The 230,686-nt window shown below is 45.2% G+C and carries 230 protein-coding genes and 3 pseudogenes (2 of these 233 cut by a window edge); 35 read left to right on the top strand and 198 right to left on the bottom strand.

All coding sequences use genetic code 11. The annotated features are described in order from the left end of the window. The 16 genes from MHB49_RS13955 to MHB49_RS13880 form a co-directional block, all read right to left on the bottom strand. Positions 1–2, bottom strand: a 2-nt sliver of a protein-coding gene (locus tag MHB49_RS13955; RefSeq protein WP_405156517.1) for a VanZ family protein. 457 nt of this gene lie to the left of the window's left edge; a 2-nt sliver of its 459-nt coding sequence is all that appears in the window; its start codon straddles the left edge of the window (only 2 of its three bases are visible, at positions 1–2); its stop codon lies beyond the left edge, outside the window. A gap of 43 nt (positions 3–45) precedes the next feature. Then, positions 46–912, bottom strand: a complete 867-nt coding sequence (locus tag MHB49_RS13950; RefSeq protein ID WP_405156516.1) for an effector binding domain-containing protein — start codon at positions 910–912, stop codon at positions 46–48. A 285-nt stretch (positions 913–1,197) separates the two neighbouring features. Beyond that, positions 1,198–3,630, bottom strand: coding sequence for a glycogen/starch/alpha-glucan phosphorylase (locus MHB49_RS13945; RefSeq protein WP_405156515.1), 2,433 nt, complete (start codon positions 3,628–3,630; stop codon positions 1,198–1,200). A 370-nt stretch (positions 3,631–4,000) separates the two neighbouring features. After that, positions 4,001–5,104, bottom strand: coding sequence for a glucose-1-phosphate adenylyltransferase subunit GlgD (gene glgD / locus MHB49_RS13940; RefSeq protein WP_247902432.1), 1,104 nt, complete (start codon positions 5,102–5,104; stop codon positions 4,001–4,003). A 27-nt stretch (positions 5,105–5,131) separates the two neighbouring features. Continuing rightward, on the bottom strand, positions 5,132–6,301 hold the full coding sequence (locus MHB49_RS13935) for a glucose-1-phosphate adenylyltransferase (RefSeq protein WP_405157131.1): 1,170 nt from the start codon (positions 6,299–6,301) through the stop codon (positions 5,132–5,134). 515 nt (positions 6,302–6,816) lie between these two features. After that, complete coding sequence (locus MHB49_RS13930; RefSeq protein WP_405156514.1) at positions 6,817–7,959, bottom strand: amidohydrolase family protein; 1,143 nt, start codon at positions 7,957–7,959, stop codon at positions 6,817–6,819. 2 nt (positions 7,960–7,961) lie between these two features. Beyond that, complete coding sequence (locus MHB49_RS13925; RefSeq protein WP_405156513.1) at positions 7,962–9,020, bottom strand: pyridoxal-phosphate-dependent aminotransferase family protein; 1,059 nt, start codon at positions 9,018–9,020, stop codon at positions 7,962–7,964. A 9-nt stretch (positions 9,021–9,029) separates the two neighbouring features. Further along, positions 9,030–9,791, bottom strand: a complete 762-nt coding sequence (locus MHB49_RS13920; RefSeq protein WP_247902428.1) for an ABC transporter ATP-binding protein — start codon at positions 9,789–9,791, stop codon at positions 9,030–9,032. Beyond that, positions 9,791–10,543: an ABC transporter ATP-binding protein gene (locus tag MHB49_RS13915; protein WP_405156512.1), complete on the bottom strand. Its 753-nt coding sequence runs from the start codon at positions 10,541–10,543 to the stop codon at positions 9,791–9,793. The genes MHB49_RS13920 and MHB49_RS13915 overlap by 1 nt, the downstream gene beginning before the upstream one ends. Then, a complete protein-coding gene (locus MHB49_RS13910) occupies positions 10,543–11,409 on the bottom strand; it encodes an ABC transporter permease (RefSeq protein ID WP_247902426.1) in 867 nt (288 codons plus the stop codon). The genes MHB49_RS13915 and MHB49_RS13910 overlap by 1 nt, the downstream gene beginning before the upstream one ends. Further along, on the bottom strand, positions 11,406–12,350 hold the full coding sequence (locus MHB49_RS13905) for an ABC transporter permease (protein WP_405156511.1): 945 nt from the start codon (positions 12,348–12,350) through the stop codon (positions 11,406–11,408). Before MHB49_RS13905 ends, MHB49_RS13910 begins: the two co-directional genes overlap by 4 nt. Next, positions 12,347–13,966 carry an ABC transporter substrate-binding protein gene (locus MHB49_RS13900; protein WP_405156510.1) on the bottom strand — a complete coding sequence of 540 codons (1,620 nt, stop codon included), beginning with the start codon at positions 13,964–13,966 and terminating at the stop codon, positions 12,347–12,349. The genes MHB49_RS13905 and MHB49_RS13900 overlap by 4 nt, the downstream gene beginning before the upstream one ends. A 211-nt stretch (positions 13,967–14,177) precedes the next feature. Further along, a complete protein-coding gene (locus MHB49_RS13895) occupies positions 14,178–15,329 on the bottom strand; it encodes an iron-containing alcohol dehydrogenase (protein WP_405156509.1) in 1,152 nt (383 codons plus the stop codon). A gap of 275 nt (positions 15,330–15,604) precedes the next feature. Next, complete coding sequence (locus tag MHB49_RS13890) at positions 15,605–16,465, bottom strand: GNAT family N-acetyltransferase (protein WP_405156508.1); 861 nt, start codon at positions 16,463–16,465, stop codon at positions 15,605–15,607. 132 nt (positions 16,466–16,597) lie between these two features. Beyond that, the gene (locus tag MHB49_RS13885) at positions 16,598–18,292 is read right to left on the bottom strand and encodes a M3 family oligoendopeptidase (RefSeq protein WP_405156507.1); all 1,695 of its coding nucleotides are present in this window, start codon (positions 18,290–18,292) and stop codon (positions 16,598–16,600) included. Positions 18,293–18,571: 279 nt separating this feature from the next. Further along, positions 18,572–19,378 carry a glycoside hydrolase gene (locus MHB49_RS13880; protein WP_247902420.1) on the bottom strand — a complete coding sequence of 269 codons (807 nt, stop codon included), beginning with the start codon at positions 19,376–19,378 and terminating at the stop codon, positions 18,572–18,574. Between the two features lie 524 nt (positions 19,379–19,902). On the opposite strand from MHB49_RS13880, the gene MHB49_RS13875 reads away from it, so the two are divergent. Next, positions 19,903–20,643, top strand: coding sequence for a hypothetical protein (locus tag MHB49_RS13875; RefSeq protein WP_405156506.1), 741 nt, complete (start codon positions 19,903–19,905; stop codon positions 20,641–20,643). A gap of 142 nt (positions 20,644–20,785) precedes the next feature. Beyond that, positions 20,786–20,998: a hypothetical protein gene (locus tag MHB49_RS13870; protein WP_247902418.1), complete on the top strand. Its 213-nt coding sequence runs from the start codon at positions 20,786–20,788 to the stop codon at positions 20,996–20,998. Between the two features lie 96 nt (positions 20,999–21,094). On the opposite strand, the gene MHB49_RS13865 is transcribed toward MHB49_RS13870, so the two are convergent. Further along, complete coding sequence (locus MHB49_RS13865) at positions 21,095–23,842, bottom strand: PAS domain S-box protein (protein WP_405156505.1); 2,748 nt, start codon at positions 23,840–23,842, stop codon at positions 21,095–21,097. Positions 23,843–24,081: 239 nt separating this feature from the next. Between MHB49_RS13865 and MHB49_RS13860 the strand changes: the two genes are divergently transcribed. Then, positions 24,082–24,909 carry a protein-glutamine gamma-glutamyltransferase gene (locus MHB49_RS13860; RefSeq protein ID WP_405156504.1) on the top strand — a complete coding sequence of 276 codons (828 nt, stop codon included), beginning with the start codon at positions 24,082–24,084 and terminating at the stop codon, positions 24,907–24,909. Between the two features lie 131 nt (positions 24,910–25,040). On the opposite strand, the gene infC is transcribed toward MHB49_RS13860, so the two are convergent. The 6 genes from infC to MHB49_RS13830 form a co-directional block, all read right to left on the bottom strand. Continuing rightward, on the bottom strand, positions 25,041–25,532 hold the full coding sequence (infC, locus tag MHB49_RS13855) for a translation initiation factor IF-3 (RefSeq protein ID WP_405156503.1): 492 nt from the start codon (positions 25,530–25,532) through the stop codon (positions 25,041–25,043). A gap of 128 nt (positions 25,533–25,660) precedes the next feature. Next, the gene (locus MHB49_RS13850; RefSeq protein WP_405156502.1) at positions 25,661–26,593 is read right to left on the bottom strand and encodes a manganese-dependent inorganic pyrophosphatase; all 933 of its coding nucleotides are present in this window, start codon (positions 26,591–26,593) and stop codon (positions 25,661–25,663) included. 271 nt (positions 26,594–26,864) lie between these two features. After that, complete coding sequence (locus MHB49_RS13845; RefSeq protein WP_405157130.1) at positions 26,865–27,596, bottom strand: metallophosphoesterase family protein; 732 nt, start codon at positions 27,594–27,596, stop codon at positions 26,865–26,867. A gap of 111 nt (positions 27,597–27,707) precedes the next feature. Next, positions 27,708–28,715: an LLM class flavin-dependent oxidoreductase gene (locus tag MHB49_RS13840; RefSeq protein WP_405156501.1), complete on the bottom strand. Its 1,008-nt coding sequence runs from the start codon at positions 28,713–28,715 to the stop codon at positions 27,708–27,710. Positions 28,716–28,909: 194 nt separating this feature from the next. Continuing rightward, positions 28,910–30,847: an LTA synthase family protein gene (locus tag MHB49_RS13835; RefSeq protein WP_405156500.1), complete on the bottom strand. Its 1,938-nt coding sequence runs from the start codon at positions 30,845–30,847 to the stop codon at positions 28,910–28,912. A 104-nt stretch (positions 30,848–30,951) separates the two neighbouring features. Continuing rightward, the gene (locus tag MHB49_RS13830) at positions 30,952–33,219 is read right to left on the bottom strand and encodes a putative PEP-binding protein (RefSeq protein WP_405156499.1); all 2,268 of its coding nucleotides are present in this window, start codon (positions 33,217–33,219) and stop codon (positions 30,952–30,954) included. Between the two features lie 237 nt (positions 33,220–33,456). Here MHB49_RS13830 and MHB49_RS13825 point away from each other — a divergent pair, with 237 nt between their 5' ends. After that, entirely contained in the window at positions 33,457–33,834 is a 378-nt protein-coding gene (locus tag MHB49_RS13825; RefSeq protein WP_405156498.1) for a VOC family protein, read from the top strand. A gap of 209 nt (positions 33,835–34,043) precedes the next feature. Further along, the gene (locus tag MHB49_RS13820) at positions 34,044–34,715 is read left to right on the top strand and encodes an SOS response-associated peptidase (protein WP_405156497.1); all 672 of its coding nucleotides are present in this window, start codon (positions 34,044–34,046) and stop codon (positions 34,713–34,715) included. Positions 34,716–34,810: 95 nt separating this feature from the next. Here the strand turns inward: MHB49_RS13820 and MHB49_RS13815 are convergent, their stop codons facing one another. The 17 genes from MHB49_RS13815 to sbnA form a co-directional block, all read right to left on the bottom strand. After that, positions 34,811–36,289, bottom strand: coding sequence for a helix-turn-helix domain-containing protein (locus tag MHB49_RS13815; RefSeq protein WP_405156496.1), 1,479 nt, complete (start codon positions 36,287–36,289; stop codon positions 34,811–34,813). A 287-nt stretch (positions 36,290–36,576) separates the two neighbouring features. Further along, positions 36,577–37,575 (bottom strand): ABC transporter substrate-binding protein, encoded by a 999-nt coding sequence (locus tag MHB49_RS13810; RefSeq protein WP_405156495.1) that lies wholly within the window; start codon positions 37,573–37,575, stop codon positions 36,577–36,579. A 179-nt stretch (positions 37,576–37,754) separates the two neighbouring features. Then, complete coding sequence (locus MHB49_RS13805) at positions 37,755–38,129, bottom strand: hypothetical protein (protein ID WP_405156494.1); 375 nt, start codon at positions 38,127–38,129, stop codon at positions 37,755–37,757. Then, entirely contained in the window at positions 38,122–38,814 is a 693-nt protein-coding gene (locus MHB49_RS13800; protein ID WP_405156493.1) for a PolC-type DNA polymerase III, read from the bottom strand. Before MHB49_RS13800 ends, MHB49_RS13805 begins: the two co-directional genes overlap by 8 nt. A 20-nt stretch (positions 38,815–38,834) precedes the next feature. Continuing rightward, the gene (locus MHB49_RS13795; RefSeq protein ID WP_405156492.1) at positions 38,835–39,788 is read right to left on the bottom strand and encodes a class I SAM-dependent methyltransferase; all 954 of its coding nucleotides are present in this window, start codon (positions 39,786–39,788) and stop codon (positions 38,835–38,837) included. Positions 39,789–39,826: 38 nt separating this feature from the next. Next, positions 39,827–40,414 (bottom strand): histidine phosphatase family protein, encoded by a 588-nt coding sequence (locus tag MHB49_RS13790; RefSeq protein WP_247902403.1) that lies wholly within the window; start codon positions 40,412–40,414, stop codon positions 39,827–39,829. Beyond that, positions 40,411–42,627, bottom strand: coding sequence for a class I SAM-dependent methyltransferase (locus MHB49_RS13785; protein WP_405157129.1), 2,217 nt, complete (start codon positions 42,625–42,627; stop codon positions 40,411–40,413). The genes MHB49_RS13790 and MHB49_RS13785 overlap by 4 nt, the downstream gene beginning before the upstream one ends. Positions 42,628–42,670: 43 nt before the next feature. Further along, positions 42,671–43,483: a phosphotransferase family protein gene (locus MHB49_RS13780; RefSeq protein WP_405156491.1), complete on the bottom strand. Its 813-nt coding sequence runs from the start codon at positions 43,481–43,483 to the stop codon at positions 42,671–42,673. Positions 43,484–43,560: 77 nt separating this feature from the next. Beyond that, complete coding sequence (locus tag MHB49_RS13775) at positions 43,561–45,186, bottom strand: helix-turn-helix domain-containing protein (protein ID WP_405156490.1); 1,626 nt, start codon at positions 45,184–45,186, stop codon at positions 43,561–43,563. 18 nt (positions 45,187–45,204) lie between these two features. After that, positions 45,205–46,212: a FecCD family ABC transporter permease gene (locus tag MHB49_RS13770; RefSeq protein ID WP_405156489.1), complete on the bottom strand. Its 1,008-nt coding sequence runs from the start codon at positions 46,210–46,212 to the stop codon at positions 45,205–45,207. Next, positions 46,209–47,210, bottom strand: coding sequence for a FecCD family ABC transporter permease (locus MHB49_RS13765; RefSeq protein WP_405156488.1), 1,002 nt, complete (start codon positions 47,208–47,210; stop codon positions 46,209–46,211). The genes MHB49_RS13770 and MHB49_RS13765 overlap by 4 nt, the downstream gene beginning before the upstream one ends. A gap of 308 nt (positions 47,211–47,518) precedes the next feature. Beyond that, complete coding sequence (locus MHB49_RS13760) at positions 47,519–48,490, bottom strand: ABC transporter substrate-binding protein (RefSeq protein ID WP_405156487.1); 972 nt, start codon at positions 48,488–48,490, stop codon at positions 47,519–47,521. A gap of 134 nt (positions 48,491–48,624) precedes the next feature. Further along, a complete protein-coding gene (locus MHB49_RS13755) occupies positions 48,625–50,691 on the bottom strand; it encodes an IucA/IucC family protein (RefSeq protein WP_405156486.1) in 2,067 nt (688 codons plus the stop codon). 24 nt (positions 50,692–50,715) lie between these two features. Beyond that, on the bottom strand, positions 50,716–52,611 hold the full coding sequence (locus MHB49_RS13750) for an IucA/IucC family protein (protein WP_405156485.1): 1,896 nt from the start codon (positions 52,609–52,611) through the stop codon (positions 50,716–50,718). 43 nt (positions 52,612–52,654) lie between these two features. Further along, entirely contained in the window at positions 52,655–53,878 is a 1,224-nt protein-coding gene (locus tag MHB49_RS13745; RefSeq protein ID WP_405156484.1) for a type III PLP-dependent enzyme, read from the bottom strand. Then, on the bottom strand, positions 53,869–54,888 hold the full coding sequence (gene sbnB / locus MHB49_RS13740; RefSeq protein WP_405156483.1) for a 2,3-diaminopropionate biosynthesis protein SbnB: 1,020 nt from the start codon (positions 54,886–54,888) through the stop codon (positions 53,869–53,871). The genes MHB49_RS13745 and sbnB overlap by 10 nt, the downstream gene beginning before the upstream one ends. A gap of 27 nt (positions 54,889–54,915) precedes the next feature. Then, positions 54,916–55,923: a 2,3-diaminopropionate biosynthesis protein SbnA gene (gene sbnA, locus MHB49_RS13735; RefSeq protein WP_405156482.1), complete on the bottom strand. Its 1,008-nt coding sequence runs from the start codon at positions 55,921–55,923 to the stop codon at positions 54,916–54,918. A 232-nt stretch (positions 55,924–56,155) separates the two neighbouring features. Between sbnA and MHB49_RS13730 the strand changes: the two genes are divergently transcribed. Both MHB49_RS13730 and MHB49_RS13725 read left to right on the top strand, forming a co-directional pair. After that, positions 56,156–57,457 carry an MFS transporter gene (locus MHB49_RS13730; protein ID WP_405156481.1) on the top strand — a complete coding sequence of 434 codons (1,302 nt, stop codon included), beginning with the start codon at positions 56,156–56,158 and terminating at the stop codon, positions 57,455–57,457. A 24-nt stretch (positions 57,458–57,481) separates the two neighbouring features. Next, on the top strand, positions 57,482–59,326 hold the full coding sequence (locus MHB49_RS13725; RefSeq protein WP_405156480.1) for an IucA/IucC family protein: 1,845 nt from the start codon (positions 57,482–57,484) through the stop codon (positions 59,324–59,326). Positions 59,327–59,528: 202 nt separating this feature from the next. Here the strand turns inward: MHB49_RS13725 and MHB49_RS13720 are convergent, their stop codons facing one another. Next, positions 59,529–60,119, bottom strand: a complete 591-nt coding sequence (locus MHB49_RS13720; protein ID WP_405156479.1) for a GNAT family N-acetyltransferase — start codon at positions 60,117–60,119, stop codon at positions 59,529–59,531. Positions 60,120–60,124: 5 nt separating this feature from the next. Next, on the bottom strand, positions 60,125–60,571 hold the full coding sequence (locus MHB49_RS13715; protein ID WP_405156478.1) for a RidA family protein: 447 nt from the start codon (positions 60,569–60,571) through the stop codon (positions 60,125–60,127). Between the two features lie 666 nt (positions 60,572–61,237). On the opposite strand from MHB49_RS13715, the gene MHB49_RS13710 reads away from it, so the two are divergent. After that, positions 61,238–61,591: a hypothetical protein gene (locus tag MHB49_RS13710; protein WP_405156477.1), complete on the top strand. Its 354-nt coding sequence runs from the start codon at positions 61,238–61,240 to the stop codon at positions 61,589–61,591. Positions 61,592–61,598: 7 nt separating this feature from the next. Here the strand turns inward: MHB49_RS13710 and MHB49_RS13705 are convergent, their stop codons facing one another. Continuing rightward, positions 61,599–62,483, bottom strand: coding sequence for a helix-turn-helix domain-containing protein (locus MHB49_RS13705; protein WP_405156476.1), 885 nt, complete (start codon positions 62,481–62,483; stop codon positions 61,599–61,601). 125 nt (positions 62,484–62,608) lie between these two features. On the opposite strand from MHB49_RS13705, the gene MHB49_RS13700 reads away from it, so the two are divergent. From MHB49_RS13700 to MHB49_RS13670, 7 genes are all read left to right on the top strand, one after another. Beyond that, positions 62,609–63,898: a Gfo/Idh/MocA family oxidoreductase gene (locus MHB49_RS13700; RefSeq protein WP_076289691.1), complete on the top strand. Its 1,290-nt coding sequence runs from the start codon at positions 62,609–62,611 to the stop codon at positions 63,896–63,898. 108 nt (positions 63,899–64,006) lie between these two features. Next, positions 64,007–65,824: a sensor histidine kinase gene (locus MHB49_RS13695; RefSeq protein WP_405156475.1), complete on the top strand. Its 1,818-nt coding sequence runs from the start codon at positions 64,007–64,009 to the stop codon at positions 65,822–65,824. Then, the gene (locus MHB49_RS13690) at positions 65,796–67,361 is read left to right on the top strand and encodes a response regulator (protein WP_405156474.1); all 1,566 of its coding nucleotides are present in this window, start codon (positions 65,796–65,798) and stop codon (positions 67,359–67,361) included. The genes MHB49_RS13695 and MHB49_RS13690 overlap by 29 nt, the downstream gene beginning before the upstream one ends. 123 nt (positions 67,362–67,484) lie before the next feature. Further along, entirely contained in the window at positions 67,485–68,399 is a 915-nt protein-coding gene (locus tag MHB49_RS13685) for a carbohydrate ABC transporter permease (RefSeq protein WP_090896620.1), read from the top strand. Positions 68,400–68,404: 5 nt separating this feature from the next. Then, complete coding sequence (locus MHB49_RS13680; protein WP_063563342.1) at positions 68,405–69,244, top strand: carbohydrate ABC transporter permease; 840 nt, start codon at positions 68,405–68,407, stop codon at positions 69,242–69,244. An 88-nt stretch (positions 69,245–69,332) separates the two neighbouring features. Further along, the gene (locus MHB49_RS13675) at positions 69,333–70,649 is read left to right on the top strand and encodes an ABC transporter substrate-binding protein (protein ID WP_405156473.1); all 1,317 of its coding nucleotides are present in this window, start codon (positions 69,333–69,335) and stop codon (positions 70,647–70,649) included. A gap of 23 nt (positions 70,650–70,672) precedes the next feature. Then, complete coding sequence (locus tag MHB49_RS13670) at positions 70,673–72,319, top strand: MGH1-like glycoside hydrolase domain-containing protein (RefSeq protein WP_405156472.1); 1,647 nt, start codon at positions 70,673–70,675, stop codon at positions 72,317–72,319. 203 nt (positions 72,320–72,522) lie between these two features. On the opposite strand, the gene MHB49_RS13665 is transcribed toward MHB49_RS13670, so the two are convergent. Then, positions 72,523–72,867 carry a hypothetical protein gene (locus MHB49_RS13665; RefSeq protein ID WP_405156471.1) on the bottom strand — a complete coding sequence of 115 codons (345 nt, stop codon included), beginning with the start codon at positions 72,865–72,867 and terminating at the stop codon, positions 72,523–72,525. A 120-nt stretch (positions 72,868–72,987) separates the two neighbouring features. Between MHB49_RS13665 and MHB49_RS13660 the strand changes: the two genes are divergently transcribed. Then, the gene (locus MHB49_RS13660) at positions 72,988–73,386 is read left to right on the top strand and encodes a hypothetical protein (RefSeq protein ID WP_110000007.1); all 399 of its coding nucleotides are present in this window, start codon (positions 72,988–72,990) and stop codon (positions 73,384–73,386) included. 238 nt (positions 73,387–73,624) lie between these two features. Here the strand turns inward: MHB49_RS13660 and MHB49_RS13655 are convergent, their stop codons facing one another. From MHB49_RS13655 to MHB49_RS13595, 13 genes are all read right to left on the bottom strand, one after another. Next, positions 73,625–76,798, bottom strand: coding sequence for a bifunctional cytochrome P450/NADPH--P450 reductase (locus tag MHB49_RS13655; protein ID WP_405157128.1), 3,174 nt, complete (start codon positions 76,796–76,798; stop codon positions 73,625–73,627). A 412-nt stretch (positions 76,799–77,210) separates the two neighbouring features. Beyond that, the gene (locus MHB49_RS13650) at positions 77,211–77,768 is read right to left on the bottom strand and encodes a glutathione peroxidase (protein ID WP_405156470.1); all 558 of its coding nucleotides are present in this window, start codon (positions 77,766–77,768) and stop codon (positions 77,211–77,213) included. Between the two features lie 260 nt (positions 77,769–78,028). Next, entirely contained in the window at positions 78,029–78,754 is a 726-nt protein-coding gene (locus MHB49_RS13645) for a lactate utilization protein C (protein WP_405156469.1), read from the bottom strand. Continuing rightward, positions 78,744–80,261, bottom strand: a complete 1,518-nt coding sequence (locus tag MHB49_RS13640; protein WP_405156468.1) for a LutB/LldF family L-lactate oxidation iron-sulfur protein — start codon at positions 80,259–80,261, stop codon at positions 78,744–78,746. Before MHB49_RS13640 ends, MHB49_RS13645 begins: the two co-directional genes overlap by 11 nt. Further along, a complete protein-coding gene (locus tag MHB49_RS13635; protein ID WP_063563333.1) occupies positions 80,258–80,986 on the bottom strand; it encodes a (Fe-S)-binding protein in 729 nt (242 codons plus the stop codon). Before MHB49_RS13635 ends, MHB49_RS13640 begins: the two co-directional genes overlap by 4 nt. Positions 80,987–81,058: 72 nt before the next feature. Further along, positions 81,059–81,820 (bottom strand): DeoR/GlpR family DNA-binding transcription regulator, encoded by a 762-nt coding sequence (locus MHB49_RS13630; protein ID WP_405156467.1) that lies wholly within the window; start codon positions 81,818–81,820, stop codon positions 81,059–81,061. Between the two features lies 1 nt (position 81,821). Next, the gene (locus MHB49_RS13625) at positions 81,822–83,315 is read right to left on the bottom strand and encodes a rhamnulokinase family protein (protein ID WP_405156466.1); all 1,494 of its coding nucleotides are present in this window, start codon (positions 83,313–83,315) and stop codon (positions 81,822–81,824) included. A 252-nt stretch (positions 83,316–83,567) separates the two neighbouring features. Further along, the gene (locus tag MHB49_RS13620) at positions 83,568–84,083 is read right to left on the bottom strand and encodes a DUF2500 domain-containing protein (protein ID WP_405156465.1); all 516 of its coding nucleotides are present in this window, start codon (positions 84,081–84,083) and stop codon (positions 83,568–83,570) included. Positions 84,084–84,191: 108 nt separating this feature from the next. Further along, on the bottom strand, positions 84,192–85,994 hold the full coding sequence (gene pepF, locus MHB49_RS13615) for an oligoendopeptidase F (protein WP_405156464.1): 1,803 nt from the start codon (positions 85,992–85,994) through the stop codon (positions 84,192–84,194). A gap of 402 nt (positions 85,995–86,396) precedes the next feature. Then, entirely contained in the window at positions 86,397–86,756 is a 360-nt protein-coding gene (locus MHB49_RS13610) for a helix-turn-helix domain-containing protein (RefSeq protein ID WP_076289676.1), read from the bottom strand. 284 nt (positions 86,757–87,040) lie between these two features. Continuing rightward, positions 87,041–87,604: a 6-phospho-3-hexuloisomerase gene (gene hxlB / locus MHB49_RS13605; RefSeq protein WP_405156463.1), complete on the bottom strand. Its 564-nt coding sequence runs from the start codon at positions 87,602–87,604 to the stop codon at positions 87,041–87,043. Between the two features lie 4 nt (positions 87,605–87,608). Then, positions 87,609–88,241 (bottom strand): 3-hexulose-6-phosphate synthase, encoded by a 633-nt coding sequence (gene hxlA, locus MHB49_RS13600; protein ID WP_405157127.1) that lies wholly within the window; start codon positions 88,239–88,241, stop codon positions 87,609–87,611. A 408-nt stretch (positions 88,242–88,649) separates the two neighbouring features. Continuing rightward, positions 88,650–89,732, bottom strand: a complete 1,083-nt coding sequence (locus tag MHB49_RS13595) for a lactonase family protein (RefSeq protein ID WP_405156462.1) — start codon at positions 89,730–89,732, stop codon at positions 88,650–88,652. A 214-nt stretch (positions 89,733–89,946) separates the two neighbouring features. Here MHB49_RS13595 and MHB49_RS13590 point away from each other — a divergent pair, with 214 nt between their 5' ends. Beyond that, on the top strand, positions 89,947–90,876 hold the full coding sequence (locus MHB49_RS13590; RefSeq protein ID WP_405156461.1) for an AEC family transporter: 930 nt from the start codon (positions 89,947–89,949) through the stop codon (positions 90,874–90,876). Here MHB49_RS13590 and MHB49_RS13585 read toward each other — a convergent pair. From MHB49_RS13585 to MHB49_RS13565, 5 genes are all read right to left on the bottom strand, one after another. After that, on the bottom strand, positions 90,854–91,447 hold the full coding sequence (locus MHB49_RS13585; RefSeq protein ID WP_405156460.1) for a DUF2062 domain-containing protein: 594 nt from the start codon (positions 91,445–91,447) through the stop codon (positions 90,854–90,856). The two genes, MHB49_RS13590 and MHB49_RS13585, sit on opposite strands and share 23 nt — an antisense overlap. 58 nt (positions 91,448–91,505) lie before the next feature. Next, entirely contained in the window at positions 91,506–91,964 is a 459-nt protein-coding gene (locus MHB49_RS13580; protein ID WP_405156459.1) for an OsmC family protein, read from the bottom strand. Between the two features lie 19 nt (positions 91,965–91,983). After that, a complete protein-coding gene (locus MHB49_RS13575; protein WP_405157126.1) occupies positions 91,984–92,751 on the bottom strand; it encodes a DeoR/GlpR family DNA-binding transcription regulator in 768 nt (255 codons plus the stop codon). Positions 92,752–92,916: 165 nt separating this feature from the next. Further along, complete coding sequence (locus tag MHB49_RS13570) at positions 92,917–94,047, bottom strand: NADH-dependent flavin oxidoreductase (RefSeq protein WP_405156458.1); 1,131 nt, start codon at positions 94,045–94,047, stop codon at positions 92,917–92,919. A gap of 194 nt (positions 94,048–94,241) precedes the next feature. After that, positions 94,242–94,919, bottom strand: coding sequence for an SOS response-associated peptidase (locus tag MHB49_RS13565; RefSeq protein WP_247902363.1), 678 nt, complete (start codon positions 94,917–94,919; stop codon positions 94,242–94,244). 226 nt (positions 94,920–95,145) lie between these two features. Between MHB49_RS13565 and MHB49_RS13560 the strand changes: the two genes are divergently transcribed. Both MHB49_RS13560 and MHB49_RS13555 read left to right on the top strand, forming a co-directional pair. Further along, the gene (locus tag MHB49_RS13560) at positions 95,146–95,667 is read left to right on the top strand and encodes a hypothetical protein (protein WP_405156457.1); all 522 of its coding nucleotides are present in this window, start codon (positions 95,146–95,148) and stop codon (positions 95,665–95,667) included. Positions 95,668–95,709: 42 nt separating this feature from the next. Next, a complete protein-coding gene (locus tag MHB49_RS13555; protein WP_405156456.1) occupies positions 95,710–96,384 on the top strand; it encodes a hypothetical protein in 675 nt (224 codons plus the stop codon). A gap of 105 nt (positions 96,385–96,489) precedes the next feature. On the opposite strand, the gene MHB49_RS13550 is transcribed toward MHB49_RS13555, so the two are convergent. After that, a complete protein-coding gene (locus tag MHB49_RS13550) occupies positions 96,490–97,332 on the bottom strand; it encodes an AraC family transcriptional regulator (protein ID WP_405156455.1) in 843 nt (280 codons plus the stop codon). Positions 97,333–97,529: 197 nt separating this feature from the next. On the opposite strand from MHB49_RS13550, the gene MHB49_RS13545 reads away from it, so the two are divergent. Next, positions 97,530–99,524 carry a beta-galactosidase gene (locus MHB49_RS13545; RefSeq protein WP_405156454.1) on the top strand — a complete coding sequence of 665 codons (1,995 nt, stop codon included), beginning with the start codon at positions 97,530–97,532 and terminating at the stop codon, positions 99,522–99,524. 114 nt (positions 99,525–99,638) lie between these two features. Here MHB49_RS13545 and MHB49_RS13540 read toward each other — a convergent pair whose 3' ends face one another. The 3 genes from MHB49_RS13540 to MHB49_RS13530 all read right to left on the bottom strand — a co-directional run bounded on the left by MHB49_RS13540 (position 99,639) and on the right by MHB49_RS13530 (position 104,617). Continuing rightward, positions 99,639–102,188, bottom strand: coding sequence for a glycosyl hydrolase 2 galactose-binding domain-containing protein (locus tag MHB49_RS13540; RefSeq protein WP_405156453.1), 2,550 nt, complete (start codon positions 102,186–102,188; stop codon positions 99,639–99,641). Between the two features lie 256 nt (positions 102,189–102,444). Further along, positions 102,445–103,470, bottom strand: a complete 1,026-nt coding sequence (locus tag MHB49_RS13535) for a LacI family DNA-binding transcriptional regulator (protein ID WP_405156452.1) — start codon at positions 103,468–103,470, stop codon at positions 102,445–102,447. A gap of 199 nt (positions 103,471–103,669) precedes the next feature. Beyond that, positions 103,670–104,617, bottom strand: a complete 948-nt coding sequence (locus tag MHB49_RS13530; RefSeq protein ID WP_405156451.1) for a DMT family transporter — start codon at positions 104,615–104,617, stop codon at positions 103,670–103,672. 165 nt (positions 104,618–104,782) lie between these two features. Between MHB49_RS13530 and MHB49_RS13525 the strand changes: the two genes are divergently transcribed. After that, positions 104,783–105,658 carry a LysR family transcriptional regulator gene (locus tag MHB49_RS13525; protein WP_405156450.1) on the top strand — a complete coding sequence of 292 codons (876 nt, stop codon included), beginning with the start codon at positions 104,783–104,785 and terminating at the stop codon, positions 105,656–105,658. Here the strand turns inward: MHB49_RS13525 and MHB49_RS13520 are convergent. The 8 genes from MHB49_RS13520 to MHB49_RS13485 form a co-directional block, all read right to left on the bottom strand. Further along, positions 105,655–105,858: a hypothetical protein gene (locus MHB49_RS13520; RefSeq protein WP_405156449.1), complete on the bottom strand. Its 204-nt coding sequence runs from the start codon at positions 105,856–105,858 to the stop codon at positions 105,655–105,657. The two genes, MHB49_RS13525 and MHB49_RS13520, sit on opposite strands and share 4 nt — an antisense overlap. Before the next feature lie 49 nt (positions 105,859–105,907). Further along, positions 105,908–106,390 (bottom strand): tetratricopeptide repeat protein, encoded by a 483-nt coding sequence (locus tag MHB49_RS13515; protein WP_405156448.1) that lies wholly within the window; start codon positions 106,388–106,390, stop codon positions 105,908–105,910. Between the two features lie 184 nt (positions 106,391–106,574). Further along, positions 106,575–107,432: a heme o synthase gene (gene cyoE, locus MHB49_RS13510; protein WP_247902350.1), complete on the bottom strand. Its 858-nt coding sequence runs from the start codon at positions 107,430–107,432 to the stop codon at positions 106,575–106,577. 158 nt (positions 107,433–107,590) lie between these two features. Further along, the gene (locus MHB49_RS13505; RefSeq protein WP_405156447.1) at positions 107,591–108,157 is read right to left on the bottom strand and encodes a hypothetical protein; all 567 of its coding nucleotides are present in this window, start codon (positions 108,155–108,157) and stop codon (positions 107,591–107,593) included. A 235-nt stretch (positions 108,158–108,392) separates the two neighbouring features. Then, complete coding sequence (locus MHB49_RS13500; RefSeq protein ID WP_072732493.1) at positions 108,393–108,746, bottom strand: DUF3243 domain-containing protein; 354 nt, start codon at positions 108,744–108,746, stop codon at positions 108,393–108,395. Between the two features lie 122 nt (positions 108,747–108,868). Beyond that, complete coding sequence (locus MHB49_RS13495) at positions 108,869–109,414, bottom strand: MFS transporter (RefSeq protein WP_405156446.1); 546 nt, start codon at positions 109,412–109,414, stop codon at positions 108,869–108,871. Continuing rightward, entirely contained in the window at positions 109,411–110,244 is an 834-nt protein-coding gene (locus MHB49_RS13490; RefSeq protein ID WP_405156445.1) for a D-arabinono-1,4-lactone oxidase, read from the bottom strand. The genes MHB49_RS13495 and MHB49_RS13490 overlap by 4 nt, the downstream gene beginning before the upstream one ends. Then, positions 110,228–110,803: an FAD-dependent oxidoreductase gene (locus MHB49_RS13485; RefSeq protein WP_405156444.1), complete on the bottom strand. Its 576-nt coding sequence runs from the start codon at positions 110,801–110,803 to the stop codon at positions 110,228–110,230. The genes MHB49_RS13490 and MHB49_RS13485 overlap by 17 nt, the downstream gene beginning before the upstream one ends. 174 nt (positions 110,804–110,977) lie before the next feature. Here MHB49_RS13485 and MHB49_RS13480 point away from each other — a divergent pair, with 174 nt between their 5' ends. Then, entirely contained in the window at positions 110,978–111,166 is a 189-nt protein-coding gene (locus MHB49_RS13480; protein WP_405156443.1) for a hypothetical protein, read from the top strand. Positions 111,167–111,255: 89 nt separating this feature from the next. Here the strand turns inward: MHB49_RS13480 and MHB49_RS13475 are convergent, their stop codons facing one another. From MHB49_RS13475 to MHB49_RS13430, 10 genes are all read right to left on the bottom strand, one after another. Continuing rightward, a complete protein-coding gene (locus tag MHB49_RS13475) occupies positions 111,256–112,185 on the bottom strand; it encodes an NAD(P)/FAD-dependent oxidoreductase (protein WP_405156442.1) in 930 nt (309 codons plus the stop codon). 196 nt (positions 112,186–112,381) lie between these two features. Then, positions 112,382–114,013 carry an S-layer homology domain-containing protein gene (locus MHB49_RS13470; protein WP_405156441.1) on the bottom strand — a complete coding sequence of 544 codons (1,632 nt, stop codon included), beginning with the start codon at positions 114,011–114,013 and terminating at the stop codon, positions 112,382–112,384. A gap of 148 nt (positions 114,014–114,161) precedes the next feature. Next, a complete protein-coding gene (locus tag MHB49_RS13465) occupies positions 114,162–114,764 on the bottom strand; it encodes a nitroreductase family protein (protein ID WP_247902343.1) in 603 nt (200 codons plus the stop codon). Positions 114,765–114,885: 121 nt separating this feature from the next. Next, the gene (locus tag MHB49_RS13460) at positions 114,886–115,131 is read right to left on the bottom strand and encodes a hypothetical protein (protein WP_405156440.1); all 246 of its coding nucleotides are present in this window, start codon (positions 115,129–115,131) and stop codon (positions 114,886–114,888) included. Positions 115,132–115,421: 290 nt separating this feature from the next. Then, positions 115,422–116,252, bottom strand: coding sequence for a carbohydrate ABC transporter permease (locus MHB49_RS13455; protein WP_405157125.1), 831 nt, complete (start codon positions 116,250–116,252; stop codon positions 115,422–115,424). 77 nt (positions 116,253–116,329) lie between these two features. Continuing rightward, positions 116,330–117,211 carry a carbohydrate ABC transporter permease gene (locus MHB49_RS13450; RefSeq protein ID WP_405156439.1) on the bottom strand — a complete coding sequence of 294 codons (882 nt, stop codon included), beginning with the start codon at positions 117,209–117,211 and terminating at the stop codon, positions 116,330–116,332. A 266-nt stretch (positions 117,212–117,477) separates the two neighbouring features. Next, positions 117,478–118,794, bottom strand: a complete 1,317-nt coding sequence (locus MHB49_RS13445) for an ABC transporter substrate-binding protein (RefSeq protein WP_405156438.1) — start codon at positions 118,792–118,794, stop codon at positions 117,478–117,480. 168 nt (positions 118,795–118,962) lie between these two features. Continuing rightward, entirely contained in the window at positions 118,963–119,814 is an 852-nt protein-coding gene (locus tag MHB49_RS13440; RefSeq protein WP_405156437.1) for a helix-turn-helix domain-containing protein, read from the bottom strand. Between the two features lie 22 nt (positions 119,815–119,836). Further along, positions 119,837–121,657: a sensor histidine kinase gene (locus MHB49_RS13435; protein ID WP_405156436.1), complete on the bottom strand. Its 1,821-nt coding sequence runs from the start codon at positions 121,655–121,657 to the stop codon at positions 119,837–119,839. A 184-nt stretch (positions 121,658–121,841) separates the two neighbouring features. Then, a complete protein-coding gene (locus MHB49_RS13430; protein WP_405156435.1) occupies positions 121,842–122,609 on the bottom strand; it encodes a helix-turn-helix domain-containing protein in 768 nt (255 codons plus the stop codon). 151 nt (positions 122,610–122,760) lie between these two features. Between MHB49_RS13430 and MHB49_RS13425 the strand changes: the two genes are divergently transcribed. Continuing rightward, entirely contained in the window at positions 122,761–125,043 is a 2,283-nt protein-coding gene (locus tag MHB49_RS13425; RefSeq protein ID WP_405156434.1) for an FAD-dependent oxidoreductase, read from the top strand. Here MHB49_RS13425 and MHB49_RS13420 read toward each other — a convergent pair whose 3' ends face one another. The 27 genes from MHB49_RS13420 to MHB49_RS13290 form a co-directional block, all read right to left on the bottom strand. Next, a complete protein-coding gene (locus MHB49_RS13420; protein WP_405156433.1) occupies positions 125,044–125,820 on the bottom strand; it encodes an acyl-[acyl-carrier-protein] thioesterase in 777 nt (258 codons plus the stop codon). Between the two features lie 55 nt (positions 125,821–125,875). Continuing rightward, positions 125,876–126,736, bottom strand: a complete 861-nt coding sequence (locus tag MHB49_RS13415; protein WP_247902334.1) for an AraC family transcriptional regulator — start codon at positions 126,734–126,736, stop codon at positions 125,876–125,878. A 157-nt stretch (positions 126,737–126,893) separates the two neighbouring features. Beyond that, positions 126,894–127,442 carry a glutathione peroxidase gene (locus MHB49_RS13410; RefSeq protein ID WP_247902333.1) on the bottom strand — a complete coding sequence of 183 codons (549 nt, stop codon included), beginning with the start codon at positions 127,440–127,442 and terminating at the stop codon, positions 126,894–126,896. Between the two features lie 181 nt (positions 127,443–127,623). Further along, positions 127,624–128,433, bottom strand: a complete 810-nt coding sequence (locus tag MHB49_RS13405; RefSeq protein ID WP_405156432.1) for an HAD family hydrolase — start codon at positions 128,431–128,433, stop codon at positions 127,624–127,626. Then, positions 128,430–128,948, bottom strand: coding sequence for a DUF6886 family protein (locus tag MHB49_RS13400; protein ID WP_405156431.1), 519 nt, complete (start codon positions 128,946–128,948; stop codon positions 128,430–128,432). The genes MHB49_RS13405 and MHB49_RS13400 overlap by 4 nt, the downstream gene beginning before the upstream one ends. A 49-nt stretch (positions 128,949–128,997) precedes the next feature. Then, a complete protein-coding gene (locus MHB49_RS13395; RefSeq protein WP_247902330.1) occupies positions 128,998–129,498 on the bottom strand; it encodes a GNAT family N-acetyltransferase in 501 nt (166 codons plus the stop codon). Between the two features lie 38 nt (positions 129,499–129,536). Continuing rightward, positions 129,537–130,172 (bottom strand): hypothetical protein, encoded by a 636-nt coding sequence (locus MHB49_RS13390; protein ID WP_405156430.1) that lies wholly within the window; start codon positions 130,170–130,172, stop codon positions 129,537–129,539. Between the two features lie 53 nt (positions 130,173–130,225). Then, entirely contained in the window at positions 130,226–130,669 is a 444-nt protein-coding gene (locus tag MHB49_RS13385; protein WP_405156429.1) for a GNAT family N-acetyltransferase, read from the bottom strand. 71 nt (positions 130,670–130,740) lie between these two features. After that, a complete protein-coding gene (locus MHB49_RS13380; RefSeq protein WP_405156428.1) occupies positions 130,741–131,244 on the bottom strand; it encodes a DUF1648 domain-containing protein in 504 nt (167 codons plus the stop codon). Between the two features lie 147 nt (positions 131,245–131,391). Then, positions 131,392–132,033, bottom strand: coding sequence for a FusB/FusC family EF-G-binding protein (locus tag MHB49_RS13375; RefSeq protein WP_405156427.1), 642 nt, complete (start codon positions 132,031–132,033; stop codon positions 131,392–131,394). A 267-nt stretch (positions 132,034–132,300) separates the two neighbouring features. Then, complete coding sequence (locus MHB49_RS13370; protein ID WP_405156426.1) at positions 132,301–133,158, bottom strand: MBL fold metallo-hydrolase; 858 nt, start codon at positions 133,156–133,158, stop codon at positions 132,301–132,303. Positions 133,159–133,477: 319 nt separating this feature from the next. Next, complete coding sequence (locus tag MHB49_RS13365; RefSeq protein ID WP_405156425.1) at positions 133,478–134,545, bottom strand: glycoside hydrolase family 105 protein; 1,068 nt, start codon at positions 134,543–134,545, stop codon at positions 133,478–133,480. Positions 134,546–134,566: 21 nt separating this feature from the next. Beyond that, a complete protein-coding gene (locus MHB49_RS13360) occupies positions 134,567–137,137 on the bottom strand; it encodes a hypothetical protein (protein ID WP_405156424.1) in 2,571 nt (856 codons plus the stop codon). A 5-nt stretch (positions 137,138–137,142) separates the two neighbouring features. After that, positions 137,143–137,967 (bottom strand): carbohydrate ABC transporter permease, encoded by an 825-nt coding sequence (locus tag MHB49_RS13355; RefSeq protein ID WP_247902317.1) that lies wholly within the window; start codon positions 137,965–137,967, stop codon positions 137,143–137,145. Continuing rightward, positions 137,967–138,872 (bottom strand): carbohydrate ABC transporter permease, encoded by a 906-nt coding sequence (locus tag MHB49_RS13350; protein WP_405156423.1) that lies wholly within the window; start codon positions 138,870–138,872, stop codon positions 137,967–137,969. Before MHB49_RS13350 ends, MHB49_RS13355 begins: the two co-directional genes overlap by 1 nt. Before the next feature lie 104 nt (positions 138,873–138,976). Beyond that, positions 138,977–140,248 (bottom strand): sugar ABC transporter substrate-binding protein, encoded by a 1,272-nt coding sequence (locus tag MHB49_RS13345; protein WP_247902315.1) that lies wholly within the window; start codon positions 140,246–140,248, stop codon positions 138,977–138,979. A gap of 22 nt (positions 140,249–140,270) precedes the next feature. Beyond that, positions 140,271–141,152 carry a helix-turn-helix domain-containing protein gene (locus MHB49_RS13340; RefSeq protein WP_405156422.1) on the bottom strand — a complete coding sequence of 294 codons (882 nt, stop codon included), beginning with the start codon at positions 141,150–141,152 and terminating at the stop codon, positions 140,271–140,273. Between the two features lie 319 nt (positions 141,153–141,471). After that, entirely contained in the window at positions 141,472–142,938 is a 1,467-nt protein-coding gene (locus MHB49_RS13335; RefSeq protein WP_405156421.1) for an amidase family protein, read from the bottom strand. 58 nt (positions 142,939–142,996) lie between these two features. Beyond that, entirely contained in the window at positions 142,997–143,518 is a 522-nt protein-coding gene (locus tag MHB49_RS13330; RefSeq protein ID WP_405156420.1) for a DinB family protein, read from the bottom strand. Between the two features lie 24 nt (positions 143,519–143,542). Continuing rightward, the gene (locus tag MHB49_RS13325) at positions 143,543–143,677 is read right to left on the bottom strand and encodes a hypothetical protein (protein WP_405156419.1); all 135 of its coding nucleotides are present in this window, start codon (positions 143,675–143,677) and stop codon (positions 143,543–143,545) included. Positions 143,678–143,801: 124 nt separating this feature from the next. Further along, positions 143,802–144,743: a GNAT family N-acetyltransferase gene (locus MHB49_RS13320; RefSeq protein ID WP_405156418.1), complete on the bottom strand. Its 942-nt coding sequence runs from the start codon at positions 144,741–144,743 to the stop codon at positions 143,802–143,804. A 79-nt stretch (positions 144,744–144,822) separates the two neighbouring features. Continuing rightward, positions 144,823–145,881, bottom strand: a complete 1,059-nt coding sequence (locus MHB49_RS13315) for a hypothetical protein (RefSeq protein WP_405156417.1) — start codon at positions 145,879–145,881, stop codon at positions 144,823–144,825. Between the two features lie 72 nt (positions 145,882–145,953). Continuing rightward, positions 145,954–146,889, bottom strand: coding sequence for a cysteine synthase A (cysK, locus tag MHB49_RS13310; RefSeq protein WP_405156416.1), 936 nt, complete (start codon positions 146,887–146,889; stop codon positions 145,954–145,956). 170 nt (positions 146,890–147,059) lie between these two features. Then, positions 147,060–147,536, bottom strand: coding sequence for a GNAT family N-acetyltransferase (locus tag MHB49_RS13305; RefSeq protein WP_405157124.1), 477 nt, complete (start codon positions 147,534–147,536; stop codon positions 147,060–147,062). A 63-nt stretch (positions 147,537–147,599) separates the two neighbouring features. Then, complete coding sequence (locus MHB49_RS13300) at positions 147,600–148,154, bottom strand: GNAT family N-acetyltransferase (RefSeq protein WP_405156415.1); 555 nt, start codon at positions 148,152–148,154, stop codon at positions 147,600–147,602. Positions 148,155–148,372: 218 nt separating this feature from the next. Beyond that, positions 148,373–148,909 carry a GNAT family N-acetyltransferase gene (locus tag MHB49_RS13295; protein WP_405156414.1) on the bottom strand — a complete coding sequence of 179 codons (537 nt, stop codon included), beginning with the start codon at positions 148,907–148,909 and terminating at the stop codon, positions 148,373–148,375. Positions 148,910–149,137: 228 nt separating this feature from the next. Then, positions 149,138–149,797 carry a DUF4367 domain-containing protein gene (locus MHB49_RS13290; protein WP_405156413.1) on the bottom strand — a complete coding sequence of 220 codons (660 nt, stop codon included), beginning with the start codon at positions 149,795–149,797 and terminating at the stop codon, positions 149,138–149,140. 166 nt (positions 149,798–149,963) lie between these two features. On the opposite strand from MHB49_RS13290, the gene MHB49_RS13285 reads away from it, so the two are divergent. Next, positions 149,964–150,311: a hypothetical protein gene (locus MHB49_RS13285; protein WP_405156412.1), complete on the top strand. Its 348-nt coding sequence runs from the start codon at positions 149,964–149,966 to the stop codon at positions 150,309–150,311. 171 nt (positions 150,312–150,482) lie between these two features. On the opposite strand, the gene MHB49_RS13280 is transcribed toward MHB49_RS13285, so the two are convergent. The 56 genes and pseudogenes from MHB49_RS13280 to MHB49_RS13005 all read right to left on the bottom strand — a co-directional run bounded on the left by MHB49_RS13280 (position 150,483) and on the right by MHB49_RS13005 (position 189,710). Further along, complete coding sequence (locus MHB49_RS13280; protein WP_405156411.1) at positions 150,483–150,851, bottom strand: NIPSNAP family protein; 369 nt, start codon at positions 150,849–150,851, stop codon at positions 150,483–150,485. Positions 150,852–150,872: 21 nt separating this feature from the next. After that, a complete protein-coding gene (locus tag MHB49_RS13275) occupies positions 150,873–151,334 on the bottom strand; it encodes a GNAT family N-acetyltransferase (protein WP_405157123.1) in 462 nt (153 codons plus the stop codon). Between the two features lie 29 nt (positions 151,335–151,363). Continuing rightward, positions 151,364–152,161 (bottom strand): phosphotransferase, encoded by a 798-nt coding sequence (locus MHB49_RS13270; RefSeq protein WP_405156410.1) that lies wholly within the window; start codon positions 152,159–152,161, stop codon positions 151,364–151,366. 12 nt (positions 152,162–152,173) lie between these two features. Continuing rightward, on the bottom strand, positions 152,174–152,452 hold the full coding sequence (locus MHB49_RS13265) for a hypothetical protein (protein ID WP_405156409.1): 279 nt from the start codon (positions 152,450–152,452) through the stop codon (positions 152,174–152,176). A gap of 27 nt (positions 152,453–152,479) precedes the next feature. Next, the gene (locus MHB49_RS13260; RefSeq protein ID WP_405156408.1) at positions 152,480–153,373 is read right to left on the bottom strand and encodes a GNAT family N-acetyltransferase; all 894 of its coding nucleotides are present in this window, start codon (positions 153,371–153,373) and stop codon (positions 152,480–152,482) included. A 70-nt stretch (positions 153,374–153,443) separates the two neighbouring features. Beyond that, a complete protein-coding gene (locus tag MHB49_RS13255) occupies positions 153,444–153,998 on the bottom strand; it encodes a GNAT family N-acetyltransferase (protein WP_405156407.1) in 555 nt (184 codons plus the stop codon). Positions 153,999–154,122: 124 nt separating this feature from the next. Beyond that, positions 154,123–154,443 carry a GNAT family N-acetyltransferase gene (locus tag MHB49_RS13250; protein WP_405156406.1) on the bottom strand — a complete coding sequence of 107 codons (321 nt, stop codon included), beginning with the start codon at positions 154,441–154,443 and terminating at the stop codon, positions 154,123–154,125. A 52-nt stretch (positions 154,444–154,495) separates the two neighbouring features. Further along, positions 154,496–154,708, bottom strand: a complete 213-nt coding sequence (locus MHB49_RS13245; RefSeq protein ID WP_405156405.1) for an NUDIX domain-containing protein — start codon at positions 154,706–154,708, stop codon at positions 154,496–154,498. Between the two features lie 18 nt (positions 154,709–154,726). Further along, positions 154,727–155,128 carry an NUDIX hydrolase gene (locus MHB49_RS13240; RefSeq protein WP_282189463.1) on the bottom strand — a complete coding sequence of 134 codons (402 nt, stop codon included), beginning with the start codon at positions 155,126–155,128 and terminating at the stop codon, positions 154,727–154,729. Positions 155,129–155,217: 89 nt separating this feature from the next. After that, positions 155,218–155,649 (bottom strand): GNAT family N-acetyltransferase, encoded by a 432-nt coding sequence (locus MHB49_RS13235; RefSeq protein WP_405156404.1) that lies wholly within the window; start codon positions 155,647–155,649, stop codon positions 155,218–155,220. Positions 155,650–155,683: 34 nt separating this feature from the next. Further along, positions 155,684–156,106, bottom strand: a complete 423-nt coding sequence (locus MHB49_RS13230; protein WP_247902296.1) for a DUF1801 domain-containing protein — start codon at positions 156,104–156,106, stop codon at positions 155,684–155,686. A gap of 245 nt (positions 156,107–156,351) precedes the next feature. Next, positions 156,352–156,774, bottom strand: a complete 423-nt coding sequence (locus MHB49_RS13225; RefSeq protein WP_405156403.1) for a GNAT family N-acetyltransferase — start codon at positions 156,772–156,774, stop codon at positions 156,352–156,354. A 14-nt stretch (positions 156,775–156,788) separates the two neighbouring features. After that, positions 156,789–157,319: an NUDIX hydrolase gene (locus tag MHB49_RS13220; protein WP_405156402.1), complete on the bottom strand. Its 531-nt coding sequence runs from the start codon at positions 157,317–157,319 to the stop codon at positions 156,789–156,791. A gap of 32 nt (positions 157,320–157,351) precedes the next feature. Further along, entirely contained in the window at positions 157,352–158,128 is a 777-nt protein-coding gene (locus MHB49_RS13215) for a class I SAM-dependent methyltransferase (RefSeq protein ID WP_405156401.1), read from the bottom strand. Positions 158,129–158,234: 106 nt separating this feature from the next. Next, positions 158,235–158,708 (bottom strand): GNAT family N-acetyltransferase, encoded by a 474-nt coding sequence (locus MHB49_RS13210; protein ID WP_405156400.1) that lies wholly within the window; start codon positions 158,706–158,708, stop codon positions 158,235–158,237. A 101-nt stretch (positions 158,709–158,809) separates the two neighbouring features. Further along, on the bottom strand, positions 158,810–159,262 hold the full coding sequence (locus MHB49_RS13205) for a GNAT family N-acetyltransferase (RefSeq protein WP_405156399.1): 453 nt from the start codon (positions 159,260–159,262) through the stop codon (positions 158,810–158,812). Positions 159,263–159,532: 270 nt separating this feature from the next. Next, positions 159,533–160,042 carry a DUF1572 family protein gene (locus MHB49_RS13200; RefSeq protein WP_405156398.1) on the bottom strand — a complete coding sequence of 170 codons (510 nt, stop codon included), beginning with the start codon at positions 160,040–160,042 and terminating at the stop codon, positions 159,533–159,535. Between the two features lie 268 nt (positions 160,043–160,310). Beyond that, positions 160,311–161,042 carry an alpha/beta hydrolase family protein gene (locus tag MHB49_RS13195; RefSeq protein WP_405156397.1) on the bottom strand — a complete coding sequence of 244 codons (732 nt, stop codon included), beginning with the start codon at positions 161,040–161,042 and terminating at the stop codon, positions 160,311–160,313. A gap of 513 nt (positions 161,043–161,555) precedes the next feature. Then, complete coding sequence (locus tag MHB49_RS13190; RefSeq protein ID WP_405156396.1) at positions 161,556–162,080, bottom strand: AAA family ATPase; 525 nt, start codon at positions 162,078–162,080, stop codon at positions 161,556–161,558. An 83-nt stretch (positions 162,081–162,163) separates the two neighbouring features. Next, positions 162,164–162,667, bottom strand: a complete 504-nt coding sequence (locus MHB49_RS13185) for a GNAT family N-acetyltransferase (RefSeq protein ID WP_405156395.1) — start codon at positions 162,665–162,667, stop codon at positions 162,164–162,166. A 25-nt stretch (positions 162,668–162,692) separates the two neighbouring features. Continuing rightward, the gene (locus tag MHB49_RS13180; RefSeq protein WP_405156394.1) at positions 162,693–163,241 is read right to left on the bottom strand and encodes a GNAT family N-acetyltransferase; all 549 of its coding nucleotides are present in this window, start codon (positions 163,239–163,241) and stop codon (positions 162,693–162,695) included. Positions 163,242–163,401: 160 nt separating this feature from the next. Continuing rightward, a complete protein-coding gene (locus MHB49_RS13175) occupies positions 163,402–163,926 on the bottom strand; it encodes a GNAT family N-acetyltransferase (RefSeq protein WP_405156393.1) in 525 nt (174 codons plus the stop codon). Between the two features lie 196 nt (positions 163,927–164,122). Continuing rightward, complete coding sequence (locus MHB49_RS13170; protein WP_405156392.1) at positions 164,123–164,656, bottom strand: AAA family ATPase; 534 nt, start codon at positions 164,654–164,656, stop codon at positions 164,123–164,125. A 22-nt stretch (positions 164,657–164,678) separates the two neighbouring features. Next, positions 164,679–165,251, bottom strand: a complete 573-nt coding sequence (locus tag MHB49_RS13165; RefSeq protein WP_405156391.1) for a hypothetical protein — start codon at positions 165,249–165,251, stop codon at positions 164,679–164,681. A 183-nt stretch (positions 165,252–165,434) separates the two neighbouring features. Further along, entirely contained in the window at positions 165,435–165,980 is a 546-nt protein-coding gene (locus tag MHB49_RS13160; RefSeq protein ID WP_405156390.1) for a GNAT family N-acetyltransferase, read from the bottom strand. 14 nt (positions 165,981–165,994) lie between these two features. Continuing rightward, positions 165,995–166,387, bottom strand: a complete 393-nt coding sequence (locus MHB49_RS13155) for a GNAT family N-acetyltransferase (RefSeq protein WP_405156389.1) — start codon at positions 166,385–166,387, stop codon at positions 165,995–165,997. 44 nt (positions 166,388–166,431) lie between these two features. After that, positions 166,432–167,178, bottom strand: coding sequence for a class I SAM-dependent methyltransferase (locus MHB49_RS13150; RefSeq protein ID WP_405156388.1), 747 nt, complete (start codon positions 167,176–167,178; stop codon positions 166,432–166,434). 650 nt (positions 167,179–167,828) lie between these two features. After that, positions 167,829–168,179: a phosphotransferase family protein gene (locus MHB49_RS13145; protein ID WP_405156387.1), complete on the bottom strand. Its 351-nt coding sequence runs from the start codon at positions 168,177–168,179 to the stop codon at positions 167,829–167,831. A 19-nt stretch (positions 168,180–168,198) separates the two neighbouring features. Beyond that, a complete protein-coding gene (locus MHB49_RS13140) occupies positions 168,199–168,609 on the bottom strand; it encodes a phosphotransferase (RefSeq protein WP_405156386.1) in 411 nt (136 codons plus the stop codon). A gap of 346 nt (positions 168,610–168,955) precedes the next feature. Beyond that, positions 168,956–169,150 carry a transcription initiation factor TFIIIB gene (locus MHB49_RS13135; RefSeq protein WP_079413157.1) on the bottom strand — a complete coding sequence of 65 codons (195 nt, stop codon included), beginning with the start codon at positions 169,148–169,150 and terminating at the stop codon, positions 168,956–168,958. 497 nt (positions 169,151–169,647) lie between these two features. Continuing rightward, positions 169,648–170,115 carry a hypothetical protein gene (locus MHB49_RS13130; protein WP_405156385.1) on the bottom strand — a complete coding sequence of 156 codons (468 nt, stop codon included), beginning with the start codon at positions 170,113–170,115 and terminating at the stop codon, positions 169,648–169,650. 656 nt (positions 170,116–170,771) lie between these two features. Next, complete coding sequence (locus MHB49_RS13125) at positions 170,772–171,329, bottom strand: hypothetical protein (protein ID WP_405156384.1); 558 nt, start codon at positions 171,327–171,329, stop codon at positions 170,772–170,774. Positions 171,330–171,634: 305 nt separating this feature from the next. Then, entirely contained in the window at positions 171,635–172,252 is a 618-nt protein-coding gene (locus MHB49_RS13120) for a zinc dependent phospholipase C family protein (protein WP_405156383.1), read from the bottom strand. Between the two features lie 62 nt (positions 172,253–172,314). Continuing rightward, on the bottom strand, positions 172,315–172,830 hold the full coding sequence (locus tag MHB49_RS13115; RefSeq protein WP_405156382.1) for an AAA family ATPase: 516 nt from the start codon (positions 172,828–172,830) through the stop codon (positions 172,315–172,317). Between the two features lie 115 nt (positions 172,831–172,945). Next, positions 172,946–173,889, bottom strand: a pseudogene (locus MHB49_RS13110) (DUF3626 domain-containing protein). 255 nt (positions 173,890–174,144) lie between these two features. Further along, on the bottom strand, positions 174,145–174,492 hold the full coding sequence (locus tag MHB49_RS13105; RefSeq protein ID WP_405156381.1) for a hypothetical protein: 348 nt from the start codon (positions 174,490–174,492) through the stop codon (positions 174,145–174,147). Between the two features lie 233 nt (positions 174,493–174,725). Next, the gene (locus MHB49_RS13100) at positions 174,726–175,292 is read right to left on the bottom strand and encodes a histidine phosphatase family protein (RefSeq protein WP_405156380.1); all 567 of its coding nucleotides are present in this window, start codon (positions 175,290–175,292) and stop codon (positions 174,726–174,728) included. Between the two features lie 179 nt (positions 175,293–175,471). After that, positions 175,472–176,014 carry a 2'-5' RNA ligase family protein gene (locus MHB49_RS13095; protein ID WP_405157122.1) on the bottom strand — a complete coding sequence of 181 codons (543 nt, stop codon included), beginning with the start codon at positions 176,012–176,014 and terminating at the stop codon, positions 175,472–175,474. 303 nt (positions 176,015–176,317) lie between these two features. Beyond that, positions 176,318–176,869 carry an acetamidase/formamidase family protein gene (locus tag MHB49_RS13090; protein ID WP_405156379.1) on the bottom strand — a complete coding sequence of 184 codons (552 nt, stop codon included), beginning with the start codon at positions 176,867–176,869 and terminating at the stop codon, positions 176,318–176,320. 7 nt (positions 176,870–176,876) lie between these two features. Next, positions 176,877–177,176: an acetamidase/formamidase family protein gene (locus tag MHB49_RS13085; protein WP_405156378.1), complete on the bottom strand. Its 300-nt coding sequence runs from the start codon at positions 177,174–177,176 to the stop codon at positions 176,877–176,879. A 234-nt stretch (positions 177,177–177,410) separates the two neighbouring features. Further along, positions 177,411–177,857: a hypothetical protein gene (locus MHB49_RS13080; protein WP_405156377.1), complete on the bottom strand. Its 447-nt coding sequence runs from the start codon at positions 177,855–177,857 to the stop codon at positions 177,411–177,413. Positions 177,858–178,022: 165 nt separating this feature from the next. After that, on the bottom strand, positions 178,023–178,400 hold the full coding sequence (locus MHB49_RS13075; protein ID WP_405156376.1) for a hypothetical protein: 378 nt from the start codon (positions 178,398–178,400) through the stop codon (positions 178,023–178,025). Between the two features lie 46 nt (positions 178,401–178,446). After that, positions 178,447–178,893: a hypothetical protein gene (locus MHB49_RS13070; RefSeq protein ID WP_405156375.1), complete on the bottom strand. Its 447-nt coding sequence runs from the start codon at positions 178,891–178,893 to the stop codon at positions 178,447–178,449. Positions 178,894–178,942: 49 nt separating this feature from the next. Beyond that, positions 178,943–179,503 (bottom strand): ATP-binding protein, encoded by a 561-nt coding sequence (locus tag MHB49_RS13065; RefSeq protein ID WP_405157121.1) that lies wholly within the window; start codon positions 179,501–179,503, stop codon positions 178,943–178,945. Positions 179,504–179,777: 274 nt separating this feature from the next. Further along, the gene (locus tag MHB49_RS13060) at positions 179,778–180,773 is read right to left on the bottom strand and encodes a phosphotransferase enzyme family protein (protein ID WP_405156374.1); all 996 of its coding nucleotides are present in this window, start codon (positions 180,771–180,773) and stop codon (positions 179,778–179,780) included. A gap of 204 nt (positions 180,774–180,977) precedes the next feature. Beyond that, positions 180,978–181,685, bottom strand: a complete 708-nt coding sequence (locus tag MHB49_RS13055; RefSeq protein WP_247902269.1) for a metallophosphoesterase family protein — start codon at positions 181,683–181,685, stop codon at positions 180,978–180,980. A gap of 108 nt (positions 181,686–181,793) precedes the next feature. Continuing rightward, positions 181,794–182,369, bottom strand: a complete 576-nt coding sequence (locus MHB49_RS13050) for a GrpB family protein (RefSeq protein WP_405156373.1) — start codon at positions 182,367–182,369, stop codon at positions 181,794–181,796. 230 nt (positions 182,370–182,599) lie between these two features. Continuing rightward, positions 182,600–183,205 carry a hypothetical protein gene (locus MHB49_RS13045; protein ID WP_247902267.1) on the bottom strand — a complete coding sequence of 202 codons (606 nt, stop codon included), beginning with the start codon at positions 183,203–183,205 and terminating at the stop codon, positions 182,600–182,602. A 204-nt stretch (positions 183,206–183,409) separates the two neighbouring features. Then, on the bottom strand, positions 183,410–183,874 hold the full coding sequence (locus MHB49_RS13040; RefSeq protein WP_247902266.1) for a VOC family protein: 465 nt from the start codon (positions 183,872–183,874) through the stop codon (positions 183,410–183,412). A gap of 229 nt (positions 183,875–184,103) precedes the next feature. Next, complete coding sequence (locus MHB49_RS13035) at positions 184,104–184,553, bottom strand: hypothetical protein (RefSeq protein WP_405156372.1); 450 nt, start codon at positions 184,551–184,553, stop codon at positions 184,104–184,106. A gap of 237 nt (positions 184,554–184,790) precedes the next feature. Beyond that, positions 184,791–185,888, bottom strand: coding sequence for a Gfo/Idh/MocA family protein (locus tag MHB49_RS13030; protein WP_405156371.1), 1,098 nt, complete (start codon positions 185,886–185,888; stop codon positions 184,791–184,793). A gap of 98 nt (positions 185,889–185,986) precedes the next feature. Next, the gene (locus MHB49_RS13025; protein ID WP_405156370.1) at positions 185,987–187,159 is read right to left on the bottom strand and encodes a Gfo/Idh/MocA family protein; all 1,173 of its coding nucleotides are present in this window, start codon (positions 187,157–187,159) and stop codon (positions 185,987–185,989) included. After that, positions 187,156–188,070, bottom strand: a complete 915-nt coding sequence (locus MHB49_RS13020; RefSeq protein WP_405156369.1) for a sugar phosphate isomerase/epimerase family protein — start codon at positions 188,068–188,070, stop codon at positions 187,156–187,158. Before MHB49_RS13020 ends, MHB49_RS13025 begins: the two co-directional genes overlap by 4 nt. Positions 188,071–188,301: 231 nt before the next feature. After that, a complete protein-coding gene (locus MHB49_RS13015; RefSeq protein ID WP_405156368.1) occupies positions 188,302–188,799 on the bottom strand; it encodes a metallophosphoesterase family protein in 498 nt (165 codons plus the stop codon). Positions 188,800–188,835: 36 nt separating this feature from the next. Next, the gene (locus tag MHB49_RS13010) at positions 188,836–189,270 is read right to left on the bottom strand and encodes an Rrf2 family transcriptional regulator (protein ID WP_405156367.1); all 435 of its coding nucleotides are present in this window, start codon (positions 189,268–189,270) and stop codon (positions 188,836–188,838) included. Positions 189,271–189,332: 62 nt separating this feature from the next. Beyond that, positions 189,333–189,710 carry a DivIVA domain-containing protein gene (locus tag MHB49_RS13005; RefSeq protein WP_247902259.1) on the bottom strand — a complete coding sequence of 126 codons (378 nt, stop codon included), beginning with the start codon at positions 189,708–189,710 and terminating at the stop codon, positions 189,333–189,335. A gap of 204 nt (positions 189,711–189,914) precedes the next feature. Between MHB49_RS13005 and MHB49_RS13000 the strand changes: the two genes are divergently transcribed. Next, positions 189,915–190,481 carry a TraR/DksA C4-type zinc finger protein gene (locus tag MHB49_RS13000; RefSeq protein ID WP_405156366.1) on the top strand — a complete coding sequence of 189 codons (567 nt, stop codon included), beginning with the start codon at positions 189,915–189,917 and terminating at the stop codon, positions 190,479–190,481. A gap of 157 nt (positions 190,482–190,638) precedes the next feature. On the opposite strand, the gene MHB49_RS12995 is transcribed toward MHB49_RS13000, so the two are convergent. From MHB49_RS12995 to MHB49_RS12965, 7 genes and pseudogenes are all read right to left on the bottom strand, one after another. Beyond that, a complete protein-coding gene (locus tag MHB49_RS12995) occupies positions 190,639–191,322 on the bottom strand; it encodes an ArsR/SmtB family transcription factor (RefSeq protein ID WP_405156365.1) in 684 nt (227 codons plus the stop codon). A gap of 110 nt (positions 191,323–191,432) precedes the next feature. Then, a complete protein-coding gene (locus MHB49_RS12990; RefSeq protein WP_405156364.1) occupies positions 191,433–192,719 on the bottom strand; it encodes an MFS transporter in 1,287 nt (428 codons plus the stop codon). Positions 192,720–192,944: 225 nt separating this feature from the next. Beyond that, positions 192,945–193,220 carry a barstar family protein gene (locus MHB49_RS12985; protein ID WP_405156363.1) on the bottom strand — a complete coding sequence of 92 codons (276 nt, stop codon included), beginning with the start codon at positions 193,218–193,220 and terminating at the stop codon, positions 192,945–192,947. A 17-nt stretch (positions 193,221–193,237) separates the two neighbouring features. After that, a pseudogene (locus MHB49_RS12980) lies at positions 193,238–193,567 on the bottom strand (ribonuclease); the annotation flags it as partial. A gap of 396 nt (positions 193,568–193,963) precedes the next feature. Then, on the bottom strand, positions 193,964–194,971 hold the full coding sequence (locus tag MHB49_RS12975) for a Gfo/Idh/MocA family protein (RefSeq protein ID WP_405156362.1): 1,008 nt from the start codon (positions 194,969–194,971) through the stop codon (positions 193,964–193,966). A gap of 2 nt (positions 194,972–194,973) precedes the next feature. Further along, positions 194,974–195,348 carry a helix-turn-helix transcriptional regulator gene (locus MHB49_RS12970; protein ID WP_024630336.1) on the bottom strand — a complete coding sequence of 125 codons (375 nt, stop codon included), beginning with the start codon at positions 195,346–195,348 and terminating at the stop codon, positions 194,974–194,976. A 319-nt stretch (positions 195,349–195,667) separates the two neighbouring features. Continuing rightward, positions 195,668–196,813 carry an acyltransferase gene (locus tag MHB49_RS12965; protein WP_405156361.1) on the bottom strand — a complete coding sequence of 382 codons (1,146 nt, stop codon included), beginning with the start codon at positions 196,811–196,813 and terminating at the stop codon, positions 195,668–195,670. 62 nt (positions 196,814–196,875) lie between these two features. Between MHB49_RS12965 and MHB49_RS12960 the strand changes: the two genes are divergently transcribed. After that, entirely contained in the window at positions 196,876–197,286 is a 411-nt protein-coding gene (locus MHB49_RS12960; protein ID WP_405156360.1) for a YidH family protein, read from the top strand. 135 nt (positions 197,287–197,421) lie between these two features. Here MHB49_RS12960 and MHB49_RS12955 read toward each other — a convergent pair whose 3' ends face one another. From MHB49_RS12955 to MHB49_RS12905, 11 genes are all read right to left on the bottom strand, one after another. Then, entirely contained in the window at positions 197,422–198,024 is a 603-nt protein-coding gene (locus MHB49_RS12955; protein WP_405156359.1) for a general stress protein, read from the bottom strand. Between the two features lie 166 nt (positions 198,025–198,190). Then, a complete protein-coding gene (gene hrpB / locus MHB49_RS12950) occupies positions 198,191–200,707 on the bottom strand; it encodes an ATP-dependent helicase HrpB (protein ID WP_405156358.1) in 2,517 nt (838 codons plus the stop codon). Between the two features lie 96 nt (positions 200,708–200,803). Further along, positions 200,804–201,610, bottom strand: coding sequence for an SDR family oxidoreductase (locus MHB49_RS12945; protein ID WP_405156357.1), 807 nt, complete (start codon positions 201,608–201,610; stop codon positions 200,804–200,806). A gap of 189 nt (positions 201,611–201,799) precedes the next feature. Next, positions 201,800–202,642, bottom strand: a complete 843-nt coding sequence (locus MHB49_RS12940; protein ID WP_405156356.1) for a protein phosphatase 2C domain-containing protein — start codon at positions 202,640–202,642, stop codon at positions 201,800–201,802. Positions 202,643–202,652: 10 nt separating this feature from the next. Beyond that, the gene (locus MHB49_RS12935) at positions 202,653–203,405 is read right to left on the bottom strand and encodes a vWA domain-containing protein (RefSeq protein ID WP_109999893.1); all 753 of its coding nucleotides are present in this window, start codon (positions 203,403–203,405) and stop codon (positions 202,653–202,655) included. A 33-nt stretch (positions 203,406–203,438) separates the two neighbouring features. After that, on the bottom strand, positions 203,439–205,508 hold the full coding sequence (locus MHB49_RS12930; protein WP_405156355.1) for a hypothetical protein: 2,070 nt from the start codon (positions 205,506–205,508) through the stop codon (positions 203,439–203,441). A gap of 156 nt (positions 205,509–205,664) precedes the next feature. Continuing rightward, complete coding sequence (locus tag MHB49_RS12925) at positions 205,665–205,940, bottom strand: WXG100 family type VII secretion target (RefSeq protein WP_017689071.1); 276 nt, start codon at positions 205,938–205,940, stop codon at positions 205,665–205,667. Between the two features lie 193 nt (positions 205,941–206,133). Next, a complete protein-coding gene (locus MHB49_RS12920; protein ID WP_405156354.1) occupies positions 206,134–206,682 on the bottom strand; it encodes a WXG100 family type VII secretion target in 549 nt (182 codons plus the stop codon). 6 nt (positions 206,683–206,688) lie between these two features. Then, positions 206,689–207,519, bottom strand: a complete 831-nt coding sequence (locus MHB49_RS12915; protein WP_109999890.1) for a hypothetical protein — start codon at positions 207,517–207,519, stop codon at positions 206,689–206,691. A 16-nt stretch (positions 207,520–207,535) separates the two neighbouring features. Next, positions 207,536–211,540, bottom strand: coding sequence for a type VII secretion protein EssC (gene essC / locus MHB49_RS12910; RefSeq protein WP_405156353.1), 4,005 nt, complete (start codon positions 211,538–211,540; stop codon positions 207,536–207,538). Positions 211,541–211,596: 56 nt separating this feature from the next. Continuing rightward, entirely contained in the window at positions 211,597–211,917 is a 321-nt protein-coding gene (locus MHB49_RS12905) for a hypothetical protein (protein WP_247902243.1), read from the bottom strand. A gap of 422 nt (positions 211,918–212,339) precedes the next feature. On the opposite strand from MHB49_RS12905, the gene MHB49_RS12900 reads away from it, so the two are divergent. Then, positions 212,340–212,579, top strand: a complete 240-nt coding sequence (locus tag MHB49_RS12900; RefSeq protein WP_024630323.1) for a hypothetical protein — start codon at positions 212,340–212,342, stop codon at positions 212,577–212,579. 126 nt (positions 212,580–212,705) lie between these two features. On the opposite strand, the gene MHB49_RS12895 is transcribed toward MHB49_RS12900, so the two are convergent. The 6 genes and pseudogenes from MHB49_RS12895 to MHB49_RS12870 form a co-directional block, all read right to left on the bottom strand. Beyond that, positions 212,706–212,858 carry a hypothetical protein gene (locus tag MHB49_RS12895; RefSeq protein WP_405156352.1) on the bottom strand — a complete coding sequence of 51 codons (153 nt, stop codon included), beginning with the start codon at positions 212,856–212,858 and terminating at the stop codon, positions 212,706–212,708. A 247-nt stretch (positions 212,859–213,105) separates the two neighbouring features. Then, positions 213,106–214,581 (bottom strand): annotated as a pseudogene (locus MHB49_RS12890) (aldehyde dehydrogenase family protein). Positions 214,582–214,723: 142 nt separating this feature from the next. Further along, positions 214,724–215,287: a GNAT family N-acetyltransferase gene (locus tag MHB49_RS12885; protein ID WP_405156351.1), complete on the bottom strand. Its 564-nt coding sequence runs from the start codon at positions 215,285–215,287 to the stop codon at positions 214,724–214,726. A 63-nt stretch (positions 215,288–215,350) separates the two neighbouring features. Further along, positions 215,351–215,689: a L,D-transpeptidase gene (locus MHB49_RS12880; protein ID WP_079346840.1), complete on the bottom strand. Its 339-nt coding sequence runs from the start codon at positions 215,687–215,689 to the stop codon at positions 215,351–215,353. 56 nt (positions 215,690–215,745) lie between these two features. Next, a complete protein-coding gene (gene rsgA / locus MHB49_RS12875; RefSeq protein WP_405157120.1) occupies positions 215,746–216,825 on the bottom strand; it encodes a ribosome small subunit-dependent GTPase A in 1,080 nt (359 codons plus the stop codon). Between the two features lie 491 nt (positions 216,826–217,316). Then, entirely contained in the window at positions 217,317–217,910 is a 594-nt protein-coding gene (locus MHB49_RS12870) for a metalloregulator ArsR/SmtB family transcription factor (protein WP_405157119.1), read from the bottom strand. A gap of 177 nt (positions 217,911–218,087) precedes the next feature. Between MHB49_RS12870 and MHB49_RS12865 the strand changes: the two genes are divergently transcribed. The 3 genes from MHB49_RS12865 to MHB49_RS12855 all read left to right on the top strand — a co-directional run bounded on the left by MHB49_RS12865 (position 218,088) and on the right by MHB49_RS12855 (position 220,232). Next, the gene (locus tag MHB49_RS12865; protein WP_405156350.1) at positions 218,088–219,086 is read left to right on the top strand and encodes a YpdA family putative bacillithiol disulfide reductase; all 999 of its coding nucleotides are present in this window, start codon (positions 218,088–218,090) and stop codon (positions 219,084–219,086) included. 5 nt (positions 219,087–219,091) lie between these two features. Beyond that, positions 219,092–219,535 (top strand): DUF441 domain-containing protein, encoded by a 444-nt coding sequence (locus MHB49_RS12860; RefSeq protein ID WP_247903124.1) that lies wholly within the window; start codon positions 219,092–219,094, stop codon positions 219,533–219,535. A 181-nt stretch (positions 219,536–219,716) separates the two neighbouring features. After that, positions 219,717–220,232 (top strand): ADP-heptose synthase, encoded by a 516-nt coding sequence (locus tag MHB49_RS12855; protein WP_247902236.1) that lies wholly within the window; start codon positions 219,717–219,719, stop codon positions 220,230–220,232. Between the two features lie 130 nt (positions 220,233–220,362). On the opposite strand, the gene MHB49_RS12850 is transcribed toward MHB49_RS12855, so the two are convergent. Both MHB49_RS12850 and MHB49_RS12845 read right to left on the bottom strand, forming a co-directional pair. Further along, positions 220,363–220,812, bottom strand: a complete 450-nt coding sequence (locus MHB49_RS12850; RefSeq protein WP_247902235.1) for an NUDIX domain-containing protein — start codon at positions 220,810–220,812, stop codon at positions 220,363–220,365. A gap of 71 nt (positions 220,813–220,883) precedes the next feature. Beyond that, positions 220,884–221,180, bottom strand: a complete 297-nt coding sequence (locus tag MHB49_RS12845) for a HesB/YadR/YfhF family protein (RefSeq protein ID WP_024630313.1) — start codon at positions 221,178–221,180, stop codon at positions 220,884–220,886. A 531-nt stretch (positions 221,181–221,711) separates the two neighbouring features. Between MHB49_RS12845 and MHB49_RS12840 the strand changes: the two genes are divergently transcribed. The 5 genes from MHB49_RS12840 (at position 221,712) to MHB49_RS12820 (ending at position 227,433) form a co-directional block, all read left to right on the top strand. After that, positions 221,712–223,457: an ABC transporter ATP-binding protein gene (locus tag MHB49_RS12840; protein WP_076289564.1), complete on the top strand. Its 1,746-nt coding sequence runs from the start codon at positions 221,712–221,714 to the stop codon at positions 223,455–223,457. Positions 223,458–223,469: 12 nt separating this feature from the next. Further along, positions 223,470–225,560, top strand: a complete 2,091-nt coding sequence (locus tag MHB49_RS12835) for an ABC transporter ATP-binding protein (RefSeq protein WP_405156349.1) — start codon at positions 223,470–223,472, stop codon at positions 225,558–225,560. Positions 225,561–225,762: 202 nt separating this feature from the next. Then, positions 225,763–226,446, top strand: a complete 684-nt coding sequence (locus tag MHB49_RS12830; protein WP_405156348.1) for a TetR/AcrR family transcriptional regulator — start codon at positions 225,763–225,765, stop codon at positions 226,444–226,446. 5 nt (positions 226,447–226,451) lie between these two features. Then, the gene (locus MHB49_RS12825) at positions 226,452–227,246 is read left to right on the top strand and encodes a DUF4097 family beta strand repeat-containing protein (protein WP_405156347.1); all 795 of its coding nucleotides are present in this window, start codon (positions 226,452–226,454) and stop codon (positions 227,244–227,246) included. A gap of 13 nt (positions 227,247–227,259) precedes the next feature. After that, entirely contained in the window at positions 227,260–227,433 is a 174-nt protein-coding gene (locus tag MHB49_RS12820; protein ID WP_405156346.1) for a hypothetical protein, read from the top strand. 47 nt (positions 227,434–227,480) lie between these two features. Here MHB49_RS12820 and MHB49_RS12815 read toward each other — a convergent pair whose 3' ends face one another. From MHB49_RS12815 to argS, 5 genes are all read right to left on the bottom strand, one after another. Then, positions 227,481–228,128: a YdcF family protein gene (locus MHB49_RS12815; RefSeq protein ID WP_405157118.1), complete on the bottom strand. Its 648-nt coding sequence runs from the start codon at positions 228,126–228,128 to the stop codon at positions 227,481–227,483. Continuing rightward, complete coding sequence (locus tag MHB49_RS12810) at positions 228,128–228,679, bottom strand: hypothetical protein (protein ID WP_247902229.1); 552 nt, start codon at positions 228,677–228,679, stop codon at positions 228,128–228,130. The genes MHB49_RS12815 and MHB49_RS12810 overlap by 1 nt, the downstream gene beginning before the upstream one ends. Positions 228,680–228,780: 101 nt before the next feature. Continuing rightward, positions 228,781–229,491, bottom strand: coding sequence for a hypothetical protein (locus tag MHB49_RS12805; RefSeq protein WP_405156345.1), 711 nt, complete (start codon positions 229,489–229,491; stop codon positions 228,781–228,783). Beyond that, a complete protein-coding gene (locus MHB49_RS12800) occupies positions 229,488–230,537 on the bottom strand; it encodes an ATP-binding cassette domain-containing protein (protein ID WP_405156344.1) in 1,050 nt (349 codons plus the stop codon). The genes MHB49_RS12805 and MHB49_RS12800 overlap by 4 nt, the downstream gene beginning before the upstream one ends. Before the next feature lie 4 nt (positions 230,538–230,541). Further along, positions 230,542–230,686: the end of an arginine--tRNA ligase gene (argS, locus tag MHB49_RS12795; RefSeq protein ID WP_405156343.1), read on the bottom strand. It continues 1,589 nt past the right edge of the window; the window shows 145 of its 1,734 coding nt (coding positions 1,590–1,734); its start codon lies off the right edge, out of view; the stop codon is at positions 230,542–230,544.

Genomic DNA, 230,686 nt, shown 5'->3' with positions numbered 1-230,686 from the left:
ATTTCCACATATCCTCCGACCTTTTTTCCGCAGATGCGGTAAGGTCTATTTTAAAGGGATATAGATCTTCATGTCCAGCTGCTCAGGCGTGGATTTCCATACATCCGTCACCTCAAAATCCGGTCCTTCCCTTCGTTCATAGTTAGATTGCGGCAGCCAGCTGCCATAAATCATTTTGCGGATATCCTGTCCTGATCCTTCCACCGTGAACTCGGCGTATAAACCGCCAGGAATTTCAATCGATGTATAACCTGGTTCCAGAACTGGAGCAGCTGCCGCGCTTTCCTCCCCCACAATAAAGGTGAACGCTCCATCATCTTCAAAACGGCAAGCTACACCATACGCTATATCCGGACGTGTCCTTTCAGGGATGTTCATAAATCTCTGCTCTGTACCAAACTGATGATAAAACCCGGGGATTTCTGCATAATGCTGATTATCATTCAAGTTCGTCTTGAATTCGTAGCCGATAATCCAGTTCGATTCCAGTGTTACCAGACGAGGTGTGTTCATATGAAATTGTCCTCCGATCCGAGTACGATAATCGTCAAAATCAATACTTCGTTGCATCTTCGACGAAGATGGCTGTTCGTCCAGCTTACGTAATCTGGCAGGTGTCATCCCCCAGTGAGCTGTGAATGCGCGGGTGAATGCCTCCTGAGATTGATATCCAAATCTCAGAGCAATATCCAGTATACCTTCCGAGCTGTTCCGCAAGTGACATGCCGCTTCCGTTAATCTACGTCTGCGGACATACTCCAGTACCGTAAATCCCGTGATTGCCTGAAACAAACGCTGGAAATGAAAAGCTGAGAAACTCGCAGCAGCTGAAGCCTCTCTGATATTAAATTCATCCTGCAAATGCTGTTCCAGGTACGCAATGGCAAGCTGGATTCGTGTGTAATGATCCATGGCATGTGAACTCCTTTTCTTGGTTCGAAGTATGGAACGATTTCTTAATTTAGTATGACTAAAATAAAACTCTTTTTCTTGATCTTGCGTGCGAACTTGTTGTGATCTGAAAAAATCTTATGTATTGGTGCAAGCTCGAGTAGGACAGGTTATCAACATAGGCACTATAATTCTCAACATACAAAAAATCCCCTTGTGCTACAAGGTGCGATCTCTGATAAAGGTAAATGAACCCTATAGAGATCAACCTGATGTACAAGGGGATTTCATTGTTAAACCATATTATTAACCTTTCCAGTATCCAGACACCGGATGAATGCCCCAGATATCAGTCGCATATTCACTAATAGTGCGGTCACTGGAGAAAATGCCGGATTGAGCCGTATTCAGCACTGCCTTGCGTGTCCAGCCCGATAGATCGCGGTATGCCGAATCAATGGCAGCATGTGCATCGGCATAGGCAGCAAAGTCACGTAACACAAAGTACTCATCGCCATGTGCCAGCAAGGAGTCATAGATATCCCAGAATTCACCATCACGTTCACAGAACGGTCCAGGATGTACCAGCTGCTCCACTACCTCACGAATTCGCTCGTCCTGCTGTACAATCTCACCCGGCCGATAAGTGCCGGAACGGTAATATTCAAGCACTTCGTCTGCACTTAAGCCAAAGATGAACATATTGTCTTGACCGACCTGTTCTGCCATCTCGACATTTGCCCCGTCCATGGTTCCAATAGTTAGCGCTCCGTTCATCATGAACTTCATGTTTCCGGTACCGGAGGCTTCCTTGCCTGCGGTTGAAATCTGTTCGCTGACGTCTGCGGCCGGAATGATCTTCTCGGCAAGAGAGACCGAATAGTTTTCAAGGAAAAATACCTGCAGGCGATCTTTCACGGCCGTATCGCGATTAATCGTATCTGCCACCGTATTAATCAGCTTGATAATCTTTTTGGCAAAATAATAGCTCGGCGCTGCCTTGGCGCCAAAAATGAACGTACGTGGCACGATATCAAATGAATTGTCGCTTTTGAGACGGTTATACAAATGCATAACATGCAGAATGTTCAGCAATTGTCGTTTGTACCCATGCAGTCGTTTCACCTGTACATCAAAAATGGAATCCGGATTCACAGCCGTTCCGGTATGATCCAGTATATAGGCAGCAAGACGCTCCTTATTGCCATGTTTAATGGCACGGAATTGCTGCAGGAACGAGGCATCGTCAGCAACAGCTACCAACTCATTCAATCTGCCCGGCTCCGTAATCCACTCACTTCCAATCGTCTCTGTGATCAGATTCGATAGCTTCGGGTTGGCATGCATTAACCAGCGGCGATGAGTGATACCATTGGTTTTGTTATTGAAGCGCTCCGGGTAGAGTGCATAGAACGGAGCCATTTCCCGCTCCTTCAATATCTCGGTATGCAATGCCGCAACACCGTTGACGCTATGACTGCCTACAATTGCCAGATGGGCCATCCGTACCTGATCATTTGCAATAATCGCCAGATGCTGAATACGATCCGTATCTCCAGGATAACGCTCAAGCAGCATGCCGCAGAAGCGTTTGTTGATCTCTTCAATAATCATGTAAATGCGTGGCAGCAGCTTGCTGATCATGGCAACAGGCCACTTTTCAAGTGCCTCACTCAAAGTGGTATGGTTGGTATACGATACGGTGCGGGTCGTGATATCCCACGCTTCATCCCATCCATAACCTTTGACATCGATTAGAATGCGCATCAGTTCGGGGATCACAAGGGTTGGATGGGTATCGTTGATATGGAAAGCCACTTTATCTGGCAAACGATCATACGAAAGTTCAAGCTTGTTAGATGTTCGCAAAGCACTCTGTACACCTGCCGAACACATGAAATATTGCTGTTTCAGACGGAGCAGCTTTCCCTCGTATTGGGAATCATCCGGGTACAGGAACTCCGAGATCGATTCTACCGACCGGCTGTAATCTAGATATCCGTAATAGTTCGAAGGGGTATCGAGCGAAGTCTCCCGCTTGGGCTCCGCACTCCACAATCGCAAGGTATTTACGTGGGGCTGGCCATAACCAATTACAGGCACATCATACGGCACAGCTACAACCGATTCAGCATCCTTTGTGACAAATTGGTAATGTCCATCCTGTTCATAGGCTTCCACACGTCCCCAGAACTGAACTTCCACCTTTTTGTCCGGACGGCGCACTTCCCATTCGTTACCCTTATCGAGCCAATTATCGGGTAACTCTACTTGGTTGCCGTTAATAATTTTTTGCTCAAATAAGCCATACTTATATCGGATTCCGCATCCATGCCCTGCATAACCGAGGGATGCCAGTGAATCCAGAAAACAGGCTGCGAGCCTGCCCAGACCTCCGTTGCCGAGTCCTGCGTCCGCCTCCTGTTCTTCCACCTCTTCCAAAGAAAAGCCCAGTTCAGCCAGACTGTCACGAACGAGTTCCAATTCATTCACATTTAACAGGTTATTGCCGAGCAGACGTCCAATCAGGAATTCCAGCGAGAAGTAATAGACCTGTTTATCCTGGCGCTGCTTAAACCCCTGATTCGACGCCGCCCAATCCTGACCCGCATATTCACGGATCATACTGCCAAGCACATGATAGACATCTCCCAGCGTTGCTTCTTCGATCGGTTTGCCCAGTTTACTGACCAAGTTTCGTCTAAAAATACTCTTGAACGTTTCCTTGTTGTCAAACAAAAGAAGGTTCCTCCCGGTGAAATCCTATAGGATGGTGGCGGTTCACACTTAAGTGCTCGAACATCCAGCAAAGTGGCCGTTACAGGCACGAATCGTTCTTTCGATCGCTGTTATCCCTATATTTTCTTTATTGTATTATTCAGATGTAAAAATACAGTGATAAGCTTATGCTTCCGGAGCAGCTTTCTTTCAGAAAGCTTTCAGGCGAACGCTACGCTTCTCCAGAATCGATTTCGTTCCCTCCACTACGTTTGCACGTTGGCAAGCACAATCGAAGTTTCATTTCAACTTTCGCCCATGAACCTTAAATCCATCCTACAGGATTTTTATTTTATATATATTTATAGATGATATCGGTTAAGTGTCGGTATTAGATAATAGTACTCTTTGCCAGAATATACGGGTTCGACGGGTCGCCGATCAGCGTCTGACCGCCGCTTAGCTTCACATCTTTGTCGAGAATGACGTTCTCCAGCACAGCGCCTTCTCCGATGTAGCATTTTTGCATAATAATGGAGCCTTTAATCTTGGCACCTTTCGCCACCTGCACGCCACGGAACAGGATACTGTCCTCCACTTCCCCACCCACAATGCAGCCGTTTGCGAGCAAGGAATGCTTCACCTCAGCGGTGTCCAAATATTTGGCCGGAGCCTCGTACTTGATTTTGGTATGAACAGGCTGTTCCTTGAACAGCTGTTCATACAGTCCGCTGTTTAGCAGTTCCAGACTGTTGCGATAATAGCTGTCGATCGAATTGATTACGGCATGATATCCATCATAGGCATACGCAGCAATGTTCAAGCCATCCGGGTTTTTCTGAATCACATCACGGAAGAAATGGCTTTCCCCATGAGCGATGCAGCGCTGCACCTGGTGCAGGAACAGTTCTTTTTCCATAATAAAAATTTCTGTATATATATTCGGGTGATCGGCGCTTTGGTGAATGTCCACCACATGGCCGTTCCCGTCATCTTCAACTTTGACACAGGCGTCATGCTCAGGCAGCAGTTGATCCACTTTTTTGCAAACCAATGTCACATCCGCACCCTTGCTTATATGGTACCTGTACACGTCCTGCAGATCTGCTTTGGTTACGTGTCGACTGCCCGCATGGACTACATATTGTCCCGAACCCCGGCGAAAGAAATCCAGATTATTGTGAAAATGCTGCAAATCCCCTTGTGACGTATCGGTCGGATCGTTCCAGTCCGGGGGCAAAATAAACATCCCGCCATGCTTGCGATCCAGATCCCACGGCTTACCGTCTCCCAGATGATCCATGAGTGAACGGTACTTGCGGCGGACAAATACTCCGATACTCTCAATGCCAGCATTCATCATATTGGATAATACAAAATCAATCAGACGGTAACGCCCTGCATAAGGCACAGCAGCTCCGCAGCGAAAGTAAGTCAATTCCTTCAATTCCTCAAGTTCATGGTCAAGGTTAATAACTCCGATCAATGGTTTCATCGCATGCACCGTCCTTTGGGGTTTAGATTAGGCTTTGCTTGTCATTCCCTCGAGAAGCTGACGTTCCAGCTCTTCCTGATCGACCAGTAATATATCACTTTCATCTTCAGGGGCAGGTGACAGATGTACTCCATCCGGGATCACTAATCCTTCGGCAATAATAGCCTTATGAATGCGCACATTTTGTCCAATCTTCACTCTTGGCATGATCACCGAATCGGTTACGGAGCTGTTCTCCCCCACCTCAATCCCGTAGAACATGACGGAATGATCAACCTCACCATGCACAACACTGCCTTCACTGATGATGCAATTCCGCACTTTCGCAGATGGTGAAATATATTGCGCAGGCTGATTCGGATTCCGGGTATATATACGCCAGTCCGGGTCGTTCAGATTAAACGGCGTCTCTTCATCCAGCAGGTCCATATTGGATTCCCATAGACTGCGAATGGTACCTACGTCTTTCCAATAGCCTTCAAAAGGATAGGCATATAGCGATTTTTCATTTTCAAGCAGCAAGGGAATGATGTCTTTGCCAAAATCATAAGAGGTGGATGCCTGCTGTTCGTCCTGGATCAGGAAACGTTTCAGTACATCCCACTTGAAGAGATAGATACCCATGGAAGCAAGCGTGCTCTTGGGTTCAGGAGGTTTTTCTTCGAATTCATAGATGCGATAATCATCGTGGGTGTTGAGCAACCCAAACCGGCTGGCTTCTTCCAATGGAACGTCGATGACCGATATGGTGCAATCTGCATCCTTTTCTTTATGGTATTGAAGCATTTTCTCATAATCCATTTTATAGATATGATCCCCTGACAAGATGAGCACATGCTCAGGATCGAATTGTTCGATAAAATTCAGGTTACGGTAGATTGCATCAGCTGTACCGCGGTACCAGTTACTGCCGTCTTCACGTTCATGAGGAGGAAGAACATATACCCCGCCATTTTTGCGGTCCAGATCCCAATCACTGCCAATACCGATATAGGAATGCAGCACCAGAGGTTCATATTGGGTTAATACACCGACCGTGTCGATGCCGGAATTGGAGCAATTGCTTAGAGGAAAATCAATGATGCGATAGGTTCCGCCAAAATAAACAGCCGGCTTGGCCAGTGATTTGGTCAATCCCTTTAATCTTTTGCCTTGCCCTCCAGCGAGCAGCATCGCAACAACTTCTTTTTTTGCCATCATTACAGCCTCCTCCATGTGCATTCGTTCTAATTCATTTCAGAGCCCATAATCCGATATGCTGTTGTGTGGACACTTTTGTCATGATTAGGAGCATGCTGTACAGACTGTGTTGCATTGAAATTGCAGACGAACGTTGTTCTTTGTAATGTCTGAAAGTAGATGAAAGTAGATGAACCATACAGAATTGCCTGTACTTGTTGTGTAGAGGTGATAGGTGGATGTACAAATTAAGGTGTACCCCGTGTAAAATGCAAAACACTACTCCTATATAACATTAAACACGAAACGGGCTGAGGAATCTTGCTGGAAAACTTCGACAAAAGTTTAAGTGGGTATCACTCCTTCCTTTATGCCGCTGTTATTAAATATTGTATTCGCTGATGGGTCTGCAAAATCCTTTTGGAAAACTTTTGGGGATTTAATTATCGCTTAGTATTCGCCAGACAACCTGCTCCTTCGAAGCAACATATCGCTCACTGCACTCACGTCTAAAGAAAAAACGCAGAAACCAGTTATGGTTTCTGCGCCCCAATAATCACGGACACAATACTCTCCCGCAGCTGATCGGCATTTTTCGTTTGATACGGATCGGCATTGAAAATAATAGCATCCGCAATATAACCTTCTGCAATCTGCCCCAATTCGTTGCCACGACCCAGAATCTCAGCAGCATTTATCGTCGCAGATTGCCACGCCTCCGCCCGGGTCAAGCCATAATCGATCAGCGTATCCAACTCTTGCAGATTATAGCCATGCAGTGAAGGTGTGGCGTAATCGGTACCGAAACCGAAACGGACTCCTGCTCTTTTGGCATATCCGATGGCTGTAGAATGCGCTTCAGCAGCGCGCGCGGCACGATCACTGATAACAGTAGGCAGCGCCAGCACACCTTTCGGATCTGCGGCAATACGATATATCGATGTGGTAGGGACAAAGGCCGTTCGAGACTCGGCAAGTCTGCCCGCCTGATCCTCAGTTAAAAACATGCCATGCTCCACAGACTCCACTCCTGCCTGGATGGACCAGTCTACCGTCAGGCCACCCCAGGTATGAACTAACACCTTTTTATGGTGGGCATGGGCATGGCGAACGATGAACGCGAACTCTTCCTCCGAAAATACAGGATCGAGCACTTGTTCCGTAGGGGCTCCCAGTCCACCTGTCGCCATGATTTTAACCCAGCCCGCGCCTGTATCAAAAATTCCGTTCAACCGTTGCTCCAGATGCTTTACACCACGGGCATCTGCCGCTCCCAGCATTTCACTGCTGGTTTCAACTCTTAAGGGGTGTTGATAGTGCTCAGCGAGATGCCTCGCGGTGCTTGGTAACAATCCGCCTGCATCACGAGCCGTAGTTACTCCCGTCCGGAGGGTAGCTGCAAAAGCTTGCGCCTGCATCACTTCAACCTCGTGGCTGTCCCGTTTCAATTGATCCGCATGGTCAAAGTCTGTCCAGGCCAGATGTGTATGAAGATCAATAACTCCGGGACTTATCCATAAATCTGTAACCGGAAGCGATGCGTCATCATTCTGCGGCACGGATTCTGTAACAGATGCAAACCGTCCATCCTCGATCGAGATATCGAACCGTTTGCCTTCAATGCCTGCTATAAAAATATGTTTGAAGTTTTGATCCTCCGACTTTACCTGGGCCATATTCATTCCCCCCAAACGAGACGAACAGCCTGGACTGCTTGCCCATGGTCCTGATTCAATAATGCCGCAATAGTCGCAACAGCTTCCTCCACACCTGCCAAGGACGCATTAACTCCAAAATGATTAATTCGCAGAAGCTGACCAAAAAGTTCTCCGTCCCCCGGAGCAACGATGCCGATCGGATGATCGATATGCAGCTTCTCCTCCCCTGCAATTCGAACCGTCGTAGTCAGTGTCGAATATGTTCTGTTATCTTTTTGCCAAGGCTCCAGACCCAGGGCCTGAATTCCCGCTACAGCAGATAACGCAGCCCGTTCATGACGCTTGATCACCTTCTCCAAACCTTCGGACTCAATAGTCGTCAAAGCCAAAATCAGTGCTCTGGCTTCCAGCGTTGGAATGTTGGGAGGAACGCGGACGGGTGCAGTCCCTCCGTCGGAGGGCTTCAGATCAAGTAAAGACAGGATGGAGTTGCGCGGGGCATGCGCATTGGATTCGAGAAATTCCCATCCACGCGACGAAATGCTTACTGCGCTGATGCCGTTAGGCCCGGCCAGAGCTTTTTGTGCACCCACAGCTACAAAATCAACACCCCAATCATCTACCAGCAGAGGCTCTCCCCCAATTGCTGAGACAGAGTCGCTCACTGTAATCAGGTTATGGGCACGCGCAATCTTTATCATTTCTTCTGCGGGATTCGACCCGCCTGTCACCACCTCTGCTTGAACAAAGGATAGTGCGGACGGTTGATGCTTTTCAATCGCGGCAGCTACCTTCTCCACCGGTACAACTTCATCAAAAGGAACTTTGACTTCAATAACCGTTGCCCCTCCGCGTTCAAGCCACTGACCAAACAAACTGCCATAAGGCCCTGTTACGACATTGACAATCGTACGACCGGGTGCAGATATTCCAGCTGCCACGGCCTCTATGCCCAAGATAGCCTCTCCCGGGATGATCACCGGGGGATACTCTGTATTCAAAAGCCTGGACAGCAATTGTGTAAGTGTATCGTATTCGGACAGGGTAAGGGGTATGTTTCCTTTATATTGTTGGCTCATATAAACCTCCTAAGAACTTGATTTCGGCATCTTTGGAACTGCGGACAGCAGCTCTCGGCTGTAGGCCGTTTCTGGTCGTGTGAAGAATTGATCTTTCGGGCTAATCTCCACAAGTTGACCCTGCCGCATGACTGCTACCGTATCACTAATGGCATGAATAACTCCAAGATCATGAGAAATGAACAGTAGCGTAAGATTAAGTTCCCTCTTCAGTGAATTGAACAGATCTAATACACTCCGCTGCACGGAAACATCGAGTGCACTCGTCGGCTCATCCGCAATCAGCAGACTCGGCTCTACGCTTAAAGCACGTGCAATGGCGATACGTTGGCGCTGACCGCCTGAAAATTCATGCGGATACTTGTCCAGTGCCCTGTTTTCCAACTGAACACGGGCAAGGAGCTCTCTCGATCTTTTTTCCACCTGTGAACGGTCTACAATGCGATGAAACAACAGCGCTTCAGCAAGAATCTGGCGAATGGAATGTTTGGGATTCAGCGAAGCATCCGGATTTTGGAAGATCATCTGTATGCTTTTATACTGCTCACGACTTCTCTTCTTCTTTAATTGCTGATCCCCCAGCAAAATCTGCCCCTCATCCGGCGTAATTAATCCTGCAATGACTCTTGCAAGGGTAGATTTGCCCGAACCGGACTCACCGACAAGACCAAGCGTGGTATGCTTCTGAAGATTTAGTGTGATATTGTCCAGCGCAGTAAAGTCTCCATATTGAACCGTTACATTCTGAACTTGCAAAGAAAGTGCCATCATTATTCGCTCCCTTCAAGCTTCGGTAAAGGAAGCACCGAGTTAATAAGCATCTGGGTGTAAGGATCTTGAGGGTTGTGCAAAAGGTCAAGCGAATCCCCGTGCTCCACAATCCGCCCCTGCTTCATTACACACAGCTTCGAGCACAGTGTCGCTGCAATCGCCAGATTATGTGTTACAAAGACCATGGCGAATCCCAGTTCACGCTGCAAACGTTGGATCGTCTCCATAATTTGACGCTGCACAGTAACGTCCAGCGCCGTTGTTGGCTCATCACAGAGCAGAATGCCTGGCTTGCATGCCAGGGCCAGTGCAATGACTATCCGCTGACACTGCCCACCTGACAACTGGCTAGGGTATCGGTCCTCACGCTTCAACGAGTCGGGAAGCCCCAACAGTTCAAGCAACTCCAGCGCTGCTACCCTGGAAGCCTTCCTGCTTAACTTTTGCCTGTAATAGACAACCTCCTCCAGCTGTTTGACAACGGGACAGAGCGGATCGAGCGCACCTCTCGGGTCTTGAAACACCATAGCGCTGTTCACGTTACTCCGAATGGTTCCGCCCGTCTGCTCTACACCGCTTGGCAGCAGTCCCAGAATGGAACGAAGAGTTAACGATTTGCCAGAGCCGGATTCACCTACTAATCCCAGGCTCTCCCCTCGCCCAAGCGAGAAATGTACATCTTGAACTAATTTTTGATTTGACTTGGTTGACAGAGACAGTGCCTTGACTTCAAGAATCGGTTCTGTGGACATTATTTTTTCCTCCATACATCGGCCAATCCATCACCGACAAGCGACAAAGCTATACCCGTGTAAACGACTGCAAATCCCGGAACTGCCGAGAGCCACCAGGCTGTCGTGATAAAGGATTGTCCATCCGAGATCATCGTGCCCCAATCCGGGGTCGGTGGTGCGATGCCAATGCCCAGGTATCCAAGCGTAACAATCGCCACCAGCAGCCCCACCATATCCGTCATGAGGACAACGATGGCCTGAGGCAATACATTAGGCAGGAGATGACGAAGGATAATCCGTATTCCGGGCAAACCTAACGTCTGTGCGGATGCGATCCATTCCTGCTTGCGGTACGATGCACTCAACCCCCTGACGACACGGGCAAAAACAATCCAGCCAACGAGCATAAACGTAATATAAATCCCCCGCTCACCTGCTCCGCTGGCAAAAGCTACGATAATGACGATTAGATAAAAGGGGAAAGCGATAAGTGTATCGGTAACTAACGATATGACCTTATCTATCCATTTTCCGTAATACCCTGCAATCATCCCTAGAAATACACCCATGCAAAAAGGTACAATTTCCGCCAGCACCATAATACTCAAATCGGTTCGCGCGGCATAAATCAGTCTGGTAAACAAATCGCGTCCGAGTTGGTCTGTGCCTAACCAATGTTCAGCAGACGGAGGCTGCAAAAAAGCACTCAAATTTTGCTCCGAAGGGTCATAAGGACTAATCCACGGTATGAGCACAGCCAAGATGATCAGCACGGCAAACATCACACTTCCCACAAGCAGGGAAGGAGTTTTCAATATACGATTCATGAGACTCGTGTTCTGGCTGTCTTCATATAACTGAGGTTCTGTTCGTATCGTTTTCATGGTTTTCCTTTCGTTCTGGGATCAAGCCACCTGGACAGAAGCTCTATCAGGAGACTGATGATCACGACAGATACAGCACAATAAAGGGCTATGCCTTGAATGACCGGGAAATCCCGTTTGGAAATGGAACTAAACAAAAGACTGCCAATTCCCTTGATACCAAATACCTGTTCAACAACCAATGTGCCGCCAATGAGATAAGAGATATTAACGCCAAGAAGGATCAGCGTTGGAAGCGCCGCATTGCGCAGGACATGTTTGAATAAAATGACTCGGTTCGGTAATCTCGCAGCCTTCAATGTAACTACAAAATCAGACTCCAGTACTTCAAGCATCTGGGCTCTTAATGAACGAACCAATGTTGGAATCTGTGAAAAAGCTACGGTAATGGCGGGAAGTGTCAAACTGTACAAGGTGCCCCACCACCCTTCACCGACTCCACCAACGGGAAACCAGTGAAGATGAACACTCAGCAGCAGAATCAAAAGGATGCCAACCCAGAAGATTGGCATACCTAGCGTTACCGTAGGAAAAATACGTATCAAATGATCCAGCAGCTTATCCTTGTGTGTAGCGGCCAGTGTAGCAAGCACGAGTGCAATGACGATTGCCAATGCACACGCCATGCCAATGAGCAGCAAGGTAACGGGTGCACGATCAGCAATCAACTCTCTAGTCGAGGTTCCATTAATAATGGAGTTGCCGGTATCCCCCTGGGTGAACAGTGTCTTCACAAACCGTGCGAACTGTTCACCCATTGGCAGATCCAGCCCGAGAGCATGGTGCATGCTCTCAACAGCCTCGGGGGTGCTGTACTCGCCAAGAATCATTTTGGCAGGATCTCCTGGTACCATTCTGATGAGAAAAAAGACTGCTGTCATCACACAAAGGATCACTGCCAACGCTCTTCCCACAGTACTGATCAACCAGTATTTCTTCATTTCTGAACACGAACGTCTTCAAAACGCACACTGCCGTTAGGCAAAACAACAATGCCATCTACTGAAGAACGAACGCCAATCAGAATATCCGGATAGTAAAGCGGAATGTAAGGCACCTCATCGGCAAGCGTTTGAAGCAGTTTGGAGTATATTTCGGCACGGCCATCGCCGTCCGGTGTTTGTTGGCCTTTATATAGAAGCTTGGTTACTTCATCATTGGTGTAATGCGTCCAGTAAGATTTGCTGAAACCTTCAGGATCGGTCTGGAACGCAATAATCGAATTCGCTTCCGGAGAATCGGCTTGCCCACTGTTCAGCATCGCTGCGAAATCATAAGCAAAGAATCGTTCACGGAAGGTAGCGAGTTCAATCGATTCAATCTCGATGTTAATGCCAATTTGTTTACCCGCTGCCTGAATGATTTGCGCTTCTTGCGCTCTGGTGCTGTTGCCTGAAGCTACAAGCAGTTTTGTAGTGAATCCATCAGGGAAAGCCGATTTGGCCAGTTCCGCTTTGGCTGCATTTACATCAAAATTCAGTGCCTTGAGCGTATCATTCGAATTGTAAGGAATCGTTGTAGGCAGCAATGAATTAGCGGTCTGTGCATAACCAAAGGTAAGCGCCTTAGTCAGACCGTCACGATCAAGTGCCAGAGCCAAGGCCCGACGAACATGCACATCGGAGAAATGCTTATCCAGCGTATTAAAGAACAATTGCTCTGTTACCCAGCTGCCATTGGTCACAACCGTTGTATCTGCACCATTCTTAATTTCATTGGCATTTTGCAGGGCTAGAGACTCAATAGCATCCACTTCTCCTGCTTTCAATTGGTTAATTGCTTGGCTGTCGTCTTCGATCAGCTTGTAAACAAGCTTATCAACCGATGGCTTTCCTTCTTGCCAGTAATGAGTGTTCTTAGTAAAGGTCACATCGCCTGCAGGGTCCCACTGTTCAACCACGAACGGTCCAGTACCTACCGGCTTCTTGAAAAATTCTTCCTCGGTAACTCCGCCAAAATTGTTCGGAATAATACCGTTCGAGAAGTTGGATAGTTCCGAGATAAACGGCGTATACGGCTCTTTAAGCGTAATCACCAGGGTGTGGTTATCTTTGGCTTTGATCGTATCCACCTTCGCGGATATTGCCAATGGCCCACCCACCTTCAAATGCCGCTCCAGCGAGAATACGGCATCCTCTGCCGTAACATCTGTGCCGTTGGAGAACTTCAAGCCATCACGCAGCACAAACGTATACGTCAGGCCGTCATCACTGATGTTATGCGACTTGGCAAGCCAATCTACAATTTCTCCCTTGCTATCAAAAGCAACCAGCGATTCAAATACCTTATCAATGGCAAAAGCATTGTTGGACGTAATCTGATTATGCAAATCAAACGAGGTTACGGCAGCCGGACGACCATATACAAAAGTCCCTCCCGTTGCAGTCTCGTCCGTCTTTGAATTCTCATCCGTACCTTGGCTGGTGCCTGGTTGAGCTGCTGCATTGGGAGCGGAATCATTGGTCGATCCGGAGCATCCGCTAACAATTACCAATAACAGAACGGCTAACGTTCCTACCCATAAGGACTTTCTGGTTGATAATTTAAACTGTGACATGTCTGACTCTCCCCTTCCTATTTATCTTATGTGTTTAGTATGGATTGATTATGGATTAAAGCACCCCCACTGTCAAACAAAAAATAATGACTACCTCTGGATAAAAACTAATTTATCCAATGAAGGAAATGTATCCGTATTTATAAGGGTCAGCAGTACGTACACACCAAAAAAGCCAGAATATATTCTGGCTCTTCTGCTGGTCCTAACCCTATATGATTTTGCGGAAAAGCTCCATGACTTCATCCCTGGAAGGCTGATACGGATTGGCCGGTGCACAGGCATCTTTCATGGCGTTATCTGCAAGCAATTCAACATCTGGGTCTTTCACACCCAATTCAGACAGTTTCTCAGGAATGCCGACCTCTTTGGAAAGTTGACGAATGGCTTCGATCACGTACTCAGAACATTCCTCATCCCGTTTGCCCTTCACATCCATACCGATCGCTTTGGCAATATGACGGAATTTACCTGGCACATGCTTTGCATTCAATTCCTCTACATAAGGGAGCAACATCGCGTTACATACCCCATGCGGCAGATCATAGACTCCACCAAGTTGATGGGCCATCGCATGAACATAACCCAAGCCTGCATTATTAAAAGCAATCCCGCCAAGAAAACACGCGTACGTCATATGCTCTCTTGCTTCCAGATCACTGCCGTCCCTGACGGCTCTGGGCAAATATTCAAAGATCAGCTCCACGGCCGCCGCTGCTGTGGCACTCGTTACCGTGAAACCGCCAGGCGTCACCATGGCTTCCACCGCATGGGTTAATGCATCCATACCCGTGGCCGCCGTAAGACTGGCGGGCTTGCTCAGCATCAGCTCCGGGTAATTCACCGACAGGTCAACAAGACTGTTTCGATCCACCATCACCATTTTCACCTTGCGTTCCTCATCTGTAATCACGTAATTCATGGTCACCTCACTCGACGTGCCAGCCGTTGTGTTAATCGCAATAAGCGGCACGGACTTGTGTTTCGATTGATGCAAACCTTCATACTCACGGATATGTCCACCGTTGGTCGCTATTATGCCGATGCCTTTGGCAGCATCCTGCGGTGAACCCCCGCCTATCGATATAATGGCGTCACAGCCATGATCCTGATATACCTGAAGTCCGTCATGTACATTTTGACAGGTTGGATTGGGCTGAACCTCATCATATATCACATAGTCTAACCCTGATTTTCTTAGTATAGACAGCACTTGTTCAGCAACGCCGGAAGAAATCAATTGATGATCACTTACGACAAGTGCTTTGTGAATACCCATATTCTCAATCATCTTGCCTGCTTCGTGTAAGCACCCTCTGCCCATCAAGTTCACGGGCGGAACATAATAAGCGTGTGTTGCCATCTGAACCAGCCTCCTGTTACCCCTGATTTACTGTCTTTATTGTAACTGAATCCGTTTTCAGATATAGTGAAATAAATCACAACCGAGTTGATAAATGTTTCATTTGCACGGATTTATCCAATAATTATGACTGCTCTTCAGCAACTCGCTTATTAGTGCGTGAATTAAAAAGGGCATGTTGATCTTGGGATTCACAGGTTTCACTACTGGAATTGAAAAACAGGGGCCGTCCCTGGTCATTTTCATGACTTCGGAACAGTCCCTGCAGATGATGTTCAGCAATCCAGAAGCTCCTGAATCGACATGTAATAGACGGGATAGGCTCTGCCTTGTTCAAACCCAAGCTTACCCGCAATCGCAATAGAATCATGACGAAAATCTTCTGTGGTCCAGTGGGGAACACAATTCCGTTCCAGAACGGTTTGCACATAAGCGCTTGCCATGGCCGTAGCGAGACCTTTGCCACGGTGTATCGGATCATAGGTATTGATACCTGTTTCCTGGTGAATGCCACGGACAAACACTGAGATACATGTACCTACAACCTCGCCCGCATATAACGTGCATGTGCCTGCTCCATATCGCAAGAAGTCCTCCACCGAATGCCAAAACTTTAAAATTTCATGCTCAATGATACGGCTGTTGTCCTCTAACATTACAGTTCGGTCGATAACTTGAAGCTCATATCCAGGAGGCATAAACAAGGAGCTGGAACTGCGTTTTTCCAGCCATTGTTCATACTTCGCAAGATTGAATTGAAAAGGAACTCTCAATCCTTCTCGCAAACATCCATTGAACATGTGACCCAGGACTGGAGACCAATCCGAGCCGGGCTCGGGGTAAACTTCAAGATTCAGCATGTCTTCGCCAGTACCTAACGCTTCAGGTAATAACTCCTGAACAAGCACCTCCTTGACAAGGCTATTGAACTGTTCATTATCCGATCTTCCGATCAGGTAAAACATTTCGTTTTTGGCCCAAATCAGGGCACTTTTCGGAGCATGGAGCTGGTCTGCATAGACGCGTCCGCATTGAAGTCCTGCAAGCACGCCTCCCATGACCACATGCCCGTTTGTACCCGAGATGAATGGCGCCAATTGCTTCCTTTGGGACGGTTGATCCAGTAAAACCAACATGGTATAACCTCGCATTCTTTGTATAGGGTAGGTGAATAAATACATTCAAATCCGCCCTGCCTCAGAATGCTGTAACGTTAGGTTTATTCCTCGTTCCCTTTCACCTCTTCGATCTTTATTTTTATTTCTCGCTTACAACGCTTTATCGTCTACTGCGTCCAACCAAGCTTCGATATCACCGATGACGGAAGACACGCAGCCGTCTTCAAATGGAGAATTCAGACCTGCCAGTTCGACCAATCCTGTGAAGGACAGGCTTCCTCCGGCTTTACACAATGTGAGATAGTCAGCCCATGCGGACTTCATATCCTGGTTGCTGCGTTTCCAGAACTGGAATGCGCAGATTTGTGCCAGTGTGTAGTCAATGTAATAGAACGGCGACGAGAAAATATGACCCTGCTTGTGCCAGAATCCGCCTTGTTCCAAATAGGCGTTATCCTTGTAATTGATGTGCGGCAGATAAGTCTTCTCAATATTGCGCCATGCCTGCTTGCGCTCCGCTGGTGTTGCATCCGGATTGGCATAGACAAAATGCTGGAATTCATCGACTGCAACGCCGTAAGGAATAAAGAGCAGTCCGGAAGACAAGTGATCAAACTTGTATTTGTCCGTATCTTCTTTGAAGAACAATTCCATCCATGGCCAAGTGAAGAATTCCATGCTCATGGAATGGATCTCTGCCGATTCATACGTTGGCCAGTTGTACTCAGGTACTTCGAAGTGACGGCTCTCATATACCTGGAAAGCGTGACCCGCTTCGTGTGTCAACACGTCGATATCACCCGATGTTCCGTTAAAGTTGGAGAAAATAAACGGCACTTTGTAATCATTCAGGAAGGTACAATAGCCCCCGCCCTGCTTACCTTTTTTGCTCACCAAATCCATCAATTCATTGTCCGTCATCATCTGGAAAAACGTATCCGTTTCCGGTGACAATTCAGCGTACATTTTCTTACCATTGTCAATGATCCAGTCGGCATCCCCTTTAGGAGTCGGGTTCCCTGTCTTGAAGCTGAAGCCCTGATCGTAAAAATAAAGGGTATCCACATCAATCCGGCTGCGCTGGCGCTCTCTGAGCTTCGTCGCTACAGGTACGATATAATCACGGACTTGCGCTCTAAAATTGGACACCATCTCCGCATTGTAATCTGTACGGTTCATCCGGTCATAACCGAGTTCCACATACGATGGATATCCCAGCTTCTTCGCGATCTGCGTACGTACCTTCACCAATTCGTCGTAAATGCGATCGAATTCAGCCTCATGCTCAGCCATGAACGTATATCTTGCTTCCGATGCGCGTTCCCGCATGGAGCGGTCCGTGGACAATTCAAAAGGATGCAGCTGCGGCAATGTGCGTTCTTCACCTTCAAACGGAATTTTGGCTGAAGCAATCAGCTGATTGTATTCCGTGGAAAGTTTGTTCTCTTTCTGAAGGTCCTCGATAATTTCCGGACTAAATGTTTTCAGGGACAGATCCGCCAGCTGGAACAGCTGTGATCCCCATTTTTGTTCCAGTTCAGCACGAAATTTGGAGTTTACCAATGCCCGATAATAATCGGTGATGTATTCTTGAATGATCGGAGAGCTTTCATCCAGAAATTCATTTTCTGCTTTGTAAAATGTATCATTGGTATCAATGGAATGACGGATGTAGACCAATTGTGCCTGAGTCTCAAAGTCACTGCGCAAAGCGTTAATTTTGTCCATATATCCACTCTGCTCTTCAACCGTAGTCGCGGCTTCAAAACCGGTCAGAAGCTCACGGAATGACGTTTTGATGTGTTCCAGATCGGGACGTGTATACGTATACTCACTAAATTTCATTTATGTACACCCTTTCCTGTTAGGCATATTTCGGGTTTCCCCGAGTTGAACTAAACCCTATTATACAAAAGAGCAGCCTAAAAATCCCAACTTTACGAAAAATATTTGTCCATCGGTCAAATGGAGCTACATCACTCGATACATATATTACGCATGAATGTTAGGTACACAGTACCCAAGTAAAAGATGCTGCATCAGCAGGAAATGGCTTTTCCTCCGAGCAGCATCTCATTGAATCATTTAATCATTGAATCAGGAATAGGCGGGATAACAAAGCCGTTACTGAACGTTTACATACCAGTTGGAGTAATTAATCTGCCCGCTGCCCTTCGTAATTTCAGTTCCATATTCAACACTGCTGACATATTTGCTGTTGGTAAAATAACTTTTGGAAATTAGGTAATCAGTGAAGTTTTTGACGTTAATGCTAAAGTTGTTAGGGGATTTCGACTTCTTCAGGAACGAATACACCCACCATTGATGCACTCCGTTGTCGGTAATCTCGCCGCGATACAGATCATAGGTTTGTCCACCAATGGACACATCCGAAAACACTTTGGAACCGATAGGTCCCACACCGGACGTCCATTCGTTCCAAATCATAATCTCCTCGGTGGGTGTACTCGACCAGGTGGCATTGCCGATATCATGCAGCCAAATATCATACGCATTATTATATTCCCCATTGGTGTTGGATGCCTTCGAATAACCAACCCCGGTATTGATATTTTTGTTCGCAGACAATCGGGTAGGCAGCCCGCTGCCTGGCGTATAGCCCTCTGTCCAGTGCCAGCCACTTACAAGAGACGGATAAGCTTTGACTCCTCCTGCAGTTGTTGGCCAGTTCCAAACGTAACCAAGATCGGTATTGCTATTTACATACACCGATTGTGACCATCCACTGACACTCGAACTGCCCCAACTATTGTTAAATATATAATACTTGTTATTGCTGAAATTCAATTTGGCATAAGCTGTGGAGTCCGATGCTGCGCTGGCTGTAATTGGAACGGCCGCAATCAGTAGTGACATAACCAGCAGCATCCATGCTTTCTTGCCTGATCTTTTTTTCATCTTCAATCCCATAAAATTAGCCTCCCATAAACTTAAATGTAAACGCTTACAAAAATCCATCAACAAGCATACCCCTTAAATACGACAAGATTCCATGCTATTTTTAGACTTTTTGCCATTATATACAAATAAGCCGCCTCGCATCCATGGCGAAGCCAGCTTATAGGCTTGTCTTATCCCAAATCTTCTTAATGTGCCCTAGTGTTGATCGTTGTCCATAATCTTGTAGAACCAGCCCATTCCGACCATTCCCACAACCATAATGATTGCCATAATAATGATATATGTCATGAATGCAACCCCCCTGCTCCGTATTTCTTCACACTATTATCAGTTTACACGGTGAAACCCATTTTGAATTGACTGAACATTGACAAAAATACGAAATATTCAAATTCACACTACAAATTGTGTCCATAATCATAGCATAAGATTCATCTGTTCTTAAATGAACAAAGTTTCATCTGTCATATTTCCGGTGTATACTATACTTCTATGAATTGGAATTGGATTATACGCAGAAAGGTTTGAACTCAATGTCGAATCGCATCCCCTATTATCGTCAGCTATTTATTGCTATTTTACTTACTCTTATGCTGGTGATCCTATCTGCTTGCGCTGATGGTGAAGCTCATGTCACAGTTAATATGGACGGTTCATCAGATCTCGATCTGAATCTCAGCGTAACCGACTCAGCCCTGGGAATGATAGGACAAGACAATCTCATGACAATGCTCGCAGATAACTTGAAACGGAACAATTTCCAGGCCGAAGTTTCGGATCAGGGCGACCGAAAGCAACTTAAGGCAACAACCCATTATGAGAAAAGTAATGCCGTCTCTACCTTCAGCACGTCAGATCTGCCTGACGGAATTCATGTGGAGCAATCCACTACATCCGGTTTTTTCACTTCCAAATTGCATATTGCTGTGGAAGCAGACCTGATGCAGACCATACCTGATGGAGAAGTCAAAGACCAAATTAGCAAGGTCCCTGGATTTCTCAAAAACTTGCTGCTGAAAGATGTGAACTTTGATTTCAAGCTGACGCTGCCGATCAAGCCGATGGATTCCAATGCTGATCTGGTCGAAGATCATGGAAAAACGCTAATTTGGCACGTCTCCCCACTGAATACGAATAAGCTGGATTTGACCGTACAGGTCCCGAATATTCGGAACATTATAATTATGGGGGGCATTGCCTTGGTGCTGATCATCGCATTACTCATCTGGTTTATGGTCCGTCGCAGACGAACGAGACAGAATCGGAATGTATAACGAACTACAGCACAAGAAGTTTGGATGAGATTACTACTGTTTCATTTCCGACTTGCCAAACGGTGTTATGGATAGTAGAATACATCCGTACTGTGTGAACGGTTAATTTAACTATGGATAAACTAAAGAGGTGACAAGTTTCATGAATATCCGGGAATGCCCATTGCCTGGTATCGGAGTGAAGTACCAGTTTGATACAAAAAGCGGTAATCAGTTAGTCATCATTGTCCACGAAGACGGACGCCGTGAATTATTCTCGGTGGACCCCAATGACAACGAAGAACTTACCCTCATTGCAGAACTGGAAGATGACGAGTGCGTAACCCTTTCAGGGTTAATTGGAGGTTGGTCCTGACATCTGTCAGGGTTATACCGACGGTATGCAGAAAAACCTGCTCCTTCATTAGGGGCAGGTTTTTTCTTATCCAACTATACAAAGTGCAAACGCTTATCAGCGTTCGCGCTGGGATCGAATGTACGGAACCCATGTGTTTAGCACACGACTTATTTCCGTAGAGCTGAACGGCTTGCTGATGAAGTCCTGCATGCCGCATTTCAGACAGGCTTCTCGATCGTTCGCTCCTGCAAATGCCGTGATCGCAGCAATGACCGGAATTTCAGGGTGAGTTTGCCTAATTCTGCATGTCGCTTCAATCCCATCCATCACAGGCATTTGGATATCCATAAAGAGAAGGTCATATGTTTCCCTTTCCAATGCTTTCACCGCTTCCGCACCGTTCTCCACGATATCACATACACCGCCGAGCCTACGAAGCATCTCCTCCAGCAAATGACTGTTCAACGACTGATCCTCAGCTATAAGAATTTTGATCCCCGCTGCCAGACTTGTCCGATCCAGCTTCAGGTCGTTATCAGCCACCCCTTCAATCCCATCCATGGACTCATCTTGCCACCGTTCAAGTAACAGGGTGAAGTAAAAATCCGATCCCTCACCTGTCTCACTCTTTACACCAATGGCACCACCCATCAGTTCCACCAGCTTCTTACTGATGGCCAGTCCCAGACCTGTACCTCCATATTTTCGATTGATAGCTGGATCGAGCTGTGAGAAAGACTGGAACAGTTGATGCTGCTTGTTAAATGGAATGCCAATCCCAGTATCTTTGACTGACACGAACAACAGAAGGTGATTCTCATCATCCAATTCCGCTGGCTTAACGTTCACCTGAATCTGGATGCTTCCCTTCTCCGTGAATTTGACAGCATTCCCAACCAGATTAATCAGAATCTGACGAATCCTTGTTTCATCGCCTCTTACACGTTCGGGAATCTGATCTGACATTTCACAGTATAGTTCAATATTTTTTTCGGAAGCTTTAAGTGCAAATAGTTCCATGACCCCGCCCAGAACAGATTTGATATCCACTGGCTGGCGTTCGAGATCCATTTTGCCTGCTTCAATTTTACTGAAATCCAAGATCTCATTCAGTATATGCAACAGTGATTGACCACTGTCGATAATGATATCAGCGAAACCGTTCTGCTCTTCATCCAGCGCTGTTTCTTTTAACAGATGAGCCATGCCCATGATTCCATTTAGAGGTGTACGAAGCTCATGACTCATAATCGCCAGGAACTCGGACTTGGCCCGATCTGCATGTTCTGCCACTTCCTTGGCTCGAATGATGTCCTTCACCGATGTCATATCACGAAAAACAAGTACAGCCCCGCGATTGTGACCCTGTTCCAAAATCGGTTTTAGTTGAAACTCTGCCAAAAAGCTGGAGCCATCCTGCTTCCAAAATACAGACTCAGATCGCGGCAGGCTTCGCCCTTCACGCACAGCTTGCACAATCGGAGTGCCATTGGAAGGATAAGGGATACCCTCACTTTGCATTTGCAGCATAATCTCTTCAAGCGGCTTGCCGTTCATCTCAGACGGACAAAAATCCATCATCTCGGTTGCAATCGGGTTGGCAAATATCAGGTTTCCATTCTGATCCAGGCCAATGACTCCCTCAGACATGGCATTGAGAATCAATGCTCTTTCGTAACTGAGATTTTCAATTTCCTCTACATACCTTTTGGACTCCGTAATATCACTGGTTATTCCATAGACGCCAACTACGCGATCCTCAAGCAAAATCGGAACATTAATTACACTTGTTTCAATACGCTGTCCGTTTTTGTGAATCAGTCCTACTTCATAGCTCTGCGCGGTTCCTTTTACGGTCTCTTCAAAATGATACCTCGTTTTATCTAGGTCTACCGGGTCAATGAGATGATCAAATGATGAACTAAGAAGTTCTTCCTTGGTATGCCCTGTCAATTGCTCCTGACCTGCATTAACTTTCAGCAAGTTTCCTTCCATATCCAATGAAGCAACTCCGAGTGGATTGCAGTCAAATAATGATTGATATTCCTGAAGAACTAATTGTTGCTGCTTGCTAGCTGTAATATCACGGGTCACTGCGATCATCTCTTGCAGATTGCCATTCTGATCATATACATATTGGGTAATGGTATCTGCCCAAACAACAGATCCATCCTTATGCTGGAGCCGATAGTTAATTCGATCAGGAGCAAGGCCCTGAATCTGACCAGCCACGTAAGCTTCAACCAAAGGCACATCGTTGGGGTGAATACAGAACAAGCCGGATTGACCGACAACTTCTTCCGGATCATACCCCAACATGCTTTTGCTGGCTGGAGATACATATTTGAACGTTCGCTCCGGATTGGCATGGTGTATGGCAATCAGATCAAGTGATGATTCAGCTAGTAATCTTGAGATTCGACTACTCTCCTCCAACTGTTTACGTTGCACAATCAGTCGACTCTCTGCGTCCTTCTGCTTCGAAATATCCGCTGCCTGCACAAGCAAATAAAGCGGTTCCCCGCTACCTTCATCTCGGACGATGCAGGCTCGTATCGTCGCCCACAGAAGAGAATTACCCTTACGCTTAAGCCGTAATTCGGTTTCGTACATTAGACTTAATCCATTGGTCATATCCCAGAACTTGGATCTAAACTCCTCCATTTTCAGGTCTTCTTCATAAATCATATGGACAATCGGGGAGTCAATCAATTCATCTTCACTGCATCCCAGCATTTCACAAAATGCCGGATTAAGCTGGAGCCAACGTCCGTTCACATGCGAGGCAACAGCAATGCCGATCGGTGCATGTGTGTATAACTGTTCGAACAGAGAGCGATTCTCTGCAATTGGATTCGACACCACATATCCTCCTTCGTTGTGAATCTGAATATATTCCGTATGAACAGATCGACCTGAACATAACTTCATCTATAAGAGTAGTACCCGAAATGTCATGATTTATAAACGAGATAGGCAAAAATCCAAGCAATAATTCGACAATCTTAGCGTGTGTTCATAATGTCATTACTACTACAGAATACGCGTGCATACCCGTTTGTACAAGGATGAATATCCCAATGATACTGGAGGTTATGATTATGATCATTGTTGCGAATCAACCGATTGAGCTAGTGCGTTCGGATTGGTCTGATTTTGCATGGCACTGGTTACAGCAGCTACAGAACAGCCCAACCGTATACACATATCAATCCATGGATCATCTTCATTTTGAATGGAACCTGCGGGAGTCCCTGGTTAATGCAGCGGAAGCGCTGGATCGAAGCGGGGTCAGCTTTGCCTCATTCGAGAAATCCAGGTGTAATCCGGCATATTGGAATCGAAATGATCAAGGAGGTTTTGAGCTAAAGGCTGTAATGACACCTGCGGAGGGAATCCGGGACATTTGGAAGAATGGTCATTTGTATGCCTTTGAATGTGCAACAGCGACAGTGATTGTCCTATATGGCGGAGTTTTACACAGCATTCGGGAGGAGGATTTCAATTCATTGTTTGGAGACCTTCTGCTCTACGATTGGCACTACGATAGCGATCTGCGATTAACGGAGAAGAACGGGAGCGATTCTGCGCTTCCTGGAGATGTATTGTATTTCAAAAACCCGGACGTTTCCCCTGAAACACCCGAATGGCAGGGGGAGAATACCATTATGCTGCGTGAAAACCTGTATTATGGCCATGGAATCGGGATTGCCAGCGGGGAAGAAATCATTCGTTCCCTGAATCAAAACCGCATCCCCGGAAGTACGGTGTCAGCCTATTTGATGGATACGGTTATTTATCCGGACTTTTTATATCTGTCCCGTTATGCCAAGAACGGTAACGCGAATTCCCAGACAGCTTCGTCAACCCCGGTATTACCGGGACAGCTGCATGTACGCATTGGCGGCAGACGTTACTTGAGAGTCTAAGCAGCTTGAGACTATATCGCTCCGTTGTTTGCAGATGAACTGTCGGAATGTATGCTAGAAGCCCCGTGAGCAGCAATCCAATTGTTGCTCCACGGGGCTTCGTTCATGCTTCGTTCATCACACATAATCCTTCATACAATGGGGTCTAACTGTACAACGACCTGTTTGCCGCTCACCTGGATACCCGTCGTTTTACTGCCATACTCAGCCAGTGATTTACACAGCTGTTCTGCCCATTCCTTGCCTGCTGTGCCTTCTTTGGCTCCATGCACCTGGATCACAAACTTCACCGAGTCACCTTTTGTCAGAATACGCTCTGCCTGAGATTCCTTTGTCTCCCGGTCATGGTCTTCCATCTGCAGGTTCAGTCGAATCTCCTTCACTTTGCGTTTATCCGGTGATTTTGCAGATTTCTTCTTCTCTTGCTGCTTTTCCTGCCTCGCTGCTCCTGCACCCATCAGTTTGCATGGCGGCGGGCTTGTCATAAGAGACATACAGATCAGATCCACCTTGTGCTGCTTCGCAAGTGCAAGCGCATCACGAGTGGACATGATACCCAGATCTTCACCGTTCAGGCCGGTCAGTTGGACTTCACTTGCTTTAATCTTTTCATTTTTGATCATGGTAGTATATCCTCCCCTACAACAAAAGCCTGTCCTGACCTATGACAGATCAAGAGCAGGCTTGGATGTTGTAACTGAATATTCATCGTATATGTGGACGTAATCGTTATACGTCGATTTTGTACCTCTTACAACGAGTTGAACGCTTCGGTCAGAACGGGAACAATTTGCGATTTGCGGGATACTACGCCTTTGAGCAGCGCTCTGCTATCCGACAATGTTACATTGTACGCTTTTTCTACAGCTTTGGTGGAAGCGCCATATGCCAATGCAACGGAATCATTGTTCAGGATGTCGGTAACAACAAATACAAACAGATCAAGACCTTTGCTGGAAATAATCGCCTCAATTGCTGCTTCAAGCTCAGGTTGCTTCACAAGCACATCGTTCACGTCAACCGCGTTTACTTGTGCGATCTCCACTTTTGCCTGACCCATTGCGAATTCTTTTGCATCCAGGGATATCAATTCAGCGATCGTTTTCTGGCTCAGGTCCGCGCCCGCTTTCAGCATTTCCAGACCGTAGCTGTCTGCATCCACACCAGCAATGGCAGCCAGTTCACGTGCTGCTGCTACATCCTGCTCTGTGCATGTTGGGGATTTGAACAATAGAGAATCGGAAATAATCGCGGACAGCATCAGACCAGCAATCGGTGCGCTGATTTCCACGCCGTTTTCTTTGTACAATTTATTCAAAATTGTTGCTGTACAACCTACAGGTTCTGCACGGAAATACAAAGGCTGACTTGTCTCAAAGTTCGCGATCCGGTGATGGTCGATCACTTCAACAACCGTCACGTCCTCAATATCGCTGACACTTTGCTGACGCTCGTTGTGGTCAACCAGAATGACCTTGTTTACTTCATTGGCTGCTGTTTTGATCAGACGCGGTGCTGCCACTTTGAATTGATCCAGTGCATATTGAGTTTCACCGTTTACTTCGCCGAGTCGAACCGCTTCAACGTCTTGACCCAATTTTGTTTTCAAGTCTGCATAGGCAATGACCGAACAGATCGTGTCCGTATCGGGATTTTTGTGACCGAAGATTAATGCTTTTTCCATATTAATGACCCTCCGTCAATTCTGATTTAGATGAATAAAATGTAATATTTCAATCATATCCTTACTGATTATAGCGTTAATAAGGCTTAATTCCAATCCCTTTACAGCGAATACTCCGTAAACGAATGCACCACTCTGCCGTCCCACCCGCTTCGATCCATTGTCGGTATGTATACCAATCCACATTCTCAAGAACGTGAAGGGTTAGAGCTTCAACAGGCTTTATTTATATTTTTGTTTAAAGAGATTTATTTAAAATTCGCCGCATGGATTAAAGCTCGGGACCCTGACGGGTCTCTCCTCTTTTCACAAAAAGAGTCTGCACACTTCCGTCTTCGCTGATCTCCAGCAAGTTCAATCGAGCACCATAAGCACATCCACCATCAATGCCAATCTTGTCCCCACTGGGATCAAACCAGACACCTGGCTCGTTATGCAAGTTTTTGACTGGCGTATGACCGAATACCACCGTCTCCTTGAGCGAGGTTGGTCTGGAATAGAACGGCTCTCGAATCCAAATGAAGTCACGCTCTGACTGGGTCCGCCAATCCTCCACCTCCGGATTAATCCCGGCATGTACAAAGATATAACCAGGAATTTCGTATACAAGGGGAAGCTGTTCCAAAAAACGAAGATGATGTTCGTAGTGTGTACGGAGCCACTGTTTGGCTTCTGTATAAACCTCCCAGTCCAACTGCTCATCATCCAAAGAAACCTCGGCATAGCTGGCCAGCGTCTGTAAACCTCCATTGCGGATCCAATGATTGTCGTACTCCTCGACATCATGACTCAGCGCCTTGACCATCATCGCATCATGATTTCCTTTGATCGCAATTATGTTATACTGCTCGTGCATCTGCATAATCTGTTCCACGACCTCTTTGCTCTTCGGTCCGCGGTCGACATAATCACCTAACAAAATCAGCTCGTCCTGCTTCGGATCGTATGCTGCCTGCTCAAGCAGAGCATTGAATTCGTCGTAACAGCCATGAATATCACTAATGACACATCTGCGAATGTAAATCTCTCCTCTCCCTGATCACGCAAGAGTTAACCGGAACCTTGCTAAACAAGGTTCCAGCCATTTCAGAATATAATTCCCGTTCAGTACCGATTAATCCTGCTTTAAATTGAAGGCTTCCGCTATCAGGCTGAATGAACGCAAACGATCTTCGAATGAATGAATCGCTGATGCAATAATAACTTCATCTGCTTCATAGCGTTCAGCCATTGCCGTAATTTTGTCCTTCACCTGATCCGGTGTACCCACGATAGAAAAAGAACGACGTTGACGGATCTGTTCCATCTCCATGGCCGTAAATGGATAGTTATTCACCGTTTCCAGGGATGGGAATGAGTTCTGCTCCAGACCCCGGCCAAGCCGCAGGAAAAATAACTCATTGCTGCGAGCAAGCTCAGCGGCCGCTTCCTCGGTCTCTGCACAAAATGCCGATACCGCAATCATGGAATGTGGTTTGTCATTGAGGATGGATGGCTTGAAATGTCTGCGATAATGCTTCATCGCTTCCTCCCCACCCGGCGTTCCGAAAAATTGAGCAAATGCGTAAGCTGTCCCTTGTGCCGCAGCAATTCGCGCACCTTCGGAACTTGAGCCAAGCAACCATACTTCCGGAACAGTGGTTACGGATGGTCCGGCTACTAGGGATGCAAAACGATGATCCTCTGGCAGCTGTTCATGAAAGTATCCACCCAGATCGGCAATCTGCTGCGGGAAGAATTGTACATTCGATGACTTTCCTTCGTTCAGAGCTCTGCTCGCAATCGGCATTCCACCCGGTGCCCTGCCAATCCCAAGGTCGATTCGGCCCGGATGCAGCGCCTCCAGCAAACGGAAGTTCTCGGCAACTTTATATGCACTGTAATGGGGCAGCATAACGCCGCCTGAACCTACGCGAATTCGATCTGTATGTGCTGCAACGTGTGCAATCATAACTTCTGGACTGGAAAACGACAGTGCCCCGCTGCCGTGATGTTCCGACATCCAGAAGCGGGAGAAGCCCAGTTCATCTGCATGTTTGGCAAGTGTTACCGTCTCCTGAAGGGTATCCTGTACCGTCCGTCCTTCATTAATATGTCCATGTTCAAGTACACTAAGTTTCATCTATATATCATTCCTTTCGTCATCCATCGTAAGTGGCTGCATCTTCCATTGTAACATTATTGATTACAGTTTCAAAGGATATCTGCTTCTCATTACACGTTCATTACACATACAGATGTACGATGAATAAACAAATAACGCCACCAGCTTCTGAGCCAGTGACGTTATAGTATTTCATACAACTAAAAATTCAATTACGGTGCACGTTTGGGTAATAGCTTCACATACTCGTCAGACAGCTTCATCAAACTGAGCACGTGCTCATAATCAGAACGGTACGGCTCCAAATTCGTGACGGGTTCATACGTTTTTAACGAATAGGCTGTTCCATCATCAAAGCCCGCACCCGGAATAAACATAATGTCATTATTCACAAATGAACCTGTCGGCAAGTAATACCGGATACCGAACGCATTGTGGTCCATATTCAGCAGGTCGTGTCCAAAGGCTGTGAATTTCTCATCCTTCAAAGATACACCCATCAGGTTCATCACCGTTGGCAAAATATCCAACTGACCGCCAGGCTGTTCTATGACTTGACCTTTCGCCTGTTTCGGCGTGTGGATCAACAGCGGGATGTTGAAACGACTAACATTACCGTCATAAGGAACATTGAGATTGGTCTGGATTTGCTGAGTAATCTCATCGTTTGCCGGCAGACCGAAATGGTCGCCATATATAACGAGTGTTGTGTTATCCCATAACCCGTTTGCCTTAAGTTCATTGATCAGCTGACCTACCGCATAATCCGTATAATTGATCGCTTGCAGATAATCATGCAGCAACGTATTAGTGATTGTGGCCGGGATGGTAATTCTCGCCCGGTCCGCAGGAACCGTAAACGGCGAGTGGCTGGATGCTGTAATGAATTGAGCATAGAACGGCTGATTGGCAGCCTGATGCGCAGCCATTTTTTCCACACCTACACGATATAATTCCTCATCCGATGGTCCAAAATCATTAAACTTATCATTCTCGAAACTCGGCTTGTCGAAGTACCGATTGAATCCAAGCGCAGGATACATTTTGTTCCGGTTCCAGAAGGTGACGTCATTGACGTGGAACGTTTCTGACTCATATCCTTCTTTCCCAAGCAGTTTTGGAAGACTTGGCAGATCACGGTCACTATACCCTGCTGACATGGGCACAACGCCAGTTGGATAGATGGATGTGTTCGACATAAACTCGGCATCCGACGTGTTTCCCTGTCCGATCTGTTGGAAAAAATGAGAGAAATAATAGCTTTCTTTGGCCAGATCATTCAGAACCGGGGTCAGTACCTGACCGTCGAGAGAAGCATTAATCGGGAAGTTTTGGAATGACTCCAGTTGCAGGACAATCAGGTTGCTTCCTTTGGCCTGACCAAAATATTTGGTTTTAATAGCCGTTCCCTGACTGGGCTTATCCTGATACGGATACTTGCTAACCAGTTGATTTATTTTGTCGATGGTTTCGTTAATGTTACCATTTGCAATGGCTTCATTCTCTTTGCTCGTCAGAATCGCCGATGATACCTGGTAATTCAGAAAGCCCAGATTTTCGGCACGAACCAGTTCATTATCAATGGTTTCCCCTTTGACAATGAAGCTGCCTGACAGCACGATGCAAAATGCAGCCGTAAGGGCTACACCCAACTTACCCCAATATCGTCTCCGACTTCTGCCAAAATGAAGTCCAGTGTCGCCATAGCTGCTGTTACGAGCTGAGGCACGACGACGGCGCAAGATAAACCATACCGGCAGAGCCAGTACGATATCCACAAAAAACAGGAAGTGCGCAGGTCTTACCAATGGTCCGATACTGCCTCTCACTTGGGCGACTTGGCCCAGTTCGCTGAGTGCCGTATATGTGGGAACCGAACTGAAATGTACGTTATAGAGTGTTGCTGCGAACAATACCAGCGAGAACAACACATTAAAACCTGCGTACACTGAACGCTTCCAGCCTTTTGGTACGATCAGATCGAGGATACATACCACAGTCAGGGCCCCCAATGCGTCAGTAACGAAACCGATGCCGGACAGACCCTGGAAAAAGAAATACCGCAAAAGCGACAGCTTCAGCAGCATAAGAATAAATAACACGGCAAATAAAGTCCGTGATGAGGTCCGCTCATTTTTGGAATTAAACATGGTCGCTTTCAACCCTTATCTGAAATTTTTACGTTCATTTTACAAAACGCATATTTCAGTATAACAGTTTTGGGGTTGGTATTCCATGAGGGGATACGGAAATGTTACGCAATTGTCGATATATCACCGTCCTGCCTGTTTTCATTTGGGTCCTGCTTCTGGGCAAGGAGTGACGCCTGTGCGGCAGCAATACGAGCAAGCGGCACCTGTTCTGGCAAACAACTTACATAATCCAGACCAATACGGTGGCAAAAAGCAATGGAAGCCGGATCGGCTGCATTCTCGCCACAGATGCCTGCTTTTAGATGAGGTTTCCGAATTCGACCCTGTACGAGAGCCATCTCCACCAGCTGCCCTACTCCATCGATATCCAGTACCTGAAATGGATTGCTGAGCAATGAGCGTTGTGGATCAATAAAATAAAGGGATGGCTTCTCCGTATGGTGACGGCTGTAACCAAACGTCATCTGTGTCAGCTCATCGGTGCCAAACGAGAAGAAGTCAGCATGACGGGCAATCGGAGCTGCGGTCAATGCCGCTCGTGGAACTTCAATTCGTGCTCCCACTTTGTAAAGACAGTGACGCTTCTCCTCTCCAAGCACCTGGTCCGCTACATGATCCACCAGCTCTCTCATGACCTGAAGGTCATTGGCATGACCCACCAAAGGAATCATAATCTCAGGCCTCACCCACAGCCCTTGGCGGATGCCCTTCACCGCTGCACGAAAAATGGCCTCCAGCTGCATATCGTAGATTTCCGGGAACACGGTTCCCAGTCGACAGTCCCGTTGTCCTAGCAACGGATATTGTTCATGCAATTCCAGCACCCTGCGGATGACACACTCAAGCTCCTGCACCTCAGTGTTGTTTTCCTCCAATGCCCTCAGAGCCAACTGTTCATGTCGTTCGTTTAACCTTTCAATATCAGGCAGCAGCTCATGCAGCGGCGGATCAAGCAATCGAATGGTTACCGGATAACCATCCATCGCTTCGAAGAGTTGTTCAAAATCAGACTGCTGCATCGGCAAAAGACGTTCCAGTCCACGTTTGCGCTCAGCTTCGCTGTCAGCCAGTATCATTTTCTGTACAAAAGGAAATCTCGAAGCAGACAACAACAGTTGTTCTGTCCGACACAATCCAATGCCCTCTGCCCCTAACGCGCGGGCTTTCACAGCGTCCTTGGGATGATCCACATTCGAAAGTATGGTAAGTCCCTTCATTTCATCAGCCCAATCGAGCAGAAGCTGCAGCTCTGGTGATAAGTTTGAAGATGCTTTCAGCAATTCTGTTACATGCCAAGGCTGGATACGTAATATTGCATCCTCTTTGGTGATTACCCCTTCATCCACGAAGTCTATAGTACTCCTCAGCGTCGCCTGTGAGGTTAACCTCGCTTCACTGATTTCCACAAGATACAAGGTCCCTGTATCCACAACAAATTGGATCTCCTGTACCTCTCTCGTGTGGGATTCCAGATAACCGCAAGCATCCTGCAAAAGACTGTACAATTCAGGACTTTCACTCCGCAGTTGATCCAGTCCGTCATTTGAACGCCAGGAAGCAGAAGCAGAAACGTAATCACCTGTCATGCCTCGTTCCCCGGTACCTGGATGACGAGAATATACCGTCCCGAACCCGCTTCGGTCACCACGCTCACCATTGACCATCACCTGTATAAGAACAGCTGCTCCTTGAGTTTCATGGGAGAAATGAGAAGGATTACGAAGAAGTTCTTGTTGAGAGTTGTGCCGGATATGTTGTGAATCAGAAACCGCACGCATTACTTCTTTTAACTGTAACTGCACATCTTGAGGGAAAGGCTGACGCCCATTCTCTTCTATTAAGCGTTTACATTCCGCGATGGCGAATTCCAGCTTCGCTTCATCGAGTATCGAGATGTCTCCCGATTTTTCTTCAAATAGGGCATACGGAATGTCGTGCACCAGTTGACCATAATCCTGCAACAAAATTCGATAACAATTAAGGGCATACTGACGATCATTCGTTTGCCTCGCGAAACCCTCCACCGTCACATCATTCAGTCCTACATGAAGCAAAGCATGGGATGCTGTACCACGGGAACACGTTTCACTCGACCGGACGGCAAGAAGAAGTGGTGCTGAGGAATCGCCGAAAAATCTGCCGGATTGCTTCTCCAGATGCTGAATTGCGCTGCCAATCTCTTGGGCTCCTTCAGCTGAAAGATGTGCAAGACGGGTACAGAACGTGCGACAGCCTTCCTGTGTTACAATGAATCCGGCCGGAACGGGCCAACCTGCCTGGAACAACGCCACAAGTCCAGCCCCTTTACTACCCATCAGCCCTTTCATCTCTGCCGTACCTTCTTCCAATAGAACTACCCGTTTTGTCATTACAGCGCTCCCATCTGCCATTACATGGCTGTGCTTAAAAGGCAATTCAGTCGTTCGAATTGTCCTTTATCTAATGGTATGTCGCATTGCGGCAGTCAAGGACATTTGCTTCCTCTTTTTGTGCTTGAATTGAAGTTGTATGGCGGTTGCTCATATATGGTAATATAAAGCTTGACTCAATCTAAAAAAGGCATACCTGCTTCAATAATCAACTACGTATATAAGGAGTGTAAATCAATGTTTACTCAAGTCGGGCAAATTATGTTGTATGTAAATGATCAGGACAAGGCTCTTCAATTTTGGACGGAAAAAGCAGGTTTCCATGTCGTTAACGAAGTCAATGGGAATGGCATGCGTTGGATCGAGATTGCTCCTGTGAAAGGTGCTCAAACTACGATTATCCTGCACGACAAGGAATTCGTTGCCAACATGTCGCCTGAATTAAACCTTGGCACACCATCTCTTATGCTATTCACAGATAACCTGGATCAACTTTACACTCACTTATCCAATAAACAAGTTACGGTTGGCGAAATTGTAACGATGCCTGGCGGAAGAGTATTCAACTTTGCAGATGATGAAAACAATTACTTTGCGGTGATGGAGAAAAACTAATCTCTCTGAAAAAAATAAAACCACGTATCAAAAAAGACGAAAACTACTCGGTTTCCTCCGAGATGGAATTCGTCTTTTTTTCGGTTTCGTTTTTCGTTCATGCCTGCAGCATATGTAGACTTGGAGGATTCTCTCCACAAATTACCCGTTTCTATTCTCAGAAATTTGAGTAAAATTACATAGTATATCCTCTCAAAGGAGGCTGCTTTATGTGTGGCAGATTTACAATAACTGATTCGGTCGAGGACATCATTGAACGTTATATGGCGGCCATGGCTAATGGATTTGAGTACAAGCCGAATTACAATGCAGCACCTAAGCAATACATCCCGGCAATTATCGCTAGCAAAGAAGGCAATCGATTGGGATCGCTCCGATGGGGTCTAGTCCCTTCTTGGGCTACGGATGACAAGATTGGAAATAAGATGATTAACGCTCGAGCTGAAACTCTTTCCGAAAAGCCAGCCTTCAAAGCCCTAATCCGCTCCAAACGTTGTATCATCCCAACAAACGGATTTTATGAGTGGAAGAAAGAAGGATTAACAAAGCGGCCAATGCGGATACTCATGAAGGATGAACACTTATTCTCATTGGCAGGATTGTACGATACCTGGCTAGATCCAGAGGGCAATAAGATAAGCACATGTACTATCATTACTACTGAGCCGAATGAGTTGATGATAGACATCCATAACCGTATGCCAGTTATATTACGCCCCGAAGATGAAGCTGAATGGCTTGAAAGAGATAATTCCGACGTTCAGTCGTTACTAGGAATGCTCAAACCATACAAAGCGTCTGAGATGCGTGCTTACGAGGTCCCTAAAGAAGTTGGTAATGTGCGGAATAACTATGAGGGATTATTAAAGCAAGTAACTTGAGATTTAATGAAAGAGTGATGCCTTTGGTAGCATCACCCTTTCGTTTTACAACAGATGTGATTTTAGAACGAATAAACTGTCAGATACTGCATCATTTAAGCCATAAATCGCAGTATATCATCGATCTTCTTCCCGTGGGAAATAACTCCATAATTCATCCAGGTCATAAAATCCACCTCATATACGTGACCGCTTTTCACGGCAGGCAGTCGTTTCCACTCCTCTCTCTCCAGGAGCTTCCGCTCCTCTCCTCGATATGCAGAATCCATATTGTCAAATGTAATAAAGAAATGATCTGCCTCAAGCTGACATAGCTGCTCAAGCCCAATACCGACTCTTCTACTTTGATTCGCCCATTGCTGAACACAAACATGCGGTGTCAATCCAAGATCCTGATACAATACAGGACCTACGTAACCGTACTGGTTCCCATAGAGTGTAATTTCCGATGCAGAAATACGTAAAAAAGCAACTGTTTTCCCACGCATATGCCGTGCCAATCGGTTCTTGGCTTCCTGCGCTTTTTCTTCATAGTCACCTATTACATCCTGCACACGGCTTACTTTTCCAAGCACATCCGCGGTAGATTTCAAAATGGAACGCCAGTGCTCACCCTGATGATCCACATAAAACGTAGGTGCTACTTGTTCAAACCGCTCCAAGTTCCAGCGTTCGTGTCCACCGTTCAGCATAATAAACTCGGGCACATTCGTCTCATTAAACCCTGCATCCAACTGAGTAACATCGAATTCAGGAACATCTTCCAATCCCAAATAGTGTTGTCTGCCCCAGGAACGATGGGAATATTGCAACATCGGCCTTACTCCAAGAGCCAGTACGAAGTCTTCCAGATAAGGTGCAAATACACGCGCGTCTTGACGATGATGACGCCGATACAATCCTGGTGAAATGCCAGCATACTGCTTAAAGCGACGGCCGAAATAATACTCGTTATTAAATCCCACATTCTGAGCGATATCATGCAGACGATCATCCGTCAGTTGCAATAGCTGTTTGGAGCGTTCCAATCGAACAGCATTCACATAGTCAAGCGGAAGCTTACCCGTACTTTCTTTGAATTGCCGAGTATAACTGGCCCTGGTAAGCCGGATATCAGCCGCTAAATCGTCAACCGTTATGGCCTGATTATAGTGTTCGTGAATATAACGAATGGAACTTTGAAGCCGTACGCGGTCATTCGGTTCCTCGGTCTCGGGATCACTTTGCCGAAGCAAGATCCTGAACCATTCCTGGAAGCGTAGTTGTACCTCCCACTGTTCCAGCCAATCACGATCTGTCTGTTGGCGTAATATCTGTGCCAAGGGTTCCAAACAGGAACTCCACGGACTGTAATTTAGCTCGATAAGAGATAATGATCCTTGGATATCTATCCCTTTAAGAAATCTATGGTGCTCAGTCGTGTCTCTCATATTCATACGGTTCGAAGTATCCTCTTTCACCTCAGCCACCGTCAGATCCAGTTTATAAAATTGCAATTCATTCTCTGTCCCAGTAGAATCTTCAATTACAATGGATTTTCCAACGGGAACAAATATAATCATACCTTTTTCCATACGGATTTCCCTGTCCGAGCAGACCATTGAACCCTTTCCACACGTCACAACGAATAGGGATTGTGAGTCAGACATCGGGTATGCGAGCCGTTTCGCTGCATTGGGCTTATTGCGATCTACATATTCTATATGTCGAAGTGAGCATAACCAAGGCTTGGGAATCCATTGTTTTATCGTGGGCCACATGTCCATCTTCCTTAATTGAGAATTGTTATCATTTAAAGTAGTGTAAACGAAAAAAGAAAGCTCTTCAACCCTATGGGAAGAACTTTCTTATAGGATTATGCTTATGGAGCCATTTTTTGCAAGAGATCATCAATCTTCATTGAATTCGCTATGACGGCTCCCGATTGCCAGTGTGATCTTTCCATCATGTACACATGTTTGTTTTTAACGGCCGGAAGCGACTGCCACAACTTTCCGTCCAATACTTTGATGGCCGCCTCGTTCTCTTTGGAAGACCAATTCCCATTGGAAGGGAACACTATAATGTGGTCTGCATCCAGCTCCGGAATCGCCTCTTCTGACAGTAACTCCTGATATTCCTTCATGTTAGCTGCCAACGGATGAGGTGTTAATCCAACACCTGAATAGATAAATCCTGTAAGACGATTCTTCACACCAAACAAAGCTAACGTCTTCTCAGTCACATTCAGGCGTACAACGGCTACTGTCTCATTTCCAATCGCTTCTTGTAGCTTTGACTTGGCATCTGCAATCTTGCCTTCAAATTCAGCCACAACTTCTGCACCCTTTTCAGGTTTACCGACAACATCCGCAATGGTTGTCAAGATCTGATTGGAATCCTGCAAAATTTCCTCAGGCAAACGATACGTCGGTGCTACCTTGGAGTACATCTCATATGTCGCTGCATCCACTCCATCCACAATGATTAGATCCGGATCATATTGAAGCAACGCTTCAATACTCCCGGTCAAATCGAACCGTGGCACATCCAGATCCAGATATTCCTGTACGCCCCACATCGGATTATACCACTGTACTACAGGCGTGATATCAAGAGCCTTGAGATAATCTTCCACATAGATACCAGCAATCCGCTGCGGATGCACCGGAATCGTCACATCCCCGAATTCATCCTGAACAACACGTGTCTCTGCTTCTTTTTCTGTTGTTTCAGATGTACTCTCACCTGAAGCTCCAGCCCCGGATGGAGAATCCTGCTCAACCTTCGACTCCGAATTTGCACTACAGCCCGTTATAACTACAACCATGAGTAACAATATGATCGTCCACCCTTTAAACCCTTTACTGAATCTTACCATGGTACCCTTCACCCCTATGTAATCTGTTGTTGTATCGGTGAGAACAGCTTTTATAAATAATGATTATCATTCTCACTAAATACTTAGATGAATTGTACCTTATGCTGTGTAAAATCCACAATACACATTCGAGGCTATTTTTTTATACAAACGAAAGAATATACAACCGCTACCCCCGCTTAACGCAGGGGCAATGTACCTTGTTGATAACGTTCAAGTAATTGCATAACAAATAAATCCTGCATTTCGTCCTGTAACAGAGCCGCCCCAATCAAACCAATATCATCACTGACATATCCGGCCAGTTCAGGATCGCCCGCAAGAGCAATTGTTCGTTTGAAAGCCAGTTCCCTGCATGCACGAAGCACTTCTTCTTCCACAACGTCAGACTTCTGAGCAAATCGTTCAAATGCCTGCATCCACTCATCGGCAAATTCAGAAGCATCCCGTTGATCCAGATAGGCCTCCACATCCAGGCCTTTGAATGTCTGTTGGCTAATCATCCGCCCCTCATTCAAATCAGCCAGCAGTTTATCCGCATCCACTCTACTCATTTGGCTTCCCTCCTCCGATCGGTGCTGTCAAATACATCTCGGGAATCACAAAACGTTTCATTACATGTTTCGCATCCGCAGCAAAATGATCCAATGCAAGAGCCTGATATTCATTCAGGACATGTTCAAAAATACGAGCAATCACACCACAATCGGCCAAGGTATTGTGCCTGTGAATTCCGTCTGTATTCAGGTCATAATACCGGATCAGGAAATCGGTAGAGATGACCTCGGAGATTTCAGGATGAATATATGTGAACATCGCTTTCGTATCCAAAACCGGATTGGTAAACATCGGCAGCCCATTCATATCACAATGCCGTTTCAACATGGGCAAATCATACTCATAACCAGCCTGCGTTACTAATACCTTATCCCCGATGAATTCCAGGAAAGCATGATATGCTTCCGCGAACGAGGGAGCCTGGATCATATCCTCATTTGAGATGCCCGTTAAGTTCGCGACCGCTTGTGGAATCGGTTTAGACGCACGTACAAGTGAAGAGAACGTTGAATTTAATGATGCTCCTTTTTTGTAATACATCGCACCAAATTGAGTCACACTTTCCTCTGCCGGATTAATCCCTGTTCCTTCAAGATCAAATATGCAGTACGTCCTATCTTGCAAGTGAGAGACTTTTAGCTCTTCAATCGTGTACGTATCCGGCATAAACGTAATCTTCATTCGGCTCTCCCCTTTTTCATCTAATCCAGCCGCATAATTCGCGTCATTTGTTGTGTTGGTGTTATCCAGGTTCGACATACAGAGTACTGGGGCAGTTGATCTACGAATGACTCTATGAAAGGAACACTCGGCGCATAGAAGAAGGAGCCCCCTGGTTTTAGCGCTCTTAATAGCTCCATATATTTCTGAGCGTATGCTTCTGGTTCACCGTCTGCCTTGAGATGATGATGTGTAAAATGGTTGGAGAATGCCAAATGGGATATTATTGTCCCCCACTGTTCTTGTTCAAATGAAGATTCCATCCAGCCCATACGTCGCAAAAACGGCCGATCTTCCAATGCATCCACCTGTCTGTCCATCCCGTAAGCTTCTATTTTTTTATTACGTAAAAAATGGACCAAATTGGCCTGCGGACCGCAGCCAAGATCAAGCACCGGTTGATGCAGGTGCTCTATATCCAAGCCGAGCCAGGATACCTGCAGATCCGCCGAATACTCCTCACACGGTACCCAGAAGAGATGTGGACCCATCGTATATTTTTTAAACAAGTCCTCGCCGTTAGTCTGTATTAGAAATGTTCTTAATTGATGATAATGCTCTTGAAAGAATTGCTGCACTACCTCTTCCCCTGCCCTCTCATTCTGCAAAAGAGACCAGATTCGCATAAATTGATCTTTATATATTTCTGTCAATTGCAACTTGTCTTTGCTCGTAAACTGCATAAACTGGTTCACCTGGATAAAATGACGAATTCCTTGCTCTGCTAGTTTAATTGTAAAATGATTTAATAATCCATCTGTAAAAATACGTTCTAATGCTTTTGCAACTTGAGCGCGATATTCCATTAGCCAGCACAACGTTCGCGGAGATGGCCCTAGTGTAGACTTGCCCTCATTATAAAATAAACTTTTATTGTCATTAAAACGGATTTGTTGCTCCATAAAGGACTCTACCAACTTGCGGTTCAGTATCATCGCCTCCTAACGTCGTTAGAACGTGTTACCTAGAGAAACTAAACCTGTTCTTCCCATAGTCGTGTTACCTGGACCAACCTGCCTTCACGATCAAACTCCAGTTTGTAGATGTCCGGCATCGTTGTGTTTGCCCAGAAGTCATAACCATAGGACGAATCATAATAATTGAAAATCAACGTCATGATATCCCCATGGGTGCCAACCACTATTTTTTGTCCCGGATGCCTATCCAGGATACGCTGTATAACAGCAATTGCCCGCGCCCCAGCGACTTCGCCGGATTCTCCACCTGAATAGGCAAATGCAGGATCATCATAGAGCCTTTGTTTGGCTTTACGAAAATGTTCATGCTTCACTTCAGGACCTGACAGCTCACGCTCACGCAAATCCTCTTCGGTGACCACAATGCCGCCTGACACTTCTGCCAACCCCTGAATCGTATCCACAGCCCGTCTATACGGACTGGAATAAAACAGCTGGATTTGCTCCCGATGGAGCAAACCCGCAACACTAGCCGCATCTCTTTTCCCTTGTTCCGTCAGACCTCGCTCGCGTTCCTTCCCTTCGATATATTCAGATTCCGCGTGCCTTACAAAATATAAAGCCGTGTTGGCTTCATTTGTCATCTGTCCGCCATTCCTTTCTTTTTTTCAATCACAATCAGGCAGGTGCTGTCTGGCAAAGGTGCAGGTTGACCATGTTCATCCATAAATTGTATTCGTTCTCCAAGCGCTTCCGTATATCCTTCCTGAAGAAAGTGTCGGAACGTTATAATTTCTGCTTGCTCACCCAGCGCTTCGCGAATACAATGCTCATAGGCCGATGGAGTAAATATGCCGAATTGCTCCTGAATCTCATGGACATAGGCTTCTTCGCCCCATGTATAGGTGTACAAAAATTCCATCGCATCGTTGATTCCCAGCACGGCCTCATTCTCGGAGATCTGCTCAAATTCGATGCTTCGTCCCTGGAAATCCTGCGCATACCGTTCCAGCCATCGCATCCCATCCGGTTCGAGAAAACGAATCCGTCGCTTCTGTGCCTCAGGTTCAGTCATGATACCATCCCTGATCAGAATCCGGCCACCAGGGGACAACACGTTAAACGAACTTCTTAGCGCAGCAACGACCGTATCCCTGTTAAATCTTCGTCCGTCACGTTCAATATACGAATACAGTTCATGCAGAATGGATGAAAAAATAACCGTATCCACCGTGCCTGGCTGCACGTATTGATCCAGTTGAAGAGCATCCCCCTTCAATACTTGCCAGCGATGTGCCTCCCGCTGCTTTTTGCGCTCCAACGCCTCAATGACATTCGCTGAAATATCAATGCCGATTGGTTCCATCTCAGGTCGTTCCTGCTCAATCAGGTCGAGCAATATTCCACCGCCGGGACCGATATCGAGCACTCGTTTGCCCACCATATAATCCAGCAGTACTTTCTTGTAATCACCTGAGCTGTTCATGTCGGCCAGATACGTCTCTTCATTATGGAACCGATCATATGCGTCCCGACGCAATCCAAACAGGTCAAATAACAACAGCACCGCCTTCTCGTATAACGGAGACTTTTCTGCCTCAATACAGAACGCAATCAGCTTCTCCGCGGCCGGGGAAAATTCAAACGTCACAAATAACGTATCCCGTAAATCCGGGTGCCGTTCAATCCGATGTGTCAAGTGAGGGTAAGTGATCGTCTCACCTGCTTCAATCTGCTCCCACGAATATTGCTCCAAATACTTTTCAATCATTCGTTTCTTGTAAATATTCAATTTCTTGACACCTTTATAGTCGTAATACATCGTGTTCATTAAAGGTTCAAAACTGATATGCCTTACTGCATCCCATTGTTGTTCCATAGCTTCACTGTGCAGCGTCAAAAGGAAAATCTTGACCATCTCCTGCAGCGAAAAATCGTGCATCGCTGACTCCACATACCATAAGGTTCGGTGAGCCAGAGGAGCGAGAAGTTTCTCTATCTCAAGCTGGGCTTGAAGTTTGGCATAAGCTTCATCCATCGCTTCTCCCTGACGTATAGACGAGCTCCGCAAGCGTGAGAGCCGCTCCTTCACATTCCAGTCTGTATGATCCGGCTCTGTAATGATCCAGCCTATAATACGCTGAACTTCACCCTGAACCTGATTCCAAAGTGCTGGGTCAACACCGGCAATGATGCATTCGTTCAGCGCCCTCAGGATGGCCTGCATTTCATCTGCGGTCAGCCACCCTTGCGTGATGAATGAATGCAGTGGAGCATTTTCAGCAAACGGGATTTCGCCTCTGATGTACTGACCAATAAGTCCGTGTGTGGTAATAAGGGTACGAATGAGCTCACGCCGAGGTGTGAGTGAACCATATGCAGTTGGCGTAAATTGCGTACTACTTGGATAATCATTTGAAGAATCACTCGATGATTCCGATCGAGATGAATGTTCCTCCTCACGTTGGCTTTGCTTGCCATGCAAATTTCCAACACTTCCATACATGTCATATAGCTGTGCTGAACCCACATTATGTACAAACAGGTTAACCCCCTGTTTCTGCCATTTTCGCCGCTGTTTCGGTGACCCTGCTTTTGCCGTTTCCGACCAGACCAGCACGTCCTCCAGAATTTCTCTTATCCAAAAAGAAACTTGAAGCTGCTCCAGCACCTGAAGTGTGCGTTCTACATAATCCAGTACCGGATTCGTTCCTTCCAGCTCCGCGATAGAATGAATACGTTCCAGGTTAATATTCGGCTGCTCTGCTGCTGCCAACAGCTGCAACCACGTTGGCTGCTCTCCCTCAGAGAGATGGCCTGACTTGTAAGATTGTATGGCCTTTAATGCGTTCAGCATGGATTCTTTCACCTCGTTATCCTCTTTAGTTAAGCTATATATGTTATTTCAGCAGACGAATACGATCGTGCACAAGCTTGATTAACTGATCCGCTTCCACCCCAGGTAAACTCTCGTTCAGACGTGCAGCGGCAACCGGCAGAATCCACGCATCCATTTCCTGGCGGGAAATCCCGGAAATCTGTAAATAATGCCGGATATAATCATCCAACAGTAAGTTTCGAACCCCTTCAAATCCTTTAAGAATAGCTGGGGCCGTATCCTCCGGCAGGGTGGCGCTCATTAATATTACCCAGCTTCTTGCCACATCACCCGCCGGATCACCCGACATGCCTGTCATCCAGTCTATAACCCAATATTGATCTCTTGTTTCATTCACCATGACATTATCGGGATGAAAATCACCGTGACAAATTTGCTTTCGATCTGGAAGAGTCGACAAATAAGTAATAATCTGTATTTTCTCCTCTTCCGACAATAGAGAGGTATTTCGAATAGCTCCAGTAAGAATCTGCTTTTGTGCAGGGAGTACTCCTTCTTCATCATTCTGGGCGTGTAGGCTATGATGACAGACTGCCATTTGACATGATAGTTCTTTGATCAGCACAGGTTCCTGAATCATAAGGGATAACATCGTATTGCCTTCAATCCGTTCAAATATGATCCCTTTTCGAGATTCATCATCCTTAAATAACCTTGCCTGCGGCACAGGCAGGCCCTTCCTGAATACCGCATCGGTAATTCGAAACTCATTCTGCACAGCTTCCGCTGGAAAATCCGCATGATATAGTTTCATAATCTGATTTGATGTGTACTCAAAGATCTCTGCCGTTCTTCCTTGTCCAATCCGTCTCATAATTCATTCCCCCTGATATGAGTACACTTCCTACTTAACGTGTAATCCCTGTTGAAACGCTGCCAGCTCAGCGCTGGTTAGCGCTGCTGATATTCACCCACGGCTGCCAGCAATTCATTCATGATTCGTTGTCTACCGAGCGGAGTCCAGCTCATCACAAACCAATTGGGGATGCGCTTAACTTTTCCATCCTTCACCGCCGGAATCTGGGGCCATGCTGCCGTTCTGGTCAACTCGTCATACATTTTGTCACTACCGGCGAGAATATGATGATGATGAATGAACAGATGTTCCGTCTCCAATACTGGCATGGCCTCCGGCTGCAGCTCCATTCGCCACAATTCTGCTGGAGCCTGAGTGCCCGGACGCAAACCAAGCTCGCCGTATATCAATTCATTGAGCGGATGATTCACCCTGCCCTGAATGCCAATCGTCCGGTGGCTCACTTGCATGATGGTGATCCGTTCCTGGCCCAGCATCCGGCGCAATGTCTGGCCTGTTGTCTCAATTTGCACATCCAGACGTGTCAGCATCTCCGCAGCCTCACGTTCCCGATTCACCAATTCGGCAATCTTCTCGAAGTTTCCTTTCCAGTCCCACACAGAGAAATCCAGAAATACAGGCGCAGCCGTTTGTTTGAACTGCTCTCTGAACTCCGTATGATAATGGTCGGCGATAATCATATCCGGATTGGACTGCTCCAATTCCAGCAGCTGGCTGTGTAATTTTTCCGCATACTGCTCATTGCTCTGATCCGGATACTGGAATAAATCCACCACACAGACCGGCTCGATTCCAACGGATATCAGATGGTCGTCGAATCCGAGCGAGGAGGCTACAGCCACCTTTAACTTGCCTCGCTTCATATATAATGTAGGGGATACACCCACCATGCGTTGAAACATGCGGCTAAAGTAAAATTCACTCCGATAACCGACCGCAGCTGCCACTTCCTTCACTCGACTGTTCTTCATATTCAGCATCTGCTTCGCACGGGTCATACGTATGTTGCTTAGGTACTCGACTGGCGGCAAACCGGTTTCACTTCGGAACAAACGTGAAAAAGCAACCGGCGGCATGCCACCTGCTGCTTCAGCCAGCTGTTCAATGCTTACTTTGTCTGTATAATGCTGCTCCATATAAAGGATGCTCCGTTCAACCCGTTCATCCATTACCGTACTCTGCTGTTCCGGTTCATTCTTCATAATATTCTGGATCAATAGCTCTAACTGAATTCTCAAATGCAATGAATCCCGATTTCGCTCCTGTCGACTATGATGATACAGCTGCACAATCTGTTGGAGGATCTGCTGCGGATGATGCACGGGAACATGACCTGGCGAGAGTGCCCCGGATAAGGACAGGACAGGCAATGCTTCATATTTACCTCTGGTCTTGGTTAATCGGATCGGTTCAAACCATATCCCATAATATTCGAACGTACTACCTTGCTCCGGGAATTCCACAATCATGCCGGGTACAAGCAAATATAACTGGAGAGGACGAACCTTCTGCAGCGCACCATCCAGTACAACAACCCCTTCGCCATCTGTAATAAAGCATAATATGTATACAGGAACCCGAACATGTTTGGCTTGTCGGGTCATGGGAAACTTTCGTTTACGTACTGAAGATAAAAGATAGATTAGATTGGCTTCATTCACATATGATGGCATGAAAAGATGCACCAGCCTTTCTTGCATTCTAAATCCTTCTCTTCATTATATCCCTCTGCGTCGCAACAGCAAATACATCATGTATGGAGCCCCGATCATCGCCGTAATTAATCCGGCTGGAATCTCGTACGGAGCGAACCATGTCCGTCCGGCCAGATCTGCGAGCATGACGATCAGTCCTCCAAGCAACGCCGCAACCGGCAAGCGAATCAGACTCCGACTGCCTGCCAGATGTTTGGCCATGTGTGGAGCCATTAAGCCAACAAAGCCAATCGTTCCTGCCATCGACACCGCAGACCCGGCGAGTCCTACACTCATCAGAAGGAACAACACCCGCACGGTCTCCACGCGCAAACCCAACCCGGCGGCTGACTGGACATCCAACAGAAACATATCCAGTCTTCTGGACATCCATATTAATAGAAGAAACAGAATTACCACCCACGGCAATAAAGGCCAAAAGTGTTCCCACGTTCGTCCGTACAGACTACCTGCCATCCACACCGATGCCTGGGAGACCCGGAATATTTTGCCTACTGTCAACAAATACGTGATCAATGCACCTGCCATGGCAGATATGCCCACACCAATCAGCAGCATGCGAACCGTGGAACTCGCCTCTCCTTTTCTCCATGACAATCCATAGATTACCGCGGCCGCGAGAAAGGCACCACTGAAGGCAATCCACGGCATATGCCGCATCGGAAAAGCAGGAACCAGTACCATGACGGCAACCACCGCCGCAGCCGCACCTGAATTCAAACCAATCACGCCAGGTGATGCCAGAGGATTCCTCGTAATGACCTGCAAGATTGTACCTGCCAATGCCAGACCACATCCAACCAGGAAACCAGTCAGTACCCTGGGCAGCCTTAACTGATGAATGGTGAAGTAATATTCCTGATCTCCCCTTCCCATCAAGCTGCGTAGTACTTCTCCTGGAGGGATGGAGCGATCTCCCAGCATCACATTAAGCACGAGCACTCCCACATTCAATAACAAGAGAATCAGAATAATGGTGAGTGCACGCCCCTTTATGATAGAAGAAATCATATCGATCTCTCCTTTCTTTGGGCCAGATAGATCAGGAACGGCGCACCAAAGAAGGCTGTAACCACCCCGACAGGAATTTCCTGGCCAGGCAGCACAAATCTCGCGCCAATGTCTGCTGTGAGCAGCAGCAATGCTCCCAGAACAGCAGAGTACGGAACCACCCATCGATAATCACTGCCTGCAATCAATCTTGCGATATGCGGAATAGCCAACCCGATAAACCCAATGGGTCCAGCAAGTGCGACGGCACTGCCAGCCAGCAGAACAATGGCGATAATACAGATGATCCTGATCATCTTCATTCGCTGTCCTAATCCTTGAGCCACTTCATCTCCCAAACCAAAAATATTCAATTGACTGCTTAAAGCAAACGCACAGATGACGCCTATGATCAAATAAGGCAGAATTTGAAAAAACAGATCGAGATCCCTGCCTGTTAATGACCCTGCCAACCAGAAGCGCATCGTATCCAGGGATTGCTCATTTAGAATGAGAATACCTTGTGTCAATGAAGCAAACAGCAAATTTAATGTAGCCCCTGCCAGGACAAGTTTAACTGAAGATAAGGGTTGTCTGCCTGTGGAACTAAGAAGGAAAACCAGTACGCCTGCAACCGTAGCCCCCAACAGCGCAGACCATGCAAATAATTGAAGAGAAGTCGTTCCCAGCCAAAAGGAAGCAAGCACCGCCGTAAGTGCCGCGCCATAATTAATGCCGAACAGTTCAGGACCTGCCAGGGCATTGCGGCTAATCGCCTGCATCAGGCACCCGGCCACAGCCAGAGAACTGCCAACCACTGCGGCAATAACTGCTCTTGGCAGTCTGACGGTTTGTATGATCAGATGTTCACGCGATCCATCAAAGGCATAGAAGGCATCCACAACAGAACGGAGTGGTATCTGTACGATGCCATACATGATGCTGACTAGAAACGCGAGAACTGTCAACACGATGATGGTTGCTAAACCAGTGAATCTGAATCTGGTGCTGCTGTTCATTTTTTTACGCCTCCCACTTACATGCTGCTGAATTTATGTACTTGAAAATGTTGAATAAATCACTTATAGAAAATGGACTGCAAAAATTTTTCCTTCTATATATATAGGGCCAAATATAGAGCAAAGAAAAATCGTACTAAAAGCCCTATGCAGAAAAATCAGAAAAATTGGATCGTCACATTCGACGACCCAATTTTACAGTTAAGCTATGTCCACTTGAAAGCATTATTGCAATGGATAATGTACAATGGACCACGTAGTGATTTTCCAATCCATTGTTTTTGAAAAAGGTGCAGCATAGTTTACATTTAGTTGGCTACATAGGTGTTCAGATCATCCACGACCTTGTTTACAGCCTGAATGCCCAGACCACTCATCCAGTACTCCCAATCGACCGGGTGCACCGCTTGATTCTGAACTCCTTTTAACGTCGCCCACAATTTACTTTTTTCGAGCTTGGCGAATGCATCCGGCTCACGGTTAAACCAGAAGATTACGTCCCCATCCAGATCAGCAATCTGCTCTTCCGTAATATCCTGGGAGAAACCTGCATCCTGCTGAGCTGCGGGACGAACAATTCCGGCGTCTTCCATAATCGTACCTGCAAAAGTTTCTTTCAGATAGACCTGAATTTTGTCCTCACGCGGACGGAACAGCGATACTTCCTTGGCATCCTTGCCTGCAAGCGTGGATTTCAATTCCTCCATGCGCTGCTGATATGTATCCAACAGCTTCTTGCCATCTTCCAGCTTGTTTACAGCATCGGCATGAAGCTGCAGATTTTCCTTCCAGGTTACCCCGAGTGTTTCTACAAACACCGTAGGAGCGATTTCTTTTAACTGATCATGGATAGCGTCATGTGTATCTTTATTACCAATGATCAAGTCCGGCTTCAGTGCATCGATAGCCTCCAGGCTTGGTTCATTTACCGATCCGATATTCTCAATGCCTTCTGTGCCCTTCAAATAGGCTGGGTAAGGATCGCCTGCTGCCAGGATAGAAGGTGCGCCTACAGGTGTAATGCCCAACTCAAGCAAATTATCCAAAGCCCCAATGTCCAGTACTACAATTCGATTTGCATTAGCCGGAACCTGAACCTCGCCATATGCATCCTTGACGGTACGTGTATCCCCAGTATTGGCTACAGTTTCTTCTTGCTTTGGTTCGGTTGCAGATGTTTCCGCTGCTGAACCGCTCGCGGCACCTGATCCCGAATTTCCACAACCTGCGAGCACCAGCATCAATACCGCGAACACAGCAAAATGCACCCATGGTTTCATTCCAATCCTATTTCTCTCTACATGCATTCTATCCAACCCCCTGATCCTATTTAATAACCTAATCAATAATGATTATCATTATTAAAACAATATCCCACAATTCCAGTTTCTGTCCATGCAATATTCTTTTGATCTCATATACTATTTTTTAATCCATCTTTATTTGACCCATATTTATCCATAATTTGATGTGCCAGTGGATTTGGAACCTGATGAATACGCAATTCATCATCTGGAAACAAGCGACGCTTCGTCAATTGCTCTACTCCGATCTTAGAATCAAACAAGGAATACAGCTTGTAACGTTCATGGAATTCAGGGAAACGCCGTTGATAGTCAGTAATGATCTTACGAACTTTATTCCAGAAGGTCTGCTCTCTGATCTGGTAGTGCTCCTGCATGAATAAAGCCAGTTCTCCAAGATTGATAAAGAAAAAGGCATCGTGTATGAAATCCCGCACTTCTGCTGGTGCGTCCGTCTCCAGAAATGAATTACGGTTCACACGACGATGATATTCCGGCACCTCGACAAGCGCTGGACAGAGATTTGGATCGGCAAGTGCCTCTCTCGTAAATCGAATTCCATCGTGAAAATCCTTCAGAGCAATGCGTGAAGGCTTCCCTTCCTGGTGAACAAGCAGCATATTCTGTGCATGAGATTCCAGGGCAATTCCATGAGCGAATAACCAGTGAATGAGCGGTCGTACCGAAGTCTTCAACAGCTCGGACAGCCATTCATCAGCACCCAGCCTTTTTACCCAAGGATCAATCACCGGTCGCCCTGCAGGGTCCAGTGTAGCCAATGCATTAAACGGAATCGCCGATTCGCCCGGCTCCAACCGGGAATGTACACTTTCCCTCCAAATGCAGGACAGCACACCATACGAAAGGGGCTTCAACGCATCCGGTATCTGATGATTGTCGTATGCAACGCCTGCAATCTCTCCCAGAAGAATGACACGCAGCTCATCCCTCATGTAAGGATCTTGCTTGTTAATTCCCTGCAGCCAGTCGGTAATGAGAGGTGCATTCTCCACCGTATGCGGGGCAATTACCCTGCCTGTCGATGTGTTAATCATACTAAGCGACAGCTTCAAGTAGGGTGAATTCGGACGTGATCGGTTAGCTAGCGTGCGGATCGATTGTTGAGCCGTATATCGATCTTCGCTGCTGCCGAGCACTACGATGCTCCCGTTACAAATGTCTTCTGCAAGAACGGAACTGATCGTTGTTCGCCATTGCCACGGATGCACTGGCATCAGCACATACTCTGCCGGATCAGCCCCCATTTCCTGTAGTGCCGTGAGGAAGCGTTCCAACACTTGATCGCCAAGTTGATCCCGAAGCCACTCCCTTGTAGCCGGTCCATGTTCATTCACACCATGACTTATCCGTGCGTATTGCTTATGAATTCCGACCCATATCGGTCTAATCCATCCACCGAACTCGGGTCCATAGTCAAGCTGATCTTCAACTCGGAACCCAATACGGGATTTATAACTCGGATGGTACGGATGACCTTCGATAATTCCACTTTCCCAGTCCTCATCGGAAAGAGCATGGAAATCATTCTGCCGCTCAGCTCGTACATATCGCGCCAGTGTGTCATTAATCAGCGTCTGCTCCAGCTCTTTAACGAAATGCAGCAGCTTCCCTTCATCCGCTCCTATAGCAGGTCCGACTTCCAGCAAAAACAGAGAAATGGATTCCGCTTCTTGGCAGTCCGCAGCTTCATGCTGAAAGCCTTCCCCCTTTTGCATGATTCTGCTTTCCGAAGCCGGAACCTCATCCACACAGACACGTCTTGTCATCGGTTCATGGTTCAGCCGCAAACGACCAAAGGTAAGATGCCTTGTTCCCTTGCACGCGTAAATGACCCGTTCACCATTCAGCCCTTTACCCTCCATTTCCCAAATGTTAAACCCCTGCGCCTCCCTTGAGGTATAATCCATAACACCTTCGTACATCAAGGATTCGACCAGCTGCCTGAAAATGCGTCTGCGTGCATCGGTATAGTGATGTGAAGACAGAGCTGCGGTGTACAGTTTTCTTTGCTGCGCTTGCCAGCACTCGTTCTCTATCTCAAGTCCGAAGCCTACGACACCATTACGTACTTGGCTGGAGGATTCTTCATTGCAAAATGGTTGTCTATCCCAATCCTCGTCATTTCTTTGATATTCAGATTTTCTTGTACTTTCCATGCGCATGCACTCCTCCCGTCCTGATTAAATCTGCCGCACCGGCCTGTAGACATGCAGTGGATTACTTACCCGATGCACACAGTCCCCCGGCCCTTCATGAATTCGCCGTCTGGTCAGCTGTTCCACTTCAATCTCGGGTGCAAAGACGTCAAACTGTTCAAATCGCGCCTGTAACTCAGGGAACTGCTCTTGGTAAGTCAATATCACCTCAGCAGCCACGCTCCACCATTGCTTTTCACTCAAGCCAAAGTGCTTCTCAAGGAAAAATGCCACTTCGGTCAGGTTGATAAAAAGCAACGCGTCCAACATAAAGTCCTTCACCTCGGAAGGATCTTCCTTCTCCACAAACGAATTGCGATTCACCCGCTGATGGTTTGCAGGCGGATATTCAATATCCGGGTATCCAAACGGGTGAGGAATGGATGGGCAGTAACGGACACCGTCATGGAAATCCTTAAGCGCAATCCGGCTGGGCCATCCCTGTTTCAGCACGATGATCATATTTTGCGCATGCGATTCAAGCGCAGCTCCGTGCGCGTACAGCAGATGGATCAGCGGTACCACCGCCACATTCAGCAATTGCCGGGCCCAGCGATCCAGTCCATATTGGTTTATCCATGGTTTAATGACCGGAGTGCCATGCTGATCGAGATGACACAGCGCATTAAATGGCAAAGCCTCTTCTCCTGCCATTAAGCGCGGGTGCAGACTTTCCCGCCAGATAGCCCCGAGTGATCCGTATATTTTTTGCTCCAGCAGATTGGGCAGTTTCTGGTGATGGTACGATACCCCCGCAATCTCCTTCAGCACAATCAGACCAAGCTCATCCTGTAAAAACGTATCCTCTGCCACCACACGACCAAGCCAGTCCGAGATACGAGCCGCATTCATGATCGTGTGCTGTGCCAGAATCCGTCCGGATGACGTATTCACCATATTGAGCGGCAGTTTGACATACGGTTTATCGCGGTGACTCACATTTGACAATGTGCGAATGGATTGTTGGGGACGGTAGATGTCACCTGCTTGGCCCAAATACACCATCTCTCCTGTTCGCAGCTGCTCCGTGCACGCCTCTGAAATAATTCGCTCCCACTGCCAAGGGTGCACGGGAACAAACACATATTCATCCACAACACTTGTATCCCCATTCGTATTCACCTTCACCTCAGCATCGACGTCGGCATTGGAATTGGAATTGGAGACCCCTTTCAACTTCTCACTCGAGATCGCTTCGTGCAAAATCAACTTAAACGCCTGCAGTTCATCACCCAGCTCGTTATGAATAAACGCAGCATATGTATCCAGTGAAGATGATATGGATATTTGGGCTGCATCCTGTTTAATCGCAATCCAGACCAGCTTGAATTCGGGTCCGAACTCCGGTCCATAGGCTTCATTGTCAGAAAGCGTGAATCCAACTCTGGATTTGTAACAAGGATGATACGGGTGCCCTTCAATCAGGGCAGATTCCCACTCGTCATATTCCGATACCCGAGGTTCGGGCTGACCAACACGCCATCGCACGGACAGCGTGTCTTTCAGATGGGTTTGCTGAAGCTCATCCATGAATTGCCCCAGCAGAGCTTCGGAAGTGGGAATATGCGCAGCAACCTCCAGTAAAAAACGAGGAATGGAATCTGCCTCCGCTTGTTTCTTCGATGTTATCCGCATTACTGGTTTATCTAACAACCGAATGCGATCAAAGCTCTCTTTTCGTACAGCCCAAAAGGTGTATTCCACCTTCTCTCCTGTCTCCGTCTCCCCTTGCAGTGTATACTCTGCCTCCGCATAAGGCCCGATCACCGGTTCACTCAAGATTTGCTCATACAGAAATGACTCCACCAATTGCCTGAAAATACGTCGCCGCACTCGTATCCACTCTTCGGACCTGACCAATTCTGCTGTTAGACCGTTCATAAGACACCTCCCATGATTGCAATGCCTCAAACCATTTCATGTGCTACTGCAAATAAATGTGCTGCGGGTGTGGATGACTCAAAAAGTCATGATGCGAGATCGCCCAGCCATAAGCGCCCGCATATTGGAACAGCAAAATGTCTCCTGCCCGAACCCTGCCTGACGTAATATCACTTGCCAAAATATCTTTCGGAGTACATAGCTGGCCTGCCACTGTAAAAGCGGCTTCCTTCACCTCGGGTCTGTCATACGGATGCATCCAGTTCTCCACCTCAATCACTTCGAACGGATGACTGTGCTGCCAAGAAACGGGTAGGCGAAAATGATGTGTACCGCCACGCACGATGACATATGTTTTACCATGGTTGACTTTAACGTCAAGCACCTCGGTTGCATAATACCCACTCGACGCCGTAAGGTAACGCCCACATTCGAACAACAAAGTCGTTTCCGAAGGCAGTTCCTTTTGCAATACCGGTGCAATCCCATTCACAAATGTGATCCAGTCGAACTGCTGCTCCAGATGGGCATAGTTCACACCAATTCCACCCCCGGCATTCAAATACCGAAGCGTGAAACCATATTGCCTCGCCCAATCCCGCGCGATCGTGCAGTAATACTCAACCAGTTTCACATGCTGCTCCGCATCCAGATTGTTCGAAAGGGAGTGAAAATGAAAGCCTTCCACCTGAATATGTGGCAAGTGTCGGAGCTGGTTCATGACTTGTGGCAGCATAACCTCGTCGATTCCGAACTGGGTCGGACGACCGCCCATAGCCAGTGTCGCCTGCGGCAGTGGACCTTTCAGGTTAATCCGCAGCAATACGGATACGCGAACGTCGTTTTGACGAGCAATCTCGTTCAGCTTGTTTAGCTCGTGCATACTCTCCACATGAATAAGCTGCACTTTATGCTCTATCGCTCCCCGAAGCTCGGCTTCCGTCTTGCCTGGTCCACCAAACAGAATCGGAATATCCGCTGAGACTTGTCTCACCTTCACGATCTCGCCCAAAGATGCCACTTCAAAGCCATGAACTACAGGGGCCAGCGCTCGAAGCACCTCTTCTTCCGAGTTGGCTTTGATGGCATAGAACAGCTGACTAGATTCCGGCATGGATTGTACACGTTGATGCACATGAGCGACGAGTGCTGTTACATCCCGGATGTAGGCACATACCGGTTCGGTCTGCTGTTCTTTCAGTGCCAATAGGTGCTCACGAACACTTTCAACCTGAGGCATACGCCCTATCTTCAGCTCTATAGCCATAAACGTGTGCCCTTTCCTTGTTCAACGGCTCTTGCGTACATCTCTGCCGCACTGGAAATATCCTCAATCGCCATCCCCATCGGGTTCAGCACAATAATCTCATCCTCATGTTCTCGTCCTGACTTTGCCCCAATTAGGATCTCGCCGAGTTCAGCATGAAGCTGCTCACGGGAGAATTTTCCTTCCAGCACCAGCTGATTAATAATCTTTTTCTCCCGATTGGATTGATCCCAGTCGTCCACGACCACTTTGTCTGCCTGCGTAAATACATCCTTGTGCAAATCCATAATCGAGATGTTGCTGACAAAGGTACCTTTGGCAATCCATTCATACGGAATATGGGGCGATGAGGCTACCGTAGCCGTTACGAGTACTTCCGCTTGTCGTACCGCTTGTTCTGACGAATCTTCCACCAGCACTTCAACCTGATCAAAACGCGAACCAATTTCATCGGCAAGCTGGCGGGCCGTATCGGCATTCAGGTCATACAGATGGATGGTCCGAATGGAGTCAAATTGTTCAAGCAGCGAGATGATCTGCATTCTGGCGATTACCCCGCAGCCGATTACGCTCACTGTACGGAAACTTTCTCTGGCTAAATATCTTGCCCCAATGGCTGTAACCGCTGCCGTACGCATCCCACTGATCACGCTGCCTTCCATCACCGCCACCGGATAGTTGCTTTCCGGATCATTGAGGATAATAAGAGCGCTTGCACGTTCCTTATGACGCTTAGCCGGATTATCATGTTTGCTTCCAATCCACTTGAGACCACTGATCGCTACATCGCCACCCACATACGCAGGCATCGCAATAATGCGATCGGCAATATGACCGCTCTCCTCGTTAACCCGCAGATAAGGCTTCAACGGCTGCACGATATCCCGCTTGGCATGAAGCTCCAGTGCACGGGTTACTGCTTTGACATATGGCTCTGAATACAGCCCTCCCAGATCTATAATATCCTGTTTACTCATATACAAAAGGCTATGATCCTGAACGGTACTCATATCTGATCTCTCCTCCGAGATAAATTTTTAGATACTCTTGATCACTTGGCTTGGCGGCAATTGACTGACCCATTGCTCGTCATACACACTGTCCAGATAACGTTCTCCACGATCTGCGAAGACAGTAACCACCTTGGCTGAAGGCCGCAGGGTTGGAACCAGTTTCTCCAATGCAGCAACCAGTGATCCGGATGAACCTCCTGCAAAAATACCTTCCCGCTCCAGCAGCTTCTGGCATCCCAGCACGGATTCCCGATCATCCACATGAATCACTTGGTCAATCTCGTTTGGGCTGAATAACTCAGGTATCCGGTTGGCGCCGATACCCGGCAATTCACGCTGTCGGGATGGTGTGCCAAAAATGATTGAGCCGACTGCATCAACGGCTACGATCCGCGCATGCGGATTTGCTTCCTTCACGCGGCGGGAAATGCCCAGAATGCTTCCCGTCGTACTCACTGCACACACCAGTACGTCGATCTGGCCATCCATCTGCTCCACAATCTCCTGACCTGCACCATGATAGTGAGCTTGCCAGTTCAAAGGGTTGGCATACTGGTTGATCCAGTAACCTGCCGGGTCCTGGCTGGCTAATTCCTTGACTCTCCGAATGCGGGATTGCAAATAACTTCCGTGTTCGTCAGGTTCAGTCACCATGTCAACCTGTGCCCCGAGGTAGGTGATCATTCTCAGATTCGTCGATGTAATTTTCGGATCAACCACACAAGTGAATTTCAGTCCATATCGTTTGGCGGTTAATGCGAGACCAATTCCCAGATTTCCCGAAGTGCTCTCGATGAGATGTGTATCCGGTTTGATCGTTCCGTCTCGCAGACCCTGCTCGATAATGTATCGTGCAGGTCGGTCTTTCATGCTGCCGCCGGGGTTCATCATTTCCAGCTTGGCATACACCGACGCTCCTGAAGATCCAAACAGGGAATTCAAGCGAACAAGTGGTGTTTGACCGATACAATCGATAATGGAATCCGCAACTTTGAGCGAGCGATCCTTGATTTGCAGGGTACTTTGTTCCATGTGTTTACACCAGCTTTCTGGGCATATTGTTGTCCAAAACCGCTTTATTGATAATGATTATCATTTTCAAATTTGGACACAGGGCCTATTATGCATATCCTTTTTTTTCCTGTCAACACTAAAATTTTTGGAAAGTTTTTGAAAAAAATAAGATTGACATTGAGAATCATTCTTGATAATCTGATCAGCAATTGGTTTCAAATTGCCAAAATCAAGGTGGTGAAGTGAACACATGATGTCTCAGATGGCATGGAAACAGAGCGTACGCATTTTGTGGGGTGGACGTTTTCTTTCCAGTGCCGGGCTGACTGGAATCAGCCCTTTTATCCCGTACTACATGGAGCAGCTGAACGTGGGAACGCCCGAAGAAGTGCTGCTGTGGACAGGTCTGTCCGTATCTGCACCTGCTTTGTCCTATGCACTGTTGACCCCCTTTTGGGGTAAGATCGGAGATCGTTGGAGTCGAAAATGGATGGTTGTCAGAGCGCTGGTCGGACTGGCTCTTAGCATGTTTCTAATGGGCATTGCCCAGACGCCGTTTCAATTCTTTTTGTTCCGCCTCTGCCAGGGAGCCTTTGGTGGCATATCTGATGCGAGCAGTGCGTTTGTGGGAACCCATGCCCCTGACCAAAAGCAGGGTTCTGCGCTCGGACAGCTGGAGCGGGCATCGGCAGCAGGCCTGCTCGTTGGACCACTGCTAGGAAGCATATGTGTAAACACATGGGGAAGTCGGCCGCTATTGTTCATTACAGCGTCATTGACGTTGAGTTTTGCTGTGCTTGCCGCAATCGTATTAACGGGGGCGACGACTCATCGAACGCGTACGACCAAGAACAATAATCAAGTATCTCCTGTGGAGCAACACCAGCCTTCGGTCGCTATGTTGAAAAATCATAGCAAAAACAGAAATAAAAGCGGAATTATCCATGCCTTCGTTTCGCTGATTACACATCCGATTGCCCGAAGACTCGTTATCGCAGGCATCATTTTCAAGCTCGCAGATTTTGCAACGTTTACGATGTTCACTCCGTTCATTCGTGAAATCGTGCCTTCCTCGGGTGCAGCTGCACTTACGGTCGGAGTTCTGCTCGCGATGTCATCGGTTGGCGAATTGGTTGGCGCATCGTGGTGGGGCAAGTGTAACGACCATTACTTACCCGAGCGCAATCTCCGGCTGGCTGGTTTGTTATGCGGCTTGTGCCTGCTTGCACATACGCTTCCACTCGGGGTGGCCTGGCTGCTGGTTGTACGTTTTCTGCAAGGATTCTTCTACAGCGCCCTATTGCAGACGGTCATGCTCAACGTGCTGAAATCCTCCACCGATCAGGATCGGGGCGTGCGCATCGGAGCTACCAACAGCATGTTAATGGCTGGTCAGATTGCCGGTCCGTCCATTGGGGTTCTAATCGGAGGTGTCTGGGGAATTCCAGCTGTATTTCTCGTCATGGGGACAGTCATGCTCGCCGCTTCGCTTGCTGTACGCCGCCCGGCGGTTCATGAGCCAAAAGCTCCCATACAAATGCCGCTCCAATAATTTGTGAAAGGATGATAATCAATCATGACCAAGGATAACGTCACCATCGACCCATTCCAGCAGACTGTTCATCCCTCTTCAGTATCCCCAAGTGGACTTGCCTGTCAGGAGATGCTAAGCCGGATATTGAACGCCTATCTTCGAGAAACCGAACAGCATGATCCTTATGTTCGAATTGCCACGCGTCCAGACCTTTCGCTTGTTATTGAGCTTCCGCGTACTGGTCAGAGGATATATGGAAATCTGCTTCATCGTTCCGCCGCCGGACATCATGTCTATGGCGACACGTTTCACATTGCAGAATTAGACGATGCACAGCCCGATGGTTGGAGAGAGGTTTCTTTTGAACAAATAACGACGCTGTTGCTTGATGAAATATCATCTGTAGAACCCAATGCTGAAGCCCGAATGTTGAAACGGGCAGAGCTGGAGCAGATGGTTTACAACAGTTTGGAGCATATGACCTCCTATCTGGAGCATGCGCTGAATTCATCATCTCCTGTAACATTGGATTTTCGCTATCTGGAACAGGCACTGTTATGTGGTCATCCATTTCATCCAACGCCGAAAAGTCTGGAGGGCTTCAGTACTTCGGATTCGCATGCCTATTCGCCAGAATATGGCGTTAGCTTTCCTCTCAGCTGTTTTGCGGCCGCACCTGAACTTGTGTTGGAGGATTGGCTGGATAACGTGGACTATGGCAGTGAAGCACCCTGGGTTCCTGCCGAAATGGCCGAGGCCGCTTGGAAGCACCTCCCTCCAGAATGCAGACATTATGTGCTCCTCCCTTGTCATCCATGGCAGGCAGCCTATCTGCGAACACTTGAACCGGTAAAGGCCTTATTACAGCAAAGCATATTGATTGATCTGGGCTCTACCGGTCCTTCCGTCTATCCTACCTCATCGGTGCGCACGGTCTGGAATCCGGAGGAGGGCTGTTTCTACAAGCTGTCTCTTCATATTCGAATTACAAACTTTATTCGCGAGAACAATGAAGAGCAGCTGCTGCGTACACTGGATGCATCCAGAATTGTACTGCAGATTCAGGATCGCTGGACGTCAGAGACATTTCAGATATTGCTGGAAAAAGGATACCGCAGCTTGAAGGTGCCGAAGAAGCCCTCGTCCACTCAGGATGCGCTGATCTCCGGATTCTCCATGATCCTGCGTGAAGCACCAGAGTCCTGCCGATCTGCTCCTGCGGCGCCTTATGTCGTGGCCTCCCTAATGGAGGTGCTTCCTGGAGAAAACGAACCGTTGTTGTTCCGGGCTGTCCGTGAAAGCCTGCAATCTTCTACATCGCCGAATAGTATAAGTGATACGAAGATGCAGACAGACTGGTATGAATGGCTTCATCAATATCTGGAGTTGTCCATGGTTCCGCTTGTGGAACTGTATGCTGAGACAGGAATTAGTCTGGAAGCTCATGTACAGAATTCCATGCTGCGTCTTGAAGATGGCATGCCTGCCGCTTTTGTGGTCAGGGATCTGGAGGGCATCAGTGTCAATCGAGCCTTAGCGGAACAGCAAGGTTGGATCGATCAGGTAGTCAGTGCCAACAGTCCTGTCTTGTATAACGAAGAAGAATCACGTCATCGATTGAAATATTATTTCTTTGTCAATCACCTCAGTCATGTGGTGCAGCGCCTCGCATACTATACTGGTCAACCGGAGCAGCCATACTGGAGGGTGGTGAGAAATACATTGGAGGAGCTTCAAAGAAAGACAACCGAATCCTCGCGTATCAACGACGTCATTCGTGATCTGTTGACCACCGAGACCTTACCGGCCAAAGCCAATCTGCTCAGCCGTTTCCACCAGCGTGGTGAGACGCCGCTATATGTCAACATTCCCAACCCGATAAAGTAAGGAGATTCCGCTTATCTGCTCCAGTTCATTCAACAGGTCATTCAGCAGTCCATTAAGCATTACACCCAACCTCCAATATTTGCATACCAAAAAACGGCCCTGGAGAACAACACAACGTGTTCTTCCAAGAGCCGTTTCTTTCTTTCTTTCTTTCTTTCTTTCAAATCATTTTCCGATCCATTTCTTATCTCAATTCAACTAATTATTCGAGCTCATCGCCTCTTACCTTTGCAAACACCATCATATCCACGAGCGTACCTGTACTGTCACGCCGCATCTTGCGCAGTACACCTTCAAGCGTATAGCCTGCGCGCTCAGCCACTTTGGCACTTCGCACATTGCGAGCATCACAGCGGATTTCCAGTCGATTGGCCTCCAAATAGGTTATTGCGAACTGTTCAATACCTCTGACCGCTTCCGTCATGAGCCCCTCGCCGGCACGCGACGTTCTGATCCAGTAACCAATCTCGAAGCAACGTGCATTCCAGTCGATTCGATGCAGTCCGCTGCTGCCCACGAATTCATCCGTAAATCTGTCACGTAAATGAAGCATCATGTCGGTACGCTCCAGAAATTGCAGCCTCGCTTTGCGGGCATTCGCTTCCGATTCCTCCATTGAAGGTATGCTCTCGGCAAATGGAAGCCACAAACGCAATTGCTCCGCACTTTCACGAATTGCCTCATTCACTGCCGCTCCATCTCCCCACCTCGGGGCACGAATAGTCAAACGTTGTGTATCGAAACTTTCGGGAAATGACAGCATTAACGGATTCATTGAAGAGGAATTGGTCATGAACTCTACTCCTCTACCTGGAATATCGAGTCAATGATTAGCGGCAAGTTATCCCTCACGGATACAGCGCCAAATACGGAACGGGCGTGCACGCCCTGTTCTCCGAACACATCCAGCATCAGATCCGAGAACCCGTTTAACACTTTATGGTGCTCCTCGTACGAGGCGATGGCATTGATGAACCCCTGCACTTTGACCACCCGTTTTACCCGATCCAGCGAACCAAGCACTTCCTGAACGACAGCCAACACCTCGATGGCTGCATTTCGGGCAAATTCATATCCCTGCTCCGTCGTAAACTGCTCCCCGAGTTTACCTCGCTCTGACGTATCCGGCCCTTTGCCGGACACATACATGATTCCATTTACAATGACCGCATTGGTATACTTTGCTGCCGGCGTACTTGCTTGGGGCAATACAATGCCCAATTCGTCTAATCTGTTCTGTATCATTCGGCTTCCCCCTTATGTAGAAAATATCCTTACAAGCCATCAATCTATCAAACTTTTAACCTTACAACCTTTCAATTTATTGCTAATTTAGTTAAATCTCAATATACGCCGGATGCTCCTGAACCGCAAGATGTAAAATGGACTGAGCGAATATTTTCCTTCTATATATTTTACACACCCGGACCGGATCGAAGGTATCGATCATGCCAGCGAACCCGCACGCCGTTCCTCCATTCAAGCCGCGCGCCTCGATGTCATTGATGGTTTGATGGTCTGCCCACGGGATGAAGAGTTACTGCTGAAGTTGCGACCGGAGAATGATACAAGTCAAATTTCGGTTTGAGCAGGTTGTCCATGATGTGAGATTTAAACTCAGTTATACAACGTCATAATAAAAGACCTGAATTAATGTCTGCGCACGCAGGATATCTCAGGTTCGTTTTTTACATATTCAGCTTCGGATCGCGAGTCGCAAGAATTCCCTTCCTGTATTTACCTATAGGTTTAAGTGTCATTACATGTTATTATGTAGAACTCCATTTTCAAAATGGGAACATACTAAATACATAAACAAGGACGTATTTATGAGTACAAAAACACGACATATTATTCTGATTTTATTCACTATCATTCTGATTATTGCATCCATCTTTTTTCATAAGTATCGTGAACTCAAACATCGTGTCGAGTCTTCTGCAGACTCCGCTTACCGCAGTGTTATTCTGGAAAGTATACATTATAAAAAAAGAGCTGGATCGATATATCAAAAGCAACAAAACAACAGATGAAACAAACCTGAGCATCTATACGAACAATATGAAGAACGCTTTCGATTATTATGGGCTCATTACTAATATGGTCGACGGAACGACACAAAGATTATATATCGAGCGAAGTGATCTTTATTATCAGTACTGGCACTTGTTTCCCCCAGACTATGCGAAGCTTTCATTGAAAGAATTACAAAAGGTAAGTGACAAAACAAACATCATTATTAAGGGACTCCAACGATTGAAATAAACTCATCCTATCTCAGCACTCTCACCGAACCTGCTTCTCTAAACTCCTGACGATATGTCCTCGGTGACACCTGAACCGTCCGCTTGAACATCTTCCCGAAATGTGAAAAATTGCTGAATCCCGCTCGCAGAGCGATCTCGGTTATTGAATCATCGCTTTCACGCAGCAAACGCTGCGCCTCCTTCACGCGAAGCAGGTTGAGATAATCGCTGAACGTGAAACCTGTGGTCTGTTTGAACAAACGGCTGAGATAATGGGGACTAATTCGAAATAATGCAGCAACCTCCGGCAGCGCTAAATCCTGCTGATAGTTATCGTTGAGATAACGCACCACTGCCTGTGCCTTGGGATGCAGAGCCGGCTCACTGTCGGCCGAGTGCACGGTGCTCAAATGTTTGTTACGGTAAGCAAACAACAGCAGTTCAACGGATCGGTGACGAAGCAGCAGACTGCTTCCAGCTCTGGTATGAACCATCTCATCAATCATTTCACTGACTATTCGCTCCACTGTTTCACTTACCTGTGAAGGAAGCCTTAGAATGGGAATATTCCACCCGAATGGCTCCTTAAGCCCCTCTGCCAGCTCAGGTAAAATGGCCAATTCAGTGAACAGCTCTGGCTTGATATACAGAACAATTCGATCATGGTCTGGCCTTCCACTCTCCATCGTTTTATGAACGGTATTCCGGTTAATGAATACGAAGTCTCCGGCTTTGACCCGATAAGTTCGATCCTTGATGAAGTATATGCGCTCACCCGATAGCAGGTAGTACAGCTCATAATGGTCATGCAGATGGTCATCGGTCATGGAAAAATATCCAATGCGGCGATCATATTCGATATTCAAATATCCGGTGGGATCATGGTAATCCGCTTGAAATGTCTGTATCATGCAGCTGCCCCCTTTAGTTGAATTATAGCAAAATAAGCGGCATTTGAAAGCGATTACGCACAAAAAGCGGCGAATGAAGTGCTTCCTTGTTATAGTCTAGAGCTATATTCAAGGAGGCGATAGACATGAGTAACAAAAAACGCTACGTATTGGTCGGAACAGGCGGCCGTGCTGAATTCTTCTATGGAGCATTAGCCCAAAATTTCAGGGAAACATCCGAACTTGCAGCTTTTTGCGATATTAACCAGACACGCATGAATTATGCCAATCAGCTGCTGAGGGAAAAATATAAATACAATGAGGTGCCAACCTATCCTGCAGATCAGTTTGATCAGATGATTGAGAACGAGAAGCCGGACTTCGTCATTGTAACCAGCATCGACCGCACCCACCACAAATATATCATTCGGGCAATGGAGCTTGGCTGTGATGTTGTGACCGAGAAGCCCATGACCATCGATGAACACAAATGTCAGGATATTCTTGATGCCGTCAAGCGGACCGGACAAAATATACGCGTCACCTTTAACTACCGCTATGCGCCGCACCATACCAAGATACGGGAACTGATTCAGAATGACACAATCGGAAAAGTGACTTCGGTCCACTTCGAATGGCTGCTGAATACGCGCCATGGCGCAGATTACTTCCGCCGTTGGCACCGGGACAAGCGTAATAGTGGCGGACTGCTAGTACACAAATCCACGCATCACTTCGACTTGGTGAATTTCTGGATCGGTTCGCAGCCTGAGACCGTCTTCGCATTTGGCGATCTCATGTATTATGGTAGAGAGAACGCAGAGGAACGAGGCGTGACCCAGTTTTACACTCGTGCAACAGGCAACCCGATTGCGCAAGAAGATCCTTTTGCGCTGCACCTGGATTCGGATGCACATCTCAAAGCCATGTATCTGGATGCTGAACCGGAAGACGGCTACCAGCGGGATCAAAGCGTATTTGGAGATGGCATCAACATCGAGGATACGATGGGCGTTCTTGTCCAGTATCAGAACAAAGCCATTTTGACCTATTCACTGGTTGCATATCAGCCGTGGGAAGGCTACCGCATTGCCATTAATGGCACCAAAGGCCGGATCGAAATGAACATTGTAGAACAATCCTATGTTAACTCGCTGGGTGACAAAAATCTTGAAGGTGCATTGATTGGCAAAACACTGCGTGTCCTTCCCATGTTCGATGCCCCGTACGAGGTTCAGGTCGAGGAAAAAGAAGGTGGTCATGGCGGAGGTGATCCTGTACTTCTGAATGATCTGTTTGGAGAGCCAGCGGAAGATCCATACCATCGCGCTGCCAACCAATTCGACGGAGCAAGATCCATCCTCACCGGAATTGCAGCCAATCGCGCTATTGCAACCGGTTTACCTGTTCGCATCAACAATCTGGTTCGTTTCTAGGAACGCAAGGCCGCTCCAACCACATTTAATTCAAAGACTGCGTATAATACGCAGTCTTTTTCCCATTTTGACGATGATCTTGACGTCTATTCGCTTAAGGAGGAACCCATGTTTTTCTCATTAAAAAGCCGCCTGATCGCCTTTATCGTTGTGCTCTTCGTTCTCTGTTTTGGTACACTCTCCTTCCTACTCTTTAAGGAATCACGTACTGTGATTCGCTCTTACATTGAATCCTCTGCTCTTGAGAAGATGGAGGAATACGGCTCCTATGTCGATATGGTTCAAATGCAGATCTATGATGCAGCCTCTCTTGTTTTCAACAGCGATACCGCCAAGAACTGGGATAACGCGATGAGTGACCCCAACCTTCCTGAAGGGGAAAAGATGCTTGTCAATCTGGGGATGAGCCGTTTTCTGACCCAGGCTACGAACAGCTACACGAGTATCTCCGATGTTTCCATCTATCGACGAAATGGTCTGAGGATTGGCAGTGAAAATCAAGTAACGACCGACCCTCTCTTCTTGCAAGAATCATGGTACAAAAATTTCTTTATCTCAGGGAATCACTGGCTGCCTGCACATACCGATCAACATGAAAATATAAGGGACCATGGCAACCCGGTAGTCAGCCTGCTGATGCCCATTGGGACCTTTCACCATGCTACAGCCCAAAATGTGATGAAAATTAATGTCAGCGAATCTTACTTTCTGGAACCGCTTAACCGAATCCATCTGGCTGAGAGCAGCACTATTTTTCTACTGGGCGAACAAGGAATTCCCATTCTTTCCCAACAGGCCAATCAGCTTGGTGCCGAAGCTTTAGCAGAAATCGATCAAATCCGGAACAACTCGCTAAAATCGGGTGTGGTCTACCTGAACAATGATGAAGGACAGCGTGACATTCTGGTATACAAAAAGCTGGGGCGTACGGGCTGGATGCTGGCGGGTCTGGCACCGGAAAAAGAGCTATATTCTTCTCTTCACAAACTTCAGAGTACCATTCTGGTGGTCACCATTGTTCTTATTCTCGTCTCTTTGTTTGCCGCTGCCTGGCTCTCTTATGGCGTCACCAAACCTTTAACACGACTGGTATTGGCCATGAGACAGGTACAGCGCGGCGCATTCGATCAAGCAGAGTCCCTTCTGCCTCCGGACAAAAATGTAAAAAGCGAAGTCAGTTATGTCATCTCCACTTTCCGATACATGATTAGCCGATTGCGACAGCACATCCAGAACGAATTCGAGCTGAAGCTGCTCCGCCAGCAAGCTGAGTATAAAGCGCTGCTCATGCAGATTAATCCCCATTTTATGTTTAACACACTGGAACTGGTGAGCAGTCTCGCCATGCAGCGCCGAACGGATGATACAGTTCGGGTCATAGAGGATCTGGGCAAAATGATGCGATTCTCCATGAATACAAGTGACGACAGGGTACAGCTTGCAGAGGAACTGGCTTATATCCGCCACTATATCTCCATTCTGCAAACCCGTTTCGGTCATAAGCTGGACATTACTCTGACACAGGAAGGCAGGCTGAATTCTCTGGTCATCATCAAATTTATTCTTCAGCCGCTTATTGAGAATGCCGTCAAATACAGCTTCCAGCATCAGACGACGGCAGAGGTACACATCCGGATCTCCAGACGGAATAACCACCTGCATTTCAACATTTCAGACAATGGGCCCGGGATTCCAGCCGAAATCATTCAGAAAATTCATGATCCTGTTGAAACATCTCAGCTGGAACCCCTATTGCGAAGCCAAAGCTGGCACATTGGGCTCGGTAATGTAGTTGCACGCTGCCGCTTGCATTACGGAAGTCTGTTTAACATTCAGATCGAGAACGGAGAGCGTAACGGTACGTCTATTGAACTGATTCTACCCGCACAGGAGGAATATGATGTACAACGTATTGATCGCAGATGACGAGATCGAGGTTCGCGAAGGACTGAAATTGAAAGTGAACTGGCAAGACTTGGGCTTTGTCATTTCCGGTGAAGCAGCAAACGGCATCGAAGCGGAAGAGCTTCTGAAAGCTGAACATTTTGACTTGTTAATTACAGACATGAACATGCCTGTCATGGATGGCGTCCAATTGCTGGACATTTGCCGAAGCCTTAATCCTTCCATTCAGATTATGATCATCACTGGATATGAAGATTTCCACTATGCCAGAGCAGGTGTGCGCAGCCAGGCCATGGACTATTTGCTGAAGCCTGTAACCCGGGATGAACTGAAAACCACTTTAAATAAAATCAAAGATGAGTTGGATAAAAAGAAACAGCTGCACGGCGATTCTGAAATGATGCAATGGCGTCTCTCCCAGTATTACAAAGAAATGAAGCAACGTTTCCTGCTTGATCTTGTTAGGGGACATCGCCTCCCACCTTCTTCACTGCCAGAGCGGATGCGGCTGTTTCATCTGGAATCCTGGCAGGATCACAGCGTCTGTTTCATCACCGCTGGCATGCGAAACTCCGGTATGCAGACTGCCTCAGGGGAACGTATTCCCGAAATGCTTCACCTTCCCTTTGAGCTGCTTTGTCACGAAATAGCCCAGTCTTATCCTGATAATGTACAAGTGTTCCATGACGGAGCCCACCCCGGTATTATGCATTTCATTACATCGGAAGGTATTCAGCACGAATTTGCTCAGCAGATCACAGCACAGACCCGCTCTGTCTTAACGATGGATGTACAAGTTGGATTGGGATTGTCCGTGTCTGGGGTTGAGCGCTGGAAAGAAGGCTATATTCATTCCCTCTTGGCTTGGAACTCTGCTGGGCGCAAAGGTGCACAGGATCGTGTGCCCGTAGTAGATCATAGTCCATTACTGTCTGAGGAAACCAGTCGCATGCTGCATCGTTGCCTCATTCGTGGAGAGCTGGATTCCTTCCGCAGCGTGATTCAAAAGGAGCTTGCTGACTCATTTCGGATATCCACTTCCCATATGATCCGAAGCCTTTTTCAAATTTCATTATTGTTCGAACAGGAATCCTCGTGGATTTCCCCAGAATGGGTGCTTTGGCTAAAGACTCCAGACCAGGCAGAACTGCTGCTGATGCATTGGGCGGAAGATTTTGTGAATCAACAGCAGCCATCCGAGGTTGGAGAAGATACGGTTATTGAATCGGCCAAACGATATATTGAGGAAAATTACATGCTGGAACTGACATTAACTTCGTTAGCTGACCATTATAACTACAACTCTACCTATTTTTCAGAGATATTCAAAGAAGCTGCCGGCATCTCTTTTATTCAATATGTAACCGAGGTGCGAATGAAACATGCCATACGTTTACTGAGGGAAACCCAACTAACCGTCTGGGATGTTACAGAGCTGACAGGCTTCCGTTCCCCAAGCTATTTCAGTTCAAAATTCAAAAAAATGTTCAACATAAGTCCTTCGGATTATCGTTTGCTGCATTCCGAAAAAAATGATAATCATGATCCGAAGAAATGAGATTCCGGCTTCTCCCCCTCCCCGGTATGATGAATTTACCAAGAGAATCACCGCAAATATTGTAAGCGGATTCAATTCCGCGGTGATCACGAATTCACATCCAACCCTGAAGGGAGGCCTATGATGAGAAAGCTGTCCAAGCCGTTATACGGCCAGCAGAATATGACTGCCTATTTGTTTCTGCTTCCCTGGCTCATCGGACTTTTCTGTCTGACACTCGGACCGATGGTTGCGTCGCTCTACCTGTCCATGACGAAATTTAATTTGTTATCATCACCCACGTGGACGGGTCTCAGCAACTATGTCCAGATTTTTACCGAAGACGATACCTTTCGCAGATCTTTGGGGCTAACGTTTTATTATGTATTTCTATCCGTTCCACTAAGGCTTGCCTTCGCCCTGCTTGTAGCGATGGCGCTGAACAAAGGGATTCGCGGTCTCGGCTTATACCGAACCGTGTATTACATCCCTTCCCTATTGGGAGGCAGCGTCGCTATTGCGATCGTCTGGCGTCAAATTTTCGAAGGAAATGGTTTGGTCAATCAGTTTCTGAGTTGGTTCGGAATCACCGGACCCGCCTGGATTGCCCATCCCGATTATGTGGTCTATACGATCGTCACACTCTCTGTATGGCAGTTTGGTTCGGCCATGGTTATTTTCCTGGCTGGCCTAAAGCAAATTCCAGCCGATTTATATGAAGCTTCGGACGTCGACGGGGCCGGAAAGGTACGCCAATTCTTCGGCATCACACTTCCGATGCTCTCGCCTGTTATTTTTTTCAACCTGATCATGAGCATGATCCATTCGTTTCAAGCCTTTACACCCGCTTATGTGATCGGGGATGGACGCGGAGGCCCGCTCGACGCCACAATGTTCTATACCTTGTACCTGTATCTGAAAGGCTTCTCGTTCTTTGATATGGGTTATGCTTCGGCCCTGGCGTGGATCATGCTGGTCATTATCGGGGTATTCACCGCAATCGTCTTTCTCACCTCGAAGTTCTGGGTGTTCTACGGCGACAATCAGGAAGGGAGATAGTACACATGCCACTAAAGCGACGTTTGGTTCAAGCCGGGAGGCATGCCGCCATTATCCTCTTCGGTCTGCTGATGTTGTATCCGGTGTTATGGTTAATTCTCAGTTCGTTTAAACCAAATCATCTCATCTTTACGAATAGCAGCCTGATTCCAACCAGCTTTACTCTCGATCATTTTGTGAATGGCTGGAAAGGATTGCAAGGGGTGTCGTTTGGCCGCTTCTTCGGCAACTCGGCGCTGATCTCAGTTATGAGTGTGCTGGGAAATGTGATTTCTTGTTCCCTTGCAGCCTATGCCTTTTCCAGATTGAAGTTCAAGTTCAAAGGCTTGTGGTTCAGCATTATGCTGGTCACAATCATGCTTCCTTACCATGTAACCCTGGTACCTCAGTACATTCTGTATAACGAGCTGCATTGGATTAATACGTATTTCCCGCTCATTCTGCCCAAGTGGCTGGCACAGGATTCCTTCTTCATTCTGCTCATGGTTCAATTCATCCGTGGTATTCCACGGGAGCTGGACGAGAGTGCAACGATTGACGGTTGCGGGCAATCGCAGATTTTTTTCAGAATCGTGGTGCCTCTTCTCGTTCCTGCCCTGATCACAACAGCGATCTTCACCTTCATCTGGAGCTGGGATGACTTCTTTAGTCAGATGATCTACCTGAGCAAAATTGATCTGTTTACCGTACAGCTGGGGATTCGGTCGTTGTTCGATCCATCGGGACAATCGGATTGGGGCGCACTGCTCGCCATGTCCACGCTGTCTCTGCTGCCTGTGACCATTATCTTTCTGGTATTTCAGCGTTATTTTCTAGAGGGGATTGCAACGACTGGGCTGAAGTGATTACGAAATTACGAAAATACCTGTCCAGACGCAATACGTGTACAACAGATATTATGTTTTTCATTATCCATTGTCAGGGGGATTTCTCATGTTAAAACGATTAAAGATCACGGTTATAGCTTCACTCCTGTTATTGGTAACTGCCTGCTCTGGAACGGATCATACCGGCGCTGATGAGCAGAAAGGAACGGAAACCACGAAAGACGGGCAAGTCGAACTGCGCATGATGTGGTGGGGTGATCAAAAACGGGCAGATATTACGAATGAAGCCCTGAAGGTTTTTCAGGAGAAACATCCGAATATTAAAATTGTAGGTGAATTTGCGCCTTCCTCCGGATATTTCGACAAGTTGAATACCCAGTTGGCATCAGGCACAGCACCGGATATTTTCTTCCTTGGAGGTAATGTGGTTGACTATGCCAAGAAGGATGTGCTTTTGAACCTGGACCCTTATGTCGGTAGTGAACTGAATCTGGATGGCATGGATGCCACCATGGTTGAGTATGGGCGTCTTGATGGAAAGTTGCAGCATATTTCCGCGGGTGCAAATGCACGGGGCATTGTCGTCAATCAGGCGCTGTTCGATCAAGCGGGAATCCCTTTGCCAGCTTCGGATTGGACTTGGGAAGATTATGCTGCAATCAGCAAAGAGCTGTCCGACAAGCTCGGCAAGGGCTTTTATGGAACCTATAATTTCACGGTTGACGGTATGGACATCTTTTTGAAGCAACGCGGCAAACAGCTATATGATATGAAAAACGGCACGCTCGGATTTGCAAAAGAAGACATTTTGGAATGGTTCATTTACTGGGAGCAGACTTCCAAATCCGGAGGTGTGGTCACGCCTGAATTGCAGGTTTCCAATCCACCGGATGATACGAGTAAATCCTTGCTTATTACGGGCAAGGCGGCGATGAGCCTGCTTCCTTCGAATCAACTGGCTGCTTTCCAGAGCCTCACGGAAGATAAGTTAATTCTTTTGCCTGTACCACGGGGGCCAAAAGGAACTGGGGTTGTATTTGAATCCAGTCAGGGGTTGTCCGGTTATGCAAATACCAAACATGCAAAAGAAGTCGCGATCCTGATGGATTTCTGGATAAATGATCCGGACGCAGCCAAAATTCTCGGCAACGACCGCGGCGTGCCCGTTACGGAAGCCAACCGCAATCTGCTTCAGCAAGAAGCGGGACCTGTGGAAGAGATCGTATATAATTACACCAGCTTTGTATCTGAAGCTACAAAAACGGAGCCTTTTGATGTGAGCTATAATCCTCCGGGTTTCGCTGAATTCTCCAAGCTGGCCCAGACAACCAACCAGGAAATCGGCTTTGGCCGAAAAAGTGTGGAGCAAGCTGTGACGGACTTCTATAATGGCACTGTACGAATTTTTGAATCCAATCAATAAAAAACCGTTACAAGGAGGTCGACATGACAGAAGCCCTGCTGAACAAGCTGCGTCAGATCTCGATCCACGATCATGTGCAGCCCGCTAAACCGGAAGATCAAAAGTTAATACAGGAATGGCAGGCGTCGGGTGTTCGATTCGCGGCATCCGGCGGACGACTGGAAGCGACTTATTATTCCGCATTGGAGAAGCTGCTCACTTGCATTGTGCCCCTGAACGGCAGTGAGCCCATTCTTCAGGAAGGTGGCATCTATCTGGGTTGCTGGCTGGAGAGTACGGGCACCATTAATGCGGAACTGCTGTCACGTCTAATTCCTTCCGTATCGGAAACGACCTACCTGGCTTTTGCCCGACACCAAAGAGAAGATGGGTTACTGCCTTATAAGCTAACGGAGAACGGTCCATCCTTTCGCCAGATTCAGCTCGTTACACCCTTGGCACGAAGCGTATGGAACCACTACCAGCTTCATGGCAAGAACCTTTCCTTCCTGAAGACCATGTACAAAGCCATGGTACACTATGACGAATGGATTGCAACTTATCGCAATACCCGAGGGACCGGCTGTGTGGAGGCTTTTAGCACCTTTGATACCGGGCATGATCTGTCCCCACGCTTCTGGCATGTTCCGGATACGCCTTATATGAATGATGCCGCATCTTACCATCCGGACTCTCCGGTTCTGCCTTTTTTGGCACCAGACTTAACCGCCAATATGTATTGCCAGCGTATGTATTTGTCCCGTATGGCCGAGGAGCTTGGAGAGTCTGGTGGTGATTGGAAAGCAAAAGCTGAAACCAGTCTCGAAAGTCTCTTCCGCTACTGTTATGATGAAGAGGATATGTTCTTCTATGACCGGGATCGCAATGACGAATGGGTCAGGGTACAGTCCGATGTGCTGCTGCGCGTGATGGCCTGCGAGGTGGGCGATCGTGAAATGTTTGATCACATGCTGCGCCGGTATTTGCTGAACACCAGCAAGTTTTTTGCCAAATACCCGTTCACCTCCATGTCGATGGATGATCCTCGGTTCGACCCGTTCTCCTCTTATAACAGCTGGGGTGGAGCATCCAACTTTCTGAGTCTGATCCGTGCACCGCATGCATTTGAATATCACCATCGTTATGTGGAATTGACCTGGGTACTGCAACCCATCTTGTCGTCCCTTTCCAAAGCAAAGCGCTTTGCGCAGGCTGTAAGCCCCTGGACCGGGGAGGAGGGTTTTACCGAAACATATTCCCCCTCCATCCTATGCCTGCTGGATTATGTGGAGCGGTTATGCGGTATCATGCCGGTTGGATCGGACCAACTGTGGTTTACCGGTCTTCTTCCCATCGACATGGATCATGGCGAAGAAGTCGCTGGTCATACGGCGTATAGCCGCACGATGAATGGGCTGCATTTTGAATTGGTGAACACACCAGAACGGGTAACGGTATACCAGGATGGTAAGGCTCTTATGGGAGGGCCAGCAGGAATTCGATTCATTACGGATCGTAGTGGACATTTGGAAGGTGTCATCGGTATGAGCGTGCGCACGATTGAGGGTGAATTGATCTATCGAGGAAATTCCATTCCGATTCGAATCAAAGGAAATGAACTCCAGCGGTATGCTGAGGGAAGCTTGAAAACAGAGCGAGATATCGGCATCATCTATCCTTCTTATTGCTAGTGAGTTAAAAAAGTATTTTTCTACAGGAGCATTAATCAGGCCCATTTGCCGATATAGAGTTGCAACACCAAAAGCGCAAGTAGCAGGAGGAAATCCCCTGCACTTGCGCTTTTACAATTTAATATCTATGGGCTGTCCACGACGGATGAAGAGAAGTTAATTTTGAAGACTCCCTTTATTTATACGAGAAAGCCAACCTTTTCTTAGGCTTTTCGCTCCCATGCAGGGTGGCGATAGAACTCAATCGTATCGATATAGTTCACCGTGTACTTCTGTTCAACTTCTGACAACTCCAGCAGCTTTCTGTCCATTTGTTTCATACCCATGACCACATCATGCCGGAGAAGGTCCATTGCGATTTTGCCTACAAAGCCGCCTTCCATCTCTTTATGTTTATTCCGAAATTCTTCATTATAGATCAGTTCCGGTGTAAACGAGGCTTCAACAAATGCGTTAACGAGCGTAAGCTCATTACCCTCCATCTGCACCGCGATATAATAGTTGCCACGTTCATCGCGAATGAGGTCTTTATACATTTCCACGTTCATTTGAATCACTCCCTATATCTTAAGTTGTACCTTATCATGAGTAACATGGGCACCATTTCGCTCACCTCTTGCCCTCGTCCATTCATATAGTAGGTATAAATGGCGAACGGAGGATTGCTTATGAATTGGCACCAGCTTCATACAGGAAAAACACTTCAGCAGCGTCTGGCCGAGTTCCAGGGACATCTGGCAGAATTGAATGCTCCATTGTCCGGTCTGGAACCTGGAATAATTAGCAAAGTCTATCCGCGCAATTTCATCAAAGTCAATCGGCAGTTATTTATTCCACTCAGCTTGTTTTCCATACGTGTATTTGATGTACCCCGAGCACGGCGAGGCATACGGGTAGGCATCCGCACGGTATTTCCATCCCGGAATGCATTTAACAATATCCGACTTGTTGGTGTTGGACTGGATTACATTGAGCTGCAGGGAAAAGGTAAATTTTCCTCACGTATTCTCTTTCCGCTCACTCAGGTCGAATCAATCTATCGCCCAACGAATAAAAAGAAGAAATAACGAGACCAGAGAACGCTGAATTCATATCTGTCTGTGCCTGTAATCGCCCGATAAGAGAAACCATCCATACCTTGGATCTATCCCATGTCATGATATGCATATTTCTCTTCCCTAGTATAACTCAAAGGTGCATTAGTCTGCTCGGATATTGTGCCATAGCAAAAAGCGGTGAGCACAGAACCCTTCTGTGTCTCACCGCGCAGATGCCTGTCAATTATTGAAATCAGGAACGTATCACTTAGATACCTGTCCACACATCTTTGGCATAACGGCCTTCCTGCTGCAAACGTTCTAACCACGCATCAGCTTGCTCCGCAGAGTTGCCGCTGACATCAGCGTACGCTTTCTTAAGTGTTGCTTCAACATCAGGTGCCATCTTGCTGCCATCGCCGCAAACATACAGATGTCCACCCTGTTCCAGCAGAGGAATCAATTTGTGCGCATCATCTCTCATTAGATGCTGTACGTAACATTTCTCTTCCCCGTCCACACGGGAGAAAGCGGTATGAAGCTGGACAAGACCCTCCTGTTCGGCTGTTTCGAGTTCATTTTTATATAAATAATCATGTTCAGGATTGCGACATCCAAAATACAGATGGGCCTCGCCAACCTGCTGACCCTGTTCCTTCAGTACACGTCTTGCCTGCAGGAAACCACGGAATGGGGCTACGCCCGTCCCCGGCCCAACCATAATAACTGGAGCCTCTGCACTTTCTGGCAGTTCGAACCCGGACTCAGGCGTGCGTATGAACATGACTACCTCTTCACCAGGCTTCAGGTTCGCCAGATAGTTGGACGCTATGCCTTTATATTCTCCCTGACCACTCCACGCTGGAGCACGCACTACGCTGACGGTTATGCTGGCCTGCTCAGGCTGCACTCGCGGTGAGCTGGAAATTGAATAATATCGGGCTTTCAGGGAAGGCAGCAGTTCCAAAAACCGCTCGAAAGGCAGCTCACATGCTTCGTATTTCACCAAATAATCCAGCATGGATATACGTTTCTTACGTACTTCTTCCATGTATACGGACTCATCAAGTAGCACTTCGAGCTCCTTCTTATGGGGTGGACATACCGTGTACGCCGCGAGTTCCCTCAGTTGGGCCCGAGTTGCCGCTTCCTGAAGCTCCACACTGTGACTGAGCAGATCGACCAGATTAACCGGTTGGTGCAATGGCAGATGAGCTGCGCTGCGACCGGATGCATCCAGAACCAGATGTTCCGTGCCTGTGAATCCATATCGTTTCAGTACTCGTTCAACAAGCTCAGGCGGGTTTTGCGGTAAAATGCCCAGGTGATCGCCTTCCTTATACGTTGCACCTTCAGGCAGCTTAATCTCCAGATGACGTGTGCTTCGTTCACTGCCTGCATCGTGAAGCTCCCGATTCTCAAGCACTTCAGCAACGTGTGCATCATACGTATCCGCGAGCGGCGTTACTGCCAGTCCACTGACAAACTGTACGGACAAGGAACTGCGCTCGCTGCCTGAGCTTGTGTTCAACTTGAGGCCCAGTGTTCGTGCCAGATCCGGCCATAGTTGCTCGGTCCAGTCTCCAACCTGTTTCTCAAAGTCCCCGCTGGCATCACTTTCTCCGATGGGAGATAACCGTTCTGCTCCTTTGGAAGATAACTGCTCATCAATCAAACGCGGAATACGCTGGTACGTGCTGGCCCAGTTGTGATCCCCACATCCGAGAACAGAGAATCGAACCCCTTGGAATTCCCCTGCATCCGCATGTTCAATCCACTCGACGAAGTCTTTGGCATTGCTTGGTGGCTGACCATTGTAGGATGCACTCACAATGATGACGACGCCTTCCTTGGGCAGTTTGCCAACACGATCATCCAGAGTAGCAACCTCGCTGCGGAAACCTTGGTATCTTGCGGTATCTGCGATTTCACGCGCAATGCCTTCCGCGGTCCCGAGATTGGAGCCATACAGGACGAGCATTGGGGTATGATGGGCATTTGCCGTATCCGGCTCTTGTCGTTTGGCCACTGGAGTCGGCTCCTCCACAGCAACACCCGGAACAGCCATGACCGGCTGACCCCCACGTGCACGAACACGGATCGTGAAGTTATCGGGTTTGAGCGTCAACGTTTCTTTCACTTTTAACTGATAGTCCGCATGATCGATGAGTTCAAAATGCTTCAAGACCATGCCCAGCACAAGTGTTGCTTCCTGAAGGGCGAACTGCTGTCCAATGCAGGCCCGCTGACCATTACCAAACGGTTTATAGGCGTCATGTGGCACCTTGCTTGGATCTTCGAACCGTTCCGGACGGAATGCTTCCACATCGTCCCCCCACGCATCGCGGTCCCGGTGCAGCTTGGGAATAAGTACACTGACACTGTCTCCTTTTTGCAAAGGGTATTTCCCGTCCAGAACAAGGTCTTTTTTCGCGTATAAAGAGAATGCTGGAGCCGTAGGCCACAACCGCAATGCTTCGTTCAAAACCATACGAATATATTTCAGATTGCGGACCTGGTTGTATGTTGGAACCGGATCTTTCAGAATCTGATCTGCTTCAGCTTGAGCCTTGGCGAGTGTATCCGGATTTTTCATCAAATAATAGATGGCAAAGGATAACAAGCCACTCGTCGTCTCATGTCCAGCAATCAGGAAAGTGATGATCTGGTATCGAATATTTTCATCGTCCAGCGTTTCACCGGTTTCTGGGTCCTTGCCACTAAGCATATGGGACAACAGATCGTCTGCACCTTCCTGTGGCTGCTGCTTGCGCTCCGCAATAATGTGATCCACCAGAGAGAACATCGAACGAATATCCTGCTCAAACTGTTTCTTTTTGGTGATCATCAGCTTGTCTTGCAGACGCAAACGCTGCAACGAACTCATCGATTCGTCCAGTGCTCTAACCATGCTGGTAATGAAAGGATGCGGTTCTTCCCGATAAAAGCTGTTAAACCGATAGTTGAATCCACACAGTCCAATCGTATCCAGAGTGAGGCGAGTCATATCATCAGGTACGTTAACCGTCTCATCCGGGTTCAATCTGGACCACTTCTGCACGAGCTGTACAGCGAGATCAATCATTTTGTTGTGATATCCCTGCATCGCGCGTTGACTGAAGCTTGGCAGCAGCACATTATGAGCTTTTTTCCAATTCGGTTCTTGTGTCCAACTCGTAAACAGGCCATCTCCGGCAAATGCACGAACCTTCTCCAGGGGTGCCCATACACGTTTATCAAATTTGGATTCGTCACTTACCTGGGCAACCAGTTCATGACCTGAGATATACAATTCACTTCGTCCAGGATAATCCATTCGAAAAATAGGTCCATACTCTTCGGCGAGTTTAACAAGCGATTGTACAGGCTCATCGGTATTTATCTGTGGTAAGTTTCCTAAAGGCCCAAACGTTTTGGGTTGGGGAACTGAAATTTGCGCCATCATACTCACTCCTCTTCCAAGTAATCTGTTCCGTTCAATTCAGAAATAATACCTTCTTTTTGCGTTTAACCTCGACTTCTGCTCAATAGACATGACTTCATTTTCTGCAAATTTTCACATTTCATCCAGATAACCGTAAAATCACATCAGAACCAAATGACCAGATAAGTATATTGGTCATTTTAGAATAAAAAAAATGGGTTCCTTCGTTATCTTTCCTTTACCCTAACATTTCCAGTCCTAATCTTCAACAGTCTCAAAGTCGTAGGACCAATGGGTAGCCATGTGAAATGACATGAGTAAATTTCCCCTATGGTCCCTTCAAATAGTGCTATTTTGCTCTGAACGAATTTTTGAAGATAAACAGTTCACTCAAACTTTAAAGACGATACAGATTTCACTCAAACTTAAACTAGGCCTGTCTCAGTAGTAAATCCCGAATCGCAGACTCCATCTCTATCGGTGCAACTGTAGTCTCATAACGACCACTTACTTTCCCGGTTCGATCAATTAGAAATTTGGTGAAATTCCATTTGATCCCGTCTCCCTGGTATAAGTCAGGATGTTTCTCCTTGACAAATTGATCCATCCACCGGCCTTCTTCCGATTCCATATCATAACCCTCAAATGGAGCAGTCTCGACCAGAAAGCGAAACAAAGGGTGTAAGGATTGCCCAGTAACCTCGATCTTCTCAAACATCGGAAAGGAGATATGAAAATGATTCCTGCAATACTGAGCTATTTCATCATTGCTGCCCGGCTCTTTGTGATTAAACTGATCACAGGGAAACGCCAGAATCTCCAGCCCTTGATCACGATGCTGTTCATACAGGTGCTGAAGCTCCGTGAACTGTCGAGAGTAACTGCACTTGCTGGCTGTATTCACAATAAGCAGCACTTTCCCCTCAAAAACAGATAAATCGCCCACATGTCCATCCATGAATGGAACCTGATAAGAAAATATACTCATTCATAACGCCTCCTTGGTTGGTTCTCACATGAACCCTCTCTTGAAATGGATTATACGCCAATTCTCTCGATAGGTTAAATATATGATAATTATAATATTTATAGTTTTTATCTATAAAAATAACATCTGCTGTAATATGATGATATGGCTCATTATCCTTCTCATAATGGACATGCCAGACATAGAAAAAAAACTGCCCTTCGCAGACAAAAGGCTGCTTTTGGACAGTCATCCATGATGTTGTACATTACGAAATGTAATTACCCCATAATAAGACCATATACAATACCCGGCCCGTGTACCCCAATCGTCAGATCATTTTCAATATCGGAAGAACGACTGGGACCAGAAATAAAATGAATGCCTGCCGGAAGGTTCTCTCTTCCCGCTTCATCAAAGCGATCAAGTGTTTCACCAAGTCTGGTGTAGAGTCGTTCAATCGGAATAATAATGATGAGTACGGTGGGCAATAGACTCACAGAGCGCCCTTTTTCCGGCGATGAAAGCACCGTGACGGAACCCGTATATGCTGTAGCATAATCCGCCATAACTACACCGATATCTGCTTCGGCTGCCCGTGCCTTCCAGTTCTCCTCTGCCTGACTGTTCCATACGGAAACCTGCACATCAGAGAGCTGCTCTTCCAATCCAAGGTCCGCTAGCGCCTGTTCGTTCTGACGTATGATATATTTCGCACTCAACTCATGAGATTTAGTAGCAATAAAGTCTGAAGCTTCGCCAATGTCTTTTACCCGCGCAATATGAGCACCTACACTCACAAAATTATCGGTAAATGCCTGTATGCGCTTATCGATGTCCCACTCCAAATCCGTCCAGAACGCGGGTGCACCCCGAAAAGGTTGAGTCGGAGCATGTGTCTGCCGTGGTCTTCTCAATTTGGATGCGATGTCATTCATGAACTGCTCCTGTTTCGCACGGGACTTCGTCTCCAATTGCTCCAGCCATTCCTGCTGTTCAGTGTTCATGTTGACCACCGCCCCCCTCGCGCTCACGCAGAATCTGTTCCATTCGGTCCCGAACGGAAGAATCCATCACTTTCTTCTCCTGATTCAGCTCCTGATCCAGCTTGTTCCACTGCTGCCGGAAGGAACGCTTCGCGAGGCTTGGCGCAACCCGATAGCTGTTCCAGCCCTTGAGGGGCCCAAGTTTAAGTGAAATTCCGTTATTCCGCACAACCGCTTTCTGACCAATCTGTCCGAGACGTATAGCCGCTCCGAATCGTTTGGAATTGGATACAACCGCTGCAAAACCTTTCATGCCAGCGCTCTCAAGCTTGTTGCCATGGCCCTCTTCCACCTTGCGTCTGCGTAAATATACAAGCATATCATGCAGCGGAATTTTGACCGGACAGGCTTCATAACAGGCTCCGCACAGACTGGAAGCACCCGCGATGTCGTTCCATTCATCAATGTTGCCATTCAGGGCTGGTGTAAGTACCGCTCCGATCGGTCCGCTGTACGTTCCACCGTAGGCATGCCCGCCAATATGACGATATACCGGACAAGCGTTCAGACAGGCCCCGCAGCGAATACAGTTCAACAGCTCCTGAAATTCGGGATCGCCCAACTGAAGGGAACGACCATTATCCACAATAATAATGTGCATTTCATCCGGCCCGTCCCCATCTTCTGTTCGACGAGGGCCGGTGATGCCTGACATATACATCGTCAATTTTTGACCTGTCGCGGAGCGTGGAAGAAGAGTCGCCATCACCTCCAGATCCGTCCAGGATGGAATGATGCGCTCCATGCCCATTAAAGTAATCTGTGTTTTGGGCACGGTGGATACCATGCGGGCATTGCCTTCGTTCTCAAACAGGACCATGGAACCCGTCTCCGCAATGGCAAAATTGCAGCCAGTCATGCCAATATCGGCTTCAAGAAATTTCTCCCGCAGCTTTTTGCGTACAAATCCGGCAAGTACGGTGGTGTCCGGTTCCAGAATTTCTCCCGCTTCCTTGGATAACAGGTCCGCAATCTGGTAACGGTTTTTGTGAATAGCCGGAATGACAATATGAGACGGGGCTTCACCCGCCAATTGAATGATGTATTCACCCAGATCGGTCTCTATCGCTTCGATACCTGCAGATTCCAATACATGGTTGAGATGTACTTCCTCGGACACCATCGACTTGGATTTCACCACGGTGGAAGCCTGCTTGTGAGCCGCAATATCCAGTGCAATCGCCGCTGCCTCTACCGAAGTATCTGCAAAATGAATATGAACCCCATTGGCACGTGCATTATTGACGAATTCATTCAGGTAATAATCCAGATGTGCGATCGTATGCAGACGAATCTGACGTCCACGTTCACGCCATTCTTCCCAGTTGCCATGTTCTTCGGATGCGGACTTCTTGCCATTACGCAATCGCTCTGTCGTAAACTTGACGGCTTTCCGCAGGAAATCATCATTTAAAGCCAGTTCTGCGCGTTCTTTGACGGTAACATCCATTACACCGGGTTGACTCATCCTGTTTGCACCCCCTCATACAGCAGTTCGGCCAAATGCATCACACGTACTGGTTCATTCCGATACCGCAGATTACCTGCGATATTCATCAGACAGGCCATATCCAGTCCTACCAATACTTCGGCTTCCGTCTCTTTAATGTGATCTACCTTTTCTGTGACCATGGCACCAGATATATCCGGCATTTTGATCGCAAAGGTACCACCAAAGCCGCAGCAGTCCTCTCCATAAGGAAGAGGGACAAATTCCAAACCTTTTACTGCCGAAAGTAATGCCATAGGCTCATCCTTTACGCCTAACAAACGGCTGCCATGACAGGATGGATGATATGTAACCTTATGCGGAAAATGTGCACCCAAATCCGTGATGCCAAGCACCTGAACGAGAAACTGCGTGAATTCGTAGGCTTTGGCTTCCAAACGTTTAGCCTTCTCCAGCCATACAGGTTCATCGACAAACAGCTCGGGATAATGATGAATCATGTACGTACAGGAGCCCGAGGGACAGACGACAAAATCACTGTCATCAAAGGCTTCCAGAATCGTTTTGGCAGCTACCCGTGTCTCATCCCAATACCCGCTGTTGTAGGAGGGCTGACCGCAGCAGGTCTGGACGGGCGGGAAATCCAACCGAACGCCATGAGCGGCGAGCAATCTCACCATCGCCTCCCCCACACGGGGATATATGGCATCGCTGAGGCAGGTAATGAATAAGGAGACTTTCATGATTACACGCTCCTATATCTGAGGTATTGTTAACGCATATAAGTCGCAATAAGTAACAACTATCGTATTGTTTCAAACTCTTGTGATTTTGATATCATAGCTGTTCAGACGTTCTATCAAATCATCATCAAGCGGCTGATTCGTAATTACCTCATGAACCGCATTTAACCCGGTTACCCTGGCAAATGCACGAACCCCAAACTTGCTTCGATCTGCAAGCAAAATGACCTGGTCGGATATGCCGACCATTTTTTGCTTCAACCGGGCCTGAAGCTCATTGGATTCACTGATTCCGCCGCCTTCCAGATGCACACCTTTACAAGAGAGGAACAATTTATCGACATGATATGTCTCCAGAGAACGTTCGGCGAGCGGTCCAACAAAAGACAGCGACCGTTGGGCCAATTGGCCTCCAGTCGAGATGACTTCAATCTTGTCCCTGCTGCTCAGTTCCGTGGCTACCTGTATGGAATTGGTCAATACAGTCAACGGCATATCCGGCATATTGGCCGCCATGTACCCTGCTGTCGTGCTGGCATCCAGTAGAATTCGTTCACCCGGACGAATCATGGATAGAGCCGACTGGGCAATTCTTTTCTTTTCCTCCGCATGAGTTGTTTCCCTTACCCGGTAGGGGATCTCTGGCTGCTCTTCCTTCACGCTGACCGCGCCGCCATGGGAACGACGCAGTCGCCCTGCTTGCTCCAGCCGGTCCAGATCACGCCGAATGGTCTCTTCTGTTACCCGACAGTGCTCACTAAGCTCGGATACACGCATGCTGCCTTTAACATTAACCATCTCTACAATCCGGTCATATCGCTCTGCTGCCAGCATGTTACACCTCGCTCCCGGCTTGTGATTCCGATGATACGATTAATCTTAGAAATCTGCCGTATGCTTCTTCCCAAATCGTTTTGTCTTTTGGCTCATAATCGGTAACTGGAAATGAATCACGAATGACCTTGCGGGCTTCCCATATATCTTTAAAAGCTCCACTTGCCATCCACTGTACAGCCATGTTCCCGATCGCACTGCCTTCTGCTGGCCCCGCCCATACCGGTTTGCCAATGGAATTGGCAGTCCACTGACACAACAGGCGATTCTGAATGCCACCACCAACCATATGCAATCCATTAAAAGACTGTCTGGACAATTGTTCCGTCCATTCCAGCACCCTCCGATACTTCAGTGCGAGGCTTTCCAGAATGGAGCGGGCAATAGCCCCCTGATCTTGCGGCTCAGCCTGCCCCGTATTACGGCAATATTGTTGTATACGAGAGGTCATATCCCCTGCTGGCATAAACCGATCATCATCAGGATCAAACAGACTCACAAATGGAGAAGCAAGTTCCGCTCTGCTCAGTAACTCCGCATAGCTGATTCCCTGTCCCTTCCGCTCCCATTCACGCATGCATTCCTGTAAAATCCACAGGCCCATGATGTTCTTGAGCAATCGGAACGTGCCACCTGCCCCGCCCTCATTTGTAAAGTTGAGCGCCAGACTCTCGGAACTGATAGCGGGGTGATCTATCTCCGTGCCCATAAGCGACCAGGTTCCACAGCTCAGGTAAGCAAATGAACGATCTGTCGCGGGAACAGCTACAACCGCTGAACCTGTATCATGCTCCGCAACCGCAATAACCGGAATGGCTGATAATCCAAGATCACTGCAAATGCTGCTGCGCAGCTGTCCCACTCGAGTACCTGGCATGACAGCTTCGCCAAACAGGGTCTCCGAAATTCCGATATGTGCAAGCAGTTCACCGTCCCAATGCCCTGTGGTTGGATTATACAGCTGTGTTGTGGTGGCGTTGGTAAACTCATTCACCGCTTCACCGGTGAGAAAGTAACGAAGCAGATCGGGGATCATGAGGAAACGATCCGCTTCGTTAAGCAATGGAGAGCCATTCCGCTTAAGCGTTGCTAATTGGTACAATGTGTTAAAGCTAAGAAACTGGATGCCTGTGCGTTCGAAAATTCGCTTAGAAGTCAATTCCCGGCGCACCTGATCCATCATGCCGTTAAACTGAACATCACGGTAATGATACGGATTGCCCAGCAATTCACCATGACTTCCCAGCAGTCCAAAATCAACGCCCCAGGAATCAATCCCCAAACTTTCAGGCTGCTCTCCCTTTTGTTTAACAAGGTTCAGCCCTTCCAGCAATTCATGATGCAGCCTCAATATGTCCCAGTGCAGCCGCTCTCCTGCTTTTACCGGCTCATTCTTGAATCGGTGGACCTCCATCGTTTCCATTCCCCGATCATTTAGATGACCCAGCAGCGCTCTCCCGCTTCCAGCACCCAAATCATACGCCAGCACACTCACCGCTCTTCACCAGCCCTTCATCCCATACTATATTTCGCCCTTAAACATTTCTTGATTTTATTTATGGCTGCTCTGTACTTTATTCTTTACTTTATTCTGTACTTTTTTGTTTGTTTACTTTTGTTTTATACTGTTTTGCTTTATTTTACGAGTATATCATCATTGTAAGCGTTTGAATACCCTGTAATTCGTTTCTTTTGTCCATATCAAAAACGACTCTCTCCACTCGGGAGGAGCCGCTGTTCTGTTATTTTACGTATAAAAGCTGTTATTGCTAACACCGGACTGCGGCTGTACATCTCTTTCAAAATGCTTAAACCTTGTCCCCTGATACGTCAGCATACCTCGGTCATTTTCCACAAACATGCCATAATTCCTACCGCCAACATTTAATTCCACACGGTCTCCATTATCAAATTCAAACGTGGCATAATACCACGTAGACGCACTGCTGTCCCCGCTCCCGCCTGTGACTTCTGTTCGCTTTGCCACAATAGTTGAATGCAACGTTAACAGCGCTGATGCATTGTTAGAAGACCATGTGCGTATCCCTGAAATAATGGCATAAACAATGACACCAGCAATGATGAGAAAAACGCCACCGATAAAAATGGATCCAAACGCACTCATTGCACCAAACTCATTGAAACCAGCAAAAAAACCACTCTGATTACCCTCAAATCCCGGAACATCATTCATGTCATCAAAAATACCAAAGCCATCCATACTTAACCAGCCCAGTGATGAAGATATGCTCAATGACGTCATTCATCATCGTTCCCTTCTCTCTGCAAATTAAGATGCACCGCCCCCTGCCAAGGAGACGGTGCACGCAGACAACCCTACAAACCTTGTCCGTATACTATATGAACCTGATTACGAATACAGACGTTCAAGTTCATCGACCAGGCTGCCAACATAGGCTACAGCAGCACGAATTGGCTCAGGTCCAGACATGTCCACGCCTGCAAGTTTCATGAGTTCTTGCGGATCAAGACTTCCTCCCGCTTTCAAAGCATCAAGCCAGCGATCAACGGCAGGCTGCCCTTCTTCCCGTATCAGCTGTGCAGCAGCGGTAGATGCCGTCAGACCTGCTGCATAGGTATATGGATACAATCCCATATAATAATGAGGCTGTCTCATCCAGGTCAGTTTCGCCCCTTCGTCGATCACCAGGTCAGGCCCCCAGAACTCGGAGAGGATATTGCCTTTCAGCTGACTTAACGTCTTCGCTGTGATCGGTTCATCCTTGGTTGCGAGTGCGTACACCTGACGCTGCAGTTCACCCTCAAGCAGATGTGTAACAAAGTTATGGTAGTACGTATTGAGCAATTGCAAAATGACCCAACGACGCATTCTCGGATTATCAGAACGTTTCAACAAATGATCTGCCAGCAGCATTTCGTTCATTGTTGAAGGCGCCTCTATGAAATAAAGGGACGGGCGTGTATTCGTAAGGCGTTGGTAATGCCCGGCAAGCATGAAATGTCCGGCATGTCCCACTTCATGGGCAAGTGTAAATGCTCCGCGCATATTGTTTGCCCATGAGATCAGGATATAGGAATGAGAGCCATATATGGACGAACAAAAAGCTCCAGTCGATTTGCCCGCATTATCAGCGTAATCCACCCAGCGCTCACTAAATGCACGTTCCACAATGTCGCCATATTCCGGTCCCAGCACGGCAAGAGCTTCACGAATGAGCGTGCAGGCTTCCTCATATGTAATGGCAGGACTGAATTCAGGGTCCAGTGGTGCTTTCAGATCACAGAACATCAGCTTGTCCAGACCCAGCTCACGTTTCTTGAGAGCTGCCAATCTGCGCATGTGAGGTGCGAGTTCCTGCTGGATGATATCCAGAACATTGTTGTACATCTCTTTGCTTACCTGCTGCGGGCTGAGCAGCATATCCGTAACATCATCATATCCACGCAACCTGGACATCACGACCTGTTTCTTTACTTCAGTGGCGTAACCTTCAGCGAACGTATTTTTGTAATCGTTCAGCTTGGAGCTGAACGCGGCATAAGCAGAGCGGCGCAGCTTTGTATCCGAAGACATTTCATAATTGTTCTCATAGAATGACCAGGACAGCGGACGATTATTGTCATCGCCGTCAAGTGCATCGTCAAACGTCATGTCTGCCAGTTTGCCACGCAGATAGATCCGGTATGGCGAGTCCAGCACTTCCCCAAGGGAAGCGAGTACCTTCTCCGTTTCGGGGGAGAGACGATGTGCTTTTTCCTGAATCAGACGATCCAGACTGCGGGCATACGGTTGCAAATCGGGAAGTTCTTCAATATAACGTTGAATCGTTCCGTCCGGAAGATCAACGATCTCTGAATTTACAAAAGATAAGGACGATGACAAATTCGATAGAATGTCTCCCGCCTTGGCTGAATTCTCAATATTCACGGGATTGGTGCTGTCCTCCGACTGTTTCAGTCGGGCATATGAAGCTGTTTTTCCAATCCGTTCCTGAAGTGCTTCACGGGCATCCAGACAGGCCAGCAGCTGCTCAGCGCTTTCGCCCAGATGTCCTTTGAATGTTTCAATATGGGCAGCAGCTTCAGGCAATGATCTAAGCTCCTGCTCCCACTCTTCGTCCGTCCCAAACAAATCTCGCAGATCCCAAGTGGTCTCCTGGCTTACTTCCTCGCGTGTACGTATTTTTTCCATCGTTATGTGTCATCCTCCTCGCATTTCCAATATCTCTCATCGTATCATATTCAGAGCATTTATACCTGACATATCCTGAAATGAGACTTTTGGTTCAAGGGATTCACAACCAAGTTGAAAAATTTAGTTTGCTCGCGTCACTCCTCCGGCAGAATAACCTTCCGATCGCTGTTATCCCCAGATTTTTTGATCCCTTTTCTAAAGGGGAAATCTGGGGATAAGCATATGCTTCCGATGCAGCTTTCTTTCAGAAAGCTTTTAGGCGAACGCTTCGCTTCTTCAGGCTATTTCTGCCTTCTACGTTTCAAGAAAACTATTGTTAAACTGTTAGTGAATTAGGGGAAAGAAAAACCGCCGTATAATGGCAGTATCCATTACCCGGCGGTTCGTTTTAACTTAAATTTATTCTGATTTCCAAATTACGTTTTCACCATAGTTTTTACCCCAGTTATACATCGCATGCAGCACGGGCATCAGACTCTGTCCGTGATCCGTCAACGTATATTCCACACGAGGAGGTACTTCTGCATACACCTTGCGCTCAATTAGCTTGTCTTCCTCCAGTTCACGCAGCTGGTTGGTCAGCATCTTTTGGGTAATATGAGGAATCAATCGCTTCAATTCACTGAAACGTTTGGTGCCTTCCAGACCCAGATGCCATAAAATAATCAGTTTCCATTTGCCGCCAATAACAGCAAGAGTCAGTTCTTTCTCACAATTGATCTCTTTCAGGTTGATCCGTTCTTTGACTTCGGCTGCCATGGCTCCGAGCCCCCTTTTCTTCCATTCAATCTTCTATCGCCAAAATGCATTTCGCATATCACAAGAATACTCCGCAACAGGAGAACTTGCCGCTCCCTTGTATCATATAACGGGTTCATTGGTTCGATACAGCTTGTATACATTCTACTACAGTACAACCCTGATGTTAAGCAGACCCGAATCAAACCACAGACAACGATAGCAGAAAAGACCGGAACCCCCACTTTTTTAAGGGAATTCCGGTCTTGTATCTATTCTATTTCATGAAGTCTATGACAAATGGACTACTCCAGGTTGGCGTGACGTCCAAACATGTCTGCTCCGGTCATACTCTTCATGTCCATCATGGTGAGCACCAGTGCATCCATGCTCAACAGCAGCGCCTGTTCAAACAAGGAGCCCATCGGCTGAATGGTCACGGACGCTCCGGCGGTCGCCGTATCCTCTTTGGCGGAGGCCTGAAGACGAACCACGGTATTTGACAGCTGTCCGATGGTGGACTCTGGTTTAATAGTGATTAGACCCACAGGAGCACCTGCTTTACTCGCCTTCTGGGCCATCGCTGTCAGACTACCTGTCTCTCCTGAGCCGGAGCATAACAAGAGAAAGTCCTTCGGACTGATTCCCGGCGTAACCGTCTCTCCCACTACATATACCCGAAGCCCCATCTGCATCAATCTCATGGCAAAAGCCTTGCCCATCAGACCGGACCGGCCTGCGCCTGCCACAAAAACCTGTTCAGCAGCCAGAATATGTTCCGCCATGGCCTGCATCTCCGAGTCGTCGATCTGGCTTAGCGTACGTTCCAGCTCCTGCAAGATGTCAGCTGCATATTGTCGGCTGCTCATCCCATTACCCTTGTTGAACCAGACGCTGCATTTCGGCTGCAACTGCCGCTTTGTCTGCTTGTCCAGTGATACCGCCACCCACGATGACCAGATCCGGTTGTGCTTTGATCACTTCTGGCAATGTTTCCAGCTTGATGCCACCAGCTACAGCTGTTTTTGCATGTTTTACAGCTTGTTTGATCGTTTGCAGATCTTCAAACGGGCTTTGTCCTTCAGCTTGCAGGTCATAACCTGTGTGTACACAGATGTAATCTACGCCAAGCGAATCAACTTCACGAGCACGCTGTTCAAGGTTAGGCACGTTGATCATGTCCACAAGAACTTGTTTGTTTTGTTTCTTCGCTTCTGCTACTGCACCTTTGATCGTACTATCATTGGTTGCCCCGAGCACAGTGATCAGATCCGCACCAGCTTCAGCTGCTTTCATGATTTCATAACCACCAGCGTCCATAATTTTAAGGTCTGCAAGAACTTGCAGATTAGGGAATGCTTCTTTCATCGCTTTTACCGCGTGCAAACCTTCATTAATAACGATTGGCGTACCAATCTCAACGATATCAATATATTGTTCAACCTCTTTAACAAGTGCGATACCTTCAGGGATGTTTACCAAGTCGAGTGCCAATTGCAATTTCATCATTTATTTCTCCTTTGTTGTTCAAATATGAGTCGTTCCTGTACAAAAATAATCAGATATTTAGCCTGTACCATTTCTTCTGTTCAGATGCATGCAGTGTTTGTTATGGCTGCTCATTCATTGTAGACCCTGACTATCTGTTCAGGAAGTACGCACTTTGAAGTCAGGTAGTTACCTGCACGATACTATTGATCATTTTACATTGTTATATGAATCGACATCTTTAAATAGAGTTATTATTCAAACCCCACATGAGGTATGGCAGGTAAATTCCTATGTTTTTCTCATCAAAAAAAGACTCCGCCACAAAGAAGGGCAGAGTCTTTCCAAAGTTCCAGGTCAAAAAGATCATTCATATTGCTCCGGAACCTTATTCAAACTTCTCGGTTTTTCATTCCAATCTAGAATTTACAGATAAACTGGTTTCACACATACCGGCTTGGATACACCTGTGCTGTGACCTGTGTATTTCAGACGTCCGCTCTCCTGGTCCACTGTAAAGGAAACGATATTGTTGGTATCGCGGTTAGCTGCAATCAGCAGTTTGCCATTCGGAGTCAATGCAAAGTGGCGTGGGTGTTCACCCTCAGCAGATACATGCTCAACCAGTGTCAAATGTCCTGTTTCAGCGTCTACTGCAAATACCACGATGCTATCATGCCCACGGTTTGAACCGTATACGAAACGTCCATCGTTGGATACAGCGATCTCAGCTGTTGTGTTTTCACTGCCATCATAGCCGTCAGGCAGTGTGGACACGGTGGAAACCTCTGTCAATGTGCCCGCTGCTGCATCATAACGGAAAGTCGTAATGGAAGAATCCACTTCGTTAATGACATAAGCGAATTGACCATTCGGATGGAATGCCAGGTGACGAGGTCCTGCACCTGGATGTGTTTTGGTTTCACTATGCAGTACAAGTTCATTCTTGTCTGCATTAATGGAGTAGATTGCGATTTTATCCGCACCCAGATCCTGTACCATCATGTATTTGCCATCCGGGCTGAAGAACGCGGAATGCACATGCGGCTTGTCCTGACGCTCAGGATGCGCACCTTTGCCTTCATGTTTCTTCTCATCCAGAAGCACGCCAACTTCACCGTTATCCGTCAGGGCTTGCAGACCCACCAGACCACCGTGGTAGCTGGAAAGGATCAAGTAGCGTCCGGAAGGATCACGTTGGATATGACATGGCGGAGCCGAAATGGAGTCATGACGATTCAGCAAAGACAATTTTCCTGTAGAAGGATCAATGCTCAGAGCTACAGCTTCAGACATTTTATTGCCTTCAGCAGACACTGTTTCACCGATCGCATACAGTTTGTTACCTTCAGCATCCACATTTACAAACGTTGGGTTTTTCACGCCCGAGATGCCATCAAGCTTGGAGAGGTTACCTGTATCCTCATTCAATTCATATGCGTAAATGCCCTCATTTTCCGCTTCGGCATAAGAGCCGACCAATACGAGCAAGCGTTTTGTTTCACTCATTACAGTTTCCTCCTCTATGTGTATGTAATCTGGTTGCACCTCTTCTATAATAAATCTGCCATATCAAAATAGCAATCCACCGCCCCTGCGCAACCACGAAAGAAGCGGCATCCACACCACCCACTGCGTAAGGCCATACCAGAATCCATTCCCGGCAAAGGTCAACTTCTGCTATGATAAAATAGGTTTTTCATCCAGAAAGGACTGAATTCAGTTGTTTAATTCATTTCTGCTCACGTTATATCATGTTTTTCTGCCCATATCCCTTCCGGTGATTGGAGGCATTTTGTTAAAACGGTTCAAACATTGGGATACCCGGCCACTTTCGACTTTCTCCCTTTATATTTTAAGCCCTGCGCTGATCTTTGATACACTGCTGCATGCCGAGATTACTTGGACAGACGTAACGGGTACGTTCTGGTTTTCTATAATAAATTTAATTGCCCTATGGGCACTGGCTGAACTGTTAAGCCGTATTTTCCATCTTGGCGCAAGCGAAAAAGCGGGTCTCACCCTTGTCTCCACGTTTACGAACTGCGTGAATTATGGGCTCCCGCTTGTATTACTCGCCTTTGGACAGCTTGGATTGGATAAGGCCTCGGTATATGTCATCGGACAGATGATCATCGTCAATACGATAGGAATCTTTTTCGCAGCCAGATCCCAGTTCACCATCAAAAATGCAATTCTGTCCGTCTTCCGTATGCCTTCCATCTATGCTGCTGCAATAGCTATCATTCTGCGTGCATCCAATCTGAGCTTGCCCGTGGCACTCGATGGAGGCATCTCCATGCTCGCAGCCGGTTACTCCCCTGTCGTGCTGGCCATTCTCGGTGCACAGATGCTAAGACCGCGTGGTTCAGTGGAACCTTGGAAAACCAACGTCCGCAAAGCATTCTGGACTGGACTTGTAGTGCGCCTTGCCGCAGCGCCAATACTCTCGTATCTGATTCTGACCGCACTTCAAATTGAAGGAACGTTATTCAGTGTGCTGCTCATCCTGGCGTCCATGCCGACTGCAGTGAACGCAGTCATTTTGGCCGAGCAATTCAATGCATCTCCGCAGTTTGTGTCCCGCTGTATTCTGTGGACAACCGCTGCATCGATGGTTATACTGCCGATTATGATTGTGATGTCTTCCTGATCAGCACGGAAGCTGCAGTTGGAGACGACATCGCTGCCTGCTTGCGTTTCTCCAACCGGCGTTCAAAGCGGCGTTTGAGTGCTCTGACATAGAAGAACTTGACGACAAAGTAAGATATCACACCTAAGATGACTCCAAAGACGGACATGCCTGCCAGAATATCCAGACCACCCAGCAAAAGTTCACTTAGCGCGGACCAGTTGCCCCGGAACAGCTCCATAAAGGCACTCTCATGAACAAGCCCCTGCCCCATACTATGCGCCGGCAATATCCAGGAACCAATTTGCTTGGCAAGCGGCATCAAGATGATGGGCAGGAAGGTTAGCTTGCCGACCACGTTGCCCACAATAGCCGCTGGCAGCGAGCCACCGGACAAACGTACAATGGGATAGAACACGAGATATACCAGTGATGCTGTGGAAATGACGATCAGTTCCAGACCAAAACCCAAAGCAAATCCGGTAGATACTTTATGTGCCCCGCCGGGAGCTCGTAACAATTTGAGAAAATTAAGTTTCAAAGCACGTGTTAAACGCGCAAAACGTGAGTTTTTGCTTTTCTGTAGGTTCATACCGAACTTCCCCTTATCTTACACAAATGACGGCTCAAGCCGCCTATTCTTCAGTATATCACACCGCGTTAACGCCTGCTGTTATAATCACCGGCTGTGTCTCGATAGCGACGTTACCTGCTACCGCTCTGGAGATCATGCAGGACTCTTCTGCTTTATGTGCCAGGCGCTCTGCCTTTGTCACATCAGCATCAGATGCACCCACTTTGAGCACAATCCGAGGTCTGTGTATGATCCGTTCGTACGTAAATATGTTATTGGTAACATCCACCGTCGCTTCGGACTCCAGTGTCAACTCATCCGGTGTAATATCCGATCGCTCCAGCATTGCTGCCAGCGTAATCAAATAACAGGTAGACGCTGCACCCAGCAGCATTTCATCCGGATTGGTACCGGTGCCCGGGCCACCCATCTCCTGTGGTATCGAAATAACTGTTTTTAACCCGCCTGCATCAATATGCCCTTCACTGTTACGTCCACCATTCCAAGTAGCTTTCAGATGAAAAGGATGTTTCATTATATTCATTCCTTTCGAATTAGACACGGACACATGTTATGGATTGTTCACTCAGTGCGCTAACCTGCTCTTCCTCTAAGCCCAGATCAGTTATTACTTTTGCCACACTGCTGAGTTCCGCCACTCTTGTAAAAGCCTGCACGCCAAACTTGCTCGAATCCGCCAGCAAAATAACTTCATCGGCGATGCTGATCATCTTCTGCTTCACCAGCGCCTGCAATTCATTCGACTCACTGATGCCCTTGGTCAGATGTACACCTTTGCAAGATAAGAAAACTTTATCCACATGATAAGCATCAAGCGACCGTTCAGCTAACGGCCCTACAAAAGACAAGGATTTCGAAGCAAGCTGCCCACCTGTCGCGATTACACGGATCTGTTCCTTATTACTCAGCTCCGCTGCGACTTTAATGGAGTTGGTCAACACGGTGAGTGGTATGTTTGGCAGTCCTGCCGCCATAAACCACGCCGTTGTACTGGCATCCAACGCGATCCGGTCACCAGGCTCAACCATTTTCAGCGCTTCGTCCGCTATTCTGCGTTTCTCTTCCGCATGAGTTACAGCCCGCTCTGGATAAGGGATTTCCGACTGCCCCTCTTCTTTATATTTTACGCTGACAGCCCCGCCATGGGAACGTCTGAGCCTTCCCGCCTGCTCCAGCTTGTCCAGATCACGACGAATCGTCTCTTCCGTCACTCCGCAGCGCTCACTAAGCTCTGTTACGCGCATGCTCCCCTGCGCATCCACCCATTCCACAATTTTCTCATAACGTTCAGCCACGAGCATCTTCATTCACTCCAAACCGTTGATTATCCAAGATGAATCCTGTTCATCCCATCATACCACAGTGCCCCCGGAAGGAGAATTTCATTGATGCGCAAAGGGATTAGGGTATCAATGGTGCAAAAAAGAGGGAGCATACGCTCCCTCCATTTCGAATGAAATTGTGTCTTATTTATCGTCAGCCATAGGGAACCAGCCCGGAGTATGAATAATTGCATTCCACAGACCGTCGGGGATAACCAGACGTTCCTGATCCGATTTGGTGAGAATCGTCTCGATATCTTCCTCACGTCCGCTTTCGATTTTCTCAACCCAGTCAGGTTCGATAATCAGCTCACGGCCAATCGCAAGCAGTGGCACACCCGTTTGAAGAGCTTCGACTGCCTCGTCTGCGGTATGGATTGCACCTACGCCAATGACAGGCACTTTACCACCAACACGGTCAAGGATAAATTCAATTCTGGAGCGCGTATCTGCCTCTCCTCGTCTTGGTTTGGACCAGAACTCGTTGAGGGATACATGCAGGTAATCCAGATTTTTATCTTTCAGCGCATCCACCAGTGCATACGTCTCTTCCATGGTCAATCCCGGTGTTTCCGGCTCTTCTGGTGAGAAACGGTATCCAATGATAAAAGGCAGTTTCGTATGTGCAGCTACAGCCTTCTGGACTTCATCCACCACAGCCAGCGGGAATGTGAGGCGTTTCTCGATACTTCCACCCCAACGATCTTCACGTCGGTTGGAATGCGGAGAGAAGAACTGCTGAATCAGATAACCGTTCGCACCATGAATCTCAACACCGTCGAAGCCAGCTTCAATGGCGCGGCGGGTTGCTTCCCCAAAGTCTTTAATAATGGACGTAATCTCGTCATCAGACAACTCCCTTGGTACAGGAGATCCCGGACGCTCACTGGCAACAGCACTTGGAGCAGCGACTTGGCCTGCGGGTACCGCTTGTTCTGGCGTGAGACGACCTGCATGGAAAATTTGCAGTACGGCTTTGGAACCCTGCTGTTTAATGGTATCGGCCAGACGTTTCAGACCAGGAATAAAGCTGTCGTCGTAACTACCAAATTGCGCCGGAAAACCAATTCCATTCGGAGTGACATGAGTTACCGCTGTAACAGACATACCAGCGCCGCCGGTACGACGTGCATAATAAGCAAGTTCAGCGTCTGAAACAGTACCATCTGGATTCGATGACATATGAGTCATAGGAGCGAGCACGATCCGGTTTTTCAGCGTAATGCCGCTTGGCAGTGAAACTTGTTCAAACATGGGGCTATACTTTGGATTCATTCGTGGTTCCCTCCTGATTAAATATCTCTTTTAATAGATATATGAATATATGCGTTCACTTACTGTAATGATTATAGTTACGTTTCACTCACATTGCAACTTTTCATTTTATTTCAATACCATTTATTTCATTGCTCAGCCCAAAAAGACGGAGTGTCCCACGACTCTCCGCCTCATAAAACTGCTTGGTCAGCCTAGAAACTGCGTACGTATGCCAGCTTTTGGTCCATCTCTTCCACACATTCATAGCAGTCATGCTCATCATTGGCTACCATCGGGGTGACCGGATACAGATTCATCTCTGTACGGTTGTATGATTTCAACAACGGCAGCAGCTGGGTCACGCGTGTATTCGCCGGATCCAGCCAGGTATTGATCTCTTCTTCAGAAAGAATCGCCGGCATTTTGCTGCCAAACTCCCGTGTAACCATATTCGCTCCTGCCATCAGCATCGTGCAGGTACGCAGTGGCTGTTTCCGTGTATCTTTCCAAACCTCGTATAATCCCGCAATGCCAAACAATCCGCGATCCGGCATAACGACACGCACCGCATAGCTTTTCTTACCTTCCTGACGCCAGTAATACAATCCATTGCATGGGATCACACAACGCTTCGTCTCTACCAGCTTGTAGTAGGCTGGATTCTCATGCACCGTCATGAGGTTGGCATTAACTGCATCGCGTCCCCAGAACGGAATGAATCCCCATCGGAACTCGTCCAAAACCCGCTCTCCGTCCTGATGCAAAATAATCGGTGTGTGCTGGGTTGGACTGATATTGTAACGGTTTTTGTAATAATACATCACCCGTTCAATCTTAAAATGATCCCTGACCTCATCCAAATCGGCTGCCAATGAAAAACGGTTACACATGCTCAGGCACTTCCTTTTCTGCGTGAATTTGAATGTATTGTTTGTTATTGCAGGGAAATTATGCATGCACATGTGGACAGTATTCGATTTTTCCAGACGAAAATAAGGTCTAATCCAGCAAAATCCTTTGTTTTCACAACGAAAACAAAGACTTAAGACTCATTTCAACAGCTCTATTCCTTGTTACTATAAGAGAGAAAAAATACATTTTTTGGAGGTTTTAAGTATGAAAAGGAAATTTTTGATGAGCATCATGTTGTTTTCAGCCATCGCGATGTTCGGCAGTACCATCTATGCGGCAACTTTTCTAACCTACGGCTACCCAAGCTCCACCATTCCGATTCGTACTTACAACTACACCTCTGCGTGGCAAACTCCCATGGATGCCTCCCTCAGCAACTGGAACAATGCCGGTGCCAAAGTACAGTTTACCAAAACAAGCAGTTCCCCCAACACCATTACGGCCGGAAACTTCAATAACACCGCCTATGGTGTCAACTACGCCTCTGTATCTGGCAGTCAGGTCGTAAGCTTCCGCATTGAACTGAACGCAACCACCATTACGGCTGACGCAACCAACTTGTCCAACTTTATTCAAAGCGTATTCGTTCATGAGCTCGGACACTCCGTTTGGCTTGGGGACAACCCCTCCACCACCAGCCCTTCCATCATGCTCTACTCCCGTAACCGGAACACCATGACAAAGCCTCAAACCTTCGATATCAATAACGTCAGATCCAAATACTAATCCGCTATTTTCAAACCCCAAATCAAAGGAGGATTCCTACCCATGAAAAAAATTCGAGTATTCACGATGCTTGCCTCTTCCATTTTCATTTTGTCTGCCTTTGGCTGCTCCTCAGCAACGACATATACGGCCGCCACCAAGGGTGAACCCATTACGATGATTGCTTCCGAGGACTTTCCAAGTTACTCAAGCATTGGCGATCTCTCCGAGAGAGCAGACACCATCGTTAGAGGCAGTGTCATCCAAACACGTGTTGAAGCATTAAATGATATGGTACAAGCTCCTGCTGTAAATGAAAGTGCTCTGGATGAGCAATTGAACCCGGGCGGTGAGGATATCGTTCCTTTTGATAAAATTTATACGATTTATACCATTAAGGTTGCTGAATCCTTCAAGGGAACTTACGCTGACGGCGACACCCTTGAAGTGAAACAGCTTGGCGGACAGCTGGGCAATACCGAGATTATTAACGATGACAATATCAAATTTACACCCACCAAAGATTATGTACTCTTCCTGGAAACGTATGAAAACACCCCCGCCAGCCTGCTGAATTCAGTGCAAAGCCTGTATGTAATCAAGCCCGCAGCCAAATCAACTCAACCCGGTGAGCAGCAGTTGAAGTCCGAGGTTATTGTGAGCGCAAATCCTGAGAATGATCTTACACTAAGCATTGATGAGCTGCAGGAAATCCAAAGCCAAGATCAGAACAACTAAACTGGTTGGACATGCACTAATCCTCTCCTACTGTTCAGTCATATAGCAAAAACGTGCCGCTCAGTAGAAACTGGCAGCACGTTTTTTTTGATTATTAATCATAGACTATGTCCCACCACTTCCCGAACTGTACAAACATCTGAATTGCTGTGGGGTCATCCCGGTATAGGTGCGAAACATGCGAATAAAATAACTGCTGTGTGTGAATCCACACTGAGAAGCAATTTGTTTCACGGACAGTTCCGAATCAACAAGCATACTCTTCGACACCAGAATGCGGCAATCAAGCAAATACCTGCCTGGCGGGACGCCCATGATGCTCTTAAACATGCGATTAAAATAATACACGCTATATCCCGCTGTATCTGCCATCTCAGCAAGACTTAGCGGCTGCGTGCAGTGACGACGAATATAATCGGCCGTAGCGCGAATGGTGTCCTGATGATTCAGTAAGGAAGTGCCTTCAATTGACTCCGAATTCCGTGCCAGTTCGGCAAGCAGTTCATACAGAACAGCCGAAAACTTCGGTTCATGCATACTCTCATAACCTGCACCGAGCTGGCACAATTGTTCATGCAGCGCCTCCAATCGATCCTCTCCGGAAAATGAAAAGAGCCACACTTTATCCGGATTCCACAATCCCAACAGCCGCTCCAAATCATGGGCTTGCAAATGAATCCACCTGATATCCCAAGGATCGGATGCATCAGCATGATACTGTTGTGCCTGTCCCGGCACATATAGAAAGCCTTGTCCAGCCGTTAAGCGAACGTTCCCCTTGTCTGTTCTCACTTCACCCTGCCCTTTAAAAACCAAATGCAGATTGTACTCCCGTATTCCGTCCGGACGATGTTCCCTGTGCTCCGGATCGACGTATCTTCCGTAGGCCACCGGATAACATGCGTACCCTGCATGGCCGGGTTCCGGCATAAACCAATGGTTCCGCATGTACTCACCCTCTCCTAATAAAATAGCAAGATCATGATACCTTATCGCAACATGTTATTATATTCCCTTGTCTTTATCCATTATAAAATGAAACAGACTCGATGTTGTTTCACAAGAAAATGATAGAGGAACAATGAAGCACGGGATGACCGTGTATGAAAAGCATTTATTTTTCAGACCAGAGGAGAGTAGCTTTTATGAACCAAAACCGACCTGTACAAATGGGCGTTGATTATTATCCCGAACACTGGGACCCTAATTTGTGGGAGCAGGATGCCCGTTTAATGGCTGATAGTGGTGTACGCATTGTTCGTGTTGGAGAATTTGCGTGGAGTCGAATGGAGCCCACCGATGGACAATTCGACTGGACATGGCTTGACCAGGCGCTGGATACCCTTCATCGTAATGGGCTTCAGGTGATGATCGGCACACCAACGATGACGCCGCCGCGCTGGCTCACTGAAAAGTGTCCCGATATTCTACCTGTGCTGCCGAATGGACAGCTGTACCATGAAGGCGTCCGCGGTCATCGCTGTTATAATAGTCTCAGCATGCGAACATACAGTGCACGAATCGTAGAAAAGCTAACTGAGCGTTATGCAGGACATCCGGCCGTCATTGGCTGGCAGACCGATAATGAATTCAGTTTCACGGATTGTCAGTGTGCTGCATGTTCAGAGGCTTTTCGCGAGTGGGTACGTGCCAGATACAACACACTGGAGCAGCTTAACCAAGCTTGGGGGACCGTGGTCTGGAGCGGAGAATATAGTGATTGGGAACAGGTCACACCGCCATATGGCGGCTCCCCGTTTCAGAATCCTTCGTTCCTCTTGGACTATTCCCGTTTTCAGTCGGATTCCATCGTCGCTTTTCAAACGATCCAAATCGACATCATTCGGCATAACTGTCCTGATCATTTTGTCACCCATAACTTTCACAGCTATCCGCAAAAGGCAGATCAATATCAAATCGGTCAGGAGCTGGACTTCGCTTCCTTCGATTACTATCCAAATCCTTCACCTAACAAAACGGACACCGCACCTTACAGTGGCGCTTTGTCGTTAGATCTGACACGTGGCATCAAACGCCGCAACTTCTGGATCATGGAGCAGCTGAGTGGACCTCCGGGATGCTGGTTTCCAATGTGGCGTACACCCCAGCCCGGCTTCTTGCGCGCTTACTCGTGGCAGACTATTGCCCGTGGAGCGGATGCTGTCGTGCATTTCCGCTGGCGTAGTGCCACAATTGGAGCAGAACAGTTCTGGCATGGGCTGATCGATCACAGCAATGTTCCAGGCCGACGGTTCAAGGAGTTTCAACAACTATGTACCGAAGTGAACCGTCTGGGTGAACGCCTGCAAGGCTCTACGCTGCAGAACGAAGTTGCCATCCTGCATTCACATGATCAACTAAACGCCCTACGAATTCAGCCACAGGCAGACGGTCTGGATTACTACGAAAATATAAAAGTATGGCATCGTGCCTTGACCAAATGGGGCCTGGGTACGGATGTTATCCATTCCTCGCAATCGCTAAATGGCTACAAAATCATCATCGCTCCGCACTTGTATTTGCTTGATGAGAGCACAGCAGAACGTTTGCAGGCTTTTGCAGCGGAGGGTGGCATATTGATCTTAACGCATCGCTCCGGTGTCAAAAACGATAATAACGTCTGTGTCATGGCTCCACTTCCAGGTTTGTTATCCGCTTGTTCGGGCGTGCGGGTAACCGAATATGATCCCGTCGGTAGTGACCCGATTCAGATTCGGAATGAGCAGGGCAATACGTATGCAGCCTCACAATGGGCCGATGTGCTCGAACTGGACACGGCACAGCCGATCGCGGTTTATGTGGATCAATTTTATGCCGAAAGTGCGGCTGTCACTCAAAATAACTGGGGTAAAGGTAAAGTCTATTATGTAGGGACACAGCCGGAGGAAGCTTATCTGAGCCAGTTATTGCGAACCATCGCTGAACAATGTAACTTGTCCGGGATTCAATCCCTGCCAGACGGTGTCCAGGTGACAACCCGCTCAGGACCGAATGGAACGTTTCGTTTTATTCTGAATTTAAGTCCTGCATCTGTGTCCATTCCGTTGCAAGCCTCCTACACCAGTGCATTGGATGGAACTGAGAAAGGACCTCAATTAGAACTGGGACCGTATGATGTCGAGATCTTGGAGATTCAATAACAAGAAACATTTACTTCTTGATGACGAAATGATCCATGAAAAAGCCCGGTGTGCACATAAAGTGCACCCGGGCTTTAAAGATTGGCAATACCAACGTAAACCAGTCTTACTTGATTACAATTTGATAAAGTCAGCCATGGAACCAACCTTAATGGCCTCCACCTTGGATACAGCGCCGGCAGATCCTTGTAATTCTGCACGGGATGTAAACTTGACCTTCACCGGAATGCCAGGAATGAGGTCGAAGAAATTGTCCGAGAATACCCCTTCTGCCTCAGTAGAAATCCACACTTGTTTTGCAAGCACATTACTTTCCAGCACCAGATGTACGCCATCGTTCTCAGTAATTTCGGTTACCTTAATTTGCGCTGGTTGCAGTGCAATGTCCTTGGATGGTGCAAAGTAATGCTCCTGAACAATGTCGGCTGCCCCATCCTGCTTCAGATCAATCCGCAGCAATGTTGATGCAGCATCGCGACCTTCCAGCCATTCAGCCTGACTTAACGACAGTACCTGTTGACCAGCGTTGGATCCCAAAGCAACTTCATGCTCTTCTTCACGATGTACCGTGCCGTCAAAGCCAATGAGACGTACCTGGAGTTTGCCTTTCACTGGTTCAAGCTGATCCGAGATTAGATAAATATCCGTCACGTCATCCTTTGTACCATCTACTGATACCAATACATCGCTGAAGCTGCGTTTCGCGTAATATTGCAATGCTTTCCAGCGTCCAAAGTAATCCATCCCTGCCCAAGAAGCCACCGGCCAGCAATCGTTCATTTGCCAGTAGAGCGTTCCCATACAATACGGTTTACGGCGGCGGTGAGCTTCAATAGCTGTTTTCATCGCTTCAGCCTGAAGCACTTGGCTCATATACAGGAAGGATGGAAAATCCTTCGGTTCATGCATGTACATATCCATGTATTGCTTGATCAGACGATTGCCTGCCCCGTTCTTCTGATGCGCCAGCATCACCTCAGACTCCAATGCCAAATCCTCTTCCTCCGCATACTTGCGAACCGAATCATACTCAGGGAAGGATTGGAACCCATACTCACTCATGAACCGGCCAACATGAACATTGTAATTCTCAAATGGCTCCACATTGTGCCACACACCCCAATAGTGGATGTCCCCTTCTGACGTGGATGGGTTCGCATGCTGTTTCTCATCTCCAGACAGGGATACAAGCGGGGAAGAAGGCCAGTAATCCACACCAGGAGCATAGGTTTCCACCACTTCAGGCAAAAGATCATGGAAAATGGCTTCGTAATCCGCCCAGATGCGTTCTCTTTGCTCCGCGTTGTAATCTTTTTTCCAGCCCCAGCCGCCATCCTCAATGTAGTGCGCCCATGCTGAATCAATCTCGTTATTTCCACACCACAGCACGATGCTTGGATGATTACGCAGACGTTTCACATTATCAATCGCCTCATGCTTCACACTGTTCAGGAAAGCCTCGTCTCCGGGATACATACTGCAAGCAAACATAAAATCCTGCCATACCAGCAAACCATATTCGTCACACAGCTCGTAGAACACATCTTCTTCATAGAAGCCGCCACCCCACACACGAAGCATATTCATGTTCGACTCGGCAGCAGATACAATCTCATGCAGATAGCGCTCACGTGTCACTTCTGTGATGAAGCTGTCATTAGGAATGTGATTCGCACCTTTGGCAAAGACAGCAACTCCGTTTAACTCAAAATAAAAGGATGCTCCCGCTTCATCTTTGTCACGAACCAGACGAATGGAACGAATGCCCGTTCTGACCGTGGACTCAGCCACAGCCTGTTCACCCTGAATCACTTCCGTATGGAAAGAATACATATGCGGGTCACCTAACCCGCGACTCCACCACAACTTCGGCTCAGCAATCGAGATTGGAACCTCTACTGTCTGGACCCCCGGCTTCAGGGTTACAGCTTGCTCCCAGTTCTGCCCTTCTGTCCCGACCCGAATAATCGTTTCTATGGACTGTGCAGACTCCACTTCCACGACCGCAGTGAGGGATGCGGAAGCAGCGGTTACTTCATTTTGCTGAATGAATACATCATTAATTCGTATGTCCGTCCAGCCTTCAAGGCGCACTTCACGCCAGATGCCGCTGGTCACAAAACGTGGACCCCAATCCCAACCGTAGTGATACGGAGCTTTCCGCGCAAAAATACTCACTCTTTTGTCGCCCAATCCTCCCACATCAGACTGATCATTCGATGCAGGCAATGCATATCCGAGCTTCTCCAGCTTCGGCAGATCTTCATTTATCGGAGACCGAAAACGTATTCGAAGGATGTTGCCACTTGCCTTTACAACCGACTTTACATTTGCTGTCCATACCCGGAACATATTGTCCGCTGATAACACATGCTGTTCGTTTACGTACACATCTGCATAGGTATCCAGACCATCAAAGACCAGTTCCAGATGCTGCTGTGACAGCAATGCCTCATTCACATCAAATTCGGTGCGATATTCCCAGTCTTTTTTGTCAATCCATTGAACTTCCTTTTCGTTGGTTCCATAAAAAGGGTCCGGAATTTTACCCAGTTTCAGCAAATCCGTATGCACGCAGCCGGGTACGTGAGCCGGCATCCATTCCTGATCCTCACAAGCCTTGAACGTCCAATTCTGAAAAGTCTGCGATTGTATTTTGCTCATGACAGCCTCCGTTATCATTGAAGTAGTTTTCAAATCACTTTGTTAGGTTTTGTTATCATAAAAACAAATAACTTACAAAACAAAATTACCACGTTATGCTCAATTCAGTCAATCTGTTTTGTGGATTATTTCTTAAAGTCCTTTTTCACTAAACAAAAAAAGACATGAAGCCCCATCTCCCCATGTCTTTTCACCACATCTTTTGATGTGATTCAGTTGTTTTCTTCTCGAAATTTCGGATTAACGTTCGTTCACTTCATTGTAAGATAGCATTGTATTCATCACGGATGATTAATTCCGAATAGATCAGCTTTCTTTCAAAAGGCCCGTCCGGATGTTCCATGCGCCACAATAACTGGTCCACTGCCCGTATCCCCAGATTTTCCTTGTTAATATGAACTGTAGCGAGAATAGGTTCTTCTGAACGCGTATTATCAAACCCGGTTACTGCACATTGTTCCGGTACTGCAATGCCTCTGCTTTGAAGTGCACCAATCGCAACGACAGCCATGTGATCATTGGCACATACCATCACTTCGGGGATGTCTTCCATCTTCATGGCGATAATAGATTCCCGAATGTGGTTCAGATCGGGTCCCAACAAATCTGCTTGCTGCGAGGACTGCAGCTGCATCTCTTCCAGTACCGAACTATAGCCGAGCCATCGCTCTCTGAAACTGGCTGCATCAGGAAGTTCTCCGGCAAACTGTAGCCGCCTGTAGCCCTTTCCAACGAGCATCAGCACCAGTTCCTTCATGCATTTCATGTTATCTGTAAATACCGTGTCTCCATGAATTGCCGGGTCTTCATGATCAACCATCACAAGTGGAATGTGCAGTCGATAAATCTCAAGCAATACGGATGTGGAGATGGAACCAACGGTAATAATACCGCTAATGGCTTCAGGATTAAGCACCGAAAACATGCGATCCGAGGAAGGTTCCGTCAAGGTCAGGATATCCATGCCCTTTTCATTCAACCGTGCAGATATTCCGTCAAATATGGGCCCCCAGTACAGAGAAGAACGATTCTGCGAACGAATATTGGGAAACAAGATGAGAATAGTCCCCTGTCTGTCCATCTTTATCTCCTGTTCTGCAGGGCTTTCCACCAAATAACGTTTCGGTTCAGCTTTGAAATATCCGAGCTGACCTGCCGTCCTGACAATCATCTCCCGGGTATGCTCGCTAACACCGGGTTTGCCTGTCAACGCACGAGAAACTGCGAATTTGGATACGCCCGCAGCATCGGCAATTTGCTGCATGGTTACTCTTTTGCCCATCCTTCTCACCCGTTTTTCCTTTATTTTTCATTTAGTGTAGCATAAAAAAAGAGTTCCCACCAAACATGTTATGAAAAAATCCATTTTGTTAGGTTAGTATCCACGTCATTCAACACATCATCTGGATAACATAACAAAAAAGGTTCATCCACCACCTTCACGATGAAGATGATGGAAGAACCCTTCCTTTAGTTCTAAATTACACACCCGATGCTCCCTGATCTCCCAGTTCGGTCTGTAATGCAGCCCGCTTTCTGCGCCAGAATACCGGATAAGGGACTCTGATCTCCGTAATCAGAACACCGATGAGCATCAGTGCTGCTCCCACATACCCTTGCAGGGTAAGAGACTCCCCTTGAAAAGTAAAGGCAAATGCAGCGGCAAACAACGGTTCGAGCGAAAAGATCAGACTTGTTCTCGTCGGTGAAGCATGCCGCTGGGCCAAAGTCTGCAAAATGTAACCAATCCCGCTGCACAGTACTCCCAGACCCACAATGGCTGCCCAAGATTGCGGCGTGTCAGGTAAACGTGGTGTTTCCAACACAAATGTAGCAGCCACTCCCCACAAGGCGGCAACGCCCAGTTGAACCGTTCCCAGGGTTAGGGGATCCTGCTTCGGCGTATACTTGCCAGCGATCATAATATAGATGGCATACATCAGTGCCGCGAGAATGCAAAGGATATCCCCCATATGCAGACTGAGCTCATATTGAAGTGTCAACAATGCCAGCCCGGTTACTGCCACGAGGATACTTATCGTTAACCGCAAATCTGGCATTCTCCGATGCAGTATTGTCGTCAGGATAGGCACAAAGATCACTGCCAAACTGATCAGAAATCCCGCCTGCGAGGCCGTTGTGCGCTGGACTCCATAAGTGATAAATACAAAGGCCGCGAATAACGCTGTTCCCATGATAGCCCCTGCTGCAAGCGTTCTTCGATCTATTCTAAACAGTCGACGATGGAAAAGGACAGCTGCTGCGATAAAGGCAATTCCAAACCGGAAAGCGACCAAATTCAGTTCCTGCATAGACTCCAGTCCGGATTTCATAAACAGATAGGATGATCCCCATATTACCGTTGCGAGCAGCATCTGCAAATCCGCTCTTCTTGATGCCTGACCTTGTGGTGCACGTACTCCATTCATCTTGCTTCTACCTTCATTCTATGTATTGTAATCTATCCAAGGCTCTGTCGAACTAACTCGCCTTGGCAAGTATAAACGATCTTTTTGCATTATAAAAATGAATATTTATAATAGTTAATATGAAATAAACTCATGCTTTAAATGAAGAGAGGAGCGAAATCATTCATGTCATTGGTCAAATACGAAATTTTGAATGCTGTAGTTGAATACGGCAGCCTCACCAAAGCAGCAGAAGCATTGAATATTACCCAATCTGCGGTCAGTCATGCGATCTCCAGTCTGGAGACCGAGTGTGGTTTTTCGCTGCTAAATCGGGGCCGCTCCGGTGTACGGCTTACTGCCGAAGGGGAACGCATTCTGGGCTATACTCGTGAAATTCTGCGCTGGACGGAGCTGATGAACCAGGAAATTTCATTAATTCGCGGCGCCGAGATTGGAACCGTGCGCATTGGCACATTCGCCAGTGTATCCACACAATGGCTGCCTGGTATTCTGAAGCAATTTCGCCTGCGTCATCCCGGAATCGAAATTAAGCTGTGGGAGGGGGATTACGCTGAAATTGAAGGTTGGCTGGCTGGAGGTGCCATCGATCTCGGCTTTCTGTCCCTTGGCGATTCTTCACCTTTTGAGACGATTCCATTACAAAAAGACAGGATGATGTGCATCCTGCCTCTGGAACATCCACTCGCTTCGGAGGGGTCTGTCTCATTTGATGTATTGCTGGAACAGCCCTTTATTTTGCCTAAATGGGGCGGTGATAACGAGATCGAACGATTAATCAGACAGCATTCTGCCAAGCTGAATGTCGTCTATGAAGTTGCCGAGGATCAGGCCATCATGGCGATGGTTCGAAAAGGTCTTGGCATCAGTCTTTTGCCTGAAATGGTTCTGCAACACCATACAAACGAGCTCGCTCTCGTTCCACTCACTGGAGACCCCTATCGTACAATAGGCATAGCCTGCCCGTCTCTCACTAACCTGTCCCCTGCTTCGCGTCGTTTCATCGAAGCGGTACAGGAATGGCTGCCTCTCTCGCTCTAATCGACGTTACTTACAAATTGTATAATGCCAATGACCAGCATGAAAACAAATACAACAGCAATCACGATTGCAAAACCAATCAGGAAGCGTACGCCGGGTGAGCGTCTGTTCACCTGTTGAGCTCCTGCCAGACAATCCAGCTTCTGTTCCAGCCGGTCAAGTCTCTCATGCACCTCTTCAAGTTCGTGGTTCGAATTCATCCACTCATCTCCTTTAGGTTAAGTGTTCAATTGCTCGAATACGTTATGTTTAATCCCATACCCGATCCAGCTGATCAGCATAGAAACGGATGGCTCTGCTGTATTCGGTTATTCCCTTATCATTTGATGTATCGGCCAGTTGTACAAGCAGCCGTCTCATTGCCTCCGTATGCTCGCCCAGATTGTATAGCACCATGGCAAGAAAAACTTCAAATTCCCGGTTCTCCGGGAATTCACTTAACCCCTTTTCAAACCAGACCTTCGCCTGCTCGTATTGCCCCAGAGTCCGATACGTGCTGCCAAGTCCAAGTATGGCACCTGTCCTGTCCTCAACCGGAAGCCCAAGACCTAGAGCCTTCTCATAATGCGGTACTGCTTCCCGCTCCAGTCCAAGTGAATCATGAGCCCAAGCGAGCTGGTACCAAACTTGGGCATTTTCCGGTTCCTGTAATGCCAGTTCCTGCAGCAGCTCTATCGCCTCCTGCATTTTCCCCTCCGTCCTCAAGAGGATAGCCTGCTGTAAATCATTCATCTACTCCACTTCCCATTCTTCCAAAATCATTTTCCATAGTATAATTATAGCAAAAAAGCACCCCTAGAAGTATGGCCGGAACAACCAGTGGTTGTCCAAGCCTATTCTACAGCGTGCTTTTTCGTAAGATGCCAGCTAACTTGGCATCTTCATATTCGAATATTTCTCAAAAGTGATGAGTTGTTCAGGACCAGGTTGTGTTTGCCACCATGACAATGAATACAACCATGAGATAATTGACGGAGATCAGAAAGTTAACTTTGGCCCATTTCTCATTATCCTGAGTTTTCAATCCGCTTAAAGTATGGACAAACCAGATCAGACTACCAATGACGGATACAAGCAGAAACACAAGTCCAACGTAGTTGTAGTAATACAACAGAAATACAGCAGGAAGCAACAAAAACACGTAAGGAATCATCTGCACCTTTGTACGCTTCACACCTTTGACTACCGGCAACAGTGGGAAACCGGCTGCACGATATTCTTCCACTCTGCGAATCCCTAGTGACCAGAAGTGAGGTGGCTGCCACAGGAATAACAGCGCAAACAGCAACCAGGCACCTGCATCAATCTGATTGGTTACCGCGCAATAACCGATTACAGGCGGCATCGCCCCCGCAATTCCACCCAATGATGTACTCCAGGTCGAGCTGCGTTTGAGCCACATCGTGTAGATCACGATATAAGCAAACCATCCAAGCAGTGCCATCCAACCGGATAACGGATTGACCAGGAAGTACAGCAGCGCAAAACCAACCACACCAAGAACAATTCCATACCCCAATACAAACTTGGGTTTAAGATGATTGATGTAATCAATCCGTTTTTTGGTACGCTCCATCTTCTGATCCAACTCACGATCCCAGTAGTTGTTAATGACACAAGCCGAAGCGATGACCAAGGTTGATCCAATCAACACCATGAGCAGAGATATCCACGAGATATCCCATTTTGAAGCGACCCAGAATCCTACCGCTACCGCAAACACATTCAGCCGCAAAAGTCCGGGTTTCGTTAATGCAATCATGTCTTTAAGCATGAGAAGCCTCCTGAACTATGTAAAAACACCATTCCTATAATGATACATGTACATACCATGAATTACAATCTCCTTCATGAATTTGTCATAACCAAAAAGCATCCCTGCCGGTTCAACGGAACCGGAGGAATGCTTAACCGCTGCATTTTAATCTAATGTTATGGAATGTACTGTTGTACAATTTTAGTAACTTTTCCGTCCTGCACAGTGAGGTGATATGGGAATACGGACAGATCAAGAATATTGGTATTGTCATACAAGGATTCGAATTTGCTGAGCGCCACTGATTCATTCCATTGAATGTTGGTACCCGACACTGTACCATCACGATCATACAACTGCATCAATACTTCAGCATTAGCACTTACTTCTACCTTTTCCTGCTCTTTGCTGTCATTAACAATATAATAACCATCAGGAGCACCATCTATACCGGAGTCCGGATTGCGTTGTTCAAAAACTTTATCAGCCTCTGCCCCTTGATACCAGCCAATCTTGTCTACAATCAAGTACAATTTACCGTCCTCATGCTGTATATCCTCCACATACGCTGTAAACATCTCGGAGTTTGCAGCCTGCGCTTCTTTAGCAGAAGCCTGTGCAGAGTCCCTGCTCTCCTCAGCGTTCGCTGGTGTAAGCAAATATGTAGCAAGCACAATCATGCCGAGCAATGCAACAGCCGCACCCAGCATTCGTAATTTCCATTGTTTCGCCGCGTTCTTCATAGGCAGCATCTCTCCTTATTATGAACGTTACCATTCCTTAACCGTAAGGCTTTCTCTTCAAACGCTCATATGAAAATTTAATCTTTCTTTCTACTCTCCCTATCATACTGGGTGTGCACGCTGCAAAAGTATCAGCCAGATGAAAAATAGTTACAATAGATGTCATCAAAAAGAGACCCTGAATGCCTCAGCATCCAGAGTCTCTATTGGCTTAACTTTTAATTTCAGTTCGATTTTAATGATTCGGGGTAGAACCTTGTGCAAGACGCACAAGCATATGAGCCAGCATATGGCGCTCTTCTTCTTTCCCGACATTCCACAGTTCTTGCAGCAACTTCTCTTCACGGTTACGCGGCTCTTCTCGGGCTGCCAAATAATCCGCTACTTTCTCGGCAATTTTGGCCATCTGCTCCTCACCCAGTCCAATCGATTCTCCCATTGCAATACGTTTGCCCAGGTATCCTTTGAATGCATCAAAATTCTGTAAAATCTGTTCCCGTTCCTCCGGCGCAATCTTATCAATCGCATTGTCTACTTTGTCAGTTGAAACTTGACCATCTTTGTGGATCACATGATTTTGTTCATTCATCTGAAAAACCTCCTTGGAATACTCGTTTTTGGAATGTAAGCAAAATGCTTAATCATACCAGGTTATTTATAATATAAACTTCTCACAGGAGATTAATCAGACCATTTCTATCCTTTAGCCATCTACTGTTCAACAGAGATGCTTCGTAATCGCCATACTACCAGAGCTCCCCACATATACAGTATGGCACTCAGATAAAATAATACATCAATCGTCAACCAATCAATCAGTACACCGCCAACAATAACCGCAAATCCTGACGCGGCGGATGTCCAGAAATGATAGTGACCTACAGCTGGGCCTCGTTGCCCAGTCACCGTATAATCGGCGAGCAGCACCCGTTCACTCATTCGCTGCATCGCATTGCATATCCCCATCAACATTTGCAGGAGCAGCACCCAGATATAGGATATGACCCACGGAAATGCAATCATGGCTGCAGCCATCCCCACCGAACTTACAAGGAGCCAATGCTTGGCGTGTCGATCCATCCGCGGAGCAAGCCATTGTGAAGCAGCAGCCGAACTGATTGTAAATACAGCAAAGGCGAGACCATATTTAGAGAAGCTGTTACCCAGATTTTTGAGAAACAAAAGATAATACGGATAAATCATGCCCGAAGCGAGCGTAACGATACTTTGAGATCGAACAAGCCACTTGATATTCATGGACGATTTCCTCCATACTGCTCCATAAAATAGTTCATAAAAAGATGATCGGGATCAAACTTTTCTTTGGCTGCCAAAAACTCATTCTTTCGTGGATAGGCCTGTTCGAATTGCTCTAAAGTTGCATAACCTGCATAAGGCAGATAATAAGTTCCGTTATATCGAAGGACGGCATCTATCAGCTGCTGCATACTTTCCTTGAACTTCCCCTGTTCTGGATCGGACAATGAAGTGTGAAATAAACAGACAAGACCGAACATATCCTGCGTTGCATATGAAAGCACAGCTTCTTCATCATGTTTTACATACCTGACTGTAATATTAAGCAGATCCAATTGCTCCTGGGATACAATCTCACCCATCTCCTGAACAAATGCCGGGAAGGCATCAACCGGAATAAAATATTCCTGCAGCAGATCATTTTCGCCGGGCTGGTGATACTCCATAAAGGCAGACGCAGAAGCCATGGCATTGTTGCGGCTAAACCTCTTGCCATCTTGCGATTCGAAGTAGCGCTGCTGCAGAGGCCAAAACCAGGTCCGCCCCCATTCAAATTCACGGTTCAGGTTGAACAGAAGTTTGCTTGGAAGCACGCCCCTTTCACGTTCATCCAAATGATTATAATCATCCAGTGAACCCGTTGGATCAAAGGCATAATTCAATGCGTACATCTCACGAAAGTAGCCTTCACCGGGCTGAATTGAAATTCGGGCCAGATGCATTCGCATCATCGGGTCTCCCATGACATTCTTTTGAAAATAAGACGGGTAGTCCTTAACCTGCAGCTGCTCAGTTGTGAGGCGATAAACTTCATCATCCGTTAACGTCAACGTAACGTCCAGGATTACACCAAACAGTCCGTACCCCCCGAGTACAAGTGGGAAAAGCTCGGCATTCTCGGTCTTGCCGAATCTGACCATCTGCCGTCAAGAGACGTAACGAATCGACGCTTTGAATCAAGGAACCCTGATGAAGCTCTCGACCGTGTGCATTTACACTGATCGAACCGCCTACGGTGAAAATATTTTGGGACTGCATATTTTTGACCGCCAATCCATACGGATTAATGGCTCGCTGTACGTCAGCCCAGGTTGCCCCAGCCTGAACACGCACCTTTTTGGCATCGACATCAACTTCCAGCACTTTGTTATATGAGGTCATGTCAATGACAATGCCGTCTTTATAATAGGTGTGTCCTCCCTGGCTATGCCGCTGCCCGGCAATGGATATCGTCAGGTTCTGATCCCGGGCATCCTGAAGCAGTTCAACGAGCTGCTGCTCTTCATGACCTTGCACCACACGTTCAACCTTAACCGGGTGAAGACGGCTGTAGTCGGTAATCAGGTACGGATTCTGATCATCGCTATCCGTTCTCCAATATGTCCACACACATAAAATCAGAAGTAACAGGAGCATGCTCGTTTTTTTGAACAGTTGAACTCCTCCTCTCCTACCACATCGCGTTTCAATTTGATTTCATTGGTTAATCGTTTACATATAGATTACAAGGATTGGATATGTTAAGGAACACCTTAAACATACCTGAATAAGGAGGAATTTTCCATGAATGAACATAAAAAAGAACGAAAAAACAAAGATCTGCAGCCTGGTGTAAATGCAATTATTCAACCCGACCCGGACAATCCCGGCCCAACGGATATGATTGAAGAAGCCGTAGGAGAAATCGTGGACAACATCACCCATCCTCATAAAGCCAAAGCGACTAAGACCCGCAATACAAACAGCAAATAAATTCAGACATCCTTATGCAAGCGGTTCACGTGCAACGCAAAAAGTCCTCCAACCTTAGCCATAACGGTCGGGGACTTTTTAATTTGCGTTTAAATCTGCTTCACCTTATTTTCCTTTTTCATCTGCTGCAATGCCTTGTGAATCCAGATCGCGGCAATCGAGCCTTCGCCCATGGCGACTGTAGCCTGTTCCGCGTGCAGGCCCAGATCCCCAGCAATCCATACATTAGGTGCGGCCATCATGCTGCGGGGATTAGCTTCCACGTGTTTATTATCCGCAATAACAGCCCCAAGCTGCTCTGCCAGTTCATAATGCACACGATTGCCTCCAAACGCGATAAATCCGCGCTCTGACTCATATATCTGTCCATCTTCCGTCAATACACCCGTAATATGGCCATCCTCCATCTGCTGCACTTCTTGGACCGCCGCCTCAAGATACCGAACTCCTGCCTCTTTCATGCTGCGATGAAGCTCAGCGGAGATTGGCGACTGCTCATGGTTGATGTACAACAACTCATTGGTACGTTGAATCAGAACCATAGCCATGTTTGCACCGGCTTCGCCTGCACCCAGCAATATCGTACGCTGATCCTGAATCTCATATCCATCGCAATCCGGGCACACATATACGGTTCGTCCCAACGTAGGCCTTAATCCCGGAATAGCGGGTATCCTGTCCGTTAGTCCAGTTGCCAGTAAGACTGTTTTTGCCATATATTCAGAGCCGGAAGAGCCGAACAATTGAATCTGTTCTCCCCGGCGTCCTGCCTTTATGATACGGTCTTTCTCAAAAGATACTCCCGTCCCTTCTGCCTGCATTCTTCCTTTGGAGCGCAGCTCTTCACCGGATACTCCATCCGGAAAACCAAGAATATTATGATAGGTTCGGCATAACGTTGATCTGCCTTCTCCTGCGTCCACTACCAACACCCGATGGCAAGAGTAACGCCCCAACTGAATGGCTGCCTGAAGTCCTGCGAGACCTCCACCTACGATGATGCAATCATACTCTCGCATGCTCCATCTCCCTCCTATGCTTCTATCTCTTATATGTTATTGGACAGTTCACTATCCTTCTATCCATTTACACCGTTCAACCAAAATCAAACGTGATCCGTTAAACTTAGCTTTTACCAAAATAAAACAACCCAAACCATCCGTCTGAATAACGGTGCGTTTGGGTCGATTTTAGGAAGAATTATAATTCCGAAATTCAGAAAATATATGATTCAAATCGTGAAGCATTCGAAATGGCGTTCCATACATCTGCCGTCTCTCCACCCATATACCAGTAGGCCAATCCGGCAATATTACGTTCTCCGCTCATCATTACTTTCGCGGATAATGAACGACTGTCCTCTGCCCATATATATCTCGGTGTCCCATTACTGTTGTAGCCGATGACGTATTGGACCAAAGATGCATCCCACCTTCTCACAGAGCCTGAAGCTCGTGCACGTGTTCCCTGCTCTGCCAAGGTAATGTCCCATGAACTGGCTGCCGGATTAACCGAAGACCAATCCCGTGTATATAAAGGCAGGGCCAGAATTGTTTTGCTGCGAACCACCTCAGCGAGCATCGTATCCAGAGCCTTTTTAACCCAGGGAAGAGAGGCCACAGACCCTGCTTGTGGATCACCGTTCCAATGTTCTTCATAGCCCATCAGAACCATGTAATCCGATACAGCGCCCAATTGGGCATAATCAAATGCATCGGTCCAGTCTGTCCCCAGATCGGGTGATACATCCACGGATACAACAGCGCCAAGTGCGTGCAAAGCCGTTGTCAGCGAAGTAATAAATGCGGTCATTCCTTCACGATCAGCTGGCAGTACGTTTTCAAAATCGACGTTAATGCCATCCAGTTTATAGGTTTTCACAAAAGATGTGACCTGTGAGATTACGGCTGCCCGGTTGGCTGAACTCGACAACATCTGGTGGGTAAGGTCCGGGTTCGAACGATTGCCAAGCAACGGCCATACCTGTCTGTCTGTCGCAGATGCCCATGATAATAGCGACGTGTCCGTGAGATCTGTGACTTTCATGCTGCTATTCAGGAAGAACCAACGGGGAACCAGTGTGTTCGCTTCCGATTGTTCGATCTGTTTCTTGAACTCCGCAGTAGAGGCGTTATATTGCCATCCCAGCTGAATACCGAGTTGATCCTCGTTTCTCAGCTGGTCTGACCAGGTTTTCTTTTGCAAAATGGCATCCAGCATAACTGCCGCCTCTTCTCTTGTCACCTGGTCATGCGGCCGAAACTTGCCGTCACTGCCGCGCATCAGACCCAGCTGATATACAGTCTGCACATACGGACGTGCCCAGTCGGATATATCAGCTGCATCGTCATATGTAGATGACAGGAGATTCGTTGATCTGGAGGATTGTTTCAGCATCCTCACCAGCAGTGCAGCTGCTTCTTCCCGAGTAATGGAGGCGTTTGGCTGGAACACACCCTGACTCTTGCCCTCAAGGATGGAAAGATTCGTCATCGCTGCGACGTTGCCGTAATACCATGCGTTCATACTGACATCGTTATAGGGATTAATATTGTTTTTTACAGGCTTCAAACCTAGCAGTCTCACCGCAAATGTTGCAAATTCAGCACGAGTGACTGCCTTTTTGGGTTCAAACGTATTCGCGGAGGTTCCGGCAGCAATTCCTGACTTGACCAGATGTGCAATGGAATCTTTGGCATAGCTGGAGGTTGTATCCTGGAATACCTGCTGAGCCGCTGCTGCCTGAGCTGTGGATTCACCAATGGAAATTGATCCTATGGCTAGTACACCGCACAAAACAGCATTCCATAGCTTGTGCCGGGTACGTTTGTCTATTCTATTCTTCACATCAAAAAGCCTCGCTTCATTGGAGTACGATCTACATCATCGTATCAAATTGAAGCGAGGCCGTATGTGGTTAAATATTGGGAAATTCGCTGAAGCGATGCACCTCAATCTTTTCAATTAAGCTCGGCGTTCGATTCAGGCAACAGTCTTACTTGTGTACTTTTACACGTTGTTCAATTGGTTGGAATTCTTTCTCGCCTGGTGTAGCTGTTGGTTTGCCGAATGGCATCTGAGCGATCAGTCTCCAGTTCTCCGGAATGTTCCATTCCGATTTGACCTTCTCATCAATCAACGGGTTATAGTGCTGCAGGGAAGCGCCCAAACCTTCTTGCTCCAATGCAGTCCAGATTACCAGTTGCAACATACCGTTAGACTGGTTCGCCCAGATCGGGAAGTTATCCGCATAAGCTGCAAAATTTTGTTGAAGCTGTGCGATCACATTGTTGTCTTCGAAGAAAAGTACTGTGCCGTATCCGCTGCGGAATCCAGCCATTTTCTCAGCTGTAGATTTGAAAGCTTCTTCATTGCCAACCACTTCACGCAAAATTTCTTCCGTGTGATTCCACAGTTTGTCGTGTTGTTCACCGAGCAATACTACGGCACGAGATGTTTGTGAGTTGAATGAAGTCGGGGTGTATTTCACCGCTTCTTCCACGATTTCCTGGATTTTAGCATCCGAGATCGTAGATTCCTTGCTGATTCCATAATAAGATCTTCTGTTTTTCAACGCTTCAAAGAAAGATGTAGACATTAAACATTCGCCTCCCAAAATGGTCATTTTTCTCATTGTTAACACAGTAACTATAATATAGTAACATACATTAGTCAACAAACTATTTTATTTTCACCAAATGTACATTCTTGTTTATTAATCACTTCGATTCGCGATAATCAGCGCGGTATTTCTCCTCCGTAGACGAATTGCTCTTGGTCTGATCATTGTTCTTCTCTTCCTGCTTCTCCATATTCAGATCTTCCATCGGAATGGGGTCTACAGTTTGTTCTTCTTCATGACGGTCAAGCAAACTTTCCTTCTCCGTTGGATACTGATCTGGATTGTCATGGAAACGTTGCGGATGGGTATCGTTGTTATTTTGATCCGGTGTGCGCTCTTTCATTCATGATCGCCTCCTCTGATTTCATTACCCTTTCTTTACCTGTTCTGCATATCTTCTAAACACAGTCATGTCGATTAACTTCACAAAAAAGAACAAAAAACCAACCAGACAAGCTGGTCGGCTCTACGAAGTCTTCTATGACTGGCGATGCAATTCGCTACGGTATAGATCAGGCGAACATCCACGTTGTTTGAAGATCCGGCAAAAATGCAAAAGGCGTTTGAAACCGGACAAATGGAATCCATCTGAATTTCCCGGGTGCAAAAGGGTTATATTATTGGACCACAGCTTCAGCCCTTCACGGCGCTTCCGGCCACTCCCTGAATGATATAATGCTGTCCCACCAGGAAAACGATAATCATCGGGATAATACCTGCCGTGGCAGCGGCCATCATGCCGTTGTAGTCGACATTGTTCTCCAGAATAAAATTCTGCAGTCCAAGCGGCACGGTGTACAGGTCTTTGTCAATCAGGAACACAAGCGCATTCTCATAGTCATTCCAATGCCAAGAGAAATCAATAATCGCCAGGGTAGCAAGCGCAGGCTTCGCCAAGGGTAGAACAAGCCTGAAGAATATGCGCAGGTGACCGGCACCGTCGATGAACGCCGCTTCCGAAATCTCCGAAGGCACCGACAGGAAGAACTGCCGCAGCATAAACACCCCAAAAATCGTGAACATTCCGGGCAAAATCAAAGCCCAATGTGTATTATATATGCCTACCCATTCAAACATCAGAAACTTGGGCACAAAGAGCACCTGCGGCGGCACCATCATCATCGAGAGATAAATCAGGAACAGCGTCTCCCGACCTTTGAATTGAATTCGTGCGAAGCCATAGGCTGCAAACGCCGAAAGAAATACAGCTCCAATCGTGCTGATTAGCGATATTTTCAACGAGTTCAGATAATACGTCGCAAAGGTATCCGCCCCGCTCCAGACCTTGATATGATGCTCCCAGTTCAGGCTGGAGGGTATCCACTGGATGGGATAGGTGAAGACGTCCGCAGGAGATTTGAACGACGTGCTGATCATCCAGATAAACGGCATAATCATCAGTAAAGCAAAACCGGACATCAGAAGTGTCAATATGATTCTTCGAATCTGGGTCAAGGACTCCATACGGACTTTAGGTGAATGCGGAGCTGTGGGCTTCGCGCTCGTGGCATTACGTTTCTCCATAACGATCCCTTCCCTCCTTAATAGTGAACCCAACGTTTCTGACCAATCCACTGCAATACGGTGAAGATCATGATGATGGCAAAGAGCGCCCAACTAATGGCAGCAGCATACCCCATCTCGTAATACCGGAAGGCATTCTGGTAGATAAAGAGCGAGAGCACGGTTGTACTGTTCCCTGGCCCACCCTGGGTAATCGCCTGAATGATACCAAAGTTCTTGATGGTCATAATCAGCCCGGTAATCAGCAGCAAAAACGTAGTTGGGCTCACAAGCGGCCAAATCACATGGCGTATCGTCTGCCAGGGGCGAGCTCCATCAATCCGTGCAGCCTCAACCAATTCCTCCGGGATTTCCTGCAAAGCTGCCAGATATATAATCATGTTGTAACCCAGCATGAACCAGATCCAGATGATATCAATCGCGTACATGGACCATTCAGTAGTCGATAACCAACCCGGGGGATTCGCAATACCGATTCCGCGCAAGAAACCGTTAATCGGCCCCGACGTCGGCTGGAACAGCAGCATCCAGACAAAGGCGATGGCAACACCGCTGGTGATATAGGGCATAAAATAGAGGGCACGCAATGTTTTTTGCCAGTAAAACGACTTGTTTAGCGCCACAGCCACAATAAATGCCAAACCCATCGATACCGGAACCGCTAACAGAAATACAAATGTATTTCGCAGCGCCACTCCAAACAGATCATCATTCATCATTCGGCGAATGTTATCCAACCCGACGAAATGCGTCTCCGGGCTCATGAATTTGTAATCGGTGAACATGAGATAGAACGAATAGACAGCCGGTATAATAAAAAACAACAGCACGCCAATCATATTGGGCCCAATAAACAAATACCCGAGCCTGCTCTGCCGTTTCATCCAGGATTTATGCATATGCTCCCCCACTCCTTAACATCTGTTCTGGATTCAAGCATAACAAGATGTCCTCTAACATTTAAGGAACATAACCCTGTACCTGGTATCACAGATATATGTATTTCAGCAGTGCCTTTCGAGATGAAAATAACATGGAATTGTTCTATTTCCTTTAACCTGGAAAGCCTAGCTTATGTCACACTTCTATTGCTCTATTCGTCTATTGCTTATATAGAAAAAACCGCCCCAATAGGGACGGCTTTTTGACTCATTGCTTTTGCATTCTATTGGTTCTGCTTCAGCCAGTCATTATGGCGTTTGACCATGTTCTGTACCGTAACTTCGGCAGTCTGGTTACCAAGGAAGAACTTTTCATATTCCTGTGCACGCAGATCGACCACCTCTTGCGCAATGCTGCGGACAAATGTAGGTGTCTTGTCACCGTACAACACAAATTCCAGTGACTCTTTGTCATACGAATCGGCATAATCACCGAGCAGATGATCAATGGCCGTCTGTTGATCAACCGCATTCGAGGACGGCAGACGTCCACCGGCAGCCATCGGCATCATCCCTCCATCGGCGTACCATTTCAGGAACTCCCATGCGGCTTCTTTATTTTTCGACTTGGAATTGATCGCGATAAAGTCACCAAGTCCTCCGCTCTTCACCATATCTGCTTCCTGTGCAACCAGTCTCGGAACAGGAGCAAAGGCGATTTTCCAATCCCGTGGGAACTCGGTCATGTTATTCGATGTGCGAATCAGCCATTCCCCAATGTTAATCATGGCGGACTCACCACCAAGGAACATGTTCTCCACCGGCATTTTGGAAGTGAGCTGTTCGCCGAGTGGAGGCGTGGTTGCATCCTCCTTCATCATTCCATTCAACGTCTCCAGCCATTTGGTGACGAGCGGATCATCAAGGTTGGAAGTGCCGTCTGCCTTAACATAGCCGTTCTTCACCAGAACGGAATCGAGCGGGTCTACATAGGAAGCTGTATGCTGCACCAATCCGTACTTGAACCCAGCGGACTTCAGCTTGAGCGCATATTCACGGGCTTCATCCCAAGTCCAGGCTGTGGGTACGCTCAGTCCCACTTGATCAAGCGCTTTCATATTTAAGGCGAAGAAGGCAGCATTTTTCTTGGTCGGCATACCGTAATATTTGCCGTCTACTTTCCACGAAGCCGCGTCTTCACCCATTTTCTCATCAATGTTGTAGTCGGTGAACTCGCCCAAGTCCAGTGCTGTCCCGCCCTTGATGCGTTTATCGAGATTCGTGAGGGTATAGTTGACATACAGGTCAACGTTTTGCCCGGTGGACAGCGCCGTATCCAGTTTAAGGTTGCCATCATCATCATTCACAAACCGCACATACTCCACCTGAATATCAGGATGCTCCGCATTCCAGGTATCCACAACTTCCTGCGGACCATTCTCGGGCGGCACCGCGCCCCACATGGTCAGCTTCACCTTTCCTGCGGCAGATCCACCTCCGTTATCTGCACCGTTCGTCTCATTTTTACCTACGCAGCCTGCAAGCAAGCCCAACATCAGCACGCCTACGATCAATCCGGTTAATCCTCTTTTCGTTCTCATCTGGTCACATGACCTCCCTGAATTGAAGTGTACCTTCCGTTACATCGTAGCAGGGACCTTGCTGGGTTCATAAGATACATATCCATGATTCGAATTGAACAAAAATACGGATTTACCCTTCCTTGTCTAAGCACTCGGTACACATATTCCTTCTACTCATCCTGTGACTCACGAGCGGTGGCGGTACTGGCTGGGCGTGCAACCGGTCCAACGCTTGAATATTTTAATGAAATAATTATCGCTTCCGAATCCCACCCGGTAACCTATCTCCTGTACGGAAAGATCCGTTTCACGCAAGTATTCAGCGGCTTTCTCCATCCGTACCCCATGCAAGTAGTGAATCAAGGTATGCCCGGTTTTCTTTTTGAACAAAGCACTCACGTAATTCTCTCCCATCATCACATATCGTGACATGGATTTGACGGTAATGTCCTGATCGTAATGCTGCCCGATATACTCAATTATTTTGCTAATCTCCGGATGCTTCACAACCGGCTCACGAACAGGTGTAAATGGAAGATCGATTTCAGACGGCGGCGCGGAAGAGACCGTAAAAGATGTAGGCGAAGCAGGCGTTGATGTGAGAATTGGTGCGGGAGGCGACACTTCATGATCATATGTCTCTGTCTGGGCTTCAGCCGAAGCTCCCAGTTCCGCACTTACTTTACGTAGTGTATCACGCAATGAATTCACACTCATGGACAGCTTCAGAATATAATTCGAAGCCCCATATTCCATCGCACGGCGTACATATTCGAACTCCCCCATACAGGTGAGCATAACAAACTTGGTTTTCAACCCGACCTGGCGCGTCTGCTTGAGTAATTCAAGACCATCCATACCCGGCATGACAATATCAGTCAGCACCAGATCCGGTGTATCCCGTATGATCATCGCCAGTGCTTCGGTCCCATTACCGGATTCTCCGATGACCGTGAAGCCCAGCTCTTCCCAGGAAATGATCTCTCGCACCGACTCTCGTACAAATACCTCATCCTCTACAAGTAATACTTTCCACATGCCGGATTCCCCTCTCAGTCCGCTAGTCTGGTCGCTTCTGTACATAAGGCGTCGACAATAAAAAAGGAATGCTGAACTTCACTAGTGTCCCAGGCTCGGTATCGATCACTACAAGTTTACTTTGGCCTTTGAACAATAACCGCAATCGTTCCCTAAGGTTGGACAGGCCGATCCCCGGACGCGTCCGGGTTACCTGCAAACGCCGGGATTCCTCCATTCCGATTCCATTGTCTGCCACCTCCAGCATCAGTGTTCCTGTGTCTTGCCTATAAATTCTGATACGGATCAGACCTAGCTGCTCCAGTGGCCCGACACCGTGGTGAATTGCATTCTCCACCAGTGGCTGCAAGCTAAGCTTGGGTACTAGCGCATATTCCAGCTTATCGTCAAATTCACAAGTCACTTCAAAACTATCGCGGTAACGAATCCGCTGGATATGTAGATAGGCTTGAACCAACTCGATCTCATCCTTCAGGTATACCAATTCGACCTGTGAATTCAGGCTGACCTCCAGTAATTTGCCCAAGGAAACGCACATCTCGGAGATCTCCTCATTCCCGCTGCGTATCGCACTCCATTTCATTGTATTCAACGTGTTCAGGAGAAAGTGCGGATTCATCTGGGCCAGAAGCATATGAAAATGTACCGCTTCCTTCTGGCGTTCCTCCGCCTTGAGTCTATTGATCATCTGATTAGCATCATCCAGCATCGTATTGAACGTGCGGGTCAGTTCCAGTACTTCCCCACGGCTGCGTCCTTCGGGAATACGAATCTTGAGGTTTTTGCGGACAACCTCCTTCATCTTGTTCTGTAAGTGCGACAAGGGGCGCGTGAACGTCGCCGAAATCATAAAAGCCATCACTACAAATGCTCCTGTGAAAGCAAAAAAAGTCAGAAAGTAACGCTGTTTAAGCTCGGATATCTCAGTAAACAGGATGGAAAGTGGAATGCGATTCACCATATACCAGTCCAGTGATTCGATGTACACGTAGTTAATCAGTGTATCCGAGGCAGGATCAGTCAGATAAGCCTGTGACGGATGAAGAGCTATTTCACGCGTAACCTCGGGGGAAAGCATAGCTGTTTTGGATGAACGGGCGATAGTCTCTCCACTCCCTGTAATAAGGTAATACTCCTGGTTACCCTGTGAATCCTTCAGCATGGTTTGAAACCAGTAGGAATAATCGATGCTAATTCGTGCCAGTCCGTATCGCTTGCCGCCGCTATCTTTCATGTAAGCATACAGCGACAGCAGATACGGACTGGAGGATAACTCTCTGAGCAAAGGGTTGGCATCCCGTGCATCCCAGCGATAGAAGAGTTCTTCCGGTTGAAGCGGTTGTGAATTCACACCGCCTTTAGGAATGGTTATTTCCCCCAGACGCTCACGAAATTGTTCCAGATAGGGGCCGTACGCCAGTGCTTTTTTGGGCAAATACGAAGTGTAAACGCTATCATAAAAATCCAGTAAGGTAAAGTACACGGAAGGATTATATAGGAAGAAACTATTGTTGATCATCTTGAATTTTTCTTCAACCAGTGACTTGTTCTCCAGCGGCGTACGACTGTCCGGGGAAGTTAGCACACTTCTTACCGCAGAATCCTGTTCCAGAAAAATGAGCGTTTTGAAAGCAATGCTCATCTGATCCTCCAGAGAGCGGTACATCTGCACCAGCTGCTCATGACTCTGCTCACTGATTTTCTGCTCGACTAGCGATTCAATCTGCTGATAATTGTAGACATTCAATGCACTGAACGGCAAGAGAATCAACACCACAAACGCGCCGAACAGGCGGTACCTGAGCCGCTGTGGCAACCAACTCTTCCAGTGTGGCTTCTTCATTCCTTTGTGCTCGCTCCCCTACAATTAATGACACCATTATAGCACCTGCCTGCCATTTACAGCCGCAGTTGATTGATTTGCATGGATTTGTGATATTCGTTGCCTGCATCCATGTGAAATGCACAGATATGTTCTATTGGTGTTAAAAAACTTGAATGATGGATGGATCGATGGGACCCTTACCTTACACTTGATGCCGTCTCCGATATTCCGAGGGGCTTATTCCTATGGTAGACGAAAATACACGGCTCAGATAAAATCCGTTCTCATATCCACATCTCTCGGCGATCTGCGTAAGGGTCAGACGGCTATCTGCCAGCAAGGCTTTTGCCTTTTTGAGACGAATCGCTTTCAAATAATCGGATGGTGTCTCTTGAAAGGCCTCCCTGAACCTTCGGGTAAGCTGGACCGGACTTAACGCCAGATGTTCGGCCAACATTCGAAGACTCACTGCCTCTCCAGCCCACTCCTCCAACAACACTGCCGCTTCAGCCATCAGAGCATCCTCCGTGAACTTCGTTTCCATTAGTCTGCTCTGTCTGCGCTCCCATTGGTACAGCCGCCACAAATCCATCATCAGATGGGTTTTCCACCCTGTTGTAGCCTCATCGTTGTCCTCGCTCGCCAGACGCAGATAGGCATATGTAGAAGCAAGACGCTTCGTATCATTAATGAGGGATTTTCCGATTGTCGGCAGGAGGTTCTCAGCATCTGTAGAGTCACAACGGAACAGCATATAGTGGAACGTCAGCGGGGTTACCGTCTCTCTGCGAAAAGGAACATGGGGTGGGCACAACACCAGATCAGCAAAACCCGCCTCTCCGGTCTGTCCATCAATCTCGTAACGAAAAAGGCCCTCTTCCACGGCAAAGACGACCCAAGCGTCGTAGATATCTTCTGCCAGAGCAAATTCAGCTTTCTTCTTCCAGTAGATGTGATTAAGAAGCTCCATGACACACCTGCCTTTGTTATGAAATAAAGTATATGCTCGATGATAATATAGTGTATTTGAAAAGTAAATATATAGAACTAATATGAAATTATAGATATGAAATATGAAATCTAAGCTTAGGCTCATCCATATTCATGAGAGAGGTGTTTGTATGAAGCATGAACTCGTTAAACCGGATATCACCGTCATCGGGGGCGGGCTTGCTGGCGTATGTGCTGCCATATCTGCTGCCCGGCTGGGCCAACAAGTCGCTCTGGTGCAGAATCGTCCTGTACTTGGCGGTAATTCCAGCAGCGAAGTACGCGTATGGGTCTGTGGCGCTACCGCCCACGGGATTAACCGCTATGCCCGCGAGACTGGCATCATGGGAGAACTTTTTGTGGAGAATCAGTATCGTAATCCGGAGGGTAATCCCTATCTCTGGGACTTAATCATTCTCGAAGCCGTTCGAGCAGAATCCAACATTCGACTGTACCTGAATACCGATGTACATGAAGTAGAAGCCACAGGGGATGGAGAGGAGCGCATGATCACCTCTGTTACCGGGTGGATGATGGGTTCTGAGCGCAAAATCCGATTTGAGAGTCAGATCTATCTGGACTGTACGGGGGATGGATTGGTGGGCTTCCTGGCTGGAGCCAAGTTCGCACTGGGCCGGGAAGCCCGCAGCGAATATGGTGAAGAATGGGCACCGGAGGTGGCCGATCAGATCACGCTCGGCAGCACACTTCTCTTCTATACCAAGGATACCGGCGCACCTGTCCGTTATATCCCCCCTTCTTTTGCCAAGGATATCACGCAGACCAGCATTCCGATTCGCCGAGTCATTCGCAGCGGGGATTCCGGTTGTCATTATTGGTGGATTGAATGGGGCGGTGAACATGACACTGTGCACGACAATGAGCTAATCCGTGATGAGCTGTGGTCCGTAATCTACGGGATCTGGGACTATATCAAGAACTCCGGCAAATTTGATGCAGAGCATATGACGCTGGAGTGGATCGGTTCTCTGCCTGGCAAAAGGGAGTACCGCCGCTTCACGGGTGACTATGTACTCACCCAGAACGATATTATCAGCCAGCGGGAGTTTCCGGATGCCGTTGCCTTTGGCGGCTGGTCCATTGACCTGCATCCCCCGCAGGGCATGTACGCCGAAGCGAGCGGTTCGAAGCATATGCATGCCGACGGCGTATATCACGTGCCGTTCCGCTCGTTATATTCCGCCAATGTGCGGAATATGCTCATGGCCGGACGCGACATCAGCGCATCGCATGTCGCCTTCGGCACGACCCGCGTCATGGCAACATGCGCGGTCATCGGCGAAGCCGCGGGTACGGGCGCGGCGCTCTGCGCGGCCATGGGGATTTCGCCGCGCGAGCTGTACGCGAGGCATCTTGCGTTGCTGCAGCAGACGTTGCTGCGGCAAGACGCATCCATCATCGGGGTGCGCAGCAACGATGAGCGGGACCTAGCCCGGCGCGCCAAGGCTACAGCCTCCAGCACGCTGACGGGCATCGCTCTTGAGCAGCCTGGCGAGACGTACCCGCTGGGTACCGATGCCGCCCTGCTGTTGCCTGTGCATCCAATGCTTAGCGGCCTGGAGCTGCTGCTGGATGCATCCAGCGATACCGCGCTGACGGTAGAGCTGTGGGATACGGGGCGTAAGGAGAATTACGTCCCGCATACGTTACAAGTTACGGTGACTGTTAACGTTACAACAGGGGTGAAGCAGTGGGTGAAGCTTCCGATCGAATGGCGACCAGAAGAACCGCAAAATGCTTTTATAATCATCCTGGCGAATGAAGCCGTCACCCTCTACCATTCCACGGAAGCACACAGCGGCGTACTGATCTTCTTCAGAACAAAAGAGAACCATGTGTCCAAAAATCTGGAGGATCACGCCACAGATCAGCCTGTCGTCTTGTGGTCCATGCAGGGGTTGGCGCGTCAGCCATTCTGCTGTCGTACTCTTTCCGTTAGCGATGCTTACTCGGCGGATCAAACGATCAACGGTTATCATCGCCCTTACGGCGGGCCGCAGCAGTGGATGTCCCAACCGATGCAGTCTGGCAAGCCGGAATGGGTGCAACTGACATGGGAAGAGTCACAAACCTTGTCTGAACTGCACTTAACGTTCAATGATGATGTGAATGAGGATCTGGTTAATTTGCACCACCATCATACGACATTCCGCGTCATGCCTGAACTTGTGCGCAATTATCGAGTTGAGATACTCGCTCAGTCTGGCGAGTGGATCGAGATTATAAACGTAACGGAAAACCGCAGAAGAAAAGTCATTCATTCCTTAGATACACCTGTGTATGCACAGGCGCTTAAGGTAAACATCGATGCCACCAATGGCAGCAGGTACGCAGAGTTGATTGAGATTCGGGCGTATGGGGAGCCAACAATCTCCGAATTTAAATTTAGGTAGTTAATTTAATTCCTCAACGGGCGGAGTAGCGAAATCCCCAAGACTCAATTTGGCTTCAAAAACAATACTCTCATTCTCTTCAGCCAATCTTCCTCGGACCCATACAGCTCCGTCCGTAACAACTGAGCGCTCGACGATCATCTGCTCCTGCATACGAATCTCCCGATGATATGATATTTGCAGACGGTTCATACCTGCGGCCAGTTCATTTAGTGTTAATGCATCACAACATACGTCAGCATACCGGGCATTGTTCATATGCCCGTTACTGTCTGTGCTGCTATATTGTACAGTCAGACGATATGCTTCCTGCATGCTGAGTTCAGAGGGAACCGTCACTTTGGCAGGAGATTCTCCCAAAGATAAATCGGGATGCGATTTCACTTCAAAAGGTAAAGCTGATGGTCTAACGACTCTGCGCCTCTTAAGATCAACCAAGGCCCAAGCCGTGCGAGCCTCAGCCAGATGTGTTCCCTCTCGATCTGTGAGGATATAGTCCCTTAACCAGGTCACCCCTTTATTTTCTTTATGCCACGTCTGCAAGGAGACTTCTTCTTCCAATCGGGATGGGCGCAAAATCGTTACATCTGTCGTTAAAAGCATCCAGCCCAGTCCCTGATCCAGCATCTGCGATACGGTAACACCCATGCCTGCCAAATCACGGTCTGCTGCCAACTGCATATATTCCAGCAAGGCAGATGGACGACATTGTGATCTGTAATCGGCATCGGCTGATCCAATTCGGTAATCAAGCTTGAATGGTTGCTCAGATTTCATTGATTAAACTTCCTCCTCTGGCTGTGTAGCGTATAATCTCTGACCATAACCTACATTAATCAAGCGTTCGGTGTATACGACTGCGATACAGATCAGGTGTACACCCTACACTTTGTTTAAACATTCGGCTGAAATGGGACAAACGTTTGAACCCGGCCAACCGGCTGGCTTCTGTCACGCTGATATCCGGCTGGAACTGAAATAATAGCTTGGCCTGATTAATGCGTCGATCATACACATATTTAAAAATGGTACTGCCCGTCATTTCTTTAAACAGCCCTGCCAGATAAGGCTTGGACAGATGAAGCTCACTTGCCAGATCATCCAGACCAATGTCCTCCATATAATGGGTTTCGACATATCCAATAATATGCTGTACATGCCGCTCCTTCTCGGAAGAGGGAAGGTGGTCCTCGACCCTTCCTCGGCAGATTCCAGCTATAACATATAGCAGGTCACATAAACGAACGTTCATGCGTTCCTCTTTGAAATCCCCCGGATTCACCGTAAGCTGATGCAGACTCAGCAGCAGGGCTTCAAATTCGGAGCGAATATTGCCCGTCAGATTGATTCGGCAGTTTCTCAGTTCTTCGAACGGCTTTAACACTTCACTCACCCGGTCCGGGTGCAGACTGCTGCGGATGGCCGAGGGATCGAAGTGCAGCGTCGTTCGCACATACGGTCTGCCTGGCATGGGATGTGGCCGATGAAGGGTCATGCCATGCATCAGGACCAGATCACCCGGTTCGAGGTTGTATACTCGATCTCCAATCAGATAGGTGCATTCGCCATCATGAAAATAGTACACCTCATATTGGGGATGCGAGTGAAATCCGTCCGATGCGCCAGGGTCATACGTACTGGTGGAGCGATAGCTATATTCCAGTGGATCACGAAATTGCATTACACTTGGCACGTTCAAATACCTCCTGTTCTGGAGAGGTTTCTTACCATTTTACCCGTTTCACATCATGTCGGATAGTGCTTGACAGACTTTGAAATATAAAGGGCCATGCACATAACCGTTAGTTTGTACGGTACATGTCATGGCCCTGTGGATTGTGAAAGATAATTTACAGCAGCTGTTCAATACTCGCCTGGATGTCGTCGATCGGATCAACAGGTTCAAAACGTTTAACAACATTCCCTTCGGCATCAATCAGAAACTTTGTGAAGTTCCATTTGATTGCATCACCATGCAACCATTCCGGTGCTTTGTCCGCCACCATCAGCTTCAGCAGTTTCGCTTGCACATCTGACTCGTCAAAACCTGCAAAAGGTCCCGACTTTTTCAAAAAGTCATACAGCGGATGCGCCGCTTCTCCATTAACATCCATTTTGGAGAACATGGGGAATTTCACGCCATAGTTAATCTGACAAAAGGACTCCGCCTCTTCGCTGCTTCCCGGCTCTTGCTCGGCAAACTGGTTACACGGGAAACCAATGATCTGAAGGCCTTGCTCCTTATATCGGTCATAAAGCTTCTGCATATCGTCGAACTGATGTGTGTACTTACACTTGCTTGCTGTATTCACGATCAGTACAGGTTTTCCTTCGTATTGATAGAGCGGGAAACGTTCTCCACTCGTTTTGGTTACGCTAAAGTCATAGATGGTTGGCATAAGATTGGTGCACCTCACGATGTTATGTAGTTTTACAGACTCATATGAATTTCTATTATATACGAAATAGAAGATTCTGTATCGTAAAAAAAGCCGGATAACTACCATAACATTGCAAGTACATCCATCTCGTTATCGGAATGATCGGATTGATATCGTGCATCCCAAATTTCAAAATTATTCAAATCAACATCCGTTCCAACACTCTCGCAACTCCGTCAGAATCATTCGTATCAGTGATCTCTTTCGAGAGAATCTTCAACTCTTCAATTGCATTACCCATGGCTACCGACCAGCCACATATTTCAAATAGCCCGATATCATTAAAATCATCACCAAAAACCATTACATCTTCAAGTTTTATTTTCATTGCCTTACATAAAATTCTCAATGCATTTTCTTTGGAGGCTTTGATTGATGAGATTTGAACAAGATTACCACCGTCTGTAACCAAAACATTTAACCTGGATGCAAACTTCTCTCTGAGAAAATCTATATCCTTGAATCTCGTAAATAGTATTTTTGTTGCAGCAATACCTTTGAGCTCTTCTAATGATTTTATAGTAGGGTTTTCTTTGACTCTCATAAGCGTTCTATAGTCATATTCTTTTAAACTAATCCATTGATCCTCCACTTCAAGGCTTAAACCCAGTTCATTGTTAATCTCCATGCCATAATTTATTAATTCAGCAGTGATCGCAGGGTCTATGTGTTCATATTGTTGAATACCAGTGTAATTGCAGTGGATATAGGCTCCATTGTAATATATAAAAGAACCGCTATGGAGCAGTTCCTCAGGTAAAAGCAACCTTACTGCTCTTGGTGGACGTGCTGTAGCATAAATAAATCTGATCCCTTGTTTAGAGCATGTCACCATTGCCTCATAATTTCGTTTCGAAATTTGTTTATCTGTGTTGAGTAATGTTCCATCCAAATCTAATACTACTATTGGATACTGTATAGAAATCCCCCCTATGCTACTCAAGTTCACTCTAAAACTTTCGTTGCATTATTAAATCTATGTATTCCAAATTCTTTGAAATCCGATGTTAGTATCGCCTCTCTCAGTGAATACAGATTTGGAGTAAATCGGAGTTCTATTCCTTTCTTAAATAATCTCTCCATTAAACCATCCATGCGGTCTATTTGTAGAGGCTTGGTAACCTGATCAGAAATGTAGTAGCCCGCCGTTGGATCAAAGAGTTCAAAATGGGTGTCATCGAAATGGTACCTGTATAAGATCTGATTCATAATCCTCGGATACCATGAACTTTCAACCGTAACGATGAGTTCTGCATTAGAATGTTTGAAAAACTTCTCCTTATTCTCAACACTTATCGTGTCTGTCTTTTTGCAAATGATTCTCGGGCAATCTCTTGGAAAGTAATATGAATATTCATGCTCTTCATCAATAGCCCACACCACTGCAGGAAATTCAGCTCTATTTTGTTTCTCTTTTGGAATAAAAACTTGGATATCTGAAACCTCGCTAAAATGATAAAGCATACAAACACCTCTCATCATTTAGTGATTCTTAAGCCTCGGAAAAAATGTTCTACATTCCAACAACGCTCCATTTCTCGTCACATAAAACGACAGAGGTCTCGATTTGTCTTTCGGGGACGTTCCAGTATCGAGTTAATAACCGCTTCTTCTCATCCGACGAAACTAGGGTAAAGCCATTTTTCAAATAAAATTTGATAGCCCATTCTGCTGAATCCCAGGTTCCTATTAATATCGGTTTATCGGTTGATGCCACCAGATGAGCCAACAGCTTGGTGCCTATTCCACTCCCCCGTTGATGAGTCCTTACATATGCGTGCCTGATTAAAGCAACATCACCTTTATCCTGAATTCCCATAACGCCCCATAATCTATTATTTTCTTCAAAGCCCCAGAATACAACGCCATCACGGATTTCCTGATTCAATTCTTCCAATGGCATATAGGGTTCATGATAGCGATCCACAGGAATTACACCCTGGTAGGCCTTTGCTGCATCATTAATGATTTCAACCATGGCATCCGTGTCCATGCTGTTGCACAACCTGATCATGGCATAAACCTCCTAAAGGTAATAGTCTATTCATTGAACTACCGTAATGGATATATCAATTCAATAGGTTCATTATTCAATTCCTCTTTGAAAATATAATTATGATCCGCTCCCACAACACATAGAATTTTCTTACCCGGATTCGAATGATATGTGTTCTTCACACGTTGAATCATAATCTGATTTCGTACAATCCATCTAAAGTTATTTGCTTTTGGATTAATCTGATCCAGCCATTCATATTTTTGTTTGGTCATCGTATCAAACGCATCCGAATTAAAGGGAATCGATCCAACATCATGTGTATTCATTTGTTTAGAAAACCATTCATCATCGATCTTCTCGAGCGCTATACGCTGCTCTTCTGAGAAGCCGTTAAAAGGATCAAAATCATTCCAGACATCTAATTCAAACCAGTCAATGGGCACAAACTCTATATTTCGTTCTTCGCATAATGGAAAGATAAGCTCCCAATACTCACTGGCTGGCTCCCCCCAATATCCCTTATCCTGTTTATCCTTGATATACTTCTTCCAACTCAGGGGATGCACTTCACCACAGATGATATCCGGGTTGAATTCTGTAATCAGATCTCTATAAAGGGTAAGAGTAGCCCCATACTTTTCTCTTAATTGTTGGTTATGAATCGTCCCTAAGATTCCAACGACAGTCATATCATTTCTCCTTTTTAGATGTTATATAATGTTCCTGAGATTCCTATGTAAGTCTACAATCTTTTCTTCAAGAAATACTGAATAATCCCTTCCGGGTATTCATCTATCATTCCAAACACTTCATAACCCATCTTCTTGTAAAATTCAGGAGACTGATAAGAAAATGTACTTGTGTGTGAAAGTTTGCAGCCCTCACTAACAGCAATGCTCTCTGCTTGCACGATTAATGATTCCCCATACCCTTTTCCTCTATATTCTTCATCAATCCAGAAGTTATCAATATATAAAGTATAGCAGTACGTAGCACAGAAGATCCCACCTACGGCTTTGCCTGTCTTATTCCTTAGAAATAAATTGATGCTTTTTCCAGGTTTCTTTAACAGACCATTTGTTTCTCTTAAATTGTATTGATACAGATTGCTACAGACAGCATGGTAATCCTCCTCATGATCTTCAAATACAATTTTCAATTCATCGTTAACAGCAGGATTATTCATTTTTTAGATCCTCACGATTTCATAGTTTTTGCCTTCACTTACTGTTACTGAATCGGAACATAAACTAAACATTATTTAAGCTTAAATGATCTGTATATAAAGAAACCTATGGAACTAAATAAAACGATAATGAATATGACAATGGGCAACCAATGATGATGAGTGACTTTATCCGCACTTGAAAACTCAATGATCATCCAACTGATATAAATAAAAAATATGGATATCTCCGTCTTCATCAGATTAATCATGAGCCGTGCATTTTTATATTGTCTTTCCGCATTTTCCATATTCAAATTGAGGTAATTATAAGTATGAGGATACTTCTCCAGCTGCGAAAGACCAATCCATAAAATAAGGCCAATGACTAAAGGCAACAATACTCCCCATTTTCCTCCCCAGCCATCAGGCTCTCCCTTCATATTAAAATGAATCGGTATCTGATCCGGTAAGGTCATCCATTGTTGTAAACAGTAGATAATGCCAATAATAAATAAAATGATGGTTGTGGTATCTAAAGTTTTTTCCAGTAATGTTTTTGGGATTGTTATCTTTGGACGATCTTTAATTTCCAATTTCCCACCTCTTTTCCGTATACACAGTATGATTACATGTTAACAATGTTTAACCTCTTTTTCCAATGATTTCTGAACACCCTTGAGGAACGTTTGCATATGCAAAAAAAGGCCGCCTTTGCAGGCAGCCCTTTACTTGTAATAACCTTATTTACGAACGGAGAGAATGAACTTCTCCAGCGCTTCTGTATGGGTAATGCTGTGATTACATCCTTGGTTATTCATGCATACGTATTGACCAATCGCAGAATAATTATCCGGTAAAGCGTTCTTGGTTTTGACCGTGAAGAATGCAAGCTCTTGGTGCCGATTACAGAATAGGCAGTACCCCTTCTTGTGTGTCGGCGTTATTCTTCCCTCAATACCTATAAACTGTCCTTCGAACGGATATACAACGAATAATTTGTTCGTCGCAACATCCACCCAGCTCAGGTACGTTACATATCGAAAATCAATGGATGTTAGATCAGGCATTTTCATCTTTTTGTTCTTCGGAAATAACTTCTGAATTTGTTTCAACGTAATCGGTGGATACAACTCCAGGTATGGTTCTAATGCTTTCATATACCGTTGAAAATCGTCTGTTGTCTCCAGCGACGAGATTTGCTCCAGCATTTGCTGCTGATCCTCTGTCAAATCCGTAAATGCATCAATGATGGTTGTTGCAGCACTGAATCTTACAGTTTCCAGGACCCTGCGATCCGCGGCGGATTGCACGGTTTTGCGAACAAATTCCGCTTGCCTTTTAATCAAATTATATTGGTGGTTTCTAATAAATGGTGTACTCATAGCTTTCAGCTCCTTATTTTTCGTAGAAAAAAATCAATAAGGGCAAAGCCTGTTATTAGAAACGATAATATTTAAGTATGGGCGAAAAAATCTAAACTATCGCGCCCCACGCAAAGTATCGCCCCCGATCAGGCTTTGCATGAGTTATTTCTAGCTAACGAGCAATTCAGCATTGCCATCTGAGTAACCCCCAATCCAATATCCTGCAAAAAGTATATCAGAGAATTTCACATGGATCAATTGAAATGGGTTTACATGGAGGTTCTTTTATTCCGTTGCTTTTGATTGTAATATCTGATCATTTACGAATCCTTGTAAGAAGAATAGCTCATTGTCATTTGCTGTTCGATCATTGGCTGCCTCAAATCGCTCGATCGCTTCTTCTAAGGATGTACCTTTCACAGCATCATTGGCTGAGATGAGCTCTCTCCAAAACGTATCCATTTCCTCCACGTCACAGATCGACTCATGACCAAGCAAGAAATGAACGGCTTCATATTGCTGAATGTCCTCAATCATAGGCAATAACTTGTCTTGCTTAATATGATATAGCGAATTTGTAGTTGTGTTGTAAGCACTGTCGCCCAGAAAAATGACCTTTTCATCCGGAATATATACAATGGTTGAATCATCCGTATGTGTACTTCGAATGGTTTCCAGAATACACACTTTATTTCCCAAATCCACATGAAGTGATTTTTCAAAAATGAGATCTGGCGAATTTAGTTGAAAGGTGTCTCTGTCCGGTATTTCATGTTGTATCGTTCCCATGCACAGTGTGTTCATTTTCTTGGAATCCACATACTCCTGAAGAGAGCGGTCATCGTAAGAATAGTTCCGCCAATCATTCATCTTTTGGTTAGTTAGACTATTCATAATAATCGTAGCTCCGTATTCATTCATTCCTAAAAAATGATCCCAATGGGCATGAGTGATGACCACATATTTAACAGGTGGAACGTTCAACTTCCCTATCTCATGTAAGAAATCCCTTGCATGTTGAACCGAATTTCCAGCGTCAACAACGAGGCTGTATTTATCACCGCAAACTAACCCCAATGTCGGTCTTTCTTTATCATTTTGGTTAGATAGATAATAGATGGATTCACTTAATTGATTTAGCATGTTCATTCTCCTCTAAACTAAATTATTGATCCATAAGAGAGAAAATCTGCATGCTTTTTTAAATCAACATTTAGATTTTCTCATTTTATTGGTTTACCAATGGAATCACCTCCTTTTTTCCTCTCATAGACTCTGAATTATCTCGTTTTTACATTTTTTATTTATGTACACTTTCGATCAGCCATATGTAAGTTTAACAGATCGATAGTATCATTTCTATAATTTTCCTATTATTTATAAAGGACATCTCAATTACACAAAAAGGAGAACACAGGCATAACCATGCCCATATTCTCCACACAAGCCCGCCTTTTATTATTCAGGAAGCTGATGTATGCAAACCCTCAATTAAAATGAACAACGTAAGTGCTTGTCCATAACCCATCGGACTAATCGGTATATCTCTGTAAAACTGGGCATCCTGCCCCACCGGAGTTCCGTAGGACACCAGCTGTACAACTCCGTTATCATCAATTTGCTTCAACACCGCTTCAAGCGCCCTCATGCCGGTCTGACGATAGGACTCATCCAGATAGCCATACCGGATTCCCTTGAGGATACCGTATCCAATCGCTGCCGTTGCGGAGGTTTCTTTGTACGAGTTCGGATCATCCAGTACGGTGTGCCACATCCCATCCTCACTCTGAAGCTTGCTCAGCGCTCTGACCTGAGCCGTCGCTGTATCCAGCAAATAAGCCTTTAACCCCTCTTCGATCGGGATGATGTTCAGGAAATCCATAACTCCAGCCGTATACCACGCATTGCCTCTTCCCCAATGAACAGCTCCGTAGTTATGATTTCCATTGAAATCCCAGCCATGATAGAACAGCCCGGTTTTTTTATTGTACAGATATTTAATATGCACAAGGAACTGTCGCTTGGCTTCTTCCACATATGCTGTTTTCTTAAAGTACACTCCTGCCTTGGCCAAAAATAACACCGTCATAAACAAGGTATCGATCAGTATTTGACCATCATTGGCATCTCCCGTGATCATATGCTGAAACGCACCATCTCCGGTTCGCAGCAGTCCATTCATGATCCAACTGCTCCATTCTTCACAGACACGTTCATATTCCTGGTTTCCGGTCAGCTCGCATATTGAAATTAAAGTAAGGAGCGGAGCGCAGGTATTCACATTTTTTTCCGGTAACCCTTCCATCAGCCTTGCATTGTACCATGCTTCGAGAAATTCCAGCACCTCGGCATCCTTCGTTGCTTCATAGAGCTGAAGCAGACCATAAAGGCCGACACCTTGCGGCCATTCCCAAAGGTGAATGTCAATCAGTCCAATGGGAAATTGTTCATTGATGCTTGTGTTTTTCATCGATTTCATCGCTTGGGATACCTTGCTTATTCTCTTCTGAAGCACCTCTTGATCTAGCATGATTGCTGTCACTCCCTTGGTTTATTGCACAGGATTCAAACGGTCCATGTCCAGTAACTTTAGCCGTCCCCATACTCCATAACCGTCGTGTACAACTTCCTCCTTGTTAATAAGAAAAGGTTTGTTCATTCCCCATTGAATTGGACCATATGCAGGGTCTGTCAGCGTAAGCGTCAGAGAATCACTGTCGAATTGAGGGCTTGCAGAGCGAATCTGGTTTACAAAAGCGCCAAATGAGCCGAATTGCTGTTCGCTTCCTGCTCTTATAATCCAGGCGTTGCGCAAGCCGGGGGAAATAAGCTCACGCTCTCTTGTCAACCCGTTGTTCTCCATATCTGCCCCATTGGCAGCGTATATTGCTGCATACCCCTTATCCAGTCGGGCAAAATGCCAGTTCTCATGACTTACCCATTCTGTAAAAAAGCTCGTAGGAAAATAAGCATGTGTCCAATCCGCAGACTGATCTGCTGGAATATCAAACATCATCAGAGCTATGCCCTCATGCTGCACAACGTCTGGCAGTATCCCGTTTCCTGCCCAGAAGCAAGGGCGGCCATCTCCATGCTTGTATATTTCTGCGGAATGATTCACCCAAATTTGCGCCTCAGGCGACAGCGAGAGATGATTGACATGCTCCTGATAACCTGGCTTGCCTGGTCGGAAGCGTATAATGGAGGACAGGGCGTATTCCGCTGTTCGATAATGATAGAGTTTGGCGTACCCTCCCTTGCCCTGCTGATTGGCGAACACCAATTGCTGATTTTCCTCCAGCATCAGATGCTCCTGATACGCTGCTGGAGGAATGTAATCCGATAAACTCAAAACAACATTGCTGATTGAATAATTGTTTACATTACCGATGCCATAACCGATCCAGCACATGGAAGTTGTTCCCGCTGCATAACTGCCCAGCAGTTCCTTCTCATAGCTGCGGCCGAAGGTTGTGGACAAGACGCCTTGATGCATCTGGACGGTAATATAATAGAATAACAGGTCCATTGCCTTTTTCGCTTGCTGCCTGAGCTGCTCATTATGGGCAAATTCATAGATATGCAATAACCCAACTGCATCAATCGGAATGTATGCACTGGAATTCCATTCTGCCAATCCTTCATCCAAAAAGCGCTCAAACCATAAAGCAAGCCTTTGCTCTGCTTTTTGGCGGTGTATTTCACCGGATTCACCGCTGTTGCTGAATGTTTCGTCCCCAAACAGCTGTCCGGCTAACAGCTCATTGGTGTGGAACAGCAAGGCGTGATTTTCACTGAAGAACCACATCACATCATCGCCAGGTTCATCAATCCAATATCGATAGTTCAAAATACTTGCTTTTACCCGATCCCAGAACGATTCACTGAACAAACCGCTATTTCGTTCATCTCTCCAGAGGCGGAACAGTCCTACTAAATAAAAATCACTGCAATCCTTCCGCTGCTCGATGCCTTCCACGCCTTCAAGCAGCATGTTCTCTGCTTCCTGCCGATCGCCATTGGTTTTTAACATGGCGATCGCCGTATGAATGTTGGGACTGCCCTTCTCAGCAATAAATTGCAGAGCGAGGGATTTGCGTGCTTCAATATCCGCAGCTTGCCAAGCAGCCTCATCATAACTGGTATCGTAGGATTGACAGCCGAACTTCTTCGTCAGTGCTACGTTTGAAACTGAAATCGTTAGCGTGAAGTATACGTAATGATGGCCGATTTCATTGGTATGTGCCAGAACCAGGTCCGTTTCCTTCTCAGCTATGTGTATTGTCTTATTTTCGGTGCCATCAAAGAAATTGCCATACTGAATCTCAGCTTCTCTAACGGTGTCTGGCAAGGAAAGCGGAAGTCTAAGCTTAATCTGCTCACCCCGAAAGAGATCTGAAGGAAAATAGGCTTGTTCCAGAGCCCGTTCAGCGGATTGCACAGGCTCCACCAAATGAGAAGCAATAGGCAGCGAAATATGCAATTCTTCGTTTCCAAGGTATTCTACTGCAAAAGCATACATGGTGTCCCGCTCAGCCAAGTCCTCCCAGCAGGCATAGATTTCATTGATTCCGGCAGCAAGTTCAGCTTCAATATGGACTTCCTGCTCCTTGTTCCGAATGAGCGGCGCAAAATCCGTTACCCGTTCTCCATTGATCCACAAGGTCAGGCTTCCATAGGTTTTTATCCGGAACGAGGCCTTATGAGTAACCGAAGAAACGAGACGTGTCGCCGCATAACTGCGCAGATGGGTGGGTACAAACCAAAATCCTGATTTCTCTACTCGTGGGTTGCCCCAGGGAGAATACAGCTCCCATGGCATGCCATTCTTTTCTCCATGGAATGGATCCCCCGGGCTCGGAAACCCACTCCATTGATCAAAAAACCGGGGCTGAGGCTGCGATCTCCTATTTTCGACAAACTCCTGTCTGCACGGGTTCTCATGAATGGCAAAACCGTCAATAAGCCAATCATTAATATCTCCCTCCATCGTTGTTGGAACAAAAGCAACAGGCTTTGTATATATGCCACTGATCAGCCAATGATTGATGACCTGATTGTGACCCAGTTTCATAGGCTTGTAATTGAGTGTATCCATCCCGCCACGGGTGGTATCTGACATTTAACTCATCCTTTCATTCCTGAAGTAATCATGCCGCTGACAAAATAACGCTGGAAAACCATAAAAACAATGAGCACCGGAAGCATCGTGATGACGGACATCGCAAGCAAGCTCCCCCAATCGACGTTGTACTCACCAATAAAATTAGAGAGCGCAAGCTGGATCGTATATTTGGATGGATCACTGATCGCAATTAACGGCCAAACAAAATCATCCCATCTCCACATGAAGGAGAAGATTGCAAGCACAGCCAGAATGGGCTTCGCTATAGGAAGAATAATGCTCCAGTAAATTTTCCATTCGCCCGCTCCATCCATCCGGGCAGCTTCCAGCAGCTCGTCCGGAACCGTCAGCAAATACTGCCGCATAAGGAATACACCTGTCGGAGTTGCTGCCGGCGGGATAATAATCGCAAGCAGGCTGTTGTATAACCCGAGGGCGCTCAGTACTTTGAATATGGGGATCATAATGACTTCAATCGGAATCATAAGCGTTGAGATGAAAGCAATTAATATGATCGAGCTACCGCGGAAGCGATATTTAGCCAGTGCAAAGCCTGCCATGGAATTAATCAGCAACAGCAGCAGCGTTGAGCTCAGAGTTACAATCGTACTATTCATAAAATACAAGCCAAAATCGCCTTTCCTGAATGCCTCCTTGAAATGTTCGAAGGTGACTGGCTCCGGCCACAATTTGGGAGGAAAGCTGTACAGATCGCTATTTGTTTTCAGGGCAGAAATCACAACCCACAGAACAGGCAGGAGCCACAACACTGCGGCCACACATAACATGCTGTAGATGACGATTTTGACCAGAGGCTTCATCACCATCAGACAGCCCCTCCTTTCGATAGACGGAATTGCAGCGCCGAGAATCCGCCAATGAGGATAAACAGCATCACTGACATGGCGCTGGCGAGGCCAAGCTCCTGCCTGTTAAAGCCAATCTCATAAATATATTGAACAATATACGTGGTTTCCTTGCCTGGTCCACCGCCTGTAAGCGCAAACATAAGTGGGAAGGCCTTGAACGCGTCAATCAGACTCAGCATAACAACGAGCAAGCTTGTAGGCTTCAACAGTGGGAGGGTAATATAGCGAAACACCTTGGTTCCCGTTGCCCCGTCCAGGCGGGCAGCCTCATAGTAATCTGTAGGTATGGCCTGCAAACCCGCGATAAAAATGACCATGAAAAAGCCCGCACGTGACCATACCGTCGCAACAATTACAGCGGTATTTGCCCAGAAGGACGAGGTCAGAAAGCCGACTGGCTCCCCACCTGCCATTGTCAGCAGATGATTCAGAATGCCGAACGAATCTCCAAAAATCCACTTCCAGGTCAAACCTACGATGATGTAGGAAATCATGGTCGGCCAGTAAAATATGGCTCGGAAGAAACCGCGCATTCTAATCTCGCGTGCCAGCAGCAAAGCAATGCCTAATGCGGCTGCATAAATTAGCGGGACAACAATCGCTGCATAAAGTCCCGTTCGTCCGATGGTTGACCAAAATTCCTGATCCCTCATAATCTTGATATAATTGTCCAGCCCGTTGAACTTCATCGGGTTCAATCCATCATAGACATGGAAAGAATAGTACAGGCCCAATAAAGAGGGAAAGACAATGAAAATGCCAAAAATCAGGAGGTTGGGAAGTATAAACAGATAAGGAGCGATGACGAGCTTCCTGTTCTGCCTTGCCAGCGTTCTATTGTTTGATCGTTGTCCTTCACTCATCTGCTTGCCCCTTTCTTATGTGTTTAATTGAAAGGGAGGCTTAACCCGAATCGGTAAGCCCCCGAGTGTGAATGAACCATATGCCTTTTACGTTTTATTGCGTTTTATTGACTGTCAATAACTTCATTAATCTGCTTGGCCGTTCGATCCAATGCTTCCTGAGGAGTTGCCTTGTCTGACAGAACGTCCATAATATTATTTTTCAAATCCGTTGAAATTTTGGATATAAGCGTTTGCCTGGACCAGTCATTCGCTGCAAGAGGCGAACTGTTCTTCAATTCATCCGAGAAAATTTCAAACATCTCCTTGCCAAATTCATAATTCAGCACAGAGCTGTCCTTCCGTGGACTCATAAACAACGACTTCTCATTATATTTGGAATTGACTTCTTTGGACGTTAAATATTCAATAAATTCTGCCGCTTCCTGCTCATAACCACTGCCTTTGAAAGCCATGAGAAACTTCCCACCCGGCACGGAAGAACGTTGTGTTCCTTTCGGCATATAAGTAACACCCCATTCGAAATCGGTGATATCCTTGTAATTGCTGATCATCCAGTTGCCAGCCCAGTGGGTAGCTACCGTCCCGGAACGGAACAGGTTATTCGGGTTCTCCCCTCCGAGCCATACCGACTCAGGCATAATCCCATCTTGATGAAGCTGCTTGAACATCTCCATGGAACGGATTCCGGCTTCATTGTTAATCGCCGCCGCACTGCCATCCTCCGTTAAGATGCTCCCACCATTCTGGTACAAAAGAGTGGACCATCGATGCGGAGTGACATCCCATACCATGCCATATCGTGCTCCACCTTTGTCCATCACCTGTTTGAGTGCAGCGATATATTCGTCCCACGTCCATACCTGATCGGGAGAAGTAGGTACCTTGACGCCCGCTTTATCAAATAAGGTTTTGTTATAAATCAATCCATTCGCTGTGACATCCATAGGTGCAGCTACCAGCTTGTCATTCATAACATAGTAAGGTTTGAGAGAGTCGATAAATTGATCCTCGAATTGATCCGCATTGTCCACGTAGGGTGTAAGGTCAACAGCCTGATTAGCAAAAGATCCCGTATCCGTGACCCGACTCAGAGCAGGCGGCTTTCCGCCAGATAACATTGTTTTCAATTTGGTTTGGATATCCTTGAAGCCCACCTCAATCAGATTGATTTTAACGTTGGTATGGGTCTGCTCGTAATCTTTAATAATTTCCTTAATCACTTCTCCTTCATTCCCGTCAGAGAACCACAAGAAATCAAGGGTTGCTTGTTTTCCATTCGCACTTGTACCTGAATTTCCGCAAGCAGTCAGCATGATGAGCAGTACGGTCAATAGAACACTGATGCTAAGCTTAAACGTTGTTCTTTTTGTCATATCAACATCTCCTTGAAAGGGATTAATGATTTTTGGCTTCGTTAAGCAATTCATTTTTACGGAACAACTGTGGCGATACCCCCACATATTGTTTAAAAGCCCTGCTAAAATACACAGGTGTGTTAAAGCCCAGTGTCTCTGATATGGACAAAATCGGTGCATCCGTAGACAGCAACAATTTTTTGGCTTCTGCTACCCTTTTGCGTATGACATAATTGCTTATGGTATATCCCGTCGTCTCTTTGAAAGAATGACAAATGTAATATTTGTTCAAATGGAGTGTTTTGGACAAGTCATCCAAAGAAACATTCTCTGTGTAGTTCTGGTTTAAATAATGCAGAACCCGGCTTACGCTTGTCTGCTTCTGGGAAGAACATACAATCGGATTGACGGATCGCTCACTGTTCGTTTTCCGGTAAATCCGCAGCAGCAATTGGGTAAGACTCAATTTGACCATGGTTTTATACCCTGTATTTCGGGCATCCATCTCCTCCTTGATCCCCTTAAATATACCTGTGATGTGTTCCCGCTCCTCCAGGGACCAATGCACCAATAATCCATTGGGATGACGGAATATGGACATCAGATTATCCAATTGACTGATACCAAGCATGTCCATAAGCAATAATTCCGTAAAATTGACAAAACTTCGCTTGTATACGATTTCTCTTGAAGGATTAATCCGGTGGGGCACTCCCCCTCTGAATATAAACATATCTCCAGGCAGCGGCTTATAGATTCGGTCACCGATTAAAAAGGTCGCATCTCCTTGGATAAAATAATGAATCTCATACCCATTATGCGTATGAACAGGCCATTCATCCTGAAAATTATCTGCTTCTGATCGCACATAAACTTCATTTTCCTGCAAAGCAATATTCGTCGGGGTGTGTATGGTTAGCATCAATAAAGATCTCCCTTCCCAGAATATAAAAAGCAATATAGTTTAATAATTTACAATGATAGCGCTTTACAATGAATTGTATCACAGTTATTTCGATCTAATCTGAACAATATTGCTGTATTCTTGATCACAATTGTTGAAAATGAATAAAACGGATTTCATACAAACTAAATGCTGGAAACAAAAAAAACCGCTGCACAGCCCCTAGGCTATCACGCGGTCCATTAGCAAACATTTTTGAAAAGCATCTTTGAACGATTTGGAGGGATTAGCTGCATATTTTCTTCACTTCAACGTTAGTTGCTAGACGTCTTATAAGTTATAAGTTCGGCTTTTTTCTATGAGCTGTTAACTGTTCAAAGGCAAAGGCAAAACGAATCAATACTGATTCACTAAAAGCTTTACCTGCAAATGTGATTCCAAATGGCCTTCCACTTTCCTTATATCCTGCAGGTACAGCGATCGATGGATACCCAGCTCTTGCACAAAGATCAGCACCAACGTAAGAAGGGAAAACAATAGCGTCCAGTCCAAAGTTATGTAAAGCATAATCTATGCCATTATTTCGCGAATGATATAGATCCGTTATTAACTCCAAGATGTAATTCGAATTATTTAATGGATTATCCAATTGTCCTCTATGTTCAAGAAGGTTTTGCCCATATTTTAAAGCCCTTTCTGCATTTTGCTTGTTCCATTCGACTAATTCACTTAGGGTATGAACAGGTAAATGTGATGGAAGACTTTGCAGATAATGTTCAACGTTATGTTTAAATTCATTATTCAACTTGTTCCACTCCCACTGCCGGTCAAACGACGGGATATCTATATCTTCAATAACATTAGCCCCAGCTTCTTTGATCTGGGTTACGACATTCTCAAATAGAACTTCATCGTATTCGTCGTTATCACGGTATCGTGTAAGGGGGGCTTTTCTGAAGATTCCTATATTTGCATTTTTCAATCCATTGAGGTCTAAACATGTGGTGTAGTCTACAGAAGATTGGGGATTTCTCCAAGTAGCCGGATCATCCTCGTCTCTTCCTGAAAGTATCCCTAATAGAATTGCTGCGTCTGTTACAGTCCTTGCCATTGGACCAGCAGTGTCTTGGGAGAGTGAGAACGGTATTATTCCAGCACGACTTATTAAACCCACAGTTGGCTTTATACCAACAATAGAGTTCTGAATGGATGGACTTAATATGGAGCCAGATGTTTCCGTTCCTACGGAAACCATCGTAAAGTTAGCAGCAACCGCAGCAGCGGAACCTGTGCTTGAACCCCCTGGAAAAAAATCGCCATAAGGATTCAAAACTTGTCCACCTCTAGCGCTGTACCCTGCCCACATCTCCGAAGACATGCCATTTGCCCATTCTGTCATATTCGTTTTTCCAAGTATGATTGCTCCAGCTTCCCTTAGTTTAGTCACAAGAAAAGAATCCTTAGAACTAATATGGGTTTCCAAAGCTAGCGCTCCAGCAGTTGTATGCATTCTGTCGTTGGTTTCTATGTTATCTTTCAACAGAACCGGAATCCCGTGTAGAACCCCTCTGGGTCCCACTGATTTCCTTTCAGCATCCAAGGCCTCCGCAATAAAAATCGCATCCGGGTTTATTTCCAGCACGGAATTAATCTTTGGCCCATTTTGGTCATATTGTGAAATACGATACAAGTAATACAGAACCAGGTCTCTTGAGCAAAGCTCCCCCTTTTCCATGGCAGCTTGTATTTCAAATATCGTGTTTTCTTCAACATTAACAGGGTTCAGTTCAGATAAATTTCCCATACCCTCACCTCTTCTTTGTACCTTAAAATTATTCACTATATCGCTTTCTTATCGTTCTTTAGTGAGCTTCATGATACCATCTTCGAAGTTGATTAATGTGAGCTTGGTGATAACGACTGTGGTCAGCGATATGCCATATACCCCAGCGTATGGTCGCCTGCTTCTCATTCTCATGTCCAAAAGTGACAATCCGCGCTAAATCATCATCCGTTAATTGTGTACACGCATCCTTCAACATGGTTATGACACCTTCATATGTCGACATAAGTATACTCAAAGATTTCCCTTGAACCATCGGAAGTCTGCCATGTTCATCAATCATGGGCCCATGTTGCTCTTTTAAGGTCTGAGGAAGTGGTAGGCCATTTATTCGATAAACCCAATTCAGATCGACGTAGGTGATATGTTTTATTAATTGAGCGGTACTATTGAAATTGTGATTAGGCCCTTTATAATCAATTTCTTCTAGCGACATACCGTCTGTAATTCGTTGCAGTCGTTGGCTGTTTTCTGTAACCGCAGAATATAGCAACCCAACAACAGGTGACATATTGGCTTCGCCTTTTAAATCATAAACCACCCTAACGCCTCCTCGATATTATCTTTATCGTTCTTCCCTTAGAATCTCCTTGATCTCTCTTAATTCTTGCAATATTTCTTTGGTGTAGTGATTACTCTTGGAATTATCCATTCCAATTTTCACAACAAAAATACCAAGAAACAAAGACACTACCAACATTAAGATAGTCTCCAATAATAACCTTCCTTTCCTCAAGCAAAGAAACCCGAGAGATTAAAAACAGCGATGCTGCCCCATTCTAAAAAGATTCACTCGGGTTGATAGGTGATTAATTTAACCGTGACTACTCATGTACAGGAATATACATCGTTTGTATCTCTTGAACGCCAGGAACAAATCCAAGATTAAAATAAACTGATTCAGCATCATTGCCTTCCATGACATATAATCGTAGAACTGGATACTTGTCTTTAAGTTCAGTCAGGGCTCTTTGCAGCATTCGTGTAGCAAGTCCTTTTCCTCTGTAAGCGGGGTTGACTCCGATGCTATATACTGCTGCTTGATTATCCTGCAAACATAGTCGACAGTTGGCTATGAGCTGTCCAGTAACTTTATCATATACAAGTGTAGAAGCTTGAGTTAGGTCCTCATTGGTATAATGGACTTCTTCGTTCGGGATAAAGTCTTCAAGGGATGTTTTCTTTCTGCGTAAGGCTTCGAAACCGTCTACAAAGCTTTCAAAGTCACACTGAGCAATTTCATCTTCATTAATGTATTGCTTAGCACCCGTTTCATTCTCGATAATTTTGGGGCTTTTAACTATAAAATCATGATCCCAACGCACATTGAAATGATCTGTCGGGCGCTGCATCCAGCGACATCTGAACTCATCTGGCCAGAATCCAGCCCTCGTAAATAAATGTACTTGATCGGGGAGGATTTCATATATCTTGATACGTTGAGTTGCATCAGACCATGTTATGAGTATTCTTTTAAGAAGTTTCAGTACCTCAAATGAATCATTGAATGGGGGCATAAAGAATAGATGATATAACGTATTGGGTGCCATCCTTACCCCACCGATTTTTGACTCTCCTTTATAAATCCAAAAAGAGTTATTCCGCGAAACATTGAAGTAGCCTTCCTCTCTAAAAAATCCAGTATAGGCCATATTATAATAGACAGAACAATACAATCCCCATTCTTCGGGCTCAGCCTGTTGAATAGAATATTCATTTGATAAATTATAAGAATTAAGTTCCTCGGACCAATGATTTAATTCCACGCGTTATTCCTCCTCATTAATGCTAACTACCTCTAAAATATTTCAAGCGTGTGTGATCTAACCATTTCAAGTCCCCTCCTTAAATAACATGTCCTTTACTATCTAATAGATCAATTCCATCATTAATCTTATTTTTCAGCAGCTCATGAAATTTACTGTCTTCCTTCTTTAAATGCTCCTCAAGGAAAGCAGAGATATACTTATTCATCGTGGAATGTTTGTGTTCTATCCCATCTTCGTTGTAATGTATCGGGATATCGCTAAAAGTCATATGATGAGTACCGTTCAATTTAATAAACGAACTATTCAGATTACTCGAGTTAAACAAAGACTCATACCCACTTAGTAACAAAGGCAATAAGTCTGGAGAGATTTCATTTTCCAGTTCTTCAAACGAGCATTTCTCTTGCCGAGCTACCAATAACGCAGCAGATACTCCCTCTTCCTTACTCGTCGTCATTAAATGGAAGCTAGGATCTAATAGAATACTGGCCTTCATTCTCTTTTCTCTTTTAAGCAATTCATAAGCAGCGGCCCCACCTAATGAATGACCAATGATCCCCATTTCATTTACATCAACTATGGCCCTGAGATCCTGATCTGAATCCAAGACCTTATCTACATTTTTCATAACCCAACTCATATCTTCAACTCTAAGCTTCAATAATTGTTTCCAAGAATGAATATCTAAACTGTCTATTTCGGATATCTCATTGGATTGTTGGATAAATCGACCGTCAGGAAAAATTGAAAATATAGATTCGTGAGTGGCTCCTATAGTAATGACAACAAATCCGCACTCCACTAAATGTTCTACACAAAAGGAATACATATCTCTAACGACACCAAAAGCCGGAGCTATAAAAATAACGGGACAGTTTTTAGCAGTAATATCAACACTCTCATTATTATGTATTTTTGTATCCAGATTACGAAAATAATCCTTATCTACTCCCATACTAGAGAGCATATCAATAGAGGAAGAGATATTAGGTTCAAATAACGAAATATACTTCGACTCATGCTCCACTGGATTGGAAGGATAGTATATACTAATGAGCACTTCTCTGGTTTCCTTACTAATCGGATCAATACGTGATTCTTCCTTTAAAACAAAAACCTTTCTTCCAACAGTCATTGCATTCACCCTTATACTATTTTTTCGTCACCACAACGCATAAGGTGGGGAGGGCAGCTTAATAATTTGCTCTTATGCTTCTGGATAAAGGTCTGTTGATAAATATCGTTCCCCTGTATCCGGAAATAGAACAACGATACTTTTATTTTTATTCTCTGGCCTTTTTGCCATTTGTACTGCTGCATATGCAGCTGCACCAGATGAAATGCCAACTAATAATCCTTCGGATTTAGCTAAAAAACGTGCTGTTTCAAATGCATCTTCATTTCCTACCTGTACAATCTCATCAACGACAGATCTATTAAAATTGTCCGGAACAAAACCAGCTCCAATTCCTTGAATGGTATGCGCTCCTTTAGTTCCTCCAGAAAGTACCGGGGAATCCGAAGGCTCTACAGCTATAATTTTCACATCTTCTTTTCTTTGTTTAAGTGCTTCGCCAACTCCAGATATAGTTCCACCTGTACCAACTCCACCAATAAAAATATCCACTTTGCCTTCGGTATCTCTCCAAATCTCTTCTGCGGTTGTTACCTTATGTACTTGTGGATTTGCTGGATTTTTAAACTGTTGAGGTATAAATGAGTTAGGGATTGTAGCCGCAATTTCTTCAGCCTTTTTGATGGCTCCAGACATTCCTTCTGTGGCAGGTGTAAGAACTAGTTCCGCTCCCAGAGCAATCAAAAGCTTCCTACGTTCTACACTGAAACTCTCAGGAAGTGTTATGATTAATCTGTATCCTAATGCTGCTGCTGCAAATGCAAGTCCTACACCTGTATTACCGCTGGTCGGTTCTATTATCACTGAATTTTGGTTAATTAACCCCTTCTCTTGAGCGTCTTTAATCATTCCATATCCGATTCTATCTTTTACACTACCTGCTGGATTAAAGTATTCCAGTTTGGCAATGATCTTCGCATCAACTTGATGTCTTCTCGCAAAATTAGAAAGCTCTAATAGTGGTGTATTTCCAATCAGATCTGTGAGATTCTTCGCGATATTAGTCATGATTATACCTCCAAAATACATTTCCAACTAAAATAGTTGGTTTTAATATCACGTTATCATGTGTGGTAAAAAAATACAACTATTGAACTCCTACTTTACGTCACAGGAAAGCAAAAGCTATTAGACTGAGTTTGAAATTTTGTTATAACATTCTCATCTAAAAATAGAAGTCAAAGTTCCACTACTGTTATGAGCTCGTCATGGCACACTTCACCGTTTTCATGGAATCCAAAGCTCTCATATAGCTTTTTGGCAGCCAAGTTATCAGGACTATACGGAATCCAACAATAACGTGCAGGACCAGCTGGGGAAGTTCGAATAAACTCCAATATTTTCTTTAACGCTTCCCGGCCATAGCCCATGCTCTGATGCTGCTTGTCAATCATCAGTCGCAAAATACAATAGTTATTATCAGCAATGACAGGAAGATCATAACCCGTGATTCCGTAGGTTATCATTACAAAACCTACAGGCTGCTCATCTGCGTAAATTGCAAGTGGAAACGGTGAGCCGCCATTGGTTGCAAGAACATAACATGATGCTACACTTGAAAGGTTTGATGCAACATATTGACGCTGCTCTTCTGAAACTTCCAAGTTAAATATAGAACGTCTGTTATCCAGTGTTATTTTTCTGAGCGTAATTATGCAAACCCTCTCCTCACCAAACATCATAAATTTAAGCGATTTCAAGGTGATACCTAGTTACTCTTATTGGATCTTCTTTCTCATATACAGAGCTATTTCTTCGTTTTGGCTATGATTATTTGAATATAGTGATACATCAATTCCTTCTATTTGATAACCACATTGCATGTAAAAATGAATGGCTGGAACGTTCGTATTCTGGGTTTCTAACGTGATCGCTCTGAAGCCTTGTTCGTGGGCAATCTCATTCACTTTATTGATCAACAGTCTCCCATATCCTTTTCTTATGTATTTTTCATTCACCTGAAGATGCCATATCATCAGTGTATTATTCCAAGTTTGTGGTTCGGAAATGGCGAGCGCTATGATTTTCCCATCTATATATATTCCATAAGAAAATCCCATCTTCATAATTTCTTCATATCGTTCCAAATCATCTGTACTGTTCAATTCTTCTTTTTCGTAGATGTCATCCAAATTTATTAACGTTAAATGCATACTAAAAGAACCTTGTGTCTCCTTTTTGGTAAGCTCATATTTTTGAGTGGATTTATAACCAAAACTTCCAAGTTGAAGCCAATCTTCATTGGATAGATTCTCTATTTTTTTGATCTCCATTACATCACCCCAGAATTAAATTACTTTGCGACTTGCTTATAGCGTTGTTGAACTCTTGCTTATATCTCTTCTTTCGACCTTAATTTCCATATTCCTGCACCCCTACTTATTGTTTCCTATCAACATAATTATGGAATATCAAAGAAAATAATAATAATCCCGACAGGACAGACCTGGCGGGATTTCATTTGAATAGATATCAAAAACCGTTTTAGTTGTTACGTAGCAACCACATGATGCATCTCTTCAATTGTTATGAAGTCAGAACGATTCACGTAATACAAATCATAAATTAGTTCCGTATTGTTTATTGACGTATAAACTTCGCGGTATATCTCATTTGCTAGTTTGATATACGGCAATTTTCCAACCGCTTTCTTGGATCGAATGTTTTGTTTCCGAATTTTAAGAAATACCGTTTCAATTTCATGTTGAAGAAACAACTCGGCAAAAAAGGCTTCTTTTGCTCTTTGATTATACCCTTTTCCAAAATAAGGAGCCCCAATCCATGTCGCAAGAAAACCTGTCTTATGTTCCATGTGATATAAATCGATGGTTCCGATGGGATGTCCCAGCTCATTAAGGATTGTTCTGGAAATACATGTGTGTTGTTCTTCTTCATCAATCATCTGTTTGGTCGCAAATACATATTCATCATAAGATTGGCACTTATGACGAACGTATGGATAAACAGCGGAGTCCACCATCAAATCATACAGTGAGTGGCATTCGTGCAAGTCTCGTTTTTTCAACATGTTAACGACCACCTAGTCCTTTTAGTTCGCTGAGTCAAACAAACTAAGTATATAAAAGGACGTGTGGAATTTAATGAATTCTACATTGCTTTTATGTAAAATTCATCATAGAAATGTTTTCCAGATTACAAGCATAAACACATCATTTTTTTCACATATCGTTTAAAGAAATTAACATCCAACTAAGGACAGAATCCGCTTGCTGCTTGATCGTTTCAGGTTTGTTTGTCATTCGATCATGGATTCAGCGATATTCAGTACCCATTCTTGCGACATATCGCTTCCTACGATCTCATATTGCAATGCCTTACCACCCGCATCTTCTTCGATCCAGATCAATTGTCTGTTCTCAGCATTCGAAATATAATACGCCTCATGACCGCGCAAATCCAGTTTCTCGATTTTGAATGATTCCGTATCCGGTACATGAATTCGGCTCTTGGTAGTGCCAAAAACGTGAAGCTTAAACACTCCCCGATCCGATTGATATGTGATGTTGATGCCTGTAATAACATGATTAGGTTTTAAATCTCTTATCACGACATTGCTTCCGGTCCTTTCGCTTTCTTCAATCATTTCATTTATTTCTTGGTCGGACAGGTTATCGAAGCCGTGAAATACTTTAATATCTTGCACAACCGAGCACGTTGGAAAACGGGGTTGCCAAGGGTGCAGCTTTTCTCTCAAGGCGCCAAAATCTCCCTCCCAATCTCTGGCTGCATAACTCGTTTGTTGAGAAAATTTGTTGTCCTCGGCGTTAGAGATATAAATGCCTTTTCCATCACCTGGCTTCAGATCCATAATAATTTGATGTACCATGCCCCCCTCTTCACTAGTCTGAAACTGAATTTTCCCAATTACATCTCCACTCTTGTTTTTAATATTCATGCCTTCAACTCCTCTTTTCAAAGTGTTTTTTGCAAGGAACTTGGTCATACCAGGCCAACTCCTTTCGTTGATCAAAAACAAATTCACCAACAGCATTTTATGCACAGGGATAAAACTGTTGCTGCGAGGAAACATTAATAATACTACTTATGCTGGGAGTGATGTTATGCTGTACCTTATCAGCTTTGTGCTCATGTTTGCTGGCTTAGCCTGTATCAACATTATTTTTTCATATCAAAGCAAGCATATCGACACACAGTTCTGGTCTACGTTTAAATTCCATCTTTGGATGCTGCCTTTATTTCTCGCTGCTAATCTGAGTGTCGGATACGGGATCAAGTTTGGTATGAAAGCAGTCAGCCAACTGGGCTATGTTCTGGTCATTGCCAAATGCATGGAGGTGCTCATCTCGGTATGGATGGGATACTGGTTTATGAAGGAAATTCCTTCTTGGAAAACGTGGATTGGTCTTGGGGTCATTATCATCGGTGTTGTACTGGTTAAGCAGAAGTAGGAGGTCAAAAATAGGAGGACCTCCATTGGTTAAAAGGACATAACAACACGATGCCACACTTGAAGATTTGATGCTGCATGTTGTTGCTGGTCTTAAACCTATCCTAAAGTTGAGACGTTTCTCATACGGCCCCACACTGGCCAGCTCAGATGGGGGGCTATTTTTTACGTATTAGTTACACAATGTATTTAAAATTGTCTTCTCTCTCGCAACTGTTGATTCGAAGAAATCTTGCATAATATCTTTTCGAAATACTTCCTTGTATCTATTTCTTCCAATTTGATCAAAACGTTCTTGTACTCGAATTATATGTTCGTTGTCAGATTTGATCTTGTGTTCTATCTCTTCATACTGTTCAAACGTATCATATTCCCACATCGCAAAGATCTCACTGGTTTCATCATCCATATGATGATGCCATCTTCCAATCAGTCTCGCTCCGTACTTGAGTAGTGAAGGTAATAAAATATCATTAAATAAAGCATTAAACTCTTCTACGAATGAAGATGCTACAACATATGTCTTCCTCCGATATATCATCACTGCACCTCTCTCGTTAAATTAAAAAACGAATCGATATACAATTTCGTCATCATATACGTCTCCGGTCTCAGCAAACCCCATTTTCTCATAAAGTTTTCTAGCAACATCATTCTCTGCACATACTGTTAAATTCAAACACTTGCTATGGACATAGTTCTCTCTTATATATCCAATTACCGAATCTATCGTTGTTTTTCCATATCCCCTACCTTGATAACTTGCATCGATCATAAAACCATTTAACCAATAGGACCAAGCTGTTGTTTCATCAACTGTGATCATGACAAAACCCACTAAGTTATTCTCCGTATTATATATGCAAAATGGCAGATACTTGTACTCATCCCCATCTGGACGAATGTGTACTTTCGCTAGGGACACAGCTACTGATGGAACATAATGATTTTGATTGGCTTGAACTTGTAAGTTTAATGCATCTTTCCAGTTCTCTCTTGTAGTAGGTATTAATCTGATCAAAATAATATCACTCGTTTCGTTTTTTATTTCAATTAACTCCAGTCATCGAAATGCTTCTCAAGGAACCTTACTTCCTTCTCATAATGAGCTAAATGACCCTCTTCAATCATTTTGATAAAAGCTATTTCTCCAGACGCCGCCCGATCAGATAGTGTAGAACACATGAAATGAATTCGAGAAATGACCCACTCCTTCAGATCTGTCGGCACATCCATACCATAAGAATTTAAAAATAATGCTATACGTCTTTTCCGCTCAGATGCATGATCCTGTTTATTATAGGGAACGACTTCTCTTTCATCTTTACCCGGGGAAAAGCCTGCAAGCGGGACGGCTGTATACAACGTATATACGATATCCCATTGACGCGGGCCAGGCCCGGCCATATCAAAATCGATGATTCCGGCAGGAAGCCGATCTTTAAATACAACGTTATACAATGCAAAATCGTTATGACAGATTACTTCTTCCTTTGAAGATATCTTTGGGCATTTATTCAAAGAAACCATTGTTGTAACAAAATCCTCTGTCGCATCATGATAGCTTCTTAAAAGCTTCGCTACTTTGTCTAACGTCTCATCAGACCACATATAACTTGCAATCTCAGGATAGTTATTTCCCGAAACCACACCATCCAGGTAAGAAAGGATCTCTCTACCCTGCTCATCTATTCCCAAATATCTAGGGGAATGCGCATAACCCACCTTTTCAAGGTACATAAGCAATTCATATACATATGGATTCGGTATAGCGTCACGCCGAACCGTGCTCCCTACCTTTACAACCTTATTCACATTGCCTCCGTTTAGGGCTTCCTCATGTTCCGGCAAAATGTACTCCTCCTATGGGCGGCTTTGGTTGTATCTATTGGTTTTATCCTTTTTGGAACTCCCTGGGAATCCAGCAACCAATAATACAAATCCGACGAAAAATAAGAAATATACAAGTATACCCGTAAAACCATTATCACTCGCTGGGATTATCTCGCGTGCTTTCCCGCCTGAAGCATAACCCGCTTCCACTATGGCTGTGGATATTCTCACCGAAATTCGATCTAAGGTTGAAATAAAAATACTGCTAACCATCAGAACTGCACCCAGTATTTTATTTGTATTGTTCATGTGCTGCCTCCTATTCCAATCTGGTTCTTATCTTTCAGACCACGCTGTTCGGATATATCCCAACTTCATGCCAACATGTTCCATATTTCGATGGCTTTGAGATAAAAATGAACATTGCCCTACCACCAGGTTACATTCCTTATTCAAGGCTTCCGTTATTCTTCTATTCAAAAGCTGCTGATGTACACCCTGATTTCTAAACTCAGGTAATGTTGCTGCAAAGGTTAAGGATGCCTTTTGATTTTTAATAAACAGAACACTTACCGCTGCTGGGATGTCATTGACATATGCGATGTAAAACTTCCAACCTGAACGATGATAAAGAACCTTATTATTCTGTGCGACATAAGGGATACCATCATCCGACAAACCGGTCCCCCTGCAATGGATGGTAGCGTACAGCTCGAGTTGATCCTCTTCAAGTTCTTGAATTCGGATATAATCTGAGTGATTGTTTTTTTCTTCCGGTTTGATGATCAGGGATGAATGAAATCCCGATGTATACATGCCTGAGTCTGTTAATCGTTTCAAAAAGTTCTGATCCACCACAGATGGAATGACTTCGAACTGAACCTTTCGATCTCGCTGTCTATAAAAATCGATGATAGCATCCATGTGTTCCAGATCATTATTTGTTAAGCCCTTCACCGTATTAAAAGCAGGCCAAGGCATGGTCTTACTGTAGAAACAGATGGCATTTCCAAATTGCTGAATCTCAATTCCTTCCGGATTGTTGTCCCGTCCTTGTATAGCAAGCATCCGATCTGTCATATAATCGATTTCCGAGAGTTCAATTTCTTTAATTAAATCTAAGGATGGAATTAGTATATTCATATCTTTACCTCCAATAAAAATAACAATAGAATTTGCATATGGTTTTATTAAAAAAACAGAAGCAGTCAAACAGTTTCTAAAACTCAATCAAAAAAAGTTAAACTTTTCCACCTCGATTTAATGTTCAATATGTAATCCTCCGCGTTGGGTTTGAACTTTATTTTTCCACTTTATTTCTCACTACTCCGTAGTAAATCAGATCCTCATATCGGTCTTCTTTCTTGACATGATCCCTCAGTACCCCTTCTTTGTTCATGCCAATCTTCTGTATAACTTGTCCGGATGCCGGGTTAGAAGCAAAGTGCCGAGCGTATACCTTATGATACTTTTTCACATCAAAAGCGAAGTCTAACATGGCTTTAGCTGCTTCTGTTGCATACCCCTTTCCCCAATACGACTGACCAACCCAATAAGATAACTCACCGTTATCGTAACGTTGTTGATTAGATAAGGCGATCGCACCATACAAATCACCTGTTTTCCTATCACAAATAGCAAATTCATAACATTTATCCACATCAAAATTTTCGTTATGGTGCTCTATCCAAGTCAATGCACAATCTAATGTATATGGGTAAGGTAATGTAAGTGTGCTTTTAAAAATGTTGTAGTCATTACATAGTCTGGTAACGGTTTCAGCATCTGCTTTCGTAAATAATCTTAACATTAACCTCTCTGTGGTCATCGTTTTATTGAGATCGTTGTACACCATTCTATCCCTCCTTTTTTATTAAAATGGATCATTGTACCTTCAAAATGACTGATTTCTGCTTATTCCAATTTCATTTTATATACCAATTCTCCATGCTGATTTTCCAATTCCTGATCAATAAACCCTATCTTCTCATATAACGTTCTTGCACATGCATTACTTTTTTTCCTAAGCCCTTTCCTTGATAGTCCTTATCTATTTGAAATCCTCCAATCCAATAATTATCGGTACTTGCTGGTGTGTAGGATAAATAGAAAAAACCGAAAGCTTTATCGCCTTCACGCAAAAGATATGGATCAAAAGCTGCATCCCAAGGCTTCACGTTGGCATATGCTAAAGACTCAATGACAGTCGGTACAAGATCTACTTGCGTCTCAAGTAACGATATTGCGATCGCTTCTTCCCAATTCGTTTTATCGATTGGTTCTATAGTGATTGGGTACATCAAATCCCCCTTTCGTTTGCCTAATTATATTTCATTGGACTAGATTAATGACTTACTGTAACTTCTCAACACTCACTTCAATTCCAGCTTCTTCTTTCACTTCACGAGCCAAAGCTTCTTCTAGGTCTTCTCCAAAATCGATCTTTCCACCAACGGTTTCCCAGCTTCCAGCGGCAACCTCATCTGCAGCTGAACGTTTTAATATCAGTACCCTACCTTTATTTTCAATGACTCCCTTAACCACAACAACGATGTTGTTTTTCAAGATACCTTCACCCATATGTTATTCAGAGAACTCAACTAAAATGGGATGAGTGCTCTCATCCAATGCTTTGTGAATTCTCTCCTTAAAATTCCCCCAGGTTATCATTTCATTGGCTTGTTCTAATGAAAAGAAACCAACCTCATCACTTTCAATACTTGTAGTTAGCGTTCCTCCAATTGGTTTTCCAGTGAATATATTGTTACATACTCCCCGCGTAGTATTCTGATACAGGCCACAAAACTTAATAAGTTCAATATCAATGCCAGTCTCTTCCTTCACCTCTCGAATGGCTGCTTGTGAGATAGTTTCGCCTTCTTCCACACAGCCTTGAGGCATTTCCCAGCCTCTCCGTCCCTTCATCAGTAAGATTTCATTGTTCTCATTAAGGACAATCACACTTGCAGAAACGATAAATTTCATTCAAAATCCTCCTTCTCAAGATTTAGATTTCATAGCCCCATATCTAATCCACATATAACTTCCCATTAATCATCCAATATCTTTGTGGCTCATAGTTTCTTTTGTAACAATACTTCTTCCTTTCTGGCATAGTTTGATTTTTCGTATGTCTTTATAGCCATTTCATTTCTATGGCCTGTCAGGATCTTTACACTGGTAACACCTCGTGCTTTGAGTTCCTCCTCTATAAAAGCAATTAACAACGTAGCTAATCCTCTTCTCCGGGCAACTTCAGCAATATACATTTCTGTGATTTCTCCCTGGAGACCACGATAACAAAAAGACTTAAAATATTGAGCACAAGCGAATCCAACTGCCTGATCGTCAATCACAGCTAGAGCAATCAACTCATTAGATATAGCAAGGCTATCTATTACTTCTTCTATGGATGTACCTACTCCATTAAAAGCATCATTGAGCTTTAGAAGCTCTTCTGCATCCCTTGTGTTCGCCCATCGTATATGAATGTTCTCTTCTTTCAACACGTGACCTCCAATAATATCAAGTAAACAGGCATTAATGACTCGGATAGGTTTCTTTTAAAAACCTGATGGATTGGTTAATTAAAGCTTGTAATACATCTAGATTGATATCTGCAACTTTATTGATGTATACACATGCTTTTCCTGTCGTATGTTTTCCAAAGTCTTTTAACAGATTCTCTCGCTCAGTGTCACCTGTCGCAAAATACAAACTGATTTTTGCTTTTCGGGGAGAAAAGCCCACCAGAGGTGCATCACCTTCGTGACCAGATTCATATTTATAATGATAAGCGCCGAATCCAATAATACTCGGTCCCCACATCTTTGCTGTGCACCCTGTTGTTTCAGTGAAAATATCCAATAGTTGATACGCGTCTTCACGTTTTTTGGGACTATCAACACTTTCAATAAATTCAATGACACTGTTGTCTGTTTCTTTTGTTTTCAGTTTGTACATTGATAAAATCCCCCTTTATTTCTTTCGTAGTGGTAACACGTTAAACAGACTTAATATCAGACCAACAATCAGAAACAATATCCATTGTTCGTTACTCATGATTAGAATCAGTTCCCATAAGCTTGCCGGCCCGGAGTTTGGTTCATCACTGTAGGGATAGTCAAAAATAGCTGGTATTACTCCAAGGACTATAAAAATTATCCCGATGATCAAAAAAAGAAAATAAATAGCTTTCTTCATAGTCATCACGCCCTCAAATAATCAGGAAGTCTTATCATGAAGCGTTCACTATTTCTATTAAATTGATATTGTTCATATAATTCATGTGCATCCAATGTTCCAAGTAACCCCATTAAATCTTTAAAGCGATCCGATTGTGTTATCACTTCAATTAGTTTCTTACCAAGCCCTTGGCCCCTATATTCCTCATGAATAAAAACATCACAAAGCCAATACATTGTCGCATCATCTGTGACAACCCTTGCAAAACCAACTTGAACTTCTTCTTTATAAATCCCAAAACATATAGACGAATGGATAGACCTTTCAATTTTATCATCGGATCTCTTATTGGCCCAGTAGCTTCTAGATAAGAAAGCCTTTACCGCATGGATGTCCAGCATTTCTTTGTTATCACTGATGAGGTATTCTCCATATATAAAATCCATCAATCCAGCTCCTCTCAAAATCCTTGATGATTCAGGTAATACTTAATTCCAGCACGATCAACATCCGAAAAAGCTAATGGATTCTCCATGAATAAATTATTTAGTTTCTTAATATCAATCCATTGAATATCTATTGTTTCGTCACCCGCTTCTAACAAATCTCCACTTGCCTTACATCTAAAATAATATCCAACAGAATCAATTGGTCCCTTAATGGTTTGATAAGCAGCGAATGGTTGAAGACACTCCACTTCAAATTCAGGATTAATTCCAGTTGTATCAATTCTTGTTTCAGTGCCTTCTATTTCGTAAACATTTAAACCAGTTTCTTCTTTAACCTCTCTTACCAGAGCTTGGACCAACGATTCAAACGGTTCAATTCTACCTCCAGGAAGTTCAAACTGAAAAGAAGAATCTGTCTTTGTTCTTTTTTGTATGACAATCTCCGTTGCTCCGTTATCAGATCTTTCAATGATCGCTCTTGAATTAACATAGAACATCCAAACCAGTCCTTTATAAGGTTTAAATTTTTTTATAGTGTTCATATCGTTGTCATATTTCGAAATGAACAATTCAGTTACTTCAACTTCTTTCCTAAAAACAAAGCAACTCTATGGTCTTTATAAATATATCCACCTGATCTATCAATAGAATTTTTGATTCTATTTAACAAATTGTTTCTGTCCGGTTCGGACAGTTGTCTATGCTTTGAATTGGTATTAAGCAAAGAAATATAATCGCTGCTTGTATATGAAAGGATTTGGCTATATTCTTTAACTTCTATTCTTGTAAAATTACCTGTTCCCTCAGTGATCGCTTTTCTTTCATTTATGGTTTCTTCAGGTGTTTGTAATTTTGAATCGTCCAAATGTGGTGCAAACTCTTTATAGTGAGATCGTATTTCATTATGGATCTCATCGTACATTGGCACATGAATGGTCCAGAAGAAACCAATTGCACCTGAATCCTCAAGTAACTCCCACACCCTGCGATAACCAAACTGAGGATCAATAAAATGAAATGCAGTACCCGAAACTGCTAATTTAAAAGGACTACCTTCACCGTCCCACTCTTCGAACGATGTATTGATCACTTTAAGAGATGTATCGGATTTGAATTTTTCTGCAGTGAGCTGGGCTAATTTATCCCCCAATTCAATACATGTAATATTTTTATATTCTCTATCAACTAATCCACTTGTTGCTTGTCCAGTTCCGCAACCGATTTCAAGGATTTTATCCTCTTTTACTGCATTTGAATAATTAAAAATATCGTCAAACATTTCATCTGGATAGGTGGGTCTATATTTTTCATATTCACTAGCAATACAATTAAACGTCTCTTTACTCTCCACTGGTCATACCCCCTTTATTATGATTTTGGTTATTTTCAATAACGTTTCTGTATCTATGAACCCTAAGAGGGATCTAGATTGGAGTCTTTGATTTTTTCTTAAATACCTATATCATGCGTTTTTCATAAAACACAATTGTCATTTTGTCGTTAATCTGTTTTGCATCTCCCGTCTGTCTATATCCTAATTTTTCATAAAGGTAACAATTTCTCTGCTCTTCTAAGATTGTAGCCAACTCCCATAATTGCGCATCGCTATATTGATCTTCAATTATTGAAAATACTTTTTGTGCGATCCCTCTCCCTTGGTAGCCAGGTAAAATAAATATGGGGCTTACTCGATAGATTTTATTATCTTTTGTTACTATTCTTATGGCCCCCACAGGAATATTTGCTTCTTTTATTAGGTAATAATCTGTAAAGCTTTGATTTATTCGATCTGCTATTTGTTCCACCGTTTGATTTGCTGGACTTGTTTCATAGTCTTTATATTTATTTAATAGAGGCATGAATGCCTTTATTTGCATTTCGTGAATAATTGAAGCTTCTGTAAGTCCTGCTTTGGATAATGAGATTTCCATTTAGAGCAGCCTCCGTTCTTAAAACTAATTTAATGTTTTGCTTGTATGTTAGTTCCCAGCAGTACGTATAATATGCGGTTTCGTTCTTTTTAAATAGCATTCTAAATTTCTAACTTCATTTGTATAGTTATTATTTTTTGTTCATCTAAATCCGTTATTAGCATATCAATGGGTTTGAATCCTTGCTTGTGATAAAATGCTAGTCCTCTTGAATTCGTGCTATGACAAGATAATAATAAGTGTTTAACTTTATAAATCGATTTTGCCTTCATTATCATCGTTTTCAACAAATAATTAGAAGCACCTTTTCCTCTAAAATCCTTCGATACAATAACATTGCCTAACCAACATACATCATCTTTATAGTCATATAAATTAGCATAAGCTATAACTTGACTTGACTCCTCATCAACAATAACTGTTGGTTCGTATCGATTCTCAAGAAGCTTTAATATCTGACCTGGTGTTAAAGGATATATAAACCGAGGGCTAATATAAAATAATTCTTCCTTTGATTGAGGAAAAGAACTTATATTTTTCAAATCTTCATTCATTAGAGATCTATGAGAATAGATAGATACCATCTCCTTTTTTTTGGGTTAGACGGTTTTGCATAACATGAAGTATTCATGAGTCTCACCGCTTGGTGAGCAGTAAGAAACGTACAAGACTAAGACAGTTAGGACTTCCCATAATTCCGCTCTCAGCTTCTTAACATCTGCCAGAATTAGAGAGAAGTCGAATCCTAAATATCGTGTTAAAGGTAGGCACCTTCTTCTAAGCTCTCATTGTTCTATATATTGCATCATTTCATTGTGTTGATATTAATCGTATTGCCAAACTAGCTGCCCTTTCCTTATTTTGGCTGCATATATGATTTGACCAGTGTGATAGTGAATTTCTCTTACCATGGCTATCATTAGATTCAAAACCGTTGTTTCATTATTTACTTGACTGAATGTTAGAGGAGGACGATTAATGAAAGGTTGAGATAACAATAACTTGGGGTTGGAACTGAGGAGTTCAAGATATTGAATGATAATATCGAATGATTCCTTAGTCACGTTATAGGCTTCTTCTATCGACATTTTAAGTCCAATTTCAAACTCCTTATCCCTGTCTCTTGAATCAGCAATATCATAAAATATCGTTTCTATTCTTGAGTGAACACAACCTCTTATGTGTGCAACCAGATTTGCAATACTATTACTTTCTTGATTTGGTGACCACGTGATATCTTCTTCTGATAATTGTGAGATTGCTTGGAGGGTCCATTTACCTTCAGATTTAAATTTAACTAACATACTCTGAATTACTTCTAATTCAATTTCCATGAGCACGCTCCAATCTATGGTTTCTATCTAATCTACCAAACAACCGAAATAGTATTCTCTTTAACTCATGGCATCCTTTCGCTGATTTCCTATAACGTTGTTGTCCTCACGGACCCGAGAAACTTAAGTGAGTTCAATGAACAGATCGATTGCACCCCTGCCAATTAGTTCTCCTAATTCTCCTCGAACTCCTGCCACTCCAGGATAGGGGCAAATGTCCTGATAAGGGACTATTTTGTTATAAGCAGCTACTACTATCTTCAGGATTTTAATTATGTGTTCGCCCATCTAACCATCTCTTAGATTCTTCTAACATGCCTAAAGTAATTTGATGATTTACTTTGGAGTACTCAACAAATTGTACTGAATTTTTTAGTTTATTGTTCTGTTCAATAGCCTTCATAAAATACTTCTGACTATCAATTGGAATAGTTGTATCTTCTGTTCCATGTAAAATAAGCATCGCTTTATTCTTCATATTTCTTGTTAATTTAGCCGGATCTAGCTTTAAGATTATATCCCTATCCATAGAAGTCCAGGGTGTCCTTCTATCTCTTTCACAAATGAGTTCTTCAAACCTTTCCCAAGCGCATGAACCGTTCATTATTATTGCAGATTTGATACTTATGTTATTTGCATAAACACCTGCAGCTACAAAACCACCAGTAGAATTACCGACAACTCCTACTATCTTGTCATGTAAGGTTAATTCAGAAAGAAGATCTCCAGCCTCTTCTACTGTCTGAATAACGACATTCCAAAAATGTTTTTGTATTTCTTTAGGATCAAAATAGTTAAGCGCCCCTCTGGTACCGTGATATGGAATTTCAGGTATGATAACCGTGTATCCCCAATCAGAAATCAATGAACCAAAGAAAATGTAATCCTTAATGTTTGAAACCCATCCATGATATAAAATGAGTATCCCTTTAGATTGACAGTCAGGCTTAATCCATATACAAGGAATCCCCGCAATTAGTTGTTCATAGTAATTGTCCATTAGCTCTCCATTATTCTTTATTTAATTATATATTGAAGAATTCTCTGTATTAAGGAATCCGAGAAGTTAGATGAATTCACCGCACGGGTTACTTAGAATTCAATATAAAATGGTTGCAAATCAGGTCTTAAACAATCCGTTGTTTGAAGTTCTTCCAAGTCACCTTATTTAATGCTTCTTCTATTGGAAAACACCCTGTTTCTAGGATTTCACTAGTTACTTTGGGTTCTCCCCAATCGATCTTGCTAAAAATAATGTATTCACGATTGAACCCTTCACATTCTGAAATATTCCACAAAATCGAATAATCTCATCAATCCCTGATTCTTCTTTTGCCTTCCTGACCATCGTCCACCGAAACGATATGCTTATATTGATTCATAGCTATATCTAGTCCTCCGGAGTTGCTCCTAACTCATCATGTCAGGGAAAAATCTTATAACTCGCTTGTATTGAATGTTTTAAAGCGTTAGCATTTTTTCACATGGGATCTTCGATTTCACGAGACATCACTTATTCTTCATCAATATAATTTAAAACGTTGTTTAAATACGTCTCTATAGGTAGTGACGAATCAATAAGCAAACATTGAATATCATTAGGTCTCTTACTTTCATTAATATTATTTTTAAACTCTTCTTCAGATGTGCCCGAAATCTGACTGATCATCCGTTCTCGATGTTGTAATCTTTTACTTATTTCATGATAGTCATTCAGGTAACATTCAACATACTTATATTTAGCATTATACTTCTGACTCAATGATGAACCTCTTTCAATCATCTCAGAATAAAAGCATGGACTATCGAATATTACGTCATAGCTTTGGGAGAGATAAAACTCTATCAACGCCCAATCCATATTATATGAAGTCATACCTAAAACTTTTAATTCTAAATTACTATTCCCAATGGATTTTAAAATGGAAGACTTTGAGATATCATGATCAATAATTATGGCACCCGTTATTTTAGCTATCCGTCTTGAAAGCGTTGACTTACCCGAACCAGGAAATCCCGACATTTGAAGAAAAAACATCTATAAACCCACCTTCCAAAGATTTTATTCGCTGTCTAATGAGCTTTTTAGATTGTAGAACTTTCTTGATACACAAACTTGTATCATTGAGAAGTTTCCAATTCATATTTAACTTGCGTTTTGCTGTGCCCTTCTATGGTTTCGATCATCTCTTCTATTTCTTTAAATCCACTTTTCTCATAAAATGCCCTTCCTATATGATTCTCTTTCCCTACCCAGGCAAACAGTTTATTTATAGGTTTTAAAACTTGAGTGAATCTCAGAATGAACTCATTTCCTATTCCCATTTTGTGATATTCAGGTCGTATATAGATTCTTAGTAATTCATATTCTTCTTCTTTCACTTGTCTTGTTTGAGCATATCCAACCACTTTGCCATTAAATTCTGCTATTAAAAAACTCCGTTTGGCACTTTGAAGATCTCTCTCGACAGATCGACTTAGATTCTCATTTGAATATGCTCTACTTAGAAAATTTTGAATGTAAGCTTCAGAATATATGCCTTTATAAGTATAATTCCATGTTTCATGAGCTATGGATTGCACGTGTGGGATATCCTCATTTGAAACAAATCGAATTGTAATCATCTGGTTATCCTTCTTTCGTTAGTTATTATTGAACTTTATAGTCTTTCTTTAGAAATGCATAAATGGCATTATCAACAAATCGATTCTTCCAATAATAATTTTCCTTCAATATTCCTTCTTCCCTGAAGCCGATTTTCTCAAGAACCTTTCTTGATCCCACATTCTCTGGTTCTACAAATGCTTCAATTCGGTTTAAGCCAAGCGTATTAAATCCATATTCCATTACCTTTTCAATCACCTCAGTCATAATACCTTGATGCCAATATTCTGGTGTTAGTTCATATCCAATGACAGCTTTATAATGATTTTTCATCCAGCCATGAAAGCCACATGTTCCGATTACTTTGTTTTCCGACTTCAAAGTGATTCCCCAACGAATGGCTTGTCCTGTTTCAAATCTTTCATTCCATCTTTGAATTAATTCTTCTGCTTGTTTAATGTTGGTAAAGCTCTCCACATCATAAAACTTCGTAACTTCATCCAATGAAAAAAATTGATATATATCTGTGGAATCATGATGTGTTAACTCTCTTAATATAAGTCTTTTTGTTTCTAACTTGGGAAACTGAGACATTTTAGTTCTCCTTCATGGTTTAAGTAGTTTCACTCAGCACTAACCATATTATTACATATATGAAGTAAATCAAGCAAAAAAAAGCAGATGGTCTCTCATCTGCCTTGAAATATGGAGCAAGCCATACAGCTGATTTAAATTTCCCTCCATGCTCTTGATCTTAATTTCCCTCGACTGCCAATCTCCAGTCATTACATCGTATGGTAGTCCCAATAGGGTATTCAAAATCACACTCACCCATATACGAAAAGCCCAGCTTGCGACAAATGGCATTCGAAGCGGGATTCTTGGTTTTAGGAAAAGCGTGAATGAATTTATGTTTCTTCGTTTCAGAACGGATAGAAGCTATGGCCTTCGCCGTTGCTTCTGTCGCTATCCCTTTACCTTGATATTCGGATAAAACACTCCATCCTATCTCGTAAATCGATTCTTCTTTCCACGTCTGATCCCAATACCCTACACTACCCACGACTTCAAGATGCGGAAGCAAGAGGATTTTGAACATTTTCCCTGTTCCATTTTGGGAGATTTCATAATAGCGTTTATGACGAGCTAGAATTTTCTCCTCAGTCTCTGGTCCTCCGAAGTGTACTGTCATCTCAGGCGAATTTAATTGGCGAAGCAAATCCAGATCTCCTTTGTCCCATGGTTCAATTCTTACCTCCGGCCCATTCCTATGTTCCATCTCACTCACCTCACTGTTTATATTTGTAGTCGAATTTAGAGGAAGAGATTTACTATTCTCAGTTCAATTATATCAGAACATACGTTCCCATGGAGTGAAAATTTATCATTATCGTTATCGTTTAATTTCCCTCGCAACAAACCAGTCATATTAACTATCTTGAAAATTATGTAATACATGGCATTTACCATTTGGATCAGCTTATCAAAAATCTATTATTATTTAATATCTCTTCAATCACTTCTTCTAGTTGGTCAACAGAATAATCTTGGGTATTTAATATATGCCTTTCGTCTTTTAACGCCTCAATAAATTCATTTAATAGTATTACACTTCGTTCTCCCATTTGTATCGATGGATCTCTTAACTGATCTCTTCTAATAATTGTTTCATGATCAACCATAAATACTACATAAACAACCCTTACATTTACATTCATTCTTTCCAGTTCACAAGCTAACCAGTTAGCCTCCGATGGAAACGTCACATAATCTAAAACAACATCGTAATTAAATTCAATTAGGTTCTTCACTAAACTCAATATATTTGTCCAAGTCAACTTGTGAGTTTCTTGACAGATCCACGGCTTTCCTCTCCCGTTTACAGGTAGATGACTAATATCATCACCAGATATATATGAACTGCGATCCAAATGTTCAACAAGTTTCCTTGAAGTCGTTGATTTTCCAATACCGGCGGGACCGGAAATAATATAAACGGATCTTAACATGTTGTATCCTCCTTGAAATTTCTCAATAATACTCCTTAAATCTCTTTATCCACCAATCCTTCTTCATTAAATATTCAGATTTAATCGGCATAATTATAAATTGCTCATTTACTTCAATTGGTTCTTTTAAACCTGTATATACTAAATCGATATCTAACCTAAATGGCTTAATTTTTCTTCCGACTTGGCTTTCGAATTCATTTACAAAAGCCAAAAGTTCTGGGCTAGCTTCCCAGTAATGCATTGCAATTTGACCGCCAGCAGGCATATTCCACCATTTAATGAATGACGGCCACATATTAATCAGAACAGCCTTTAAGTCTTCTTCTTTAATCATTGAAAATTCAGGAGGATCTATAATTAAATTTTGATGATTGCCGCTTTTGCGCTCTCCCTTATTAGAGATGCTATGATTCCATAGCTCTTTCCATTGCTTTTTAAAGTTATCATGACTTCGTTCAACATTTAAAAATTGATGATTGGGCCAGTCTCCTTCTTCGAATTCATCTGTTAATATTCCATGTGCACTAGCCACAAACATAAGAAAATTCAAGTCATATTCTCCTGAAATACAAATGGTCCAAGAATTGTGCATTGTAATTCACTCCTTCAAACAACATTCTTTTCAAAAATGACAATATCACCACGCTTTGGTTTAAAACCATAATATCCATCTTGATATAAAAAGTTTGTTTCAGGTAGCTTAGCCCAATCCAACCACGCGCGATCCTAGTAGGAATTTAATCTTAGATGATGTCACCTGTTTTCCTTAAAAGCACTATAATGTTCTCCATTCATTAGCTTTCAATCCATAGATTATTCTATCTAGAGACCTTCCATTGATATATTCGTAATCTCTTAGTTCACCTTCACGTTTAAACCCTAATTTCTCAGGAATTGCACGGCTCTTTATATTATCTGTAGCTGCACCTATCTCAATTTTATTTAATTTCAGTTCGTCAAAAGCATGATTTATTAGTACTTTAATAGATTTAGTAATTAATCCCTTACCCTCATATTCTTTACCTAGCCAATACCCAATTTCAGTTTTTTTGTTCTCTTGATCTAGATATAAGTAACCAATAGAACCCACAAGGTTACCCTCACTCCAAATTCCTAACCAGTATCCTTCTTCCTTGGCAAATCTTATGCGTGTTCTTTCTATAAAGCTTTTTGAATCATTTGCTTCTAAAGTGAGACTAGGAAACCTCAACCACTCACCTATATGATCCCTATTTCTGTTAATCAATTTATATAATGTTTCTGCATCTTTAACCTCCAGTAGCGATAAATAAGAAGAATCATCCATTTCGTATTTAAACATTGTCTCATTCTCCTTTAATTCTTATAATGCATTACAATTTGCTTTGTCCGTTTAAATCCTGACAATTCGTAAAAACCAGCCAAATCGTCTGTACAAAACAAACTAATAACGTCAATATCTTTTAATTCATCTAAAAGTCTTTTGACCATTAGTTCTCCTATTCCTCTATTTCTGTAATTACTTAATACAACAACATCTTCTACATAAGCCCGATATATTCCGTCTGAAATAGACCTACAGAAACCAATTAATATATCATCTTTCCAAGCTCCTACTGCAACACCACTAACAAGTAGCTGTAATATTCCATTTTCATCTCGGTTAGGCCACCAACCAGCATCTTGATAAAGACCCATTAGTTCAGATTGTAGAATAGGTTTCTCTGTATGTAATTTTACCGTTACCATGAGTTACCCCCAAAGATAATATTTTTTGGTCCTATTCAGTAATTTCAAAGTTTTCTTGCTTTGATAACAAAGGTTACAGGAAACATCTTCGCTCTTTTTACGAAATCATTATTTTCATCATGCAATTGTATGATTTCATTCTCTGTTTCTTCAATCATTTGTTCAATTACAAACCCTGCTTTTGCCAATGCATTGATATAGGTTGATAGTTTACGATCAGACAAAGTCAGCTCACCTTGACAAAAATCAGGAGATACCGAATACCAAGATTCATCAAAATAACTCTTGTTAAAAGCCAATCTATTATTTTCTTCAACAACACATTTGTGAATGGGATGCGACCAACTGAAAATAAATATGCCATCTTTTTTTAAATATGAAGCGATCCGGCCAAAAGTACCTTCAAGATCGGTTGTCCAACCAATGGCGTAAATTGAATAAACAAAGTCAAAATAATCCACGGGGATGTTACACTCTTCTTCCATGGGAGAACAGATCAATTTTGCTGAAAGACCACACGCCGTCAAATGTTGCGTTGCCTTTTCAATCTGTTTTCCTGATATGTCCATCCCCCATAGCTCAGCTGCTTTACGCTCTCCCTGATATTGCAAAGATTGACCATCCCCACAGCCTATCTCTAACATCTTTTTTCCTGAGATATCGCCAAAAAGTTGGCATTTTTCCTCTGTTACAAATGCTCCATAAAAAGGAAGTACGATTGCTCTTAAAAAGTCATTTCCTTTTGTATCCCAATAGGAGCTGTTTGTTCCATAAACAATATTCCTGTTCATACTGATAACCTCCTCAATATATTTTTTGTTCGCTGCTCATTCATTTACCTAATATCTCTTCGTAATCGATCTTTGTAGACAGCACTGTTGGAGCAGTACCTTGAATATTAATGGTTTAGTTGTAGGGGCATCATTGAATTAATTTACTAAGTTCTTCTCTGATCTCATAATTCAAACCAGTCTTCATCAATAAATCTCTTATTAAATGTTGATCTACAATTTCTTTGTGTGTTTGTAAGTGAGCTAAAATCAAATTCGATTTTTCTTTTCTTCCCATTAAATAATAGGCAACATACCAGATTTCAAGACAGGATACCTTTATTCCATCCCATGTTCTATTTTGAATATGAGATGTAGGTAAACGAACTACTTCTCCTTCAGCATAAATAGCAAATCCTCCAATTATATCTATTCTTAATGAAGGGATATGTATTCTGTATTTACTTGCAAAAGGGTAGTCACCACTTTCCTGTTCTATGCAATCATATCCTTATCTCTTCAAACCTTCTGATTATCGGTAAGATTCCTTTATGATCTATCATGCTTGACCTCCTAAAAATCCACTAAAATCACGAACCTTCACCGACTTAAAGGCCAAATGGCTCGATGCCTGAACATGGATTATCTAATATAGAAGTTGCGAAGGGATACTAAAAGAAGCTATATAACCCGTCTTCAAAGTAGTTATACTCTTCATCAGTTATTCTTAAGTTGCTATATGCGTTAAAAAATATTTCTTTATCTCTATCATTATCGAAAGCATTATATTTTGGTCTAATTGCCAATGCTACATCATATCTTGGATCGCCGTACGTAGCTCCTGACCAATCAATAACTCCGACTATATTGCATTCATTAACTAATACGTTATCTATTGTATAATCGCCATGAATTAAAGTGTTATCTATTGGTTTAGGTCTTACTTTTTTCAATCGCTTAAGTAGTTCTTCTGATCCGTCTACTGCAAAGTGAGTCAGATTATATTCTGCTTTATTTAGCATCGTATCTAACCAAGGATTATCATTTTTTTAATAATTCAATATGAGAAGAGCATTCATGTATTTTCTTTAAACAAAGTCCAAAGTTAAAAATAGCTTTTTCTTTATCTTTGAGATTGGGCTCTTTGGATAGAAATTCTCTCAAACTTATTCCATCAATATAATCCATTAAAAGCCATCTCGATTTATTCTCGACATGATATGAATATGCTTGCGGAACTGGTAGTCCCGTATGATAAAGATATTGAAGCATCTTGTATTCTTCTGACAACCATTCATTATAGAGGTCGTTTTCTGTCTTTTTGATCACGTACTTTTTATCGGGCGTATCCAAAATAGCAACGATAGAAGTATGGCCTTGCCTGGGAAAAGCAATTTTCTGGACTTTTCCGATTTGTTCTATTATTTGAATTGGGAGGTCCTGAATATTCATGCATTCATCCTTTCTCACAATTATTCACTTTTAGAGAGCGTTCTCTACATTCACGAACCCGAGAGGCTTAAGAAGGATCTTGTACATCTAAGTTATGGCTATATACATAATCAGTGATTTATTCATTAGTTGGGACGTTATTCTTGTTACATCCCATCAATAAGGTATTCTGAGGACCAAGAACATTGTTCCCCATTGCCAAACCCCCATCAATCATGAGGACAACAAGGACTTCAATGGGAGTATATTTCCGTCCTTCGACATCAGTTCAAATGGAAAACATCTGCTTTCGAAAATATATTAGGTGTTCACAGTACCCATGCATTCATAAATGTTGATAATCATTTTATTTATCCTCAAATTTATGTGGCTCTTTAACAAAACTTTTTAAAATAAATCCACACGTTATACAAATTACATGAGTAACATCTGATCCTAATGTTAGCATCTTTTTCATAGGATATACCCTAGCTTCGCCGTGCGACTTGCCCTCCCCAAATTTTGTTCCTCCACATTCAGGACAACATTCTTCGTTTCTCATCTTGAACCTCCTTCAATGAAATTAATCTTTTCATTACTTCTATATAGTCCATATGTAACTTTCCATTATCAATGTAAAGCCCATTTTTTTGTAAACGGCTATTAGATCATCGTGTGAAATCGTATCATCTGAAACTATATCACCAGTAATATGAGTCACACTTTCTTTAATCCCCATTTCAATTAGACTGTCATGAAACAAAGGAACTACCTTAAGAAATGTGCTACAAACCAACTGACCGCTATTATTTCTATAGGCGTCAGGTAGTACTCCTGCAAGGTCATCCCCTTCCTTCTTCAAAGTATTAACTTATAGCAGCCTGCTAAGCGGTAAAAAAGGCAGGATACAGATGTCCTGCCATATGGTATTTGTATTTACGAACTTCTAAAGAAGAAACTCCAGTCGTATAAGAGACACCCGTTAATTCCCAGAATTCTTGCGCATCTAGTTGATAATCAATATAACATATAATGGGACTATGTCTTGTCCCCCGACATTCAACAATATTTCTCCTTTAAAATCTGTATATACTTCACATCAATTCCAGTAATTTTGGAAATTGTTCCTATATCAATTCCCTCTTTTAGGGCGTTACGGGCAATTTTTAAATTATATTTAATTTTTGAGATCGTATCCTTTAACAAAGTATCGCTAAAATCCAAACAGTCATCAGCAATCTCGCCATCTAAATTAAATTCAATGTCATAACTACCTATATCTTCTTCCAAATAAAATATATCGACTGAACAAAATATAACTGCTTCTGCGACATTGAAAGAATACTTAAGATAAATAGAGCGTTCTTGAACACTTAAATATTCTTCATACAGCTTACCTTGAAATGTGTTGTGATAATCGTCTTTCTCTTCTTCACGCCATTTTCTAAAGCACTCCCAAAAGCCTTCTACAGTTCGTTTTATTGCATTATGTTGACTTTCCCAAGCAAGCAAAGCTTTTTTATTCATGAGTCATTTCCTTTACTTTTACTTTAAATATGTAACTCCATTTTAACATGCTTGATTGAGTTATTCTGTCCAGCTTAATGAAACAGATAAAGATTCTTATCAACATTGGTACCAAGTTCTTAAACGTTTCAACGATGAACTAGTCCTTACCTTTGATCGAAAAAAACTAATTCCTGATACAAAAAAATCGTTATTCACGCAAATTCTTAAATTTATGTGCTTTTTTCTCACCACAAGGTCTCCATCGTGATTCTATTTAGATAATCACCTAATTCGAAATGACACAATGTTCTTGTCCATTTCGGCAATGGTACAAAGTTCTTGTCCTCAGCTTGGGAGAAGAACTTTGTTCCTTAAAACAAAAAACCGCTAATATAGCGACTTTGAATGGAACTATGTTCATGTCTCGCGACATTATGAATAATATAAACAGAAAACATTTTTTCATTTGCTGCTCCTTATATATCTTAAGTTTTACTTTGTGTAAAAATATTTTTAGCCGCTTGATCAACTCACTATCGTATACAGACAGAACGTCGGCCACATCAGTTATATATTTCACTATAACCAAACTATCATGTCTCGTTATTTAAACAGGCTACCTATATAGGTAGCCTGACCCGTATTAAATATAAAATAAACAAAGGATGCTCATATCATAATTCAAAATGCTCACAAACAAATCTGAATTGTTCTTCTATACCTAAGTCAGGTGTTTTTTCAAGTGTTTTGATATTGTTATTAACGCAAGCATTTCTAATTTCATTGGAGAATTTCACCATTGTTTTGTTGCCATGTCTAATCGTTCCCGCTGGATCTGATGTAAGGTTAATAACATCCAAGATCATTTTATGGTCTTCTCTAAAGTAATATAGCCTTTCTATTTCTTCATCAGATGTATAAAGACACATCATTCTTTCTTTAGGAATAAAGGGTAGGATGCGTTCAGGCATTATTCCTAAATCGATAATGATTGGTTTATCCGTTGGCATTTGCAATAAATCAATAACGAAAAATTCCATCATCTCTTCAACGATTTCACAAAGCCATCGAAAATACACATCAGTAGGCCTATTAAACCACTCCTCCCAGTTTAAGCCGGGATGGGGATATTGAAGAGCAGGATATTCAGTCGGATTAGTGAATGGTCTATACTTCAAGACATCATCGCTCAATGTTTGAAATCCCAACTCTGCAACAAATTTCTTTGTCATCGTTGTCTTTCCCGCGCAACAACCACCATTTAACCAATACACATGCTTTAATTGTTCTTACAAATAATTGTTATTTATTCTCATTTTAATCCTCCTCAATTTTTAATATTGAGGGAGATTACGGATTCTTATCGGTTTTTTATACATACAACAAAACCACATAATATAATCCTCCTTGTTCTTATTTATACCTAAATAGTATTCGGCGAATTATAGTTTACTCCTTCATTTCCCACTACTCTGTCCGTTAGATTAATCATTAAATTTAAAACTTCGAGCCACATGACAGTGCAATTGACTTTCTCTCATGTCTTTAAACCGAGCGAGCACTTCATATTCAATATTCCCATATCGACTGATGTCTCTAAGTATCCAATGATTTGCTCAAAAGTAAAAACATTAAGGGTTTCATTCAAAATTTCTTTGTCATAATCCAAATCGTCAAATACACATGGCACAAACTTTTTGACATCTGTAGATTTAACTTCCTCTAAATCCGGTATTGTTGGAATATAATTGAGCCTTCTTCTTAATTCCTCTTCATATCCATAATGTTTAAGCAACTTCCCATTCAATAATTTAAAGTCGTTATGATACTGTTTATATAGTCCCTCATTAGCTTCCATTCTGTTCCTTAACCAAGGTAAATTAAAACCTTTCAACCATATGTCATCGGCAATTAAATGTGTGAAATAACCCAGAACGTAAAGGTCTGCTGCCTGTAATCGATACTTATGTAAAAATCCTTTATAGTCTACGTTCCTTGAATAATCCTGAATTTCACCAGCAAAAAAATGTGAGGAATCTTTTGTTGTAACAGCATCCGGTGCAATATTTCCAAGTAAAAAAGGCGTCTTATCTACAATAGATAGGGAATCTGCAATTCTGTTTGCCACAATCAAATGCATTATTCTTGAACCCATACTTTTCCTCCCTTCAATGAAAGTTTGAAGTGATTTTGCTTTCTTGTACTGACTTTTTCAAACTATTTTTTGAATACTGATGTGATAATCATTTCTGCACATTCTTCCGGTGTATTCAAACTCGTATCGACTGAGAAGCTATAGTGAATGTGTTGGGACATTATTTTATTTTGCTCATCGGATTGATCTTCTCTTCTGTCACCACGTTCTATATTTCGCTTACGACAAAGATCTAATGGGCAGTACACCTCAACGATATCCAAAGGATATCCATCAAATATATCTTGGACTTTATCATAATGTGGCTTTAATTCCGGTCTTTCAACAAGTATCCCATCGATTAAAACATTCTTTCCATGATCCGAAAATAATTTTGCTGTATGATACATTAGAATGATCGCTTCACTTAAATACTTCCAGTAGTCTGTTTGCAAATGTTTATCACCAATCGTATTTTCAAAAAGATCATTGGCCACAACATAAAAAAAGGGTTCAGTGTAATTTTGCATCGCTTCTACGATTGAAGTTTTACCTGAACTGGTTACGCCATTCAAAAATATAATTTTCCCTTTATCCATTTCTCATCTTCCTTCGCAGAGTTATATTTAAAGTGTCTATGATTCTTCAAATTGCTAAATAGCTAGAACTGTACAGCACTTATTAACTTTATTAATAATGATTTCTACAGTAGAATCATCCTTTATACAGCTTTTCAATCGATTTACCATATCGAACGAGTATATGCCACATGTATTTTAATTCCTGAAGCACTTCTTCGTAGTTACCTCTGTCAGACCAGAGATCAGGATTGCGTTTCAAATCGTTGACAGCATTCCCGATCACACTTGCGTCAATGTTACCGTTGCTTGCAATTCACTTCGCTAATGATGGCATACTAGTTCTCCATGAACTTGAGTTTCGATAAAATGGTTAAGATTCCGATGTGGGGCCAGCTTTGATAGATCCCCTAACGGACGTTCCAGATTGTACAATAGCTGATCTATCAATTTTCTAGGAGTAAGATCTTTTTCTCCAATAGCATAATCCCGAAAGAAAGCATCCGTAAAAAGCGCAGATAAAATAGCGTCTAATTCCTCGTATGTCCCGTTTTCCTTTGGAGCATCTTGAGAGCCACCGTAAGTGAACGTACAGCGATGTAAAGTATTCGGTTTTAAAAGAAAATAACAAGATCCGAATCGTGGAGACGGTCCATCCGGATGTAACAACAAATGAAGAGCTCCATACTTTGGCCTTTCAAAGTTGGTCGCACCCTCTATCTGATAAGCTCCACCAAATAGTTTTTCCTCCCAAAGATCCCGTGCACCACCTACATATGCCGATACGCTCCCATTGGATATGAAAGTCTCGAACTGACTTTTATAGATTCCCTGCTCTAATAATGATTGAGCCACACTTTTCATATCTACAACCGGACGATCAGGATGAAAATGCAAAGCCACCCTTGCATGGGATTTAATCTTATGAACTGCTTCTTCAAAGGTATTCCAAGGAATATTGGAAAACTGAAAAATTTCTTTCAGTGATGCTTGGGCTTCTCTTTTTTGGGATCTCGCGCAAATACTTATAAATTCAATTGCTGTGTTCTGAGATCTTGTAAGTTGTTTGTTGTTCGACACAAGAAACACCACCCTTTCTAAAATTGAGATTTCAATCTACTTTTAACAACAAGATTAAATTTTTCCAGTATGTGAATATCTCAGGCAAATCTGCTTCTCCGAAATGCCTCTTCCGGACCACAAGTCGGGCTTGACCCGAAAACTGATACGTTGAATTCGACATTAATTGATGTCACTCACTTCTTCGAGTTACATTAAAATAATTATTATTCTTTATTCTTGTTTCCATATATGTGTTTCGAGTAGTTTTCCAGTTTAATAAAAATACTTTATTACTTCAACCATGGGAATTAATTCTATACAAATGTTGTCGCAATAATTGCCTAACTGACCACCAGCAACCAGAGAAATTTCAGTGTTGCCCAGTTTATCGTTCATAAGAGTATATATAGTATCATCAATTGTAATAGACACAATGAAATATTCAGGTCCGCCCCCAACTAATGCTGCATCCGTGTCTGATACCTCAAAAAATACTAATGTAAATTTATCTCCATCGAGTTTTCTTAAAAAACTTAAAGTGTCCGTCCATGTAGGATTCACAACGATTTCTTCCTTAAATGTGGCCCCAATCCATTCATCAATACTAATAGATTTTATCATTTTATCTTTTCATCCTTCTAAGATGTTTTAATTATTTGGATGTTTTCATATAACGTTCCTGTATTCACGACGCCGAGAATCTTAAAAACCAAAAAATCCGGCTGCGATTGCTCAGTTTGCCTCTCAATGTTGTCTTCCTGCTCACCCTTCACCGAATTGCTTACAGCAAGACCAAGGCAGCGTGAATACTCTGTCATGTAATATCACAGTTTTCTTTATATTCCTTAGGAAATCTAATCATTCCACATTCTTGTTACTTCTTCTAATTCTAAGTCCTCGAATTGCATTTTATAAATATCTGGTTTCTTTAATTGATTCAAAAACTCCAAGCCAAAAGCTGAATCAAAATAATTCATCATCAAAGTCATCACAAGGCCATGAGTCCCGATTGCTATTTTCTTCCCTCTGTGTTCCTTTAATATGGGCTTCAGAACTGAGATTGCTCTTTTCTGACAATCAGCATTGGACTCTCCACCCGGCAAGGTATAATCAGAATCATTAAAACTCTCTCTGATACTAGACATTAACTCTGCATTTTCTATATTGTAAGATGCAAAATGTCGTTCTCTAAGATCTTCAAATACTCTAATATCTAACTTTAAGTGCTCTGCCAATCCCTCAACACTCAGAATTGCTCGAGTATAAGGACTTGATATAATCATGTCTATTCCTTCACCTATAAGTAACTTCGTTACTTTTTCAATATCGATCTTTCCTTTTGGAGTAAGCCCTCTTGTTCTTTCATTTCCTTCGTTATATGGTGATTCTCCATGCCTAACCATATAAATAATTGTCTTCATACAAGCCTCCTTTAGATGCTTTCATTAAATGTCGCACTATGATTCCACATAAAGTTGATATATTCGCGACGTCCATTTCCTTTGTGTTCACTACCCAGCGTATGCTCCGATTCCTGTCGGATCCTCGGCTAATGCCCGGAGCGTGTATTATGTTATACGCAATAACTGACCTCTTTGAATTAAGTTAAAAAAGATTGCTCAAATATAGTTATATTCCTGTTCCCTTCTTCTGACAGCTCAATCTTCACTAAACTCATTCTTTCTATGATCCCCTCCATAGGTTCAAATTCATTTATTACATCATGAATTCCCTTAGCGATCGCTCTTCTACTTAATTGTGTTCCCAGGGTACAATGTGGATTCCATTGATCTGGGCTATAATATATACTCGCTTGATTATTATATTTGTCTAACTTCTTATAATAATCCTTATGTACACGTTGAAGTTCGTCCGTCATGGTAGGGGCCAAAAATATCGTTCCCGAGGTCGGAAAGGTAGCTACGATATCAAATCGTAAACGAAGAGGAGAAACATTATAAAAATAGATTTTCAGTTGTTCTTTAAATCCTTCCAAATCGGAAATATCCGTATATACAGCAAGGGTTATATGGGGACTTAAGTTCTCAAATCTATTCATAAAATGACTGATTCCCTTTTGGTCAAAATACATCCATACTTTTCTGACGTACTCATCGAATTCTTTGTTGAAGAATAATTCCACAGCAAACAAGCAAACCACATCTTTTCTTTTGTATTCTTATTCATTGGAAATCGTATGACTAATCTTACATTTTTACTTGGTTATCCTTAATGATGAGTTGAGACCACTAAACATTAAAATCATGAAAGATATTCATATGTGTTTTCTTTATTTCAGGTACTGAGTATAACGTCCTTGTATTCTCGAGCCTTCCCTGCCTCCGAATCAACTTCTTTAAAGCCGCTTCTTATTACTTCCGGAACAATGATCCGGAAGCTACGCAGCGTGAATACAATATTCGCGTCCTCTTCGAGATATTTCGAATCACTTTAATATTCCATGTGGTAGACAGGCATGTACCCCTTTAACCCCATTTACAATTTGCGTTATACGTAGATCAACAACTGAACTCCCTAACGCGATAGCTTCAACACGATTTAAACCATACAACTCACCCATCAAGGTAAGCATTCTATCTAAAGCTTGAACGGTTGCTTCATTAAGATCTTCATGAAAACCAAAAGTAATCCAACCTGCGGGAGTATTAGCTCGGGGGTTTAACAGATCTATGCCTTTAATTAAATTTACAGATATATCAACAATTTCCATCGGACATTCAATAGCTTGGCAACTGATTTCTCCATCCCCTTGCAAAGCATGACCATCACCAATAGCAAGGTAACCCCCATCGACAGAAATAGGAAGATACAATTTACTGCCTCTCACAAGCTCTTTACAATCAATATTCCCACCACAAAATCGGGGTGGCCAAGTAGAGTGAATTCCTATCTCATCTGGAGGCATTCCAATAACGCCCATGAAAGGTCGTAATGAAACTGAGAAGGAATTGCCATTGATTTCACATACTCCCATCATGGTTTTTTTATCCAGAAGTAAAACCATATTGCCCAGGTATAATATCATTAAACTCAATCTCTAAAGTCATACCTTTCTTAGCACCTTCAATATAAATAGGTCCCACCAAGGCGTGACCTCCATCAATTTTCTCTTTTCTTGAAAATGGTTTCCTTCTCTCACTATTACTTCTCCCAGTACCCCAACCAGCGTCTAATGTTTCAAAACGTATGGAATCACCAGATGACACCGAAAGGATAGGAGTTACTTCTTTAGTAAATGAACCAATTATTGATTCTTGGGATAATACAATTTTGTGTACTACCATGGTATCGCCTCCAATGCGCTTATTTATTTTTATGGCTATTTCCCATAACGTTCACGAAACCGAAAACTTAGGGCAGCTTTAACTGCCGGCCGCAACTCGGTCAGGTTCACAGGGGTTCCTCTGAATTCATTCCTGTTCCACTCTCATCCGGCGAGCAATGAGCCCTTATACTCCAAGGCGTAAATACATTGTTAGCGCAGTCGTCGAATTCCAAATATATTTAGACAATTTCCTTCATTTTATTTCTTTAATATTAAATGTTCCTATCCCTTTATCTATAAAGTTACCTTTCAGCCAGTCCACTTCTACAGAAATAGGTGTATTAAGTGGTAGTATTAATTCAGATAATGTTATTTTTTCATTCTTGTCTAAATCGGATACTATCGTCTTAGAATCAGCTTTTACTATACTACTTGATAATTTTTCTTTAGTATCAATTCGATAGTAAACTGTTACATCTTTAATTGGACTCTCCCCAGTATACTGAAATTCAAGATCATATACTTGTTGGCCCACTAAATCAACTTTAGGTGACATTATTACTTTCCAATCATTCAAATTATTCTGTTTAGAAAAATCAATATTGACGTTACGAGCCTCCGTATCCTTGTTTTCTTTTTCCTCTGAACATCCTGTTAATATGAAAAGTACACATAGCATTAACAATGTAAGCCTTTTCATTTTCAGAAGTTCCCCCCCTATTTATTATGATTTTAGGAATTATACATAACGTATCTTTATTCACGACCCACCGCATGCTGGGCATCTGGCGACTGCCGAACTCAGAACGAATGTCCGCAACATTTTCATCCCTTTTCTTAGATGATCGGGCTGACTTCCTTGAAATTACATAACATTATTTTGATTCTCTTTATTCTTTAGATACCTAAAATACGATTGCTTATGAATATAGTCATCTACTAAAATAATTGAAAACAATAATGGAGATACCAATAATATTTTTAATACGGACTCCGTATTATTTTTGTTTATGATAAGAAGCATAATTATCAATGCAATTAAAGCGATTACTCCTATATATTTATTTCTTCGCTTATAATCAATTGACTTTGCAAATGATCCGTAAACTACACCAATTACGACTCCAATAATTGCTGGCTCTGAGAATGGCACTCCGATCAAAAAAAGAATTCCAAGCATGATTGACAGGGAACTTATACTTGAAAGAAATAACATTAGTTTATACTTCATTTCTGGTTTCATGAAATTCACCGCCCTTCCGGAACCGAGTGTATAACCCGAAGTGTGGTTATTTTGTTAGACAATGGCTATCACTTCCTAAATTACTTACTCTTATCTCTATTATTTGCCCTGTACGTTTTGTTAATGTCAGTATTAATTCTTGACCTATTTTATATTTGGTGATTTCATTAATTGGTATTCTTATTCTTCGTTTTTTTCCATTAGTCCTTAACACTTTTATGATCTCTTTATCTGTTTCTACAATTATTACTTTGATCAATTTTGTTTCCTTAGTAATCAAATCAATTATCATTAAAAGTGAATAGTATAAAAATCCAGAAGTAAAAATTAGAAATAATATTATAAAGCCAATCCGATTGTAATACATATTGATTATTAATTGAGTCCCAGATGTAATCGTAAATATGATGGATGAGATAAGTAACCAAAGAATTGATTTTTTAAATGTTTTCATCTCTACCTCTTTCATTGCATTAGACTTTGGTAGTTTCATCTAACGTTTCCGTATTCACGACGTCCATCTTCCTTAGGTAGCTCTTATCTTAGGGTGATGGATGTGTCCGTTCACTAATATCTTTTATATGTTGAATAATATTTATAATATTATTGGAGTCCTTAATGTCAAATAGATAATTAGCTTCATCTTTACTGGGTTGTTTTTCTGTCAAATTTTCTTGTCTCTCCAATACTTCCAAAAAGCTCGAAGCACTTCTAAATATAGCTTTACTTCTTTGAGTTTGTATTACACGTTCTTTCAGTAAATCAGTTGGTAGATCAAAGTAAACTATAATGCTTGCAAATCCTTTATCCTGAAAGAGTCGGAGTACATTTGTTCTTCCAGATTTATTTAGATTAGAATTACTCAAGATAATGTGGAAATTGCTTTCCTCAATAGCATACTTAACAATCGCATTAGTTACAGAGAACTTTAGAGTGTTAGGACCCTCTATAGGGCGAAGTTTCCTATAATGGCTATTAATAAATTCAGCATGATTATCTTGATCAATGACAATGGCTTGTTGTAATACAGATTCTAATTCTTTAGCGAAAGTGGTCTTTCCACTATGCGTTTTTCCAACTGTCATGATTACCAGACGTCTCATAAATACTCTCCCATCAATGATCTGATGATCTCTATAATGTTTTTTCCGTCTTTCCGAAGTTTCGCCTAACGTTGCTGTATTCACGAACCAGAGAGGCTTAAAGGAGCGTAGCGACTGGATCTGTCAGGACTTAGCCTAGCAACGGTTGTCGCCTGAATCCGCTTCCTTTCTACTGAATTTCGCCTCGTTATGAATCTGCTTCTCTTGTTCCGGGGGACCCAGGGCCTTACCAGGCCCGCAGCGTGAATATAATGTTAGACGATGCCGCATTGAACTACCTACAAAAATCCATTTCAATATAAGGGATATCATTCTCGATATTGTTCAAATAAAATTTCAACGCTTCTTTGTCCCAATCACTCCAGTTGTCATAATTGTTAAAATTATAACTTCTATAAATCGCTGAAACTACTCCAAACTGTCTAAGATTAATAAAATCAGGTATTAATTTTAACCATGCATGATCAATTGTATTTTCTTTTACATACCCATCCATGAAATTATAATAATACCTCTTGGTTATCTCTAACCTTTGTTTTCCATCTACTACCCAGGGGATCGGAATTTCATAGAATAAAGGAATTGCAATATCACTAACAAACCAACTGTATTCGGCTTCATCAAAATCAATAAAGACTACATCATCGTCTACGTTTAAATAATTCCCATGATTTAAATCTCCATGGATAATTCCATACGAATCAGTATTCTTTGGAAGCCGGCTGAGCTCATTTTTTAGAATTTCGTATTTGTGAATCACATAAGAAAGTTCCGCAGGTAAATACTTTTTCATATTGATAAGGAACTCTTTTTCATGCCATTGTCTCCTATTTAAATCATCTGTTGGATTTAAATTCTTTGAAAGTTTATGCGTTCTTCCAGTATAATTACCGACTCTTTGATAGAACAAATTGCTTTCTTCAGCGATTCTAGCCTTTCGTCCACTCGAAAACTCAAAAGAAGTTGCATAAAATTCCCCATGATCTATTTTCTCTACAAATTCCCCATCAATAGAGATCATAGCTTTTGAAACAGATACATTATTATTAGCCAAGTAATTAATAAAATCAATTTCAGATAAAATCTCTTCTTCAGTTCGATGTGATTTATGTGTTACCCGGAGGACAACACTTGTTTCATTTGACTTCCCAAAATAAACAAAGTTTTGGAATCCTTCTAAGTCTTTAAGACTTGATTCAACAATATTAAACTTTTGAGCCGCCTCATTAAGCACTTTCCAGGTAAAAAGCTCTTTAACATGCTTTTCCATAAAGTTTCTTCCTTTCTCTTTGCGTTTTCGCCTAACATTCCTGTATTCACGACGTCTCACCGACTTAAGGCTCCGTCATGAGCCGGCCGCGATGCGGTTAGTCGGTGCGGATGTTTCCGCTGATTCCACTTCCTTGCCATTCCACTTCAGGCTCCAATGCGTGGATATAATGTTAGGTGATGTCCCCCGCGTCTTAAACTGAATTCAAGACTTCTTTATATGTTCAGTTATATACTTTCCATCTTGAAAAATTAGGCAGTTCAGCTGCATACCATATGCACATCCACCGTCTACACCTATTTTATCCTCACTAAACCAAATATCAGGTTGATTATGTATATCAATTGTTCTCGTATGTCCAAAAACGATCTTCTTCTTCAAGTCGAAACGTGATCTTATAAAGTCGTCCTTAATATACATAAAATCACGTTCAGGTTGTTTTCTCCAGTCTGCGTAGCTAGGGTTCAAACCAGCATGAACATATATGTGATGACTGTCCTCATAATTTAGAGGCAATTGTCCAAGAAAATCCGTATGATGCTGATAGTTAGTTCGAATTAATTCAATTCCTTGTTGCAATTGTTCTTCCGTGATCTCAGAGTTCGTATCACAATAACTTTGAATTGTCTGTATTCCTCCATGTTCGAGAAACTTGATTCTAACTTCCCTGCTCTGACTATTAACTAGATCATAAAGTCGTTGATCGTGATTTCCTCGTAATGCTATTACTTTATGATTACTCACTAGATCGATTACTCTATCAACTACTGACTTGCTGTCGGGACCTCTATCTACATAATCACCAAGCAAAATGAGTTGATCAACAACTGAATTATAATCGATCTCTAACAGTAACTGATTGAATTCCTTGATACATCCATGTATATCACTGATCACTATTGTTCTCTTCATTGAATCTCCTTTTATTTAAATGTCTTTTGGGGGATTTCACCTAACCTGCTTCAATGAAAATTCCTCAAGCAGACCGAGCGACGACAGTCGCGAAGTTGGAACACTTTGTTATCGGATGTCTTCGTCTTCTGAAATACTCCACAAAACATCTTTGTACTCATTCATTATCCTCGTAACAAATTCTGTCTTTCCTTCAGTATAGGCTTTGCGATTGTTTCTGAATTCACTTGAAAGTTGGATCTTCAAATTTGTGTACTCAGATACCAATAAAGGATACTTTCTTAATATATCTCGAAACATTCTATGTCTTTTTAGTTCGTCACTTTCTCTATTGCATACGTATAGATGATGTTCGTGCTTCACATAGCCTTCGCTACTGTAAGGTACATAAACATCCTTTCTTGCAAATGCCTCTCTGTTCTTAATTCCTAAATCACCTTCGTGTACATATCCCAATTCGTCTAACTTCTTGATTACCCCTGGTAGGTACACCATAGATTCAATTACTACATCAATATCAATGATTGGTTTGGCCGCAAGATTCGGTACCGATGTACTTCCAACGTGCTCAATTCGTAATGCTAGACCACTAAGTTTATTTGATAAAATTGATTCTATTATATTGAATGCTTTTGCCCATTCTTTATTGTATTCTTCAATAATTACTGGTTTTTGATTCTTCATCGCAATCCCCCTTGAGTTTATTTGATTTATATTCCCGAAGTTTCGCCTAACGTTGTTGTATTCACGACGTCCCCCCACCAAGCTCGAAGGGCGGCCGCGATGCGGTTAGGTGGTGCGTAGGTCTCCGACTGATTTCGCTTCTCTGCCAATTGCTTCTTACGGATCGAGGAGCCGATAGGCTCCGATGCGGATATAATGTTAGCTGAAGTTCCTGACTTCCTGGAATGCATTCAAGAATAATCGTCTTTTAAAAACCAATGAAACATTTTTTGTTTCATTCGATTCGCTATTTCTTCATCTCTCATTTTGATCCATTTGTATAATGGTTCTTCTATAAATCCTAATAAGTCCTTTTTGCATTTCTCTAGTCCTTCTAATAGTTCTTTATAGGTAAACCTAATACTTGATAATTCTTCCTTTTGTTTGTCTGGACAATCCGACCATACTAAGACATAATCTTCATAATATTTAATTCCAGGTGAAGGGTCATGCCCTAGCCATGGACTTTGTTTGGCATTAATAGAATTAGTAATAGTTTGAAATTCCTCAAGCCCACAACAACAGCTAGGCATAATATACGTTTCTTCATCCTGCATAAAAGTAACCCCGCCTAATATTGCTACTTCATCTTCTTCAAATAGTTCTTTAAAAGATTCTTCAAAAGACTTCGCTGCATCAATGCTGTTGTAGCCAAATAAATGCAGTAAAAACAATTCAACTTCAGCTGTACTACTATTTGAGGATAAAAAAGTGAACTCCTTTCGAGTCACCTCATTCTCAATCCATACAGGTTTATCATAGTAAGGTTCTCGAATTACAGGTTTTATATAAGGCATCTTGATATTCACCTACTTGAGTTCTTTATATCAATTTTAGGAATTTCATCTAACATTCCTGTATTCATGAACCCCAAAGGGGTTGTCTGCTGAAATGCCTCTCTGAATTTCTTCTTGCAGACCAAGGCCCATCGGAGCCGCAGCATGAATATTATGTTATCTGACGCCGGCACTTCATTTGAAATATCCCAATAAATAAGTTCTTTAATTCGTCTCTTTCAAAAGCTCTTCCCATTCTTCTATTGATAATTTATTTGATATATTTTTTAAGTTTTCAGGGACGCTTACAAAACACATTAATTCTAAACTATTTCCATCTGGATCATCGAAGTAAACTGAAGCGTTTCCCTGATTGGGTCTGACGAATGGATGGATTGAATCTCTTTTTCCAAATGGAACGGGATCTATCTCAATCGTTTGAAGCCATTTTATACTGTTTCTAAGATCTTCATAACTAACTCGAAATGCTAGATGTCTTAACGACGGATGGTAAGAAATTTTATGCTCTTCGCCTTCCCAAAGACCCACCCAACTCTTTTCTTTTTCAATCCAGAAGAAAGCTGTATCTTCATCTCTCCAGGCCAACTCTAATCCTAATTTCGAATAAAACTCAATTGATTGCCTTAAGTTGCTCACTGGTAAATGTGCTTCATACAATCCAAGTATCATGTTTTTCTCCTCTCTATCTTGCCGGTTTCAGATAACGTTTCCGTGTTCACGACGTCCCACCACCTTAAGGACCTTTAGGTCACGGCCGCGATGCGGTTAGGTGGTGGGGATGTGTCCACCTGAATCCTCTTCTTGGGAATCTCCTCGGGTGGACCGAGGGCCAAATGGCCCGAAGCGTGAACATAATGTTATCTGAGACCGATGCCTTCTTGAGATACATTCAATAATCTTATTTAGTTCGTTGAACTTCCTTAATAATTGGTTCAGAAACTGATACAACATCCACGATATGGTTAAGACATGCGATGCCATAATGCTTAAATGGACCTGGGTAATCCTCAGAAGCAAATGTTCCTACTTTAATAAAGTCTAAGTATCTAGATTTACTATAAATCCTAAAGATCTTACCCTCAAATTCTTCATAATTATCCCATGAAGTGTAACTTTCATTTCGAATTGAATATCCAATGTACCATTCAAAATCCATTTGTAATAAAGGTAATGTTTCATCTACATCAATCGAATATGTATCTTTAATTTCAATTTTTCCAATTGTTATCGTTTCAGGAGGTTCACTAGTTCTACTTCGACTGAAGAGTAATCTAAGGGTGTTCTCCTCAGGTTCATATATTTGATCGAGATAAATATTCTTTAAATTGAACAAATCAGAATACTCCAAATGACTCACTTCCTTTATTATCTTTATCGCACTTGCATCGGTTTCACATAACAGCTAATTTATATACTTCGTAAACACCACACATTCAAGTCAATTTCTGAACTACTTTCATAATAAACCATATTGTTCCATTTGCGAAGGTACTACAACAAACAAAAGAGCAGCCCCTACACCGGGCTGCTCTCCTCTCACTTCATTCCTATTAAATAATATAAGTACTATTTTATACAAAACCCTTTACTTCGCACCACTGCTCCATACCACTCTCTCACTCATTGCCTTATGCTGCGCAATCAAGCAGAGTTCTGCCGCCTTAAACGCATGCTCCTGTGTCATCGCATTCTCTGTTCGATCGAGACAGTCTCGGATCAGTTCACCGAAGAACGGATAACCGACCTGTCCTTTGACGCTATATCGGTATTCCCCTTCATGGTTAACCAGGTACACCTGATCGCCTTCACGCTCTCTCGCCACGTCGATATACTTGCGCAGTTCAATGTAACCGTCTGTGCCCAAAATAACCGTTCGCCCATCGCCCCAGGTACCCAGACCATCCGGTGTAAACCAGTCTACCCGGAAGTAACCGGAAGCTCCGTTGTTGCCGATGAGTGACGCTTCGCCAAAGTCCTCTAGTTCCGGGAATTGTGGATGATTGAAGTTGTTCACCCGACTGAACGCCACTTCTGCATCCGTACAAGAGGCAAAGGTCAGAAACTGCTCGATCTGATGACTTCCAATATCACAGAGGATGCCGCCATACTTTTCATGCTGGAAGAACCACTCCGGCCGACCACCCGCATTCAATCGATGCGGTCCCGTCCCCATAACCTGTACAACCTTCCCGATGGCTCCCTGTTCGATCAGTTGTCCGGCATAAACCGCACTTTCCACATGCAGACGTTCACTGTAATAGACCATATACTTTTTCCCCGTACGTTTAACTTCTTCACGTGCAAGAGATAGTTGATCCAGTGTGGTAAAGGGGGCTTTGTCCGTAAAATAATCCTTTCCTGCGGCCATGACTCTCATGCCGAGTGGCGCACGTTCCGACGGTATGGCTGCTCCGGCTACGAGCTGCACTTCATCGTCGCCAAGCACTTCTGCCTCAGATGCCGCGATCTGTGCCTGAGGGAACTGTTTCCGAAAAGCCTCGACCTTAGCCGGGTCGGGATCGTATACCCATTTGAGTGTTGCTCCGGCCTCCACCAGCCCGCCAACCATACCATAGATGTGCCCGTGATCCAGTGCAACCGCCCCAATGACAAATTCCCCCGGGCCGCATACAACCTCTTTTTTCACACTCTTTGGAGCATAGAACATTCCGTCTTTTGCCATGTCTTATATCAATCCTTCCCTTATGGGCATTTGAATTCGTACCTTATATAATTACGTATTGAAAATGAGTCTCTGGATTCTGGATTTGTCCAAATGCATTACTTAAATGTCTGTGACAGATCGGCAGGCTGACTGCTGCTTCCTGCCTTGTCTTTCTTTGTATTTGAACTGGCAATCCGCTGCTGCAAATGCTCATAGAATAAATCCTCGTCGATCGGCAGATCCACCCAGTTATCCGTCCAGGTTGACAGCAGCATGGCATTGGACAATGTTAATCCATGGATACCCTCTTCACCAGGAGCAATGAGCGGGGTCCCGTTCAAGATGGCATCGATCCAGTTGCGAATCAGCCCAGGATGTCCGGTTTCCACACCGGTAATTGGCACCTCGCATTTCCAGCATTCCGGCTGTCCAAAACCTCCGGTAAATCTCTGATTGAATTCAGGCTCGGGTTCACGAAGACGCCAGAAGGTCAGCTGACCATCTTCAATGACAATTTTGCCGCGATTCCCATTGACTTCAAACCGGTTGGTGCCTGGTGCTTCACCCGTTGTGGTTACGAATACACCTGTTGCTCCGTTTTCATACTCAACATATGCCGTTACATCATCTTCCACTTCAATGTTCCGGTATTTGCCAAATGAACAGAAGGCACGCATACGCACCGGCATCATGCCGATGGTCCATTGCCACAGGTCCAGTTGGTGAGGGTCCTGGTTGATCAGGACACCACCTCCTTCACCAGCCCAGGTTGCACGCCAGCCGCCCGAATCATAATAACTCTGGGAGCGATACCAATTCGTAATAATCCAGTTGGTGCGCCGTACCTCACCCAGTTCCCCCGAGGCAATCAGATCCCTTAGCTTGATATATAAAGGGTTTGTTCGCTGGTTATACATCATGGAAAACACTTTGCCGCTGACAGCAGCCGCTTCATTCATCTTGCGTACCTGTTTGGTGTATACTCCGGCAGGTTTCTCGATCATGACATGCAAACCATACTGAAAAGCCTGAATGGCCTTTTCGGGATGATCATAATGCGGAGTTGCTATAATGACAGCATCAATCGTCCCTGATGACATCATCTGCTCCGCATCCTGCCAATAGGTGACTGAAGCCGGAAGGTTACTGGATACCCAGCTCCCCATTTCTCGTCTCACATCACACACAGCCACCAGTTCTGCACCCGGTACTTCTCCTGCTGCCAACGTTCTGGCATGGGCCGCACCCATATTCCCAATTCCAATGACGGCTACTCGAACCAAACTCATACCTGTACCTCCTCGTCAACTCGACGCTCAATTTCGGCAAACACATCTGCAAAATGCTGTAACATTGCCTTCGATTCCAAAACTCCGCTAAAATCCTCAATGCCATAATACCCGTCATATCCAACGGATTTCAGGTCCCGGAACACTTGCAACCAGTTCACCACCCCTTCAGTCAAGGGGGCCCACTGGCAATGCCAGGCTGAAGCTATCGAGATTTTGGTAATCCGTTCATTCACACCGGAAATTGAATTCACGCTCGATGTATCATTGAACCAAGCCGCATTCTTCACATGTACATGTGCCAGATAAGGTCCCAGTAATTCCAGTCCCATACGGTGGTTCTCATATCCTTCATGCACCATGTTTCCCGGATCGTACAATACGCCTACATGCTGTGAATCCAGCGATTGCACCAGCCGATAGGCCAGTGATGCCGTGGGGGCAATCGTTTGATGATGGGTTTCCACTACGGCTTTTACCTTATACTGTTGGGCCATCTCTTGAACTTCACTCAGATAATGCACAGCTTGTTTGTACAATTCAGGATAGCTGGTTTTGCGATCATAGCCGGGAACCCCAACACGCATCATGGATGCTCCCAAGGCTTGAGCGGCTTGAAATGCCTGCTCTGTAGCAAGCAAATCCCCACAGCTCAGATACGGCACCAATGCAATCGATTGTCTGTCATGCTTTTTTGCCGCTTCACGAAATGCAGGCACCTGTTCCTCCCATTGGTCTGGATCTATCGAGCAGCGATTATGTCTCCAATACGAAGGTTCTTCGGACATAGCATCGGCCGGTATTCCGCGATACCTCCATTCAATCCCTTCGATTCCGGCTGCGGCCGCAGCCGAGGCCAATTCATCTGCCGTCAAGTCCGGTGTGGCTACAGTGAATACAGATAACTTCATCAACATTCATCCCCTTATGTAAACGTATTCAATTTATGGTTGTAAACGCATTGTATCACTCATACGCATGCCTCCATAGAGGTCAATGAGAAGAGATGAATGACAGATAAACAGCAGACCATATTCCCCATTCAGAGATAACTTGCAGGTTCTCTTTTGAACAAACACATAGCAAAAAGCACCCCGAATAACAGAAGATGCTTCTGATTCGAGATGCCCTGGTTTTAACTTTTATTTTTCATCAAAAAAGACATGTTCCGCCTGCAATTTACCCAACCCTGTCGTCAGGATACCAAAAGAATACTGGGGCTGACGCCGCCGATCCGTAGGAGAACCCGGATTAAATATCAACACATCATTGACCGTATGCATCACTGGAATGTGTGAGTGTCCATAAATGACGGCATCCACCTGCTGTCCTGCAAATGTGTGGATCGCATTCTGCTCGGTCGATTTCGATCCCAGATGACCATGCACAAGACCAAGACGCAAACCGTCTGCTTCAACGATGCGGGAGAACCCGAGTTTTTGACCTATTTCAGGCGGGTCCGTATTACCTGCAACACCTTCAACCGGCGCATATGCGCTAAGCAGCTTGTATACATCCCAGTCCGACCAGTCACCCGCATGGAGAATCAGATCGGCATCTGATAGCGCCTCAATCAGGGGATCGGGTAACTTACGTGCTCTTCGAGGTAAATGAGTGTCCGAAATGACAATAATTTTCATAGTACAGCACACCTTCCCTTTCCCTTATATTACGCTTTATTCGGCATGTGATGGAATAACATCAATTTGAGAACAGGAACGCTCCATATCTTCAAGCGTAATGGATGCGAAGAACTGTTCCACCTTTGATTCGGCAACCTGGTACAGGTTGGTCAGAAGGCTATCTATACGAAGGCCAACGTCACAATTCGGATTGCAGTTACCGTGAATCGGAAACAATGGTCCTTCATCCTTGGCAGCCTGATAGATCATGGCTAATGTGATTTCGCTTGAAGGCTTGGCGAGATAGAATCCTCTGGTTCCCGGTGAAGAGTCCACAAGGCCTGCCTTTTTCAACCCGCCCAAAATTCGTCTGACAACAACAGGGTTGGTATTCACGCTACCTGCAATCAGTGCCGAAGTGATTCGTTCAGGCGCGCTGAAAGACAATAACAACAAACAATGCACACTGACCGAAAAATGAGTACTCATGATTAACCACCTTTTAGTTGAGCATTAAAATGCTGATTTTATATCATCCCGGATGTGCAAGCTTACTCGGAGAACAGATCATGTTCAGGGCGTGCCCGAATTTTTAATTGCCGAACGCTGTACTCCAGTTGTTTCACAATGTCATCCAGTTGTTTGCGATCAATCTTCGTTGGATCATCCACCGGTTTCGCCGATGACTTCAGATCCCGAATCGTTAACTGCTGTTCTTGCCACTTGTCCATCAGATCCGCTATATTGGCATAGAAACGTTCGTAATCTTTAATAACCAAATCCAGATAGGCGTCCACCTCATCGGGATCATAACCACGAAGTTTATAGTTGAATTGTTTTTCATGAATCGATAAAGCGTCGAGCTGCACGCCCAATTGTTTGAACAACTGTCTTTGTTTGTCCAATCTTCGTTTCATATGCTCATCCATATTGACAACCTCCATTATCAAACGCGCCGCGGTATGCACCAGAAGATCTTCAATACCGCCGCATTTTCTCTCTCTATTTTTTATAACACATTATCCGTCAGATATAAAATCGAACGACCCTCTTTCCACACGAAACTGATTGCTTCTTATGAAATTCGGGTAAGGACTGACTACAACCCCATTTCGGGAAAGGAGCATGTCCCTATGAGCACATTAACCAAAGATCAACTTCAAGAGCTGAAAAAAGCTCTTTTGGAACAACGTGAAAACCTACAGCGCCATTTTGAATCCAGCATGGAAGACGGTGCTCCAGCCGAGTCCCTGAAAGATTCAACAGGCGAACTGTCATCATATGATAATCACCCGGCAGATGCCGGTACGGAGACGTTTGAGCGAAGCCGTGACTTGGCGATCGATGATACGTTAACCGACGAGTTCAATCAGGTGAATGAAGCATTGGAGCGAATCGAACAAGGAACATATGGCTCCTGTGTGATCTGTGGTAAGGATATTCCCTTCGAACGACTCGAAGCGATCCCTTACACAGCCTACTGTATCGATGATACGCCAAATCGTGAGTTAAGCAACGAACGGCCTGTCGAAGAGGAAGTCATGACGATGCCGCCAAGCGGCGCCGGAGAAGTTAGGCAGCGCAATGCTGGCAAGTTCGATAACGCTGACGCCTGGGAAGCCGTTGAGGAATATGGCACATCGAACTCCCCCGCAACCGCAGCCAAACGTGACGTGAAAGATTATGATGAAAACATGTAGTTTATGAACGAATTAAAGTTGTTTTGCAGAGATAGGTACATGTCATCCATCATGCTAATCACGCATGAAAAAGCCGCCAATGGCGGCTTTTTTTCTTGGTAGAGCATATCATCTTTACACAGACGAAGCTTCAATAAAGCCGATGCAAATGCTCCGCTTACTCTTCCGCCTGATTACCAGACGAGGATTCCTTCTGCTTTTTAGCAGGTGTTGACGTTTTTGCAACGGACTTGCCTTTATCAGGTGAAGCCTTCTTTTTCGATTTCCCAGCGGTTTCCGAAACGGGTTTATTCACTGTATCTTTGGATAAGGAACTGAATAAATGAAAGGCCTCTTGGTCCGCATTATGCCTGTCTTTCGTTAAATAGGGTTCACAAATCTTCGTAATGTTGTTGTACAGCTGCTCTACTTCTTCCCGGCTGGCGTACAACGTCATATCCGAGATGAACATACGATCCCCGTTTTCTGCCTGATTCATAAATCGCCGACGGCTCTGCTCATACATTTCGTTTAACAATTTGAACGTTTCGGAACGAAATACCTCCTTCAAAGGTGAGTTTTCTTCATCTTCGTTACGGAGCTGGATTTCACCCTTGAAAGGCTCATAATATTTCGCGATGATTCCATTAATTTCACGAGTGGATACGATGGTGAGCAGACCAATTTTCTCCAGTTTTTTCACATGATAATGTACCTTGGCTGGTACTTCGCCCATCTGATCGGCGATCTCTTTAACCGTAGAGGGTCTGCCCTGTTTATTAAACATATTCATAATCTGTATCCGATACGGATCGGAGTAGACCTTGATTTCTTCAATCGTTGAAAGTACTTTGCGCTGCATACCTGTATCCTCATTTCCGGGGTACCTGTTGCCCATCATGTGTATATTATACCGTCCGAACAGGGCTTCGGTCAAAACAGGCTGAGGATAATAATCTTAAGGAAGCCTTATTATAAAACGGTGCGGAAAGTCTTGCTCAGAAGCACCAGAGCGGCTGACATGGCAAGCAAAACACCAAACACGATAAACAGAACCGGCAATGCCACCCAATCGGCAAGGGCTCCTGAAACCAAGCTGCCTAATGGAGCAACACTCACGACGAGCATACTTTGAAGGGCATACACTCTGCCAAGCATCTCGGAAGGCGTAACTTCCATCAGATAGGATGCAAGGGGTGTTGTAGCGAGTGGAATCCCCATACCCATCATCAGACAAAAGACAGCAGCAACAGGCAGCTGGTAGGACGTCATGTAAGCCGGGAGTGCAGTCATGGCATAACTGAGCCCCAACATGACAATCCCTACGATGACCAGCACACTTTTACGATAATTCGATCCTCTGTGAGAAAGCCACAAGCCGCTCAGTACCATGCCTCCCACAATCAGTCCACTGAGTAGACTTAATCCTCCCGCTCCCGCGTGCAGCGTTTCAATGACATATGGCGTGCGAAGGACATTGAATGGCATCAGACAAAAGTTAACAAAGGCAAACAGAATCGAGACGATCAGTAACAACACATGTTTACGCATAAAATGAAAGGCTTCTGTCATCTCAGAGAATATACTTTTTCTTGCTGGAGAAGAATCAGATAAATCGAATGGTTTATTTTCATTGTTAGATGATTTCGGAGTTTTCGGGTACCCTACACGGCTCATCAAGAGTGCACTTAAGGCAAACAAGCCCGCATCGATCAATATCGTCCACGTGATCCCTGCCATTGCAATTAACGTGCCCGCCACTGCGAGCCCTGCGAGTTCTGCGACCCGGGTTGCAGACGAGGACATGGCGTTGCCGGACAGCAGCATCGATTTGGGAAGCAATCGCGGTACACTGGATACCTCTGCAGGTGACGCGAAACATTCCAGAAGGGAATTCAGAATGGTGATGACAAACAGATGCCACACTTGCAGCTCACCCAGACCAAACAAAAGTGCTGTACTGCCAACAAATAAACCTCGGCCAGTATTCGTCAGTATAATCACCTTTTTGGGCGACATGCGATCCACCAGCGCGCCGACAAACAGCCCCAGAAAGATACTCGGCAAAAAGTTAACAGCCAGCAGTGTTCCCATCAGCAACTTTGAACCTGTCAGAATGTACACCATCCAGATATAAGCAATGGAATCAATCGAATCGCCAAATCTGGATACAATCTTGCTCACCATAAACTGCACATACGGCCTAATCCGAATTAATTCCCCGATCCCTTGCTTTGGTGCCACTGTACCTTCACTCATGATTATACTCCGCCCTTCAACGTGAAAATAATTTTAATGTTAATTTTATTTTAACGTATGATATGCGAAAATCAACCCTTTCGTGAAAATATTTTTATCGTTGGGTTTAGGCCCTTCTTTTTTAGTTTTTTTAACCGACTATCTCCACAAGACACAAAAAAACAGACCTAAGGGTCTGTTTCACTTTGCACCAAAAATTTGCTGCTATGTTTCGTAGTTCATGTACTAGTCCTCAGTCTTAAATTGAAATCCAATACTCTCTTCTTCCGCTTCCAGCATCAACTGGTATACCTTCTCTGCCTCACTACCCAGCCGTTCCTTGCTGATCTGGTAGTTCGTCCAGGTTAATTCAAGCGGCAGCTCAATCATGCCTGTAAGGCAGTCCCACAAGGCGTCCAGATTTGCACCGTAAAAGTCTGGCAGTTCAAGCTTTTGCTTCAATAGTTCATTCAGTTCTGTTGTGCTAGAAAAGTCCTCACCGTTAAGTACTACCCTCTTCATGTCTGTCCTGTCCTTCCTTATTTCAAGCGAGTAAAGGATGCATAGTGGTCAGTCGTTTTGTAAATCAAGCCGTCATTAGAGTACAGGATACGGTCAGAATTACGGAAACCGGAAGTGTAGTTGATATCTGCTTCACGCCATGTGCGCCCACTCGCTGCCGGAAGCAAGCCTTCCCGGTTGCTAAATACGTCTCCACCGATACTTTTGCCCGGAGCAACCGTAGCGAGGTTGCCCTGCGAGGATACCCAGCCGAGTGCCGTTGCCTGTGCTTTGGTAATGTAGTTGCATGGCAGTTTACCATTGGCGCTCAGATAGTTGGCGACCCCTGTGAACGTGTTGATGATGGTACACGTTGCAGCTGAAGCCTTCTGCTGTCCAACCGGAGCAATCTGTGAACCTGTGAAGAAGATAATCGTTAACATAACCGCGAGCAAAGCTGTAGACATAAACTTTTTCATCGATCCAGCCTCCCAATGACTTCAAATGGATGAACGTTGCCACTATTTAAGTGAGGTGAGATGTGAAATCTAACAGGATGTACGTTCTGCTAGATTATAGTGAACAAGCCATCTATTTACTATTTATATCACATCATTTTGGAGGAAATATCAAATTCAAAGTTTATTTTTGTAAAAATATATAAATATAACATTTAAATACAACAAAAGACTCCCATCCCGGAGGAAGGAGTCTTACATTTCGCATTTCCTATCATTTATTATGCTAACAAGTTAGCTCTTACTTTAATCCACTAATTTTACCCGTTGACGGGTTCGTGCCGATTCCAGACAAGCATCAATGACACGCATATTCTGAATGGTATTTTGCGGACTGAACGGCAACACTTCGCCTTCAAGCACCGCGGCTGCAAATGTCTCTGCCTGCAAAACATAGGAGTTCGATACCGATACACGTTCTTCACGGCTGACGGAATCGGTATGTACAATAATCTGCGGCGGTATATCACTATTCTCCCAGCCGAACACCTTGGGCAGTTCAATTCGACCATCGGTACCGAGAATCTCCATCTCAGCTCGTCCAGAGGCCCACATGCCACAGTCAAAGGTTAACGCTACCGAATTCGGAAATTCCACAAGTCCTGAAGCCATCATATCGACACCATCATGCTCTTCCGAGAATAGAGCGTGTACTGTTACAGCTTCCGGCTCCTGTCCCAGATACATACGGGCTGCCGAGATCGGATATACGCCAAGATCAAATAATGATCCTCCGCCCATCTCTCTTTTGAATCTTACATTGTCTTTGTCATCAGCGGTATTACAGGTGAAATTGCCATGGATGGCTCTGACAGCACCAATCTCCCCACTGGCTATAATCTCCTGCACACGTCTGTGCTTCGGATGATACCGATACATGATTGCTTCTGCGAAAAGGACACCATGCTGTTCACATGCCTCAATCATTTCCGCCGCCTCGTTTGCATTCAGGGCAGCCGGTTTTTCACATAAAACATGCTTCCCAGCCTGTGCCGCCTTAATTGTCCACTCCTTGTGCATGTGGTTCGGCAGAGGAATATAGACAGCTTCAACATCCGGATCGGCAATGAGTTCATCATAGCTGCCATACGCTCTGGCAATGTCGAGTTCATTTGCAAGAGCTTCTGCCTTCTCCTTGCTGCGGCTGGCTATTGCCAGAACCTCACCACGTTCGGATTGTTGGATCGCCGGAATGACTGCATTTTTCGCGATTGTGGATGTACCAAGCACACCCCACTGTAAGTGTCTGTTCATGCTCATCTTCCTTTCGCTCCATAATTGTCCTCTTCTGCCTTGTGTAACATACCGAGACAACGATCGAGATCGGCTTTGACCTGTTTTTTATATAATTCTGCTTTCTCTGCCCCATCATCCGTGAAGTGATATAAAACGATTTCCTGAAAATCGACTTTGGGATCACTGCCCTTCAGCTTCTTCGTACGATAAAAGACACCCTGTTGAACCAATTCATGCAGCGCCCGGTAAATCTCGCTCTGGGGTGGTACATAACCGTAGGCTTTGAATTCCTGCTTCATGGCCTCCAGCATTTCATAGCCGTATCCCCTGTGCTGCTCAACCATCGTAATCAGATACAGCTTAATAAATGCCCGCTGCGCAATCATAAAAGCCACGTCATTCCCCTCCTGTCAGCTCTATATATCTAGTATTATAAAACCTACGTTCCCCTTTTTCCATCTTTATCCGTCTTTCTTCCTTTATTCCTTGGGCTTAGGGAAGCAAGAGAGAGAATGGATGGATAGGCAGGAACGTAAGGTAGAGCGAGAATTTGGGTTTTCTATTATGAATTTTTCATGTAATGAAATATTTAAATTTATTTCAAAAAGTGATCGTTATGGGATTGGCGTCACTTTTCTCAGGTTGCTGCTTCCATTTTATCGGCCTTCAATTCACTATTATTCTGAATTTTTCATATAATGATGTATTCACCTGTTAATCAGGTTTGGATTTCGGTACGGTTCCCACAATCCACTTGCCCCAGCTTACGCGGGAGATGAGCCATGTGAGTACACAGGATAGCGTAAGCGCAAGCAGCCAGGTGATGATCATGCGCACTACGGGGGTTAAACCCAATGCCACATAAAACTGTTCATCCGGAATGTAGCTGTAGCGCAACATCAGCATATGCATCAGGTAGCCCCCGTACGAAACTCCGCCAATCCACGCCAGCAATCGTGTTACTCTGATATTGTGGAGCTTGCCAGCCAGCTGGTACATCACCATGATGGAAGCAATGAGGAATAAGATCATATCCGGCCGGATGAGACTGACAGTATAGAACGTAATCTGTATACCCTCCGGCTTCTGGAACTCCTGCATTAACTTATATATAAACCGAAGACCCAGCACAATAAACACCGTCCAATATCCCCAGCGCAAACGTTGAATCCACTCATTCCAGCGTTGAACCGATAGCCCGGCTGCCGCACCAAGCACAAAATAAAAAAAGAAATACAGAAAATTTCGATCGGCATAGGTTGTAAAGGCATCGGTCAGCACCGGGACATTCAACCATTCCATGAACCTGGCGATATTTCGCAATTGATCCGCGAGCACAAGGTACACTGCACCGGAGATCAGAAGAGCTATTATGCGCCCCTTCGCCTCATACCGGTTATAGACATAACGGATTGCTCGCAAAAACACGGGAAATAACAGATAAAACTGAATAAGCATAATAATGTACCAAAAATGCGAGGTCGTTTTACCCGTGATTAATTTTAAACCAAGGTCAGGGATATCCTGCCAACCAAATCCGTTCCAGCCGCGAGGTGTCAGTGTGAAGTAGATCAGTGACCAGATCACATAAGGGACGATTACGTCCGTTAATCGCTTTTGCATGAAACGTCCATAATACAGCTTGTCTCCTGTATTATAGAAAAGCACCATGCCTGTGATAAAAATAAACAGGGGTACAGCAAATTTGGACAGCATCAGCAGGATGGCGAGTAATACGCCGTCTTCCAGTCCCGCTTCCGGGACCACGGAATAATGTGCTATGGAGTGCTGGAGGACGACCGCTGCAAAAGCAATCCCCCTCAGACTCTCAATTTCTGCAATTCGTTCTTTACGAGGCATAAACAGGCAGCCTCCTTTCTTGGTTTTGCCGTGAAAACGACGTACAATGAAGCCATATATTAATGAACGGGGGGATTCACATCTCAGATACAGACCAAAACATAACTACCATTGACTCCAAATATGTGCAGCAGCATCTGGCTAACGAGCGGACCTTTCTGGCCTGGGTTCGTACCGGTATTGCCATGGTTGGCATTGGCTTTCTCGCAGCCGGCTTCGGATTCAGTTCAACGGCCTATGATCGGATGGCCCATATCGCGGCAATTATCATTGGTATTACTTCTTTAATCAGCGGAATTCTGATTATCCTATGCTCTGCTTCCGCTTACCACCGAAAACGCAATCAGATTAATTCACAGACATTCCAGGCATCCACGAAATTGATTCGGTTCCTGACATTGATGCTGCTGGTGATTGGACTGGCTCTGGCCGTATTACTGTATGTATTGTTATTCCCTGCCTGGCAGGTTTAACACCTGCTCATCCGTTAATTCAGACATTGATATACAGGGGCAAAAGCCGGCTTCCTCTAAGGAAACCGGCTGCTGACCATCTGGTGGTTCACATATGTCATTCCAGTTGAAGAATCCTGTCTTTGGGGATACGAATTATAGAAAAGTATTGTTGCCAAATCGAGCGGCCTTATCCCGAGCTTCCAGTCTGCGCTCTTCCATATCGAGATCCGGGCGCTCAGCAGGTACATCTTCTCGATGGACATCAGTATGGTTCCGGTTCACATAACTGTTATTGCTAAACACTTCATACACATCCGAGTCCCGATCCGTAGAGTCCACGAGCAACAGGATTTTGCCACTCTGCACGTATTCCTCATACTGTCTGGCATCTTCCTCCGGAATGCCGAGACCGACGAGTCCGCCTACAAGTCCACCTGCTCCTGCGCCTACAGCGGCGCCTGTAAATGCTGCAGCAATGGGACCTGCGGCCAGAATAGGACCTATGCCCGGAATCGCCAATGCCCCAATGCCTGCGAGCAATCCGGCTACTCCACCGAGCACCCCACCTGTTGCCGCGCCAGCAGCTACACCTTCGGGTGCTTTGGTACCCGTCTCTTCGCGAATCGCCTTCAGTTCATCCCGATCCTGTGTGACTACCGAAATTTCGTCTGAAGTGAATCCTTGCGCTTTCAGTCCCTCGATTGCGGATGATGCCTCACGTTCTGTATTAAACACACCTACGATTTTCTTCTGCATAGTGAATCCCTCCTCATCTAATTGAGTGGTTCGCTATGTTATTACCCGCCTAGTTTTCTTTCAAACGTTTCCATCGAAGGAACCCTTTATGAGCCGATCACTTACTCGCCCTTCAAAGCGGTTTAGCCCAATTAACTTCAGACCGAAGTTTGAAGACACATACCCGCTAAACTCGCGGTTTGGCCCGGTTAGTCGCTATCGCTTCGAGCGGATCATCCGGCCAATAATGTTTGGGATAACGGCCTTTCAAGTCTTTCTTCACCTCAAAATAAGTCTCCCGCCAAAAATTGGCCAGATCTCGAGTGACCTGCACAGGGCGCTGTGCAGGAGACAGCAAATGAATGGTCAGAGGTACCCGCCCACCTCCAATACGCGGAGTCTCCTGCTGTCCAAACATCTCCTGTAGTCTTACCGCGAGCACAGGATCTTCAGCACAGGTGTAATCCACTGGAATGCGTGATCCACTGGGCACCTGAATATGTGTAGGTGCTTCACGATCCAATTGCTGACGCTGCTCCCAGCTCAGTCCGCCGAGCAGCACATCCTGCATGGACAATCTCTTGAGATCCGCGGCAGATCGCATGCCGGTCAAAAAAGGACTGAGATACTCTGCCAGCTCTTCGGTCAGATGATCTTCAATGAGATCAGGCCACTCCGGCAAATGATAATGCAAAAAGCGCATCCTGTCAGCCAGCTGTCGCGATGATTTGGTCCAGGGCAGACAATCCAAGCCTTCGATACGTATGCCGGAGAGTAATGCTTCGAGCACCTGATCTTCCGGCGGCTGTGCAATACTGTTCTCTTTCAACGTGATAGCTCCGATTCGCAGCCTTTTATACGCCCGCACACTGCGGGTATTTCGGTCCCACGCTACCTGCACTTCTTCATGCAGCATATGTGGATCAAGCTCCAGCAACCTCTTCTCCTGCACTGGCGCAGCGAGCAGGATGCGCGCATCTGCGCCCTGGTCGTCAGCTTCGGCTGCGACCAGATAGGCTGAACGGCTCAGCGATTCTGTCGCTGCGAGCCGAACTCCGCGGCCGCTGCTCAGCAGATAGCGGCCGTCCTCCCGGCGCTGCCCGACCCGGTCCGGATAAGCGAAGGACAGCAGCCATCCGCAGCTGTCTTCATCCGGTCGTACCGGATCGGCCGCCGGGCCGAGCGCCGAGCGCAGCTGGCGGCTCTCCTGGAGCATGCGCCGCACGGCAGCATCGTCTGCGACAGACGCTGCCGCTTGCGGCATGCCGCTGCTGTCCGCAGTCAGCAGCGCTTCCACGCGCGGGCGCAGGTCGGTGCCCGCGCCTGCACTGCCACTGCTGCGGAGGCCGGCAGGCTCCTGCAGCAGTGCCGCCAGCATGCTGGCGTAGCTGGCCAGCCCAAGCTCCGCCGCGCGGAGCAGCATGCTGGCCAGTCGCGGATGCACGCCAAGCGTGTTCATCCGCCGCCCGAAGGGCGTGATGCGGCCTGCGTCGTCCAGGCCGCCCAGCTGGCGCAGCAGCGCCTGTGCCTGGCCGTAGGCTGCGGCAGGCGGGGTGTCCAGCCACTGCAGCTCTGCAGGGGACTGGACACCCCAGGCGGCAAGCTCCAGCGCCAGCGGCGCAAGGTCCGCGGAGGAAATCTCCGGCTTTGCTGCATCAGGCAGCACGCCATGAGCCTCTTCGCTCCATAGCCGGTAACACACGCCCGGTGCAATTCGCCCCGCGCGCCCCCGCCGCTGATCGGCTGACGCCTTGGACACCAGCAGGGTTACAAGCCGGCTCATGCCGGTCCGCGGCGAGAATACCGAGGCACGGCTAAGCCCCGCATCTACCACGACTTTGACTCCAGCCAAGGTAAGACTGGATTCGGCAATGGACGTGGACAGTACAACCTTACGTTTACCTTCATCTGCGGGTCGCACAGCTTCATCCTGCCGTTCAACAGGCATGCTGCCATATAGCGTATGTACCTGAACATAAGCAGGAAGCATGAGTTTTGACAGCTCTCGCTCTGTGCGATGGATTTCTTTTGCACCCGGTAGGAAAACCAGCACATCCCCTTCCTGTTCTGCCAGTGCCTTAACGACAGCCTGAGCTGTAAAAGTCTCGATCTGCTCGGATGCCGGTTTGGATACATATCGTGTTTCCACCGGAAACGTTCGTCCAGGACAGTCAATCCATTTGGTTCCATCGCCAAGCAGCGCACAGACAGGAGCAGGGTCCAGCGTGGCCGACATCACCAGCAGTTTCAGATCAGGACGCAGCATGGCTCGGGATTCTAGGGCAAGGGCCAAACCAAGGTCACCATGCAGATGCCGCTCATGAAACTCATCAAAGATAATCATCGCTGTGTCTTCCAGTCCCTGGTCCTGTTGAAGCATCCGGGTCAATACACCCTCGGTCACCACTTCTATGCGAGTGGACGGACTTACACGCGTATCCATCCGCACCCGATATCCTACGGTCAGTCCCACTTTTTCACCTAGTGAAGCTGCCATTCGTGCAGCTGCCGAGCGGGCGGCGAGTCTGCGGGGCTCCAGCATAATGATTTTCCGTCCGGCAACCCATGGCTCCTCCAGCAGTGCCAGCGGGACTACGGTCGTTTTACCCGCACCTGGTTCCGCAATTAATACACCCGTATCCTTCTCCTGAAATAACTGCCTCAGTTCAGGAATAATCTGTTGAATCGGTAAATCCGTCTTCATCTCATCTCTCCTAATGATGTTCCACGCATCTAATCGAATGTTAGCATTATAACAAAAAAAGCCGTTCCAAAGGAACGACTTCACAGATACATCCAGTTAGCTCAGCAGCGACTCTGCACCGTCAATGACAATTTCCGCACCTGTAATGTGTCTGGACTCCGCAGAAGCCAGGAAAGCTACCAGATCAGCGACATGCTCAGGCTGACCCGGCCCGTCCGCAAGCGGTTGCTGCCCTTCCGGGAATTCCATTGGAATGACGATTTGATGCAGCTCATCCGTTTTGACCGTACTTTGGTCAATATTCGTTGCAATCGCTCCAGGACAGATGACATTGACACGAATTTTGAACTTGGCCAATTCCAGTGCAGCCATCTTCGCAAAAGCAACCTGCCCCGCCTTGGACGTACTGTACGCCGACATGCCGAAGCTGGAGAAGCGCTGATTACCATTAATGGAGCTCGTGATAATGATACTGCCACCACCACGTTTCTTCATATGAGGCAGTGCATACTTGATCGTGAAAAAAGTTCCGTTCAGATTCGTCGTAATAATCTTCTGCCAATCCTCAACCTGAATTTCTTCAATCGGGGCGGATACCCCATTAATACCAGCGTTGGCAAAAACGATATCCAGACCCCCGAATAATTCGATGGTCTCCAGGACTGCTTTTTCCACCCGGGAAGGATCGGAAATATCTACATCGAATGCTCTTGCCGCACCTGCACGCAGCTTATTAATTTCAGCTTCTGTCTCCGAGATCCGATCATTAACCAGATCGAGCAGTGCAACATTTGCTCCCTCACTCGCCAATTTGAGCGCTGCCGCTTTGCCAATTCCCGATCCAGCACCTGTAATTATGGCGACTTTACCTTCGAACCGTGGTCTGCTGTTATGTTGTGTCATTATCCATTCCACTCCTTCTCGCTCTGTAATTATGTAAGAATGTACGCTCATGCAATATCTGTAAGTAGATTCTTCACAAGATTACCCAAAAAGAGTGTCTTTTAAATCAGCACGGACAAGTTTTTTCGCAGGTGAGAGCCACCATGTTTAGCAGCATGATCAGATCATCCTGTAATGCTTCACCCGACCTCACCATTCCAGCTCAATGAAAGCGGCATCATCTTCAAGCCCGCCCGTATGTCTCGCATCCAGCAGCACCTGAATGTGCTCATCCGGAATATAAGCCTGGATCGCATCCAGGTCATTTAGACCATCCGTGTACAGTTGCAGACGAACAGCCTCATTGCCGGAGAGCTTTGCCTTATAGATATGTGGTTTGCCACCAATCGGCCCTTCCAGGGTAGACCAACGCTCATTTGTACGGCAGTTCATCTGAAATGCTGCCGATTGCTCCTGACCGTTACGCCAGAGACGGATGCGGGAGTCCCCTTGCCAGGCTAGCCATATGTTGCTTTTTCGATTGCCCTCGGAGAGCTCGATTCGTCCACACACATACATGGCTTGGCTTCCCCTGCTCCGCTTCTCCATCAGCACTTCCCGCAGCAGTAAAGGTGAGTTTTCCAAAGGCTGCAACTTCTCCAGCTGTTCGGATGCCGGACTTGTCAAATCATGAAGCAGACGCTCCATAACCTCCAATGAAGGATGTTGAGTTGTTTCGAGCCATTCCAGTAAGGCGTTCCCCAGAAAGCGTGCAGCAAAATCACCAAGGTAACTCATGCCTACCCCATCGCATAATACGAAAGTACACACATTACCATTCATGCAAACAGCAGCAAAATCCTGTCCGGTGTCTCCCTGATTAACGGTCTCTGCCGCTCTTCCATAACCATACCTGCACTTGAATGTACCTTGATAACGGGTCAGCGGCTGTTCCCCTGTCTGGACACTCACGTAGCGAAAGCTGCCCTGATAGTGGTCCGCACGGCTTCCCTTATCTCCAGCAGACAATGTTGCCAAACGCATCGCTCTCATGATTCCCCTCCTATCTTACAGGCGTAGCAGCGGACATCTGAAACCCGATGGATACCAGTTCTGCACAAGTACCAGGAAGCATCATCAGTGCACCAGGTGAAAGCAGATAATCCGCCTCAACCAGCATTTCACGATAACTTTCCGGTAGAACCGAGGACATGTTGCGCAGCTTCTCCCCGTGTTCATCCTGAAGGACCGTCTCCTGAGATATTCCCTTCCATCTTCGCGGCTCGGGAATGGGCCCTTCCAGCAGGTGATCGGATATAAAAATATTCTCGACGAGTACATTGCCATCAGGCACGCTCATACCCATGATTCTTTTGGCAATGGGCTCCGGATCTTCGCCTGTAGCTACCCCATCGGTCATATGACAGACAAGCGGCGCAGGACAATCCTGCATATGCGGAATTTCTGCCTGTAGAATTTTTTCGGCCTGCAGGAAAGCCTTCGCTGAATCGGAGAATCTTTTCGGCGTTAAGTCGGGCAAGGAACCTACAGCAGCGATTTCGTCGATGCCCTTAATCCCGTTCAACAGATCGTACACATCATCGCTGTATGCCAGAATCGCGATCCTGTAGCGGGGTGTCAATCGGTTCCCCTTGGTCGAACGAAACACCATTTGGCGAATAGCCAAAGATAAGGCATCATAGACGACATCAATCCGCCGACGGTTGTCCAGAACCATATTCATGGAGGCGCTAATGTCAATTAAATAGATAATCAGTGCGGGTGTGCGCTGGGATGCTTGAATTGTGTAGTTCATCTGGGATGTGTCACCTCCGTCGTTCACGTTATTTTACAAGTTGGGTAATGTATAATCCGTATTGCTCAGGAATTTATTGATTGCATTCATTCGTGCTGCCACTTTACCGACACCTTTGAAGTAACTCGCATCGGTGTTGTACAGATTTTTAAATTCACGCGCATATGATTCGGCATTCTCAATTTTTCTGCCTTTTTGTGCATTATACGTTTTATTGTAATGGGCAATCAGAGTGACCACATTCTGAGCACGTTTTTTCTTAAGTGCAGCTTTCTGCGCCGCTTCCTGCTTGCGCTGAGCCTCAGCTGCTGCCTTTTGCTCGGCTTCCTGCTTCGCAATCCTGGCATCATTCTCTTTTTTCCAGACCAGATAAGCTTCATACTTGGCCTGTTTGTCGTACTTTTCCTGTTCTGCCTTCTTGGCTGCTTCAAGCTTCTGTTGTTTCTGCTTGGCAAGATAAGCCTCATATTTCGCCTGTTTATCATACTTGGCCTGGAGCGCTTTACGTTCTTCTTCTTTCTTCTTGGCCTCTGCCTGCTTTTTCTTTTCCTCTGCATCCAGTTTCGCCGCATCTGCCGCCTTTTGTTTCTTTTCTTCTTCCTGCTGCTTCAGAGCAGCCACTCTAGCAGCTTCGGCCTCTTCCGCAGCCTTTAGTTCGGCCTGCTTGGCAGCCGCCTCCTGCTCCTTCTGTTTCACTTCGGCCTGGTCGGCGAGTATTTTCACCGTCGGCACGCTTCCAGCCAACAGAACAATCAGCACCGCCGAAGAAATCATAAACTTTTTGGATCGGTAAAAAGGAACCTTGACTGGCTGAGCTGTATCATCATGCTTGGGATTTAGCTTGGCATCCAGCTCTTGAATCGCAGCCTCAACTTCCATCTGCATCGCACTATTATCCGGAATAAAATGATGTAGTGAACGATACACTTCGAGCGCCGCAGCCGGTTTGCCTTCATCCTCCAATGCTCTCGCCTGAAGGAAGAGACGATTGACTACCGCTTCCTGACCAGGAGAGGGTTCCGTGGCGGGCACGTTCTGGTCCGTATTCCCTTGCTTATCCAATATACCGCTTGCTGCTTCTTTTCCTTTGATCTGGTTCGTCTCCACTGCATTTGTCTGGTCTGAAGCATTGATTTCAGATTCTTCAAGAGGTGCTGCGCTTGCCAGACGAATGTCCACAGCTGCCAGTGCCACTAACCATTCGCCAAACGTAGGGCAGCTGCTGAGATCATGACTCTCCCAGGCACGAACAAACAGATCGGACACCTTGGACCCCCAGCGCTTCTGAAGCGACTCTCTCATGGCATAATAACGTTCATTAGCCGTCTGCATCTCGTGCTGGTCAAAATAACTTTCTCCCCACGCTTTCTCCACAATCGCCGCATCGGACCAACTTAACATTTCAGCAATGATCACTGCTCCGGCAAAACGATCGGCATACGCACTCCACAAACCACTGTGCACTGTCCGATGGGCCGCATAGCCCGGGGAACCAGCAAGCAATGCATCCGGACGATCCATTTTGGAACCGTACATCTGCTCTACATCTACCAGTTCAACTGCTGAAGCCTCTTTCAGGTTCTCCACTTCGGAAAAAAACGGAATCATCACATTGGGTGCGGACAAGTCACAGTGAGCCAGTCCACGCTGCTCCATGGCCGAACCGATCCCCGCCAAGGCTCTCGCCAGCTTCAGACTCTCCTCTGCCGTCAGCTGCTTCTGATCGCTGATTACATCAAACCAGGTCAGACCATGCACCCACGGCATCAATACCGCATATAACAGATCGGGATGTTCTCCAATGAGCGCTCCGTTTCTTTCCGGAGTGAGCACATCACGCTTGCATACCTGCAAACCTGGCAGTTCACTATATGACTCCATATGCTCAGACTGATACACCATAGCCGGGATACGGAATTTAGGAAAAAACACTTTTAGTGCTTTGGCCCCATTTATGGAACCGTTACGGGGTAACAACTGATAGACAATTCCCTGCCTTCCGGCTTGGGCGTAAGCCAGACCGGGTGCAGCCGGATGCTGTCCAATCGTATAGGCAATGTCGTTAATCACCACTTCATCCCCGGGATTTGGTTGAAAAGACATGCTCATCCCTCTCTCTGTCATTCTGTCATAGTGCAACAAAAACCGGGTGTTGTGAAAACGCCCGGTTTTTGCTGTAGTTGTAAATCTTCAGCTTGCTTCCTGCTTATGATTCAGGGCATATTCGGATATGGAAATGCCCGAATTATGTATTGCAGATTAGCGAGCTTGGTCAGCCGTACGGAATTTGTTGGCAATAGCCGTCAGTTCCGCGCTGATGCTATTCAGCGTTTGAACGAAAGATTGCATTTGTTTGCTGGCTTCCTGGAATTCCTGGAAGAAGCGTTGTTTCGTCATACCTTCCCATTGTCCTTCCATGCTTGTGATGGATTGAGTCAATGTAGAAACGATTTGCTGACTTTGCTCACCGCTTTGTTTAAATTGGTTGGAAACCTGATCAAGCTGTTCTGGGGTAACTAAAATGCGTCCTGCCATTTGTAAATTCCTCCTTGGTTTGTGCAATTAAATTCACTTGTTCAAATTGTACTATACAAGGATCGATCGGACAAAAGCCGAAGGACCTAATCCTATTTACCCCATTTTTGGCATTCGAAACTTCACCTAACAGACTATTTATAAAAAATTCACTTTCTGCTGTCTTGCTTATTCAGCCTTGTCCCCCGTGAGCTCAGGAAACCACAGGTTCGGTTCCTCTTCTCCCACGAAAGGAGGGATCTGTGAATCTCCACGCCACAGGTTCAGGCTGCATGGCCTGAATCAGGGTCGCCGGCGAGCCGTCAGGCGGTGCGACATCCTGTACACGGTACACTGCCGCTACCGCGGAAAACGGATCGGATACAACAGCAGCAGTGGCCGAATGCGCAGGCATAATCTCGCCTGTACGCTCCGTCTGAAGAACATTCAACATATTGACCGCATTGCCATAGGCTGTGTTCACATGACTCAACACTGTACGATACTCCATATCTACCTGCTGGAATAACAAGGCCTTGCGTCCCAGCTGTACGCTCAAGTCCATAAAACGACGTACTGCTGCTTCGCAGAGCCGCTTGCTGTGATTCCATTCATTCATGATTGCAGCGCGGGCTTCAAGATCCCACTCCAGCGATTGAATGGCCTGATCCAATACTGTCATCTTTTGCTGTATTTGCTCCGCCGCATACTGAATCTGCCTGCTCAGTGCCCGAAGCACATCCGGTTCCACACGAATGCGCATTTACCATCACCTTTCCTCTTCCCCTGCAGGCTGTTTAAGCCAGTCCAGCAGCATCTCGTGAAACTGTTCTCTTGTCGTCAGTGCTGCAACAAGCCAATCATCCGAAGCCGCAGTACTCATGCGAAACAGCCAGTTGGATACCGTACTCGCAGCGAAAGCCGCAGATTGTGATTTCCACCCTTCTCCGTTCCATACGAGCAACCGCAGTTCCCCCTCTGATTCCTTGTTCACCAGGCATCGCGCAAGCGCAAGTGACCCTTCGGGATCGCTCGTCTCTTGTACCAACTCATCAGCCACTGCCTGTAACTCTTTGTTCTTCAGATCATTCATCACATCATAGAATTTTTTCTTGGAGCACATCAGGGCCGGCTTTTCCGCCGGAGAATGCCCACTCCAATTCATCCTTTGGATCAGAAAATCAATCGCTTCACGAACGTTTCCCAGATCACTCAGCCGGAACGAATCCGGTTCGTCTGCAACGCGGGATACTTCAACGACACGTTCATCCGTGCAGTGCACATAACTTTCATACGACTTGCCGCTGTGCGTGTAGCGAATCCAGCAAGCCCTGTCGGACAGTCCCGCAATGGCTACCCTGGAGAAAACGGTCGGTGTCATGATCAGCTCATTGCTGTCCTGATCCTGAATCAGATATCCTTTGTCGAGCAGGGAAGTTTTCACACGCTCCCACTCCAAAGCAATGTCTTCCGCCATATATCCGCGGAAAGGATCTTCCACGCCAAGCAAGCGGTCTGAACCGAGAATACCGGCCAGGAAAAAAAGCTCTTTTATTTGCAAAGTAACTACCTTTTGCTTGGAATCATGAACCGTCAACATTATGAGCCACCTCCCCTCAAACTACAACATGCCATCGGTCACGAATTTCAGAAATCCAATCGGCCATTTTCCAGGTGCTATCACATGGAATTGCACCTTTAACCCTGGAATATTTACGTTTTACATAATAACCTTGACCCGGAGGCAGTACCTTCAGCCCAGTTGAACTCCCCCCGGATTCCGAATAAGGTATACGGAAGAACGAGAGATCATTAGGGTCTAAAGTCCCGAACAACAATCCGCTCTGGGAAGCTTTCACATCGTTCACCCAGTCCGAACCGAAGGTTGGGAAGTCTGCCGGAACGCCTGACAAAATCACATGTATGCCTCGGTCCCTGCCTTGACGAACGATCGCGCCCAACTGATCCTTCACATTAAAATCATTCAGCTGCTTCGCTAGCGTATCCGCATCGTCAATGACAAGAACAATTTCCGGTCCATCGGCTGACTCGCCTCTTTTTAGAACTTCATCGTACAACTGTTGGATCACAGGTGCAAGCTGTTCTTCGCGGGACACATGTCCACTGACATGGGGCAAACTGCTAATTTCCCCCAGTCCTCCGGAACCATAGCGCATATCTACGGTGTATATTTGCATGTCTTCAGGAGACGTATGATATGCAAGGGATAACATCCAGGTCAGCAAAAATGTCGTTTTGCCGCCTTCCATCGGACTCGTAACCATGAAATGCGGCCCTTCACGCAGATTCAGTTGGAAGGGTTCCAGATCATCGGTAAGCAAACCTACGGGTACGGTTAAGGAAGATACGTCTCCGACTTGCCCGAAGGTTCCTGTGCGGATCAGCACATCTTTGAGCTTAACCTCTTCCGGGAGCGGCGCAATCTGCGGCGCTTCTTCTCCGTTCCAGCTTTCTCTGATCTCTGCAATTGTGCTGCGCAGAGCAGAAGAACGCTTGCCTTCATCTGTTCCGGATGACGGCAACGCCGCCTGGAACATCAAGGGAGGAACTTGTCCTTTGACCAATCCTCTTCCAGGCGGAAGCTGGCTAGGTGCTTTGGATGGCCGTCCCACTGCGTAATAATAGTCGCTAGGGTCCGATAATTCAAACGAAACTGCATTTGGAATATTGCTTCTGAATTTCTCGAATACATCTGTGACGCGATTGGCAGTGAGGATAAATGTGATACCCAGACTGCCGCCTTCACGAAGGATCGTTTCCAGCAGTTCATTCTCCTCGGGATACGCATTTCTGAAAGAAAGATAACCATCGATAACAACGACAATTTGTGGTACTGCTGCGTGAGCAGTGCGTCGGTAGGCTGATATTGTCTTAACCCCAGCTTCCGAGATCATGTCCTTGCGTTGTGCAGACTGTTTCAGGATGTGACGGAATAACCGTTTGATTCGATCTTCCTCTTCAGACATCATTACTGCACCGATCTGAGGCAAGCCTGCAAAATCTTTCATCATCCGGCCCATATCGATAATATAGCCATGCCAAGGTTCAGTTCGTTTAGAACGGGCAAGTGACATCAGCAAGGTTTGCACAAACGTCGTTTTCCCCAGACCAGGCATACCATATACAACCAGATGTCCCTGATCTACAGGAAGCGCGAGCGGTTGCTGTCGTTGATTAGGCAGATCATCGAGCAGGCCAACGACAGGTTTCAAACCACTTGCACCACCGTCAAGCAATGATGCCTCCCGATTTTCTTCTTGCCAGTCGTTAAGGCTTTCCCATTCCAGTGTCTCAGGCAAGGGCGGTAACCAGGGTCCGGGTAATCGGGTGATTCCCGCCTCAGCTGCCGCTGCCGCCACGTAGTCAATAAATACCTGAAGCTGCTTGGGCACATCTTCCCCTTTGAGCACAGCTCTGCGCTCTCCAGTTAAGAGAGGTTCCCGTTTCCCATTCAAACGAACTTCCATGACAGGCAGTACCGTTGTTGTATCCTCCTGCTGATTATATGGCGCGCCGCTCCAGGCAAATTGCATTTCCTCAAACACTTCATCACTGCCCACCTGGAAATATCCACGACCCGGCTTGGTGATCCAGGCCGCATTTGGAATTTTGATCATATCCCGACTGTCCCCTTCGCTTTGAACGCGAAGACAGATACGGAAACGGGAATTACTCCAGATTTTATCATCGACCACACCAGCAGGCTTCTGGGTTGCCAGTATAAGATGTACACCCAGTGTCCGGCCGATGGCCGCTATGCTGATTAACTCATCCATGAACTCCGGCTGATCCCGCTTTAATTGAGCAAACTCGTCAATGATGATAACCAAGTGCGGCAGCGGCTGTTCATGTCTGGAACGCAAAATTTTGTAATACTCATCAATGTGCTGAAGATTTCCTGCATCATTCAATATTTTCTGTCTTCTGACCAGTTCGGCCCGAAGTGAAATATTGGCCCGTTCAATCAAATTCCCATCGAGATTGGTGATTGTGCCGACGACGTGAGGCAAGCCCACAAATGTATTCGACATCCCGCCGCCCTTATAGTCAATCAACATGAAGGCCAGATCATGCGGATGAAACTCGGCAGCCAGAGAGGCCACGATCGACTGGATGACCTCACTTTTGCCTGAACCGGTTGTCCCTGCGATCAATCCGTGCGGGCCGTGACCCTGACGTTCAATTTTATCATGCAAGTTAATGGCAATTTTCTTGCCACCTGCGCGCACGCCCATGGGTACAGGCAGCGTATCCGGATATCGTGTCTGGCCCCAGCGGGTGATTACATCCAGGTCTTCAACACGTGAGGTGCCAAGCATATCAAATAACGGAAGGATTTGCGGGATGTCCGAAGCGGAAGATCGCTTCAGCCGAATGGGAGACATGTAACGTGAGAGTGCCTCAGCGGTCTCTTTTGATATCACATCTGGTGTGTACGTCTGCTGTACAACGTCAGCATCTTCCGTTTTTTTGATGTACACGCCCTTGCCTTTGGATGCTTCCATAATCAATTGACAATGCATCGGAAGGGATTCCTTGCGGTTTGCCAAAATAATGGTACACACATCGATCTCCTGCGCCGATTCCAGCAAAAGGGGAAGCAGCGGTTCTTCTTCTATTAATTGAGTATCCGAGAGCACCACAACATAACATGGCGTTTGCACGGTTTTCTTGTAGCGATCCTCTTTATTATTGCGCCTGCGGTTCAACACGGAAAACAAGCTGTCCGCCAATTGATGCGCACCGCTGTGCCTGTCGGCCATATAGCGTTGTCCCTGATCTTCATCCCAGATGTGGGGCAGCCAGCGCAGCCAGTCCCATTCTTTCGTTTCCTTTTCTTCATAAAAAGCAGCAATCTTCAATTCATCCGGCGAATGCCGCACCGTGAGTTGTGAAATGATGACGCGCAAGGAAGCGAGCACTTCCTCCCGATTCCCCACCAATCCCATCACTTTTGATTGGAACAGTGGGAGTGTAATGGAAGCATCGGATACCGTCTCAAATTCTGCTGCAAGTTCATGAGCCGCCTCAATTAATTCATCTTTTTCATAACCATCCACTCGTGGAACCTGCAGTTTAATTCGGAATGGAATTTCTCCCGTACCGATCCGGACCTGCAAGAAATCGTCATCTTCCGGTGAACGCTCCCATAAGGAACTGTTGCGATTCTTCACGACTTGGAGACAAACATTGGGATCACCATGAATCTCGTACAGGCTCTTGACCTGCTCGGCTTGAGCTTCCTTGAGCTCTTCACGGTGCTTATCCAGTTGTGCTCGGTACATGGCCTTACGTTCTTCGATTTTTTTGCGATACGTCTTTTTGTTACTCAGATACACAAAAAACGGAATGGTATATGACGTAAGCATCATCATGACCGTCATCATCTGAAACATCATATAATTGGGGTTGCCCATTTTGCCCGTCATGTTGATATATACGTAGAATCCGATACTGACCATCGTCATCATGATCGGTATTATAATAGAAATCATTGAAAACGTAGGTTTGTTTGGTTCTGCCGGGGGCCTGAGAATTTCCAGCCTTTCTTCCTTGAGAACCGGTGTCATTCTTGGAGAACGCTGATATAACACATTCACGAAGAGAAGACCTCCTTATATTTCTTTGCCGTAATCAATATATACGTCCAGATCGTTCATTCGTTGCTGTCCTGATGAAACAATGAACGTCTTCCATACACAGGCGCTTCTTCAGAAGTAGTGGAGAATGCTCGCTGGACCCGCACACAGCTTCCTTGACGCAGCCCTGTTTCCATTAGCTGTTGTGTGTTCTGGGGTGAGAACCATAACCCTTCCGGAAACTTGGCTTCCAGGACGTACTGAACGCCCTCTCCCGGTGCCTGGCCGAAAATGCGAACTCCCAGCAATGTCTTCAGATGCTCAATAGTACATTCATCCGGGACCTCGATGTCAAACCAATCGCCTTCCTCCCGGCCGGTATACACGGTAAGAATCAAAATAATCCCTCCCATGGTCTCATATGTAAATTGTCCTAGTGTCAAATTAAATCAAAAAAAAGCAGATGAAACGGTATTCCATCCCTATTTTCTTACATAAACACCCTATTTGCAATGTGCAACCTGTAATTTCGTTACATATGACCCACGTATACATTAAAATATCGTCCATTTGACTCAGAACTTTCGAGGCAGTAGTCACGTTAATTATTGCAAGGATGCGAAACCATACGTTTTTCTTCCATATAAATGGTAGCGGTATAATGATTTTCGGGACTCTTTATTGCTTCGCTCGCAATTGAATTGTGAACACTTTTCAAACATTGCACACCTTTATGTTTTCATAAGCTGATTTTAAGGTAATTTTAAGCATTGGAATTTAATATAACCAGTAAGAAATAACTCTCGTGAGGTGATTTCTAGTGAGAACACTAATAACTTTTCAAAACAAATCAATCCCTGTATATTTCAATCAAGAAAACAAACAGCCTGTGCAAAAGACACTACGATTGCTTAGCAGTGCCCTTGAGCATAAGATCAGCAATGGTAAACGCGCTTTACAGAAATGTCTGCAATCATTGATTAGTATTGAGATTGTCGGTGGTGAAGCCATTCTTCACAGCCGTAGCGAAAATGACTCTCTCGCCTTATCGCTTTATTAAGATGAGTCCGTTGTTTCATTCAACTTGGAAACTGCGAATTCATTCATTCGCGAACATAAGGAAAAGGAAGCTTGCCATTAAGGACAAGCTTCCTTTTTATATGCACCGAATCTCATTTATCTATTTCTAATGCAATCTACCGACAACATAGGCGGTTTCGTTTTCCTCTTCCATCTCGGCCTTTTGGATTCGAATGACAAACAATCGAACCAAATTATCACGTGTATTTTCTTCCTGACAAGTATTCAGCTTTCTCAGAATGAAACGGTCAATGGACATGAAGTTCAGGCCCCTTTACCAATTGGATTTACGGATCTGTTCTGCCCGTGTATCCATAAATAACCAGATTCCAAGTGCGCCAAACAAATTTTTCACATCAATTCCTCACTTATTTTTCATGCGTAAAAAAAATGCAAAAGACCGCCCCATCAAGCTTGGGGCGGATTCTGCGCAATCTTTGTCACTCTTTCCCGAAACGTATCAGATATTAAATATAAATAATTCCATACTCACGTGAACTGTCGAACTATTGGACTCCTGGGTAGTCCCGATATTGATGCTGAATGCTGATCCAGCGAGTCCGCGTGAACTTCTCAATAGCCCAATCGCCACCGAAACGGCCAACCCCCGATGATTTTTCACCACCAAACATCACATGAGCCTCATCGTTCACAGATTGATCGTTTACATGCACCATGCCCGATTCAATCTGCTGGGCAACTTGATACCCTCTTTCCAGATTTCCGGTGAATACAGAGCCGCTTAAACCATAAGGCGTATCGTTGGCCAATCGCACGGCCTCCTGCTCATCCTGCGCTTTCATAATTACCGCAACAGGTCCAAACAGTTCCTGTTGCACAATATGCTGGTCCGGTTTCACATCTGCGAGTACAGTGGGCTCCAGCACACTGCCTTTGCTGGTGCCGCCCAACAGCAATGTTGCTCCTTCTGCCTCGGCTCCCTTAATCAAGTTCAGCAGGCGCTCCACTTCCTTTTCACGAATGAGCGGACCCACCAGCGTTTGGGCATTCGAAGGATCGCCAGCCTGAATTTTTTTCGTCTTGTTGACAAAGGACTCCACAAACTTGTCGTAAATATCAGCATGCACAATAATTCGATTGAGTGCCATACAGATCTGCCCCTGATGCAGGAATTTACCAAATACCGCAGACTCCGCGGCACATTCAACGTCCGCATCTTCCAGGACTACCATCGCATTGTTGCCACCAAGTTCAAGTGCCGTTTCTTTCAAATGCTCACCCGCCAGTTTGCCGATACCCTGCCCCACCTCTGTGGAGCCTGTAAAGGAAATGACTTTGGGTATTGGATGCGCTACAAAATAATCTCCAATCTCACTCCCGCTCCCAGCTACCACATTCAATACACCTTCAGGCAATCCAGCCTGCTCAAATAGATCAGCAATAAGCCAACCAGCAGTAATCGGCGTGTCGGACGCAGGCTTAATAACGACTCCATTACCCAAAGCAATAGCCGGAGCTACGGAACGCATACACAGGTGCAAAGGAAAATTCCAAGGGCCGATCACACCGATAACTCCCTTGGGTTCCCGCAAAACACGATTCTCTTTCCCTGGTGTATTCGAGGGTAATATCTCTCCCTTCATCCGATAAGGGAACGAAGCAGCTTCATCCACAATCCGTTTCGCAGAAGCAAACTCCGCCTCGGCCTTGATGCGTGTGCTCCCGGATTCCGTAATCAGCAATTTTATAATTTCCTCTTTGCGCTCTGCCATTAGAGCCGAAACTTTGCGGAGTACACTCTCTTTTACCGCCGGCAGGGACTTTTTCCATTACACCGAACTTTTTTGAGCAGCCTCATATGCCTGATCTATATCTTCCTTGTTCGAGGATCGCCAGGTTGCAAAAACCTCTCCCGTGTACGGATTTTTATTTTCCACTGTTCTCTCGCCGGAGCCTTCTACCCATTCGCCATTAATAAATTGTTTTGTCCATGTTGTATGTCCTGTCTCCATTAAAGTCATCTGAATAACGCCTCCCAAACAAGATTGAATGTCTCACCTCAAAGTAGTGTAGTAGTTCATTAACCTTGTTAAGGATTGCGCAAACGCGAAGAACAGATGAATCCTTTCATCTTTTGATGAGAAAAACTCCTCAATGCTCAACTTATTCAGCCAAATTCTCATTCATCCCACTTCCGGGTACCGTCTTTTCTCCAAAAAGAGTCAAGTCCTCCCAACCATAAGCAACCTCTAACAGATCTTGACCGCCAATGCGGATATGCTGGGTTTGGACAGGGATTCCACCCATTTTTTCATAAAAACGGCAGGCTGAGTTTTGCTCCAGTGCCCAGATCAACAGGTTCCTCATGTCCAGGGAATGGAGATAACGAACGACGTGTCTCGCCAGCTGCTGACCGATACCCGTTTGTTGCACTTCTTTCAGTAAATAAATTGCATACAGCTCAGCATCGTAAGGCAATTTACCTTCACGTTCCTTCCCACCACAGGCGAATCCGACAATTTTCCCATCCTCCTGTTCAGCCACCACCAGAATCTGATCCTTTTCGCCAGAACGGATATTCCGTTCCCATTGGGACAACCTTGATTCCGTAGTCAGATTGTCCAAAAAATCGTCCGGCACGATCCCTCGATATGTCGTCTTCCAACTCTCTGTATGTACATGGGCTACGGCTTCCGCATCCCCTTCACGCGCTGGTCTGATTCGCATGTTATGACTCCTTTCTCTCGGCCACGCCGTGACTTTACAATCCCAGTTCAGATAAATCCGGCCCTAGGGCCGGATCGTTACTTGTGTGCCCACTGACACTTTGGAAGACAGGTCGAGCACATCCGAATTATACATGCGTATGCATCCATGAGAAACGGACTTGCCAATGGATGAAGGATCATTGGTTCCATGAATTCCATAATGCGGGGCCGACAACCCCATCCAGAGAACGCCAAATGGCCCTCCAGGATTCTCTTGTTTGTTAATAATCGTAAACACGCCATTAGGCGTCTGCGTGAGCATCTTGCCTATAGCGACTGGATAACCCTTAACCACCTGTGAGCCATCCAAAAGATATAACATATGATCCGACAGGTCCACGATGATGCTGTAATCTGGCATGATGGCATCCCTCCTGATCTATCCTATGCAGGATATAGAGGGATGCCCACCTGGTCTCAGGCCTCCTCCCAGTCTTTTGTACTGCGGACATGTTTCGGTTTGCGAGAGCTGACGGGTTTGCTTGAAGCGGTCCGTCGTTTGGATGCCGCCTGTTCCTTACGCTGCTGAAACTTCAGTTCCTTCTGCATTTTCAAGTAGTTGCCCAGTCTTTTTTCATCCAATGAACCTTCCTGAATAGCCTCCTTTACAGCGCAGCCGGCTTCCCGGGTATGTGTGCAATCCTGAAATCTGCATTCCGCAGCGAGTTGCTCAATTTCACCAAAGGCATGTGACAAACCATCCTGACCTTCATCCCAAAGATTGAGTTCACGCATTCCCGGCGTGTCTATCAATACCGCTCCCTGCGGCAGTACAAATATTTCCCGATGAGTGGTCGTATGTCGTCCACGGCTGTCGTCCTCACGAACGGCCTGCGTGAGCTGTACACTCTCGCCCATCATCCAGTTGACCAGAGTTGACTTACCACTACCGGATGAACCCGTCAAGGCAACTGTTGTGCCTGGAGACAGAAATTTTTCAAGTAAAGATTTGCCCTGATCCTGAACAGCCGATATGGCCAACACTTCAATTCCAGGAGCAATGCCTTCCACCAGCGAAATTTGTTCTTCCACATTCTCGCTCAGATCACTTTTGCTTAGAATGATGACAGGTCTGACTCCACCATTCCAGGCCATCATAATGTATCTTTCGAGCCGTCTCAGATTAAAATCATGATTAAGAGCGGCAACAATCAGCAATGTATCCACATTTGCCGCAATCAATTGCTCTTTGGTCACTGGACCAGCAGCTTGTCTGGATACCCTGCTCTGACGTGGCACAATGCTGTGAATGACGGCTTCTTCACCAGCTTGCCCTGTAACAGCGACCCAATCCCCAACGGCTGGTACAATGCCAGTCTCCTCATGATCATGTCGCATCCGTCCGGATACCCGTCCCCAGCATTCTCCTTCAGCCGTAATCAGGCGAAGCAATTGCCCGTGATCCGCAATAATTCTTGCCGGTTTTCTTAATTGTTCTTCCATACCCGTCTGCTGCCACAACTCCTGCCACTTTGCAGACCAGCCGTATTTCTCCATCGTGTTATTCAAAATAAAAATTCCTCCCGATAAATGGTGTGTTATCCTTCATTGACATTAACAACAATCAACAATGAACGCTCCGGTAAGGCATCAAAACCAAATAAGCCACGAGCAGCACTCCACCCGCGGCAATAAGAAGTTAGCCGAATGTAAGATTGTTTGTATGGCATTCATATCGGACATATCATTACGACAATCCGGCATTCGTTATCCAGAAACAACCCATTTTCGGCATACAAAAAGCCACGGGTACGTCACCCGTGGCTTTATCTGTGCATGTTATTCTGTGTTACGTACATATGGACAATATTGCGAACAATACTGCCCAACTGCCGTAAAATTACATGCATTGATCCGTTCCGGAGACGCTGTTCATATTCAAATTAACGTATACTGCCATTAAATTTGTCATTTAACATCGCCTCCCTTGTAGAATTATCCATTATGTTACACAGCTTCAACCGCTCTTGTCAAGTTTATTTTTTTACTTACTTTATTTGATCCCAGCGAGTCCACATCTCCTTCGGATTCAGTTCATAGATCCCATCTTCCCGGTACATGAACTGGTGCATGATAAACTCCCGGCGAATGGTGGCAAAGTCCTCATGATAGTTTTGAATGAATGCATTGATCTCTTTCTCCGTATATTTCCGTCCAAATTCAAGCTGCTCCACCAAATGCCCCAGTACAATCAGCTTTTTCTTATATTGAGCCGGGATCTGACGCAATCGTCCATCCTTCGAGAAGAAATTCCGCATCACGGATGCCTTCAGTGTTTCATTCACATCACTCATATCGGCAACCTCCTCTTGTCTAAAAATAAAATCAACTGAAGCCTGCGCATGCTCCCGGATAAAATACGGATTGAGCGAGAAAAAAACCGTATTTTTCTCTCTGCGTTCCTTGATTAGCGCTGCTTCTCTTAACTTGGATGCATGATGTGTAACGGTTGGCTGAGACAAGTTAAGCTTCTCGGCAAGCGCTTGACCATGAAGTTCTCCCTGGGATAGCAGCAGCAGCATCCGAAGCCGGGTCGGATCAGCCAGCGCTTTATGGTAGGCCACAATCTTCTCCAGTTGCATTTCGTTCAACTCACTTCCACTTAGATAATTATCTAATTTGATATTAGTCTTTTTTCTCTTCGAAGTCAATTCCCTCGCATTAGGATTTATTTCTTAACATCCGTACCCTTCTTGAACTGGCATTGAACCCATATTTACGGTAGGATTATATTGCTTGAAATAAGGAGGATTAAGAACATGGAAGATGTCATTATTATCGGCGGAGGCCCATGCGGTCTATCTGCTGCCATTGAATGCGAGCGGATGGGACTGTCCGCTGTAATTGTTGAGAAGTACAATATCGTCCAATCTATTTATCTGTATCCAACCCATATGCAGTTTTTCAGCACAGCGGAGTTGCTTGAAATTGGGAATGTTCCGTTCAGCACACCAAACGACAAACCTTTTCGTTACGAGGCACTCGCCTATTATCGCAAGGTAGCCGAACATTTCAGCCTGCGTGTTCATAATTATGAGGAAGCCCAAGAAATCAAACGCAAAGACGATGGCACGTTCGAGGTACATACGGTCAATCGGCGTGGGCAGGCAATCGTTCATGAAGGACGAAATGTCGTTGTTGCTACAGGTTATTTTGACCATCCCAACTATCTTGGCATCCCCGGAGAAGACAAAGATAAAGTCACTCATTATTTCCGTGAAGCCCATCCATACACACGTACACGTGTCGCCATCATTGGAGGCAGTAATTCAGCTGTCGATGCTGCAATGGAACTGGTACGTGTCGGCGCACAAATTGACATGGTTTATCGTGGGACTGGTGTTTCGGAACATATTAAACCATGGGTTCGTCCATTGTTCGAAAGCATGGTGCAAAAAGGAAAAATCTCACTTCACCTTGGCTCACGTGTCAATGAAATTCTGGACGACTCCATTCGTTTGCTGCATTCCGATGGATCTACAAGTGAACTCGACAACGATTTTGTGCTGGCTTTGACCGGATTCCGTCCTGACCGCAAGCTGCTTTCTTCCGTAGGTGTCGAGATGTCCGATGATATGGATAAACCGGTATATGACCCGCAGACAATGGAAAGCAGTGTACCAGGCATATACGTTGGCGGAGTAATCGCTTCAGGGCGCAATGCCAATGAAGTATTTATTGAATCCGGCCGCTGGCATGGAAGATATATTGCTGAACATATCGTAGGTCGGCATAGCGGACAGACCGAAGGGAAATGAAATCGATGGATATGACTTCACTGCTGCTGCTCGTGTTCGCCGCTTTAGGTATTATCAGCAGCAATACACCCGTAACCGTAGCCATGGTATTTCTGTTGTTGTTGAGAGTACTGAACATGAACCAGGCATTCCCCTGGCTGGAAAAGTACGGACTTACGATTGGTATCATCATCTTGACTATTGGGGTTATGGCACCACTCGCCAGTGGAAAAATCAGTTTGCAGACGATCGGAGAATCTTTTCTTCACTGGAAATCGCTGCTCGCCATTGGTGTAGGATTACTTGTCGCCCATCTGGGAGGACGAGGGGCTACACTGATGAGTACTCAGCCTACCGTCGTTGCCGGGCTGCTTATAGGTACGGTGCTTGGGGTTGCCTTGTTCAAGGGTGTACCTGTCGGTCCCCTGATCGCAGCAGGTATTCTATCCTTACTTTTGGGGAAATCATGATCAAAGTTGGGACTTGACATCCTTCTGCCGATTGGCTGTTTTTCCCACGGTTGTATGATATACTTCTATTCATGCAATTGAAGCACCCAAGTCCATAGCAGAGAAATCAATTTGATCCTTCATACACAATACAATTGATTCACCTCGCAACTATTAATGGCCGCAGGAGGATTCAGGAACCATGTCACGTCAGTTTGTAACAGAAGCCGTGATGGTGGCAATTTACGGTCAATTGCTCGCGCCTCCGGCGCCTGTTGAATATATTGTTCCTTATACCACCATCCTGGAGTTATACGAATTTCAGGTCAGCCCTGACCCTTTGATGGATAATCCAGCAGATGACCAGCATGTGAAAACCAAGATCAACGAAATGATTTCTTATTTTGAAGAACCGTTGAATAAGAAAAAAATAGAGCGCGCCCTTGCTGTTCCTTGGGCCAAAAGTCCGTCCATTCTGTTTGGTGATCAGGTCACCATCGCCATCATTAATGCGGTTGATACCGCACAATATGGTGAATATTTCGATCCGATCGAGACCGAACTGCTTCTCACTTCACAGCGTCTGGATATCCCCATACTTACTGACCAGGTCGAATTGATTGCACGTATTATTGAGTCGGCATCCCCTGTGCAGGTTTTTGATATTGACGATTTTGATTTTGCGATGGACGACGAACAACCGCTTGATCAAGTCTAATTATGACAGAAACTTGGAAATTGCCTATTCACAAAAATGTCGTTCTCATGGATACGGGTCCATTAGATTAAAATGATTTCTACAACAAAGAAGACGCCTTCCCGGCAGGAAAGGCGTCTTCTTTGTTCGGTTATTCTGTTTCGGAAGACCTAAGCAGCAAGCGGCTAAGATCATTCAGCCTGGGCAATGATTTGAGATCAAAAAACTTCAGCCCTGCTTCGCTATTTACTCTTGATTCTACGAGCGAATCCTGAACAATTTGTGTACTGAACATGGCAATGACAAAATATTCTTCATCCCCACTGGCATGCAAATGTCTCAGATTCGGACCGGAATGCAAACCTTCAAGTGTCATATGACTGGTGGTCCACCCCGTTTCTTCCCACAGTTCCCTGTGCGCGGTGTCCTCAATGGCTTCTCCCGGGCGCATCTGTCCCACAGGAATACGCCAATGTCCGTGTTCAGCATGCTGGATCAGCAATAATTCACCTTGTTCATTCTCGGCCCGAACCGCCGCCTTAACAACAATATGAGAGCGATTCGCGATATACTGGGCCAAATCTCGGGCTGGCGGATTCATGTCGTATCTCCTCCTGTTCGAAAATCGGTGCGACCGGTGATGAGCCATTCTATATACGCATAAATAGTACGTTAAATCTCAGTGTAGCGATATTCGATATCCTGTCCTTCTTCAACGACATCTACATGAAGTTGATGACCTTTCAGATACCAGTAATCATGATCCTCCATAAAAAACTGGATACCCGATACCTTCGTTTGATCAGCAGGATGTCGTGGTTCTTCCACGGCAATTCCTAGGGAGAAGCCAGGATGAAGACCTCCGCCGGAGCTATAACGGGCGAAGAATCGAATGCTGTCTCCTTCGTTCAAATTCAGTTCTTCCTTATACCAGCGAGCAGCGCGGTCAGATACATGAATGGTACTCATTTGGTGTCAGCTCCTTCTCTATATATATGTTCCATCATATCGCTACAATGGCTTGATTACAAACCTCAACCACCCCAAATACGCAAAAAAAGTTCATTCACTTGTCATAATTCCATCACAATGTGCAGCATCTTCTGTTTTGGAAAAACGTTTGACAGATTGTAAAAGTCGGTGTTAAGATGCAAACATACGAGATCCACATGCAATTTATTACCAAAAAAGAAAGGGTGGTTACGGTGTTTAATAATGACGATCTACATCAATTCAACATACAACTAAATACCGGAGCACCCATGAAATCGTTATTCCGTTCATAAGACCGCATCACAGAAGCCTCTAATCAGGTTTGCTGTGTTGTACTCTCACAATTGAACTCTATCTACGATGGTGGCTCTGCTCTCGGAGCCATGCTGCCGTATGAATGATACCCAAGACATACCGCCTGCGTGCGGTATGTCTTTTTTTGTGGGCTCAAACAGCTAAACATGAACGGAACATGCATTTCACGAACTTGAAAGGAAGGGATACCACTTGTTCTCTGTACTTAAAAATCTGGCCTGGTTTTTCCGGCTGGAACGCAAACGATACCTCATCGGTGTCACCTTGCTTATTATGGTGGGCATCATTGAACTGCTGCCACCTCGTCTTCTGGGCAATGCCATTGACGAGATTGTACGCGGTTCCATCACCGGCGCCTCACTTACACGTTACATTTTACTTATTCTAGGATCGGTCATCATTATCTATCTGACAACGTACATATGGATGCACAAACTGTTTGGCGGTGCCAATCTGGTTGAACGCCTGCTGCGGTCACGATTTATGGATCATTTGCTGCGGATGACCCCGCCCTTTTTTGAGAAAAACAGAACCGGTGATCTGATGGCACGTGCCACGAATGATCTTCGTTCCATCGCTACCACAGCAGGCTTCGGCATGCTGACGTTAACCGACTCCACTGCTTTTCTGGCAACTGTATTATTCGCCATGGGATTTCTGGTTAGCTGGAAACTGACCCTGGCCGCAATTCTGCCTCTGCCTTTTATCGCCATCGCTATGATGATCTATGGTAAAGCTGTCCATCAACGATACACATTGGCACAGGATGCATTCGGGGATATGAACGATCAGGTGCTTGAATCTATTGCCGGCATTCGAGTTGTGCGTGCCTATGTTCAGGAACGTCTGGATGAGAAAAGGTTCGCCGATGTCACCGAAGATGTATACCGAAAAAACCTGGCCGTTGCCAAAATGGATGCACTGTTCGAACCTACCATCCGGTTATGTGTCGGACTCAGTTATGTGATTGCACTTGCCTACGGCATTTATCTTGTTTTTCATAATGAAATTACCCTGGGGGATCTCGTATCGTTCAATATGTACTTGGGGATGATGATCTGGCCAATGTTTGCCATTGGCGAATTGATTAACCTGATGCAGCGTGGTAGTGCCTCACTCGATCGTGTTAACGAGACGCTATCTGTAGAACCTGCCGTGAAAGATGTTGAGCAGCCTGCTCATATTACGAATCCTGAAGAGATCGCCATGCAGGATGTTACCTTCCGTTACCCTAGTTCTACCGTCGACAATCTCAGTCATGTCAGCTTTTCACTTCGACGCGGACAGACACTGGGTATCGTGGGACGTACAGGTAGCGGAAAGTCCACCCTGCTCAAACAATTGCTTCATGAATACCCGGCCGGATCGGGTAAGTTAAGCATCTCCGGTCATCCGATTCAGGATATCGCTAAAGATGACCTGCACAGCTGGATTGGATATGTCCCACAGGAACAGGTGCTGTTCTCCAAATCAGTCCGTCAGAACATTCAATTCGGTAAGCCAGGTGCGGATGATAATGTAATTATGGAAGCGATTCGCACCGCAGCCTTTGATGGAGATCTGGGCACTTTATCCGATGGTCTGGACACACTCGTTGGTGAAAAAGGAATTGCGCTGTCCGGTGGACAGAAACAGCGGGTATCGCTGGCGCGTGCCTTTATCGCCGATCCGGACATTTTGATTCTGGATGATGCTCTATCTGCCGTCGATGCACGAACCGAAGCCAAAATTATCGAAAATATACGCAACAAACGCTCGGGCAAAACAACGCTGATCTCGACTCACCGCCTGTCCGCTATTGAACACGCTGACCGAATCATCGTACTGGAGCACGGGAAAATTACGGAAGAAGGAACCCATCAGGAACTGCTTGCTATGAACGGCTGGTACCGTGAACAGTATGAACGGCAGCAGGTGGAGTCTAATTTGTCCACGTAGGAGGTTAACGCTTTGAAGTCTAATACAGGCAAACGGCTGCTTCAATACGCCCTAAAAGCCAAAGGCACATTTATTGCCGCTTTAATTATGCTTACAATCGGAGTTGCGGCTGAGCTTGCCGGCCCTTTCATCGCCAAGTCCATGATCGACAATCATTTGCTCGCCATTGAGCAGCCTTTCTATGAGACCACAGCTTCAAGCGAAGCGGCAGTCTACAATGGAAAGAACTATAAACGTGAAGGTCGGTTTGAAGCGGATGAAACGAAAGGTTCCGAAGTACGCGTACTGCAAGCCGGAAAAAGTTTTTATTTTGTGAATGAACCCGTTAGTGCCCCCGATGGGGATCGAACCTATGCAGACGGAACACTGACGGTTACACGCGCAGGCGAAGTAACGGGTCAATATGCGGCGGTTCCTTTATCCGCTGGTGAACTCTTTGCCTTTTACAAACCGGAAATGCCAAGCATCTATCAATTGATTGTGTATTACATGATCTTCCTTGTCATCTCGGTCATTATGGAGTTTGGTAAGACTTACTGGCTGCAATCCTCTGCCAACAAAGTCATTCAAAGACTTCGCAACGATGTGTATGCACACATCCAGCGATTACCGGTACACTTTTTCGATAACCTTCCTGCAGGTAAAGTGGTCTCCCGGGTCACCAACGATACGGAAGCCGTCAAGGATTTGTTCGTTGCGGTTCTGTCCAACTTTTTCTCAGGCATCATTACGATTACCGGAGTGTACGTTGCGCTTTTCCTGCTGGATTTCCGCCTCGGATTGATCTCGCTGTTCGTTGTCCCGATGCTGGTTCTGTGGATTGTGCTCTATCGTAAAATCGCTACTCGTTACAACACCATTATTCGTTCACGCCTGAGCGAGATTAATGCCATTATTAACGAATCCATTCAGGGGATGTCCATTATCCGGGTATTCCGTCATCAGAAACAGACCAAGCAGGAATTCGAGGATCTGAATGATGATTATATGAAACACCAGAATAAAATGCTCAACCTGAACGCTTTTACCTCACACAACCTGGTTAACGTTCTGCGGAATATCGCTTTTGCAGTTGTGCTGTGGTACTTCGGTTCCGGTGTGCTCGGAGGCACAAGTATCATCTCACTGGGTGTGCTGTATGCATTCGTTGACGTTCTCGGACGTCTGTTCCAGCCGATTACAGGTATGGTGAACCAACTCGCGAACCTGGATTCCTCTATGGTATCCGCCGGACGTGTATTTGAACTGATGGATGAGAAAGGTGAACCGGTAACCGATGGCTCGATGCCGAGGTACAAAGGAAATGTCGTGTTTGACGATGTATCCTTTGCCTACAAAAAAGATTATGTGCTGAACAACATCTCGTTCAAAGCCTCACAAGGTCAAACGGTCGCCCTGGTGGGCCATACCGGTTCCGGTAAAAGCTCGATCATCAACTTGCTGTTCCGGTTCTATGATCCACAGAAAGGCAAGATCACGATTGACGGTCAGAACGTCAAGGATCTGCCTAAACAGTGGATTCGCGAACATATGGGCATTGTATTACAAGATCCGTACCTTTTCACGGGTACCGTGGCTTCCAATGTCAGTCTCGGAGATGAACAGATTACGCGTGCACAGATTGAACAGGCGCTGCGCGACGTGGGTGCAGAGCGAATTCTCGCCCATCTTCCGCAAGGATTCGACGAGCCGGTTATCGAAAAGGGAAGCACATTATCTGCCGGACAACGGCAATTGATCTCCTTTGCTCGTGCACTGGCCTTCGATCCAGCGATCCTGATTCTCGATGAAGCTACGGCGAATATTGATACCGAAACTGAAGCCTTAATTCAAAATGCGCTCGAAGTCCTCAAAAAAGGACGGACCACCTTCATCATCGCCCACCGTCTGTCCACCATTCGTTCAGCAGACCAGATTCTGGTCCTGCATCGCGGACGGATCGTTGAACAAGGTGCTCATGATGAACTGATGGAACTTAAGGGACGCTATTATCAGATGTATCAGCTGCAGCAAGGTGCTCAAGCAGCACCCGGTACGAATGGAAGCAGCCCACTCGGCGAGGCCATTCGTACCACGACCTCCTTTGCAGGAGGCGGCGTTTAAGTAGTAAGGGGATATATGTAAATACACTTCAACCACCAAACCGATATGCCCGCAGACCTCTTGGTCTATAGGCATATCGGTTTTTTATTTTTAGATTTTCTTTCATGTATTCAGCTCATCTGATTTCCTCTTATTGACAATGGAAACATCTCTCTGTATCATACATACCAACGGTCGGTATCTAAATTATAAGGAGGTTATTATGGCCAGAAACAAGCACCCTGAACAGACTGTACAACAGATTCTGAACGTCGCTGCGCAGTTGTTCACAGATAAAGGATTTGAAAAGACGAGTATCCAGGACATCATTGTTGCCCTAGGCATGTCCAAGGGAGCAGTGTATCATCACTTTAGATCTAAAGAGGAAATACTGGACGCGGTCATGGAACAACAGTTCAACTATTCCGCCCAGATGCTGGACCAATTAGTTACAAATACATCGACCTCACCAGCACGTGAGAAGTTAGTTCAGATTTTGGAGTATGTCGTCTCTGATCAACAGGCCCATTCCCTGGATCACGTACTTCGAACCCAGATCAAAAATCCAGTGTTCATTGTACGAGGGATTCAACAAGCTGTTCGAATTGATGCACCGGTGATTGCAGCGATTTTGCGTGAAGGCATTACAGATGGATCTATCCATACCGAGGATCCCGAAGCTTGTGCAGAAGTATTCATGATGCTGGTCAATATATGGATTAATCCAACACTGTTCGGCCGCAATTCGAGCGAAACAAAGCAACGTCTTTATTTTTTACAGCGGTTGATGAACATGCTTGGTGCCGATATTGTGAGTGATTCACTAATTGAACGTATTCTAGACCAACATGCAGCCATGGGTGCTTATCCTATTTTGAATGAAGACGATAACAGAAATGAGGGATAGCCCATTTGAAACCTAATGGACATGTGATTTGCAAAGAATGGTTGTCCGAAGAACCCCTTCTCGCCCTTTCTCTGGAATGGATGCAAGGTGAAGTGCATATTAGCCGGGGCACAGAAGCGGTTATCCGTGTTACTCAATGGGGATCCGCCCGTTTTCCAAGAACTCGATGTTTTGAAGCTAACGTCAACCATGGTTTATTACATCTGATCGATGGACGAAAACATGCTTTTCCTCTGGGCATTAACTTTCACCGCACATCGCTCCACATTGTACTGCCGCCTGCGGTCTTGAAAAGGCTGTCGATCAACGGAGTTGGTTCCCACTTTCTTGTTGATAACGTTTCTTCGGAACAATGGGATTGTGACTGTACATCAGGTAAGCTCAACTTAACTGGTCATGCCAAGCATATCCGTCTACGATCAGTGGGTAGTCGAGTTAAAGCAACAGACCTCCATGCAGAACATATGCAACTGCAATCCACTTCTTCACCTGTTCAGTTATCCGGTCAGTTCACCCATATTCAATCCAAAGTGACAGGCAGCAAACTCACCGTTCACTCCTCAACGATGCTTCAGTCTCTGGATAGTCGCTCCACAGGTTGTAACGTTGAAGTGCACATCCCAGCAGATAACGATGGATTCAAGTTAGACTTCAAGCAGACCGGGGGCCGATTCAGCAGTGATCTTCCGCTTCAATCCATTCATAATCAACATACGTATCGTAACGGTACTTATCCATTTCAAGCAGAAGTCAGAGGTGGGAAGCTCACCATAGGGAGCTCTTTATACCATTCCACATAGAGGAGGTAAACATATGAGCATCGGCTGGATCGTTGGCAGCAGCTTGGCTACCGTGGTATTACTTGCGGGGATTATCAGTTTGTTCATCAGCATGCGCAAAAGCAATCATCGGCGCTGGCCTTGGTGGTTCATCGGTTTTGGAGTGGCCGCACTGGTTAGTGCAGCGATTAATTATCCCGGAACATAGTAACGCCGGGTCAACATGCGCAAAAAAAAGACAATCGCGCAGTCCAGTCACTTTCCGTGCTGCTGCGGATTGTCTATCCATCCTTTGACCATATATCCCATATATAATATTGTTTCTCTTGCCAGAAAAGGAAATTGACTGCGCCAGGTCCGGTAAGCTGTCGTTCGTGTTGGGGACGAAACAGCATCTATGCCGAGTCGGTTAGCAAGCTTCATCGCCCGTTTCATATGCAGTGGGTCACTTACAATGGTGTAGGTGTGAAATCCCGCCTGTTCCCCGACTCTTATCGAATTCACCAGATTCTCCTCCGTAATTCTTGATTCCGTCTCCATAAGAATATCTACCGGATCTACACCATGTGCAACAGCATAATCTCGTCCAACTTCGGCTTCGGTGCGCTCCCCTGCACTGCCGGAACCACCGGTAAAGAGCAGATGACTAATCGTCCCCTGGCGATATAATAAAATGGCGTGCTCAATACGTTCTCGAAATACGGGTGAAGGGTTATCCCCTTCTACGGCTGCACCGAGGATAATGGCTGCATCACTCTGTCTCGAGGATTCCTCATCAGTGTAAATCCAGATGAGCGAAGCCGTGGTTATTGTCCATAAACCCCCAAGCAACAGCAGCGATGCAATGGAGATTAACAGCCAGTGTCTGCTTTTTATTTTACGTATTCGGGACTTGCCTTCCATCACAATGACTCATCCTCTTCCAGTGCCCGTGCGTGCATACTCTCTGCATGCATACGTTCGAGTGTGTGCAATGCTGCTGCGGATTCGGCACCAAGTCCCAACTCTGCAATCCAGGCACCTGCGTACTGCTGAAGACTAATCTCCAGTTCCTGTGCACGGTCTTTAAAATCTTCCAGTTCCTTGATCATGCGTGATCGTCCTTCAGGACTGAATGTCTCATGGATTCGTTCCTTGAAATAGTGATGTACAATGCTGTTACGCTGCTTCCATAGTTCATTCAACTGACGAGTCTCTTCCTCCGAAAAAGTAAAATGATGACGCACCTCATGAATGAGTTGTCCGAGTGAACTGCTCATCTTGCGTTCATACAGATCTTCCAGATCCTCTTCGGATACAACCTTGCCCTGAGACATTTTCATTAATAAAATCAGATTGACCAATTGCTGTTCAAGCGCCTGTCCATAATATACAGCCAATCCGTAATAGGCAAACAATTCCCTGGAGTGTTCGCTGTCCAGCATGTCGCCATGCTGCATGTCTGTATTTTGCATACGCGAGCGCCCCCTTTATCTCCGTACATTACTTACCATCCAACGTCCTTCTATGGTAACGAAACACAGATCAACATTCAAGTTATACACAGTAATGACATCTAACTCCGCAAATCCCTTCTTCCCGATATCCATATATGAATGATGAGTAGAACGATGGCGTAGAGTATAGCCCATACTTCCGTCAGAATAACAGCCCCCAACTTTGATTGTTCATATAACATCATCTCACGAACCGGATAAAATGCCGGGGGCAGAATCTTGACAAGCCACTGTATGGATTCAGGCAAACGTCCGCTTAATGAACCTTGGACTAATGATAGTAACAGTACAACAATGAACGGCGGCATACTGCGGCTGAGCATGGGAATGTATGATTTTTGAAAGAAAACACTAAGACTCAGACCCAGGAGCGACAACGCCAAATGTCCTGCCCATGCCATGATCCACTCCCCAGCACTCGGTAGTCTTCCAAACATGCCTGTAACAGCCGGATATAACACGGTAATTGCAGTCAGGCCAAACTGCATGATTAACGCACAGATCAATTGTGCAAGGACGACCTTGCGTTTGCCTCCTGCGTGTAGAACAAGCAATTGATACTGTCCCGAAGGTTCCGCATTCATTACCGTTAAACCCAGCCAAGCCGAACCAAAAAAGAGCAGCATGGCCGTAACGCTGTAACTGTCTGCAACCGGATTAGGTTTGTAGGAATAGATAAGCAGCATTGTAATGATATAAAAGATCACCGGCGCAACATATTTCTGTGAACGTATGTAATGCTTTAACAAATAGCGGGTCATGTAGATCATTGGAGGTTACCTCCTACCGTAGATCTGGAAGAAGAATGCTCTGCCAAATTCCTACTCACAGTCTCACCGGGATGCCGTCCCTCCATCAAATCTTCCATCTGTAATCGGCTCTTTTCCGGCTGCACAGACACGATGGAACCGCCCGCAGCCAGAATCATTCCAATAATCCGATCTGCCGAACTGCGTGACACTTTCCAATCCCATACCTCTCGCGCATCATCCGGACAAGCCATGCTGCGATGGCATGCAATGATTCCTGATTGCTGAGCAAGCAGCGCATCGATAACGGATTGTTCCTGCCCTTCCATCACACTTTGGATGCTCACAGCAGGCTCCCCAGCTTGCTGTAAATCTTCCTGATTCCAGCGACGCAGCACCGTTCCCTTCTGTAATACGATGACCTGATCCGCGAGACGTTCAATCAGCAATGGCTCATGGCAAGCTGTAACGATCTGACTGCCTTCCTTTTTCCACTGTCTGAGCAGATCTACCATTGCTTCCTGCGCCGGAACGTCCAGACCGGACAAGGGTTCATCAAGCAGTAATAACCCATCAGGTCCAGGCAGCAGAGCCTGAATCAAATTCACCTTCTGCAAAGTACCTTTGGACAGCTGTGGAAGGTTCTGATCCAGCGCCGCGCCCAAGAATAACAGCTCACTTAGTTCGCCTATCCGTTGACGCAATATCTCAGGACGTATGCCACGAATACGTCCCATTTCCCACAGATACTCTCTTGAAGTGAAAGGCAGGCGCGGCAGTCCATCCAGTGCATACATCATTCGTCCATGCATAGGCTTGCGCAGCGACCCTGAGTCAGGTAGTAACATGCCCGCCAGCACACGCAGCAATGTGCTTTTGCCTGAGCCATTCCTGCCCACCAGGACGATACACTTCCCCTGACCTACTTCCAGATGGATATCATTCAGTACGTGCACATTCCCAAGTCGTTTGCTCACCCGTTGAAGCGATATGATTTGTTCGCTTGAGTCTGCTGCTGCTTTTCCTGCTTTATCAAAGAATCCATTTGCCCTTGCCTTCCATCCCATGTAATCACATCCGTTCAGGAGCCTGAACCCCAAGTAAATATAGGCTGTAGGCAAGACGCTCCGCCGTACGCTCTGTTAGCGTCACCCGGAAGGGTTTTACGTCAGCCGACGCATCCGCAATCCGTTCCGCATGGTAAAAGCGGTTGAAC

The organism is Paenibacillus sp. FSL K6-0108 (assembly GCF_045040695.1).
Taxonomy (GTDB): Bacteria; Bacillota; Bacilli; order Paenibacillales; family Paenibacillaceae; genus Paenibacillus; species Paenibacillus pabuli_B.
Note: the sequence above shows the minus strand (reverse complement) of the source record. Positions and strands in the feature narration are given on the sequence as shown.

Coding starts and splice junctions, on each gene's coding strand:
- MHB49_RS13950 (WP_405156516.1), bottom strand. CDS start 912: ATGGATCATTACACACGAATCCAGCTTGCCATTGCGTACCTGGAACAG.
- glgD (WP_247902432.1), bottom strand. CDS start 5,104: ATGAAACCATTGATCGGAGTTATTAACCTTGACCATGAACTTGAGGAA.
- MHB49_RS13935 (WP_405157131.1), bottom strand. CDS start 6,301: ATGGCAAAAAAAGAAGTTGTTGCGATGCTGCTCGCTGGAGGGCAAGGC.
- MHB49_RS13930 (WP_405156514.1), bottom strand. CDS start 7,959: ATGGCCCAGGTAAAGTCGGAGGATCAAAACTTCAAACATATTTTTATA.
- MHB49_RS13925 (WP_405156513.1), bottom strand. CDS start 9,020: ATGAGCCAACAATATAAAGGAAACATACCCCTTACCCTGTCCGAATAC.
- MHB49_RS13920 (WP_247902428.1), bottom strand. CDS start 9,791: ATGATGGCACTTTCTTTGCAAGTTCAGAATGTAACGGTTCAATATGGA.
- MHB49_RS13915 (WP_405156512.1), bottom strand. CDS start 10,543: ATGTCCACAGAACCGATTCTTGAAGTCAAGGCACTGTCTCTGTCAACC.
- MHB49_RS13910 (WP_247902426.1), bottom strand. CDS start 11,409: ATGAAAACGATACGAACAGAACCTCAGTTATATGAAGACAGCCAGAAC.
- MHB49_RS13905 (WP_405156511.1), bottom strand. CDS start 12,350: ATGAAGAAATACTGGTTGATCAGTACTGTGGGAAGAGCGTTGGCAGTG.
- MHB49_RS13900 (WP_405156510.1), bottom strand. CDS start 13,966: ATGTCACAGTTTAAATTATCAACCAGAAAGTCCTTATGGGTAGGAACG.
- MHB49_RS13895 (WP_405156509.1), bottom strand. CDS start 15,329: ATGGCAACACACGCTTATTATGTTCCGCCCGTGAACTTGATGGGCAGA.
- MHB49_RS13890 (WP_405156508.1), bottom strand. CDS start 16,465: ATGTTGGTTTTACTGGATCAACCGTCCCAAAGGAAGCAATTGGCGCCA.
- MHB49_RS13885 (WP_405156507.1), bottom strand. CDS start 18,292: ATGAAATTTAGTGAGTATACGTATACACGTCCCGATCTGGAACACATC.
- MHB49_RS13880 (WP_247902420.1), bottom strand. CDS start 19,378: ATGGGATTGAAGATGAAAAAAAGATCAGGCAAGAAAGCATGGATGCTG.
- MHB49_RS13875 (WP_405156506.1), top strand. CDS start 19,903: ATGTCGAATCGCATCCCCTATTATCGTCAGCTATTTATTGCTATTTTA.
- MHB49_RS13870 (WP_247902418.1), top strand. CDS start 20,786: ATGAATATCCGGGAATGCCCATTGCCTGGTATCGGAGTGAAGTACCAG.
- MHB49_RS13860 (WP_405156504.1), top strand. CDS start 24,082: ATGATCATTGTTGCGAATCAACCGATTGAGCTAGTGCGTTCGGATTGG.
- infC (WP_405156503.1), bottom strand. CDS start 25,532: ATGATCAAAAATGAAAAGATTAAAGCAAGTGAAGTCCAACTGACCGGC.
- MHB49_RS13850 (WP_405156502.1), bottom strand. CDS start 26,593: ATGGAAAAAGCATTAATCTTCGGTCACAAAAATCCCGATACGGACACG.
- MHB49_RS13840 (WP_405156501.1), bottom strand. CDS start 28,715: ATGAAACTTAGTGTACTTGAACATGGACATATTAATGAAGGACGGACG.
- MHB49_RS13835 (WP_405156500.1), bottom strand. CDS start 30,847: ATGTTTAATTCCAAAAATGAGCGGACCTCATCACGGACTTTATTTGCC.
- MHB49_RS13830 (WP_405156499.1), bottom strand. CDS start 33,219: ATGACAAAACGGGTAGTTCTATTGGAAGAAGGTACGGCAGAGATGAAA.
- MHB49_RS13825 (WP_405156498.1), top strand. CDS start 33,457: ATGTTTACTCAAGTCGGGCAAATTATGTTGTATGTAAATGATCAGGAC.
- MHB49_RS13820 (WP_405156497.1), top strand. CDS start 34,044: ATGTGTGGCAGATTTACAATAACTGATTCGGTCGAGGACATCATTGAA.
- MHB49_RS13815 (WP_405156496.1), bottom strand. CDS start 36,289: ATGGAAAAAGGTATGATTATATTTGTTCCCGTTGGAAAATCCATTGTA.
- MHB49_RS13810 (WP_405156495.1), bottom strand. CDS start 37,575: ATGGTAAGATTCAGTAAAGGGTTTAAAGGGTGGACGATCATATTGTTA.
- MHB49_RS13805 (WP_405156494.1), bottom strand. CDS start 38,129: ATGAGTAGAGTGGATGCGGATAAACTGCTGGCTGATTTGAATGAGGGG.
- MHB49_RS13800 (WP_405156493.1), bottom strand. CDS start 38,814: ATGAAGATTACGTTTATGCCGGATACGTACACGATTGAAGAGCTAAAA.
- MHB49_RS13795 (WP_405156492.1), bottom strand. CDS start 39,788: ATGATACTGAACCGCAAGTTGGTAGAGTCCTTTATGGAGCAACAAATC.
- MHB49_RS13790 (WP_247902403.1), bottom strand. CDS start 40,414: ATGACAAATGAAGCCAACACGGCTTTATATTTTGTAAGGCACGCGGAA.
- MHB49_RS13785 (WP_405157129.1), bottom strand. CDS start 42,627: ATGCTGAACGCATTAAAGGCCATACAATCTTACAAGTCAGGCCATCTC.
- MHB49_RS13780 (WP_405156491.1), bottom strand. CDS start 43,483: ATGAGACGGATTGGACAAGGAAGAACGGCAGAGATCTTTGAGTACACA.
- MHB49_RS13775 (WP_405156490.1), bottom strand. CDS start 45,186: ATGCAAGAAAGGCTGGTGCATCTTTTCATGCCATCATATGTGAATGAA.
- MHB49_RS13770 (WP_405156489.1), bottom strand. CDS start 46,212: ATGATTTCTTCTATCATAAAGGGGCGTGCACTCACCATTATTCTGATT.
- MHB49_RS13765 (WP_405156488.1), bottom strand. CDS start 47,210: ATGAACAGCAGCACCAGATTCAGATTCACTGGTTTAGCAACCATCATC.
- MHB49_RS13760 (WP_405156487.1), bottom strand. CDS start 48,490: ATGAAACCATGGGTGCATTTTGCTGTGTTCGCGGTATTGATGCTGGTG.
- MHB49_RS13755 (WP_405156486.1), bottom strand. CDS start 50,691: ATGGAAAGTACAAGAAAATCTGAATATCAAAGAAATGACGAGGATTGG.
- MHB49_RS13750 (WP_405156485.1), bottom strand. CDS start 52,611: ATGAACGGTCTAACAGCAGAATTGGTCAGGTCCGAAGAGTGGATACGA.
- MHB49_RS13745 (WP_405156484.1), bottom strand. CDS start 53,878: ATGGCTATAGAGCTGAAGATAGGGCGTATGCCTCAGGTTGAAAGTGTT.
- sbnB (WP_405156483.1), bottom strand. CDS start 54,888: ATGAGTACCGTTCAGGATCATAGCCTTTTGTATATGAGTAAACAGGAT.
- sbnA (WP_405156482.1), bottom strand. CDS start 55,923: ATGGAACAAAGTACCCTGCAAATCAAGGATCGCTCGCTCAAAGTTGCG.
- MHB49_RS13730 (WP_405156481.1), top strand. CDS start 56,156: ATGATGTCTCAGATGGCATGGAAACAGAGCGTACGCATTTTGTGGGGT.
- MHB49_RS13725 (WP_405156480.1), top strand. CDS start 57,482: ATGACCAAGGATAACGTCACCATCGACCCATTCCAGCAGACTGTTCAT.
- MHB49_RS13720 (WP_405156479.1), bottom strand. CDS start 60,119: ATGACCAATTCCTCTTCAATGAATCCGTTAATGCTGTCATTTCCCGAA.
- MHB49_RS13715 (WP_405156478.1), bottom strand. CDS start 60,571: ATGATACAGAACAGATTAGACGAATTGGGCATTGTATTGCCCCAAGCA.
- MHB49_RS13705 (WP_405156476.1), bottom strand. CDS start 62,483: ATGATACAGACATTTCAAGCGGATTACCATGATCCCACCGGATATTTG.
- MHB49_RS13700 (WP_076289691.1), top strand. CDS start 62,609: ATGAGTAACAAAAAACGCTACGTATTGGTCGGAACAGGCGGCCGTGCT.
- MHB49_RS13695 (WP_405156475.1), top strand. CDS start 64,007: ATGTTTTTCTCATTAAAAAGCCGCCTGATCGCCTTTATCGTTGTGCTC.
- MHB49_RS13690 (WP_405156474.1), top strand. CDS start 65,796: ATGATGTACAACGTATTGATCGCAGATGACGAGATCGAGGTTCGCGAA.
- MHB49_RS13685 (WP_090896620.1), top strand. CDS start 67,485: ATGAGAAAGCTGTCCAAGCCGTTATACGGCCAGCAGAATATGACTGCC.
- MHB49_RS13680 (WP_063563342.1), top strand. CDS start 68,405: ATGCCACTAAAGCGACGTTTGGTTCAAGCCGGGAGGCATGCCGCCATT.
- MHB49_RS13675 (WP_405156473.1), top strand. CDS start 69,333: ATGTTAAAACGATTAAAGATCACGGTTATAGCTTCACTCCTGTTATTG.
- MHB49_RS13670 (WP_405156472.1), top strand. CDS start 70,673: ATGACAGAAGCCCTGCTGAACAAGCTGCGTCAGATCTCGATCCACGAT.
- MHB49_RS13665 (WP_405156471.1), bottom strand. CDS start 72,867: ATGAACGTGGAAATGTATAAAGACCTCATTCGCGATGAACGTGGCAAC.
- MHB49_RS13660 (WP_110000007.1), top strand. CDS start 72,988: ATGAATTGGCACCAGCTTCATACAGGAAAAACACTTCAGCAGCGTCTG.
- MHB49_RS13655 (WP_405157128.1), bottom strand. CDS start 76,798: ATGGCGCAAATTTCAGTTCCCCAACCCAAAACGTTTGGGCCTTTAGGA.
- MHB49_RS13650 (WP_405156470.1), bottom strand. CDS start 77,768: ATGAGTATATTTTCTTATCAGGTTCCATTCATGGATGGACATGTGGGC.
- MHB49_RS13645 (WP_405156469.1), bottom strand. CDS start 78,754: ATGAACACTGAACAGCAGGAATGGCTGGAGCAATTGGAGACGAAGTCC.
- MHB49_RS13640 (WP_405156468.1), bottom strand. CDS start 80,261: ATGAGTCAACCCGGTGTAATGGATGTTACCGTCAAAGAACGCGCAGAA.
- MHB49_RS13635 (WP_063563333.1), bottom strand. CDS start 80,986: ATGAAAGTCTCCTTATTCATTACCTGCCTCAGCGATGCCATATATCCC.
- MHB49_RS13630 (WP_405156467.1), bottom strand. CDS start 81,820: ATGCTGGCAGCAGAGCGATATGACCGGATTGTAGAGATGGTTAATGTT.
- MHB49_RS13620 (WP_405156465.1), bottom strand. CDS start 84,083: ATGACGTCATTGAGCATATCTTCATCACTGGGCTGGTTAAGTATGGAT.
- pepF (WP_405156464.1), bottom strand. CDS start 85,994: ATGGAAAAAATACGTACACGCGAGGAAGTAAGCCAGGAGACCACTTGG.
- MHB49_RS13610 (WP_076289676.1), bottom strand. CDS start 86,756: ATGGCAGCCGAAGTCAAAGAACGGATCAACCTGAAAGAGATCAATTGT.
- hxlB (WP_405156463.1), bottom strand. CDS start 87,604: ATGAGCAGCCGACAATATGCAGCTGACATCTTGCAGGAGCTGGAACGT.
- hxlA (WP_405157127.1), bottom strand. CDS start 88,241: ATGAAATTGCAATTGGCACTCGACTTGGTAAACATCCCTGAAGGTATC.
- MHB49_RS13595 (WP_405156462.1), bottom strand. CDS start 89,732: ATGAGTGAAACAAAACGCTTGCTCGTATTGGTCGGCTCTTATGCCGAA.
- MHB49_RS13585 (WP_405156460.1), bottom strand. CDS start 91,447: ATGAACCTACAGAAAAGCAAAAACTCACGTTTTGCGCGTTTAACACGT.
- MHB49_RS13580 (WP_405156459.1), bottom strand. CDS start 91,964: ATGAAACATCCTTTTCATCTGAAAGCTACTTGGAATGGTGGACGTAAC.
- MHB49_RS13575 (WP_405157126.1), bottom strand. CDS start 92,751: ATGCTCGTGGCTGAACGTTATGAGAAAATTGTGGAATGGGTGGATGCG.
- MHB49_RS13570 (WP_405156458.1), bottom strand. CDS start 94,047: ATGAATCCAAAGTATAGCCCCATGTTTGAACAAGTTTCACTGCCAAGC.
- MHB49_RS13565 (WP_247902363.1), bottom strand. CDS start 94,919: ATGTGTAACCGTTTTTCATTGGCAGCCGATTTGGATGAGGTCAGGGAT.
- MHB49_RS13560 (WP_405156457.1), top strand. CDS start 95,146: ATGAAAAGGAAATTTTTGATGAGCATCATGTTGTTTTCAGCCATCGCG.
- MHB49_RS13555 (WP_405156456.1), top strand. CDS start 95,710: ATGAAAAAAATTCGAGTATTCACGATGCTTGCCTCTTCCATTTTCATT.
- MHB49_RS13550 (WP_405156455.1), bottom strand. CDS start 97,332: ATGCGGAACCATTGGTTTATGCCGGAACCCGGCCATGCAGGGTACGCA.
- MHB49_RS13545 (WP_405156454.1), top strand. CDS start 97,530: ATGAACCAAAACCGACCTGTACAAATGGGCGTTGATTATTATCCCGAA.
- MHB49_RS13540 (WP_405156453.1), bottom strand. CDS start 102,188: ATGAGCAAAATACAATCGCAGACTTTTCAGAATTGGACGTTCAAGGCT.
- MHB49_RS13535 (WP_405156452.1), bottom strand. CDS start 103,470: ATGGGCAAAAGAGTAACCATGCAGCAAATTGCCGATGCTGCGGGCGTA.
- MHB49_RS13530 (WP_405156451.1), bottom strand. CDS start 104,617: ATGAATGGAGTACGTGCACCACAAGGTCAGGCATCAAGAAGAGCGGAT.
- MHB49_RS13525 (WP_405156450.1), top strand. CDS start 104,783: ATGTCATTGGTCAAATACGAAATTTTGAATGCTGTAGTTGAATACGGC.
- MHB49_RS13520 (WP_405156449.1), bottom strand. CDS start 105,858: ATGAATTCGAACCACGAACTTGAAGAGGTGCATGAGAGACTTGACCGG.
- MHB49_RS13515 (WP_405156448.1), bottom strand. CDS start 106,390: ATGAATGATTTACAGCAGGCTATCCTCTTGAGGACGGAGGGGAAAATG.
- cyoE (WP_247902350.1), bottom strand. CDS start 107,432: ATGCTTAAAGACATGATTGCATTAACGAAACCCGGACTTTTGCGGCTG.
- MHB49_RS13505 (WP_405156447.1), bottom strand. CDS start 108,157: ATGAAGAACGCGGCGAAACAATGGAAATTACGAATGCTGGGTGCGGCT.
- MHB49_RS13500 (WP_072732493.1), bottom strand. CDS start 108,746: ATGAATGAACAAAATCATGTGATCCACAAAGATGGTCAAGTTTCAACT.
- MHB49_RS13495 (WP_405156446.1), bottom strand. CDS start 109,414: ATGAATATCAAGTGGCTTGTTCGATCTCAAAGTATCGTTACGCTCGCT.
- MHB49_RS13480 (WP_405156443.1), top strand. CDS start 110,978: ATGAATGAACATAAAAAAGAACGAAAAAACAAAGATCTGCAGCCTGGT.
- MHB49_RS13475 (WP_405156442.1), bottom strand. CDS start 112,185: ATGCGAGAGTATGATTGCATCATCGTAGGTGGAGGTCTCGCAGGACTT.
- MHB49_RS13465 (WP_247902343.1), bottom strand. CDS start 114,764: ATGTCTACATCTTTCTTTGAAGCGTTGAAAAACAGAAGATCTTATTAT.
- MHB49_RS13460 (WP_405156440.1), bottom strand. CDS start 115,131: ATGAAAGAGCGCACACCGGATCAAAATAACAACGATACCCATCCGCAA.
- MHB49_RS13455 (WP_405157125.1), bottom strand. CDS start 116,252: ATGGAGTCCTTGACCCAGATTCGAAGAATCATATTGACACTTCTGATG.
- MHB49_RS13450 (WP_405156439.1), bottom strand. CDS start 117,211: ATGCATAAATCCTGGATGAAACGGCAGAGCAGGCTCGGGTATTTGTTT.
- MHB49_RS13445 (WP_405156438.1), bottom strand. CDS start 118,794: ATGAGAACGAAAAGAGGATTAACCGGATTGATCGTAGGCGTGCTGATG.
- MHB49_RS13440 (WP_405156437.1), bottom strand. CDS start 119,814: ATGTGGAAAGTATTACTTGTAGAGGATGAGGTATTTGTACGAGAGTCG.
- MHB49_RS13435 (WP_405156436.1), bottom strand. CDS start 121,657: ATGAAGAAGCCACACTGGAAGAGTTGGTTGCCACAGCGGCTCAGGTAC.
- MHB49_RS13430 (WP_405156435.1), bottom strand. CDS start 122,609: ATGGAGCTTCTTAATCACATCTACTGGAAGAAGAAAGCTGAATTTGCT.
- MHB49_RS13425 (WP_405156434.1), top strand. CDS start 122,761: ATGAAGCATGAACTCGTTAAACCGGATATCACCGTCATCGGGGGCGGG.
- MHB49_RS13420 (WP_405156433.1), bottom strand. CDS start 125,820: ATGAAATCTGAGCAACCATTCAAGCTTGATTACCGAATTGGATCAGCC.
- MHB49_RS13410 (WP_247902333.1), bottom strand. CDS start 127,442: ATGCCAACCATCTATGACTTTAGCGTAACCAAAACGAGTGGAGAACGT.
- MHB49_RS13400 (WP_405156431.1), bottom strand. CDS start 128,948: ATGCTTTATCATTTTAGCGAGGTTTCAGATATCCAAGTTTTTATTCCA.
- MHB49_RS13395 (WP_247902330.1), bottom strand. CDS start 129,498: ATGATCAGGTTGTGCAACAGCATGGACACGGATGCCATGGTTGAAATC.
- MHB49_RS13390 (WP_405156430.1), bottom strand. CDS start 130,172: ATGACTGTCGTTGGAATCTTAGGGACGATTCATAACCAACAATTAAGA.
- MHB49_RS13385 (WP_405156429.1), bottom strand. CDS start 130,669: ATGAATAATCCTGCTGTTAACGATGAATTGAAAATTGTATTTGAAGAT.
- MHB49_RS13375 (WP_405156427.1), bottom strand. CDS start 132,033: ATGAGTACACCATTTATTAGAAACCACCAATATAATTTGATTAAAAGG.
- MHB49_RS13370 (WP_405156426.1), bottom strand. CDS start 133,158: ATGCTAAATCAATTAAGTGAATCCATCTATTATCTATCTAACCAAAAT.
- MHB49_RS13365 (WP_405156425.1), bottom strand. CDS start 134,545: ATGCTAGATCAAGAGGTGCTTCAGAAGAGAATAAGCAAGGTATCCCAA.
- MHB49_RS13360 (WP_405156424.1), bottom strand. CDS start 137,137: ATGTCAGATACCACCCGTGGCGGGATGGATACACTCAATTACAAGCCT.
- MHB49_RS13355 (WP_247902317.1), bottom strand. CDS start 137,967: ATGGTGATGAAGCCTCTGGTCAAAATCGTCATCTACAGCATGTTATGT.
- MHB49_RS13350 (WP_405156423.1), bottom strand. CDS start 138,872: ATGAGTGAAGGACAACGATCAAACAATAGAACGCTGGCAAGGCAGAAC.
- MHB49_RS13345 (WP_247902315.1), bottom strand. CDS start 140,248: ATGACAAAAAGAACAACGTTTAAGCTTAGCATCAGTGTTCTATTGACC.
- MHB49_RS13340 (WP_405156422.1), bottom strand. CDS start 141,152: ATGCTAACCATACACACCCCGACGAATATTGCTTTGCAGGAAAATGAA.
- MHB49_RS13335 (WP_405156421.1), bottom strand. CDS start 142,938: ATGGGAAATTTATCTGAACTGAACCCTGTTAATGTTGAAGAAAACACG.
- MHB49_RS13325 (WP_405156419.1), bottom strand. CDS start 143,677: ATGTTGGTAGTGTCTTTGTTTCTTGGTATTTTTGTTGTGAAAATTGGA.
- MHB49_RS13315 (WP_405156417.1), bottom strand. CDS start 145,881: ATGACTGTTGGAAGAAAGGTTTTTGTTTTAAAGGAAGAATCACGTATT.
- cysK (WP_405156416.1), bottom strand. CDS start 146,889: ATGACTAATATCGCGAAGAATCTCACAGATCTGATTGGAAATACACCA.
- MHB49_RS13300 (WP_405156415.1), bottom strand. CDS start 148,154: ATGGAGATCAAAAAAATAGAGAATCTATCCAATGAAGATTGGCTTCAA.
- MHB49_RS13295 (WP_405156414.1), bottom strand. CDS start 148,909: ATGTTGAAAAAACGAGACTTGCACGAATGCCACTCACTGTATGATTTG.
- MHB49_RS13290 (WP_405156413.1), bottom strand. CDS start 149,797: ATGAATATTAAAAACAAGAGTGGAGATGTAATTGGGAAAATTCAGTTT.
- MHB49_RS13285 (WP_405156412.1), top strand. CDS start 149,964: ATGCTGTACCTTATCAGCTTTGTGCTCATGTTTGCTGGCTTAGCCTGT.
- MHB49_RS13280 (WP_405156411.1), bottom strand. CDS start 150,851: ATGATATATCGGAGGAAGACATATGTTGTAGCATCTTCATTCGTAGAA.
- MHB49_RS13265 (WP_405156409.1), bottom strand. CDS start 152,452: ATGAACAATACAAATAAAATACTGGGTGCAGTTCTGATGGTTAGCAGT.
- MHB49_RS13255 (WP_405156407.1), bottom strand. CDS start 153,998: ATGGTGTACAACGATCTCAATAAAACGATGACCACAGAGAGGTTAATG.
- MHB49_RS13250 (WP_405156406.1), bottom strand. CDS start 154,443: ATGTACCCAATCACTATAGAACCAATCGATAAAACGAATTGGGAAGAA.
- MHB49_RS13240 (WP_282189463.1), bottom strand. CDS start 155,128: ATGAAATTTATCGTTTCTGCAAGTGTGATTGTCCTTAATGAGAACAAT.
- MHB49_RS13230 (WP_247902296.1), bottom strand. CDS start 156,106: ATGTACAAACTGAAAACAAAAGAAACAGACAACAGTGTCATTGAATTT.
- MHB49_RS13225 (WP_405156403.1), bottom strand. CDS start 156,774: ATGGATTTTATATATGGAGAATACCTCATCAGTGATAACAAAGAAATG.
- MHB49_RS13220 (WP_405156402.1), bottom strand. CDS start 157,319: ATGAACACTATAAAAAAATTTAAACCTTATAAAGGACTGGTTTGGATG.
- MHB49_RS13210 (WP_405156400.1), bottom strand. CDS start 158,708: ATGGAAATCTCATTATCCAAAGCAGGACTTACAGAAGCTTCAATTATT.
- MHB49_RS13205 (WP_405156399.1), bottom strand. CDS start 159,262: ATGAATGAAGATTTGAAAAATATAAGTTCTTTTCCTCAATCAAAGGAA.
- MHB49_RS13200 (WP_405156398.1), bottom strand. CDS start 160,042: ATGGAAATTGAATTAGAAGTAATTCAGAGTATGTTAGTTAAATTTAAA.
- MHB49_RS13195 (WP_405156397.1), bottom strand. CDS start 161,042: ATGGACAATTACTATGAACAACTAATTGCGGGGATTCCTTGTATATGG.
- MHB49_RS13190 (WP_405156396.1), bottom strand. CDS start 162,080: ATGTTTTTTCTTCAAATGTCGGGATTTCCTGGTTCGGGTAAGTCAACG.
- MHB49_RS13185 (WP_405156395.1), bottom strand. CDS start 162,667: ATGATTACAATTCGATTTGTTTCAAATGAGGATATCCCACACGTGCAA.
- MHB49_RS13180 (WP_405156394.1), bottom strand. CDS start 163,241: ATGTCTCAGTTTCCCAAGTTAGAAACAAAAAGACTTATATTAAGAGAG.
- MHB49_RS13175 (WP_405156393.1), bottom strand. CDS start 163,926: ATGGAACATAGGAATGGGCCGGAGGTAAGAATTGAACCATGGGACAAA.
- MHB49_RS13170 (WP_405156392.1), bottom strand. CDS start 164,656: ATGTTAAGATCCGTTTATATTATTTCCGGTCCCGCCGGTATTGGAAAA.
- MHB49_RS13165 (WP_405156391.1), bottom strand. CDS start 165,251: ATGCACAATTCTTGGACCATTTGTATTTCAGGAGAATATGACTTGAAT.
- MHB49_RS13160 (WP_405156390.1), bottom strand. CDS start 165,980: ATGTTTAAATACGAAATGGATGATTCTTCTTATTTATCGCTACTGGAG.
- MHB49_RS13155 (WP_405156389.1), bottom strand. CDS start 166,387: ATGGTAACGGTAAAATTACATACAGAGAAACCTATTCTACAATCTGAA.
- MHB49_RS13150 (WP_405156388.1), bottom strand. CDS start 167,178: ATGAACAGGAATATTGTTTATGGAACAAACAGCTCCTATTGGGATACA.
- MHB49_RS13145 (WP_405156387.1), bottom strand. CDS start 168,179: ATGCTAAATAAAGCAGAATATAATCTGACTCACTTTGCAGTAGACGGA.
- MHB49_RS13140 (WP_405156386.1), bottom strand. CDS start 168,609: ATGAATATTCAGGACCTCCCAATTCAAATAATAGAACAAATCGGAAAA.
- MHB49_RS13135 (WP_079413157.1), bottom strand. CDS start 169,150: ATGAGAAACGAAGAATGTTGTCCTGAATGTGGAGGAACAAAATTTGGG.
- MHB49_RS13130 (WP_405156385.1), bottom strand. CDS start 170,115: ATGAATAAAAAAGCTTTGCTTGCTTGGGAAAGTCAACATAATGCAATA.
- MHB49_RS13125 (WP_405156384.1), bottom strand. CDS start 171,329: ATGACAAAGAAATTTGTTGCAGAGTTGGGATTTCAAACATTGAGCGAT.
- MHB49_RS13120 (WP_405156383.1), bottom strand. CDS start 172,252: ATGGGTTCAAGAATAATGCATTTGATTGTGGCAAACAGAATTGCAGAT.
- MHB49_RS13115 (WP_405156382.1), bottom strand. CDS start 172,830: ATGGATAAAGGGAAAATTATATTTTTGAATGGCGTAACCAGTTCAGGT.
- MHB49_RS13105 (WP_405156381.1), bottom strand. CDS start 174,492: ATGATAAAATCTATTAGTATTGATGAATGGATTGGGGCCACATTTAAG.
- MHB49_RS13100 (WP_405156380.1), bottom strand. CDS start 175,292: ATGAAGACAATTATTTATATGGTTAGGCATGGAGAATCACCATATAAC.
- MHB49_RS13090 (WP_405156379.1), bottom strand. CDS start 176,869: ATGATGGGAGTATGTGAAATCAATGGCAATTCCTTCTCAGTTTCATTA.
- MHB49_RS13085 (WP_405156378.1), bottom strand. CDS start 177,176: ATGGTAGTACACAAAATTGTATTATCCCAAGAATCAATAATTGGTTCA.
- MHB49_RS13080 (WP_405156377.1), bottom strand. CDS start 177,857: ATGAAAAGGCTTACATTGTTAATGCTATGTGTACTTTTCATATTAACA.
- MHB49_RS13075 (WP_405156376.1), bottom strand. CDS start 178,400: ATGAAACCAGAAATGAAGTATAAACTAATGTTATTTCTTTCAAGTATA.
- MHB49_RS13070 (WP_405156375.1), bottom strand. CDS start 178,893: ATGAAACTACCAAAGTCTAATGCAATGAAAGAGGTAGAGATGAAAACA.
- MHB49_RS13065 (WP_405157121.1), bottom strand. CDS start 179,503: ATGAGACGTCTGGTAATCATGACAGTTGGAAAAACGCATAGTGGAAAG.
- MHB49_RS13060 (WP_405156374.1), bottom strand. CDS start 180,773: ATGGAAAAGCATGTTAAAGAGCTTTTTACCTGGAAAGTGCTTAATGAG.
- MHB49_RS13055 (WP_247902269.1), bottom strand. CDS start 181,685: ATGAAGAGAACAATAGTGATCAGTGATATACATGGATGTATCAAGGAA.
- MHB49_RS13050 (WP_405156373.1), bottom strand. CDS start 182,369: ATGAAGAATCAAAAACCAGTAATTATTGAAGAATACAATAAAGAATGG.
- MHB49_RS13045 (WP_247902267.1), bottom strand. CDS start 183,205: ATGCCTTATATAAAACCTGTAATTCGAGAACCTTACTATGATAAACCT.
- MHB49_RS13040 (WP_247902266.1), bottom strand. CDS start 183,874: ATGATACTTGGATTGTATGAAGCACATTTACCAGTGAGCAACTTAAGG.
- MHB49_RS13030 (WP_405156371.1), bottom strand. CDS start 185,888: ATGGCAAAAGACGGAATGTTCTATGCTCCAAAGAGTGTGAAAAAAGAG.
- MHB49_RS13025 (WP_405156370.1), bottom strand. CDS start 187,159: ATGAGTTTGGTTCGAGTAGCCGTCATTGGAATTGGGAATATGGGTGCG.
- MHB49_RS13020 (WP_405156369.1), bottom strand. CDS start 188,070: ATGAAGTTATCTGTATTCACTGTAGCCACACCGGACTTGACGGCAGAT.
- MHB49_RS13015 (WP_405156368.1), bottom strand. CDS start 188,799: ATGAAAATTATTGTCATTTCGGACACTCATTTACCTCGAAGAGCACGT.
- MHB49_RS13010 (WP_405156367.1), bottom strand. CDS start 189,270: ATGAGTACTCATTTTTCGGTCAGTGTGCATTGTTTGTTGTTATTGTCT.
- MHB49_RS13005 (WP_247902259.1), bottom strand. CDS start 189,710: ATGGATGAGCATATGAAACGAAGATTGGACAAACAAAGACAGTTGTTC.
- MHB49_RS13000 (WP_405156366.1), top strand. CDS start 189,915: ATGAGCACATTAACCAAAGATCAACTTCAAGAGCTGAAAAAAGCTCTT.
- MHB49_RS12995 (WP_405156365.1), bottom strand. CDS start 191,322: ATGCAGCGCAAAGTACTTTCAACGATTGAAGAAATCAAGGTCTACTCC.
- MHB49_RS12990 (WP_405156364.1), bottom strand. CDS start 192,719: ATGAGTGAAGGTACAGTGGCACCAAAGCAAGGGATCGGGGAATTAATT.
- MHB49_RS12985 (WP_405156363.1), bottom strand. CDS start 193,220: ATGAAGAGGGTAGTACTTAACGGTGAGGACTTTTCTAGCACAACAGAA.
- MHB49_RS12975 (WP_405156362.1), bottom strand. CDS start 194,971: ATGAACAGACACTTACAGTGGGGTGTGCTTGGTACATCCACAATCGCG.
- MHB49_RS12965 (WP_405156361.1), bottom strand. CDS start 196,813: ATGCCTCGTAAAGAACGAATTGCAGAAATTGAGAGTCTGAGGGGGATT.
- MHB49_RS12960 (WP_405156360.1), top strand. CDS start 196,876: ATGAACGGGGGGATTCACATCTCAGATACAGACCAAAACATAACTACC.
- MHB49_RS12955 (WP_405156359.1), bottom strand. CDS start 198,024: ATGCAGAAGAAAATCGTAGGTGTGTTTAATACAGAACGTGAGGCATCA.
- hrpB (WP_405156358.1), bottom strand. CDS start 200,707: ATGAAGACGGATTTACCGATTCAACAGATTATTCCTGAACTGAGGCAG.
- MHB49_RS12945 (WP_405156357.1), bottom strand. CDS start 201,610: ATGACACAACATAACAGCAGACCACGGTTCGAAGGTAAAGTCGCCATA.
- MHB49_RS12940 (WP_405156356.1), bottom strand. CDS start 202,642: ATGAGAGCGATGCGTTTGGCAACATTGTCTGCTGGAGATAAGGGAAGC.
- MHB49_RS12935 (WP_109999893.1), bottom strand. CDS start 203,405: ATGAACTACACAATTCAAGCATCCCAGCGCACACCCGCACTGATTATC.
- MHB49_RS12930 (WP_405156355.1), bottom strand. CDS start 205,508: ATGTCTTTTCAACCAAATCCCGGGGATGAAGTGGTGATTAACGACATT.
- MHB49_RS12925 (WP_017689071.1), bottom strand. CDS start 205,940: ATGGCAGGACGCATTTTAGTTACCCCAGAACAGCTTGATCAGGTTTCC.
- MHB49_RS12920 (WP_405156354.1), bottom strand. CDS start 206,682: ATGCGCATTCGTGTGGAACCGGATGTGCTTCGGGCACTGAGCAGGCAG.
- MHB49_RS12915 (WP_109999890.1), bottom strand. CDS start 207,519: ATGTTGACGGTTCATGATTCCAAGCAAAAGGTAGTTACTTTGCAAATA.
- MHB49_RS12895 (WP_405156352.1), bottom strand. CDS start 212,858: ATGTCCATTGACCGTTTCATTCTGAGAAAGCTGAATACTTGTCAGGAA.
- MHB49_RS12885 (WP_405156351.1), bottom strand. CDS start 215,287: ATGCGAATCAGACCAGCGCGTGAAGGGGATGCGGAAGCCGTAGCCCAT.
- MHB49_RS12880 (WP_079346840.1), bottom strand. CDS start 215,689: ATGCCAGATTACAGCATCATCGTGGACCTGTCGGATCATATGTTATAT.
- rsgA (WP_405157120.1), bottom strand. CDS start 216,825: ATGGAGAAATACGGCTGGTCTGCAAAGTGGCAGGAGTTGTGGCAGCAG.
- MHB49_RS12870 (WP_405157119.1), bottom strand. CDS start 217,910: ATGCAACTGGAGAAGATTGTGGCCTACCATAAAGCGCTGGCTGATCCG.
- MHB49_RS12865 (WP_405156350.1), top strand. CDS start 218,088: ATGGAAGATGTCATTATTATCGGCGGAGGCCCATGCGGTCTATCTGCT.
- MHB49_RS12860 (WP_247903124.1), top strand. CDS start 219,092: ATGGATATGACTTCACTGCTGCTGCTCGTGTTCGCCGCTTTAGGTATT.
- MHB49_RS12855 (WP_247902236.1), top strand. CDS start 219,717: ATGTCACGTCAGTTTGTAACAGAAGCCGTGATGGTGGCAATTTACGGT.
- MHB49_RS12850 (WP_247902235.1), bottom strand. CDS start 220,812: ATGAATCCGCCAGCCCGAGATTTGGCCCAGTATATCGCGAATCGCTCT.
- MHB49_RS12845 (WP_024630313.1), bottom strand. CDS start 221,180: ATGAGTACCATTCATGTATCTGACCGCGCTGCTCGCTGGTATAAGGAA.
- MHB49_RS12830 (WP_405156348.1), top strand. CDS start 225,763: ATGGCCAGAAACAAGCACCCTGAACAGACTGTACAACAGATTCTGAAC.
- MHB49_RS12820 (WP_405156346.1), top strand. CDS start 227,260: ATGAGCATCGGCTGGATCGTTGGCAGCAGCTTGGCTACCGTGGTATTA.
- MHB49_RS12815 (WP_405157118.1), bottom strand. CDS start 228,128: ATGGAAGGCAAGTCCCGAATACGTAAAATAAAAAGCAGACACTGGCTG.
- MHB49_RS12810 (WP_247902229.1), bottom strand. CDS start 228,679: ATGCAAAATACAGACATGCAGCATGGCGACATGCTGGACAGCGAACAC.
- MHB49_RS12805 (WP_405156345.1), bottom strand. CDS start 229,491: ATGATCTACATGACCCGCTATTTGTTAAAGCATTACATACGTTCACAG.
- MHB49_RS12800 (WP_405156344.1), bottom strand. CDS start 230,537: ATGGGATGGAAGGCAAGGGCAAATGGATTCTTTGATAAAGCAGGAAAA.